The 230,686-nt window shown below is 34.1% G+C and carries 193 protein-coding genes, 8 tRNA genes and 1 pseudogene (2 of these 202 running past the window's edge); 124 read left to right on the forward strand and 78 right to left on the reverse strand.

Annotated elements, in window-relative coordinates; translation table 11 throughout:
• The 5 genes from J2Y38_RS01130 to J2Y38_RS01150 all read left to right on the forward strand — a co-directional run.
• Nucleotides 1-935, forward strand: partial view of an aldo/keto reductase gene (locus J2Y38_RS01130; RefSeq protein ID WP_309838780.1) — the 3' portion only. Its footprint begins 52 nt before the window's first position; 935 of the gene's 987 nt are visible here — the last part of the coding sequence; its start codon lies off the left edge, out of view; its stop codon occupies nt 933-935.
• A gap of 416 nt (nt 936-1,351) precedes the next feature.
• Nucleotides 1,352-1,957: an NAD(P)H-dependent oxidoreductase gene (locus tag J2Y38_RS01135; RefSeq protein WP_309838782.1), complete on the forward strand. Its 606-nt coding sequence runs from the start codon at nt 1,352-1,354 to the stop codon at nt 1,955-1,957.
• Nucleotides 1,958-1,959: 2 nt separating this feature from the next.
• Entirely contained in the window at nt 1,960-2,238 is a 279-nt protein-coding gene (locus J2Y38_RS01140) for a putative quinol monooxygenase (protein WP_309838784.1), read from the forward strand.
• Complete coding sequence (locus J2Y38_RS01145; protein WP_409025132.1) at nt 2,238-3,227, forward strand: zinc-dependent alcohol dehydrogenase family protein; 990 nt, start codon at nt 2,238-2,240, stop codon at nt 3,225-3,227. Before J2Y38_RS01140 ends, J2Y38_RS01145 begins: the two co-directional genes overlap by 1 nt.
• A 58-nt stretch (nt 3,228-3,285) precedes the next feature.
• Nucleotides 3,286-3,747 (forward strand): DUF3291 domain-containing protein, encoded by a 462-nt coding sequence (locus J2Y38_RS01150; protein ID WP_309838788.1) that lies wholly within the window; start codon nt 3,286-3,288, stop codon nt 3,745-3,747.
• Between the two features lie 99 nt (nt 3,748-3,846).
• On the opposite strand, the gene J2Y38_RS01155 is transcribed toward J2Y38_RS01150, so the two are convergent.
• Complete coding sequence (locus J2Y38_RS01155) at nt 3,847-4,554, reverse strand: class I SAM-dependent methyltransferase (protein ID WP_309838790.1); 708 nt, start codon at nt 4,552-4,554, stop codon at nt 3,847-3,849.
• 201 nt (nt 4,555-4,755) lie between these two features.
• On the opposite strand from J2Y38_RS01155, the gene J2Y38_RS01160 reads away from it, so the two are divergent.
• Together J2Y38_RS01160 and J2Y38_RS01165 are read left to right on the forward strand one after the other, a co-directional pair.
• Nucleotides 4,756-5,643, forward strand: coding sequence for a LysR substrate-binding domain-containing protein (locus J2Y38_RS01160; protein WP_309838792.1), 888 nt, complete (start codon nt 4,756-4,758; stop codon nt 5,641-5,643).
• Nucleotides 5,644-6,035: 392 nt separating this feature from the next.
• Nucleotides 6,036-7,316: a DUF2130 domain-containing protein gene (locus tag J2Y38_RS01165; RefSeq protein WP_309838794.1), complete on the forward strand. Its 1,281-nt coding sequence runs from the start codon at nt 6,036-6,038 to the stop codon at nt 7,314-7,316.
• A gap of 162 nt (nt 7,317-7,478) precedes the next feature.
• Here J2Y38_RS01165 and J2Y38_RS01170 read toward each other — a convergent pair whose 3' ends face one another.
• Both J2Y38_RS01170 and J2Y38_RS01175 read right to left on the reverse strand, forming a co-directional pair.
• Nucleotides 7,479-7,910 carry an META domain-containing protein gene (locus J2Y38_RS01170; RefSeq protein WP_309838796.1) on the reverse strand — a complete coding sequence of 144 codons (432 nt, stop codon included), beginning with the start codon at nt 7,908-7,910 and terminating at the stop codon, nt 7,479-7,481.
• Nucleotides 7,911-8,025: 115 nt separating this feature from the next.
• Complete coding sequence (locus J2Y38_RS01175) at nt 8,026-8,805, reverse strand: META domain-containing protein (RefSeq protein ID WP_309838799.1); 780 nt, start codon at nt 8,803-8,805, stop codon at nt 8,026-8,028.
• Nucleotides 8,806-9,073: 268 nt separating this feature from the next.
• Here J2Y38_RS01175 and nirB point away from each other — a divergent pair, with 268 nt between their 5' ends.
• The 11 genes from nirB to J2Y38_RS01230 all read left to right on the forward strand — a co-directional run bounded on the left by nirB (nt 9,074) and on the right by J2Y38_RS01230 (nt 21,908).
• Nucleotides 9,074-11,587 carry a nitrite reductase large subunit NirB gene (gene nirB, locus J2Y38_RS01180; RefSeq protein WP_309838802.1) on the forward strand — a complete coding sequence of 838 codons (2,514 nt, stop codon included), beginning with the start codon at nt 9,074-9,076 and terminating at the stop codon, nt 11,585-11,587.
• Nucleotides 11,588-11,859: 272 nt separating this feature from the next.
• Nucleotides 11,860-12,237, forward strand: a complete 378-nt coding sequence (gene nirD / locus J2Y38_RS01185) for a nitrite reductase small subunit NirD (protein ID WP_053470260.1) — start codon at nt 11,860-11,862, stop codon at nt 12,235-12,237.
• Nucleotides 12,238-12,484: 247 nt separating this feature from the next.
• A complete protein-coding gene (locus tag J2Y38_RS01190; protein ID WP_309838806.1) occupies nt 12,485-13,069 on the forward strand; it encodes a DUF4202 domain-containing protein in 585 nt (194 codons plus the stop codon).
• 9 nt (nt 13,070-13,078) lie between these two features.
• Nucleotides 13,079-14,887 carry an ATP-binding protein gene (locus J2Y38_RS01195; protein ID WP_309838808.1) on the forward strand — a complete coding sequence of 603 codons (1,809 nt, stop codon included), beginning with the start codon at nt 13,079-13,081 and terminating at the stop codon, nt 14,885-14,887.
• A gap of 282 nt (nt 14,888-15,169) precedes the next feature.
• Nucleotides 15,170-15,829: a response regulator transcription factor gene (locus J2Y38_RS01200; protein ID WP_309838810.1), complete on the forward strand. Its 660-nt coding sequence runs from the start codon at nt 15,170-15,172 to the stop codon at nt 15,827-15,829.
• A gap of 98 nt (nt 15,830-15,927) precedes the next feature.
• Entirely contained in the window at nt 15,928-17,427 is a 1,500-nt protein-coding gene (locus J2Y38_RS01205) for an MFS transporter (RefSeq protein ID WP_309838812.1), read from the forward strand.
• Nucleotides 17,428-17,507: 80 nt separating this feature from the next.
• Entirely contained in the window at nt 17,508-18,770 is a 1,263-nt protein-coding gene (locus J2Y38_RS01210; protein WP_309838814.1) for an alginate export family protein, read from the forward strand.
• 141 nt (nt 18,771-18,911) lie between these two features.
• Nucleotides 18,912-19,277, forward strand: coding sequence for a hypothetical protein (locus J2Y38_RS01215; RefSeq protein WP_309838816.1), 366 nt, complete (start codon nt 18,912-18,914; stop codon nt 19,275-19,277).
• A 693-nt stretch (nt 19,278-19,970) separates the two neighbouring features.
• Nucleotides 19,971-20,684 (forward strand): endonuclease/exonuclease/phosphatase family protein, encoded by a 714-nt coding sequence (locus J2Y38_RS01220; protein ID WP_309838818.1) that lies wholly within the window; start codon nt 19,971-19,973, stop codon nt 20,682-20,684.
• Nucleotides 20,685-20,687: 3 nt separating this feature from the next.
• Nucleotides 20,688-21,308, forward strand: coding sequence for a class I SAM-dependent methyltransferase (locus J2Y38_RS01225; RefSeq protein ID WP_309838820.1), 621 nt, complete (start codon nt 20,688-20,690; stop codon nt 21,306-21,308).
• A 57-nt stretch (nt 21,309-21,365) separates the two neighbouring features.
• Nucleotides 21,366-21,908, forward strand: a complete 543-nt coding sequence (locus J2Y38_RS01230; RefSeq protein WP_309838822.1) for a transglycosylase domain-containing protein — start codon at nt 21,366-21,368, stop codon at nt 21,906-21,908.
• A gap of 19 nt (nt 21,909-21,927) precedes the next feature.
• Here J2Y38_RS01230 and J2Y38_RS01235 read toward each other — a convergent pair whose 3' ends face one another.
• A complete protein-coding gene (locus J2Y38_RS01235; protein ID WP_309838824.1) occupies nt 21,928-22,632 on the reverse strand; it encodes a Crp/Fnr family transcriptional regulator in 705 nt (234 codons plus the stop codon).
• Nucleotides 22,633-22,807: 175 nt separating this feature from the next.
• Here J2Y38_RS01235 and J2Y38_RS01240 point away from each other — a divergent pair, with 175 nt between their 5' ends.
• The 3 genes from J2Y38_RS01240 to J2Y38_RS01250 all read left to right on the forward strand — a co-directional run bounded on the left by J2Y38_RS01240 (nt 22,808) and on the right by J2Y38_RS01250 (nt 29,153).
• Nucleotides 22,808-26,326 (forward strand): molybdopterin-dependent oxidoreductase, encoded by a 3,519-nt coding sequence (locus J2Y38_RS01240; protein ID WP_309838826.1) that lies wholly within the window; start codon nt 22,808-22,810, stop codon nt 26,324-26,326.
• A 269-nt stretch (nt 26,327-26,595) separates the two neighbouring features.
• Complete coding sequence (locus tag J2Y38_RS01245; RefSeq protein ID WP_309838828.1) at nt 26,596-28,038, forward strand: rubredoxin; 1,443 nt, start codon at nt 26,596-26,598, stop codon at nt 28,036-28,038.
• A gap of 452 nt (nt 28,039-28,490) precedes the next feature.
• Nucleotides 28,491-29,153 (forward strand): hypothetical protein, encoded by a 663-nt coding sequence (locus J2Y38_RS01250; protein WP_309838830.1) that lies wholly within the window; start codon nt 28,491-28,493, stop codon nt 29,151-29,153.
• Between the two features lie 262 nt (nt 29,154-29,415).
• Here the strand turns inward: J2Y38_RS01250 and moaA are convergent, their stop codons facing one another.
• The 17 genes from moaA to J2Y38_RS01335 form a co-directional block, all read right to left on the reverse strand.
• Nucleotides 29,416-30,423 (reverse strand): GTP 3',8-cyclase MoaA, encoded by a 1,008-nt coding sequence (moaA, locus tag J2Y38_RS01255; protein WP_309838832.1) that lies wholly within the window; start codon nt 30,421-30,423, stop codon nt 29,416-29,418.
• The gene (gene moaCB, locus J2Y38_RS01260; protein ID WP_309838834.1) at nt 30,410-31,324 is read right to left on the reverse strand and encodes a bifunctional molybdenum cofactor biosynthesis protein MoaC/MoaB; all 915 of its coding nucleotides are present in this window, start codon (nt 31,322-31,324) and stop codon (nt 30,410-30,412) included. Before moaCB ends, moaA begins: the two co-directional genes overlap by 14 nt.
• 9 nt (nt 31,325-31,333) lie before the next feature.
• Nucleotides 31,334-31,765 (reverse strand): molybdenum cofactor biosynthesis protein MoaE, encoded by a 432-nt coding sequence (locus tag J2Y38_RS01265; protein WP_007807486.1) that lies wholly within the window; start codon nt 31,763-31,765, stop codon nt 31,334-31,336.
• A 164-nt stretch (nt 31,766-31,929) separates the two neighbouring features.
• Nucleotides 31,930-33,003, reverse strand: a complete 1,074-nt coding sequence (locus J2Y38_RS01270) for a HesA/MoeB/ThiF family protein (protein ID WP_309838837.1) — start codon at nt 33,001-33,003, stop codon at nt 31,930-31,932.
• A gap of 10 nt (nt 33,004-33,013) precedes the next feature.
• Nucleotides 33,014-33,253 carry a MoaD/ThiS family protein gene (locus tag J2Y38_RS01275; protein ID WP_309838839.1) on the reverse strand — a complete coding sequence of 80 codons (240 nt, stop codon included), beginning with the start codon at nt 33,251-33,253 and terminating at the stop codon, nt 33,014-33,016.
• Nucleotides 33,254-33,255: 2 nt separating this feature from the next.
• Complete coding sequence (gene cobA / locus J2Y38_RS01280; protein WP_309838841.1) at nt 33,256-34,044, reverse strand: uroporphyrinogen-III C-methyltransferase; 789 nt, start codon at nt 34,042-34,044, stop codon at nt 33,256-33,258.
• A 5-nt stretch (nt 34,045-34,049) separates the two neighbouring features.
• The gene (locus tag J2Y38_RS01285) at nt 34,050-34,619 is read right to left on the reverse strand and encodes a molybdenum cofactor guanylyltransferase (protein ID WP_309838843.1); all 570 of its coding nucleotides are present in this window, start codon (nt 34,617-34,619) and stop codon (nt 34,050-34,052) included.
• Nucleotides 34,620-34,875: 256 nt separating this feature from the next.
• On the reverse strand, nt 34,876-35,622 hold the full coding sequence (locus J2Y38_RS01290; protein ID WP_309838845.1) for a sulfite exporter TauE/SafE family protein: 747 nt from the start codon (nt 35,620-35,622) through the stop codon (nt 34,876-34,878).
• Between the two features lie 195 nt (nt 35,623-35,817).
• Nucleotides 35,818-36,990 (reverse strand): gephyrin-like molybdotransferase Glp, encoded by a 1,173-nt coding sequence (gene glp / locus J2Y38_RS01295; RefSeq protein ID WP_309838847.1) that lies wholly within the window; start codon nt 36,988-36,990, stop codon nt 35,818-35,820.
• 162 nt (nt 36,991-37,152) lie between these two features.
• Nucleotides 37,153-37,401 (reverse strand): DUF6755 family protein, encoded by a 249-nt coding sequence (locus J2Y38_RS01300; protein WP_309838849.1) that lies wholly within the window; start codon nt 37,399-37,401, stop codon nt 37,153-37,155.
• A gap of 24 nt (nt 37,402-37,425) precedes the next feature.
• Entirely contained in the window at nt 37,426-37,938 is a 513-nt protein-coding gene (locus J2Y38_RS01305; RefSeq protein WP_309838851.1) for a Rieske (2Fe-2S) protein, read from the reverse strand.
• 9 nt (nt 37,939-37,947) lie between these two features.
• A complete protein-coding gene (locus tag J2Y38_RS01310) occupies nt 37,948-38,517 on the reverse strand; it encodes a 4Fe-4S dicluster domain-containing protein (RefSeq protein WP_309838853.1) in 570 nt (189 codons plus the stop codon).
• Between the two features lie 19 nt (nt 38,518-38,536).
• The gene (locus J2Y38_RS01315; RefSeq protein ID WP_309838855.1) at nt 38,537-40,753 is read right to left on the reverse strand and encodes a molybdopterin oxidoreductase family protein; all 2,217 of its coding nucleotides are present in this window, start codon (nt 40,751-40,753) and stop codon (nt 38,537-38,539) included.
• A 185-nt stretch (nt 40,754-40,938) separates the two neighbouring features.
• Nucleotides 40,939-41,988 carry an MFS transporter gene (locus tag J2Y38_RS01320; RefSeq protein WP_309838857.1) on the reverse strand — a complete coding sequence of 350 codons (1,050 nt, stop codon included), beginning with the start codon at nt 41,986-41,988 and terminating at the stop codon, nt 40,939-40,941.
• Nucleotides 41,989-42,016: 28 nt separating this feature from the next.
• Nucleotides 42,017-43,609, reverse strand: coding sequence for a magnesium transporter MgtE N-terminal domain-containing protein (locus J2Y38_RS01325; protein ID WP_309838859.1), 1,593 nt, complete (start codon nt 43,607-43,609; stop codon nt 42,017-42,019).
• Between the two features lie 18 nt (nt 43,610-43,627).
• Nucleotides 43,628-45,100 carry an MFS transporter gene (locus J2Y38_RS01330; protein WP_309838861.1) on the reverse strand — a complete coding sequence of 491 codons (1,473 nt, stop codon included), beginning with the start codon at nt 45,098-45,100 and terminating at the stop codon, nt 43,628-43,630.
• Nucleotides 45,101-45,332: 232 nt separating this feature from the next.
• Nucleotides 45,333-46,805 carry an MFS transporter gene (locus J2Y38_RS01335; protein WP_309838863.1) on the reverse strand — a complete coding sequence of 491 codons (1,473 nt, stop codon included), beginning with the start codon at nt 46,803-46,805 and terminating at the stop codon, nt 45,333-45,335.
• 961 nt (nt 46,806-47,766) lie between these two features.
• Here J2Y38_RS01335 and J2Y38_RS01340 point away from each other — a divergent pair.
• From J2Y38_RS01340 to J2Y38_RS01415, 16 genes are all read left to right on the forward strand, one after another.
• Nucleotides 47,767-50,892, forward strand: coding sequence for a TonB-dependent receptor (locus tag J2Y38_RS01340; RefSeq protein ID WP_309838866.1), 3,126 nt, complete (start codon nt 47,767-47,769; stop codon nt 50,890-50,892).
• A gap of 19 nt (nt 50,893-50,911) precedes the next feature.
• The gene (locus J2Y38_RS01345; RefSeq protein WP_309838868.1) at nt 50,912-52,384 is read left to right on the forward strand and encodes a RagB/SusD family nutrient uptake outer membrane protein; all 1,473 of its coding nucleotides are present in this window, start codon (nt 50,912-50,914) and stop codon (nt 52,382-52,384) included.
• 4 nt (nt 52,385-52,388) lie between these two features.
• Nucleotides 52,389-53,957, forward strand: a complete 1,569-nt coding sequence (locus J2Y38_RS01350; RefSeq protein WP_309838870.1) for an arylsulfatase — start codon at nt 52,389-52,391, stop codon at nt 53,955-53,957.
• A gap of 47 nt (nt 53,958-54,004) precedes the next feature.
• Entirely contained in the window at nt 54,005-55,900 is a 1,896-nt protein-coding gene (locus J2Y38_RS01355; protein ID WP_309838872.1) for an arylsulfatase, read from the forward strand.
• Nucleotides 55,901-55,960: 60 nt separating this feature from the next.
• Nucleotides 55,961-57,883 (forward strand): arylsulfatase, encoded by a 1,923-nt coding sequence (locus J2Y38_RS01360; protein WP_309838874.1) that lies wholly within the window; start codon nt 55,961-55,963, stop codon nt 57,881-57,883.
• A gap of 291 nt (nt 57,884-58,174) precedes the next feature.
• On the forward strand, nt 58,175-59,242 hold the full coding sequence (locus tag J2Y38_RS01365; RefSeq protein ID WP_053471677.1) for a sterol desaturase family protein: 1,068 nt from the start codon (nt 58,175-58,177) through the stop codon (nt 59,240-59,242).
• A 90-nt stretch (nt 59,243-59,332) separates the two neighbouring features.
• Entirely contained in the window at nt 59,333-60,040 is a 708-nt protein-coding gene (locus J2Y38_RS01370) for a rhodanese-like domain-containing protein (RefSeq protein WP_309838878.1), read from the forward strand.
• A gap of 219 nt (nt 60,041-60,259) precedes the next feature.
• A complete protein-coding gene (locus tag J2Y38_RS01375) occupies nt 60,260-61,873 on the forward strand; it encodes a sulfatase-like hydrolase/transferase (protein ID WP_309838880.1) in 1,614 nt (537 codons plus the stop codon).
• Nucleotides 61,874-62,170: 297 nt separating this feature from the next.
• Nucleotides 62,171-63,430, forward strand: a complete 1,260-nt coding sequence (locus J2Y38_RS01380; RefSeq protein ID WP_309838882.1) for a putative sulfate exporter family transporter — start codon at nt 62,171-62,173, stop codon at nt 63,428-63,430.
• A 753-nt stretch (nt 63,431-64,183) separates the two neighbouring features.
• The gene (locus J2Y38_RS01385; RefSeq protein ID WP_053471681.1) at nt 64,184-65,839 is read left to right on the forward strand and encodes an arylsulfatase; all 1,656 of its coding nucleotides are present in this window, start codon (nt 64,184-64,186) and stop codon (nt 65,837-65,839) included.
• 31 nt (nt 65,840-65,870) lie between these two features.
• Nucleotides 65,871-66,695: a serine O-acetyltransferase EpsC gene (gene epsC, locus J2Y38_RS01390; protein ID WP_309838887.1), complete on the forward strand. Its 825-nt coding sequence runs from the start codon at nt 65,871-65,873 to the stop codon at nt 66,693-66,695.
• Between the two features lie 194 nt (nt 66,696-66,889).
• Nucleotides 66,890-67,810 (forward strand): cysteine synthase A, encoded by a 921-nt coding sequence (cysK, locus tag J2Y38_RS01395; protein ID WP_053471683.1) that lies wholly within the window; start codon nt 66,890-66,892, stop codon nt 67,808-67,810.
• 105 nt (nt 67,811-67,915) lie between these two features.
• Complete coding sequence (locus J2Y38_RS01400; protein WP_291146421.1) at nt 67,916-68,836, forward strand: family 2A encapsulin nanocompartment shell protein; 921 nt, start codon at nt 67,916-67,918, stop codon at nt 68,834-68,836.
• On the forward strand, nt 68,820-70,751 hold the full coding sequence (locus tag J2Y38_RS01405) for a family 2A encapsulin nanocompartment cargo protein cysteine desulfurase (protein WP_309838891.1): 1,932 nt from the start codon (nt 68,820-68,822) through the stop codon (nt 70,749-70,751). Before J2Y38_RS01400 ends, J2Y38_RS01405 begins: the two co-directional genes overlap by 17 nt.
• A gap of 343 nt (nt 70,752-71,094) precedes the next feature.
• Entirely contained in the window at nt 71,095-74,073 is a 2,979-nt protein-coding gene (locus J2Y38_RS01410; RefSeq protein ID WP_309838894.1) for a TonB-dependent receptor, read from the forward strand.
• Nucleotides 74,074-74,083: 10 nt separating this feature from the next.
• Nucleotides 74,084-75,478: a RagB/SusD family nutrient uptake outer membrane protein gene (locus J2Y38_RS01415; protein WP_309838896.1), complete on the forward strand. Its 1,395-nt coding sequence runs from the start codon at nt 74,084-74,086 to the stop codon at nt 75,476-75,478.
• A gap of 120 nt (nt 75,479-75,598) precedes the next feature.
• On the opposite strand, the gene J2Y38_RS01420 is transcribed toward J2Y38_RS01415, so the two are convergent.
• Complete coding sequence (locus J2Y38_RS01420) at nt 75,599-76,051, reverse strand: DUF1810 domain-containing protein (RefSeq protein ID WP_309838898.1); 453 nt, start codon at nt 76,049-76,051, stop codon at nt 75,599-75,601.
• Nucleotides 76,052-76,227: 176 nt separating this feature from the next.
• Nucleotides 76,228-77,481: an ornithine--oxo-acid transaminase gene (rocD, locus tag J2Y38_RS01425; RefSeq protein WP_309838900.1), complete on the reverse strand. Its 1,254-nt coding sequence runs from the start codon at nt 77,479-77,481 to the stop codon at nt 76,228-76,230.
• 218 nt (nt 77,482-77,699) lie between these two features.
• Here rocD and J2Y38_RS01430 point away from each other — a divergent pair, with 218 nt between their 5' ends.
• From J2Y38_RS01430 to J2Y38_RS01460, 7 genes are all read left to right on the forward strand, one after another.
• The gene (locus J2Y38_RS01430) at nt 77,700-78,152 is read left to right on the forward strand and encodes an Lrp/AsnC family transcriptional regulator (RefSeq protein WP_291146431.1); all 453 of its coding nucleotides are present in this window, start codon (nt 77,700-77,702) and stop codon (nt 78,150-78,152) included.
• A gap of 19 nt (nt 78,153-78,171) precedes the next feature.
• Entirely contained in the window at nt 78,172-79,665 is a 1,494-nt protein-coding gene (locus tag J2Y38_RS01435; RefSeq protein WP_309838904.1) for a M20/M25/M40 family metallo-hydrolase, read from the forward strand.
• A gap of 13 nt (nt 79,666-79,678) precedes the next feature.
• On the forward strand, nt 79,679-80,530 hold the full coding sequence (locus J2Y38_RS01440) for a cyanophycinase (protein WP_309838907.1): 852 nt from the start codon (nt 79,679-79,681) through the stop codon (nt 80,528-80,530).
• A gap of 2 nt (nt 80,531-80,532) precedes the next feature.
• Nucleotides 80,533-82,731 carry a penicillin acylase family protein gene (locus J2Y38_RS01445; RefSeq protein WP_309838908.1) on the forward strand — a complete coding sequence of 733 codons (2,199 nt, stop codon included), beginning with the start codon at nt 80,533-80,535 and terminating at the stop codon, nt 82,729-82,731.
• 98 nt (nt 82,732-82,829) lie between these two features.
• The gene (locus tag J2Y38_RS01450; RefSeq protein ID WP_309838910.1) at nt 82,830-83,603 is read left to right on the forward strand and encodes a dienelactone hydrolase family protein; all 774 of its coding nucleotides are present in this window, start codon (nt 82,830-82,832) and stop codon (nt 83,601-83,603) included.
• Nucleotides 83,604-83,795: 192 nt separating this feature from the next.
• On the forward strand, nt 83,796-84,764 hold the full coding sequence (locus J2Y38_RS01455) for a DUF3667 domain-containing protein (RefSeq protein ID WP_309838912.1): 969 nt from the start codon (nt 83,796-83,798) through the stop codon (nt 84,762-84,764).
• A gap of 9 nt (nt 84,765-84,773) precedes the next feature.
• Complete coding sequence (locus J2Y38_RS01460) at nt 84,774-85,796, forward strand: M28 family peptidase (RefSeq protein WP_291146442.1); 1,023 nt, start codon at nt 84,774-84,776, stop codon at nt 85,794-85,796.
• 166 nt (nt 85,797-85,962) lie between these two features.
• Here the strand turns inward: J2Y38_RS01460 and rho are convergent, their stop codons facing one another.
• Complete coding sequence (gene rho, locus J2Y38_RS01465; protein WP_309838915.1) at nt 85,963-87,768, reverse strand: transcription termination factor Rho; 1,806 nt, start codon at nt 87,766-87,768, stop codon at nt 85,963-85,965.
• Nucleotides 87,769-87,952: 184 nt separating this feature from the next.
• Here rho and J2Y38_RS01470 point away from each other — a divergent pair, with 184 nt between their 5' ends.
• The 3 genes from J2Y38_RS01470 to J2Y38_RS01480 all read left to right on the forward strand — a co-directional run bounded on the left by J2Y38_RS01470 (nt 87,953) and on the right by J2Y38_RS01480 (nt 90,141).
• Nucleotides 87,953-88,369, forward strand: a complete 417-nt coding sequence (locus J2Y38_RS01470) for a DUF4293 domain-containing protein (RefSeq protein WP_053471698.1) — start codon at nt 87,953-87,955, stop codon at nt 88,367-88,369.
• 160 nt (nt 88,370-88,529) lie between these two features.
• The gene (locus J2Y38_RS01475; RefSeq protein ID WP_309838920.1) at nt 88,530-89,192 is read left to right on the forward strand and encodes a response regulator transcription factor; all 663 of its coding nucleotides are present in this window, start codon (nt 88,530-88,532) and stop codon (nt 89,190-89,192) included.
• A gap of 31 nt (nt 89,193-89,223) precedes the next feature.
• Nucleotides 89,224-90,141, forward strand: a complete 918-nt coding sequence (locus J2Y38_RS01480; RefSeq protein WP_309838923.1) for an ATP-binding protein — start codon at nt 89,224-89,226, stop codon at nt 90,139-90,141.
• A 4-nt stretch (nt 90,142-90,145) separates the two neighbouring features.
• On the opposite strand, the gene J2Y38_RS01485 is transcribed toward J2Y38_RS01480, so the two are convergent.
• Nucleotides 90,146-90,640, reverse strand: coding sequence for a metallophosphoesterase family protein (locus tag J2Y38_RS01485; protein ID WP_309838925.1), 495 nt, complete (start codon nt 90,638-90,640; stop codon nt 90,146-90,148).
• A gap of 347 nt (nt 90,641-90,987) precedes the next feature.
• Nucleotides 90,988-92,916 carry an SPFH domain-containing protein gene (locus J2Y38_RS01490; RefSeq protein ID WP_309838927.1) on the reverse strand — a complete coding sequence of 643 codons (1,929 nt, stop codon included), beginning with the start codon at nt 92,914-92,916 and terminating at the stop codon, nt 90,988-90,990.
• Between the two features lie 562 nt (nt 92,917-93,478).
• Here J2Y38_RS01490 and truA point away from each other — a divergent pair.
• The 39 genes from truA (at nt 93,479) to J2Y38_RS01685 (ending at nt 130,155) form a co-directional block, all read left to right on the forward strand.
• Nucleotides 93,479-94,213, forward strand: coding sequence for a tRNA pseudouridine(38-40) synthase TruA (gene truA / locus J2Y38_RS01495; RefSeq protein ID WP_309838929.1), 735 nt, complete (start codon nt 93,479-93,481; stop codon nt 94,211-94,213).
• A gap of 88 nt (nt 94,214-94,301) precedes the next feature.
• Complete coding sequence (locus J2Y38_RS01500) at nt 94,302-96,056, forward strand: ABC transporter ATP-binding protein (RefSeq protein ID WP_309838931.1); 1,755 nt, start codon at nt 94,302-94,304, stop codon at nt 96,054-96,056.
• A 13-nt stretch (nt 96,057-96,069) separates the two neighbouring features.
• Entirely contained in the window at nt 96,070-97,644 is a 1,575-nt protein-coding gene (locus J2Y38_RS01505; protein ID WP_309838933.1) for a histidine kinase, read from the forward strand.
• 85 nt (nt 97,645-97,729) lie between these two features.
• Entirely contained in the window at nt 97,730-100,318 is a 2,589-nt protein-coding gene (locus J2Y38_RS01510) for a zinc-dependent metalloprotease (protein WP_309838935.1), read from the forward strand.
• Nucleotides 100,319-100,339: 21 nt separating this feature from the next.
• Nucleotides 100,340-103,678 carry a SusC/RagA family TonB-linked outer membrane protein gene (locus J2Y38_RS01515; protein ID WP_309838937.1) on the forward strand — a complete coding sequence of 1,113 codons (3,339 nt, stop codon included), beginning with the start codon at nt 100,340-100,342 and terminating at the stop codon, nt 103,676-103,678.
• Between the two features lie 11 nt (nt 103,679-103,689).
• Entirely contained in the window at nt 103,690-105,009 is a 1,320-nt protein-coding gene (locus J2Y38_RS01520) for a RagB/SusD family nutrient uptake outer membrane protein (protein ID WP_256635546.1), read from the forward strand.
• A gap of 206 nt (nt 105,010-105,215) precedes the next feature.
• Nucleotides 105,216-105,980: a LytTR family DNA-binding domain-containing protein gene (locus tag J2Y38_RS01525; protein WP_073484924.1), complete on the forward strand. Its 765-nt coding sequence runs from the start codon at nt 105,216-105,218 to the stop codon at nt 105,978-105,980.
• Between the two features lie 235 nt (nt 105,981-106,215).
• Complete coding sequence (locus J2Y38_RS01530; protein WP_053471817.1) at nt 106,216-106,800, forward strand: HNH endonuclease; 585 nt, start codon at nt 106,216-106,218, stop codon at nt 106,798-106,800.
• Nucleotides 106,801-107,283: 483 nt separating this feature from the next.
• On the forward strand, nt 107,284-108,672 hold the full coding sequence (gene lpdA / locus J2Y38_RS01535) for a dihydrolipoyl dehydrogenase (RefSeq protein ID WP_309838943.1): 1,389 nt from the start codon (nt 107,284-107,286) through the stop codon (nt 108,670-108,672).
• Nucleotides 108,673-109,118: 446 nt separating this feature from the next.
• Nucleotides 109,119-110,072, forward strand: a complete 954-nt coding sequence (locus J2Y38_RS01540) for an SPFH domain-containing protein (protein ID WP_309838945.1) — start codon at nt 109,119-109,121, stop codon at nt 110,070-110,072.
• Nucleotides 110,072-110,314 (forward strand): hypothetical protein, encoded by a 243-nt coding sequence (locus J2Y38_RS01545; RefSeq protein WP_053471715.1) that lies wholly within the window; start codon nt 110,072-110,074, stop codon nt 110,312-110,314. The genes J2Y38_RS01540 and J2Y38_RS01545 overlap by 1 nt, the downstream gene beginning before the upstream one ends.
• 11 nt (nt 110,315-110,325) lie before the next feature.
• Nucleotides 110,326-111,279 carry a hypothetical protein gene (locus tag J2Y38_RS01550; protein WP_309838948.1) on the forward strand — a complete coding sequence of 318 codons (954 nt, stop codon included), beginning with the start codon at nt 110,326-110,328 and terminating at the stop codon, nt 111,277-111,279.
• 27 nt (nt 111,280-111,306) lie between these two features.
• On the forward strand, nt 111,307-112,281 hold the full coding sequence (locus J2Y38_RS01555; RefSeq protein ID WP_309838950.1) for a DUF6620 family protein: 975 nt from the start codon (nt 111,307-111,309) through the stop codon (nt 112,279-112,281).
• A gap of 104 nt (nt 112,282-112,385) precedes the next feature.
• Nucleotides 112,386-113,132, forward strand: coding sequence for a DUF2314 domain-containing protein (locus J2Y38_RS01560; protein WP_309838952.1), 747 nt, complete (start codon nt 112,386-112,388; stop codon nt 113,130-113,132).
• 124 nt (nt 113,133-113,256) lie between these two features.
• Nucleotides 113,257-113,754: a TPM domain-containing protein gene (locus J2Y38_RS01565; RefSeq protein WP_309838954.1), complete on the forward strand. Its 498-nt coding sequence runs from the start codon at nt 113,257-113,259 to the stop codon at nt 113,752-113,754.
• 57 nt (nt 113,755-113,811) lie between these two features.
• Complete coding sequence (locus J2Y38_RS01570) at nt 113,812-114,459, forward strand: suppressor of fused domain protein (RefSeq protein WP_309838956.1); 648 nt, start codon at nt 113,812-113,814, stop codon at nt 114,457-114,459.
• 111 nt (nt 114,460-114,570) lie between these two features.
• Nucleotides 114,571-115,473, forward strand: coding sequence for an arginase family protein (locus J2Y38_RS01575; RefSeq protein ID WP_309838958.1), 903 nt, complete (start codon nt 114,571-114,573; stop codon nt 115,471-115,473).
• A gap of 102 nt (nt 115,474-115,575) precedes the next feature.
• Nucleotides 115,576-115,950, forward strand: coding sequence for a hypothetical protein (locus J2Y38_RS01580; RefSeq protein WP_309838960.1), 375 nt, complete (start codon nt 115,576-115,578; stop codon nt 115,948-115,950).
• A gap of 207 nt (nt 115,951-116,157) precedes the next feature.
• Nucleotides 116,158-116,589: a GNAT family N-acetyltransferase gene (locus tag J2Y38_RS01585; RefSeq protein ID WP_309838962.1), complete on the forward strand. Its 432-nt coding sequence runs from the start codon at nt 116,158-116,160 to the stop codon at nt 116,587-116,589.
• Nucleotides 116,590-116,600: 11 nt separating this feature from the next.
• Nucleotides 116,601-116,990: a DUF1801 domain-containing protein gene (locus tag J2Y38_RS01590; RefSeq protein ID WP_309838964.1), complete on the forward strand. Its 390-nt coding sequence runs from the start codon at nt 116,601-116,603 to the stop codon at nt 116,988-116,990.
• Nucleotides 116,991-117,061: 71 nt separating this feature from the next.
• Nucleotides 117,062-117,475 carry a hypothetical protein gene (locus tag J2Y38_RS01595; RefSeq protein WP_309838966.1) on the forward strand — a complete coding sequence of 138 codons (414 nt, stop codon included), beginning with the start codon at nt 117,062-117,064 and terminating at the stop codon, nt 117,473-117,475.
• 162 nt (nt 117,476-117,637) lie between these two features.
• Nucleotides 117,638-118,177, forward strand: coding sequence for a hypothetical protein (locus J2Y38_RS01600; protein ID WP_309838968.1), 540 nt, complete (start codon nt 117,638-117,640; stop codon nt 118,175-118,177).
• Between the two features lie 3 nt (nt 118,178-118,180).
• Nucleotides 118,181-118,387 (forward strand): helix-turn-helix transcriptional regulator, encoded by a 207-nt coding sequence (locus J2Y38_RS01605; RefSeq protein ID WP_160375343.1) that lies wholly within the window; start codon nt 118,181-118,183, stop codon nt 118,385-118,387.
• A gap of 85 nt (nt 118,388-118,472) precedes the next feature.
• The gene (locus J2Y38_RS01610; protein ID WP_309838972.1) at nt 118,473-119,069 is read left to right on the forward strand and encodes an NAD(P)H-dependent oxidoreductase; all 597 of its coding nucleotides are present in this window, start codon (nt 118,473-118,475) and stop codon (nt 119,067-119,069) included.
• Nucleotides 119,070-119,105: 36 nt separating this feature from the next.
• The gene (locus J2Y38_RS01615) at nt 119,106-119,444 is read left to right on the forward strand and encodes a nuclear transport factor 2 family protein (RefSeq protein WP_180858351.1); all 339 of its coding nucleotides are present in this window, start codon (nt 119,106-119,108) and stop codon (nt 119,442-119,444) included.
• Between the two features lie 128 nt (nt 119,445-119,572).
• Nucleotides 119,573-120,022: a hypothetical protein gene (locus J2Y38_RS01620; protein WP_309838975.1), complete on the forward strand. Its 450-nt coding sequence runs from the start codon at nt 119,573-119,575 to the stop codon at nt 120,020-120,022.
• Nucleotides 120,023-120,054: 32 nt separating this feature from the next.
• On the forward strand, nt 120,055-120,906 hold the full coding sequence (locus J2Y38_RS01625; protein WP_309838977.1) for a DUF4261 domain-containing protein: 852 nt from the start codon (nt 120,055-120,057) through the stop codon (nt 120,904-120,906).
• Between the two features lie 98 nt (nt 120,907-121,004).
• A complete protein-coding gene (locus tag J2Y38_RS01630) occupies nt 121,005-121,490 on the forward strand; it encodes an SRPBCC domain-containing protein (RefSeq protein WP_309838979.1) in 486 nt (161 codons plus the stop codon).
• Between the two features lie 322 nt (nt 121,491-121,812).
• Nucleotides 121,813-122,709 (forward strand): NAD(P)H-binding protein, encoded by an 897-nt coding sequence (locus J2Y38_RS01635; protein WP_309838981.1) that lies wholly within the window; start codon nt 121,813-121,815, stop codon nt 122,707-122,709.
• A gap of 12 nt (nt 122,710-122,721) precedes the next feature.
• A complete protein-coding gene (locus J2Y38_RS01640; protein ID WP_309838982.1) occupies nt 122,722-123,636 on the forward strand; it encodes a helix-turn-helix transcriptional regulator in 915 nt (304 codons plus the stop codon).
• Nucleotides 123,637-123,696: 60 nt separating this feature from the next.
• Complete coding sequence (locus tag J2Y38_RS01645) at nt 123,697-124,125, forward strand: hypothetical protein (protein WP_309838984.1); 429 nt, start codon at nt 123,697-123,699, stop codon at nt 124,123-124,125.
• A 10-nt stretch (nt 124,126-124,135) separates the two neighbouring features.
• Nucleotides 124,136-124,351 (forward strand): ArsR family transcriptional regulator, encoded by a 216-nt coding sequence (locus J2Y38_RS01650; RefSeq protein ID WP_256635564.1) that lies wholly within the window; start codon nt 124,136-124,138, stop codon nt 124,349-124,351.
• Nucleotides 124,352-124,426: 75 nt separating this feature from the next.
• Complete coding sequence (locus tag J2Y38_RS01655) at nt 124,427-124,795, forward strand: nuclear transport factor 2 family protein (RefSeq protein ID WP_309838988.1); 369 nt, start codon at nt 124,427-124,429, stop codon at nt 124,793-124,795.
• A gap of 39 nt (nt 124,796-124,834) precedes the next feature.
• Nucleotides 124,835-125,884 (forward strand): serine hydrolase domain-containing protein, encoded by a 1,050-nt coding sequence (locus J2Y38_RS01660; RefSeq protein ID WP_309838989.1) that lies wholly within the window; start codon nt 124,835-124,837, stop codon nt 125,882-125,884.
• Nucleotides 125,885-125,890: 6 nt separating this feature from the next.
• Entirely contained in the window at nt 125,891-126,313 is a 423-nt protein-coding gene (locus J2Y38_RS01665; RefSeq protein WP_309838991.1) for a DUF1801 domain-containing protein, read from the forward strand.
• Between the two features lie 2 nt (nt 126,314-126,315).
• A complete protein-coding gene (locus tag J2Y38_RS01670; protein WP_309838992.1) occupies nt 126,316-127,419 on the forward strand; it encodes an MBL fold metallo-hydrolase in 1,104 nt (367 codons plus the stop codon).
• 178 nt (nt 127,420-127,597) lie between these two features.
• A complete protein-coding gene (locus J2Y38_RS01675) occupies nt 127,598-128,722 on the forward strand; it encodes a lactonase family protein (protein ID WP_309838994.1) in 1,125 nt (374 codons plus the stop codon).
• A gap of 241 nt (nt 128,723-128,963) precedes the next feature.
• Nucleotides 128,964-129,491: a GNAT family N-acetyltransferase gene (locus J2Y38_RS01680; protein WP_309838996.1), complete on the forward strand. Its 528-nt coding sequence runs from the start codon at nt 128,964-128,966 to the stop codon at nt 129,489-129,491.
• 82 nt (nt 129,492-129,573) lie between these two features.
• A complete protein-coding gene (locus J2Y38_RS01685) occupies nt 129,574-130,155 on the forward strand; it encodes a TIGR00730 family Rossman fold protein (RefSeq protein ID WP_309838998.1) in 582 nt (193 codons plus the stop codon).
• A gap of 8 nt (nt 130,156-130,163) precedes the next feature.
• Here J2Y38_RS01685 and J2Y38_RS01690 read toward each other — a convergent pair whose 3' ends face one another.
• Nucleotides 130,164-131,000 carry an AraC family transcriptional regulator gene (locus J2Y38_RS01690; protein ID WP_309839000.1) on the reverse strand — a complete coding sequence of 279 codons (837 nt, stop codon included), beginning with the start codon at nt 130,998-131,000 and terminating at the stop codon, nt 130,164-130,166.
• An 84-nt stretch (nt 131,001-131,084) separates the two neighbouring features.
• Between J2Y38_RS01690 and J2Y38_RS01695 the strand changes: the two genes are divergently transcribed.
• The 6 genes from J2Y38_RS01695 to J2Y38_RS01720 all read left to right on the forward strand — a co-directional run bounded on the left by J2Y38_RS01695 (nt 131,085) and on the right by J2Y38_RS01720 (nt 135,570).
• Nucleotides 131,085-131,477, forward strand: coding sequence for a DoxX family membrane protein (locus J2Y38_RS01695; protein ID WP_309839002.1), 393 nt, complete (start codon nt 131,085-131,087; stop codon nt 131,475-131,477).
• A gap of 5 nt (nt 131,478-131,482) precedes the next feature.
• Complete coding sequence (locus J2Y38_RS01700; RefSeq protein ID WP_309839004.1) at nt 131,483-132,433, forward strand: polysaccharide deacetylase family protein; 951 nt, start codon at nt 131,483-131,485, stop codon at nt 132,431-132,433.
• 213 nt (nt 132,434-132,646) lie between these two features.
• Complete coding sequence (locus tag J2Y38_RS01705; RefSeq protein WP_309839006.1) at nt 132,647-133,846, forward strand: outer membrane beta-barrel protein; 1,200 nt, start codon at nt 132,647-132,649, stop codon at nt 133,844-133,846.
• A gap of 115 nt (nt 133,847-133,961) precedes the next feature.
• Nucleotides 133,962-134,429 carry an SRPBCC family protein gene (locus tag J2Y38_RS01710; protein ID WP_309839009.1) on the forward strand — a complete coding sequence of 156 codons (468 nt, stop codon included), beginning with the start codon at nt 133,962-133,964 and terminating at the stop codon, nt 134,427-134,429.
• 83 nt (nt 134,430-134,512) lie between these two features.
• Nucleotides 134,513-134,881, forward strand: a complete 369-nt coding sequence (locus tag J2Y38_RS01715) for a DUF1801 domain-containing protein (RefSeq protein WP_309839011.1) — start codon at nt 134,513-134,515, stop codon at nt 134,879-134,881.
• A gap of 5 nt (nt 134,882-134,886) precedes the next feature.
• Nucleotides 134,887-135,570, forward strand: a complete 684-nt coding sequence (locus J2Y38_RS01720) for a mutarotase (RefSeq protein ID WP_309839013.1) — start codon at nt 134,887-134,889, stop codon at nt 135,568-135,570.
• 75 nt (nt 135,571-135,645) lie between these two features.
• On the opposite strand, the gene J2Y38_RS01725 is transcribed toward J2Y38_RS01720, so the two are convergent.
• The 4 genes from J2Y38_RS01725 to J2Y38_RS01740 form a co-directional block, all read right to left on the reverse strand.
• On the reverse strand, nt 135,646-136,008 hold the full coding sequence (locus J2Y38_RS01725; RefSeq protein WP_309839015.1) for a VOC family protein: 363 nt from the start codon (nt 136,006-136,008) through the stop codon (nt 135,646-135,648).
• A 68-nt stretch (nt 136,009-136,076) separates the two neighbouring features.
• Entirely contained in the window at nt 136,077-137,177 is a 1,101-nt protein-coding gene (locus tag J2Y38_RS01730; protein WP_309839016.1) for a PIN domain-containing protein, read from the reverse strand.
• Between the two features lie 106 nt (nt 137,178-137,283).
• Complete coding sequence (locus tag J2Y38_RS01735) at nt 137,284-138,027, reverse strand: DUF2625 domain-containing protein (protein ID WP_309839018.1); 744 nt, start codon at nt 138,025-138,027, stop codon at nt 137,284-137,286.
• A 24-nt stretch (nt 138,028-138,051) separates the two neighbouring features.
• Nucleotides 138,052-140,199, reverse strand: coding sequence for a cation:proton antiporter (locus J2Y38_RS01740; RefSeq protein ID WP_309839021.1), 2,148 nt, complete (start codon nt 140,197-140,199; stop codon nt 138,052-138,054).
• 319 nt (nt 140,200-140,518) lie between these two features.
• On the opposite strand from J2Y38_RS01740, the gene J2Y38_RS01745 reads away from it, so the two are divergent.
• From J2Y38_RS01745 to J2Y38_RS01775, 7 genes are all read left to right on the forward strand, one after another.
• Nucleotides 140,519-141,946 carry an L-serine ammonia-lyase gene (locus J2Y38_RS01745; RefSeq protein WP_309839023.1) on the forward strand — a complete coding sequence of 476 codons (1,428 nt, stop codon included), beginning with the start codon at nt 140,519-140,521 and terminating at the stop codon, nt 141,944-141,946.
• Between the two features lie 327 nt (nt 141,947-142,273).
• Nucleotides 142,274-143,092: a 3-methyl-2-oxobutanoate hydroxymethyltransferase gene (gene panB, locus J2Y38_RS01750; RefSeq protein ID WP_309839025.1), complete on the forward strand. Its 819-nt coding sequence runs from the start codon at nt 142,274-142,276 to the stop codon at nt 143,090-143,092.
• A gap of 224 nt (nt 143,093-143,316) precedes the next feature.
• Nucleotides 143,317-144,006, forward strand: a complete 690-nt coding sequence (locus J2Y38_RS01755) for an RluA family pseudouridine synthase (RefSeq protein ID WP_309839027.1) — start codon at nt 143,317-143,319, stop codon at nt 144,004-144,006.
• Nucleotides 144,007-144,082: 76 nt separating this feature from the next.
• Nucleotides 144,083-145,411, forward strand: a complete 1,329-nt coding sequence (locus tag J2Y38_RS01760; RefSeq protein WP_309839029.1) for an aldehyde dehydrogenase — start codon at nt 144,083-144,085, stop codon at nt 145,409-145,411.
• Nucleotides 145,412-145,527: 116 nt separating this feature from the next.
• Nucleotides 145,528-146,322: a hypothetical protein gene (locus tag J2Y38_RS01765; protein WP_309839032.1), complete on the forward strand. Its 795-nt coding sequence runs from the start codon at nt 145,528-145,530 to the stop codon at nt 146,320-146,322.
• Nucleotides 146,323-146,414: 92 nt separating this feature from the next.
• Complete coding sequence (locus J2Y38_RS01770; protein ID WP_309839034.1) at nt 146,415-150,467, forward strand: PAS domain S-box protein; 4,053 nt, start codon at nt 146,415-146,417, stop codon at nt 150,465-150,467.
• Nucleotides 150,468-150,559: 92 nt separating this feature from the next.
• Nucleotides 150,560-151,405: a neutral zinc metallopeptidase gene (locus J2Y38_RS01775; protein ID WP_309839036.1), complete on the forward strand. Its 846-nt coding sequence runs from the start codon at nt 150,560-150,562 to the stop codon at nt 151,403-151,405.
• 423 nt (nt 151,406-151,828) lie between these two features.
• Here the strand turns inward: J2Y38_RS01775 and J2Y38_RS01780 are convergent.
• The 4 genes from J2Y38_RS01780 to J2Y38_RS01795 all read right to left on the reverse strand — a co-directional run bounded on the left by J2Y38_RS01780 (nt 151,829) and on the right by J2Y38_RS01795 (nt 154,268).
• Nucleotides 151,829-151,902, reverse strand: a tRNA-His gene (locus J2Y38_RS01780).
• Nucleotides 151,903-151,968: 66 nt separating this feature from the next.
• Entirely contained in the window at nt 151,969-152,685 is a 717-nt protein-coding gene (bshB1, locus tag J2Y38_RS01785; protein WP_309839038.1) for a bacillithiol biosynthesis deacetylase BshB1, read from the reverse strand.
• A gap of 81 nt (nt 152,686-152,766) precedes the next feature.
• Complete coding sequence (locus J2Y38_RS01790; protein ID WP_309839039.1) at nt 152,767-153,831, reverse strand: chorismate-binding protein; 1,065 nt, start codon at nt 153,829-153,831, stop codon at nt 152,767-152,769.
• 5 nt (nt 153,832-153,836) lie between these two features.
• Nucleotides 153,837-154,268: a PaaI family thioesterase gene (locus J2Y38_RS01795; RefSeq protein WP_309839041.1), complete on the reverse strand. Its 432-nt coding sequence runs from the start codon at nt 154,266-154,268 to the stop codon at nt 153,837-153,839.
• Nucleotides 154,269-154,580: 312 nt separating this feature from the next.
• Here J2Y38_RS01795 and J2Y38_RS01800 point away from each other — a divergent pair, with 312 nt between their 5' ends.
• From J2Y38_RS01800 to purL, 4 genes are all read left to right on the forward strand, one after another.
• Nucleotides 154,581-156,089 carry a hypothetical protein gene (locus tag J2Y38_RS01800; RefSeq protein WP_309839044.1) on the forward strand — a complete coding sequence of 503 codons (1,509 nt, stop codon included), beginning with the start codon at nt 154,581-154,583 and terminating at the stop codon, nt 156,087-156,089.
• Nucleotides 156,090-156,188: 99 nt separating this feature from the next.
• Nucleotides 156,189-156,773: an XAC2610-related protein gene (locus tag J2Y38_RS01805; RefSeq protein WP_309839046.1), complete on the forward strand. Its 585-nt coding sequence runs from the start codon at nt 156,189-156,191 to the stop codon at nt 156,771-156,773.
• A gap of 181 nt (nt 156,774-156,954) precedes the next feature.
• Nucleotides 156,955-158,799 (forward strand): endonuclease, encoded by a 1,845-nt coding sequence (locus tag J2Y38_RS01810; RefSeq protein ID WP_309839048.1) that lies wholly within the window; start codon nt 156,955-156,957, stop codon nt 158,797-158,799.
• Nucleotides 158,800-159,207: 408 nt separating this feature from the next.
• Nucleotides 159,208-162,867: a phosphoribosylformylglycinamidine synthase gene (gene purL / locus J2Y38_RS01815; RefSeq protein WP_309839051.1), complete on the forward strand. Its 3,660-nt coding sequence runs from the start codon at nt 159,208-159,210 to the stop codon at nt 162,865-162,867.
• A 259-nt stretch (nt 162,868-163,126) separates the two neighbouring features.
• On the opposite strand, the gene J2Y38_RS01820 is transcribed toward purL, so the two are convergent.
• Nucleotides 163,127-163,411 carry a hypothetical protein gene (locus J2Y38_RS01820; protein ID WP_053471761.1) on the reverse strand — a complete coding sequence of 95 codons (285 nt, stop codon included), beginning with the start codon at nt 163,409-163,411 and terminating at the stop codon, nt 163,127-163,129.
• A 246-nt stretch (nt 163,412-163,657) separates the two neighbouring features.
• On the opposite strand from J2Y38_RS01820, the gene J2Y38_RS01825 reads away from it, so the two are divergent.
• Nucleotides 163,658-164,089 (forward strand): hypothetical protein, encoded by a 432-nt coding sequence (locus tag J2Y38_RS01825; RefSeq protein ID WP_309839054.1) that lies wholly within the window; start codon nt 163,658-163,660, stop codon nt 164,087-164,089.
• Between the two features lie 178 nt (nt 164,090-164,267).
• Nucleotides 164,268-166,046: a long-chain fatty acid--CoA ligase gene (locus tag J2Y38_RS01830; protein WP_309839056.1), complete on the forward strand. Its 1,779-nt coding sequence runs from the start codon at nt 164,268-164,270 to the stop codon at nt 166,044-166,046.
• A gap of 150 nt (nt 166,047-166,196) precedes the next feature.
• Here the strand turns inward: J2Y38_RS01830 and J2Y38_RS01835 are convergent, their stop codons facing one another.
• The 12 genes from J2Y38_RS01835 to J2Y38_RS01890 all read right to left on the reverse strand — a co-directional run bounded on the left by J2Y38_RS01835 (nt 166,197) and on the right by J2Y38_RS01890 (nt 177,460).
• Complete coding sequence (locus J2Y38_RS01835; RefSeq protein ID WP_180858289.1) at nt 166,197-166,742, reverse strand: 3'-5' exonuclease; 546 nt, start codon at nt 166,740-166,742, stop codon at nt 166,197-166,199.
• Between the two features lie 22 nt (nt 166,743-166,764).
• On the reverse strand, nt 166,765-167,331 hold the full coding sequence (locus J2Y38_RS01840; RefSeq protein WP_309839059.1) for a metallophosphoesterase family protein: 567 nt from the start codon (nt 167,329-167,331) through the stop codon (nt 166,765-166,767).
• 54 nt (nt 167,332-167,385) lie between these two features.
• Nucleotides 167,386-168,483, reverse strand: coding sequence for a slipin family protein (locus J2Y38_RS01845; protein ID WP_309839061.1), 1,098 nt, complete (start codon nt 168,481-168,483; stop codon nt 167,386-167,388).
• An 840-nt stretch (nt 168,484-169,323) separates the two neighbouring features.
• On the reverse strand, nt 169,324-170,109 hold the full coding sequence (locus J2Y38_RS01850; RefSeq protein ID WP_309839063.1) for a hypothetical protein: 786 nt from the start codon (nt 170,107-170,109) through the stop codon (nt 169,324-169,326).
• Between the two features lie 13 nt (nt 170,110-170,122).
• A complete protein-coding gene (locus J2Y38_RS01855) occupies nt 170,123-170,647 on the reverse strand; it encodes a 3'-5' exonuclease (protein WP_309839064.1) in 525 nt (174 codons plus the stop codon).
• A gap of 159 nt (nt 170,648-170,806) precedes the next feature.
• Nucleotides 170,807-171,388: a DUF5565 family protein gene (locus tag J2Y38_RS01860; protein ID WP_309839065.1), complete on the reverse strand. Its 582-nt coding sequence runs from the start codon at nt 171,386-171,388 to the stop codon at nt 170,807-170,809.
• An 87-nt stretch (nt 171,389-171,475) separates the two neighbouring features.
• A tRNA-Leu gene (locus J2Y38_RS01865) sits at nt 171,476-171,549 on the reverse strand.
• A gap of 125 nt (nt 171,550-171,674) precedes the next feature.
• Nucleotides 171,675-171,758, reverse strand: a tRNA-Tyr gene (locus J2Y38_RS01870).
• A gap of 305 nt (nt 171,759-172,063) precedes the next feature.
• A tRNA-Asp gene (locus J2Y38_RS01875) sits at nt 172,064-172,136 on the reverse strand.
• A 20-nt stretch (nt 172,137-172,156) separates the two neighbouring features.
• Nucleotides 172,157-172,230: transfer RNA gene (locus tag J2Y38_RS01880), tRNA-Arg, on the reverse strand.
• An 803-nt stretch (nt 172,231-173,033) separates the two neighbouring features.
• Nucleotides 173,034-174,362: an SWIM zinc finger family protein gene (locus tag J2Y38_RS01885; protein ID WP_309839066.1), complete on the reverse strand. Its 1,329-nt coding sequence runs from the start codon at nt 174,360-174,362 to the stop codon at nt 173,034-173,036.
• Nucleotides 174,363-174,367: 5 nt separating this feature from the next.
• Complete coding sequence (locus J2Y38_RS01890) at nt 174,368-177,460, reverse strand: DUF6493 family protein (protein ID WP_309839067.1); 3,093 nt, start codon at nt 177,458-177,460, stop codon at nt 174,368-174,370.
• 299 nt (nt 177,461-177,759) lie between these two features.
• Here J2Y38_RS01890 and J2Y38_RS01895 point away from each other — a divergent pair.
• A pseudogene (locus J2Y38_RS01895) lies at nt 177,760-178,158 on the forward strand (helix-turn-helix domain-containing protein).
• Nucleotides 178,159-178,216: 58 nt separating this feature from the next.
• On the opposite strand, the gene J2Y38_RS01900 reads toward J2Y38_RS01895, so the two are convergent.
• From J2Y38_RS01900 to J2Y38_RS01965, 14 genes are all read right to left on the reverse strand, one after another.
• Nucleotides 178,217-179,275: a DNA polymerase beta superfamily protein gene (locus tag J2Y38_RS01900; RefSeq protein ID WP_309839069.1), complete on the reverse strand. Its 1,059-nt coding sequence runs from the start codon at nt 179,273-179,275 to the stop codon at nt 178,217-178,219.
• Nucleotides 179,276-179,292: 17 nt separating this feature from the next.
• Nucleotides 179,293-181,632 carry a hypothetical protein gene (locus tag J2Y38_RS01905; protein ID WP_309839071.1) on the reverse strand — a complete coding sequence of 780 codons (2,340 nt, stop codon included), beginning with the start codon at nt 181,630-181,632 and terminating at the stop codon, nt 179,293-179,295.
• 1 nt (nt 181,633) lies between these two features.
• Complete coding sequence (locus J2Y38_RS01910; RefSeq protein ID WP_309839073.1) at nt 181,634-182,386, reverse strand: nucleotidyltransferase domain-containing protein; 753 nt, start codon at nt 182,384-182,386, stop codon at nt 181,634-181,636.
• Nucleotides 182,387-182,516: 130 nt separating this feature from the next.
• Nucleotides 182,517-182,589: transfer RNA gene (locus J2Y38_RS01915), tRNA-Ala, on the reverse strand.
• 83 nt (nt 182,590-182,672) lie between these two features.
• A tRNA-Ser gene (locus J2Y38_RS01920) sits at nt 182,673-182,746 on the reverse strand.
• Between the two features lies 1 nt (nt 182,747).
• Nucleotides 182,748-182,818: transfer RNA gene (locus J2Y38_RS01925), tRNA-Trp, on the reverse strand.
• A gap of 5 nt (nt 182,819-182,823) precedes the next feature.
• A complete protein-coding gene (locus J2Y38_RS01930) occupies nt 182,824-184,194 on the reverse strand; it encodes an SDR family NAD(P)-dependent oxidoreductase (RefSeq protein WP_309839075.1) in 1,371 nt (456 codons plus the stop codon).
• A gap of 1 nt (nt 184,195) precedes the next feature.
• Nucleotides 184,196-184,888, reverse strand: coding sequence for a hypothetical protein (locus tag J2Y38_RS01935; RefSeq protein ID WP_309839076.1), 693 nt, complete (start codon nt 184,886-184,888; stop codon nt 184,196-184,198).
• A gap of 2 nt (nt 184,889-184,890) precedes the next feature.
• Complete coding sequence (locus J2Y38_RS01940; protein ID WP_309839077.1) at nt 184,891-185,607, reverse strand: DUF434 domain-containing protein; 717 nt, start codon at nt 185,605-185,607, stop codon at nt 184,891-184,893.
• A 28-nt stretch (nt 185,608-185,635) separates the two neighbouring features.
• On the reverse strand, nt 185,636-186,433 hold the full coding sequence (locus tag J2Y38_RS01945) for a TatD family hydrolase (RefSeq protein WP_309839078.1): 798 nt from the start codon (nt 186,431-186,433) through the stop codon (nt 185,636-185,638).
• A 235-nt stretch (nt 186,434-186,668) separates the two neighbouring features.
• Nucleotides 186,669-186,998 (reverse strand): S24 family peptidase, encoded by a 330-nt coding sequence (locus tag J2Y38_RS01950; RefSeq protein ID WP_309839079.1) that lies wholly within the window; start codon nt 186,996-186,998, stop codon nt 186,669-186,671.
• Between the two features lie 266 nt (nt 186,999-187,264).
• Nucleotides 187,265-188,686, reverse strand: a complete 1,422-nt coding sequence (locus tag J2Y38_RS01955) for an RtcB family protein (RefSeq protein WP_309839081.1) — start codon at nt 188,684-188,686, stop codon at nt 187,265-187,267.
• Nucleotides 188,687-188,748: 62 nt separating this feature from the next.
• Complete coding sequence (locus J2Y38_RS01960) at nt 188,749-189,285, reverse strand: hypothetical protein (protein ID WP_309839082.1); 537 nt, start codon at nt 189,283-189,285, stop codon at nt 188,749-188,751.
• 746 nt (nt 189,286-190,031) lie between these two features.
• Entirely contained in the window at nt 190,032-191,558 is a 1,527-nt protein-coding gene (locus tag J2Y38_RS01965; protein WP_309839083.1) for a TROVE domain-containing protein, read from the reverse strand.
• A 122-nt stretch (nt 191,559-191,680) separates the two neighbouring features.
• Between J2Y38_RS01965 and J2Y38_RS01970 the strand changes: the two genes are divergently transcribed.
• Entirely contained in the window at nt 191,681-192,295 is a 615-nt protein-coding gene (locus J2Y38_RS01970) for a hypothetical protein (RefSeq protein ID WP_309839084.1), read from the forward strand.
• A 373-nt stretch (nt 192,296-192,668) separates the two neighbouring features.
• On the opposite strand, the gene J2Y38_RS01975 is transcribed toward J2Y38_RS01970, so the two are convergent.
• Together J2Y38_RS01975 and J2Y38_RS01980 are read right to left on the reverse strand one after the other, a co-directional pair.
• Nucleotides 192,669-193,670 carry a type IX secretion system membrane protein PorP/SprF gene (locus tag J2Y38_RS01975; RefSeq protein ID WP_309839085.1) on the reverse strand — a complete coding sequence of 334 codons (1,002 nt, stop codon included), beginning with the start codon at nt 193,668-193,670 and terminating at the stop codon, nt 192,669-192,671.
• A gap of 15 nt (nt 193,671-193,685) precedes the next feature.
• Nucleotides 193,686-198,059, reverse strand: a complete 4,374-nt coding sequence (locus tag J2Y38_RS01980; protein ID WP_309839086.1) for a PKD domain-containing protein — start codon at nt 198,057-198,059, stop codon at nt 193,686-193,688.
• Between the two features lie 274 nt (nt 198,060-198,333).
• Between J2Y38_RS01980 and J2Y38_RS01985 the strand changes: the two genes are divergently transcribed.
• From J2Y38_RS01985 to J2Y38_RS02010, 6 genes are all read left to right on the forward strand, one after another.
• Entirely contained in the window at nt 198,334-199,371 is a 1,038-nt protein-coding gene (locus J2Y38_RS01985; RefSeq protein ID WP_309839087.1) for a WYL domain-containing protein, read from the forward strand.
• A gap of 221 nt (nt 199,372-199,592) precedes the next feature.
• Nucleotides 199,593-200,078: a MarR family transcriptional regulator gene (locus tag J2Y38_RS01990; RefSeq protein ID WP_309839088.1), complete on the forward strand. Its 486-nt coding sequence runs from the start codon at nt 199,593-199,595 to the stop codon at nt 200,076-200,078.
• Nucleotides 200,079-200,130: 52 nt separating this feature from the next.
• The gene (locus tag J2Y38_RS01995) at nt 200,131-202,521 is read left to right on the forward strand and encodes a 3-hydroxyacyl-CoA dehydrogenase/enoyl-CoA hydratase family protein (RefSeq protein ID WP_309839089.1); all 2,391 of its coding nucleotides are present in this window, start codon (nt 200,131-200,133) and stop codon (nt 202,519-202,521) included.
• 4 nt (nt 202,522-202,525) lie between these two features.
• Nucleotides 202,526-203,707 carry an acetyl-CoA C-acyltransferase gene (locus J2Y38_RS02000; protein ID WP_309839090.1) on the forward strand — a complete coding sequence of 394 codons (1,182 nt, stop codon included), beginning with the start codon at nt 202,526-202,528 and terminating at the stop codon, nt 203,705-203,707.
• 164 nt (nt 203,708-203,871) lie between these two features.
• Entirely contained in the window at nt 203,872-205,677 is a 1,806-nt protein-coding gene (locus J2Y38_RS02005; RefSeq protein ID WP_309839092.1) for an acyl-CoA dehydrogenase family protein, read from the forward strand.
• 442 nt (nt 205,678-206,119) lie between these two features.
• Nucleotides 206,120-207,214 carry a glycoside hydrolase family 18 protein gene (locus J2Y38_RS02010; protein ID WP_309839094.1) on the forward strand — a complete coding sequence of 365 codons (1,095 nt, stop codon included), beginning with the start codon at nt 206,120-206,122 and terminating at the stop codon, nt 207,212-207,214.
• 71 nt (nt 207,215-207,285) lie between these two features.
• Here J2Y38_RS02010 and J2Y38_RS02015 read toward each other — a convergent pair whose 3' ends face one another.
• From J2Y38_RS02015 to J2Y38_RS02030, 4 genes are all read right to left on the reverse strand, one after another.
• On the reverse strand, nt 207,286-207,771 hold the full coding sequence (locus J2Y38_RS02015) for a hypothetical protein (RefSeq protein WP_309839095.1): 486 nt from the start codon (nt 207,769-207,771) through the stop codon (nt 207,286-207,288).
• A 66-nt stretch (nt 207,772-207,837) separates the two neighbouring features.
• Entirely contained in the window at nt 207,838-208,734 is an 897-nt protein-coding gene (locus J2Y38_RS02020; protein WP_309839096.1) for a transporter, read from the reverse strand.
• Between the two features lie 56 nt (nt 208,735-208,790).
• On the reverse strand, nt 208,791-209,300 hold the full coding sequence (locus J2Y38_RS02025; RefSeq protein WP_309839098.1) for a DUF4251 domain-containing protein: 510 nt from the start codon (nt 209,298-209,300) through the stop codon (nt 208,791-208,793).
• Between the two features lie 29 nt (nt 209,301-209,329).
• Entirely contained in the window at nt 209,330-209,758 is a 429-nt protein-coding gene (locus J2Y38_RS02030) for an META domain-containing protein (protein WP_309839109.1), read from the reverse strand.
• 214 nt (nt 209,759-209,972) lie between these two features.
• Between J2Y38_RS02030 and J2Y38_RS02035 the strand changes: the two genes are divergently transcribed.
• Both J2Y38_RS02035 and J2Y38_RS02040 read left to right on the forward strand, forming a co-directional pair.
• Nucleotides 209,973-210,500, forward strand: a complete 528-nt coding sequence (locus J2Y38_RS02035) for a superoxide dismutase family protein (protein WP_309839111.1) — start codon at nt 209,973-209,975, stop codon at nt 210,498-210,500.
• A 118-nt stretch (nt 210,501-210,618) separates the two neighbouring features.
• Nucleotides 210,619-211,821, forward strand: coding sequence for an LETM1-related biofilm-associated protein (locus J2Y38_RS02040; RefSeq protein WP_309839112.1), 1,203 nt, complete (start codon nt 210,619-210,621; stop codon nt 211,819-211,821).
• Between the two features lie 33 nt (nt 211,822-211,854).
• Here the strand turns inward: J2Y38_RS02040 and can are convergent, their stop codons facing one another.
• The 4 genes from can to J2Y38_RS02060 form a co-directional block, all read right to left on the reverse strand.
• Entirely contained in the window at nt 211,855-212,493 is a 639-nt protein-coding gene (can, locus tag J2Y38_RS02045) for a carbonate dehydratase (protein WP_053471791.1), read from the reverse strand.
• Nucleotides 212,494-212,614: 121 nt separating this feature from the next.
• Nucleotides 212,615-214,261: a SulP family inorganic anion transporter gene (locus J2Y38_RS02050; RefSeq protein WP_309839115.1), complete on the reverse strand. Its 1,647-nt coding sequence runs from the start codon at nt 214,259-214,261 to the stop codon at nt 212,615-212,617.
• Between the two features lie 80 nt (nt 214,262-214,341).
• A complete protein-coding gene (locus J2Y38_RS02055; RefSeq protein WP_073484764.1) occupies nt 214,342-214,620 on the reverse strand; it encodes a hypothetical protein in 279 nt (92 codons plus the stop codon).
• Between the two features lie 133 nt (nt 214,621-214,753).
• Complete coding sequence (locus J2Y38_RS02060) at nt 214,754-215,233, reverse strand: Dps family protein (RefSeq protein WP_180858241.1); 480 nt, start codon at nt 215,231-215,233, stop codon at nt 214,754-214,756.
• A gap of 110 nt (nt 215,234-215,343) precedes the next feature.
• Between J2Y38_RS02060 and J2Y38_RS02065 the strand changes: the two genes are divergently transcribed.
• Nucleotides 215,344-216,291: a LysR substrate-binding domain-containing protein gene (locus J2Y38_RS02065; protein WP_073484761.1), complete on the forward strand. Its 948-nt coding sequence runs from the start codon at nt 215,344-215,346 to the stop codon at nt 216,289-216,291.
• 28 nt (nt 216,292-216,319) lie between these two features.
• Here J2Y38_RS02065 and J2Y38_RS02070 read toward each other — a convergent pair whose 3' ends face one another.
• Both J2Y38_RS02070 and mnmD read right to left on the reverse strand, forming a co-directional pair.
• Nucleotides 216,320-216,517, reverse strand: a complete 198-nt coding sequence (locus J2Y38_RS02070) for a hypothetical protein (protein WP_053471796.1) — start codon at nt 216,515-216,517, stop codon at nt 216,320-216,322.
• 166 nt (nt 216,518-216,683) lie between these two features.
• Nucleotides 216,684-217,349 carry a tRNA (5-methylaminomethyl-2-thiouridine)(34)-methyltransferase MnmD gene (mnmD, locus tag J2Y38_RS02075; protein WP_309839121.1) on the reverse strand — a complete coding sequence of 222 codons (666 nt, stop codon included), beginning with the start codon at nt 217,347-217,349 and terminating at the stop codon, nt 216,684-216,686.
• Between the two features lie 311 nt (nt 217,350-217,660).
• Between mnmD and J2Y38_RS02080 the strand changes: the two genes are divergently transcribed.
• Nucleotides 217,661-218,731, forward strand: coding sequence for a branched-chain amino acid aminotransferase (locus tag J2Y38_RS02080; RefSeq protein ID WP_309839124.1), 1,071 nt, complete (start codon nt 217,661-217,663; stop codon nt 218,729-218,731).
• Nucleotides 218,732-219,012: 281 nt separating this feature from the next.
• On the opposite strand, the gene J2Y38_RS02085 is transcribed toward J2Y38_RS02080, so the two are convergent.
• Nucleotides 219,013-219,393 (reverse strand): nucleoside triphosphate pyrophosphohydrolase family protein, encoded by a 381-nt coding sequence (locus J2Y38_RS02085; protein ID WP_053471798.1) that lies wholly within the window; start codon nt 219,391-219,393, stop codon nt 219,013-219,015.
• Between the two features lie 343 nt (nt 219,394-219,736).
• On the opposite strand from J2Y38_RS02085, the gene J2Y38_RS02095 reads away from it, so the two are divergent.
• The 4 genes from J2Y38_RS02095 (at nt 219,737) to J2Y38_RS02110 (ending at nt 222,502) form a co-directional block, all read left to right on the forward strand.
• Entirely contained in the window at nt 219,737-220,963 is a 1,227-nt protein-coding gene (locus J2Y38_RS02095; RefSeq protein WP_309839128.1) for a transcriptional regulator, read from the forward strand.
• A gap of 76 nt (nt 220,964-221,039) precedes the next feature.
• A complete protein-coding gene (locus tag J2Y38_RS02100) occupies nt 221,040-221,582 on the forward strand; it encodes a sigma-70 family RNA polymerase sigma factor (RefSeq protein ID WP_309839130.1) in 543 nt (180 codons plus the stop codon).
• A gap of 33 nt (nt 221,583-221,615) precedes the next feature.
• On the forward strand, nt 221,616-222,029 hold the full coding sequence (locus J2Y38_RS02105) for a hypothetical protein (RefSeq protein WP_073484752.1): 414 nt from the start codon (nt 221,616-221,618) through the stop codon (nt 222,027-222,029).
• A 17-nt stretch (nt 222,030-222,046) separates the two neighbouring features.
• A complete protein-coding gene (locus J2Y38_RS02110) occupies nt 222,047-222,502 on the forward strand; it encodes a sensor of ECF-type sigma factor (protein WP_309839135.1) in 456 nt (151 codons plus the stop codon).
• A gap of 76 nt (nt 222,503-222,578) precedes the next feature.
• Here the strand turns inward: J2Y38_RS02110 and J2Y38_RS02115 are convergent, their stop codons facing one another.
• Nucleotides 222,579-223,640: an oxidoreductase gene (locus J2Y38_RS02115; RefSeq protein ID WP_309839137.1), complete on the reverse strand. Its 1,062-nt coding sequence runs from the start codon at nt 223,638-223,640 to the stop codon at nt 222,579-222,581.
• Nucleotides 223,641-223,878: 238 nt separating this feature from the next.
• On the opposite strand from J2Y38_RS02115, the gene J2Y38_RS02120 reads away from it, so the two are divergent.
• From J2Y38_RS02120 to J2Y38_RS02130, 3 genes are all read left to right on the forward strand, one after another.
• Nucleotides 223,879-225,192, forward strand: a complete 1,314-nt coding sequence (locus tag J2Y38_RS02120; RefSeq protein WP_309839139.1) for a hypothetical protein — start codon at nt 223,879-223,881, stop codon at nt 225,190-225,192.
• A gap of 132 nt (nt 225,193-225,324) precedes the next feature.
• Complete coding sequence (locus tag J2Y38_RS02125) at nt 225,325-227,304, forward strand: KUP/HAK/KT family potassium transporter (protein ID WP_309839141.1); 1,980 nt, start codon at nt 225,325-225,327, stop codon at nt 227,302-227,304.
• 148 nt (nt 227,305-227,452) lie between these two features.
• Nucleotides 227,453-228,670: an RsmB/NOP family class I SAM-dependent RNA methyltransferase gene (locus J2Y38_RS02130; RefSeq protein ID WP_180858227.1), complete on the forward strand. Its 1,218-nt coding sequence runs from the start codon at nt 227,453-227,455 to the stop codon at nt 228,668-228,670.
• Nucleotides 228,671-228,756: 86 nt separating this feature from the next.
• On the opposite strand, the gene J2Y38_RS02135 is transcribed toward J2Y38_RS02130, so the two are convergent.
• The gene (locus J2Y38_RS02135; protein WP_309839144.1) at nt 228,757-229,800 is read right to left on the reverse strand and encodes an AMP-binding protein; all 1,044 of its coding nucleotides are present in this window, start codon (nt 229,798-229,800) and stop codon (nt 228,757-228,759) included.
• A gap of 7 nt (nt 229,801-229,807) precedes the next feature.
• On the reverse strand, nt 229,808-230,686 hold the 3' portion of the coding sequence (locus J2Y38_RS02140) for a CPBP family intramembrane glutamic endopeptidase (RefSeq protein WP_309839146.1). The gene runs 75 nt beyond the window's last position; the window shows 879 of its 954 coding nt (coding positions 76-954); its start codon lies beyond the right edge, outside the window; it ends in the stop codon at nt 229,808-229,810.

Raw genomic sequence — 230,686 nt, forward strand, 5'->3', positions numbered from 1 at the left:
ACGGTGCATTTGCTATTGGCGGAAACATGTGGGGCGGAAACGAAAAGAAAGACTCAATCGACTCCATTCACGCATCAATCGCTCACGGCGTAACCACAATCGACACCGCTCCTTTTTACGGATTTGGTTTAAGTGAAGAAATGATTGGCGAAGCTTTAAAATCTCAAGATCGTTTAAAAGTACAATTGTTAACCAAATTTGGTTTGGTTTGGGACGGAAGCAATAACGGAAAAGGCGATTTCTTTTTTGATGCCGATGACAACCGAAAAAAATTACCAATCTATAAATACGCTTCAAAAAGCAACATCATAAAAGAAGTTGAAGAAAGCTTAAAACGCCTTCAAACAGATTATATTGACTTATTGCAAATTCACTGGCCGGACTCCACTACTCCAATTCAGGAAACTATGGAAGCTATGGAAATTCTTATTCAACAAGGAAAAATCAGAGCAGCCGGAGTTAGTAATTACAATACTGAACAAATTAAAGAAGCGCAAAAAACAATTCAGTTAGCTTCAAATCAAGTTCCTTTTAGTATGCTGAATCAGGCAATTCAAACTGATTTAGTTCCGCTTACCATTCAGGAAAACATCGGAATCATTGCTTACAGTCCGATGGAAAGAGGTTTGTTAACCGGAAAATATTTCACTGACAGTAAATTAAAAGATAATGATCATAGAAATGGCTATTTCGGTCAATTCGATCTTCAAAAAGTAAAAACTTTAGTTGAAGAATTAAGTTCATTAGCAAACGCAAAACACATTTCAATCTCACAATTAGTTTTACGCTGGACAACTTTACAAAAAGGAATCACAATTGTTTTAGCCGGAGCAAGAAATGCAGAACAAGCAATTTCAAACGCAAAAACAATGGATTTCGATTTATCAGCTTCAGAACTTGATTTTATTAATCAGGCAATTTCGAAACTTCAATAATATTTTAAACACATAGGAACATAGATTTTTCTTTATCGATAAAGGCGTTTCACTTGTTTAAAAAAACATAGCCACACAATCTTGTCATTCCGAGGAACGAGGAATCGCACTCGGGATTCGACAAAGATTGTCGACATTCTTTATAGAGTTTCTAGTGCGATTCCTCGTTCCTCGGAATGACAAACTTTGAGAGCTATGTGTGAGAAACTAGTTTCTTTTTACAACCTTTTTCAAAAGCTAAAAAATCTATGTTTCTATGTGTTTCAAAAAAAAATCTCAAAAAATTAAATAATTAGAATTTGGGCGTGTCCCTTCGGGGCGGGCTTTCGGCTATATCTTTTATTCCGCTATCGCTTCATAAAAGGATACCGCCTCTATCCCTCACGCAACCCAGATTCATCAGAACAAAAAGTAAAATGAAGAAAATATTTATCATCAACGGAAGTCAAAATTTTGCACATTCAGGCGGAAAATTCAATGAAACCGTTACCGATTGGACAATTGAATACTTAAAAAACAGTAACAAATTCGAAATTAGAACAACCGACATCAAACAAAACTTTGATTTAGACGAAGAAGTAGAAAAATTCGTTTGGGCAGATGTTGTAGTATATCACACGCCAGTTTGGTGGTTTCAATTACCAAATCTTTTCAAAAAATACATCGACGACGTTTTCACAGCCGGACACCAAAAAGGAATTTACAAAAGCGATGGAAGAAGCCGAGTAAATCCTGACATCAATTACGGGACAGGCGGACAATTACACGGACGTAAATATATGCTGACTACAAGTTGGAATGCACCGGCAACTGCCTTTACACTTCCGGGAGAATTCTTCGAAGAAACATCTGTAGATCAAGGAGCTATGTTTGGTTTCCATAAAATGAATAAATTTGTAGGTATGGAAAAATTAAACAGTTTCCATTTTCACGACGTTGAAAAAGGTGCAACTGCAGAAAACATTGTCATCTTCAAAGAAAATTACACCAAACATTTAGAAGAAACCTTTAAAAACTTATAATCATGATCTCTATCACTGCAATTATAAAAAGTAAACAAGAAAATATTGAAGAAGTTAAAACCCTGATTCAAAACCTTGTTACACAAACCAGAAAAGAAGAAGCGTGCGTTCGTTACGATCTACACACAACCGATAATGTATTCATTATTTGGGAAGAATGGAAAGATCAGGCCGGACTTGATATCCATAACAATCAACCGCATTTACAAGATTTTATTACTAAAAGCGAAGCATTAACTTCTGCACCAATTCAGGTTTACAAAACAATCCAAATACTTTAATAAATAAAGCTATGAAAGCACTTTTTACCAATACATACGAATCTGAGTTCGTAAAAACTGAAATTGAAAAACCAGCTCCAAAAAAAGGAGAAGTTTTAGTTAAAATACACGCAAGCGGTGTAAACCCAATCGATAACAAAATCCGACTTGGACTTTCACCTTATGCATCGCCTGTTTTACCAGCTGTTTTAGGAACAGATCTTGCCGGAGTAATTGAACAAGTTGGCGAAGACGTAACGGATTTTAAAGTTGGTGACGAAGTTTACGGACTTGCCGGCGGCGTTCTTGGCCTTCAGGGAACTTTGGCAGAATATACTGCTGTCGATGCAGATTTATTGGCAATAAAACCGAAAAACTTAACCATGAAAGAAGCAGCTGGAATTCCGTTAGTTTTACTTACCGCTTGGGAAGGTTTAATTGACAGAGCCAGAGTTCAAAAAGGAGATAAAGTACTTGTTCACGCAGGAGCTGGCGGAGTTGGGCATATGGTTGTACAACTGGCTAAAATTTTTGGTGCAGATGTTTATGCAACGGTTTCTTCTCAAAAAGCAGAAATCGTTAAATCGTATGGAGCAACCGCGATTGATAAAAATACACCCGTTGAAGATTACGTAAATCAATACACAGACGGAAAAGGTTTTGATGTTATTTACGATACCATTGGAGGTCAATCTTTTGATGATTCACTTAAAGCTATTCGTCATTACGGCCAAATTAGCAGCTGTTATGCTTTTGGGACTCATACTTTAGCAATAAGTTCACTTCGTAATGCAAGTATTCATGGCGTTTTTGTTTTACGTCCAATGATTGGTAACGAAGGAAGAAAACATCACGGGCATATTTTAAAAGAAACCACAAAATTTATTGAAGAAGGAAAACTAAAACCATTAATTGATCCAAGAAAATTCAATTTAGACAATGCTATGGAAGCTCACAAAGCTGTTAGTGATAATTCTGCCATTGGAAAAATTGTTGTAGATATCGTTTAATTCTTTCTAGGATATATTTCAAAAAAAACTAAATTGCTTCATAATTAACAATATAAATATGAGCGAATACCATTTAGCAGAAATTAATATTGCCAAAATGAAAGGAGTCGATATCAACGACCCAATCATGAAAGAATTTGTCGACAATTTAGATTTAGTAAATACTTTAGCCGAAAAAAGCGAAGGATTTATCTGGAGATTAAAAGACGATAGTTACAACGCAACAAGTTTAAATCCGTATAATGATGAGCAAATTATCATCAATGTATCGGTTTGGGAAAGTATCGAAACTTTGGAACATTATATGTACAAAACTTTTCACAGCGAGTTTTTAAAACGTAGAAAAGAATGGTTTCAGAAATTCGGAAAAGCACACACTGCCATGTGGTGGATTCCCGCAGGACATATTCCAACAATGGAAGAAGCTGTTGAAAAGCTGGATTATTTACAACAAAACGGAGCATCAGAACTTGTTTTTGACTTAAGAACTAAATTCCCTGCTCCAAAACAAATTGCATAGTTTTTTTGTTTGCCACGAATTACACTAATTTGCACTAATTTTTATTCTCAAAGAAAAATTTAATTCGTGAAAATTAGTGTAATTCGTGGCAAACCTTTTTTATTTAATTCCGCCAAAAGCACCAAAACACATATTCTTGTGTAAAATTTCAACGCTTTTAAAACCAACCCTTTTCATCAAATCCAATTGGTAATTCATTGATCTTGGCGTATCTTCTTTAGCAATATAATCAAATACATTCTGGCGATATTCTGCCCCTCCTATTCCTTCTAAATATTCGCCGTAGCGCTGCCAGGTATATTCATTCAACAAATCAGTATCCTGTGTGATTAAATCTGAAATCATAAAACAACCACCCGGTTTCAATAATTTAAACAACTTTGTAAAAGTAGTTTCCCAATCTTCATCATCTCTTAAATGATGTAAAACCGCACCAGCCAAAATAATATCGAAACTATTTTCTTCTAAATCTACTTCCCTAATATCACCTTGTTTAATTTCAACTTTTCCATTTGTTTCTGCTGAAACCCTTTCAAAAGCTTTATCCAACATTGGCAAACTCAAATCAACCAAAGTGCAGTTTAAATTTGGCAATTTAGACAACATCATTAAAGTGTAATTTCCCGCACCGCAGCCAATATCCAAAACATAAGTCGCATTTGGAACAATTCGTTTTGAAGCTTCCGTAATTAATTCTAACGAAACTTTCGCGTCAATAGTCGACAATTGCCCTGTTTCTAAATTCGAAAATCGTTCAACATCATTATCAAATCGTTCTTTAATTTCAGTAATAGTTGATTTTTTCATAGTCATTGTTTTTTTATTGCCCACGGGTTTTACGGATTAAACGGGTTGACGCAGATATTATTTAATCTTTATATAAAACAAATCAGTGCGAATCTGTTTCATCCGTAAAATCCGTGGTCCATTATTTTTTTTCAAAACTATTCTTTTCATAAATACTTTAAAAATACTATTTTTATCAATTAATAATACTTTTAAAGTATCATGGAATTACGTCATCTAAAATATTTTTTGGCTGTAGCCGAAGAACTGAACTTTACTAAAGCATCAGAGAAACTATTTATTTCGCAGCCGCCATTAAGTCGTCAAATTATCGAATTGGAAGAAGAACTTCAGGCGAAGCTTTTCATTCGGAACAATAAAAAAGTAGAACTTACTGAAGCTGGAAAATATTTCGAAGAAGAAGTCAAAGCACTTTTTCAAAATTTGGAACATATCTCTTTAAAAACAAAAAAGATTGCCGAGAATGTTTCGGGCGAATTTAGTATTGCTTATATCAGTTCTATTTATTCGGCAGTTATTTCAGATTTAATAAAACATCTAAAAATACAATTTCCGTATGTGAATTTCAAGCTTTTTGAAGTTTCTACCACAAAGCAAATTGATGCTTTAGAACAAGGAAAAATCGAAATGGGAATTATACGTTCTCCCATAAAATCTCCTAAAATAAAATCGCATTTATGGTTTCAGGATGGATTTTCAATTGTATTCAATAAAAACAACATTCAGCTAAAATCTGAAAAAGAGATCTTGAATTTAAAAGAGGAAACTTTCGTGTTTTTCAACAAAGATTACGCACCACATTATCATGAAGTTTTATTAGAGCTTTGTGCATTTTATGGCTTTACGCCGAAGATAATTCACGAAGCCAATAATATTAATTCCATCGTACAATTAGTCAAAAACGGATTAGGAATTTCGATTGTTCCTTCGAATATTGCCAAAAATAATCAAGATCCAGAAATAGGCCTTATTGAATTAAAAAAAGTCAATTTACGAACAGATGTTTCGATTATTACATCAAAAGAAGACGAATCTGAGATTACAAAAGCTGCGGTTGAATTTTTATTGCATAAAAGTAGTTCTCGCTAAGATTGCTTTATAATTTAATCTCGCAAAGTCGCAGAGCCGTAAAGTTTTTTTTGAGTTGCGTCCAGCTTTAGCTGGATGGAAAAAAGAATTAAGTTTAAAAGGCTTTAGCCAAATCTAATAGTTGTTTGGCCAAAGCCTTTTCCTATTCATCTTTTGTACCTCCAGCTAAAGCTGGAGGCAATTCAAAAATCCTTTTAATCTTTTTAATCTGTGGCTAAAAAAACTTTGCGACTTCGCGACTTTGCGAGATTAATCAAAACTAATTCGTGAAAATTAGTGTAATTCGTGGCAATCAAAAAAACGTTACAATTTATCACACCAATCTCACCCATAAAAAGAGAACTTTTAAATACCTTAGCAAATTATAATTCTACAAAATAAAATCAATAAAAATGGCTGAACAATCTTCAATTCAGTGCCCAAACTGCGGAACTCCTATCGATGTCAATGATGTTTTAAAACATCAGTTGGAAGATAGTATACGCAAAGAATTTCAACAAAAAGCAACGATCCAAAATAAAGAATTAGAACTTAAAAAAGAGCAGCTCGAAAAAGCCAAAGCCGAATTTGAAGCTAAAAAGAAACAGGAAAACGAACTTTTTGCCGAGCGTTTAGAGCGTGAGAAAAAAACGGCAGAAAAAGAAATTTCTGAAAAAGTAAAAGCCAAACTCGAAGAAGAAAACAAAGATCGTTTGCTTTTAATGGAAAAAGAACTCTCTGAAAAATCAGAAAAAATCAGGGAATTAAATAAAATGGAAGGTGAAATTGCAAAATTACAGCGTGAAAAACTGGAAATGAAAGAAGCAATTGAAGCCGAAGCACAAAAGCAATTAAATGCCACTCTGGTTTTAGAACGTGATAAAATCCGCAAACAGGAAGAAGAGAAAAACGAGCTGAAAATCAAGGAATACCAGAAACAATCTGACGATCAAAAAAAGCTGATCGAAGAAATGAAACGCAAGCAGGAACAAGGCTCTATGCAGTTACAAGGGGAAGTAATGGAATTAGCGATTGAAGAATGGCTGGCAAATAATTTCCCGCTTGATAGTATCGACGAAGTTAAAAAAGGTGCAAATGGTGCTGATTGTCTTCAAATTGTAAACACGCGCGAACTACAAAATTGCGGTTCTATTTATTACGAAAGTAAAAGAACAAAAGCTTTTCAGCCATCTTGGATCGAAAAGTTTAAAAACGATATCAGAACTAAAAGAGCCAATATCGGCGTTTTGGTAACCGAAGTTATGCCGGCCGGAATGGAACGTATGGGAATGCGCGACGGAATCTGGATTTGTACGTATGAAGAATTTAAAGGTTTAAGCGCTGTTTTACGTCAGTCACTAATTCAGGTAAGTCAGGCCGTTCAGGCACAGGAAAACAAAGGCGATAAAATGTCGATGTTGTATGATTTTTTAACAAGCAACGAATTCCGTTTGCAGATTGAAGGAATTGTAGAAGGTTTCACCCAAATGCAAGGCGATCTTGATGCAGAGAAAAGAGCGATGCAGAGAATCTGGAAACAACGTGAAAAACAAATCGAAAAAGTAGTTCACAATACTTTAGGAATGTACGGATCGATTCGTGGAATTGCCGGAAATGCGGTTCAGACTGTACGAGCTTTAGAATTGGATTTTATTGAAGGGGATGATGAAGATCCTAAAGAATTATTGGAATAACAATGCGAGATGGCACGCGGATTAAACGGATTTGCTTACGCGAAAATGCAGATGTGCACAGATTTTTTTTATCTTTTGATGAGAATTAAACATAATATTGTCGTTCCTCGAAATGACAAAATAAAAAAGGCTTCGAAATTAATCGAAGCCTTTCATTTTTAATTAACCTTTTTTAAAGGACATTGTAAGTCCAAACTGATTAGAAAGATAAAGTTTGTTGTTTTCAATAGAATAACCAGAAGTCGTTCTTAATAACTGCATAAATTCACCTTCTTTTTTTGCATCACATTTTTTAGTTTCTGATGTAAGATTAGGAAACTTAAGTTTTCCGGCACCATCAGATTCTAAACTTCCTTTAATACCATTGCATCCTGTTGATCCAGAAAAACTTGATGAAGACATTTCTAATTTTGGAGCGTTGGAAAAATCTTTATCCGTAATTACTTTTCCGTTTAAATTCTCTAAAATCCAGGTTTGTTGTAATTTCTTTTCGATTGCATTTTCGTTAGTCGCAGCTACAGAATTTGTAGTCTTACTTGATTTGCAGCTGTAAGCTAATGACACCGCAATAAACAACATTAAAATCTTTTTCATGTAAAATAAATATTTATAAGTTTTATTTTACAAAAATATTCCAGCTTTAAGTCATTTTTATATTACTATAAGTCATTTTTAAACCATTCTAGGACATTTTTAAAACTCAAAAACATTAATCTACTTTCTTAAAAACCAAAAGTTTACCCGAAGGATTTGATAAAGTCAATCTATTGTTTTCAATACCATAAGTAGTCGTATTTTGAAGCGCTTTTGTAAACTCCCCCTCTTTATTTCCCGGCGCACAAGCCATTAAAGTCGAAATAACTTTAGAGAATCGAAGTAAATTCTTTTCATAAAAAATAGTTCCGCTTATCGCGTTACAGCCTCCGTAACCCATAAATCTATTTTCAGAAGAGTTGATTTCAATTCTTGGCAATTCTCTTTGAAAGTCAGTTACAAAAACTTTAAATCCGTTGAGTTCTTCCAAAACCCAAATATCATGTAAGCGATAATCCGTATTATATTTTCCGCAGCCGCCATTTTTTTTGGTTTCTAATTCTGAATTATTTTTAATTTCTATCGAAACTTTATAAGGTGAAATGGCTCCCGACATTGAATTCTGGCAATCTACCTGCTGAATTGTAATAGTTGCTGTCGAAGTTTCGTTAGCAATTTTATACATCTTAACATTAGCATCCATCTCTTTGATTGCATCAACAGGTGCAAAAACAAGTTTTTCTTTTCCCGGAATTAATGAAGTAAATATAATTTCCTCATTTCCCATCTTTAAACCCCAAAACGGTTCATTTCCGGTTGCTGTAAAATAATATTTCATTTCATCTTCCTGAGAACCATATTCAGAAATAGTTTGTGTATTTGAAGTTTTGTCTGCTGTAGGTTTACAGCCAGTCATTACAGAAAGTAAGAACAAAAGTGAAAGTATATTTTTCATAACGTTTTATTTGAAATAACATCATTTAACAAAATACAAGTAAAATTCTTATGAATTTACGACAATATTTTGAATTTCTTATTTAGAATCTTTTCAAATTTAAAATAATTATCAGTATTCCATTTCATTAAAAACCCGCACTACGTAAAAGATTACGATGAAATACGTATTCTCCAAATACTACATCTACTTAAAAAAATATACTCAATACGTATTTTTATAAGTATTAATACTTATATTTGCGTAGTAATACTTAATTAAAGAAATCATGATTAGAGTAATAGTAGTTGGAAACGGCATGGTTGGTTATAAATTTTGTGAAAAGTTCATTGCAAAATCAGGACAGGAAAAGTATCAAATTACCGTTTTTGGTGAAGAACCAAGGCGCGCTTACGACCGTGTTCATTTAAGTGAATACTTTGGAGGAAAAACGGCCGATGATTTATCATTATCAACAACCGAATGGTATGCTGAAAACAACATTATTCTAAATACATCAGAATTAATTACAGATATAAATCGTACCGAAAAAACAATACATACACATTTAGAAAAAACACATACGTACGATTACTTAGTTTTAGCAACAGGTTCATCAGCTTTTGTTCCGCCAATTGACGGAGTCGAAAAAGAAGGCGTGTTTGTATACAGAACTATCGAAGACTTAGATGCTATTATGGCTTACGCCAAAAAGATAAAACAAAAAGGCGCAACCGAAGCCGCTGTCCTTGGCGGAGGATTATTAGGTCTTGAGGCTGCAAAAGCCGTTAGGGATTTAGGATTGAACCCGCATGTTGTCGAATTTGCTCCGCGTTTAATGCCGAGACAATTAGATAAAGGTGCAAGTGATATGCTTCAATCAAAAATTGAAGAATTAAATATTGGAATTCATCTTAACAAAGCAACACAATATATAGATGGAAAAGAAAGTATAACGGGAATGATGTTTGCTGACGACGAATTGTTAAAAGTAGACATGTTGGTTATATCTGCCGGAATTAAACCTCGCGACGAATTAGCTCGAGTTTCAGGACTTGAAGTGGGTTTACGAGGCGGAATCGTGGTAAACAATCAAATGCAGACATCAGATCCTTCTATTTATGCAATTGGCGAAGCGGCACTTTACAATCAAAACATTTATGGACTTGTTGCTCCGGGTTACGAAATGGCAGATGTCGCTGCAGAGCAAATCTTAAATGGTTCTAAAACCATGAGAGAAACCATCGATATGTCGACACAATTAAAATTAATTGGTGTCGAAGTTGCGAGTTTTGGTGATCCTTTTGTTGAAAATGAAAACGTAACCGCCATTATTTATGAGAATAAATTAAGCGGTGTTTATAAAAGAATCAATGTTACCAAAGATTCTAAAACACTTTTAGGCGGAATTTTGGTTGGAGATTCGAGCGATTATAATTCACTTTTCCAGATTTACAGTAACGAAATGGCATTACCTAAAAATCCGGAAGATTTGATTTTAGGCTCTCGTGACGGTTCTGAAGGTTCAAGTTTAGGAAGCGTAATGGATTTGCCAGATACAGCTGTAATTTGTTCTTGCGAAAATGTTACCAAAGGCGCCATCTGCTGTAAAATTTTAGATGAAAGCTGCGCTAGTTTTTCAGATGTTGTGAAAGCAACTAAAGCTACTTCTGGCTGCGGCGGCTGTAAACCAATGGTTTCAGATTTGGTAAAAGCCACTCAAAAATCACTTGGAAAAGAAGTTAAAGAAGTAATCTGTGAGCATTTTAGTTATACACGTCAGGAATTATTCGATTTGGTAAAAATCAATAAATACGAGAATTTTTATGATGTTTTAGATCATCACGGAAAGGGCGACGGCTGCGAAGTTTGTAAACCAGTTGTAGCCTCTATTTTCTCCAGTATTTATAACGATACGGCAAACAAACATGTTACTACTCAAGATACAAACGACAGATTTTTGGCTAATATTCAACGAAACGGAACGTATTCTGTAGTTCCCAGAGTTGCCGGAGGTGAAATTACTGCCGAGAAATTAATTGTTATTGGCGAAGTAGCCAAACAATTCGATTTATACACCAAAATTACCGGAGCGCAAAGAGTCGATTTATTTGGAGCGCATTTAAGTGATCTGCCTAAAATCTGGAAAATCTTAATTGACAACGGTTTTGAAAGCGGTCATGCTTACGGAAAATCGCTTCGTGCCGTAAAAAGCTGCGTTGGAAATGCCTGGTGTCGCTACGGAATGGACGACAGCGCCGGATTTGCCATCGAACTTGAAAACAGATACAAAGGAATCCGTTCTCCGCATAAATTAAAAGGCGGTGTTTCGGCCTGCATTCGTGAGTGTGCGGAAGCAAGAGGAAAAGATTTCGGATTAATTGCCGTTGAAGGCGGCTGGAATTTATACATCGCCGGAAATGGTGGTGCAAATCCAAAACACGCCGTTTTATTAGCAGAGAAAATTGATAAAGAAACGGTTATCAAATACATGGATAGATTCTTAATGTATTATATCCGTACCGCTGGCCCGCTGATTCGAACTTCGACCTGGTTAGAAAAATTAGACGGAGGTTTAGACTATTTAAAACAAGTTATAATCGAAGACAGCTTAGGAATCTGTGAAACATTAGAAGCCGAAATGCAGACTTTGGTAAACACTTTTGAATGCGAATGGAAACAAGTTCTGGAAAAACCAAGATTATTAAAACGCTTTAATCATTTCGTAAACTCAGACGAGAAAGACGACAATGCTGTTTTTGTTCCGTTAAGAGATCAAAAAGCGCCAAAAGCCTGGTCATAAATTAAAATATACAAAACACATAGAGACATAGATTTTGCAACCCAAAAATGTTTTTCACTTCTCTAGTTTAGAAATGATTTTCTTTTGACAATTCTTTTTTCAATTTTAAGTCTATGTCTCTATGTGTTTCAAAAAATAAAAAATAAGCTCCAAAAAACAAAAAAATATCAATAACGTTTGCTGTCCTTCTTACCCTCTTTTTTACTGCGCCATCAAAACTCTCTTGATTGTAAAAAGAGGGCTAAGAAACAGGAAATCAAAACTCAATCAAAATGGAAGAAATCTTAAATCAATACGAAACAGTTCATGCGAGCGATGCAACAATTTGGTTTAAAGCGGGCAAAGTTGAAGATTTCCCTACTAATCGCGGCGGCTGCATTAAATACAAAAACAAGCAGATTGCTATTTTCAATTTCACACGCCGTAATGAATGGTACGCCTGCCAAAACGCCTGTCCGCACAAAATGGAAATGGTACTTTCAAGAGGAATGACAGGATCTACAGATGATATTCCAAAAATTGCCTGCCCAATGCATAAAAAAACATTCTCACTAGTAGATGGTTCTAACTTAAATGGAGACGATTTTAAAATTGCAACCTATCCGATTAAAGTAGTTGAAAATGAAGTTTTTGTTGGATTTGTAGATTAATTTTAAAGCCACAGATTTCACAGATTAAAAGGATTAAAATTATTTGCCACGAATTTCACGAATTAGCACGAATTAAATTAGTGGAATTCGTGAAATTCGTGGCAAAAAAACTTAACACCAGATTAAATCCAAAAAATCCTTTAATCTGTGGCAAAAAAACAAAAACAATAATTCGTGCTAATTCGTGAAATTCGTGGCGAAAAAAAACTTAATTCCGTATCTTTGAAATCTATTATCAAACCAAAAAATGACTACACCTTTTCAAAAAGCAAGCGAATGGATTGATGCTGAAAACGCTCAGGATCCAAACCTCGAAACCGACCAAAACAAAGAATATCCAAAAGAATTATTGTATTCAAACAGGATGTACGAAAGACTGATGCAGTTTGAACCCAATGCTTCAGAAGAAATTCAGATTGCGTCAAAAGCACAGCACATCTGCCGATGGAAAGTTGCTCGTGAATCATATCCAATGGATCGTGTGGGTTATTTGAAATGGAGAGAAGAATTGAAGAAATTCCACGCTAAAACTACAGCCGAAATTCTTGAGAAAGCAGGTTACGATCAGGCTTTCATCGATCGTGTTTCATTTCTAATAGAGAAAAAATTACTTAAAAAAGATCACGAAACACAATTATTAGAAGATGTAATTTGTCTCGTTTTTTTAGAATATTACTTAGAACCTTTCGTTCATAAACACGATGAAGAAAAGCTGAAAAACATCATCAAAAAAACCTGGGATAAAATGTCAGACAAAGGACATCAGGAAGCCTTAAAAATCAATTATTCTGAAGAAAATTTAAATCTTATAAAAGCATCTTTAGGATTGTAAACTGACTTTATGAAGAAAAGCAATCAGGAAGAAGATAAAATCACATTCAAAAATTTACGCCGTCTGTATTTTTTTGCACTTCTTACTATTGCTTTAACTATAATTGTCAGTCAGGTTTTAGTTCAATACAATTTAAATCAGCAGTTAAGCGATTCTAAAATTATTAACTTTTCGGGAAAGCAAAGAATGCTGAGCCAGAAAATTGTCAAAGAAGTTCTGATTCTGCATTATGTTTCTGATACTGCTTCTGCTAAACAAATTTCACATTTACAAGATGTTTTATCACTTTGGAAAAAAAACCAAAATGCACTCGAAAATGGCAGTGACAGTTTAGCTTTTCCAAAAGAAAAATCAGAAACACTCAGTAAATTATATCTGGAAATCAATCCAATTTTCAATAAAATTGCACAAACAACCGATTCGTTTTTATTGAATTTAAAGCAGAAAAAACAATCCGCAGAAAATCAAAAACTAGTAAATACAATTTTAGAAAACGAAGGTTATTTCCTTTCAAAAATGAATCAGATTGTAACCCAATACGATCTAGAAGCACACGAAAAAGTTACAGAACAGCGCAAAATAGAATATTGGATTTTTGGTTTTACCTTATTGGTCCTGCTTTTAGAATTCTTCTTCATTTTCAAGCCAACAAATAAAAAGATAGAACGATTAATTACAAGACTTTTATCTTCAGAAAAGAAAGCTTTAAAACTGGCTTACGACACTGAAATCATCAGTGAAATCAAAGAAAATTCGGTTAAAGAATTAAAATCGCTTAACTACGCAATGGAGAATACTTTACTCTATTGCCGAATTGCGCCCGATGGTTCGATCATTCATATTGGAGAAAAATTTGCCAAACTTTTAAACTATACCAAATTTTCATCTAACAAAAAATTCTCAGAAGTTTTAACCGTTGATGAAAAAGAGCAAATCAATATTGACCGACTTATTTTTGAAAAACAAAGAAGCGGCTGGCAGGGCGAAATCAAAATTTTAAACAAAGAAAATCAAACCATTTGGCTGGATTTATCAATGGTTCCCGTAACCATTAAAAAAGACGAACTGGAACTTTTGATTGTTTGTTTCAACATTACCGAACGCAAAAAAGCACAGCGAGAAGTCGAACGTTTAAATCTTGAAAACACAACCGAAAAAATCAATCAGCAAAAGATTATTTCGAGCAAAATTGTTGAAAATCAGGAAAACGAACAAAACCGAATCGCCAAAGAAATTCACGACGGAATTGGACAAATGCTTACTGGTTTAAAATTCAGTCTGGAAAGCATCAATTTAGACGACAAAGAAAAATCAGAACAAAAAATTGAATACCTAAAAAAACTTTCGTTAGATATTATAAAAGGTGTACGAACCGCAACTTTTAATTTAATGCCTCCGGAATTAAGTGATCACGGAATCGTTTCTTCTCTGGCAAAACTAACACAGGAACTTTCAAAACTAACCGGAAAAGAAATCCTTTTCTACAATAAAACCGATTTCGACCAGCGTTTAGATTCCTTAATCGAAATCAATATTTATCGCCTTACACAGGAAGCCATAAACAACGCCATAAAATACGCCGAATCCTCACATATTATCGTGCAGCTTTCACACAGCGAAACACTTTTAAGCGTTATTATCGATGATAACGGCAAAGGTTTCGATATCAATACAGTCGATAAAAAACGAAACAGCGAATCCGGAATGGGACTTTTATTTATGAAAGAAAGAATTCAATACATCAACGGCCGCGTTTTCATCAACTCAATTCCGGGAGAAGGAACAAGGATTACTTTTAATATCCCGATACTTAAATAAGATATAATTTGATAATTAGATAATTTACGTAAACGTCTAATCATCGTTTGTCAGGCTGAGCGAAGTCGAAGCCCGCGCAATCTAAATCGACAATCTTTGTAGAGCTGCTTACGTGGGCTTCGACTTCGCTCAGCCTGACAATACTAAGTACAATTGTATAATTTAGAATTTCCAACATTAGAAATTTTAATGTTAGAAATTAAAATCTAAAAAATTACGTATATTAGCGTCTTCTTTATAGATGAATATACGTAAAATTCCAAAACCAAAATTAAGTAAACTATGAGTAATATCATTCGTGTAGTCCTGGCAGATGATCATGTTTTTGTTAGAGACGGAATCAAATCCCTTTTGGAAAACGAAGCAAACATTGAGGTTGTGGGCGAAGCAATTGATGGAGCCGACGCTCTTGACGTAGTAGCGGAAAGCAAACCCGATTTACTTATAGCCGATATTCGTATGCCAAACTTAACCGGTATCGAACTAGTAGAAAAACTTAGAAGCGAAAATAATAACATAAAAATTATTATGCTTTCGATGCACGAATCGGAAGAATACGTATTGAAATCCATAAAAGCCGGAGCCGATGGTTATTTATTGAAAGGTTCAAGCAAAGAAGAATTTTTAAAAGCACTTCATACGGTTTCTGCCGGAGGAAAATACTTCAGCGGAGACATTTCATCTATCTTAATTGGTCAATTGACAAATCCTTCAAATTCATTAGAACCTAAGCAAAACTTAAGTGACGAAATGATGATTACCAAAAGAGAAAAAGAAATCCTGACTCTTTTATTATCCGGAAAAGGAAACAAAGAAATCGCCGAAGCACTTGACATTAGTAAACGAACTGCAGAAGTACATCGTTTTAACCTGATGAAAAAGTTAAAAGTAAAGAACCTAATGGAACTTTCTAATAAAGCAACTGAGTATTCTTTGATTTAAAAAAATACGTATAAATACGTAATTATTTTGCAAAAACTGCGTTTTAGCATGTTTTAACTAAGTTATAGTACTTATTTTTACAAAAAAATATAAGTGCTATGAAAACTACAAACTCATTATCTCAATCACACAAAATTTTATTTTTGAACACATTGGCTTTTACCGTGTGTTTTGCCTGCTGGACATTAAACGGCGTTTTAGTAACCTTTTTAGTCGATAACGGAATTTTCCACTGGAGCGTTGTTCAGGTGGGATGGCTTTTAGGAATTCCAATTCTAACGGGTTCAATAATGCGTCTACCTATTGGAATCCTGACAGATAAATTTGGTGGAAAATATGTTTTTTCACTTTTACTGCTTCTCAGCTCGATTCCATTGTTTCTTCTTCCCTACGCTGACAGCTTTTTTATGTTTGCTTTGCTAAGTTTCTTCTTCGGAATGGTCGGGACAAGTTTCGCAGTCGGAATTGGTTATACCTCTATTTGGTACCCAAAAGAATGGCAGGGACGCGCTTTGGGAATCTTCGGAATGGGAAATGCCGGCGCAGCCATAACAACTTTTTTAGCTCCTTCCCTATTAAATCATTTTTCGATCGAAGATCTACAAAACGGCTGGAAAATACTTCCTGTTATTTATGCTGTTTCTTTAGTGGTAATTGGAATTGCCTTCTTGATTTTCACACAAAATAAAAAACCAGAAAACAATACAAAAACAGTTTCTCAAATGCTGGTTCCTTTAAAATCAGCCCGAGTTTGGCGTTTTGGAGCGTATTACTTTTTAGTTTTTGGCTGTTTTGTAGCCTATTCACAATGGCTTTTACCAAATTTCATGAACGTTTATCAAACCAGCTTAGTTATGGGTGGTTTATTTGCCACTATGTTCAGTCTTCCTTCTGGCGTAATCAGAGCATTTGGAGGTTATTTATCAGATAAATTCGGTGCCAGAAAAGTGATGTATTGGGTTTTAGGATCTTCAGTAATTTTAAGCGCTTTATTAGCTATTCCGAAAATGGAAATTACAACTACTGGCCCAGGTGTTTTAGCAACCAAAAAAGGAACTATTACCGCTGTTACCAATGACAAAATTAAAATTGGTGAAACAGATTTTGCGGTCGCACAGAAAAAAGAAAACAATGCTGAGAATGCTATTTTTCCAACTTCAACTTCATGGCAGCAAGTTGTTGTTGCAGAAAACCAAGCTGTTAAGAAAAAAGAGCTTTTAGCAAAAGGAATCACAGTTATTAAATTTGATGCCAATATGTGGGTTTTCTTAGTTTTAGTAATTCTAATTGGGATTTCATGGGGAATTGGAAAAGCCGCAGTTTACAAACATATTCCGGAATATTTCCCAAATGAAGTTGGTGTTGTAGGCGGAATGGTTGGAATGATTGGCGGTTTGGGAGGTTTCTTTGGCCCTATTATCTTCGGATATTTATTAACTGCAACCGGAATCTGGTCTAGTTCATGGATTTTTATTCTGCTTTTTTCAACCGGATGTTTGGTCTGGATGCACTATGCCATTACCAAAAGTGTTAGCAAAAAACAAGCTAAAACAGTAAAAACAATTGAAAAACAGCAACTTGTACCAGTTACCAATTAAATAACAAAATAAATGATTTTTATCATTAGCAAAGACTTAATTTTCTTATAATTTTACGCCATCAAAAAATTACCAGTTTTATGAAAAAATTAAAATTAATCGTTCTATTACTTTTAGGCGTAACTGCTGCACAAGCGCAAGAATTAGATGTAAATTTACAAATAAGGCCGCGTTTTGAATATCGAAACGGATACAAATCTCTTTTACCAGAAGGTCAAAAAGGTACATCACAAATCTCACAGCGTTCTCGCTTAAATTTCAATTATAAACAAGAAGATTTAATTGTAAAATTAACGCTGCAAAATACCAGAACCTGGGGAGATGTAGTTCCAGCTGCAACAGCAGATAAAAATGGAGTTGCTGTTTTCGAAGCTTGGGCACAATATAATTTCACCGAAAAATGGAGCGCCAGAATGGGACGTCAGGTACTTTCGTATGATAATCAGCGTATTTTAGGAGAACAAGATTGGGGACAACAGGCACAAAGTCATGATGCACTTACAGTTTCGTTTCATACTGAAAAACAAAAATTAGATTTTGGAGGAGCTTATAACTCTACTGCCGAAAATTTAATTCAGACACCTTATACAGTTGCAAATTATAAAGCTATGCAATATGCTTGGTATCATAACCAATTTAATGAAGCTTTTGGTTTGAGTTTTCTATTACTGAATACTGGTTACGAATATGCTCCTAATCCTAATCCTGATAACAAACTATTAGTAGATTACACACAGACTTTTGGGCCTTATTTAGCTTATAAAAAAGGTAAAATTGATACTAGTTTTTGGGCCTATGGTCAAACTGGGAAAAGCACAGATCAACAAGTAAGCGCTTGGAATGCTGCTGCTAACTTTGGGTACCAAATAACAGAATCTTTTAAAGCTGGTTTAGGATATGAATTCCTTTCTGGAAAAGATACAAACGACGCAAGTACTGTTATTAAATCTTTCAATCCTATTTTTGGAACCAACCATGGTTTTAACGGTTATATGGATTATTTCTATGTTGGAAATCATTTAAAGAATGTTGGTTTACAAGATGCATTTGTAAAATTAAATTACAATGTAAACAAATGGCAGTTTGCTTTGATTCCGCATGTGTTTTTATCTGCTGCTGATGTAGTAACGCCAGCTGAAAAATTAGATTCATATTTAGGAACTGAAATTGATGCAACTTTTGGTTATAACTTCAAAAAAGATATAACAGTTTCAGGAGGTTATTCTCAAATGTTTGGTTCTAAAACTTTAGAATTTATTAAAAATGGAGATGCCGGCCATACTAACAATTGGGCATGGTTAATGATTTCTGTAAATCCTAGAATTTTTAGCTGGAAAAAATAATTTTTCTTCAAAATTCACTTCAATATTTTACCCTTTTCCTATTTCGGAAAAGGGTATTTTTTTTATTTACAAAAAACTTAGTATATCTCGTTTAATTAATTATATTTGAATCGATTACGAACCCCAAATTCTATCCCCCAAATGAAACAATTTTTAAAACTATCAATGTTAACCTTCATTGTTACGCAGCCTGGTATTGGCCAAAAATACAATGATGCTTTAATTTCAAAAAACTCTGAAATTAATTTCGCAAAAACACAAAAAAGAGGCATTAAAAAAGACAACATTATTTATTATGTTGAAAATGATCTGCAAACCATTTCGGCTTACAAAAGAAGTAAACTAAAATGGCAGACCAATGTAATTTCTGTTTGCGGAAAACCAAAAAAAGGAGAACCTGAAATTAGATATGTAGGATATAATGCAAACAAACTGCTTATCGTTATCGGAAAACATAATTTTGCTGAAATTGACATTAATAATGGTGAAACAAAATTTGTTGGTTAAGATTGAAAATACCAAGCACTATTTAATCTAATTTTCTAAAATATACATTTTTAATTTACCCTTTTTCAGTTTTGGAAAAGGGTATTTTTTTGTACAAAGCACAAATACTTTTAATATTAAATTAGGTACATTTGGATAAAGATCATCAAGAAATTAAAGAAGTCTATTTTATGAAATTTAAAAACATACTTATTCTATTGGTTTTCATAATCTTGTTTTTTATAATTGGCTTATTTTATGACACAGAGTACAGAATTTTAACTCGAACCCTTGTATGTCAAATTGCTAATTATGACTTAAGATTTTATGGAGGAAAAGAGTTTAGGTTTTTTATTCCTGATTTTGGTTTTATATTAACGATAATTCCAATTGGTTTTTACATAATCACTATTCTTAAAAAATCCGGAAAAACCAACTTTATTTCGGTTTTAATCTTTATCCCTCTTCTGATATTATATTACTTTTTCTTTTGTTATTTAGAATCTCAAATTATAAAATACACAACTGTAGCTGACAATAAAAACATTTACTATTATCATCACAGCAACGTAAATTATAGATTAATTGCCTTTTCATCCATTGTTACATCTTTAATTTCAGAATACTTTCTTCTGTATATTAGGAAGAATAGAATTCAAACCTAATCAAGAATTTTCAAGTTTAAATATTTTAAATCCGATATAATTTTCTCAAATGAAACTCATAGCTTGGAATTGCAACATGGCATTCAGAAAAAAAGCAGAATTCATTCTAGCCCACAATCCTGATATTGCAGTAATTTCTGAGTGTGAAAATCCTGAAAAATTAAGATTTCCTGCTAATATTCAATTGCCAAACGACATTCTTTGGTACGGAACAAATCCGCATAAAGGACTTGGTGTTTTCTCTTATAGCAATTATCGGTTTCAATTGTTAGATTGCCATAATCCAAACTTTAAAAATATCTTACCAATAGCCGTAACTGGAGGAAAATTAGATTTTATCTTATTTGCAATCTGGGCAAACAATCCTGAAGATAAAGACGGACAATATGTAACCCAAGTTTGGAAAGCAATTAATTATTATGAAGATCTAATTCAAGAAACCAAAACCATATTAATTGGAGATTTCAACAGCAATACCATTTGGGATAAACCACGACGAGAAGGAAATCATACAACGGTTGTAAACAAATTAAGCGACAAAAATATTTTTAGCACGTATCATAAATATTTTAATCAAATTCAGGGTAAAGAAGAGCATCCAACTTTATATCTTTATAGACACGAAAACAAACCGTATCATCTGGATTACTGCTTTGCTTCAAATGATTTTATTGAAACTCTGGAAAGTGTCGAAATAGGAACTTATCAAGACTGGACTGCGCTCAGCGACCACAAACCTTTAATAATTAAATTCAATATATAAACCATGAACAACTGGACTCAGCGATGGGACGACCGTTACAGCAGCGAAGAGTTTGCGTACGGCGAAGACCCCAACAATTATTTAAAAGAACAATTAGAAAAACTAAATCCCGGCGCTATTCTTTTTCCTGCTGAAGGCGAAGGACGAAATGCCATTTTTGCAGCAAAATCAGGCTGGAAAGTTTCTGCTTTTGATATTAGCGAAGAAGGAAAAAACAAAGCTTTAAAACTGGCTGAAGCAAACAATGTTTCAATTGATTATCAAGTCGGCGAATTAGAAACGCTGGATTTTCACGAAGATCAATTTGATGCGATTGCTTTAATTTACGCGCATTTTCCGGCAGAAATTAAATCGGCAATTCACAAACAGCTTGACAAACTATTACGCAAAAATGGTATTATTATTTTTGAGGCTTTCAGCAAAAAACATTTAGAATATCTTGCTGTAAACGAAAAAGTAGGCGGTCCAAAAGATATCGAATCTCTATTTTCTATCGAAGAAATCAAAAGTGATTTTCTGAATTATGAAATCATCGAATTAGAAGAAAAAGAAATCGAACTTAACGAAGGTATATTCCATAACGGAAAAGGTTCTGTAATTCGATTTATTGGCAGAAAAAAATAAATTATACTCGACGTGGAGACGCACTGCGGTGCGTCTCTACAAAAACGCTTTTTTTTCATGGTAAAAAAATCTTTAAAAATATTTATCGGATTGGTCATTATTTTGGTAATCACAATTGCAGTTTTACTAAGCGACTTTAATCCTATTTATAAAAATGAAGAGTTTTTATTTATAACCAAAGAATTAAATAATGCTCAAAAAGAAGATTTTCAAGCTTTCATTTTTACTTACAATAAAATTTATGAAAAAATAAAAGAGCCAAGTTGTCCTTGTCAAAATGCTGCAAATAATATTCGAACCGATATTAGAAATACTTCTTTATTAAAAAGAACTCTTTATTGGTTAAAAATAAAAAAAGAATTTAGTCATGACGAATGTCTTAAATTCGTTTTAATAAACTACGATTTTGGATTTGATAACATTGGAATAAAAGATGCTTCAAAATTTTACTTCAAAAAAGATTTAGAAAAACTCAATGAAAAAGAAATAATAACTTTAGTTGTAATATTTCGAAATTCAGGACTATATAATCCTATCCAAAACAAAAAGAAACTTGATGCTAAAGTTTTATTATTTGAAGAAATACTGCACAACAAATAAGTACTAATACGTAAATAAATTAGAAATATTTATGCTCCATAATTTCAGATCTCAATTCTGAAACTTCCAAAATCCCAATTCGTTTTCCAACCGTTTTAATAAGCGATTCTTTTTTCAAACTCGAAATTACACGTATCGCCTGCTCTTCTGTCGTTCCGGCAAAATCCGCAATTTCTTTTCTCGAAAGATCAATATCAATTAAACCATTGATTTGTCCAAACTTGCGATGAATATAAAGCAATAAATCAATCACACGTTCACGAACATTCATATGCGCAATTTTACGAATATTGTTTTCGCTTTTGTTTAATTCTTCGGCATAAAATAACATTAAAGCATATGTAAATTCAGGAACTTGCTTTAAAATATCTAGCATAGTTTCATTGCTAAAATTGCATAAAACCGTATCTTCCAGCGCATAAGCACCAATCAAATATTTTTTACCAGTTCCAAATCCGCGAAATCCAATTGTATCTCCGTTTTTTGTGAGGCGAACAATTTGTTCACGTCCATTAATTCCGGTTTTTACTGTTTTTACTTTTCCTTTGCAAATAAAGTAAAGTCCTTGCAGCGGCGCACCTTCCGTAATAAATTGATCCGATTTTTTGCAGACAATATTTTGCTTTTTAGAAACAAATTGGCTCATTTGTTCTAAATGCAGATGTTTCTTGATAAAACAATTTTCATTGATACAAGAATAACAAGCGGTTTGTTCTTCTTTCATGAGTCCAAATTTTTATCGGATTAAAAACTAATTTGTTGTTACTCATTTGATTTGATCAAAAATAGAAAAATAAATTTAAAAAATACGTATTTATACGTAAAAATACTTATTTTTGTATAAGTGATTTATCTAAATCCCTGCAGATTCAAGAAATAGTATCTAAAAAAGAACTGTAATGCAAAATACCAAAATCAAAACTACCTGTTCCTATTGTGGCGTTGGCTGCGGCATAATCGTAACCAACGATGCCAAAAACGGCGTAATGGTAGAAGGCGACAAAGATCATCCGGTTAATAAAGGAATGTTATGTTCTAAAGGAATGAATCTGCATTACGTAGTCAACGATACTTCAGACAGAATTTTATATCCGGAAATGCGCGGCAGTAAATCCTATCCGCTGGAACGTGTAAGTTGGGATACCGCACTTGATCGCGCGGCAGCCGTTTTTTCTTCAATAATAAAAAAACACGGACCAGACAGCGTTGGATTTTATATTTCGGGACAATGTTTAACTGAGGAATATTATTTGGTAAACAAACTCGTAAAAGGTTTTTTGAAAACCAATAATATCGATACCAATTCCCGACTTTGCATGAGTTCTGCTGTTGTGGGTTATAAAAAGACTTTTGGAGAAGATTCTGTTCCAATTGCTTACGATGATATCGAACTTGCCGATACACTTTTAATTACAGGTGCAAATCCCGCTTGGTGTCATCCCATTTTATTTCGAAGAATTGAAAAACACAAAGAGAAAAATCCTAAAACAAAAATAATTGTAATCGATCCGAGGCGAACAGACACAGCCGCTTTTGCTGATATCCATTTACAGATTATTCCCGGATCAGACATTATTTTATATCATGCCATCGCCAAACGTATTATCGAAAAAGGCTATGTCGATCATGATTTCGTTAAAAATCACGCAGAAAATTTCAAACAATATAAAGATTTAGTTTTAGGTACTTCTTTAGAAAAAGCTTCCAAACTCTGCGGAATTCCGGTAAACGATATAAAACTCGCTGCCGATACGATTGGAAAAGCAAAAGGTTTCCTTTCGTTTTGGGCAATGGGATTAAACCAAAGTGCTGTTGGCGTTGACAAAAACACCGCTTTGCTTAATTTATCTTTATTAACAGGACAAGTTGGAAAGCCGGGTTCAGGACCTTTTTCTTTAACGGGGCAGCCCAACGCAATGGGTGGACGTGAAGTTGGAGGAATGGCAACACTTTTGGCCGCGCACAAAGATATTGCCAATCCAACGCATAGAAAAGAAGTCGCAGATTTTTGGGGCGTTGATGAACTTTCAGATAAACCGGGATTGACAGCAACAGAAATGTTTGACGCTTTAGAATCTGGAAAAATGAAAGCCGTTTGGATTATCTGTACCAATCCGTTAGTGAGTTTGCCTGATTCCAGAAGAATTGAAAAAGCGCTTCAAAACGCTAAATTCGTAGTCGTTCAGGATATTTCGCATAATGCTGATACCGCAAAATTTGCCGATTTACTTTTGCCTGCCGCCGGATGGTTAGAAAAAGAAGGAACCATGACGAACTCAGAACGTCGTATTTCTTATCTTTCAAAAGGTATAAATGCGCCTGGCGAAGCACTTCCGGATATTGAAATTCTAATTCGTTTTGCAAAAAAAATGAATTTCCACGGATTCAATTTTAATAGTGCCGAAGAAATCTACAAAGAACATTGCGCGCTTACCAAAGGCACCAACATCGATATTTCATTTTTAAATTATCATCGTTTAAAAACCGAAGGCACTTTTCAATGGCCCGTTCCAGATTACGGACATCCGGGAACTCCCCGCCTGTTTACCGATAAAAAATTTTATACGCCGTCACAAAAAGCTATTTTTAACCTTCCGGTTTCAATAGAAAATACATCGGTACAGCCAAATGCTGAATTTCCGTTTATTTTAACAACGGGAAGAATTCGCGATCAATGGCATACCATGACAAAAACCGGAAAAGTATCAAGATTGCTGACTCATATTCCGAGTCCGGTTTTAGAAATAAATCCAATTGATGCTTTTAAAAATGAAATTAAAAATGGTGATATCGTTACCGTTACAAGTAAAAATGGCGAAGTTCGCGTAAAAGCAAAAGTTACGGATTCCATTAAAGAAAAAGTAGTTTTCTTACCCATGCATTGGGGAAAACAACTTGAAAATGATTTAAACCGAACCAACAATTTAACCAATACAGTTGTTGATCCCGTTTCAAAAGAACCTGATTTTAAATTCACAACCGTTTCGATTACAAAATATGTAAAGCCATTTCAAAAAATTGCAATTGTAGGCGCCGGAGCAGCTTCTTTTAGGTTTATTCAAAACTATCGCGAATTCAATACAACCGATGAAATTATTGTTTTTTCGAATGAAATAAATCCATTTTACAATCGTGTTTTACTTCCGGAATATATGACGGGAGAATTCACTTGGGAACAGCTTTTAAAAGTAAAAGATGGCGAGGCTTTAAATAAGCTCAACATTACCATGAAAGCCGGAGTTGCGATTGATAAAATAGATACAGCTAATAAAATTATAAAAGACAGTTTAGGCGAAACGCACACTTTCGACTCACTAATTTTAGCCACCGGAAGTCGTCCTTTTATTCCAGAAAATGCACAGCTTCATCTTCCGGGCCGATTTACTGTACGAAGAAAAGAAGATGCAGATCGTTTAAAAAAACATCTTGACAGCACTAATCTTCCGCCCGAAGAACAACATGTTGTTATTATTGGCGGTGGATTATTAGGATTAGAATTGGCCGCCGCTTTAAAACATAAAAAAGTAAAAACAACCATAATTCAAAGAGCTTCCCGTTTAATGGAACGTCAGCTGGATTTAATTTCCAGTAAACTATTGGCAGAGGAAGTTCAGCTTCGTGATATTCAGATTTATTTTGACAACGAAGTCAGCACTGTTTTTGAAACCGATAATCCAAACGAAATTGAAATCGCACTGAAAAGCGGCAGGATCATTACCGCAAATGCCATCGTTTATACCATCGGAACGATTCCAAATATAGAAATTGCCCGAGAAAGCGGTCTTTCCTGTGGACGCGGCGTGAAAGTAAATCAGTATTTACAAACTTCAAATCCTGATGTTTTTGCGATTGGAGAAATCGCAGAATTCAATAATAAATTATTCGGAATCACTTCGGCTGCCGAAGAACAGGCCGATATTCTGGCTAACTTTTTAGCGGGTGATATCAGCAGTTATTATAAAGGTTCGGTTTTAATGAATATTTTAAAACTCGAAGATTTAAATCTTTGCAGTATTGGTGATATTGAAATTCCGGAAAACGACGATTCATTCGAAGAAATTGTTTTTGCCGATTTGAAAAAACGTTATTATAAAAAATGTATCGTAAAAGACGATTTGCTTGTTGGCGCGATTTTAATGGGCGATAAAAACGAGTTTGCCGAATTCAAAACGATGATCGAAAGCAAAATCGAATTATCAGACAAACGAAATTTATTATTAAGAGGAAGTTCAAGCGCCAAACCTGTTTTAGGAAAATTAGTATGTTCCTGCAGTCAGGTTGGAGCCGGAAACATCGAAGAAACAATTAAAAGCGGTGTCAATAATTTCACCGATTTATGCAAAAACACAGGCGCCGGTTTAGGCTGCGGAAGCTGTAAAACAGAGGTTAAAGAGATATTGGCGAAATGTAAGGTTTAGTTGATTTTGTTAGATTGTGCTGATCTAACCGCAAAGTTTCGCAAAGATTTATATTCTCTGCTTAAGATTATTTTCTAAAGAAAAAAGTTCACAAAGCTATGCGCTAAATCTTTACTTAATACTTTGTGAACTTTGGCAACTTATTAAAGATAAAGTAAAAAACCTTTGCGAAACTTTGCGAAAACCCTTTGCGAACTTTGCGGTAAAATTTATACCCAAAGTAAAGCAACCTGAAACCTGAAACAAAGAAAACCTGAAACAAAGAACAAATGGAGTTAACAAGATTAATAGTAAAAGGAGGCGTTATTTCGCCGGGAGAGTTGAGAGAAGTCGTTAATATGGCTGCAGATCAAGGACTGGATTCCATTTCATTTGGTTCGAGACAAGATATTATTTTCCCAAAAGGTTTTACATCTTTGGACAAAACGGCTTTAGGAAAACATCATTTTGTTTATCCCGATCAAAAAAGCGGTAATAATATTGTTTCGTCTTATGTTTCGACAGATATTTTCAGAAATACAAATTGGCTTACCGGAAATAAATTCCTTTATATATTGGAACTTTTTAAAGAACAGCCTAAACTTAAAGTCAACATCAATGATCCAAAACAGCAATTGGTTCCGTTGTTTACCGGACATCTAAATTTCATTGCTTCAGAACACGAAGATTATTGGTACCTATATATTCGTTTACCAAAATGGGAACGCATGGAAGTTTATCCCGTTTTGATTTACAGTTGGGATATTGCCAAATTTTATTACGAAATCGAAAAAATTACTGCTGAAGAATCTATCGGAATCGATTTGATTTTTAATCTCGTAAGCGAAGCTTTAGATACCAATAACAGAACAATCGACAAACCTTTAAATATTCCGTTTTATCCGTTTCCGTATTACGAAGGAATGAACAGAATGGGAATCGATCAATATTGGTTAGGATTATATTGGCGAAATAATTTATACGATCTCGATTTTCTAAAAGAAATGTGCGATTTATGTTTCGACTGTAAAATCGGGAAAATCTGCATCACGCCCTGGAAATCTTTTATCATAAAAGGAATTCCAAAAGACCGAAAACTCGAATGGGAAAAATTCTTAGGCAAACGCGGAATCAACGTTCGTCATTCGCTGTTGGAACTCAACTGGCATTTACCCGTTGCAATGGAATGGGCATTGAACCTGAAAACATTTTTGGTTCGTACGCTCGATCAATTTGATATTAGTACTTACGGATTGAATTTCGGAATTTCCGAATACAATCGTGACGGGCATTATTTTACTTCTATCGTAATTGAAAAAAATGAACTTCCAGCTGCTTTAGAATCTATTAAAATTCGTGATACTTATAATGTATTGTTTGCGAAGAATTTCGACCCAAATACACGTGAATACATTGTACATTCGCAAGACATTGACAAACTCGAACTGCCAACGATTTTAATTGAATTAAGCCGAAAATATTTCAACGAACTCGGAAATGCAACAACAGAATCCACCGAAAAAACACAGAAAAAAGAAAAACCACAACAAGATATTTATCAATGTCAGGAATGCTTAACGCTTTATAAACCTGAATACGGAGACGAAAGCCAGGGAATTCCAAAAGGCATTTTATTTACAGATTTAGGCGAAGATTATTGCTGTTCGTTATGCGAAGCACCAAAAAGCAATTTCAAAATTCTGGACACAAGCGATAGCGAACTAACGAAGTAAATTGCAGAGAATTAATATCATCATAATAATTAGGAGCTTATTCCTGCTGTCTGCTATATCTTTTATGGTGAACCCCACCATAAAAGGATGCCGCTCCCATCAGGGCTAGGAAACTCGTTTTCAAAAGAAACAACAAGTAAATACATTTTACATCTTACATTCACAATTCACAATTCACAATTCACAATTCACCATTCAAAATTCACATCTAACTTTTAACAATATCAGCATTTATACAGCAAATTCCTCTATTTTTTCATGTAGAATTGTTAAGAAATTTTGATTTTATTTTTTTACTAAAAATGCAATAAATTCACTTTCAAATAGTTAAATTAAAATTTTATCAAAAAACTTAACATTGGGAGAGTTGTTTTATAGTTATCTTTACTTAACTGTAAATTAACAATTTAGTTACATTGTTAATGATAATCCTCATTAAAAGCACTAAAAATATGGAAAACAAGAACGAAGAAGTAACCCCAGAGAAAATTGATTCACCTACAACAGAAAATATTCAGCCAGCAGCAGAAAGTGTAAAAGCTGAAGATAAAACACCTGCAAAAGCACCTGCTCGTAAAACAGCTCCAGTTAAAACTACTGCGGCGGCTAAACCTGCATCAACAACTGCAAAACCTGCTGCAACAACTTTAAAAAAACCAGCAGCTACAACAAAAGCTCCGGCGGCTTCTGTTTCAAAAACAGCTGTAACTACACCAAAACCGGCAGCACGCAGAGCTCCTGCTAAAAAAGTATTGACTCCAACTATTAAACCGGAGGCTGTAAAAACAGTGGTTACAAAAACTGCTGTTACTGATGCTAAAGAAGAAAACACAGGCGGAACAACTACAACTGTAGAAAACGCTAAAAATAAATCTGATAAAAAAGTAAAGAAAGTGCAGGACAAAGAAAAGGACAAAGCGAAAAAGAAATTAGCTAAGAAAAAAGAGAAAGCTAAAAAAGACAAAAAGAAAGAAAAAGCTAAAAAAGCAAAATTAAAAGCTGCAGCTAAGAAAAAAGAAAAAGCGAAAAAAGCAAAGGATAAAGCGAAAGCGAAAAAAATTGCTAAAAAGAAAGCTAAGTCTCAAAAAAAGGCAAAAGCGAAAAAGAAAAAATAATATCTCTAAGAAAGGTTTGACTAAAATAAAGTTGAACCTTTTTTTTATGCAGTCATTGCGAGGGAACGAAGCAACCGCACTAGCAATAAGTAACGTTGTTCATAATAGTGAGATTGCTTCGTTCCTCGCAAGGACATACTGTACGAAGGGCTTCGACTTCGCTCAGCCTGACAATACTTGTGTCACCCTGAGCGAAGTCGAAGGGCTTTTTGCAATGAGCAGACCTCACCAACACTCTGTCATCCTGAGCGAAGTCGAAGGACTACCCTCCAATCGCAATCATACTACGATTATCAAAATGTTTAGCAGGATCATTCATTTCATCAATCGTAACCATTCCGGCGCGGACTTTCTTTTTACTTTGAACAGATTCTGAAATCAAATTTGTAATCGATTCGCCATTTCTAAAAGGCGTTAAAAGATCTGTTTCTGAATTAGAAAAAAGACAATTTTTAATTTTTCCATCTGCCGTTAAACGAATTCGGTTGCAGCTGTCACAAAACGGATTTGTAATCGAACTTATAATTCCGAAATCACCTTGAAAGCCTTTTATTTTATAAGTTCTGGCTGTGAAGTTTTTTTCATCTTCCAGTTTTTGAATTTCATCTTCAGCAAAAGTATTTCCAACCAAAGATAAAATCTCATTTTGCGAAACCATTTTGCTTCTGTCCCACTCGTTTCCGGCAAACGGCATAAATTCAATAAACCGAACTGAAATTGGTAAAAACTGCGTTAGTTTAACGAAATCAACAATTTCGTTATCATTAAACCCTTTCATTAAAACGACATTTACTTTTACGTGAAAATCATTATTCAAAAGCAAATGTAGATTATCTACAACTTTCTCAAACTGATTTCTGAGCGTTATAGAATGAAATTTAGACGAAACCAACGTATCTAAACTCAAATTGATTTTTTTGACTTTAAACTGCTTTAAAGTGTCTATATGACGATCAATTAAAATTCCGTTTGTAGTTATCGAAAGTGAAATATTTAAAGCTGCTAATTTTGCGATTATCTCTGGAAAATCTTTTCTTAAAAGTGGTTCTCCGCCTGTTAATCTTATTTTGTCAACACCATTTTGTACAAAAGTCTGGGCGATACCAAAAATCTCATCAGCCGTCATTAAACTAGCTTTAGGAGAAAGCGCAATTCCGTCAGCCGGCATGCAGTACGTACAACGCAGGTTGCATTTTTCCAGCAGCGAAATACGCAGATAATTGTGTCTGCGCCCAAAAACATCCGTCAAAATTGTGTTAGAGGCTGTCATGATTTTTTCCTTTTAAAATATGAAAGACGTGCATTACATGCGGAAAAACAGCGTCCATCGATTCTCTCGCTCCGTTTGTTGAGCCAGGCAGAGCCAAAACTAAACTTTTACCCAAAGTTCCGGCCACAGTTCTCGAAAGCATTGCATACGGCATTCTTTGCTGTCCATAATCGCGAATTGCTTCTTCGATTCCCGGAATTCTGCTTTCTAAAATTGGCGATAAAGCTTCCGGCGTTACATCTCTTGGAGACAATCCCGTTCCTCCTGTAAAAATCACCAGCTGATTATCTTTTGTGTACGCTTTTGTTCTTTCCTGAATAATATCCAATTCATCAGGAATAATCTCATAATGAGAAGTTTCAACTCCGTATGAATCTAATTTATCCACAATAATTTTCCCGGATCTGTCTTCTTTATCTCCTGCAAAAATCGAATCAGAACAAACAAAAACCGCTGCTTTTATCGCATTCGGAAATTTATTTTTAAAAGAAGATTTTCCACCTTCTTTATTAATCAATTTAATTGTTGAAATTTCGATTTCCTTATCAATTGGTTTCAGCATATCGTACATCGTCAATGCGACAATCGATGCACCGTGCATAGCTTCAACCTCAACTCCGGTTTTATAAACGGTTTTTACATTAAAGATAATCTGAATTTCCAAACCTTCAATTTTATATTCAACCGAAGTAAATTCAATTGGAAGCGGGTGACAATCCGGAATCGATAAATGGGTATTTTTTACCGCAAATAATCCTGCCGTTTTTGCCATTTCGAGCACATTTCCTTTCGGAACTAAATTATTCACCACCGCATCAATTGTTTCTTGTCTGCTGACTCTTACAATTGCTGTTGCGGTTGCTTTTCTTAATGTGCTTATTTTATGCGTAATATCTACCATTCTGTTTTATTAGGTATTTTGTTTCCAGGTGAATGTATCGTTTTCAAACATTTCTTTACCAAAAATTGGTACATCAGTTTTAATCCAGTTTACAATAGCTTCTGTTGCTTCATAAACTTGTTTGCGACGTGTTGCCGAAACAAAAACAAACAAACAAATTTCACCTGCTTTCACAACGCCCAAACTGTGGTAAATGTGCATACAGGTTAAATCAAATTTAGCGAAAGCTTTTTCGCGAATCGTATGTAAAGCTTCGTTTGCCATATCGGTGTAAGCTGAATAATCAATCGCCACGACTGTATTGTCGTGAATTACATCGGCACGAACTTGTCCTAAAAAAATATTGTGCGCTCCAATTGTATGTTTCGATTGGTGTTTCGCAATCGACTCGGCTATAAATTCAGGAGATATTGGCCCTTCTACAAATACATTTTTACTCATTTTTTATGTTTTTTTTGCCACTGATTATATGGATTAAAAAGGATTTTTTCTTTTGCTTTTGTCAGGCTGAGCGAAGTCGAAGCCCACGTCCAATTGGCACGCCCTTCGACTTCGCTCAGGGTGACAATCTAACTTATAATCAATTTAATCTGTGTAATCTGTCGCTATAAATTTATCTCAGTTGCTAATAATTCTTTCATTCCTAAAACACCTCCAGCAATGCTTTTTATATTTCTAAATTGATGCTTTTGAAGCAACTCTGCAGCAACTTTACTTCTTATCCCAGATTGACAGAAAATATAAATCGTTTGGTTTTTATCCAGTTTTTCAATCTCATTTTCTAAATGTGGCAACGGAATCTGGATTTGATTTTTTAAATTGATTTTTGGAAGTTCCTCTTCATTTCTAACATCCAAAAATAGAACCTCATCATTATTTATTTCATCCAAAATCGATTCAAAATTAACTTCTTCAACTTCAGATTTATAGTATTTTTCTTCGAATGATTCTCTGCTGCTTATTGACTTAAAATCACTTTTATCAAAATCATATTTTTGCTGTTCGTTATTGAGAATATTATAAACTAATATTTTACCGCTTAAAACTTCTCCAATTCCGAGAATCATTTTCAGGACTTCATTTGCCTGAAACATTCCGATAATTCCAACTGAAATTCCGATTACTCCGGCATCTTCACAATTTAATGCGTTATTGTTTTCGTCTGGATACAAACATCTGTATGTTGGTCCGTTTTGATAATTGAAAACCGAAACTTGTCCCTGAAATCTAAAAATTGATCCGTAAACCATTGGTTTATTAGTTAACAGACAAGCATCATTTATTAAATATTTAATCGAAATATTATCTGTTGCGTCAACAATAATATCATATCTTTCAAATAACGAAATAGCATTTTTACCTGACAATTTCTCTGCAAAAGCGTTAACTTTTACCAGTGGATTCAATTCTGAAATCATCAATTTAGCTTCTTCAACTTTGGATTTCCCAACAGCAGAACTTTTGTAAATCACCTGACGATGTAAATTCGAAATCTCAATATCATCATCATCTACAATTCCTATTTCTCCAACTCCGGCAGCAGCCAAATAAGGCAGAATCGCCGCGCCCAAACCTCCGGCACCAATAACCAAAACTTTAGCTTTCGATAATTTGTACTGACCATCCTCTCCTATTTCAGGAAGAATCATTTGTCGGTTATATCGGTTTGATGCACTCATAAATTAATTTTTATCCTCCGGCAAACGGTGGCAATAAAGCCACAATATCACTTGTTTGTAAGTTGTAATCTGCTGCTTTTGAAACTATTTTTTGATTTACTGCTACGCTGAAAGAAAGCGATTCGAATTGGTATTTTTCTTTTAAATCCTGCAATAGTTTTTGCAGTGATAATTCTTCGGAAAAAGATAATTTTTCGAACTCACATTTTGTCTTTTCGGCAACAGCTCCAAAATATTTAATCTCGATCATTTTTATAAATTTAAATTCTGAAAAATGAATTCATCTTCAAAGTGTTCCTGAAAATAGGAAATCCAGCTTGAAGTATTTCTAACCACTTCACCAATCACAATAATTGCGGGCGATGATATATTTTTTTCAGCAACCAATTTAGTGATTGTATTGATAGTTCCAATCACTTTTTGTTCTGAATTTTTTGTTCCGTTTTGAATAATTGCGATTGGTAAATCGTCATTTCTGTTTTCTTGATAAATCGAAATTATTTCGTTCAATTTATGCATTCCCATCAAAATAACCACCGTCGCCGCCGATTTTGAAGCTAAAAGAACATCTTTTGATAATTTATGATCGGATGTTGTTCCGGTAATAACCCAAAAACTTTCAGCTACTTTTCGTTGTGTCAAACTAATTCCAACGGAAGCAGGAACGCCCAAAGCAGATGAAATTCCGGGAACAATAGCGGTTTCGATTCCAAATTCTTCTGCGAATTCGATTTCTTCACTTCCTCTTCCAAAAACAAACGGATCGCCGCCTTTTAAACGCACTACATGTCCGTGGCTTTTTGCCATCGAAACAATCAAATCGTTAATTTGGTCTTGTGTGTAGGCGTGACAGCCTAAACGTTTTCCGACAAAAATAATTTCTGCATTTGATGCATATTCTAATAATTCTTCATTTACTAAAGCATCATACAAAACTACATCGGCACTTTTTAAAGCTTTAATCGCTTTCATCGTAATCAATTCAACGTCGCCCGGACCCGCGCCCACAATCGTTAATTTTGGTGTTTTTAAGTTTTGCATAATCTTTAACTTAAATTGATATTCAGATCATTTAATTCGTCGGCAGAATTAATATTTGTCAAATGAAAGTTTTCACTTTCTTCTATATTCAAAATTTGATGCGGCACTTTTGCCAATAAATCCATCATTTTTAATTCATCTGAATCAATGGCACTTTTAATAATTGGAACAATCTTTTTTGAATAAATCCCAATTAATGGATGTGTTTTACTTTCGGAAGCAAAAACGGTTATTCCGGCTTCTTCTGTATGTTTTGAAATTAATTCCTGTAATAATTCAGTTGAAATCAACGGAATATCGCAGCTTAAAATCAAATTAAATTCGGTTTCAGAATGGGATAAAGCGGTATAAATTCCGCCTAAAGGGCCTTTATCTGAAATAATATCCGGTATTTTTTCATACGGCAGATAATCGTATTCTTTTGATGCCGTAATCAGTTTTATTTGTTCTGTAATGGGCAAAATTGCCTTAATTATATGTTCGATAAATGGTTTTTCCTGAAACAGCACTAATCCTTTTTCAGACTGCATTCTGGAGCTTTTTCCACCGCAAAGAATAAATACTGATATATTCATAGTTTCTTTTGTTTCAAATTTCACGTTTCAAGTTTTGCTCGTATTTGTCAGGCTGAGCGAAGTCGAAGCCCACGTTTCAATTGGAGCGCCCTTCGACTTCGCTCAGGGTGACAATTTTTACTTCAAGGTTTTGTCAATCTTTGTCTCCAGCGGTTGAAACCGCTGGCTATGTTTATTTAGCAATTTTTTACATTTGTTTTTCAAATATTGCCTGAGGTTTCAACCTCAGTGACACAATACATATCTTATTTTAATCTCAAGGAAAAATCAATTTGACGCTTGCCATCAAAATAACCGTTCCTAAAACCATTTTTAATGTTCTGTTGGAGAAAGAACCGCTCCCATAAAATCCGCCTAACATTCCTCCTACAACTGCAATCGGAACCAAGTAAAAACTTTCCATCGGGATTGTTTTTCCTCCTAAAAAGAATCCTAACATTCCGGCAGTTGAATTCACAAAAATGAATAAACTCGAAACCGCTGCCGATTCTTTTACCGATGCCCATCCTAAAAACAATAAAATTGGACTTAAAATGATTCCCCCGCCAATTCCTAGCATTCCAGATAATAAACCTATTGAAAAACCAATTACCAATGCAATTGGAAGATTGATTTTTACTTCTTCTTTTTCTTTAAAATTAAATACTCCAAACAATCTCAATGCTGCAAAAACCAATACAATTCCTAAAACTATTTTATAAATCGCATTATCTAAAGTAATAAAACCACCAATAAATGCCGCCGGAATCGAGGCTATCGCAAACGGATAAAAGAGCTTTGGTTTGAAATAATTCTTTCTATAATAAAACAAAAACGAAATACTCGAAACAAACAAATTCAACAACAAAGCCGATGGTTTCATAATCGAAATTGGAAAAGCAAAAATGCTCATCAATGCCAAATACCCCGATGCTCCGCCATGACCAACGCTGGAATATAAAAACGCAATAACGATTAGTGCAAAACTGAATAGTACTATGTTTTCAGAACTTAATAGGTTCATTGTTTTTTGTTTGTTTATTTTGTTTGCTTCGCCAATTCGGCTAAAGGCTCGTGTCAGGTTTCAAATTGTTAAGCTATATGTTTTATATTACACACTGCTTTTCATCCTTAATACCAAAAAATCTATTCTCTATACTCTTTATTCTATTTTCTTTTTCTAAAAATCTAAAATCTGAATTCTAAAATCTAAAATTTCTTAATCTATCGGCAATAACGTTACCAATTGACCTTTTTTATATTCTACAATATCTTCCGGAACAATAAGTAAACTGTTGGCTACGGCAAAAGTGTTGAGCATTGCAGAACTTTGTCCGTCTAGAACTGTAACATTTGTTTCGTCGTATTTTGCTTTTAAGAATAATGTTTTTCCTGTCGTATTCTTAATATCCGAATTTAATTTTCTAACTACTTTTGTTTTATGAATTTCCGAAAATCCTAATTTATTCTTGATTGCGGGCGAAACGTAAATGTAAAAATTCGTCAGAGATGAAGCAGGATTTCCCGGCAAAGCAAAAACTAAAGTTTCATTTTTTGAACCAAAAAACATTGGCTTTCCAGGTCTTTGATTGATTTTATAAAACAATTCCTGAACCCCATTTTGCAATAAAGCTTCTTTTACGAAATCATAATCTCCAACCGAAATTCCGCCAGAAATTAAAACAACATCGTATTTTTTCAGAATACTTTTAAGCGCTTTTTTTGTTGCTTTTAAATTATCTTTTACTCTGTAAACTTTCGTTTTTTTGATTCCGATAGTTTCAAGAGCCGCTTCCAGCATAAATGAATTACTTTCGAAAATCTTTCCTTTTTTTAGTTTTTTTCCCGGTTGTACTAATTCATTTCCGGTAACTAAAATGGCCACTTTCGGTTTTTTGTAAACTTCAACTTCTGTGATTCCTAAACAAGCCAGAAATCCAATTGCTGCGGGCGTGATTAAAGTATTGGCTTCAAAAACTACTTCATCTTTCGCAATTTGCTCTCCTTTTGGACGAACATTTGACAATTTTTCAGGCATTGTGGCAATCAAAATTGAATCTTTATTTGCCATTACATGTTCCTGCATTACAACTGTATCTGCATTATCGGGAACAAAAGCGCCTGTAAATATTCGAATTGCTTCTGTATTTTTTAGCTTTATGTTTGAATGATCCCCAGCCTGCGAAGTTCCAATAATATCGTATTGATGTCGAATACTGTGCGTAAATGCATATCCATCCATTGCCGACTGGCGAAACGGCGGCATGTTGATTGGCGAAATTACTTTTTCTGCCAAAACATATCCTAACGCTTTGCTAACCTGAATTAGCTTTGTGGACATTTTTTTGCTGTTCGCCTCAATAATCGCTATAGCATCTTCTACTTTAATCATTCGTGTTATTTTTATAAGCAAAAAATACTTATTACAAATATAAGTATTTTTACTTAGTTAAATCAATTAAGTACCTAAATTTTTTAAAAATATAAATTTAGCTTAATTCTTTTAAATACCGAGCGAAAAAATCAAATAGCTTTTAAAGTTGAAGAGATTGATTTACTTTCTTTTAAAATTACCTTTTGGAAGATAATATAACCACGCAAAACCAATAAAAAATAGTATTGTAGAAGCTATAAAGGCAGGAATTAATATTTCCTTGTTATTTTCTAATGCATTATTTAGGGATGCATATAAAAGCCAGATTTGAATGCTGACGTTTAAGATCAGAATAAAAATAAGTGTCGAAAGTATATTGTTCAGCTTATTAGGGTTAGCGCGGTTTTGGCTTCTTCTAAAAGTACTCATATCTATAAATTTAAATTATACAGTCTAACTGTCTTTTTTCTCTATCATTGCTTTTACAAAAACAGCATTTTCTTTAAATAGCACTTCTAACTGTGGTAAAGCTCTTGGCGGCGGACCTGCAATTACATCACCTGTCATAGCATCAAAAGAACCTTCATGACAAGGACAATGAATGATTCCGGTTCCGGGTTTATAAAATACGGAACACGAAAGATGCGTACATTTTTGCTCGTAAGCTCTAAATTCACCGCTTTCTAAGTGAATTAATATATACGGAATTGTACTTCCTTCTAAAACAAAACCACGAGTTCCGCCCACTGGAACATCTTCTTTATTACAGATAAAATGTTCGCCTTGTACTTCTTCTTTTGGCAATAAAAAAGCTTTTGCGGTTACAAATCCGCTTCCTACCATTAATCCGCCGGAAACAAAAGTCAGGAATTTAGCAAAATCGCGTCGGCTGACCTGAGTTGATTCCTGTTTTTTTATTGGGAAATCTTTTTTCCAGTTTTGATTTAAATTATCTTCTTTTGACATGATTCTGGTTTAATAAATTCTTAATTCTGTACTGCCTTTTGGCATCATGATATTGACTTTTGTTTTGACTTTTTCCTGTCCAAAAATAAAGTTGTTGACTGGCGTACTATTCGGTCTCATTTCTTCAATTTGTTCTCTTGTTCCGTAAAACAATGCTCCGCTTGGACAAACTGTAGCGCACATTGGTTTTTTACCTACACTAGTTCTGTCGTAACACATCGTGCATTTCATCATTAAATCGTATTCTTCAACTTTTTTAGGTACACCAAAAGGACAAGCCATTACGCAGTTTGAACATCCTATACATCTTTCGGTATTTGCTGTATGCACTATACCAAATTCGTCTTGCGAAATTGCATCTGCCGGACAGACATTGGCACAAACCGGATCTTCGCAATGCATACAAACCTGAACTGTTGTCTGGATTGTCGAAGCACGATCTACATAATTTACGCTTATTAAAGTTTGCTGGCCGTTGGTTTCACATTCGGCGCAGGCCATTTCGCAGGCTTTGCAGCCAATGCAGCGCTGCATATCTACAAAAAACTCTTCGTTTGTATTAAAATTGGTCAAATTCATAACTTCATTTTTTTATAGATTAAACACTTGCATACGCTTCAGATTCTTTGGCTGGCGGTGCTATTTTCCCCTGCGGATCTAATAAACAGGCGCAGACTTTAAACTCTGGAATTTTAGAAATTGGATCTAAAGTTCCCGGTGTTAATTGATTGGCAGATTTGTGTCCCGGCCAGTGATACGGAATAAAAACGGTATCTTTTCTAATGGTTTCTACAATATTGGCAGGGAAAGTCCCTTCGCCTCTTCTTGTTGCTACTCTTACTAATTCTCTTTGTTTGATTCCATATTTTGCAGCTAATTCTGGATGAATTTCTAACATTGGTTCCGGAAACTGATCTACTAGTTTTCCAATTCGGCGTGTTTGTGTTCCGCTTAAATATTGTGAAACAACGCGTCCCGTTGTTAAAGTTATTGGGTATTCTTCATCGGTAACTTCGCCCGGAAGTTTATAAGGCGCGGGATTAAAATGTGCTTTTCCGTCTGGCGTTTTAAACTTTTTATCTTCCCAAAGTCTTGGCGTTCCCGGATGATCTTCGGTTGGACAAGGCCAAAAAATGCCCATATTATCTTCTACTTTTTTATAAGTAATTCCGAAATAATCTGCAGTTCCGCCTTTTGAAGCGACACGCAATTCGTTGAAGATTTGTTCGCTATTATCGTAAGTGAATTTATCTTCTTCGCCCAGTCTTTTGGCAATTTCTAATAAAATTGAAGTATCGGTTCTGGCTTCTCCCGGAGGCGTAACCGCTTGTCTGATTCTGATTACTCTTCCTTCAGCAGAAGTTGTTGTTCCTTCTTCTTCTTCCTGTAAAGATCCTGCCAAAACAATATCAGCGTGTCTTGCTGTTTCATTTAAAAAGAAATCAATACAAACGTAAAACTCTAGTTTTTCTAATGCAGAACGTACATAATTATTGTTTGGGAGTGAAACCAACGGATTGAAACAAATTGAAATTAATCCTTTGATTTCGTCTCTGTGAATGGCTTCTATAATTTCATAAGCGGTAAGACCTTTTCCAGGTAAATCTTTTTCGTCGATTCCCCAAACTTCAGATATATATTTTCTGTGTTCCGGATTTTCAATATCTCTGTTTCCGGGCAACTGGTCGCATTTATGACCGTGTTCTCTTCCGCCCTGACCATTTCCTTGACCGGTGATAGTTCCGTAACCGCAATAAGGTTTTCCAATTCTTCCTGTTGCCAAAACAAGATTGATACAGCCTAAAACATTATCAACACCTTTTGAGTGATGTTCGATTCCTCTTGCATGTAATAAAAAGCTTGTTTTTGCTTTTCCCCATAATTCGGCAGCGGCTTTTATTTTTTCTTTGTCAATTCCGGTAACTTCTTCTGCCCATTCTAAAGTATAATCTTTTACAGCATCAATTGTTTCCTGAAATCCTGATGTATAATTATCAATAAAATCGTGATCCAGCATATCATGATCTACTAAATATTTCAGCATTGCGCCGTATAAAGCAGAATCTGTTCCGGGTTTTACATCCAGATGAATATCGGCAGTTCTTGCCAGCGGAATCATTCTTGGATCAATTACAATTAATTTTGCTCCGCGATCTCTGGCTTTCCAAATCCAATGTGTTAGGGTTGGGAAAGTTTCGCTAATGTTTGCTCCAGTTACAATGATAACTTCGGCATATTCTAAGTCCGAATAATTATTTGAAGCTCGGTCTAAACCAAATGCTTTTTTATTTCCGGCTCCGGCGCTTACCATACAAAGTCTTCCGTTGTAATCTAGGTTTCTTGTTTTTAAAGCAACACGGGCAAATTTTCCAACTAAATAACTTTTTTCATTAGTTAATGAAACTCCAGATAACATCGAGAATGCATGTTTTCCGTATTTTTCCTGAATACGTTTTATTTCAGAAATGGTTTTATCCATCGCATCATTCCATGAAACTTTTTCAAAACCTTTTCCTTCTACTCTTTGTATTGGATGTAAAAGTCTATCCGGGTGATTATTTTGAAGATATCTTTGAACCCCTTTTGGACACAAACGCCCTTCATTAAAAGGAAATTCCATCCACGGTTCAAAACCTACTACTTTATTTTCTTTTACTAATAACTGAATTCCACACTGCATTCCGCAAAAACAACAATGCGTTTTTACGACGTCATCTGGTTCATCTCGTCCGTCATAACCATCTACAGGCGCATAGTTTAGATGTGGTCCAAATGCTTCGATTATTTTCTCAGTTGATACGGGTAGTTTTGCCATGTCTAATTTTTGTTTGTTTTGTTTCAAGTTTCAGGTTTCAGGTTCTGTCCGGAACTTGATCCCGAGGCTTCGGAAGAAACCTCAAACTTGAAACTTTTATAATTTTGTTTACTTTGTTTTAGGCTTCACGTTTCACGTTCTGTGCAAAACTTGAAACTTGAAACCTAAAACTTGAAACTATTTTTCTATCCAAATAAATTTCCGCCTTCTAGTCTGGCTTTTAAGTGTGCTTGTGCTAAGCGGGATCTTTTTCCTTCGGGGCTTAAATCGAGGTGAGAAGTTCCGTCTTCGTGGGTGAAATCAAAACCTAGTTCTTTGGTTACGATTTTTAAATCATTGATATGAAGCTGGGTTGCAAATTCTTCTCCGGTATGCGGGCAAACTGCCATTCCTTGTTTGATTCCTTCCTTCTTGTAAATATGTGCGCCAATTTGTGCCGGACGCTGAATGATATGAAAGAATTTCCCAAACGGAATCCAGATCAAAAACATGATTACCGTTACGGCATGAATTACGGCTAAGAAATCATATGCAAAACCTTTCATGAACTGATAGGAATATGTTAGACATAATCCGGTAACTGAAATGGCGATTAATAAAATCAATGGCAATAAATCGCCTTCAAAAGTTTGGGTTGCAATTAATCCGGGATTGGTTAACCTTCTTCTTAAATAATAAACAGAACCTATAATTACTAACCATGAAGACCAGTTTAAAGCATGAAAAATAAGAAAAGCCAAAAATGAGTTTATTTGAAAATCCATCATTTTAAATCCGAAGAAATGTGCTTCGTAAATGGAAATGGAATTTGGTGCCAATGTAAAGTGAATCCATCCAAATGTAAGCGGAATTGTTATGGCAAAAGCCGATAAACATCCGATAGCAATGCAAAAATGGGCAAACCATCGCCACTTGCTTCTTGGATATATAAACTTTTGTACGACAATATTTTGTACGGATTCTTTTCCCAGAAACCATAAATGAGAAATTATTTTTCCGGTAAAAAGAAATTTAAGACTTCTTTTAAAATACATCCACGTTGGAGGTCTTTGCAGCCAAACAGTGTATCGATAGACGATTCCGAAGAAGGCAAAAACGGTTCCGAATAAATAAGTAACTAATGCTGCATCAAAATTTTGTAATTGTCTTGATCCGTAAAACACTAGTATGATTGTAAGTATAGAAACTAGTGTTGCAACAAGTAAGGCTTTGGTATTGTACGTTTTATCTTTCATCCTTAATTTTTAATTTAATGATTACTTTTTAACTTGGTTTCTCACAATTTTTACGATTGTAGAACCACCAATTGATACCTGTAGCTAATATAGTGAAAAAACAAACACCAATAAAGAATTGATTTACAGTACCATTAGCAGAAATATTATTTCCAATTAGTTTAGAAAATATAAAGGGCCCAAATGCAGCAATTGCGGCTGTCCAGCCTATTACGCCTGCTGCCTGACGCTGATTTTCGGCAAAAATAATTGGGTATTGTCTAAAAGTTCCTGCATTTCCAATTCCGGTAAAAAAGAACATTCCCAGAATTACAGCTACAAAAAGAGGAAACTGATCCATACTTGTTGGCGCTACTAATCCTTGTGTTACGAGAATTACGGCTCCTGCCAAAATTCCTAAACCTGTTATAGTAGTTAATATCGCCCCGCCTACTTTATCAGCTACAAAACCAAAAGCAATTCGGCTGGCTGAACCAATTAGCGGGCCGTAAAATGCATATACTAATGGATCTGGTGCGTTTGGAAAATCTCCGTATAAAAATTTAATCATTAAAGGGAAAGCCGCTGAAAGTCCTGCAAACGTTCCAAAAGTCATTACATAAGTTATGGTGCAGTACCAAGTGTGTTTATTTGAAAATATATCCAATTGTTCTATAATTGAGGCTTTCATTGGTATGCTTCTCAAATAAAACCAGCTTACAATGGCTAAAAGAATTAAAAATGGTGCAAACCAAAATGCCGCTGACTGTAAATAAATTGGTGTATTTTTAACTGCTGAATTTTCCGGGCTGATTTGATTTAATATTTTTTCAGCCATTTTTGGATTTGCATTGGCAATTGCTTTGGCTTTTGCTTTTACAGGCAATGAAGTAAAAACAATTGTTTTATCTGTAGAATGTACTGCTGTACTTACAGAATCAACTACGTTTTGTTTTACGTTAGAAAGTATTTTGGTTTGAATTTCTGTATCAAGTGATGCAAAAACTTCTTTTTGTTTTTCTATTGCTGTGTTTTGAAAAACAGTTACGGCTTCTTTAGAATCTATACTTGTAAATACAGTTGATGCGCCATAGATTCCAACACTTATAATAATCGGGGTTACAAACTGTGCAATCGAAACACCAAAATTCCCTATTCCGGCCTGAATTCCCAGTGCTGTTCCTTTTAATCTTTTTGGGAAAAACAGGCTTGTGCTTGGCATGTAAGATGAAAAATCGCCTCCTCCGAAACCTGTTGTAAATGCTAAAACAGCAAATACCCAAAAAGGTGTATTTACATCCATAACGGCAAAACCAATTCCGATTACGGGAATTAATTTAATTGTTGTTGCAAATGAAACTACGTGACGTGTTCCAAATATGGGTAATATAAAAGTGTGAATTATTCGCAGCAATCCTGCCGCTAATCCGGGAATTGCGGTTAGCCAAAAAAGCTGGTCTTTTGAAAAATTAAATCCTAAGCCGGGTAATTTAACGGCTATTACGCTCATCATAAACCAAGAAGCGAATGATAATATTAATGTAAATGTTGTTATTGTTAATGTTCTCCATGCAATTTTACTTCCGCCAGAGTTCCAAAATCCTTCATCTTCCGGTTCCCATTTGTCTAACCAAGTTTTCATTGTTTGTATATGTTTAAATTATTTATCTTCTATTTCTCTTGTAAATTCTGGTGATTTGCTTCTCAAAGCTTTAATAATTGTTCTGTGCATCCATAGCAGACAAAGCACAGAAACTATAAAAATGAATATCCATGAACTCGTCCAAAGTCCTGTGTAGTTGAGAAGATATCCAAAGATTATTGGTCCAAAGAATCCGCCGAGTCCGCCAATTAAACCTACCATTCCGCCAACGACTCCCACTTCATTTGGAAAATATTCGGGAATGTGTTTATAGACGGCGGCTTTTCCAATTCCCCATGAAATACCAATTAGAATTACCAAAACCAGATACACCCAAAGATTGGCGCTGAAATTAATTTGTGTAATTCCTTTCGCCAATAATTCTTTCTTTTTGACTTCCTGATTTTGCTTTACAACAATTTCCTGCCATGATTTTTTTACTGGAAAAACAGATTCGGTACTTACGTCTGAATCTTTCTTAGTATTGATTTGATGTGTTTTGTTGTTTACTATTATTTTATCTGCCGAAACTTCTGTTACAACTCCATTATTCATTGCCAAAACGCCGGGGCCTGCGGTGTAGATCTCCATTTTCGGAAACATCAATAAAAAACTGATGGCTATTGATGATCCTAAAACCCAATACATGACTTTACGAGCTCCGAATTTATCTGAGAGATATCCGCCAAAAGCCCTGATAACTCCAGATGGTAAACTAAAAAGCGTTGCAAACATTCCGCCCATAACTAATGTGGTGCTGTACACATTCATGAAATTGGGAAGAAGCCATTGTGAATACGCCACAAAAAAACCGAAGACTAAAAAGTAGTACGCTCCAAAACGCCAAACTCGGGCGTTTTTAAGCGGAGACATTAATTGTGGGAATGTTTTTGAAACTCCGGGATTGGTTTTATTTTTAGCAAAAACAATAAAAAGAATTCCTATTATTACCAACGTAACGGCATAAATTACGGGAAGCATTTTCCAGCCGTTTATTGGATCTTTTTCAGATAAATAATTCAATAAAGTTGGTGCAATAAAAGTGGTAATTGCGGCTCCGGTATTTCCCATTCCGAAGATTCCTAAAGCTCTTCCCTGCCATTCTTTTGGATACCATATTGAAGTATATCCAATTCCGACTGCGAAACTAGTTCCTACCAATCCGAAGAAAAAACTCAGCAAGGCAAAACTTAAAAACGAACTGGCAAAAGGCAGTAAAAAAAGTGGAATTGAACAAAGTAAAAGTAAAACTGAGAAAACGATTTTACCACCGTATTTGTCTGTTAAAATCCCTATTGGAAGCCGGAAAATTGAACCGGAAAGAATTGGAATCCCTAACAGCCAGCCGGTTTGGACTACTGTAAAATTGAAAATACCTTTATCTGTTAAATAGGTTACTAAAACTCCGTTTAATGTCCAGCAGGCAAAACATATCGTAAAAGCGAGCGTATTTAAAAATAAAATGCGGTGGGATTGAGATAAACTGCTCATAAAACTTTAATCTATTTTGACTTGATGAGGCATAGTTCCTCAATTATCAAAAACAAAATTAAAGCGATACATTCTTACAGAAAATGATATATATCATACAAAAAAGATATTTTTATCTTTAATAGAAATATAACTCAAAACACTGAAAATAAACATCCAAATTTATTCACATAAAAAAAGCTTTTCTCCTTTTGTAAGAGAAAAGCTTTTGTAAATTTTGAGTTATAATTTTTTAATTTTTTCTATCCATATCTTTTGCATATTCCGGTGATTTTTCTTTCATGAGATTTACGACAATGCGGTGCATCCAAATCAAACAAATTAAGGATATCGCTAAAATAAACATCCAGGAACTGGTCCAGAAACCCGTAAAACTTAAAAGATAACCAAAAATGATTGGTCCGAAAAATCCGCCGAGACCGCCAAGAAGACCAACCATTCCGCCAATAACACCTACTTCATTTGGGAAATAATCAGGAATGTGTTTGTAAACCGCAGCGGCGCCAATTCCCCATGCAGCACCAATTAAAATTACCAAAACGAGATAGACCCACATATTGGCTTCAAAATGAATTTGTGTGATTCCTTCGGCCAATAAATCTTTCTTTTGAATCTGCTGATTTTGTTCAACAACAACTTCCTGCCATGATTTTTTAGATGGAAAATATTTATTGTGTACCGCATTTTTATCTTCCTGCGCAATTTCATAAGTTTTGCCTCCTGCAACAACTTCATTTTCTGAAACTTTAGTTACCGTTCCGGCTTTTGAAGCAACAAGCCCTGACCCTGAAGTTGTGATATCCATTTTGGGAAACATTAATAAAAAGCTAAGTACAACCGATGAACTTAAAACCCAATACATTACTTTTCGCGCACCGAATCTATCCGATAAAAATCCACCATACGCTCTGATTACGCCTGACGGAAGACTAAATAAAGCAGCAAAAAGTCCGCCCATTACTAAAGTCGTATGGTATACATTTAAAAAATTAGGAAGCAGCCATTGTGAAAAGGCCACAAAAGAACCAAAAACGAGAAAATAATATAATCCGAATCGCCAGACTCTGGGACTTTGGAGCGGTTTTAATAATTGACCGACAGTTTTAGACTGTGCTTCTATTTTTTTATTTTTTGTGAAAATTAAAAATACGATTCCCATTAAGAGTAATGCACTTCCGTAAATTACGGGAAGCCATTTCCAGCCATTCTCAGGATCGTTTTCTGAAAAATTAGTCAATAATGTCGGGGCAAGAAATGTGGTGAGTGCAGCACCGGAACTTCCCATTCCGAAAATTCCCAAAGCTCTTCCCTGCCATTCCTTTGGATAATAAATAGAAGTGTATCCTACGCCAATTGCGAAACTAGTTCCCACCATTCCGAACAAAAAGCTTAAAATGGCAAATGTCCAGAAACTATCTGCAAATGGTAAGAGAAAAAGCGGAATTGAAGATAAAATCAATAAGCACGAAAAAACGGGTTTTCCGCCAAATTTATCGGTTAGGATTCCCATTGGCAATCGCATAATTGAACCCGTTAAAATTGGAATCCCAAGCAGCCATCCTATCTCGACGACACTCCATTCAAAAATTCCCCTGTCGTTTAAAAAAGTAACTAATACGCCGTTTAACGTCCAGCAGGCAAAACAAACCATAAAGGCTAACGTATTGAAAAAAAGAATGCGGTGTGATTGTGAAAGATCTGCCATAGAAAATACTTTTTAGTAATTAATGATTAAAAACTTATTGTGTATAACTCCGATGTTTTGGCGAATAAAATTTCAGTCTGTTTTTATATGGATATATTAAAATTAAGAAAAAAACCTATTAAAACATTAATTATTAATCTTTTAAACTCTAAAAGTAGTTTTTATAAATCCGAAGTATTTTTCTAATTTTTTGAATTGAAGTGCTTTTCAAGACATTTTTGAGTGTTTTTTAAATGCTTAAAAAGTAATTTAAGACATTAAAAACTAGCAAATTAAATGAAAAATATTACAATTTATTATTACGCAGAAAAATATTTTTAACATTTTCAGAAATAAAAACAAACAATCAAAATACTGATAATCAATATTTTAAAAACAAAAACAAATTGATTCAATACTTTTATCTGTATCATTTTGAAAAAAAGTTTACTAAACTTTTGGTTTTTATTATATTAAAATTAACTTTGTCTATAGGATTAGTAGAGTTATAAAATAATATTCGAAACCAAAAAAGCTATATTTTGAAAACAACCGAAAGCATATCGTATTATATTCTTCCAAAAAATGATACTTATAACAATTGTTGTTATATGTGCTTCTGTTGTTAATTACCAACGCAATCCGTTCGTTATTAGATTAAATTCTAAATCTAAAAAACGAAATCTCAATTTCACCACCAAGATTACTTTTATTGAATTACAATTGTCTAATTGATGCATAAAACTGCAGCAAAAGGATTTTTGAATATACCTATATTTTAAAAAGAAAATAATTAATCAACTAAAAAACAACCAAAATGAAAACAATGCAAACCTGCTGCTGTAAATAAAAAAAGCCATTTCTGCGGCAACAGAAATGGCGAGGCTTAAAGAACATTTATCACTAAATCAAGGACACAATCAGAGTGCTGAAAATTCAGCTCTCAGGGCGCCTTGTTAATTACTTAAACCATTACAAAGAAATGAAAAAAAATATAAACCTCATTTTATGGGTTACAATTTTGTTAACATCCCTGCAATTTCAGGCACAAAATACAACACCGCTTATCCAATCTAAACTCGACGGAACGGTAGTCGATGATATTACAAATCAGCCAATTATAGGTGCATCAGTTACGATTAAAGGTACAACTCACGGTGTACAGACAGATGCTGAAGGAAAATTTTATTTTCAAACGGGTCAGAAATTTCCTTATACCCTAATCGTAAGTTATATAGGATATAAGAAACTAGAAATTATTGTAGAGAAAAATCCGGTAACGATTCATTTAAAAGAGGAAAGACAAGAACTGGACGAATTAGTTGTTGTGGGTTACGGAACTCAAAAGAGAAAAGACATTACAGGTTCTGTAGCTTCTGTTCCAAAAGCCAACTTATCCCAAGTAACTTCATCAGCAGATAACTTATTACGAGGCGCTGTTGCCGGTGTGGTAGTTACACAAAGTTCTGGTCGTCCGGGTGCGTCTTCAAGTGTACGTATTCGTGGAGGAAACTCAATCACAGCGGGTAATGAGCCTTTATATGTGGTAGACGGAATTTTAATTTACAATGACAATAATAACAGTTCTGCCGGAATATCTAACGCCGGAGCGAGTTTAAACGTTTTGTCTACTATAAACCCAGCCGATATTGAATCAATCGAAGTTTTAAAAGATGCTTCTGCAACTGCAATTTACGGTTCACGTGGTGCAAATGGAGTTGTTATTATTACAACTAAAAAAGGAACAAAAGGGCAGGATAATATTTCATACCAAGGTTATTTTGGATTTCAAAATGTTTCAAAAAGACTTCATGTAATGAATGCAAGCCAGTGGGCTAGTTTACGAAATGATGTTCAGGCAAGTATTGGTCAGGCTCCGTCTTTTTCTGCAGCGCAGATCGAAGCTTTTAAAACTTCCGGAAGTTACGACTGGCAGGATGCAGCGTTTAGAACTGCGGCTCCGGTTCAAAACCATCAATTATCATTTTCTGGAGGGGACGAAAGATCAAGATATGCGGTTTCTGCAGGATACTTTGATCAGGAAGGTACTGTTCTGGGATCTGATTTTAGACGTATCTCTCTTCGTATCAATTACGAAAGAAACTATTCTCAAAACTTTAAATTTGGTATTAATGCCAATTACAGTAACTCACTTTCTAATGGTATAGCCAATAACGGAAGCGGAGGAAGAAATCCAAACCCTTTGGTTAGTGTTTTGTTAACTGCTCCTGTAGTCCCTATTAGAAATGAAAACGGAAGTTACAATGTAACTAACAATCCTTATGCAACTTCTGTTAACGGTTTTGTTCCAAACCCTATTAATGATTTGGAAAATACAATTAACGAAACTAAAATCAACAGAATCCTAACCAGTTTATTTGGAGAATATAAAATCACTAAAAAACTGACGGCTAAAGTTGCTGTAAGCGGTGACGTTATCAATACAAAACAAAACTATTATGCCCCTGCAAATACATCAAATGGTGCAGGAACAAAAGGTTCGGCTTCTGTTGGAGACAGATTAGTAAGTTCTGTATTAAATGAAAACACTTTAAACTATAACACTAACTTCGGTGAAAACCATAAATTCTCAGCTTTAGGAGGTTATACACTTCAATATACACAAGGTGAAGTCGTTACAGCTGGAGCTAATACATTTGTAAATGATGCCAATACGTATAATGCACTTCAGGATGGTGTTGCGGTAAAACCGGGCAGTGATGCTTTTGAAAGTGTTTTAAAATCATGGCTGGCAAGAGTTAACTACTCTTATAAAGGAAAATACAACTTTACACTTTCTGCCCGTGCGGATGGTTCTTCAAGATTTGGTTCAGAGTCACTTTGGGGTTATTTCCCTTCAGCAGGTTTCTCATGGAATATTACTGATGAAGAGTTTGCAAACAACATTAAAGGTGTTACTGAAGCTAAACTTAGGCTTACGGCCGGAACAACAGGGAATCAGGAAATTGGGAACTATCTGGCTTTAGCTCAAATGGGTTCTGTAAATTATTCTTTTGGAGGAACATTATACACTGGACTTGCTCCTACCCGATTGGCAAATCCAGATTTGAAATGGGAAAAAACGACACAATATAACGTTGGTTTAGATTTATCATTATTAGAAAGAAAAATCAATTTTGTTTTTGATGTGTATTACAAAAAAACAAACGATTTGTTAATCAGCGTTCCGGTGCCGTTAACTTCAGGATATGCAAGTGTTCTTCAAAATATTGGAGGTGTTGAAAATAAAGGTATCGAGATTGGTTTAACAACTGAAAACCTTAAAACAGAAAATTTCTCATGGAACTCTAATGTAGTTTTCTCTGCTAACAGAAACAAAGTGGTTGCGATAGGAAACGGAGTTAATCAATTCTTTCCTGTAGTACCAAACGGTTCTTTATTACAACAGCAGCCGGTTACCGTAAAAGTGGGATTACCATTAGGAACTTTTTGGGGATACAGAACAAACGGAATTTTCCAAACTCAGGAAGAGGTTAATACACAGCCAAAAATCAACAGTTTAGCGAACACAAAAGTGGGAGACAGAAAATATGTTGACACAAACGGAGACGGTGTAATTACAGCTCTTGACAAAGGAAATTTAGGTTCATCTCAGCCAAAATTTGTTGGAAGTTTCAGCAACACTATTTCTTATAATGATTTTGATTTGAATTTCTCTTTTCAAGGTTCTTACGGCGGAAAAATCTTCAATGCTTTAAACCAGCAGTTAGAAATTTCAACTCTTGGAACAAATGCTAATGTTACGTTAGAAGATCGCTGGACACCAACAAATCCAAGTAATGAAATTCCGAGAGCAACAAGTTCACCGTTAGGAATTGTTTCTGAGCGTTATGTTGAAGATGCTTCTTTCTTACGATTAAAATTAATCACGCTTGGTTATACATTACCTAAAAGCACTTCTAAAAAACTGGGAGCAAAAAGCGTGAAATTCTATGTTTCTGCAGAAAACCTAATTACATGGACAAAATATACTGGTTATGATCCAGAGGTAAGTTCATACGAACAAAACAACTTATATCCGGGAATTGATTTTGGTTCTTATCCAAACTCAAAAACATTCATCTCGGGCTTGAACGTAACTTTCTAAGTAAAAAAAATATATCAAAATGAAAAAGATTATAATAACATTCCTTTTAAGTGCCGGACTATTTGTATCGTGCACGGACCTGGAGGTAACACCAACCTCTTTTGTAACCGAAGATAAATACTTCATCACTCAGGATGATGCTGTTGCGAGTGTAACTGCTGTTTATGCTTCTTTAAGCCTTGATCCGGGAGAGCAGAGTTTATTTGGAAGAAACCTTTATTTCCTTACAGATATGGGTTCTGATTATGCTGCGGCAGGAGTTTCTGCAACAAACCCGCAGGTTAGAGCGATGAGCAGTTTAACACATGATGCAACAAATGACCGTGTACAAGTGGCATGGAGACAAATTTATGCAGGTATCAACAGAGCGAATGTTTCTATTGATAATATCCCAAAAGTTGCGGGATCTGAGATTGTAAAAACAAGATTAATCAACGAAGCAAAGTTTATCCGTGGATTACTTTATTTTCAGGCTGTTCGTATTTGGGGCGGTGTTCCAATTGTTTTACACGAACCAACTTCTATTCAATTAGAAAGTTTAAAATCAAGAAGAGAATCTGTAGATAATGTGTATGCTCAAATTATTTCAGATTTAACCGCTGCCGAAAGTTTACCTGCAACTTATTCTGCTGCAGATGCCGGACGTGCTACTTCTGGAGCTGCAAAAGCTATTTTGGCAAAAGTATATTTAACTAGAAAAGATTATCCAAATGCTATTTTAAAAGCAAGAGAAGTAATTAACGGTGGATACGGTTATGCTTTGTTCGAAAACTTTCAGGACATTTTTACAAAAACAAAAAAGAACGGAAAGGAACATATTTTCTCTGTTCAGTTTGAGCCAAACCAAGCCGGAAACGGATCTAGCGGAAGTACTTTTCAGGCAACATCTTTTACAGGATTTACAGCAACTGAACCTGCTGATATTATTTCAGATGTAGCTTTATTTTATGATATTTATCAACCTGGAGATACTCGCAGAGATGTAAGTTATGCTAAACAATTACTTAACCCAACTACAGGAACGCTTTATACTTTTCCTAAGCCAATTTTCAAAAAATATTTGGATTTAACCAATTTGGCAACGCCATCAAACGTAGCGATCAATTTTCCTTTAATTCGTTATGCAGACATTTTATTGTCTTTGGCGGAAGCCATAAACGAGCAAGGTGCGCCAACTGCAGAAGCCTATGAATTGATTAACCAAGTAAGAAGAAGAGCTTACGGAAAACCAATTGCAACACCAGATGCAACTGTAGATTTAGTTGGATTAAACCAAACCACTTTTAGAGCTGCCATTCAGGAAGAACGTAAAAAAGAATTTGTTCAGGAAGGACAACGCTGGTTTGACCTAGTTCGTTGGGGAACTTTAGTTACTGAAGTTAAAAAAGTTACGGCTAAAAACTCAGTTTCAGAAAGAAACAATTTATATCCGATTCCGCAAAGCGAAAGAAATATTGATCCGGTAGGATTGCCACAAAATCCAGGTTATTAATAAAATGATTAAAAAACTGTTCATCCTTGCCCTATTGGTTGTTGCACAATTTCAGCTATTTGCACAGAAAAAGCAGCCTAACATCATCGTCATTTTGGCGGATGATTTAGGTTTCTCAGATATTGGTGCTTTTGGCTCAGAAATTAAAACGCCAAACTTGGATAAACTTGCTAAAAATGGGCTTATTCTAAACCAGTTTTATAATGCCGGCCGCTGCTGCCCTTCCCGCGCTTCATTGCTCACGGGTTTATATTCTCATCAGGCAGGTGTTGGAGATATGGTTCAGGACAAAGGAGTTCAAGCTTATCAGGGATATTTAAATGAGCATTGCATTACCATTGGACAAGCACTTAAACAGTCAGGTTACAGTACAATTGTTTCAGGAAAATGGCACGTTGGTTTAGTGCCATCAGCCTGGGCGGTTAACAGAGGATTTGATGATTCTTTTACATTACAAAACAACGGGAGCAGTTATTTTAACTCGGAACCTTTATATAACGACGGAAGAAAAGTTACTTTTTTGAAAGGAGATAAAGAAATTATCCGCACGGATACTTCTACTTACCTGACTCAGGAAATTACCAATTTCGCCATTAGTTCTTTAGAAAAACAGCACAATCAGCAAAAACCTTTTTTTCTGTATGTTGCTTATAATGCTCCACATTGGCCCATTCAGGCATTGCCGGAAGATATTGCAAAATACAAAGGTAAATACCTAAAAGGATGGGATAAATTGAGAGCAAGCCGTTTTAAAAAATTAAAAGAACTGGGAATCATTGATAAAAACTGGGACTTATCGAATCGTTTTGAAAAAGTATCCGATTGGGAAAAACTAAGTGTCGAAGAAAAAGATAAATGGGATACCCGAATGGCAATTTACGCTGCCATGATAGACAGAATGGACGCCGGAATTGGAGAAATCCTGCAGAAAGTCAAGGCGTTGGGAGAAGAAGATAATACACTTATTCTTTTTCTTTCGGATAATGGCGGAAGTGCCGATGATGTAAAAAACTGGAATTATGTTACACAAAAAAATGGAACACCAGGATCAGCTGCATCAATTGATAGTTACGAAAGTCCGTGGGGAAATGTGAGTAACACGCCTTTTCAACTATTCAAAAAGAACACTCATGAAGGCGGAATTGCTTCTCCTTTTATTGCTTACTACCCAAAGCATATTAAAGCTGGAACAGTAAGTAATAGAGTGAGTCATGTGATTGATATTTTCCCGACATGTCTGGAATATGCCCATTTTCAATATCCTGATGCTTTTCAAGGAAAAAGTCTCACACCTTTAGAAGGAATCAGCTTAAAAAAGGAATTTGAAGGACAACAATCTAATGCACACGAAGCTTTGTTTTGGGAACATGAAGGCAGTAAAGCAATAAGAAAAGGCCAGTGGAAAGCAGTAGCCGAAAACAATCAGCCTTGGGAATTGTACAATCTTGCTACAGATCGAACGGAAACAAAAAACGTAGCAAAATCAGAACCAAAACTGCTCGAATCCCTGATTGAATTACACCAACAATGGTCAAAAAAAGTAGGCGTCGAAGATTGGAATAAAATAAAATAGCAGAGTTAAACAGTGATTACGAATTAAATAACTAAAAATTTAATCTAATGAAAAAGTTTAAAAATAACATTGCAATCAAAAGTCCGCAAAAAGGGCTTTTGATTACTGCATTACTTCTTGCACAATTGAGTTTTGCGCAAACAAAACCAGAAGAATTTAAAGGAGTTATTGGTAAAACCTTAGCCGAATCTAAAGAATATTGGCCGGAACCGGTTACACCTCCTAAAGGTGCCCCAAATGTCGTTTGGATTATTCTGGACGATGTAGGTTATGGCGCTTCAAGCGCTTTTGGAGGTCAAATCGAAACTCCGGTTTTAGAAAGCTTAGCCAACAACGGATTGCGATATACCAATTTTCATACAACAGCAATTTGCGCTCCTACCCGCTCTGCTTTATTGACCGGAAGTAATTCGCATAAAGTACACGTTGGAGGATTTTCTCATACGATTATGTCGGCAGGATTTCCGGGTTGGGACGGAAGATTACCTTCTAAAAACGGAACCGTTGCAGAGATTTTACGTGACAAAGGATACAATACTTTTGGCGTAGGTAAATATGGAATAACGCCTGACGAAGAAGCAACAGATGCAGGACCGTTTGATCACTGGCCAACCGGAAAAGGATTTGAACATTTCTACGGCTTTTTGGGTTCTGCTACAGATCAGTACAAACCAGATTTAATAGAAGATCAAGCTCATATTACGCCTGACGGAAGACATCTTAGCGAACAAATCACCGATAAAGCAATTAGTTACATTCAGAAACAACAAAAAGCAGCGCCGGGAAAACCATTCTTTTTATACTATTCTCCCGCAGCCGTTCATGCACCTCATCAGGTAGCTCAAAAATGGAGCGATCCTTATAAGGGAAAATTTGATGATGGTTGGGACGCTTACCGCGAAAAAACACTAGCTAATCAAAAGAAATTAGGAGTTATTCCTGCCGATGCTGTTTTACCGGAACGCAATTCACTTATTGCAGACTGGAAAAAATTAACGCCGGATCAAAAGAAAGTATATTCAAAATTCATGGAAGTTTATGCCGGATATTTGACTTATACTGATTATGAAATAGGAAGATTGATTACTTATTTAAAAGAAAGTAATCAACTGGAAAATACTGTTGTTTTTGTTTTGATTGGCGATAATGGAGCCAGTAAAGAAGGCACACTTCAAGGAGCTGTAGACAGACAAACCTATGTAAATGGTGATACAGAAGAAAAAGTATTCCAAAATAACTTAAATAGAATTGGTGAAATCGGAACAGCTCAAACATACACCAATTATCCTTTGGGTTGGGCTCAGGCAACTAATACACCTTTCAAATACTGGAAACAAGATGCTAATTCTGAAGGAGGAACACATAATCCGTTGATTGTTTATTATCCAAAGGCAATCAAAACTCCGGGAATCAGAACGCAATACAGTCACGTAATTGATATTTTACCAACAACTCTTGATATTTTGGGCGTTAAAGCACCGGAATCTATTAGAGAAGTTAAGCAAGACACCATTCAGGGATATTCATTTTACAATTCCTTGAATGATGCAAAAGCTGTTTCCTTACATAAAATTCAACATTATTACATCTTTGGATCAAGAGCCATTTATAATGATGGTTGGAAAGCAGCTGCGGCACATCATCCCAATTCAATTGAAGTAAAAGAAGCTTTGAATAATAAAGTAAATCTTCCACCAAGTGATTTTGACAAAGATGTTTGGGAACTATACAACATCAACGAAGACTTTAACGAAAGAAAAGATTTGGCTAAAAAATACCCTGAAAAAGTAGCCGAATTAAAAAAACTTTTCGATCAGCAAGCCAAGAAAAACAATTTATATCCTTTAATAGACTGGCAGGATGTTTACCTAAGAAAAATACACAAAACGCCGTCTACCGAAGGAAAATCTGCTCAGGAATTATTAACCAAAGCAAACAAGTAAAAAAATTTACTCAAAAACTCTACTAAATCCATAGATAAATAAATATTAAAAAAAGAAATAATGAAAAAATTTGAAATTAACTCAAAAATCAAAAGCTCTGGAAAAGGGCTTTTGATTACGGCATTGCTGGCTGTACAGTTTGGCTTTGCACAAGATACTCAAGAGTTCAAAGGAACAATTGGTAAAACATTAGCCGATTCAAAAGAATATTGGCCAGATCCTGTAAAAGCGCCAAAAGGTGCACCAAATATTGTCTGGATTTTATTAGATGATGTTGGATTTGGAGCTGCAAGTGCTTTTGGAGGTTTAATCCAAACGCCTACTTTTGAAAATCTGGCAAATAACGGTTTACGTTATACCAACTTTCATACAACCGCAATTTGCGCTCCAACGCGTGCTGCATTATTAACCGGAAGAAATTCTGGAAGAGTGCACGAAAGCGGATTTTCACACACTATTTTATCGGCTGGTTTTCCAGGCTGGGACGGAAGAATTCCTTCTGATAAAGGAACAATTGCAGAGATTTTACGCGAAAACGGATACAACACTTTTGCCGTTGGTAAATATGGTGTAACTCCAGATGAAGATGCTACAGATGCAGGACCGTTTGACAGATGGCCAACCGGAAAAGGTTTCGATCATTTCTACGGATTCCTTGGTTCTCAAACAGATCAATACAATCCTGATTTAGTGGAAGATCAGGCGCATGTTAAACCAGACGGACGTCACTTAAATGAATTAATTACAGATAAAGCAATCAGCTATATTCAAAAACAACAAAAAGCGGCACCTGGAAAACCATTCTTTTTATACTATGCGCCAGGAGCTGTTCATGCACCTCATCAGGTTGCTGAAAAATGGATCGAGCCTTACAAAGGAAAATTTGACGAAGGTTACGATGTGTACCGTGAAAAAGTATTAGCAAACCAAAAGAAATTAGGTGTTGTTCCTGCTAATGCGGTATTACCAGAGCGTAATGCTCTTATTACAGATTGGAAAAAATTAACTCCGGATGAAAAGAAAGTATACGCAAGATTCATGGAAGCTTACGCTGGATTCCTGACTTATACAGATGCTGAAATTGGAAGAGTGGTTAATTATTTAAAAGAAAGCGGTCAGCTTGATAACACCTTGATTTTTGTTGCTATTGGAGATAACGGAGCAAGTAAAGAAGGAACTTTACAAGGAACAATTAACCAAAGTTTATTTTCTCAAGGAAAAACAGAAGCAGAAAATCTTCAAAGCAATTTAAATAATATTGGAGAAATTGGAACTGCAAAAGGTTTAAATACAAACTATCCTTTAGGATGGGCACAGGCAACAAACGTTCCTTTTAAAAACTGGAAACAAGATGCACATTCTGAAGGTGGAACGCGTAACCCGTTAATTGTTTTTTATCCAAATGGAATTAAAGACAAAGGCGGAATCAGAAATCAATACAGCCACGTAACCGATTTACTGCCAACAACTTTAGAAATTGCAGGAATCAAAGCACCGGAATATATCAAAGGAATTAAACAAGATATTATTCAGGGTTCATCTTTTCAGGCTTCTTTAGATAATCCAAAAGCTGAGTCATTGCACAAAGTTCAGTACTACTACATCTTTGGAAACAGAGCTATTTATAAAGACGGATGGAAAGCGGCTGCGGCACACTTACCAGATTCATTTGCTGTAAAACAATCATTAGGTAAAAACGAAAAACCAGTTGCAAGCAATTTTGATACTGATGTTTGGGAATTATACAACTTAAACGAAGATTTCAACGAACGTAACAATCTGGCTAAAAAATACCCTGAAAAGTTAGCTGAACTTCAAAAATTATTTGATGAGCAGGCAAAAGAAAACAATGTTTACCCATTGATCGACTGGCAGGATGTTTACAACAGAAGAATCCACAATACAGGAGCTGACAAAGGTAAAACGTTACAAGATTTAGTGAAGCAAGTAACTAAACCTGCAGATACAGAAACTGCAAAATAATCATTTTCACAACCTGCAAGGTTTTCAAAACCTTGTAGGTTTTTCAATAAAAACAGAAGATTCTAACAAATTAGTGAAAAAATAAAAAATAAAACTCGACTATATCCATAGAATTAGAAGTTAAATTATTTATTTTTACATTAACATATTAAAATTCAAAAAGATATGAAACGAGTAGATTATGAAATCATAGGAAAAAAAATTGTCGTTGGGGCAATTGTATTTTTAGTTCCGCTGGTAATTTTAGCCGGAGGATTAGCATTAATTAATCAATTTTTAAAATAAGAAATCATGGCAATAGTTCAAAAAGAAAAACTAACAAGAGATTTAAGTATCAGTTTATTAATTTACAGTTTGCCAGTAGTGGCAATTTTCTTGTATTTTAAATTAACAGGCGGAGCGGTAAGCGAATCGCATATTGCACTTCCTTCATTTTTAGAATTCGCAAAACCGGCATTCGAAAACATCCGCACTTGGGGATTAACCGTTTTCATGGTAGTTTTGGGAATTATAGAATTTGCAGCAGGTCTTTACGATGACGAATGGACAGGCGAAGAACGTAAAGTAGATATCGTTTGTTTCTTAGCTCCAAAATTACTTTTACCTCCTGTAATTGCATTTTTCAGCTTAACAGCTTTACCATATTTATTACCAAATTTAGCTAACACACTTTCATGGGTTCCATTTTGGGGAGGGTTTTTCCTAATCGCAATTGCCGATGATTTAACCCAATATTGGTACCACAGATTACACCATCAAGTTCCGTTTTTATGGCGTTTTCACAGAACACACCACTCTGCTCCATATATGGGAATGGCGATGGCTTCAAGACAAAACTTTATTTACACGGTTTTCTTTTCTCAAATTTATTTGACTGCAACTTTAACCTATTTAGGTTTAGGATTACCGGCTTTATTTGTTTTGGTAATTAAAAGTTTCATCACTTTAGGCGCACATTCAAGCATTGCATGGGACAAACCATTTTACAAATACAGAGTTTTACATCCAATTGCATGGGTTTTAGAAAGACTGATTTCTACTCCGGCAACACACCACGCACATCACGCAGACACTAGCGGCGACGGTGTTGGACACTTTAAAGGAAACTTCGGAAACATGTTTTTCATTTGGGACATGATTTTTGGAACAGGATTAATCACACGTAAATTCCCGGAATCTTACGGAACAAAATCATACAAACAGGAAGAATGGTACGCACAATTTTTGTGGCCAATATTCAAATCTAAAAAAGAAGGAAGTTCTCTTGCCGAAGGCGTATTGGCATTTCCTCTAAAAGCCAAACCTGTAGAAAAAGCAGCAGAAACTGTTGAACAAACTCCGGTTTTAGAACAGGCTTAATTTAAAAAAGCAATAAAAAAATATAAAGTACGGCAGTGTATTCAAATTAACCTTGAATACGCTGCCAGCTTTTATCAAAACTATACTGTTATGAAAAGTAAAATAAATATTATTACACTAATCCTGCTGTTTACAATAGTAGGATTTTCGCAAAATAAAAGTTCAAATACCGTTTCATTAGATGTTTATTACAGTAAAATTCAGGCTGAAAAAAAGCCACAGATAATTGATGCACGCGGTCCAGAAGAATTTGCTTTAAACCATATTAATGGCGCAGTAAACTTCAATTTAGAGTCAAAAGATTATGCCGAACAAGTTGCAAAATTAGACAAATCAAGACCTGTTTTCACTTACTCAATTGGAGCCGGACGAAGCGTTTGGCTAGCAGACGATTTATTAAAAAAAGGTTTTAAAGAAGCCTACAGTTTAGAAGGCGGAATTGCCAACTGGATTGGAAACGGAAAACCTTTTTATGCCAATTCTAAAAGCAAATTAACCTTAGCCGAATACAACAAAATCATTGCCGATAATAAAACTGTTTTGGTTGATATTGGTTCTAAATACTGCGGTGCGTGTATAAAAGTAAAACCAGTTCTGGAAACCATTAGAGCACAATATGGCGAAAATTTAAAAATCGTAGAAATCGAATTAGAAACCAGCCCGCAGGTAATTGCCGATTTAAAAACCGTAAAGGTCTTCCCTACTTTGATCTTATATCAAAATGGTAAAATCGTTTTCAAAAAAGACGGTTTAGGCGATTTGAAAAATGATGTTGATGTGGCTTTGGCTTCGAAATGATAATATAATTTCAGGACAAAGTTTACTACAATCATGTCAGGCTGAGCGAAGACAAATGTCAGGCTGAGCGAAGTCGAAGCCCACCTAAGAAACTCTACAAAGATTGAATTTTCGTGACGGAGCTACTTGTGTGGGCTTCGACTTCGCTCAGCCTGACAAACTGTACCTGAAAAAATTAAACAATGCAAAACCAAAATTCAAAAAATAACTCATCAAAATATGGCAAACTATAAAAAAATAACCAAGATTATTCTACCCATTTTATTAGTGATACTTATTATAGCAGCATTCTTATTATGGCCCATAAATACAGACGGAACATTAATTAAAGCAGATGAAAAACTAGCCGAAGGAAAGGCCGCATTTCTTTCTCAAAAAGATACAACTTCAGAAAAAAAGCCAAACATTATCATTCTTGTTGCCGATGATTTAGGCAAATATGATATTTCTCTTTACGGAGGAAAATCAACACCAACACCTCAAATTGATTCACTTGCAGCATCTGGAGTAACTTTTACCGATGGATATGTTTCGGTATCGATTTGTTCGCCATCGCGCGCGGGATTATTGACGGGACGCTATCAGGAACGTTTTGGGCATGAATATCAGCCGGGAGATCGTTATCCAAAAAATAACTTAGAATATTATGCATTCAAATATTTAATCAACACGAACAGCTGGCGATTAAATGATAAAATTAATTATCCAAACGAAGCCTCAATTGCAACGCAGGGTTTACCAAAATCTGAAATTACCTTTGCTGATTTAGCTAAAAAACAAGGTTATAATACAGCAATTATCGGGAAATGGCATTTGGGGCATAACAAAGGATTTTTTCCTTTAGACAGAGGTTTCGATTACCATTACGGATTTTATCAGGCTTTCTCTCTTTACACGCCCGAAGATGACAATCCAGATATTATAAATCATCATCATAAAGATTTTACCGATAAAATGATTTGGGGAAATGGCCGTGTCGGAATTGGACAAATTCGTCGCGATACTACTATCATAAAAGATAAAAAGTATTTAACCGAAACTTTTGCAGATGAAGCAGAAGCTTTTATCGACAAGAATAAAACCAAACCGTTTTTGTTATACGTTCCGTTTAATGCGCCGCATACGCCATTTCAGGTTCGTAAAAAATATTACGATCGTTTCCCGAATGTAAAAGACGAAAACAAACGTGTCTATTTTGCGATGATCAGCGCACTTGACGATGCCGTTGGAAGAATTAGGGAAAAAGTTAAAAAAGAAGGTTTAGAAGAAAATACTTTAATCTTTTTTATCAGCGATAACGGCGGTGCCGATTATACTTTTGCGACAACAAACGCACCTTTAAAAGGTGGAAAATTTTCTCATTTTGAAGGCGGTATAAATGTTCCCTTTGCACTTTCGTGGAAGGGAAAAATCAAACCGCATACTGTTTATAAAACTCCTGTAAGTTCATTGGATATTTTTAGCACAATTGCAGCCGTTACACATTCTGGTTTACCTAAAGACCGAGTTTATGACGGAATTGATTTAGTTGATGTTGTCAATAACAATAAAGAAGCTCATAAAGATTTATACTGGCGTTCGGGCGATGCAAAAGCCATTCGAAGCGGTGACTGGAAATTAATCATCAGCGGAAAAACGCATGAAAAATGGTTGTATGATTTATCAAAAGACAAATCTGAAACGACAGATCTTGCCGCTAAAAATCCTGAAAAAGTAAAAGAATTACAAACTGCTTTACAAACTTGGGAAAAAGGTTTAATCAAACCACTTTGGCCTAATTTGACTTATTATGAATTTGACTTTGGTAAGCAAAAATACTTTGTTGATTTGTAATTAAAAAGTATACAAACCCGACAGGTTTAAAACCTGTCGGGTTTAACACTCATATTCAAAAATAAATTGCCTCCAGCTTTAGCTGGAGGTTTAAAGTTTGAAGTGCAAAAGGCTTTAGCCAAACTTTTTATTCGGCTAAAGCCTTTTCTATTTTGCAAATCAGTTACCTCCAGCAAAAGCTGGAGGCAATTAATAGCTTTTTTATGTACAAATTCTTTTAAATCCAGCTGAAGCTGGAGGCAATTGAAATAAAATCTTAGAATCAATAATTCTTAGAATAATCAAATCAAAAAATAAATGTCAACTCAACCCAAACAATTTAATATACACGAAGACTGGACAGTCGTAATTTTAGGATTTATAATCATCGGGATTTCCCTTTTTATATTTCTTCCCGAAGTTCCTGTTTTCGGCTGGTCTAATACTACAGATTTATTTACGAAAGTATTTGATTTAGCAAACCTTAAAATCCTTTTAATTCAGTTTTTATATCTCATTTCAATTGGTACAATTGGAGCATTTTTAATTGGAAGATCCGTAAAATATTTTCTATTTACTTTTCCGATAGTCTATCTTTTAACCTTGATTGCACTTATTTTGGCTGGAAATTCTGTTATAAAATCCATCAATTTAGAAGCCGTAATTTTCAGTTTGATAATTGGTTTAGCGATTGGGAATTTCTTCAAACTTCCGGAATGGTTTCGTTCATCACTTTCTACAGAAGTCTTTGTAAAAATCGGATTGGTTTTATTGGGAACCGGAGTAATTTTTTCAGATATATTAAAGGCAGGTTCATTAGGCTTAATTCAGGCATTGGTTGTTGTGATATCCGTCTGGTATTTTGCCTTTTGGCTTTGCCGAAAATTAAAAGTCGACGATGAACTAACGATGATGATTTCGAGTGCCGTTTCTATTTGTGGTGTTTCTGCAGCGATTGCAACTTCAGGCGCAATCAAAGGTGATTCAAAGAAATTATCGTATGTCATTTCTATTGTTTTGGTAACCGCAATTCCCATGATGATTTTCATGCCGATAATCGCCAAATATTTCAATTTTCCCGAAGAAGTAACCGGAGCCTGGCTTGGCGGAAGTATCGACACCTCTGGGGCCGTTGTAGCGTCTGGAACTTTGGTTGGCGAAACCGCTTTAAAAATCAGTACAATTGTAAAATTCTCTCAAAATGTTTTGTTAGGATTAGCAGCTTTTGCTATTTCTGTTTATTGGACATATTCACATAATACTTCTTCAGAAGCTCTAGAATCAAAACCAACTTTAAAGGTAATTTGGGAACGTTTTCCAAAATTCGTAATCGGATTTATTGGGGCTTCATTAATTTTCTCTTTTTTAATCACCCCAGAAACCAGAGACGGCGTAAAAGACAGTTTGAAAAACCTTCAGGGAATTTGGTTTGCATTGGCTTTTACAAGCATAGGTTTAGAAACCAATTTTAAAGATTTACTGAGTAATAACAGCCGTAAGCCATTGTATGCCTTTTTAATTGCACAATTATTCAATGTGATTGTTACGTTGATTATTGCGTTTTTGCTTTTTAGTTAATCATTATTTTTTGCCACGACCCGAGCGATAGCGAACGGGCGAAGCAATTACACGAATTAGCACGAATTGATTTGTGTAAATTCGTGTAATTCGTGGCAAAACCATTTAGTATGTCATTGCGAGGAACGAAGCAATCTCATTAGCTAAATCAAACTTTATGTCTAATTGTTAGTGTGGTTGCTTCGTTCCTCGCAATGACTCAAGTATTTTTTTTATTTTTAGACATAAATTTCAAAATGTTAAAAATCAATAAATTACCATCTAAAAACATATCCACGCCCCATAATATCACAACTTTTTTTCAAAAAAATCAAAGATTAATTTGGATATTACAATATTAAATATAACTTTGTCTATAGAATTAGTAGAGTTTAAAATTTAAAACTTACATTTTGAAAACAACAGTCAATAATACGTATCACATTCTTCGTAAAAAAAACACTTATAACGCCTCTTGTTATATGTGCAGCTGTTGTTAATTCTTCTTTATACGTTCGCTTTGAATCGGTTTAAAATTAAAATCGGAAACTATGAATCGAACAGTGTTTATTCCCAAATTTTATTGAAATATTCCTTTGATGCTTTTGCCTCAGAAGATATCACGTTATACTAAATCAAAAATGAAAATGGAGACGACAAACTAACATTCTTTTTGATTACTAAGGGTCATTTCTGCGGCAACAGAAATGACCTGATTTTAAGAACATTTATCACTTACAAAAACAAAAAACAACAGACAAAAAGTACATTGCAATGAATACAAAAATCACAAAACTTCTTTTTTCTATTCTCTTAACCGGAGTTGCAACTTCTCACGAGTTACATGCTCAAACAGAATCAAAACCCAATATTATTTTGATTTTGGTGGACGATATGGGTTATTCGGATTTAGGAAATTATGGTTCCGAAATTAAAACACCAAACTTAGATAAGCTAGCTACAGAAGGTTTACGCTTACGCGAATTTTATAATAACTCGATTTGTGCGCCAACACGCGCTTCCCTCCTAACCGGACAATATCAGCATAAAGCCGGAGTTGGATTTTTTGATGTCAATTTAGGGTTACCGGCTTATCAGGGTTATTTAAATAAAGAATCTTTGACATTGGGAGAAGTTTTCCGTTCTGGCGGTTATAGCACGCTTTTATCGGGAAAATGGCACGTTGGTTCCGAAGATCAGGCGCAATGGCCAAACCAAAGAGGTTTTGATAAGTTTTACGGAATTTTAAAAGGTGCTTCGAATTATTTTGATACAAAACCTTTGCCTTTCGGAAAAACGCCTTATCCGGTAAAATTAATCCGCAATAATGAAGAACTGCATCCAAAAGACGATTCGTATTATTTTACAGATGAAATCGGGAACAATGCCGTGACTTTCTTAGACGAACAAAACAAAGAAAACAAACCTTTCTTTTTATATCTCGCTTTTACTGCGCCGCACTGGCCGCTGCAGGCAAAGCCTGTTGATATTGCCAAATACAGAGGCAAATTTGATGAAGGCTGGGATGTTTTAAGAGAAAAGAGAATCCAGAAACTAAAAGCCAGCGGAATTTTACCTGCCGATCAAACTATTTCGCCAAGAGATCCTGAAGTTCCGGAATGGAATAAGTTAAGCTACGACGAAAAACAATTCTGGAAAGCTAAAATGGAAGTATACGCCGCAATGGTCGACAATATGGATCAAAACGTTGGCAAAGTTCTGGACAAATTAAAAGCGCTTAAAAAAGACAAAAACACGCTTATTGTTTTTATTTCAGACAATGGCGCTCAGGGCGGATTCAATACATATAACCCGCTTGGAAGAGGTTTGGTTCGAAATGACGGACCAGTTGGGACTTCGGGTTCGTTTGATTATCAGGAACAAAACTGGGCTTATTTATCGAATACGCCTCTGCAGCAATATAAAAATAATATGCACGAAGGCGGTTTCAGTTCGCCGTTTATTGCATGGTTTCCATCCAAAATAAAAGCGGGCAGAATCGAAAAAGGAACCGGACATATTATTGACCTCGCTCCTACTTTCTACGAACTAGCCGGAATAGAATACCCAAAAGAATATAATGGTGTGACGACAAACGCTTTGGTTGGAAAAAGTTTGTTGCCTGTTTTATTTAATAATGTTTCTCAGGTCGATAGAGGCGCACCATTATTTTGGGAAAGAGCTGGAAACAGAGCTGTTCGCGACGGAAAATGGAAATTGGTTTCGATTTACCCTTCTTACGAATGGGAATTATACGATCTTGAAAAAGACCGAGGCGAAACTACTAATGTAGCACAGCAAAATCCTGGAATTGTAAACAAACTTTCGGCTTCTTATTTTGAATGGGCAGACAAAACCGGAGTGGTTGAATACAGCAAATTCAAATTAAAACCAGAGACAATGCCGGGCGGTGCGGCGTTAAAAAAATAAAATTATTTTCTAACCATAAAATTAAATCAATATGAATTCATTTTATCAGGAAATTGCAAGACAGCATCAGGAATTATTAATACTTCCTGAAAAGAAATTAATCCATCAGTTTATAGATGAATTGTTTTCGATTTTGTTTTCGAATACTTCAAAATCCTACGGTATTGTGGCGATTATTGAAAATAAATTTGACGGATTAGAAAAACAATTTGATGAGCTGGTTTTAGACTTTGCTCCTAAAAATCAAAATACGAAAAGGCAGACGGAAACCTTTTTTGAAGCCCTGCCCTATTTACATAAAAAAGCGTTGAATGACGCTCAAACTATTTTTGCAAAAGATCCTGCAGCCAAATCTTTAGAAGAAGTATTATATTCGTATCCAGGTTTTTTCGCTATTGCCGTTTATCGATTTTCTCATCAGCTTTGGAAGCAGGATTTAAAATTATTAGCCCGATCAATTTCAGAATACGCGCATATTAAAACCAGCATAGAAATTCATCCGGGTGCCAAAATAGGAAATGATTTTGCGATTGATCACGGCACCGGAATCGTTATTGGCGAAACCACAATTATTGGCAATAATGTTCAAATTTACCAAGGCGTTACGCTTGGTGCTTTGAGCGTTAAAAAAGTGGAAGCTTTTATCAAAAGGCATCCTACAATTGAAGACAATGTTATTATTTACGCCAACAGCACAATTCTTGGCGGACAAACAACTGTAGGCAGAGATTCAATTATTGGAGGAAATGTATGGCTGACGTATTCTGTGCCTTCCAATTCGGTTGTTTACCATAAAAATGAGATGAAGGTTAAGGACAATAATCCTTTTCCCGAACCCATTTTTTATTCTATCTAAAATTGGGTGAATATTTTTAACACATAGAAACATAGATTACAGTGGAGCTTAAAGATGATTATTAGAAAATCATAATTTTTTCACATAGCTATGTTATTTATTTCTAAGTGAAACGACTTTTTAAAGTAACTAAAAGCTATGTTTCTATGTGTTTAAATTACCTCAATTAATTGAAGCATAAAAATATCAAACACATGAAATATCAGAACATTTTAGAAACCATTGGCAATACGCCGCACATCAAGCTCAACAAGCTTTTTAAAACCCACGAAGTATGGATTAAATTAGAAAAAGCAAATCCGGGATCGAGTATCAAAGACAGAATTGCACTGGCAATGATTGAAGATGCGGAGAAAAAAGGACTTTTAAATCCGGATTCTATCATTATTGAACCAACATCCGGAAATACCGGAATTGGACTTTCGCTTGTGGCAGCCGTAAAAGGTTACAAAGTAATTATTGTCATGCCGGAATCGATGAGCGTGGAACGCCGAAAAATTATTGAAGCGTATGGTGCTGAATATGTTTTGACGCCGAGAGAAAAAGGAACTTCCGGAGCGGTTGAAAAAGCAAATGAATTAGCTTCAACAATTAAAAACTCTTTTCTGCCTTCGCAATTTACAAATCGTGCGAATGTTGAAGTTCATGAAAGAACAACGGCACAGGAAATTTTAGCCGATTTTCCGGACGGAATTGATTATCTAATTACTGGAGTTGGAACAGGCGGTCACATTACCGGAGTTTCTAAAATTCTGAAACAGCATTTTCCAAATTTAAAAACGATTGCCGTTGAGCCAGCACTTTCACCGGTTTTAAGCGGTGGAATTCCTGCTCCTCACCCATTACAGGGAATTGGTGCCGGATTTATTCCCGAAGTTTTTAACAGAGAATATATCGATGAAATTGTGACCATCGAAAAAAATGATGCTTTTTCATTCGCAAAAAAATTAACGAAAGAAGAAGGGATTTTTGGAGGAATTTCAACTGGAGCTGCATTGGCTGCAGTTTCAAAAAAACTGAAAAATATTCCCGAAGATGCCGTAATCCTGACTTTTAATTATGATACCGGAGAGCGTTATCTTTCTGTTGAAGAATTATTCGATTTTTTCTCCTAAAAAACAACAAGTCAAAATCTTACAATAAAATAAAACCCGTAATTTTAAGAATTGAATCTTAGAATTGAATAAAAATAAAATAATTAACCGAAAAACCTTAAAACTATGGCAGAATTAGAAAAACAACAGACCGCATTAGGCGATGTTGCAGCAAGACAATTAGCGATCGCAACACGTACCGTTCCTCAAATTGGAACCATTACTCCACGCTGGTTAACGCATTTACTACATTGGGTTCCGGTAGAATCGGGAGTATTTCGTTTGAATAAAGTAAAAAATGCCAACCACATCGAAGTAGATTGTTCGGCACGCGATGAAAGAGTTTTACCGAACACTTTTGTGGATTACATCGATAATCCAAGAGAATACAATCTGGCTGCCGTACAAACAATTGTTGACGTACATACTCGTGTTTCTGATTTATACAGTAAACCATACAATCAGATTTCAGAACAGCTACGTTTAGCTATCGAAACAATTAAAGAGCGTCAGGAAAGCGAATTAATCAATAATAAAGATTACGGATTATTAAGCAACGTTGCGCCATCTCAAATTATAAAAACAAGAACCGGAGCGCCAACTCCAGACGATTTAGATGAACTATTAACAAAAGTGTGGAAAGAACCTGGATTTTTCCTTTTACATCCGTTAGCAATTGCAGCTTTCGGACGCGAATGTACACGTCGTGGAGTTCCGCCGCCAACAACTTCTTTATTTGGATCTCAGTTTTTAACATGGAGAGGAATTCCGCTTATTCCTTCTGATAAATTACCAATCGTAAAAGGAAAATCAAAAATTATTCTTTTAAGAACAGGTGAAAGCCGTCAGGGCGTTATCGGATTAATTCAGCCAGGATTACAAGGCGAACAATCTCCAGGTTTATCAGTTCGTTTTATGGGAATTAACGAAAGAGCCATTGCTTCTTATTTAGTATCTCTTTATTGTTCTTTGGCTATTTTGGTAGATGATGCTATTGCTGTTTTAGAAGATGTAGAAATAGGAAAGTATCATGAGTACAAATATTAACAACAACGGTTTACCAAACATCGACGAGTTGCAGAATTTAGCAAACGAGTTGTTTAAAGCTTTACCGAATGAATTTCCAAAAGAAATCTCATTAAGTCCGGATAAAGCCGAACATCCGCGTGCGACAAAAATTGCAGAAACGATTTTGCATGCCGGAAACGCTGATCAGTTTGGTCAGATTCCCGCGGTAAGTCCGTCGAGTACGGTGCCTTCTCCGCCTGCATTTAGCGGATTTGGAGCTTCTCCATCTGTAATAAATTACGGAAATGGAGCTTCAGCTTTGTATCCAAATGCCGGAGCAGGATTTGATCCGCAAAACAGAAATTCATCTTCAGGAGTTCAGGAAAACCATGATTTAAATATCAATGATCCGCATACCGGATTTCATGATGTTAATTTAAAAAATGGAAATGCGCCGCAGCTGAATGAAGAAAGTCTTTTTTCGGGGTTTTCATTGAATAATCAATATCTGCCATTTCAAACAGAGAATTCATCTTTTGAGATTGAATTACAAGCTGCTTTGGCATCGGTTGATACACAATTTAAGAAACGTGAAGGTTTTCCGTTAAACGGAAATGAAACAACAAATTCGTACTATTTTTTAGATCAGAATCCTTTTGCTTTTGATAAAAGAAGTACAGATATCATTGTTGGAAATTCATTCGAACATAAAGAAATCAATCTTTTTAAAGGACATAATTTTGATGCTGCTTTAGTAAAAAAAGATTTTCCGATTTTAAGAGAAACCGTAAACGGAAAGCCATTAGTTTGGTTTGATAATGCGGCTACAACTCAGAAACCACAATCGGTAATTGATCGAATTACGTATTTCTACGAACATGAAAATTCAAATATTCATCGTGCAGCACATGAATTGGCAGCTCGTGCATCTGACGCTTATGAAGCCGCTCGTGAAAAAGTAAAAGCTTTTTTGAATGCTTCTTCTGTAAATGAAATTGTTTTTGTGAGAGGCGCAACAGAAGGAATAAATCTGGTAGCTGCAACCTGGGGCGAACAGAATTTAAATTCGGGAGATGAAATTATTGTGAGTAATCTGGAACATCATGCGAATATTGTTCCATGGAAACGTCTTGCTGATAAAAAAGGCTTGAAATTAAGGGTAATTCCTGTTGATGACGATGGTCAGATTCTGCTGGATGAATATGCAAAACTGCTGAATTCTAAAACACGTTTGGTTGCTTTTACACAAGTTTCAAATGCATTAGGAACGGTAACTCCGGCGAAAAAAATAGTGGAAATGGCACATGCTGCCGGAGCAAAAGTTTTGATCGACGGCGCACAATCTGTTTCGCACATGAAAGTGGATGTACAGCAATTAAATCCGGATTGGCTGGTTTTCTCAGGACATAAATTATTTGGCCCAACAGGAATTGGAGCTTTATACGGAAAAGAAGATTTACTAAACGAAATGCAGCCGTATCAATCTGGCGGAAACATGATTCAGGACGTAACTTTTGAGGAAATAAAATACCACAAAGCACCGAATCGTTTTGAAGCCGGAACAGGAAATATCGCCGATGCCATTGGCCTTGGTGCCGCAATTGATTATGTAACCAAATTAGGAATTGAAGCTATTGGTCAATACGAGCATTATTTATTAGAATATGCCACAAGACTTTTAAAAGAAATTCCGGGTGTACGATTAATTGGAACTGCAAAAGATAAAGCAAGTGTATTGTCTTTTAATTTACAAGGTTATTCAAACGATCAGGTTGGACAGGCTTTAAATAAAGAAGGCGTTGCGGTAAGAACCGGACATCATTGCGCACAGCCTATTTTACGCCGAATGGGAGTCGAAACAACAGTTCGTCCTTCGTTAGCTTTTTATAATACAACCGAAGATGTCGATACTTTTATTAAAACCATTTGGGAACTTAAAAAAGTTAAATTCTAAAAAAATAGAGAGAATGTATTTGATACATTCTCTCAAAAAAGATAATTGCTTTTTTTGATATTTTAAGTAATTATACCCTGAAAGCGATTGTTTTATAACAGTCGCTTTTTTTATTAAAACTACGTTTTTTGGCGCTAAAAAAACAGCATTTTTTTTAACGAAAATATTCTGCCTTACATTTTTATCAAAAAATCAAACAATTTTCATCAAAAACCAACAAACACGTATATAAAAGTTATCAATATCACAAAACTAGCTGTAATTGTTATTTTTAATGTTAAATTATCATTAAAAATTAACATTAAATTAGGATATTTGAGAGACTAATTTAAACGAAATGAATATGAAAATTAAATTAAAACACTGCTTGTGGTTGTTTTTACTATTTGTACAAATAGCTGCTGCACAAGAATCTATTTCCGGAAAAGTAACAGATAAAAAAGGACTGCCAATTCCCGGAGCAAATATTGTAGTACAGGGAAAAAATATCAGTGCTCAAACTGATTTTGACGGTCTTTTTAAAATCGCCGCTAAAAAAGGCGAAATATTGGTTGTAACCTATGTAAGTTATAAAACTGTAGAAGTTCCTGCCTCAAATAATATTACAATCCAACTGGATGAAGTTCAAAATGAACTTGAAACTGTAGTTGTTGTAGGTTATGGAACACAGTCTAAAAGAAACTTAACAGATAATATCGCTCGTGTAACAGCAAAAGATATTCAGCAGATTCCGGTTTCAAACGTACAGAATGCTTTGGTTGGGAAATTGGCCGGAGTTCAAATTACGCAAACAAACGGTAAGGTTGACGGAGGTATTAATATTCGTGTACGTGGTGCGGCGAGTATTAGTGCGGGAACGCAGCCTTTGTATGTTCTTGATGGGATTCCGTTAATTAATGATGATGAATCGAGCAACGGTGCGCCAACAAACCCATTATTGACTTTAAGTACTAATGAAATTGAATCTATAGACGTTTTAAAAGATGCGTCTTCTGCGGCAATTTACGGTGCGCGTGGAGCTAACGGAGTTGTTTTAATTACGACTAAAAAAGGACGTGAAGGAAAAGGAACTTTCACCGTAAACCTTTCGCAGGGAGTTAGTGAGGCTACACACAAAAGAAAATGGCTTAATGCAAAACAATATGTTGAATTATTGCAGGAAGCCGGAAGAAACGTTAACGATTTAGAATCTGTTGAAGATGAGTTAGAATATCTATCTCAGGGAACAGACTGGAGAAATGGTGAAGTCGATACAAACTGGCAGGATATTGCTTTAAGAACTGGTTATACTACAGACGCTGATTTTTCTGCTTCTGGAGGTGATGAGAAAACAAAGTATTTCTTTTCTGGCGCGTACAATAATACAACGGGTATTGTAGACAGTAATACTTTAGAAAGATTTACAGCCAGAACAAACGTATCGCATAAAGTTACAGATCGTTTAACTTTAGGAATGAACCTTGGTTTTTCGAGATCTTTAATTCACAGGGTTCAGGATGATAATTCATTCTCTTCTCCGCTTCAATCTGTTGCTCAGGCGCCAATTTCGCCGGCAAGATTAGAAGATGGAAGTGCCAACCCTAATACAGAATACTCAAACTACCTTTTGGCAAAAGATAATACGTTTTGGAAAACTATTATGCGCAGGCTGACGGGTAAACTTTTTGCTGAATTTAGAATACTTTCTTCTTTAAAGTTTAATTCTGATTTCTCATACGATCTTTTATCTCAGACAGAAGATTACTGGCAAGGTAAAAACGCTCCTTTTATGGCTACAGACGGAGCTGTATTTGCAACTTCTGTAAATACAGAAAATTATGTTTCAAGTAACTATTTTACATTTGATAAAACATTTGCAGAAAAACATACTTTTAATGTTGTTGCCGGTATGGAATTCAACAAATACAACAGAAGATATCAGGATGTAAACAGTATTTATTTCTCTAGTGATGATTTTCAAACTGTTGACGGTGGTGCTGAAGTAAATGAAGGCCACGGAAGCGAAACTGATTATGCTTTCGTTTCTCAATTTGGAAGATTGAATTATTCTTTCCAGAATAAATATCTTTTAAAAGCCAGTATTCGTCGTGATGGTTCATCTCGTTTTGGTAAAAATGAACGCTTTGGAGTTTTCCCAGCCTTCTCTGCCGGATGGGTTATTTCGCAGGAAGAATTTTTAAAGGATAGTAAAGCTATTTCCAACTTAAAAATAAAAGGAAGCTGGGGTAAATTAGGAAATGCTGAAATCGGGAATTTTGCTTCTCGTCAGCTTTACAGACCAAATCCTTATAATTTGAAATCAGGGCTTACTTTCGATCAGCCTGGTAATGACGATTTGACTTGGGAAAAATCAGCTCAAACAGATTTTGGTTTTGAAATTGGTTTTATAGACCGATTTTCTATTGAAGCAGATTATTACCAAAAAGATACTGACGGATTACTATTTGAAGTTCCGTTACCAATAAGTTCAGGAGCCGCTTCAATCAATAAAAATATTGGAAAAATAAGAAGTAATGGTTTTGAGCTTACTATCAACACTAAAAACATCGACACTGAAAACTTTAAATGGAATACCAGTTTCAATTTGACAACAAATGAATCAAAGGTTAAATCGCTTCCAAACGATAACAGAGACATTATAGTTGGATACAATATAAACAGAGTTGGAGAAAACATTTCTTCTTTCTATTTAGTTGAATATGCTGGTGTTGATCCTGACAATGGAGATGCTTTATTTTACAAAAACACTAAAAAAGCCGATGGTACACTCGACCGTACTACAACAAGAAATTATAGTGAAGCAGAACGTATTATTGCAGGAAACCCATTCCCTACTTTAATGTCTGGTTTAACAAACACTATTCTTTACAAAGGTTTTGATTTTACCTTTACGTTTCAGGGAGAATGGGGTGCGAGTATTTATAATTCAGCAGGGATTTATCAATCAACTGCGGCCGATTATTTTGACAACCAAACAGCAGATCAGTTAAACAGATGGCAAAAACCAGGAGACATAACAGATGTTCCTCAAGCCAGATTTGGAGGTTCAAACGGTACACAAGATTCTTCTCGTTACCTTGACAAAGCCGATTTTGTTCGTTTAAGAAATTTAACTTTAGGATATACACTTCCTAAAGATGTTTTGAAAGATTTAGGAATGAGCAGTTTAAGAATTTACTTTACTGCTGTTAACTTATTGACTTTTACAAACTACGAAGGAAATGATCCTGAAGCAAGAAGAGATGACAGCGGAATTGGAGAAGATTTCTATTCAGCACCTCCGGCGAGAACAACAGCAATTGGTGTAAACTTTAATTTTTAAAAAGAAAAAGATGAAAGCAAATAAACTAATCCTATTTATATTTTTCGCTGCATTTTTTGCAAGCTGCGAAAATGAATTAGACATAGAACCTAAACAGAGAGAAGACGCTAATACAACATTAAGTACTGAAACGGGAGTAACAAACGTACTTACCGGAACTTATGCGCTGGCAGCAAACGGAAACGCTTATGGCGGCAGGGTTTTATTGTATGCCGATTTACTTGGTGTAACGGGAGTATTAAGTACAACAGATTTAAGATGGCGCGGTACTTTTGGCGAATTAAGACAAATGTATAGCAAAAACATGTTGTCTGATAACGTAATTATCGAAGGGACATATGCGAGATTATATGAAATTATAAACGCATCAAACACGGTTATCGAAAATATCGACAAAGTAAAAGATCCGGACAGACAAGCAGTTATGATTGGAGAAGCTAACTTTTTAAGATCATTGGCTTATTTTGATTTGGTTCGCTTTTTCGCAAAACCATACGAAACTGGTCAGCCTAATACTCAGCTTGGAGTTGTAATTAGACCAAACGCTATTTATGATTTTAGCGTAGATTTATCTAAAGAAAGAAGCACGGTTGAAGAAGTGTATAAAGTTATTATAGACGGTTTAAATCTTGCCTACACAAACTTACCTGAAGACAATGGTTTTTATGCCGATAAATATGCTGCACAAGCTTTATTAGCAAGAGTGTATTTGCAGCAAGGCAGATACGATTTAGCCAGAGATGCCGCAAATGACGTTATTGAAAACAGCGGACATGCATTGTCCCAAAACTATGCTGCAGCTTTTAATCATGATACAGATCAGGCAGAAGATGTTTTCTCTATTCAAATCACGAAACAAACAGGTGTAAATGATGCTGTAACTTTTTATGCATCTGAAGGTAACGGAGGACGTGGTGGAGATTTTTCTATTCGTGATGCTTATTTGGAAAAATTCAGTGATCCTGATGACAGAGCTGAGTTTATATATGAAAATGAAGATAATGGCAGAATTTTAACTTCTAAATTTACAGATCAGTTTGCCAATGTTGGAATTATTCGTCTGGCAGAAATGTATTTAATTAGAGCCGAAGGAAATTTTGAAGAAGGAACTGCAATAGGCAACGCTCCTGTTGATGACATCAATATTATCCGCGAAAGAGCTCACGCAGATGATTTAGCTTCGGTTACAATTGATGATATTTTATTAGAAAGAGAATTAGAACTTGGAATGGAAGGATTTTTAATTCACGACATTAAAAGAACTAAACGTTCCATTTTAACTGAAACTCCAGATGGAGATCCGTTGTTATTAACTTATGATGCTGATAAATTAGTATTCCCAATTCCGTTAAAAGAAACAGATGCTAACAAAAAAATCACTCAAAATCCTGGTTATAGAATTTAATCCAAATTAAATATTTTACAAAACAGAAAAAGCCATTCTCCCCACGGAATGGCTTTTTCATTTTAATAACAGATTCTAAGTAATATATAAAAGGTAAATTTTAATCAATAATAATCACAATTAAGCTTCAACCGGTACTTTCATTAATTCCTGAGCAATTGTCAAGGTAACCGGATCTAAATTACCACAATAAAAAGTATCCAGTAATTCCTGAAATATTGGGTTTGCATTTTCTACTTGAGAAAAAAGACTTAAAGACGAACGTAATTTACGTGCATCTAAATCTCCCAAAATAGTTTCAATAGATTTTTTCTTAAAGTTTAAAAGAAGCTGTGCTATCTCAACCAAATGTTTGGCTAAAATTGGGTGATTCAAATAAGCTTGTGCTTCTTCAAGATCAGCAATGGCATAATATTTTGCGATGTCGCTTTTTCCTAAACCTTTTATCTGAGGAAAAATAAACCACATCCAGTGTGTTTCTTTTTTGCCTTTTTTCAATTCAGAATACGCAGTAAGGTAAAGTTTGTTTTGAGCATCTAAAAAGCGCGTTAAATCATTATTCCCGTAAGCCATCTCTAATAATTTTATAAAGTTAAATCAAATCTTTACTGCTTTAATTCGATATCCAAAACTACTCAGGAACTTGATTTATTAATTATATAATTACTATTCGGATTTTATATAATTTAGACCTCATAAAAAAAGCTGCATCACAAATGCAGCTTTCATCAATAACAAATTGTAACCTTTTATAATTTAAATTCATTTAAAGATTTCTCAATAATTTCAAGACATTCCTTAATTTGATCTTCTGTCATAACCAATGGCGGAGCAAATCTAATTTTATTTCCGTGAGTTGGTTTTGCTAATAATCCGTTATCTCTAAATTTTAAGCAGATTTCCCAAGCCAAATCAGAATCTTCACCGCTGTTAATCACAATCGCATTCAAAAGACCTTTACCACGTACAAGCGTAATTAAGTGATTTCTCTCAGCGATTTCGTTTAAACCTTTTCTTAAAATAACACCCAAACGTTCTGCATTTTCAGCTAGTTTTTCTTCCTTCACCACTTCAAGAGCTGCAATCGCAACCGCCGCCGCCACAGGATTTCCACCAAAAGTAGATCCGTGCTGACCCGGTTTGATAACATTCATGATTTCGTTATTACACAAAACTGCCGAAACCGGATAAACACCGCCAGAAATTGCTTTTCCTAAAATCAAAATATCAGGCTGTACATTTTCGTGGTGAACCGCTAATAATTTTCCCGTACGTGCAATTCCCGTTTGAACTTCATCAGCAATAAATAAAACATTATGTTTCTCACACAATGCTTTTGCTTTCGATAAATATCCTTCTGACGGAACATAAACTCCAGCTTCACCCTGAATTGGTTCCACTAAAAATCCCGCTATATTTTTTGATGATTCTAAAGCTTTTTCAAGAGCCTCAAGATTATCATATTCAATTTTTATAAATCCATCTGTAAACGGTCCAAAGTTTTTACGAGCCGTTTCATCATTTGAAAATGAAATGATTGTAGTTGTTCTTCCGTGAAAATTGTTTTCACAAACAATTACCTGCGCTTGGTTTTCAGGAATTCCTTTTACTTCATACGCCCATTTTCTGCACACTTTTAAAGCTGTTTCAACAGCTTCGGCCCCCGTATTCATTGGCAGCACTTTATCAAAACCAAAATACTTCGTGATGTATTCTTCGTAATTTCCTAATTTATCATTGTAAAAAGCACGAGAAGTCAGTGTTAACGTCTGCGCCTGATCAACCATTGCTTTTACAATTTTAGGATGACAGTGTCCTTGGTTTACTGCAGAATAAGCCGATAAAAAATCGTAGTATTTTTTCCCGTCAACATCCCATACATAAACTCCTTCTCCTCTTTCTAAAACCACAGGAAGCGGATGATAATTATGAGCTCCGTATTTATTCTCTTTTTCAATCAAAATTTCTGATTTTGACGAAAGGGTGTTTTCTGTATGTGTCATGATATTTAACTTTAAAAAAGCAAAAGTAATAAATTTTCTAAATCTACAAGCTTAAAAAGTATATTTTGACTCCATATTAACGATTAAAAAGTCAAAACAGCCATTTTTAAAACAATATAGAATCAAATTTAATTTTTAGAAATTTTAACTTTCTAATCTTTTATTAAAAAAAATGGCTACTTTTATGGATATAAAAAGATTACAACTCATTTTAAAACATGGATAATTTAGACGAATTTGACATCAATATAATTAAGGAATTAGAAAAAGACGGAAGAATGGCTTTTTCTGCCATTGCAGCCAATTTGAAAATATCAAATACAATGGTGCATCAGCGAATTAACCGATTAATGGAACAAGGAATAATTGGCGGTATAAAACCTATTATTCAGGAGAAAAAAATTGGTTTTGACTGGGCATCTTTTACCGGAATTACTTTAAACAAAGATTCTGATTCGGATAGAATTATCGAAGAATTAAAAAATATTCCCGAAATTACAGAATGTTATTATGTAACAGGTTCGTTTACACTTTACATCAAAATTGTAGCGAAAAATCACGAACATATGCGAAGAATTCTTTACGAGAAAATCGACAATATTCCCGGAATCGCAAAAACAGATTCTATTATTGAATTAGGCTGCGCTTTTAAAAGAAATATCATTTTATAATTAATTTATCTGGTGAAATATGCATCTACGTATATTGCTTTTATTTACCTTTTTTTGCTGTAAATCTTTGCTGTTTTCGCAGACTGCAGTTTCAAATCCATCCAAAAGTGATTTTACAAGAACACTTTCTATTTTAGCTTCTGACTGGTTGCAAGGACGTGGTGCAACTCAAAAAGGCGGTTATATGGCCTCAGAATATATATCGTCGATGATGGGTTTATATCAGCTGAAACCTTATAGTCCTGACAGGTATTTTCAAAATTTTAAAGTTTTAGAACATACCGTAAAAAAAGCGTCTTTTGAAATCAAAAAAGGAAACAAAACTATTGCACTTTCAAAGAATGATTTTGAATTAACACCAATCTCACAATCTTTACAAAAAAATACTCAAGTCGTTTTTGCTGGTTACGGATTGAGCGTTCCTGAGGAAAATTACGACGACTATAAAAATCAAAATGTAAAAGGCAAAATAGTTGTTGTTTTGAGAGGTTTTCCAAATCATAAAGACACAACTTCGGCCGTATATCAGAAATTTAAAAAATTATTTCCAGAAGAAAATGATTTAGAAGAAATGAAACTGAAAAATGCAATAAATAAAGGCGCTGCTGCTTTAGTTATTATCGATTCTAATCAAAACTTTAGACTAAAAAATTCAAATCAAAATGATGTTTTTCATTCTTTAAAAATTGAATCCAGTGTTTCGATACCGGTTTTCAGATTGAGCAAATCAACAGCTGAAAAACTTTTATCAGGCAATAAAATTTCATTAGAAACATTCGAAAAAAAAGCGCAAAACCTTCAAACGGCTTCTGCTCTATTAAAAAACACAATTATTAATTTCTCAATTGATTTGCAGACTAGAACTTTTTCTGTTCGAAATGTTTTAGGAATGCTTCCCGGAAAAGACACCACAAAAACTATTATTGTTGGTGCGCATTACGATCATTTAGGAATTAAAAATGACTCTATTTATTATGGTGCAGATGACAATGCATCGGGAACTTCTGGAATGCTGGCTTTGGCAAAAAACTGGTCAGAATCTAAAATACAGCCAAAATATAACATCCTTTTTGCAGCGTGGACAGCTGAAGAAATGGGACTTTTAGGAAGTGAATATTTTGTTCAGAATTTGAATTTAAAAGATCAAAAAATCCTTCTCTGCATTAATATGGATATGATTTCTAGAAGTGCTCCAGAAGATAAGGCGCGTAGAATTCTCAGTATTGGAACCCAAAAGGAAACCGAATATTTGAAGAAAATTGCCAGCGAAAGCAATGCTAAACTTCAAAACCCGTTTACTTTAGATTTATGGGAAACCAACGGACATTCTGGAAGTGATTATGCATCGTTTACCGCAAAAGGAATCCCGATAATGACTTTCTTTAGCGGTTTTCACGAAGATTATCATACACCGCGCGATATTGATTCAAAAGTAGATTTAGATAAAATACAGGATGTATTATTTATTGTCAACAATTCTCTTTTAAAATTTATAGAAAACCAGCCAAACTAAACCAGGATAAACCATGAAAAATAAGCTACTTATCAAATCGTTTACAATTCTTTCTTTGCTATTAACGAGCTGTTTTGTTCAGGCACAAAATCCCAAAGGAAAATTATTTATTATTGGTGGCGGAGATCGTTCTGATGATTTAATGAAGCAGGTTTTAAGTGTAGCAGAATTGGGTAAAAAAGATTATATCGTGGTTTTACCCATGTCAAGCGAAGAACCAGACAGTTCGTTTATATTTTTTAAAACACAAATGGTAAAACTCACTTCAAACCCAATTGTGATGCTGAATTTCAATAAGGAAACAGCACAAAATAAAACCCTGACAGATTCGGTTCAAAAAGCAAAATTAATTTTTATAAGCGGCGGCGATCAAACGCGTTTTATGAAAGTCGTTCATGATACTCCCATAAAAACAGCAATTTTAAAAGCGTATGAAAACGGAAGTACAATTTCTGGAACAAGCGCCGGAGCAGCCGTCATGTCTGAAAAAATGATTACCGGAAACCAAAAATTACAAAAAGAATATACGGGAACTTTCTCTGTTATTAAATACGATAATCTCGAAACTGATGAAGGTTTAGGTTTATTAAAAACGGTCGTTATCGATCAGCATTTTTTAAAGAGAAATCGTTACAATCGTTTACTTTCTGCCTTGATTGAATTTCCTGATTTAACTGGAATAGGGATTGACGAAGCAACCGCAATTATTGTGAGAAATAATAAAGTAGAAGTTGCCGGAGAAAGTGAAGTGATTGTTTTCAAAAATCCAAAAGGCATTGTAAAAGCTAAAAAAGACAATTTAATTTCTATCGAAAAATTAGAAATGAGCATTTATACTGCCGGACAAAAATTTAATATCAAATAAACATGTTTCAGTATTCTAAAATCTTAAAAATAACATTTTTAATCTGTTTCAGTTTTCAACTTTCGGCACAAAAAATAAGTACAAAAGAAATTAATCGATTAGAAAAACTGGCTGAAAAAGTTACTATAATCCGCGATAATTGGGGAATTCCACATGTTTATGGAAAAACTGATGCCGACGCTGTTTTTGGTTTATTGTATGCGCAATGCGAAGACGATTTTAAAAGAATCGAAATGAATTATATCGAAAAATTGGGACGTCTTTCTGAAATTAAAGGTGAATCTGTTTTATATAATGATTTAGAAATTAAACTTTTAATTGATGTTGAGGAAGCAAAAACAGATTATAAAAAAGCACCGGACTGGCTTAAAAAACTTTTAAACAGTTATGCCGATGCGATCAACTTTTATCTCTACAAACATCCTGAAGTAAAACCAGCACTTTTAACGCATTTTGAGCCTTGGTTTCCGCTGCTTTGGACTGACGGAAGTATTGGCGCCATTAGCACTGCAGATCTTTCTACCGGAGAATTAAAAGCTTTTTATTCTGGAAATAATGATAAAGTCGCTTACGTAGAAAGAGAAAAATATGTTCAAACAGGTTCAAATGGTTTTGCCTTTGCTCCATCAAAAACAGAAAGCGAAAATTCGATTTTATACATTAATCCGCATACGACTTTTTATTTTAGACCCGAAGTGCAAATTTCAAGTGAAGAAGGTTTAAATGTTTATGGCGCCGTTACTTGGGGACAATTTTTTATTTATCAGGGTTTTAATGAGAATTGCGGATGGATGCATACTTCTTCAAACGTTGATGTTGCCGATATGTACGCCGAAAAAATCACCAATAAAAATGGAAAACTTTTCTACGAATTTGATTCTAAACTTTTACCTGTTATTGAAAAAGAAATCACGATAAAATATCTGGAAAAAGGAAAATTAATTCCGAAGAAATTCAAAACCTACGCTACAAATAACGGCCCAATTATGGCCAAGCGCGACGGAAAATGGATTAGTTTAAAATCAAATAATCGTTCCATGACAAGTTTGATTCAGAGCTGGATACGAACAAAATCGACCAATTTTGACGATTACAAAAAAGCAATGGATTTAAAAGCCAATACTTCTAACAATACGGTTTATGCCGACAACAAAGGAAATATTGCGTATTGGCATGGCAATTTTATTCCAATTCGGGATAAAACTTTAAACTGGGCAAAAGTTATTGATGGCTCGATTTCTTCAACACAATGGAAGGGATTGCATGATGTTAATGAAACTGTTCATTTGTATAATCCAGTAAATGGCTGGCTTCAAAATTGTAACTCTACCCCATTTTCTGTCGCAGGAAATAATAGTCCAAAAAAAGAAAATTATATTCCATATATGGCGCCGGATGGTGAAAATTTTAGAGGTGTAAATGCCGTTAGAATTTTCAGTAACGACGAAAAATATACTTTAGACAAAGTTATCGCGAATGGTTATGACACTAAATTATCCATTTTTGAAATATTAATCCCGAGTTTAATTGAAGTTTTCGAAAAAAACATAAAACCGGAATCTATCGAATATTCAGAATTAGCTGAACCAATTTCAATTCTAAAAAATTGGGATTATTATACCAAAGAAAATTCTGTTGCCACAACTTTAGCCGTTGAATGGGCTTATAAATTAGACCCAATTATTCAGAAAGCGTATATTGATGAAGGAGAATTAGATCAGGTTGAAAACACAAAAAACTTTGCAAAAAATGCCGTAGCATCGCAAATGATTCCGCAGCTGCAAACGGTTATAAAAGAACTAAACTCAAAATGGGGAACCTGGAAAACCACTTGGGGCGAAGTCAATCGTTTTCAGCGTTCAAGCGGCGAAATTGATTTAAAATACGATGATAACAAACCAAGTTTACCAATTGGTTTTGGCCCTGGTTCCTGGGGAAGTTTACCTTCTTTTAAAGCCAATTATCAAAATAATTCTAAAAAACGATACGGTTATAACGGAAACAGTTTTGTGTGCGCTGTTGAATTTGGACCAAAAATAAAAGCAAAATCATTATTGGCTGGTGGGAACAGCGGCGATATCAATTCAAAGCATTTTACAGATCAGGCTGAAATGTATCGAAACGGACAATTTAAAGATGTTTTGTTTTATAAAGAAGACGTTCTGAAAAATGCCGAACGAACCTATCATCCCGGAAAATAATTTTGTTTGATGAAATGTGTTAAATAAACCTCGCGAAATAGCTTCCGAGGTTTTTTTGTAACATAATATTTCTGATATTTGTTAAAAATTGTAAAAAAATGAAAAATTTAGCCACCCTTATTTTTGCTGCAATATTGTTTTCAACTACTATGAATGCACAATTAAAACCCGTAAAATATGCTGAAGGAAGTCAGGCATTGAATGGTTTATTTATAAAATCTGCTAAAAAAAGCGCTAACAATCCTGGAATCTTGCTTTTACCGGCTTGGTTAGGAATCGATAATGCTTCAAAAGGAATTGCCGAAGAATTGTCAAAACTAGGCTACAATGTTTTTATCGCTGATATTTATGGAGAAGGAAATTATCCAACAAATACTTCTGAAGCAGGAAAACAAGCCGGATTTTACAAAAGTAATCCCGAAGCTTATCAAAAACGAATTAATGCAGCTTTGCAGGAATTAGTAAAGTCCGGAGCAAATGCTGATAATATTGTTGCTATCGGCTATTGTTTTGGAGGAACTGGAGTTCTTGAAGCGGTTCGCGGACATCTTAATGTAAAAGGAATTGCCTCTTTTCATGGCGGCTTAGGAAAAGATGCTGCGAGAAAAACAGAACCAACCTCAGTTAAAGTTTTAATTTGTCACGGAGCTGATGATCCTTTTGTTCCAAAAGAAGAAATTGCTTCTTTTCAACAAGAAATGCGTGATTCAAAAGCTGACTGGCAAATGATTTATTATGCAAATTCAGTACACTCGTTTACAAATCCAGAAGCCGGAAATGACAATTCAAAAGGCGCTGCTTACAATGCCGTTGCAGCAAAAAGATCTTTTGAGCATTTACAGCTTTTTTTAAACGAAGTTCTTAAAAAATAATACTTTTTATGGCACACGGATGACACTGATTAAACGGGTTTACACTGATTTTTTTAATTATAAAAATTATAATTCGTGCAAATTCGTGTAATTCGTGGCAAAAAAATCAGCGTCAACCCGTTTAACCCATATAATCCGTGGGCAAAAAACGGCCAAACCAATAACCAAAATAAAATCAACCAAAAATAACCAATGTCACATAACAAAATTAGAGAAGACAAAACCTGTTTAAACTGCAGGCATGTTGTTGAGCAAAAATTTTGTCCAAACTGCGGACAGGAAAATTCAGATTCCAGAAAAACTTTTCACCATTTGTTTATTCACTTCTTTGAAGATTTAACGCATTATGAAAATGCTTTTTGGAAAACCATACGAAACCTTCTTTTTAAGCCGGCAACGCTGACAAAAGAATATCTTTCAGGAAAAAGATTATCTTATTTAGCGCCCGTTCGTCTTTATATTTTTATCAGTTTTATTACTTTTCTTTTAATTGCCATATTTCCAAGTAAAGTAGGCGATCAGATTAGTAAAGGTGAAAAAGAAATTTCTACAAAACTCATTAATCAGGATAAAGATGGTGTTAAAAGTAAGTACAAAACCCATTTTGAATTAAAAACGATGAAAGAAATCGATTCGATTCAAAAGTATGGTAAGGAAGATGAAAAACTCTCCGAGCTTGAATACTGGCTTTATGAAAAATCAGTTCATGTTACAGAGAATAATACCAAAAGAGAAATTGTAACAAAATTCATTGAATCGTTTTTCCATAATATTCCCAAAATCCTGTTTATAATCATGCCGTTTTTCGCTTTCTTTCTATGGATTTTCCATAACAAAAAGAAATGGTATTATTTTGATCACGGCATTTTTACGTTGCATTATTTCTCGTTTTTACTGCTCATTTTCCTTATTATGTTTATCGTAGAAAGAATGGTTGGATTATTTGGAGAAGACAGCCCGATCAGCTTTATTGCAAGTATCGTTAATGTTGTAGGCACAATTTGGATGTGTTACTATTTTTATCCTGCGCACCATCGTTTTTATGGAGAAAGCAGAATAGTATCGTTTGTTAAAAGCGTAATATTATTCTTTATTAACTTCTTTTTTATTCTATTTTTACTAACGTTTTATGTTTTATACACATTTATCAATTTACACTAATATACTATAATGAAAAAAATTGTAATTCTATTATTAATTGCTTCGGCGTTTTCATGTAAAAATGCGCAGTCTGTTGCTTCGAAGGATAATTCAGATCCAACGAAATACGTGAAACTTATCTCTGAAAAAGACCTTAAAAAAATGCTTTATACGGTTGCTTCTGATGAAATGCAAGGTCGTGAAACTGGATCTCCAGGACAGAAAAAAGCGGGTCTTTATATGATCGAGCAATACAAAAAAAGCGGCGTATCATTCCCAAAAGGTGCATCTGATTATTATCAGCACATTCCTGCATCGTATTTAAATGCAAAACGTAATCAAAATTTACCTGATTCTGAAAATATCTGGGCTTACATCGAAGGTTCTGAAAAACCGGATGAAGTTTTGGTAATTTCAGCTCACTACGATCACGTTGGTATTAAAGATGGTGAAGTGTATAATGGAGCCGATGACGATGGTTCTGGAACTGTTGCGGTTATCGAAATGGCTAAGGCTTTCGCGAAAGCTAAAAAACAAGGTCACGGACCAAAACGTTCTATCTTGTTTTTACACGTAACTGGTGAAGAACATGGTTTACACGGATCTCGTTTTTATTCTGAAAATCCTTTGTTTCCAATTGCAAACACGATTTCAGACATCAACATTGATATGATCGGACGTCGTGATGTTGAGCATGCAAACACAAACAATTATGTGTATGTAATTGGTGCCGACAGATTATCATCTGACTTACACAATGCGGTTGTAGCTCAAAATGAAAAATACATCAAAATGGACTTAGATTTTAAATTTAATGATCCTGCAGATCCAAATCACTTTTACGAACGTTCTGACCACTATAACTTCGCAAAACATGGTATTCCTGCAATTTTCTTCTTCAACGGAGTTCACGAAGATTATCACGGAAAAGGCGACGAACCTCAAAAAATCGAATACGATGCTTTAACTAAAAGAACAAAACTGGCTTTTGTCCTGGCTTGGGAGTTAGCGAATAGAGAGAATAGACCGGTGGTTGATAAACCGATTAAGTAAGATTCTAAGTTACTAAGATGCTAAGATTCTAAATTTTTTTTCTTTGAATTTAGTTCACAACATAAAAAAGGGATGAGTTTATAAAACTCATCCCTTTTTGTTTATATCTTAGAATCTTTAAAAAAAAACTTAGAATCTTAGTATCTCAGAACCTTAGCAACTTCCTCTAGTCATTCATAGAAATCAAAAACTCCTCATTATTTTTTGTTTTCTTGAAGCGGTCGTTTACAAAATCCATAGATTCTACAGGGTTCATATCTGAAAGATATTTACGCATGATCCACATTCTTTGTAATGTTTTCTCGTCAAGTAATAAATCGTCACGACGTGTACTTGAAGAAGTAAGATCGATTGCAGGGAAAATACGTTTGTTCGCAATCTTACGATCCAATTGAAGTTCCATGTTACCTGTTCCTTTAAATTCTTCAAAGATCACCTCATCCATTTTAGAACCTGTTTCTGTTAATGCAGTTGCGATGATACTTAACGAACCTCCATTTTCAACATTTCTGGCTGCTCCAAAGAAACGTTTTGGTTTTTGTAATGCATTAGCATCCACACCTCCACTTAATACTTTTCCAGATGCCGGCTGAACTGTATTATAAGCTCTTGCTAAACGTGTAATAGAATCTAAAAGAATAACAACGTCGTGTCCGCATTCAACTAAACGTTTTGCTTTTTCAAGAACGATATTAGCAATTTTCACGTGTTCTTGTGGTTCTCTGTCAAAAGTTGACGCGATAACTTCTCCACGAACACTTCTCTGCATATCTGTAACCTCCTCAGGACGCTCATCGATCAAAAGAACGATCAAATAAACTTCCGGGTGATTAGCAGCAATTGCGTTGGCAATGTCTTTTAAAAGCATTGTTTTACCCGTTTTTGGCTGTGCAACGATCATTCCACGCTGCCCTTTTCCAATTGGAGAAAACAAATCGATAATACGGGTTGATATAGAACTGCCTTTTTCGGCTAATTTGAATTTTTCAGAAGGAAAAACTGGCGTCAGGTGTTCAAAAGAAACTCTGTCACGAACCACCTGCGGATCATGTCCGTTGATTTTTAATACGCGAACAAGAGGGAAAAATTTCTCGCCTTCTTTTGGAGGACGAACCACACCTTTTACAGTATCTCCGGTTTTTAAACCAAATAATCTGATTTGTGAAGTTGATAAATAAATATCATCCGGTGAAGCTAAATAATTATAATCAGAAGAACGTAAAAATCCGTAACCATCAGGCATCATTTCAAGAACACCTTCACTTTCGATAATTCCGTCGAATTCAAAATCTGAATCCCTGAAATTATTGTTCTTTTTATTTTTATGATTTTGATTCTGGTTTTGATTCCCATTATTTCCGTTTCCGTTCCCATTTTGGTTTGGGTTTTGGTTTTGATTCGGATTCTGGTTAGGATTTTGGTTTTTATTCTGATTAGGATTAATCTTTTTAACCGGGGCAGTATTTTCAGTTTTTTCAGCAACTGGTGCTGTTGTATCATTTTCTGTAACTTCTTCAGTAGAAACTACTTCTTTTACAGCTTCTTTTTCCTTTTGTTGAGCGACCTTTTTTTCATAAGCTGACTTATTAAATTTTACAATTTTAGGTCCTTTTTTCTCTGGAGTTTTAGTTTCGACAGCTTCTTCAGTTTGTGCTGTCTGCTTTTCTTCTACAGCCGCAGGAGTTTCAATTTCCTTTGGAGTTACCTCTACACTATCAAATTCAAGAACAGGAGCATTTTTACTGACTGTTTTTTTAACCGGAGCAATTCGTGCTCTTTTTGGTTTGTCACTGTTTGCTTCCTTTTCTGCAATAGTTTCTGCTGGCGGTGCTGATGCCGCCTCCTGGTGCGCTAATATCTGAGTAATCAGAGTATCTTTTTTAACGCCATTAATCTTTATAGTTTTAGCTAATTTAGCTATTTCTTGAAGCTCAGAAAGCTTCATTTCTTTTAATGCAGAAATATCAAACATGAATTGTTCTATGAGTTTAATTATTTTAAAGGAAATACTGTAAAAAGAATAGGTAGATATTTTTTTTCAATTGCCCGCAGTATGAAGTGCTTACGGTATTATGATGCAATAATACGAATAAAATTTAATCATACAATAGTATTTTAAAAAAAGAAAATATATTTTTGTAAAACAATTTTAGATCATGATACAAAGAATTCAAACCGTATATCTAATTCTTACCTTTGTTGTTACAGGGGTTTTAATGTTTTTTATGCCGCTTTGGACATTAAATACTGGAAAAGCTTTCTATTTTATGCAAGACCAGTTTTACACAATTTTACTAGGCTTAAGCACAATGCTTACGATTGTTAGTATTATTTCATACAAAAAGAGACAAAATCAGTTTGTGATGAACCGACTGAACATAATATTAAATTTAATTTTATTAGGATTATTTGTTTACCGCTCTCTAAATTTATCTGGAGATACAACAACAATTGTATCAGAGAAAGGTATTGGGATGTTTCTTCCTATTGTTGCTATCGTGTTATTAGTTCTTGCTAATAAGGCCATCAAGAAGGACGAAGATCTTGTAAAATCTGTAGATCGTTTGAGATAAACCTATAAACTTAATTTTTTTGTGCGAAGAGAACCCGAATTTATATTCGGGTTTTTTTGTGCTTAATTTTTACTGTAAAGTGAGAAATCTGAAATCATTTTCGAAAATCAATTTTGTAAGATAATTTATTCATAAATTTGCTTTTTGTTCAAAATTATTTATGTCAGATAAAATAAAGATACACCTTGCTGATGATCATCAGGTTCTTATTGACGGACTCACCAATTTACTGCAGACGGTTCCAAATTTTGAAATTGCCGGAAGTTCATTGAATGGTCTCACTATATATGATGATGTGGTTCGGGATCAGGCCGATATTTTAGTTTTAGATATCAGTATGCCGCAAAAAGACGGAATCGAAGTTTTGAAAGAGTTCAGTCAAAAAGGATTCCCTTGTAAAGTCATTATTTTATCGAGTTATGATGATTTAAAAATCATTAAAGAAGTAATGAAACTGGGCGCCAAAGGCTATTTGACCAAAAAATGCGCAGGCGAAAATATCATTGAAGCTATCGATGCCGTATATCAGGATCAGGAATATTATTCGGATGCGGTGCGGGAAAAAATCTTTAGCACGTTCTCTCAAAACAATCCAAAATTAAGCAAGAATGTTTATACTGAAAATCCAATCTTAAGTCCGAGGGAAATGGAAATCATAACACTTATCTACTTAGAATACAGTGGAAAAGAAATAAGCGAACAGCTTTTTATCAGTATAAATACAGTCGAAACGCATCGCAAGAATATTATGAAAAAACTCAATATAAAAAATACAATTGGGCTTGTAAAGTATGCTTTAAAAAACAACCTAATAAACCCGTAAATTAAAAATCAAGAGAATAATATCCCGAAATATGTTTTTTATTAGAATTTTAATATCGATTATTATACTTATCTCTACTGGAGACAAGGTTTTCGGTCAGCAAAATACAACACTAAAAGAACCTAACATTTCTCTTGTAAAACCAGCAAAAAAAGAGTTTTCTGAGCAATCAAAAAGAGAACAGTTACGAAACAAAAAAGTCGTAAGCCTATTTATTGTTCTAATCGTTATTTTATTTTTTCTTTTCTATCTGGTTTATCAAAACAATAAACTAAAGCAAAAAATTAAGCGAAAAGACACCAAACAAAAAATCCTTTTAGATGTTATAAATGCAGGGATTGACAGTCAGGAAACCGAACAAAAAAAGATTGCAGCTTTTTTACATGACAATATCAATTCGCTTCTCTCTTCTGCAGGATTACATTTGAATGTTTTTACGACTAAAAACAATATCCAATCAGAAGAAATTCAAAAGACAAAAGCTATTTTATCAGAAGTCCACGATTTGCTGCGTGATATTTCGCATGACCTTGTGCCTACTCTTTTAGTTCGTTTTGGGTTGATTTATGCTTTAGAAGATTTATGTGAGAGAAACTCTAATTCGAGCATTCATTTTGAGTTTACAAGTTCTGCTGCAACAGATACACGATATTCTGAAAAATTTGAAACCAAACTGTATTTCATTGTCTCTGAATTATTCAACAATATTATAAAACACAGCAAAGCACAAAAAGCCCAAATTTCAATACACGAAAATAACAATCAGTTAATCATTATTATTCACGATAATGGAATAGGTTTTAATGCCGAAAAACTAAATGAAATTGAAGGTTTTGGTTTAAACCAAATTCGGGTGAGAATAAAAAAACTAAAAGGAAACTTTTCTATTATTTCGAGAGCAGATGAAAATACAGGAACATCCATAAAAATAAAAGTTCCAATTTCATAAAGCCTTATTTTTTACCAATCTCGATAATTTCCAAATCCTTTATTTTATCATCATCGATAACAAAACGAAGCATGGTTCGCATTTGGTGAAAACCGCTTTTTCCCGCTGCACCCGGATTCATGTGTAATAGGTTGTTCTTTTTATCGAACATCACTTTTAAAATATGCGAATGTCCACAAATAAATAACTTTGGCGGATTCGAAGCCATTTCTTCCCTAATACTTGGATTGTATTTTCCCGGATAACCTCCAATGTGCGTAATCCAAACGGAAACATTTTCGCATGAAAATCTGTTATGAAGTGGAAATTCTAATCTTGCCTGCGCATCATCAATATTTCCGTAAACACATCGAAGTGGTTTTAGCTTTTTTATAGTATCTGTAACATGTAAATCACCGATATCTCCAGCATGCCACACTTCATCTGCTTGTGCAACATATTTTAAAATAACATCATCAATATGAGAGTGAGTATCGGAAAGCAGAAGGATTTTTTTCATTCTTTTTTTAAGGGACAAAGGTTCAAAGAAACAAAGATACAAAGGTTTTTTAAAAGGGGCTAAGATGCTGAGTTGCTAAGATTCTAAGTTTTTTACGTCTGTATTTATGTAGAGACGCACAGCAGTGCGTCTTACGCCAGATTGGTTTTAAAAGATACAAAGGTTTTTCTTTAGAGGCGCACCGCAGTACGGCTTTCGTATGGTTTTCATTTCTTTTAAACATAAAAAAAACCGATCTGCTGGTGCAAATCGGTTTCAAACTATGTGTTAGACGCACTGCGGTGCGTCTCTACGATATACGATGTCTTTTCATTTCACATCTAACGTTTAACATTTTATAATAATTATTATTTCTTCGGATTTTGATTTTTAACTTCCTTCAAATCTTTAGAGTCTTTGGTATCCATCATTTCCATTAGTTTCAAACCTAATAAACCACTGATAGAACCATCTGAACCGCCATTTCCAGAAATTAAAACATCTGGAATTACTTTGATGTTTCCTTTACCAATTTCCTCGGTTACTTTATATCTTGTAAAATTATCGCCGCCCATTGCGCTAACCTGAAGCTGGTATGCTTCGGCAGTCGATTTACCAATTGCCATAATTTTTTCAGCTTCTGCAAGACCGGTTTTCGAAATTCTTTCAGCTTCTGCACTCGCATTTAATTTAGTTGCTTCAGCCTGTGCTCCTGCTCTTGCTTTTGTTGCTTCGGCTTCTGCATTGGCACGCATTTTTGTAGCTTCTGCTTCTGCGTTTACATTCAGTTTCAAACTCGTTGCGTCCCCTTCTGCTTTCTTAACTGTAGCATCTGCAGTACGCTGAGCTATTTCAACACTTTGTGATGCACGAACAATTTCTTTCTGCATATCAGCAATCGCCGTTTCTTTCTCCATACCCTGACGCTGTTCCTGCGCCATTCTTTGGGTTTGATATGTTTTTTGCTCTTCTTCTGCCAGTTTTCTGTCGGTTAAAGTTTTCATTAATGAATCTGGCGGAACAATATCTCCAATTAAGGTATCAACTGCGTTTACGTTATATTCATCAAGTACTAATTTAATATGGTTTTTAGCCGATTCCTGACGCTCTTTTCTGGTTGTCAAAAACGAAATCACATCGCTGTCCTGAGCCGAGTTTCTAAAATAGTTACCAATCGTAGGTTCTAAAACCTGAGAAACCAAGTTGTTCATACTTCCGAAACGTGCAATTACTTTTGGTGCTTCTGCTGCCGGAACGTGAATAATCTGTGCTACGTCAAGATTGAATGGGAAACCGTCTTTTGAACGAACCGTAATTGTAGAAAGATTTTTATCTAAATCATGTGATTCGCTGCGTGCGTTTGCCCAGTTTAAAACTAAGTTCGTTGTTGGAACCGCTTCTAATTTTGTCGTGTATTTATTCAACGCATATTTTCCAGGTCCAAAAGGCTCCATCCAAACACCACGCTGTCCTTTTGAAACAATGTTACCGTGTTTAAAAGTATCTCCGGTTACGTCTTGTCCGTCTTCTCCAATATAAGAAATCACAACTCCAACATAACCAATTGGCACATCTGTCATTGGGTTTTGCTCAATTAAAACTCCCCAAGTATTGATATAGTAAGAACCGGCTAACATAACCTGAGGCTGTAAACCACGGTTTCCGCCATGTTCCAAAAACTTATCAAAATCCTGAAAGTTATTATGATCGTTAACAAATTTACCCGCAATTTGTCCCTGCGGAATTGGTTCACCGTCCAAAGCGGTTACAATACCAATCATGTTTTCAAAAATTTTAATTTGATCTGCAATTACAATCTCAAATAAAAATGTATTAATACGGTAAGACCCCGTTGTGATAAAAGCAGTCTGACGTCCTTTTTGACCTCCATTGTCTAAAAAGGCAGTTGCATCCTGAAAATTATCACTATCTACTCTTCTTGCTAAGATTCTTCCGGTTGGAATTTCTTTTCCATCTTTACTTAAAACAAGTCCAATTTTTCCTTCCGGAATTAATGTAAAACCAGTCATGTCGATTGAATACTGCCAAATCCACATTCCCCAATATAAACCCGGAGCCAATGTTTTTGCCTGATAACCGGCTTCGCCTTTTGTGGCGATAATTCGGCCATCCGGTAATGATTTGTCTGTTCCAAATAAAACGAATTTTTTGGTCACTAAACCAATTTTATCTTCTGGAACAATTACCATTCCGAAGAAGACACGTAAAATAAATTTGTAAAAAACAATGGCAAATAATATTAAAAGTATCCACCAATAAGAAGTAATTTCATTCATAGTTTTTGATATTTAGTTGTGCAAACATAGGAGAAATATGAAGTGTTAAAATGAAAAATTTTAAAAATTAACATTTGGAATTTTCTTGCTAAAAATGTTAAAAAATGATTTTAATTATATCGTTGGAATTGTCAATTTCTGACACGATTTTTAGCTGAGCAAACTATGATTTGCATTTTGGGAGTTAACAGTTTTTTGAGGAGGTTCTGAGATTCTGAGAAGCTAAGGGCTCAAGTTTCGTTTTTAAGTTTTATTAAAATGGGTATTTATCGATTTTAAAAATATAGCGGAAATAATTATACCTATTATATATATACAATTTGCCAATCTGACGTAAGACGCACTGCTGTGCGTCTCTACAAATCATAAAGTATAAAAAACTTAGAACCTTAGCATCTTAGAATCTTAGAACCTTTTTTAAAACCAATCTAGCGTTAGACGCACTGCTGTGCGTCTCTACATAACATACCCAAAAAAACTTAGCATCTTAGTACCTTACAACCTTAGCAACTTTTAAAAAAAACCTTTGTACCTTTGCACCTCAAAACCTCTGCACCTCACAATGAGATATTTTATTCATTTTGCTTATAACGGAACTCATTATCATGGCTGGCAGTTTCAGCCTAACGCTTCATCAGTTCAGGAAACTTTAAATAAAGCACTTTCGGTTTTATTAAATACAGAGATAAATGTGATGGGTGCCGGAAGAACAGATACTGGTGTTCATGCCGAGGAAATGTACGGGCATTTTGATCTTGAAAAATCAATTGACATTCCGGTTTTGGTGCACAAGCTGAATTCTTATTTACCAAAAGATATTGCGGTTTATAATCTTATTCCCGTTCACGACGATGCGCATTGCCGATTTGACGCTACAAAAAGAACGTATGAATATCATATTAATACAGTAAAAAATCCGTTTTTAGAAGAATTAAGCTGGTATGTAAATCAAAAGCTGGATATTGATTTAATGAACGAGGCAGCGAAGCTTTTATTAAAACATACCGATTTTCAGTGTTTTTCGAAAGTGAATACAGATGTTAATACTTTTGACTGCACGATTTTTGAGGCGTATTGGAAAAATGAAAACAACAAACTGGTTTTTACAATTTCGGCGAATCGTTTTTTACGAAATATGGTTCGGGCAATTGTGGGAACTTTGATTAATATAGGATTACACAAAATTACGCTGGCTGATTTTGAAAATATTATCGCCAGCAAAAACAGGGAAAAAGCCGGATTTTCGGTTCCGGCGCATGGTTTGTATTTAACCAAAATTTATTACGATTATTTATAGCTGTAGGCTATAGGCTTTAAGCAGTAAGCTTTAAGCACTTTATAAAAAGCCTATTGCCTAAAGCCTAAAGCTTAAAGCATCAAAAAAAATGAAAGCAAAAGCATTTGATACTGGTTTATTTAAACGAATTTTAAAATATACGAAACCTTATAAGTGGCGTTATTACGGCGTTATTATTTTTGCGGTTTCGCTCTCCATATTTGCAGCACTTAGGCCTTACTTATTAAAGCAAACGGTCGACGGCTATATCAAGACACACGACAAAGAAGGTTTACTATTATACATTATTTTAATGGGAGGCGTTTTGTTGATGGAAGTTTTCTCTCAGTTTTATTTTGTGTATTGGGCGAATTGGCTTGGACAAGATATTGTAAAAGATATTCGGAACAAACTTTTCAAACATATCTTAAGTTTTAGAATGAAATATTTTGATTTGGTTCCGGTTGGTCAATTGGTTACCAGATCTGTTTCAGATATTGAATCGATTGCACGTATTTTCAGTCAGGGATTGTTTATGATTATAAGTGATTTGATGAAAATGCTCGTGGTTTTGATTTTTATGTTTTACATGAACTGGAAACTGACCTGGATTGTGGTTGTTGCAATGCCGATTCTGGTTTACATTACCCGAATTTTTCAGCGTAAAATGCAGGTTGCTTTTGAGGAAGTAAGAACGCAGATTGCCAATATGAATTCCTTTGTTCAGGAACGCGTTACGGGAATGAAAATTGTTCAGCTTTTTAACCGTGAAAAAATCGAAGCCGAAAATTTCAGGGTTATTAATGACAAACACAGAGTTGCGTGGATTAAAACCATTTTATACAACTCGATCTTCTTCCCTATTGCTGATATTATTTCGTCGATTACTTTAGGCTTAGTGGTTGTTTTTGGCGGATTCAAAATTTTGAATGGAGATAACTTTACAACATTTGGAGATTTGTTTTCGTATACCATGTTTATCGGAATGCTTTTTAATCCGCTTCGTCAAATTGCGGATAAATTCAATGAGATGCAATTAGGAATGATTGCTGCCAATCGTGTTTTTGATATTATCGATACTGAAGATCATATTCAGGATACAGGAAAAATTGAAGCTCCGGTTTTTAACGGAAGCATCGAGTTTAAACAAGTTCGTTTTAGTTATATTCCGGAAGAAGAAGTAATAAAAGGAATTGATTTATCTGTAGATCGTGGACAAACTGTTGCGATTGTAGGTTCTACGGGAGCAGGAAAATCTACGATTATCAATTTGCTGAATCGCTTTTATGAAATCAACAGCGGAACGATTTGCATTGACGGACAAAATATCGAAGACTACACTTTGGCATCTTTAAGAAAACAAATCGCGGTGGTTTTACAAGATGTATTTTTGTTTGCCGATACGATTTACAATAATATTACGCTTCATAATCCTGAAATTACACGTGAGAAGGTTCTGGATGCGGCAAAGAAAATTGGTGTTCATGACTTTATTATGAGTCTTCCTGATAATTACGATTTTGATGTGAAAGAACGCGGCGTTATGCTTTCGTCCGGACAAAGACAGTTAATTGCATTTTTACGCTCTTATGTAAGTAATCCGAGTATTTTGATTTTGGATGAAGCGACTTCGTCAATTGATACCTATTCTGAAGAATTGATTCAACGTGCAACAGAAACGATTACAAAAGGAAGAACTTCGATTATTATTGCGCATCGATTGGCGACAATTGTAAATGCAGATAAAATCGTAGTTATGGACAAAGGTTTAATTGTGGAACAAGGAACACATCAGGAATTATTAATGAAAACTGATGGTTATTATAAAAACTTATACGATTCTCAATTTTCGGTTGCGAATTAATTTATAAAACAATTTGAGATTTAGATTAAAAAAAATAACATCCCGACGTGCCTTTTTAATTTATATAGGCGTCACTATTGTCATTACTGTTTCTTCTGTATATATATTAAGTAATTTGATTACTGATCTTACCGAAAAAGCGAATGAAGAGTCAGCACAGCGTAACTTTATTAAAAAGCAGGAATTTTTTTCGCAGGAATTCTCGAAATTTCTGGAACAGGAAAACAGAATAAAGTACGTTTTAAAAATAAGTAAACCAGAAGAACTGGCTTCTAACTTACATGTTTTGACTTCGGTTCAAAACACCAATTTATTGGTAGCCGATAATTGGTTTCAGATAAACGATAATAAAATTCAGTTTGGAACAGATTCTATTTCGGATGTTCTAAAAAAAGATGCAGAAGATTTTATCCAAAAAAATAAAGATCAGGATCACATCAGTGTTATTATTCCGCAGGGAAAAGAATGGGTCTGGAGAATTTATTTTAGACTTACTTCAAAAAACACGATTGTTCGTTATGGTTACGATATCAACTTAAAAAAACTTGTTGATTATTTTTCCAGCATAGATAATATCAAATCGACTAACAATTATGCTTTTATATTTGATAAATCAGGAAGATGTATTTACCACCCCGAATTGAATTTTATAGGAAAAAATATTTATGAAATTTCTTCTACCCGTGCAATTGACACTGTATTTCCTAAAAAGCAGGATTATGTAAAAAGAGTCACCATGTCTGAATATTTAGGACTGGATGTTATTCGATTTACAAAAAAATTAGACCTTAGAAATTCACATTGGTTTGTATGTGTCAGTTTCCCCAAAAATATTATTAACGAAAATACAGCGTTAATTGAAAAATATTCAACATGGATATATTCAATTACGACTGTAATGTTATTGCTGATTTTCTATTTATTCTCTTATGCAAACAGACGTGCGTACCGAGAAAAAGGAATTGCAATTAAAGAAAAAAACCGACTTCTGGTTGAGAACGAAAAAATCGTAAAAGAAAAAGCACTTATTCAACTCCAGCACTTAAAAGAGCAGATTAATCCGCACTTTTTGTTTAATTCACTTAACTCACTTTATATGTTAGTGGGAAGCGATGTAAAAACGGCACAGAAATTCACATTGAATCTTTCTCGTATCTATCGCTATTTAATTGATCCGCCGGAAAAAAATGTCGTTTCCTTAAAAGATGAATTATTATTTATCGAAAAATACATCTTTTTACAGCAAACCCGTTTTAAAGAAGAATTGTTCTTTTCGATAAAAATCGAAGACGACGAAGCTTTGGATAAGTTTATTCCATATCTGGCTTTTCAGGTAGTGGTCGAAAATGCTATTAAGCATAATATGGCAACGGTCGAAAATCCGTTGACTACAGAAATTCTGATTCAAAAAGATCAGGTAATTATTAGTAATAATCTTCAAAAAAAGGCTCACAGTGAACCCAGCACTAATTTTGGTCTAAAATACCTGTCGAGCATCTATACTTTCTACTCCAGAACCAATTTAAAAACCTCAGAAAAAGACGGCAATTTCGTTTGTATTTTACCTTTAATATCCATTCACTCCTAAAAAAAAGCCATTCACTCCGTTTTGTTTTTTTTCTGAACTAAATTCGAATAGTTTCGATGAAAATTAACTTAAACTTAACACCAAAATGAGGGAAAAGGCATTCCTACATAATGTAAAATTACTTTGCTTATTAATTTTATTATTATTCATTCCTGTTACAGTTCTTTCGCAAAAGAAAAAGAAAAAAGAAACAGAGACTGAAGTTGTAAAAGATTCTACTGATTCCAAAAAAGGAAAAAAATATAGTGACCTTATAAAAAAGGGCACATTAAAAAAAGGACTGTTTAATATCATTCAGGTTAAGACTGATGTTTATTTTGAAATTCAGGATAGTTTGTTTAAAAGAGAATTTCTGATTGTAAACAAATTATCACAAGTTCCTTTTCAGATTAACGAAGCTGGTTTAAATAAGGGAATGAATTATGAAAACAAAATCATTTCTTTTTATAAAGATACAATTGCAAAGAAAGTTTGGGTAAAAACATATGTTCCTAAAGTTTCTTCACCAAAAGAAGATGCCATTACAGCATCTGTAATTGACAATTTCTCAGAATCTATTATTGAAGTTTTTGATATTGAAACCAAAAACAACGATTCGAGCGCTGTAGTAATTAAAGTAAATAAGATTTTTGACGGAAAACAAAAAAGCTTCAATGATGTTTTGAGTAACACTGGTATTGGAGGTTCTGTAAAATCTGATTTATCGTATATAGAAGGTTTAAAAGCTTTCCCAAAAAACATTGTAATAAAATCGCAGCTTTCAACTTCTTTTGTCGAAGGCACAGCGTCATTACCAATTACACTTGGTGTGACAAGTAATATTATTTTATTGGATAAAACTCCAATGAAACCTCGTTTTTCTGATAACAGAATTGGTTACTTCTCTGAAAAGCATTGGTATTTTACCGATGCACAGCAGGCAATGCTTGAAAAAGAATTGATTACCCGCTGGCGTTTAGAACCTAAGAAAGAAGATGAAGAACGATATTTGAAAGGTGAATTAGTAGAACCTAAAAAACCAATCGTGTATTATATTGATCCATCGACCCCAAAACAGTGGAGAAAATATATTATTGAAGGCGTACACGATTGGCAGGTTGCTTTTGAAAAAGCGGGATTTAAAAATGCAATTATTGCAAAAGAACCTACTGAAAAAGATTTAGACTTTGACATTGATGATGTACGTTATTCGGTTATTACCTATGCGGCATCACCACAATCCAATGCTATGGGCCCTTCGGTTGTTGACCCAAGAAGCGGAGAAATTATTGAAGCCGACATTATTTGGTGGCACAATGTTATGACTAAGCTTCAAAGCTGGATGCGTATTCAAACCGGAGCAATCGACCCGAAAGCAAGAGGAAATGTATTTAGTGACGAACACATGGGAGAAGCAATTCGTTTTGTATCGTCTCACGAAGTTGGACACACATTTGGATTAAAACACAATATGGGCGCTTCGTTCGCTTATGATGTTGAGTCTTTACGTTCTAAAGAATTCACGGCAAAAATGGGCGGCACTGCACCTTCTATCATGGATTATGCCCGTTACAATTATGTAGCACAACCAGAAGATAACGTAACTGTAATTACCCCAAAAATTGGTGAGTACGACAAATACGCTATCGAATGGGGTTACAGATGGTACGGTCCAAACGAAAATGAAACGGCAAGACTAAACGAAGCTATTACAAAACATCAAAACGACCCAATTTATTTTTACGGTGAGCAAGGCTCTCAAATCGATCCTCGTTCACAGTCTGAAGATTTAGGAAACGATGCTGTAAAAGCAAGCGAGTACGGATTGAAAAACTTAAAACGTGTTGTAGATAATATCTTAAACTGGTCCTACGATAAAGATAAGTCTTACTACGAAACTGGTAAACTGTATATTGGAGCTATCGGACAATGGCAAACATACAATGGTCATGTATTAACCAATATTGGCGGTGTTTACTTAAACCCAACGGTTCACGGCGATAACAAACAGAGTTATGTTCCGGTTCCTGCAGCAATGCAAAAAAGAGCAGTAGATTATTTAGTAAAAAATGTAATTACAATTCCGCAGTGGTTGTTTTTTAATGACGTTTTAGACAAAACAAATCCGCTGAAAGATTCTCCTTTTGGGCCTTATGAGTACACGCCATATACAATGTCAAGAGCATTACAATACGATGTTATATATAGTTTATTCAGCGATGACCGTTTACTTCGAATGACAGAGAATGAATTATATCAGCGAAATAAAACCAACGAGAAGGTTTTTACCGTAAATGAATTGTTTAAAAAAATGCATCAGAATGTATTTGCAGGAACTATCCAAAACAAATCACTTACTATTCTGGAGCGTATGACACAAAAGAATTATGTAGATGTTTTAATTATTTCAACAAATAAATTATTTGAAAAAACGGATGTTAAAAAACCCGTCGAAATACAAGAAACATTACAAATGCCTCATTTATGTTCTGTAGATGATGCACATATGGCGAGAAACATTAATAATTCTTTCTTAAAAAGAGTTACAGAAGTAACATCAGATAAAAAAGGGGAATTAACAAAAGTACTTCAATTATTAAAAACAAAAAGAAGTACCGGAGATGAATCGACCCAAAATCATTACCGCGATTTAATACAACGAATCGACAAAGCTTTGAACAATACAACCTTTTAATACATAACCCAAACCCAAAACATGAAAAAAATTCTACATGCCCTACTGCTGTTCCTGGCCATCGCAGGATATGCGCAGGAAACCCGAACTATTACGGGGATCATTCAAGATGAAGCTGACTTGTCGCCAATTCCTGGTGCATCGATCTTTGTTGAGAATAATTCGATCTCAAATAAAACTGCTATGGCAGGTATTATTCAAAGTGAAGGAATCGGAACTACTACTGATTTCGACGGTAAATTCACATTGAAAATTTCTAAAAATATTACTTCTTTGAGAGTTACATTCATGGGATACAAATCGTATACTCTTGAACTTTCTCCTCAAAAAAATTATACGATCAACTTAACATCTGAAACTGCAAAACTTCAGGAGGTTGTTGTAACAGGTTACCAAAAAATTGAGAAAAGAAAACTTACTGCTGCGGTTTCTAAAATCGACATGTCTGCAATCCAGCAGACTGGGGTTTCCAGTATTGACCAATTATTAGTTGGACAAATTGCCGGAGTTGCTGTAAGCACACCATCTGGAGCACCTGGAGCGCCTGCTAAAATCAGAATCAGGGGTACAGCTTCTCTTAACGGCACACAAGATCCTTTATGGGTACTTGATGGATTGCCATTAGAAGGAAATGAAGTTCCTAAAAATTTTGACAAAGACAATATCGACGTATTAGGCAACTATTCTATTGCAGGTTTAAACCCAGACGATATTAAAGATATTACGATTTTAAAAGATGCTGCTGCAACGGCTATTTACGGTGCACGTGCTGCAAACGGTGTAATCGTGGTAACTACTAAAAAAGGTAAAGCTGGTAAAATGGTAGTAAGTTTCAATACGAATACATTTATCACGCAGAGACCTCAGTTTTCTAAATTAAACTTGATGAACTCAAACGAGAAAATTGATTTAGAACTTAACATGGCAAGCCGTGCAGATTTAACTTACAGAGATACTGGCGGAGATATTTCTCGCATCTTAAACGGAGCTGGTGAACTAGATGCTTACAGAGCTGGAGGATTTTCTTCTTTAAGCCCTGCAACGCAACAATCTATCAATTCTTTAAGAGGAAACAACACAAACTGGGGTAACTTATTATACCAAACAGCAATCAACACGCAGCACGGTTTAAGTTTATCTGGTGGTGGAGAAAAATCAGATTATTATTTCTCTTTAGGATACTATGATGAAAAAGGAGCAACTATTGGAACTGGTTTCAAACGTTACAACTTAACATTAAAAAACAACTATCAAATAACAGATAAATTTAAAGTTGGTGTTGGAATTTTTGGTTCTGAAAACAAAACTACATCTTATCTTACAGATACAGATGCGTTTACAAATCCATCTAATTACTCAAGAAACGTAAATCCATATTTAACTCCATACAACGAAGATGGAAGTTATAAATATGATCCGGATATCGCTGGTTATTCTGGTCGTTATGTTCCTTTTAACATCTTAGAAGAAAGAGCAAATACTTCTTACGATTTAAAAACAAGAGCTATTAAAGCATTATTAGATGCTGAATATAAAGTTACTAAAGACTTAAAAGTAACGTCTCAATTAGGTTTACAATTAGACAATACTGCCAGCGAAAAATTTGCTGGAAAAGAAACTTATTACACAAGAAAACAAAAAGAAAAATCACGTTATTTTACTAACGGAGCTTACAATTATTTCCTTCCGGAAGGTGGAATTATTCAAAACTCAAATACAGACTTTTTTCAGTATAACTTGAAAACAATGATAAGTTACAAAACTGAAATTGCTGAGAAACACGAAATCGAAGCAATGGTTGGTAATGAGTTAAGAAGAAACTACACAACATCTGTTTCAACTAAAGGATTTGGTTTTGATGAGAAAAATTTAACTACACAGCCAATTCTTTTCCCTAACGCTGGTTTCGCTAAGGAATCTGATTATAAACAATATGCTAAAAGTGAAAATGAAAATGCTTTTGCTTCTTTCTTCGCTACAGCAGCTTATACTTACAACAGAAAATATAGTGTATTTGGAAGTGTGAGATACGATGGTTCAGATTTATTTGGTGTAGATCCTAAATACAAATATTTACCACTTTGGTCAACATCTGCATCTTGGGCAGTGTCTGAAGAAGATTTCTTAAAAGATAACCTAACACTTTCTAACTTAAGACTTCGTGCTTCTTATGGTTTACAAGGAAACATTGACAAAAACACTTCTCCTTACGTAATGGGTACTAATGGTACAACTATTATTTTACCTGGACAAAATGAGCAGATTATTGATGTTCAGAGCCCGCCAAATGAAAAATTACGTTGGGAAAAAACAACTAATACTAACGTTGGTGCTGATATAGGTTTATTCAACAATCGTATTAGCCTTGTAACTGATTTATACGGAAGAAAAAGTTCTGACTTAATTGGTTTAAGAGCACTTCCATTAGAAAATGGTTTTGAGTATACAAATATGAACTGGGCACAAGTAAGTAACAAAGGTTACGAAATTACTTTGTCTACAAAAAATATTGACCGTCCAAACTTTCAATGGAATACAAGTATTAACTTTTCTCATAACAAAAGTAATGTAGACCGTATCGAAGTTCGTGACACAGATTACCTGCCAAATAGAGAAGGACGTCCTGTAAATGCTGTATTTGGATTTAAAACAAACGGAATCGACGAAAATGGATATCCTTTATTTATCAACAAAAAAGGAGAAACTGTAAACTCTCAAACATTCTTTGGTTTATATGACCCATTTGCTGATATTTTCCCGGGAGAATTAGCGCAGTCAAATTTATCAGCTGCTGAATTTAGAGACTTATTTGTTTATTTAGGAGACAGAGATCCTAAGTTTACTGGAGGTATTACCAATACTTTTAAAGTAAGTAATTTTGATTTAACAATTGCTGCTTCATTCAACATCAAACAAACTGTAACAAGAACTCCTCCATACAATGGAACAATCGTAGACAGAGGACAAAATTACAGTAGAGATATTTTAGATGCATGGTCACCAACTAATACATCTTCAAACTTACCAGGAATTACAAGTAAAGATTCAGGAACAGGAGATTCTTATATGGCATACCTATGGTATTCTGGACAAAATCAAATTACAACCTACAATTATTTAGATACATGGGTTAGCGAAATGAGTTATATGAGATTAAGCAGTATGCGTTTAGGTTATACATTCCCTAAAGCGTTTACAGATCAAATTAACATTTCAAGCATCAGACTTAATGTTGAAGCCAGAAACTTATTCGTAATTAGTTCTGATTACAAAGGTTACTTTGACCCTGAAACTTTCGGAAACATTTATGCACAACCAGTTCCTAAGTCATTCACTTTAGGATGTAATGTAACTTTCTAATAAAAATAAAGATGAAAAAATTCTCAAAATATATACTACTTTTTGCTGCAGCACTTGCAGTAACAAGCTGTGATGACTATCTGGATATCCAACCAGTTGGTCGTGTTATCCCGGAAACATTAGAGCAGTACCGCGCAGTTTTAACAAAAGGATACGACGTATATCCTGAACACAAATCATTAACGGCAGTTCGTACAGACGAATTAACGATGAATGAATTTAGTGATGACGTAACATACTATAGAGATATTTATATTTGGAAAGATGCAAATCCGGATCGTATTACAACTACTTTTCAATATGCAGATTTATACAAAACTATCTTTTATACGAACGTAATCATTAACGAAGCGTCTAAAAAATTAGATGTAACTCCAGAAAGAAACCAGTTAGTTGGAGAAGCGTACGCTTTAAGAGCAATGGCTTACTTTGATTTAATTAACCTTTTCGGAAAACCTTACAATGCAGCAACTGCAGGTTCAGACAAAGGAGTTCCATTAGCGTTAGAGATTGATTTAGAGCAAGCTTTCGTACCTCAGACAGTAGAAGTAATTTACAATCAAATTATTTCTGATACTCAGGAAGCTGAAAAATTCATCAACAAAGATTCTCAAACAAAAGGTTTAAACTACCGTTTCTCTAAAGTTGCTTTATACAGTTTAGAAAGCCGTATTTATTTATATGTACAACAATGGCAAAAATCGCTTGACGCTGCAAATAAAGCGTTAGCAATTAACAACGCTTTAGTTGATTTAAAGGCTACACCTGTATTCGCAACAAAATACGATTCAAAAGAATCTATTTTAGCTCTTGAAGATGGTTTAATAAACAACTTAAAAGGTGCCGTTTATGCTTCACCAGATTTAATTGCTGCTTACAGCAAAACAACTGATTTACGTTTTCCTCTTTATTTCTTAGCAAGCGGAAGCCGTTACAGAATTCAAAAAGGTGGAAATATTGATCAAAAATGTTCTTTCAGAACTTCTGAGTTATATTTAACAAAAGCAGAAACGTCATTAAAACTGAACAACATTGCTGATGCAAAAACAACTGTTTTAAGTTTTATCAAAAACAGATACACAGCAGCTGCTTATGTACAACTTGAAATTGAAGTTAATGCAATGAATGCTGCAGATTTAACAAACTTCATTTATGAAGAAAGACACCGTGAGTTTGCTGTTGAAGGACAACGTTGGTTTGATTTGAGAAGAACATCTCAAAAACAAATCGTTCATACTTTTGACGGTGATAATTATACATTGATACAAAACGATCCGCGATATACCATTATTTACCCGGCAGACGCGAGATTAAACAATCCCAATCTATAAATACCTATTGTTTTTTTTAAAAGAGGTCCAGTTGCAAAGCTGGGCCTCTTTTGCATTTATTCATATCAAAAAAGATTAAATTACAACAAAAATACAAACTCCTATAAAAACTTGTTGTAAAAAAACTATAGACAATTATATTTGCAAAATCATTTAAGAGCTTCTCACTTAAAAATGAAACTTTTTAACTTTATCTCAAAAGGAAAATGAAAATTGCCATTGTCGAAGACGAATATCTTGCATCCACTTACCTAAAGTCAATTTTAGAACAGCAGGACATTTTGCAGATTGCCGAAATTGCAGTTTTAAAATCTGTAAAAGAAGCAGTCGAATTTTTTAAACAAAACAATGTTGACTTAGCTTTTATGGATATCCACTTGGGCGACGGGAAAAGTCTCGAAATATTTGAGAAAGCCACCATCTCCTGCCCTGTCATTTTTGTTACCGCTTATGATTCTTATGCCATTTCGGTTTTCAAACACTTTACAATTGATTATCTTTTAAAACCTTTTGAAGAACAAGAACTATTAGAAGCCCTAACCAAATTCAAAAAAATAAAAGACAGTTTCAATGCCGATGCAACACTGCAATCTTTAGTTGCCATCGAAAATCCTGAAACAAGCAAAATACAACGTCATTTTTTAGTAAATCACGGTTATAAACTAATTTCAGTAAACGAATCTGAAATTACCTATTTTGCTGCATCAGGAAAGCACTTATTTATATATGTAAAATCAGGAAACAGTTATTTATACAATAGTACGATTACTGATATTATAAACAGTCTCGATCCGTTTATCTTTTTCAAAATAAACAGAAAATATATCGTACACCGAAATATTATAAAAGAAGTTGTAAAACATTCTCATCAAAAAATCGAACTCATTCTTACCGTTCCTCCTATCGAAAACGACCCAATAATTATCAGTAAAAAAGAAATTAATAATTTCAAAAACTGGCTCGATCAATAAAATTCATTCTTTTTTTGAATCTGAAAACGCTAAAATTTACGCTTTCGCGAAAAATCTAAAACTGCATAATTCACAATTTGAAGTTTTAAACTGACCAAATAAGTGTCAAAATCATTCTAAAAAGTTAAAATAGCGTTATAAGAATCATAAAGTTGATATTATGTAACTTACAGTATAACTTTCTTCATTTCAGAATTCTTTATCTTTGAGAGACAAAATTTAAATGAAAAAGAAAATGCCACATAACAGATTTTATCCTAACGAAGAATTCAAAGAAATAGAAATAAACGCATCATTACAACTTAAATACGCAATTTCAAACAGAGGAAGATTAATAAGCTTTACAGATGAAATTGAAAACGGCCGAATCTTAAAAGGCGGTTTAAGCGATGGATATCCTACTTTTAGATTTAAGGTTAAAAAAGATGACAAAATCATCAACAAATATTTATTTCTCTACAAATTAGTTGCTCAATATTTTCTTCCAAAACAATCAGAAGATCAAACCTATGTTCTGCATCTCGATTACAACCGAAGCAATGACGACATCAGCAATTTACGCTGGGCAACAAAACAAGAAATGATGGCGCACAGCCGCAAAAGTCCGCGTGTGATTCAGGCGAAGAAAAACCTGATCGAACACAACTTAAAAGCCGACGGACGAAAATTAACGACCACAAAAGTCATGTTAATCAAAAAAATATTAGCAAGACCAGAACAAAAAACACGTCTTAAAATGATCGCTAAACAATTCGGCGTAAGCGAAATGCAGATTCGCAGAATTGCCAGCGGTGAAAACTGGGGACACGTTAAAGTTTAATTATTAATTGTAAATTGTTAATGGTGAATTGTTAATGGCTGATAATGCTTAATTAATAATTCACCATTAACAATTTACAATTCACCATTATTTTGTCAGGCTGAGCGAAGTCGAAGCCCGCGCAAACTACTTCCACATAGTTCCATAAAAACAAAATATATAGCCACAGATTACACAGATTAAACGGATTTTAAAAAATCTTTTTAATCCTAATAATCTGTGGCTTTATTATTATTTAATAATCTCTGTCACTCTGAGCTAAGTCGAAGAGCTTTTCACAAGCAGCAGGCTTCGACTTCGCTCAGCCTGACAAACGAATCAATATTTCAAATTTTCCACATTTTACCTTTTTACTTTTCTACATGATACTGTTTTTAAAATAAATCATTAAATTCGCAATCACAAATAACAAAAGAAAATCGATAAGTGAGTTTCGGAATCTATAAACCTCATTTTCGATAGTTAATACTAAAAACACAAAAAATGAAATACGACGTTATTGTTTTAGGAAGTGGTCCTGGAGGATATGTAACAGCGATTAGAGCTTCACAATTAGGCTTTAAAGTAGCTGTAGTTGAAAAAGAAAACCTTGGTGGTGTATGTTTAAACTGGGGATGTATCCCAACAAAAGCATTATTAAAATCAGCTCAGGTTTTTGATTATTTAAAACACGCTTCTGACTACGGATTAAAAGTTTCTGAATTCGATAAAGATTTTCCTGCTGTTGTTCAACGCAGCCGTGGTGTTGCAGAAGGAATGAGCAAAGGTGTTCAATTCCTAATGAAAAAAAACAAAATTGACGTTATCGAAGGTTTTGGAAAACTAAAACCAGGAAAAAAACTTGACGTTACAGATAAAGATAATAAAGTTACTGAATACAGCGCTGATCACATTATCATCGCAACCGGAGCTCGCTCTCGTGAGTTACCAAACTTACCACAAGATGGTGTAAAAGTAATTGGTTACCGTCAGGCAATGACATTACCAACACAGCCAAAATCTATGATTATTGTAGGTTCTGGAGCAATTGGAGTTGAATTTGCTCATTTCTACAACTCAATGGGAACTGATGTTACTATTGTAGAATTTATGCCAAACGTTGTTCCTGTAGAAGATGAAGATATCTCAAAACAATTTGAGCGTTCTTTGAAAAAAGCCGGAATTAAAGTAATGACCAGCTCATCTGTTGAGCGTATTGACACAACTGGTGCAGGAGTAAAAGCATTTGTTAAAACTGCAAAAGGAGAAGAAGTTCTTGAAGCTGACATCGTACTTTCGGCAGTTGGAATCAAAACAAACATTGAAAATATTGGTTTAGAAGAAGTTGGAATCGCTGTTGACAGAGATAAAATCTTAGTAAACGCTTACAACGAAACTAACATTCCTGGATATTATGCAATTGGAGACGTTACTCCAGGGCAAGCATTAGCTCACGTAGCTTCTGCAGAAGGAATTAACTGTGTAGAAAAAATTAAAGGACTTCACGTACAGCCAATCGATTACGGAAACGTTCCGGGTTGTACTTACGCAACTCCAGAAATTGCTTCTGTAGGTTTAACTGAAAAACAAGCAAAAGAAAAAGGTTACGAATTAAAAATTGGTAAATTCCCATTCTCAGCTTCAGGAAAAGCTAAAGCTGCCGGAACTCCAGACGGATTCGTAAAAGTAATTTTCGATGCTAAATACGGAGAATGGTTAGGATGCCACATGATTGGTGCTGGTGTTACAGATATGATTGCTGAGGCAGTTGTAGCTCGTAAACTAGAAACTACAGGTCATGAAATCCTAAAATCTATCCACCCTCATCCAACAATGAGCGAGGCTGTTATGGAAGCTGTAGCAGATGCTTACGGCGAAGTAATTCACTTGTAAAAATATACCGTTTTACGGTCATATATAATTTTCAATTTAAAAATCCGATTTGTGAAAACAGATCGGATTTTTTATTTTGTCATTTCGAGGAACGAGAAATCGCACTCGTATATCGACAGAGAAACTCCACAAACAAAATCGCCAATCTTTGTCATTCCGAGGAACGAGGAATCTTCACAAGAAACTCTATAAAGAAAATCCACAAAGAAAATCCCTAATCTTTGTCATTCCGAGGAACGAGGAATCTTCACAAGAAACTCCTCAAAGCAAATCCCCAATCTTTGTCGACATACGAGTGCGATTTCTCCTTTAGGTCGAAATGACAATCCTTTAATTAAAAACATAAACTTTAAAATTTATAAAGAAAAATTTGTTAAAAACTTCACATTAAAAAATTTCACTATCGTCTTATAATTCTTATTTTTATTCTTTATAAATAAGAATTTATGACATTACCTTTTATAGAAATAATTGAAGCCACAACAAGTGATCCTAATTTACTAATGTGGAAATTTTATGATGAAGATAAAGAAATAAAAAACGGAGCAAAACTAACCGTTCGCGAAAGCCAGCACGTAATGCTTTTAAACGAAGGTCAGCTTGCCGATGTCTATTCACCGGGACTTCACACTTTATCAACAGAAAACATTCCGATTTTAAGCAAGCTGAAAGGCTGGAAATACGGTTTTGAAAGTCCGTTTAAAGTCGATATCTATTTTTTCAACACCCATCAATTCATCAATAATAAATGGGGAACTCCCGCTCCTATTCTGCTAAACGATCCACAATTCGGACAAATCAGAATTCGCGCTTTCGGAAGTTTCGACATTCAAATTGTCGATGTTGCTAAATTCTTTCGTCAGTATGCAGGAACGTATCAGCAGCTTACCATTTTTGAATTGCAAAACCAGTTACGAGATTTCGTTGCGCCAAAATTTGGAGAAGTTTTAGCAAACGAAAACATCACCGTAACCGACATTGCCGGAAATATTACCCAATTAGGCAAAAAAATCGAACCGTATCTAAAACCGTATTTTCTTCAATTCGGAATTGAATTAACGCAGTTTGTAATCACCAGCGTTACATTGCCTGAAGAAGTTACGGCACATTACGACAAAATCACCAATATGAATATGGTAACCGATATGGATAAATTTACCAAATTCAATACCGCAACCGCAATTGGCGATAAAGGAACCACGCTTCACGATGCAACCCAAAACGCATTGAGCATGGGAATTCTGTTAAATCAATTACAGCAAAATAAAGAAACGCCGAAAGAAGAAGTAAAAGATGACTTAACATCTAAACTTCAAAAACTAAAATCTTTATTTGATGCCGGTTTAATCGACGAAGACGAATTCAAAACAAAAAAATCTGAATTATTAAGCCAATTGTAATGGAAGAGAAAAAAGTCAATTCGTTTTTAGACAGACTAAAACAGAAAGCTCAAAACCAAACTAATTACGGCGGCGAAATGGAAATCAACGATGCCAAAATGAATGCAAAAGACTGTCCAAACTGCGGCGCCGGAAGAGCAAAACAAGACGGCGTAACACATTGCGCTTATTGCGGATTTGAGTTTATAACCGTAAAACTTACAGACGGAGTTTATATTAAAAAAGAAGATAATTCAATTTAAAATCATATCACGTGTTCGGACTATTTAATAAATCAAAAGACCCAGAAAAAAACGAAGGAAGTAAAGAAACATTTCCAGAATGGTACGCAGAACTTCAGGAATCACAACAAAGATGGTTTGCGTTTTTAGAAAAACTCGAAGCAAAAATGGAAGAACTGGCAACAGCCTCAATTCCAGAATTGAAACAACTTTTGCAAGAAGATGAAGATCTTTACAAAAGAACTTTTCACAGAGTACTTTCGGGAATAAATGGCCAGCTAAACAACATTAGAGACAAAGCCAGAGATACTTACGAAGAAAAAATAGACAGCATTTATTACGATCTCGATTCCAGAATTTCTGTTCTGGACAAACATCATGATTTACTTTCAGATTTTAGAAGCGCTTGTTCAGACCGCTACAATGATTTTGACGACAAATTTGATTATTGGAGAAAACAAATCGAAAAAACTCAGGAACGCGATCTTGAAATCGAATACAAAAAAATATTAGACGAATACGAAGCCATTAAAAACAAATTCAGCTGTACGCAATGCGGCGGAAATATCGAAATCGAAAAAATCTTTTTAATCGAAACTTATATTTCATGTCCGTACTGTCAAACGCAAAATACATTTGCGCCAAGTACACAAGGTCGAAATTTACAAAACATTGCACGAGGTCTTGCCGAACAAAGAACCGCTTATTTATATGAAGCTTTTGAAACTGAAGATAAAAAAGAGCGTGAACTCTATCATCAGCGACATGAATTAAGTCTGAGCAAAATTCACGAATCTGACAAAAAAGTTTTAAGTGAAATTCAGGCAAAAATGGACGATCTCGAAGAACAAAGGCAGTTTGTAATTAAAAATGCTCCAAAATTATATCAAGTTTATCTGCGCGCCATGTATGACGAGTGGAATAAAATTACGCCCGATTTAAAAGAGCACAACGAAAAAATGTATCAAAATCAAGTACCCAATTAATAATTATTAATCCTTAAAAATCAACAAATGTTTAAAAAACTTTTTGGAGCTCTAACCGGAGACAACAAACAAGAAAATCAAAATTACGAGCAGACTCAAACATCAAATGAAAGTCATGAAGATAATTATGAAGATAACTACGAAAATGAATATCAGGAAGTAGAATACGATCCCGAAACTTTACACGGAACACATTACGATGTTGAAGATTTTGATGCCGAAGTTGCAGAAAGAGCCGAAGCATGGATTGCAGACGAACGTGCAAGCGGTGAAAATCTTGACGAAAAAGACATTCAAAACATATATTTCAATTACAGAAGAACGGTTTATACAGAATGGAACAACTGCGACTCTGACCAAATGATTCGTTTTGAGCACGCAAATTCTTTAAAATACAGTGGAGTTCAAACTTCAGGATTTGTAAAAGTTGACGAAAACAATCCGTTTCTTGAACCAGTTCACGGTGTAGATTTAAGAACGTATACAGCAATGTGCCTTAAAATTAGTGCAGGAGTTGATTATCTTGAAGTTTGCAAAGCAATGGGCTTCGAATCTGTAGTTTGGGAAGAATTAAACACAATCTGGCCGCAGCGTATGGGCGAAGATACTTCGTTTACCGTTACAACTTTGTTTGGACAATATTATGCTGAAAATGTAACCGTTCCGCAATTAGAAAACCTTAAAGCTGCAATTTCAGAAGAAGGTGCTGCAAATTTGGAAAGAATCAGAACAGACCGTTATTTCTACGAAGAATTAGCCGGAGCAAGACAAGCTGCATACGAATACGGAATCGATGGTGCACAATGGATTTTAGAGAACTTTGGAATCAACCTTGCCGATTTCCAATCGGTAGCAATGCAATGGATGACAGAGCAAAACCAAAACTGGAATTCAGCAGATATCACAGAATTCCATGATTATCAACAAGCAAAACAAAAAGAATATGCTGCAAAATTTGCTGCAGAACAAGGCGGAAATATCGCAGACGATGTGAATTTCTAAATTGATTTCTTTTCATGATAAAAAAACCGATTTGCCAAAACAAATCGGTTTTTTATTCGTTTAAATTTAACTGTATTTCAAAAGTCACTTTAAAAATATATACAATGGAAAACACACCCATTTTTTTCGCCGATGGAGAAAATCCAAAAATGATCGAAGCTTTCAAAAAAGCGCAGGAAACCTTTAAATATTTCTGGAGAGAATTATCCTGGGAATACCGCAGAATAATTCCCGGACTGGATGTTGCTTGTGTAAAACTGGCTTTCACTCAGGAAATAGACGGAGAAACTGTAGTGGAACACATGTGGATTAACGATGTGAATTTTGATGGTAAAACTATTTATGGCGTTTTGGTGAATCAGCCAAGTGAATTAACCAATGTCAGTAATGGAGACGAAGTACAAATTCCAATCAACCAAATCAGTGACTGGTTATTTGCTATTGGAGGAAAAACATATGGAGCATTTACTATTCAGGCAATGCGTTCCCAAATGAGCGACGACGAAAGAGAAGATCATGACGAAGCATGGGGATTAGATTTTGGAGATTTCAACGATATCTTAGTTGTTAACGAACAAAAAGAAAAACCAGAGAACCTTATAGAACATCCTATGAGCAAAAACATGAAAGAAAGTCTTATTGATTTCGTAAAAAACAATCCGGAAGAAGTGACTGCACAAGATGAATTAGGTTATACTTTTTTACATAGAGAAGCCGTTGCCGGAAACCTTACTTCTGTAGAAGTATTATTAGAATCAGGAGCAGATAAAAATGCTAAAACTGCCAGCGGAAAAACAGCACTTGATTTTGCAAAACAATTAAATTGGGAACATTTAATTCCTTTATTATAATATCATTTCCAAACCGGTCTGAAAAACAGATCGGTTTTTTTCTTTACATAAATATCAATTTATCTTTTTATCCTAGACGAATAATGTGGTATTTTTGCAGCACCAAATCTAATCTTCGCCTGCGATGAAAAAAATATTTTTCCTTATAATAATACTCTCGTTCCCAGCAAGTATATTATTTTCCCAAACAAAAAAAGAAAACACCGTTTCAAGCTCACAAAACACTTTTTCAGGATCTTACGATTATGTAAATGACTTCGAAAAAATCTTAAGTTCTGATCAAACTACAACATTAAGCAATACATTAAAAGCATTCGAAAAACAATTTCTTTACAAAATTACGATTGTAACAACCCCAACGATGCATACCAATTATGCTTTAGAATTAGAGCAATATCTGGCAAAAGATCCCAGGCTTGAACCCACAATTTTAATTGTAGTAAGCAAACAATCGAGACAAATTCAGCTTCAAAGTATTGATCTTATTCGGTATAAACTTAACGATACAGACACTCAAAACATTATTGCAACCTATGCCGTTCCCGAATTTAAAAAAGGAGATTATGGCAAAGGTTTAGAACTTGCCGTTGATCAAATTATGAATAAATTAAAAACATATTAATTTATTCTTTTAACGAAAAATCTTATATTGTATTCGTTTTAATCATAAAAAGAAATTATGACATTAGAAGAATACAAAAAACAATTTTCAGAAGATGATGCTGTAGGATGGCTTCAAATCGATAATGAATTTGAACGTCTTTATCCAGATCAGGAACCTAAACATTTTGCTCCGGCCATAAGTTATATGCTTGGCGGAGAACATCCGCTGGACGGCGTAAGCATTTACGAAAGCAAAAAACAAACAGATCATTTTCACTTTGTAACCTACGGATTTTCTGAGTTATATTATGATGAAAACAAAATTGAAGATGAATTTAGCAAATGGGGATTTGAACTCACTTTTAGGCTAAAACCTTTTGCCGAAGATAACGGAAACCCAAGCTGGGTAATCGCCCTTTTACAAAACATTGCTAAATATGTTTTTGACAGCGGCAACTGGTTTGAAGAATTTCATTACATGCCCGCAAACGGCCCTATAAGACTTGATACAGAAACCGATATTACAGCTTTAGTAATCGTTGCAGATCCTGAAATCGAAAAAAAACAAACTCCGCACGGTGAACTTTCTTTTTTGCAAATAGTAGGAATAACTTCTGCAGAATACGAAGCAATAAAAGAAAATCCCGGAATTGTCGAAGAATTAGTTAATAAGCTAAAAGAAAACAATCCGTTGTTAATTACAGATTTAACGAGAAAATCATAAAATATCAAAAATCCGATTGGTGAAAACAAATCGGATTTTTTGATTCGTGTTTGTTAAAAATAATTTACACCCGCATTAATTTTAATAACTTTATCGGTAAATAATAGCGCCATGAAAGAAATATGCATTGTTGAATTCACTTCTAATTTAGGTCTAAAAGAACCGCAAACAGGAAAAGAACCAGGCGTAAATCGTTTGCCGGATTGGTTATGGAAACATAATCTGCATAAAGTAATTAATCCAAAAAACATCATAAGAGTCGATCCTCCAAAATACTCCAATATAAAAGATCCCGAAACCAACATTCTCAACGCAGATTCATTAGTAACCTACGCCAGAGAGCAAGCCTATTTAATAAACAATTTATTGAGTGCCAATAAATTTCCGTTTATTTTGGGCGGCGATTGCAGTATTCTTTTAGGTCCTGCAATGGCTTTAAAACAAAAAGGAAATTACGGTTTGTTTTATCTCGACGGCCATACTGATTTTATGGATGTTTCTCTGTCTGAAACTGGCGGCGTTGGCGGCATGGCAGCTTCAATTGTTACCGGAAACGGACATCAAAAATTAGCCAACATTCTCAATTTATCTCCTTATATAAAAGAAGAAAACCTTTGGTGCGTTGGCAATCGCGAATATGATGATGAATACGAAAACGAAATCCGAAAATCTTCGGCAAAATACTTAAGCCTTCAGGAATTGCGAAAACAAGGTATCGCAAATGCTGTAAAAACATTTCTTTCAGAAGTTGAAAACAAAAACTTAGATGGTTTTTGGCTTCATATCGACGTCGACGTTCTTAACGACGATATTATGCCGTGCGTAGACAGCAGAACGCCAGACGGTTTAACTTATGATGAATTTAATGAACTTACCTCCTATTTATTTGAAAGTAAAAAACTAAGCGGACTTGAAATTACAATTCTCGATCCGGATTTAGACGAAACAGGACAATACACCAAAGAATTCGTAAATAATATTACGGCTACTTTCAACAAACATTTCAAAAGTTGATTTAAAAACATAAACATCAAATAATCAATATTTTAATATTATTTTTACTACTGACAAACCGTTGTCACAATCCCATTTTACCTTTACTAAAAAATAAGATTTATGGAAACTAAAGACGGAAAATTAGCAGTATATGCCGAAACCAGAGCAGACTGGCGCAAATGGCTGACAGAAAACAGTGTAAGCGAAAAATCAGTTTGGCTGATTTTGTTTCATAAAAAAAGCCAGACCAAAAGCATCAATTTAATCGAAGCTACAGAAGAAGCGCTTTGTTTTGGCTGGATCGACAGTTTGTGCAAAAAACGCGACGACGAGAGTTACTATCTCACCTTTTCGCACCGCAACCCAAAAACCAGCAAATGGAGTAAACCCAATATAGAAAGAGCCGAACGCATGATCCAGGAAAACTTAATGACCGAACACGGGCAAAAGTTAATTGACATTGCAAAAGAACAAGGAAAATGGATTACTGATTAAAAGAATAATTAGGGCGTTTCCTTCGGCCGGGCTGTACGCTATATTCCCGATTAACAAAAACTACGGCTAAAAAGCCTTTTTTTTCTAAATCGGGAGATGCCGCTTCCATCCCTAACGCAAATCCGGTTTCATAACAACATTCTTTTTTAATTGATCTTTTTAGGCAAAAAAGATTATTTTTAAAACAAAATTCAACAACCCGATTTGATGAAAATAACAGAAATTACAAAAAGTGATTTTGAACCCTTAAAAATTCTATTTTTAAAAGAAAGACAAAGAACATTTTCGTGGCTTGATACATCAGAATTTAAATTGGATGATTTTGAAAAACATACGCAGGGAGAATATATTTTAGTTGCACATATTAATGATATTCCAGTTGGTTTTATTTCGATTTGGATGCCAAATAGTTTCATTCACCATCTATATGTTGATCAGGAATATCAAGGCCAAAAAATTGGAACCGAATTATTGAAAGCAGCCATTCAAAAAACTCAATTTCCGCTTACTTTAAAATGTTTAGAAAACAATAGCAAAGCTGTTGAGTTTTATAACAAAACAGGATTTATTGAAAAAGAAAAAGGACGATCTGAAAACGGAACCTACATTTTATTTGAGCTTTCAAAAGATATTAATTAAAATTTAAAACCATGAATCAGGAAATCCAGGCATACAACGACTCACAAAACGCTGAAGACAAAAAAATATGTGATATTTTAAGCGTTGAAATTAACGATTTCCTGCAAGAAGCCGAAAGCAAAATCTGGCATCGTCATCCGGTTTGGTTTTTAGACGGAAATCCTGTTGCAGGATATAGTAAACTTAAAGATTCGGTGAGACTGCTTTTTTGGAGCGGACAGTCTTTTGAGGAAAGCGGACTTCAAAATGAAGGAAGCTTTAAAGCCGCCGAAGCACGTTATACAAGCTCAGATCAAATCAATATTGACGATTTAAAAAGATGGCTCGATAAAGCCCGAAACATTCAATGGGATTATAAAAATATCGTGAAACGCAAAGGCGTTTTAATTCGGCTGAAATAACTTTAAACCACTTTCACGCAACTATTTAACTTTTTTTTCATCTATAAATAAACAAACCAAAATTTAAACCGATGAAAAAATATTTACTTCTTCTTATTTTAATTGCATTCTCTTCCTGTAATGATAATGATGATAATCGTTCTGACGAAAATCGTTTAGAAGGCAAATGGAGCTGGATTCGAACTTCTGGCGGGTTTGGTGGACCAACAAGCTCAGAAACATCAGATCAAAAAGTGGTAATTGAGATCTCAAACTCTACTATCAAAACTTATATAAACGGAAATCTGTCACAGCAGCAGAAATTTTTTATTACAACAAAAAAATCTGTTTTTGGCGGAGACAGAAAAATGATCGTTATTGATAAAAGCGATTCCTTTACACAAGAATTTTATTTGGACAGATCATTTGAATTTCACAACAATAAACTGTATTTAATAGACGAATGTATTGATTGCTCTACATCAGAATATGAACGCGTCAAATAATTGTGAATTATGAGTTGTGAATTATGAATTAATTTATCATTGAAGCTTTAACTAATAATTCATAACTCACAACTCATAATTAATAATTAATATTTAATAAATTTTTATTGATAAACAATAAATTATTATATTTGTTGCATACTTATTTTAAATCAAAATATTATGTCAACAAGATCAACTTACATTTTAAAGCTCCTATACGTAGTGTCATGGATTGCTTTTATTGGGCTTTGTGTCAAAGCAGGAACACTTTTAGCCTCATACGGGGTTAGCATGTTTATCAGCGAAGTTGGAGCAAAAAACCTTCAGTTAGGTTTAGATTTGTCTCCGTTAAAAGCGTACGACGTTGTCGATTACTCTATTATGGTTTTCTCTATTACGGTAATTACAATTTTAGAAGCTTTAGTATTTTATTCTGTTATTCAAATTTTCCTAAAGATTAATTTTGTCAGTCCGTTTCATGAAACAATTGGAAAACTGATCCAGAAAATGAGCGGATTCTCTTTACTTGTTGGCATCTTTAGCAACATAACCGTTAATTATTCCCAAAAATTTACTGCAATGGGAATTCAGCTTCCCAATCTTACCGAACATATTGGACTTGGAGATGCGTTCTTATTTTTTGCCGGAATTTTATATTTTATCTCACAGCTTTTTGCAAAAGGAATCGAACTTCAAAAAGAAAGCGAATTAACCATATAAGTTATGCCAATTATAGTAAATTTAGACGTAATGATGGCTAAACGAAAAATGTCATTAAATGAACTTTCAGAAAAAGTTGATTTGACCTTATCTAATCTTTCCATATTAAAAACTGGCAAGGCAAAAGCCGTTCGTTTCAGCACGCTCGAAGCAATCTGTAAAGTTCTCGATTGCCAGCCCGGAGATATTTTAGAATTTGTCGAAGAATAAGGTATTAGAATATTATTTGTAATTTCGTATTAAAGAGAACTTTAGGTTCTCTTTTTTGATTTAATAACTTTCTAAAACCATCAAAATGAATATCTTAATCGTATACAGCCATCCGAGTAAAAAGTCCTATACATTTCAGGTTTTAGAACAATTAAAATCTGCAATAGCAAAACAAAACTGGAATCTTGAAGTTTCAGATTTATACGCTTCCAATTTTCAAAGCGATATGTCTGAAGAAGAATATGAAAGAGAAGGCTTTGCAAAACTCAATCGCCCCATTTCTAAAGATGTTTTAGCAGAACAGCAAAAAATCGAAAAAGCCGATTGCATTATTTTTCTATATCCCGTTTGGTGGAGCGATTGTCCCGCAAAACTAAAAGGCTGGTTCGACCGCGTTTTTTCGGTTGGATATGCTTACGGACAAACCGACGATTTTCCGAAAATGAAAATAATTCCGTTTGGACTTGTAATTTGCACCGCCGGACATCCAAATGCTTTTTTAACCGAAATTAAAATGGCACAAAGTATGGAAACCATAATGCTAGAAGATCGTTTAGGAAAACGCTTTGAAAACAAAGAAATGCTGATTCTGGGCGGGACTTTAGATTTGGAAAATGTGATGGAAAATCATTTTTTACAAATTCAAAAAGCCGTTGAAAAAATTAAAAGTTATATTGCCTAAAAAATAGAAACTCATATTATAAAACAATCCCAAATAATGACAATAGAAGAAATAATGGACATTCAGATGTCAGCATTTAACAATAGATCAATACAACAAATGATGCCTTTGTACAGTGATGATATTAAAGTTTATAATTTTCAAGATCTTACATTAGCAATAAACGGCAAAAAAGAATGTGAAGAAATGTTTATCAACCTTTTTAAACAATCTCCAAATTTGAATGCCGAAATAATAAAATCCATCTTTTTTGATAACAAAGTAATACTTCACGAATATGTTTCTGGCCGAAATGGCGATGAAACTAAAAAAGAACAAGTCGTTATTTTTGAAATAACAAATCAAAAAATAAGCAGAATGGATATAATGAGATAATAAGTAGTAACTAAAAAAATAATTTTTCTCATTGAATAGCATTATTTAAATATAAGCATTTTCTTTCAATTTTAAATTGTTTTTCATTAAAAACATTTAATTTTGCACTTCAAATTATAAAATACATTATGGAAAACGAAGTAATTGAAAATTCTAATTTTCAAGAAATACCAGATCAAAAAATTTATTCACAAAAAGCAATACGTGTTGGAACTTTTTTAGGAGGTCCTTTGGTAGCCGGGTACCTTTTAAGTCAAAATTTCAAAACCTTTAATGATTTCGAAAAGGTAAAAAGAACCTGGATAATTACTCTTATTGGTACGGTTCTTATTTTTGGATTTATTTTTTTAATTCCGGAAAATGTTCTAGTTCCCAACTTCATTTTTCCTTTAATTTATATGAGTATTGTGGCATATTTCACGAAACAATATCAGGAAGAAAAAATAAACGAACATCTTAAAAATGGCGGAGAAGAATTTGGCTGGGGAAGAACAATTGCAATTTCAATAGCAGGCTGTATTCTAATAATTGCCATCATGCTTTCCGTTTTCCTGGCGACTGATTTGCTTAAAAATTAAATATCTTTGGAATATCCAAAATGAACTAACTAATGAAATTATTCAATTTTCTAAAAAGTAAACCCGCAAATACAGAAGAAGAAAGACTGGAAAATTATCCAGAAATGTTGAATTGCAAATTATTATTTATTGATCAGCCAAAAATAGACGCTGATACAATTTTAGACGAATTAAAAAAGTCTTTTGATACTGTTGAAAATATCAGTCAGGATAAATCATTCATATTTCAATTTCCCGAATTTAAAATTGAACTTGAAGACGCAACACTTCCTGCGCAATGTCTTATTGCTGTTCCTGATGATAATAAATTTGATGTAGAAATTCCTGATGCTGCTTTTCAGCAAAACTGGCATTGGAACGAGGCAAATGAAATTGTAGAAAAATGTAATTATGAAATCTTAATTACAGATTTTATGTCCAGAAATTTACCTTATAAGGAAAGAGTAAATCTGTATATGACTTTTTTAACCGCTGTAACCAAAGCAACTCAGCCAAATGCAATTTATTCCTTTCATGGAGAAAAAATAGTAGATCCTGCACAATTAATTGAAAATTGGGGAAGCGGGCAAAAGCCAATTCTGGACGTGCTTTGCAATGTAAGATTATACAATATATCCGATTCTGAAAATAATGAATTGATAATGGACAGCGTTGGACTTCACTCTTTTGGACTTCCGGATTTTCAAATTCAATTCTCAGGATTTGAAGCTAACGATATAGCAAATCTGCTTTGGAATTATGTTTATTATGTTTTCGAATATGGTGATATTATAGAAAACGGAAATACTTTAGAAGGAATTGAAAGTGGCTCGAAATGGAAATGCGAAAGACAAATTTCTACACTTTCACCAGAACGAGTAGTTATTAATGTTTTACCAAGTTAATTTGATTTGTCCGAAATACACCGCACAATTGTCTTATTAAAACCTAACTTATTGATTTTTAAAGAATAAATTTGATATACAACTTAAAAACCATAAAAATGAGTGCATCAGATTTTACTACAGCAATATTAGTCAATCAATCTCCAGAGGAAGTTTTTAATGCCGTTACCAATGTCCGCGGCTGGTGGTCAGAAGAAATTGAAGGAAATACAGCCAAGCAAAATGATGAATTTAATTATCATTATGAAGATATTCACCGCTGTAAAATCAAATTGATTGAAGTAATTCCGAATCAAAAAATTGTCTGGCTGGTTGAAGAAAACTATTTCAAATTTACCGAAGACAAAACGGAATGGACAGGAACAAAACCAACTTTTGAAATCACAGAAAAAGACGGAAAAACAGAACTTCGTTTTACACATTTTGGTTTAAACCAAGAATACGAATGCTTCGAAATCTGCCGCGATGCCTGGACAAACTACATTCAAAACAGTCTTAAAAAACTAATCGAAACCGGAAAAGGCGAACCAAACGCAACCGGAAAACCCCAAACCGAAAACGAAAAGAAATTATCTCAAAATTAAGGGATTTATTTGGCCCACGGATTTTACGGATTGAACGGGTTTTCACTGGTTACTTTTTAAGTTTTTTTGCCACAGATTAAAAGGATTAAAATGATTTAAAACAAGCTGCAAAAATCTGTTTAATCCTTTTAATCTGTGGCATATTTTAAAATAAACTGCGAAAACCCGTTCAATCCGTAAAACCCGTGGGCAAAAAAAGCAAAACCTTAGCATCTCAGCATCTCAGTAACTTAGAATCTTTTTCCGGCTACAACAATAGTAGATTTGGCTACACCCATATTTTTGATGTTACGCAACTTTGTAACATCAAAATTTAGAACTTATGAAAATTATAATTACAGGTTCTCTCGGGAACATCAGCAAGCCTTTGGCAAAAGAATTAATCCAAAAAGGACACTCCGTTACCGTAATTGCCAGCAGTAACGAAAGAAAACAAGAAATCGAAACCTTAGGCGCAAAAGCAGCAATTGGTTCTGTAGAAGATGTCGATTTTTTGGCTAAAACATTTACAGGCGCAGATGCCGTTTACTGCATGATTCCGCGTGCCAATTATTTTGACCCGAAATTAGATTTAGACGCTTTTACACGCAAAATCGGAAACGCTTATGTCCAAGCCATTAAACAATCTGGTGTAAAGCGTGTTGCATTTTTAAGCAGCATTGGCGCGCATTTAAAAGAAAAATCAGGAATTATTCAGCGTTACAATGAAATCGAAGCCGTTTTAAATCAGCTTTCAGAAGTTTCGATTACGTTTATGCGTCCAACATCTTTTTATTACAATTTACTGGCTTACATTCCTGCGATAAAAAATCAAGGTTTTATTTCTGCAAATTATGGTGCCGACGAATTGGTTCCGTGGGTTTCTCCAAATGATATTGCAGAAGCAATTGCCGAAGAGCTTACAACTCCGCTTGACGGAAAAAAAGTTCGTTATGTAGCCAGCGAAGAATTAAATGGTCACGAAACTGCTCAAATTTTAGGCGCAGCAATTGGAAAACCAGATTTAAAATGGAATTTCATAAGCGATGAAGAAGTTCTAAACGGATTAATTTCAGTAGGAATGCAACCCAAAATCGCAGCAGGTTTGGTCGAAATGTACGCTGCACTTTACAGCGGTTTATTGGGCGAAGATTATTATAAAAACAAACCGGCAGTTTTAGGAAAAACAAAGCTGGCAGAATATGCAAAAGAATTTGCAGCAATATATAATCAAAAATAGGTAATTTAGGCTATGGCAAATCAACAACCACATCGAATAAAAAGTATCAGCGAATTTCATGAGTTTAGAGATTTGCCAAAGCCTGAACATCCGCTTGTAAGCGTATATAATTTTGAAGATTTAAAATTTCTCAACGAACAGGAACCTAAAAGCCTTATTCTTGATTTTTATTCTATTGCATTAAAAAGAAATGCTAATGCTGTAATGCGCTACGGACAGCAGGAATATGATTTTAAAGAAGGCGTTTTACTGTTTATTGCGCCCGGTCAGGTTTTTTCTATTGAAGGAAATGCCGAACTGAAGCACACCGGATATTCATTACTGGTTCATCCTGATTTTTTATGGAATACGCCGCTTGCGCAAAAAATCAAACAATACGAATATTTTGGATATTCGGTTTACGAAGCGCTGCATCTTTCTGATAAAGAAGAAAAAATGATTATCGATATCATGAAAAATATTCAGCAGGAATACCAATCTAATATTGATAAATTCAGTCAGGATGTTATTATAGCACAAATAGAATTGCTTCTAACCTATTCTGAACGTTTTTATAACCGCCAATTCATTACCCGAAAAATAAGCAATCATGAGATTTTGGCTCGTTTAGAAAAACTTCTTGAAGAATATTTTACAAACGATTCTTTATCTAAAAAAGGTTTGCCAACAGTTCAGTTTATTGCCGAAAACCTAAATGTTTCTCCCAATTATTTAAGCGGATTATTGAAACATCTCACAGGTCAAAGCACACAGCAGCACATACACGATAAACTAATCGAAAAAGCAAAAGAAAAGCTTTCGACCACAAATTTATCTGTAAGCGAAATTGCCTATGAATTAGGCTTTGAACATCAACAGTCATTCAGTAAATTATTCAAAACAAAAACAAACGTTTCGCCTTTAGAATTCAGGCAGTCTTTCAATTAAAAAAAATCGGGTAAAAAAGACGCATAATTTTCCTATATTCGTAACAATAAAATCAAAATTATGAACCCCGTTTTAAGGAATACTTTGGCTGTTATTGCCGGAATTATAATTGGAAGTATTGTGAATATGAGTATTATTTTAATCAGCGACTCTATTATTCCACCGCCAGTTGGAGTCGACAATACAACGATGGAAGGTTTGCAAAAAACAATGCATTTATTTGAAGTACAGCATTTTATTTTCCCATTTCTGGCTCACGCGATCGGAACATTTGCTGGAGCTGTTACAACAGCTTTAATCGCCATCAATCATAAAAAGAAATTAGCCTTAGTAATTGGAGCTTTTTTTTTACTGGGCGGAATTGTAAGTGTTTGTTCCCTTCCGGCGCCAATGTGGTTTACATTTGTAGATTTGGTTTTTGCTTATATTCCAGCAGCTTATTTGGCTTTGAGATTAGTTTGCAAAAAAACACAGAAAGCAGCCTATTAAAATTAAAAAAATGAGCGAGAAACCATCCAAACAAAAACCGGCAAAAATGTGCTACGAACATATTGGCGGAAAACTGGGTCAACTGCTCGCTGTAACTTTTGCAGAAAAAGGATGGATCGCCAAGAAAAATCCCGCCGACAAACACTTTTATATTACCGATTTAGGCGAAAAAGAATTCACAAAATTAGGTATCGATATAACACAGATAAAACCTGAAGATTTATAAAAATTTTCAGGTTTTTTTAATTCAAAAAGTACTTCTAAATTTCATAACTTAGTTTGCTGTTTAATCCTGTTGATTATGACTAAGAAAGAAATCGTAGAAAACTTCTTAAAACTTGCTGCAAGCGGACATCCGCATGAAGCTTTTAGGCTTTATGTCGGCAAAAATTTCAAACATCATAATATTCATTTTAAAGGAGATGCCCAGACTTTAATGCTGGCAATGGAAGAATCAGCAAGAACAAATCCAAATAAAATTTTTAAAATTCATCATATTATTGCTGACCATGATTTGGTCGCTGTACATTCGCATTTAAAACAAAATTCAACTGATTTAGGATTTGTCGTAGTTCATATTTTCAAATTTGAGTCAGATAAAATTATCGAACTCTGGGATTTAGGACAGCCAATTCCAAGTGAAATGATTAATAAGAATGGAATGTTTTGAATTAATTGTTAATTGTGAATTATTAACCGAGACTAAAAAATGAACCTTAAATACAAAATTCCTGTTTTACTGCTTTTGACCTTTCTTTTGTCATACTGCAATTCTTCTGCACAAAAGAAAGATGATTATTCCGCTAAAATTGACAGTTTGGTTGAACATACCACTTCTCCGGTTTTTAACGGTGTTATTTTGATTTCTAAAAATGGAAAAACATTGTATTCAAAAGCAAAGGGTTTTGCCAATTTTGAAACCAAAAAACCTTTAACTGTAAATTCTCAATTTGAGATCATGTCAAACAGCAAGCAGGTTGCTGCGGTTTTACTTTTATTGGAAGTGGAAAAAGGAAAAGTTGATTTACAATCACCAATTAAAAAATATCTTCCGGAATTAACGCAGCCGTGGGCAGATTCGGTTACGGTTCATCAGCTTTTAAATCATACACACGGAATTGTCGATTTACAAAAACCTTTGGCTTTTAAACCCGGAACTCAGTTTAGTTACGGAAATTTAAGTTTTAGCCTTGCCGAAAAAATTGTTGAATTAAGTACTCAAAAAAGTTATACCGAAGTGGCGAATGCTCTTTTTAAGAAATTAAAAATGAACAATACATTTTGTTATGCTAAAGACAAAATCCAAAATTTAGCTACGGGATATTTTAATTCAAATGGAAAGTTTGAAGCTGTAAAAACTACACAGATTACACCGCAAAGTTTAGGCGCAGACGGAGTTGTTTCTACCGTAAATGATTTATCAGTTTGGAATAATAATCTCCATAAAGGAAAAATCCTAAAACCGGAAACGTATCAATTAATGCTGAAATACAATATATTGGCACAGCATGATTTCTTCGGAAAAGCAGATGAAGGTTATGGTTACGGAATTAAAATTATTGAGAAAGAAGCGGTAAAATACGTAGGTCACACCGGTTTAGGCGATGGATTTTCTTCGGTAAATTTGTATTTTCCGGAAAGTGATGTCAGCTTAATTGTGTTAGAAAATCAAATGAACGAAAGCCGCGATTTGTTTTATATTTCTGAATTTAAAATCAAAAATATTTTACTGAAAAGCGATTTAGTACATCAAAAATAAAAAGCGATGGCAAAGAATAAAACAGCAGAAACCCAAAGCAGTGTTATTGATTTTATAAATGCTGTAGACATCGAAGCAAAAAGAAATGATGCTTTTGAACTGGTAAAAATAATGAAAGAGATTACAGGTTTTGAACCTAAAATGTGGGGACCAAGTATTATAGGCTTTGGAACTTATCATTACAAATATGCCACGGGACACGAAGGCGATGCGCCTCTGGCTGCTTTTTCTCCCAGAAAAGCCGCAACTACAGTTTATTTTTATTTACCCGAAGAAAAGAGAGAAGAACTTTTTTCAAATCTGGGAAAATACAAAGTATCAAAAGCCTGTATTTACATCAAGAAATTAGCTGATATCGATATTGAAATCTTAAAACAAATCATTTCACTTTCGATTGAAGAAGTCCAAAATTTATATCCCCAAAAATAAAAATGATCACATTCTTAATTCTATTATTAATAATAGTTCTTCTCGTTTACAACTTTTTACAACATCCAAAATTCGGAAAAAAGCCTTCAGGCGAAAGATTAGCTTTAATTGAAAAATCGCCTCAATACAAGAACGGAAAATTTGAAAACCAAAACTTTACACCGGATCTTGCTGAAGGTGCAACTTATTTTAGCGTTTTAAGTGAATTTTTCTTCAAAAAAGTAGATCGAAAAATCCCAACTGATTTAATTCCGTCAGTCAAAACCAATTTACACGAAATTCCTCTCAATCAGGATGTTTTAGTTTGGTTTGGACATTCGTCTTATTATATTCAACTTGAAGGAAAACGATTTTTAATTGATCCCGTTTTTAGCGGTAACGCTTCTCCAATTGCGGGAACTACAAAATCGTTTAAAGGAACAGATATTTATACCGCTAACGATCTTCCGGAAATTGATTATTTGCTGCTTACACACGATCATTATGATCATTTAGATTATAAAACAATTCTTCAGCTAAAGCCGAAAACCAAAAAAGTAATCACGGCACTTGGCGTTGGTTCACATTTTGAATTTTGGGGATTTCCAAAAGAAAATATTATCGAAAAAGACTGGCATGAAAAAATAGAATTAGACGAAAATCTAACGCTTTATACCACGCCATCAAGACATTTTTCAGGCAGAAGTTTTAAACGCTGTAATACTCTTTGGACTTCTTTTGTTTTAGAAGCCAAAGATTTTAAAATGTATTTGGGAGGAGACAGCGGCTACGATCAGCATTTTGCAGAAATTGGCGAGAAATTTGGCCCTTTTGATATTGTTTTGATCGACAACGGCCAATACAATAAAAACTGGAAATACATTCATAATATGCCCGAAGATGTGATACAGGCGATGCAGGATTTAAAAGCAAAAAGAGCATTTCCGGTGCATTCGTCAAAGTTTTCTTTATCGCTGCATGCCTGGGATGAACCGCTAATTAAAGTAACTGAACTGAATGCAAATTCAGCAAATCCAATTCCTTTAATTACGCCAATAATTGGAGAATTAGTGGAACTAAAAAATGAAAATCAGGAATTTAAACAGTGGTGGAAAGGGGTTAAGTAGATTTTAGATTGCAGATTTTAGATTTTAGATTGAAAACTTGAAACTTGAAACTTGAAACCTAAAACTTGAAACACTGCATTGTCACCCTGAGCGAAGTCGAAGGGCACACAAAGGGCTTCGACTTCGCTCAGCCTGACAGGAATTGAAACTTGAAATCTGAAAAACCTGAAACAAAAAAATGAAACAAAAAATAAACTTCCTAACGATTGCATTTCTGATAACATTTAATATGTTTTCTCAAAATACCTATGTATTTTTAGGATCATACAATCGAGATAAAACGGCAGAAGCGATTCAGGTATATCAATTAGATACTTTAAACGGAAAACTATCCAAAATAACCTCGGCAAAAGACATTATAAATCCTTCGTATTTAACTGTTTCTCCAAACGGAAAATATGTTTATGCCTGCACGGATACCAAAACGCCAAATGCCGGAAGTATAAGCAGTTTTGAATTTAATCCGGAAAATAAAAGTCTGACTTTTTTAAACAGCCAGAGAAGCGGCGGCGAAAATCCCGTTTATGTTACGGTTCATAAAAGCGGCAAATGGATTGCAAATGCCAATTATACAGAAGGAAGTGTTTCTGTTTTCCCAATTCTGGAAAATGGAAAAATTGATTCTATAGCGCAGAATTTTCAATATATGGATGGAAGTACGCATAAAGAAAGACAAACAAGATCTCACGTCCATTCGGCAGTATTTTCGCCTCAATTTGATTATTTATTTTTACCCGATTTAGGTGCCGATAAAATTCGCAGTTATGCCTTTGATGAAAATAAAAAACAGCCTTTAACCGAAGCTCAAATTCCATTTACAAAAACGGATTTAGAAGCCGGGCCAAGACATTTTACTTTTCATCCGAATCAGAAATTTGGTTATTGTATTGAAGAAATGGCGGGACAGATAAGTGTTTATAATTATGAAAACGGCACTTTAAATAAAATTCAGCGTATTGCGACACATCCGGATAAAATAAAAGAAGGTTTTGAAAGTTCTGATATTCATATTTCACCAGACGGAAAGTTTCTGTATGCCACAAATCGAGGAAAGGAAAATAACATTGCTATTTTTTCTATTGATGAAAATGGATTATTGAAAAACATTGGTTATCAATCGACTTTAGGAAAACATCCGAGAGTTTTTGCCATCGATGAAACCGGAAAATTTTTAGTTGCTACAAATGTTATTTCCGGAAATATTATCGTTTTTAGAAGAAATCCTAAAACCGGATTATTGAAGAAAACAGGAAAAGAAATTAAAATGGAAAATGTTTCGTGTGTACAGATTAGAAGGATTTGATGACTTGATGGGGCACGGATTTTACTGATTGAAACAGATTTACGCAGAGTTTTTTTGTCATCCTGAGCGAAGTCGAAGGATACGTAAGAAACTCTAACAAAGTAAATCGCCAATCTTTGTCGATCTGCGTGTGTGATCCTTCGGCTTCGCTCAGAATGACAAACAGTAAAAATCCTTTTTAATCTTTTATCCCGATAGTTATCGGGAGTGGCAAAAAAACAAACTATTAAAACGCTATAAAATGACATTATCAAATTTCAACTTACAGCCCCATTTTTTAGAAGACGAAATTGTAAAATTGATTCCGCTGGAGGAAAATCATTTTGAAGATTTATTTAAAGCAGCATCTGATCCTTTGATTTGGGAGCAGCATCCTGCGAAAGACAGAAGCAGCAGAGATGGTTTTAAAACTTTTTTTGACGCGGGATTAAATTCTAAAGGCGCTTTTTTAATTTTAGATAAACAAAGCAATGAAATTATAGGGACTACGCGTTATTACGATTATAAACCCAACAATTCAAGTGTTGCAATTGGATACACATTTCTTATTAGAAAATTTTGGGGTGGATCTCATAATAATTCAACAAAAAAATTGCTAATCAATTATGCTTTCCAATATGTAAATTCTATTTTTTTCCATGTTGGTGCAGAAAATTTCCGATCTCAAAAAGCTGTTTTAAAACTTGGTGCAAAAAAAATAAATGTAGTTCTCACTACAATGAATGGTATCAGTATATCACCACACTTTGAATATGAACTGAAAAAGTAATAGTTTGCAGTCGCAGTTTTCAGTGACAGTTTACAAATATTTTTTAATTCATAATTTTTAATTTTTAATTCTTACTAACAACATGAAAAATATCACCGTTTTCTGCGGATCAAGTTTTGGTACCGAAGAAATATATAAAGAACAAGCCGAATTATTGGGAAAAACTTTAGCCAAACAAAATATTGGTTTGGTTTATGGCGGAGCAAATGTGGGTTTAATGGGCGCTGTTGCGGATGGAGCTTTGAGCGAAAACGGAACCGTAATTGGCGTTTTACCAAATTTTTTAAGATCAAAAGAAATTGCGCATAAAGGTTTAACTGAATTGATTTTGGTAGAAAGCATGCACGAGCGCAAAACCAAAATGAATGACTTATGCGACGGTGTAATTGCACTTCCGGGTGGTTTTGGGACTCTGGAAGAACTTTTCGAAATGCTGACCTGGGCACAATTAGGCTTACATAAAAAACCTATCGCAATTTTAAACATTAACGGATTTTACGATTCGCTTTTAGAATTACTTCAAACCATGAGTGAAAAAGGTTTATTGAAAGAAGCCAATCAAAAAATGCTTTTGGTAAGCGATAATATTGACGATTTGTTAAACCAAATGAGAAATTACACGCCGCCAACAGTTGGAAAATGGATTGAAAAAGATAAAGTTTAATTTTTCAATTAAACTCTTTTAAACTGCTTTTTATAGTCACTTGGATTCAAACCTGTATGTTTTTTAAACAAGCGATTCAGGTGACTTGCATCGCTAAAACCAAATTCGTACACAATTTCATTGATCTGCATATTGGTAAACTTTAACCGGGTTTCGATTAATTTTACTTTATAGGCCATTGTGTATTCCTGAATACTCTGCCCTGTTTTAGTTTTAAAATATTCACTGATATAAGTTGACGAAACATTAAATGCCGCCGCCATATTTAACGCTTTTAATTGTTCGGGCTGATAAATATTCTGATGTACATAATTCAATAAATCCAAACTTGGAACCACATTGGGTTGGTTAAGATTAAGTGGTGCAATAAGTGAAATGTTTCTGGCTGCAATTGTAATAATCGTATTCAGAATTTGCTTAATAACTTCCTGCTGCTGCGGAAAGTTCGTGTTTTCTTCTCTAATAAGTGCTTCAATCATCGCCCTTACCAAAGGTTTATCTGTTACTGTTTTTAAAATGCAGCCCGGCCTGTGATTGTGGTTATGAAAAATAAATTCAAGCTTTTGAATCCAGTCACTGCTTTGTGTTTTAAGATAACTGTCATGAAAGCGTATAAAGAAAAATTTCGTTTTCTCTGTAACTTCAAAACTATGCGTATCTTGCGGAAAGATCAAAAAAAACTTATCGCTGCTATAAGGCCATCGATGATCGTTTATAATTTGAGTTCCTTTTCCTTCAAGAACAAAAACCATTTCAAAAAAAGTATTTTTACGTTCTTTCGCTTCATATTCTAAAACTTCTAAAAACTGAAGTTCAAAAGGATGGTATAAATTTCTAATTTCCATCTTGCAAAAGTACAAATTATTCCAATGATTGTACAAATTTTAAAAAGCTGTTATCCGCAACTTTGTAGTATAAAATCACTTAATATGGAAACAACCTCTTTTTTATTATTACGTCTTGCAATTGCAATCAGCATGTTTGGTCACGGATTAGTCCGTCTGCCAAAACTTACCACTTTCAGTAATTGGATGGTTGGCACTTTTGAAAATTCAATGCTGCCAAAATTCCTTGTAACACCGTTTAGTTACATTTTACCAATAGCCGAATTTACCATTGGTCTTTTACTTTTATTAGGTTTATTTACTAAACCAGCTTTAATTGCCGGAGCCATTGTTATGCTTGCGTTATTATTTGGTACTTCGATGATTGAGAACTGGGAAGCCGTTCCATCACAATTAATTCACATTGCTTTTTTTGCTTTGCTATTGCATTTTGCAACTTATAATAGCTGGGCTATTGATACCTTAATTAAAAAATAAATAGTATGAGTTCTAGAAGAAATTTTATTAAACAAACCGGAATAATTGGAATGGTGGGAATGATAAATCCTATTGAAACTTTTTCTGAAGTTTCAAAAAATGCTCCAATTTTCTCTCCTCAAAAAACAAAATGGGCAGACGGTTCAAGATTAGTGGTTTCGATTTCGATGCAGTTTGAAGCCGGAGGACAGCCACAAAATGCCGAAAGTCCATTTCCTCAAAATATACAAAAAGGCTTTATTGATCTTCCTGCCGCAACCTGGTATGAATATGGATATAAAGAAGGTGTTCCGCGTATGCTGGACAATTGGGATAAACTAGGTGTAAAAGTAACTTCGCACATGGTTGGAACTGCGGTTTTAAAAAATCCGGAGTTAGCCAAAGAAATTGTACAAAGGGGCCACGAAGCCGCTGCACACGGAATGAGCTGGAGTACACAATACACAATGCCTTATGAAGAGGAAAAGAAATTCATAAAAGATGGCGTTGATGCCATAAAAAAAGTTACTGGTTTTACTCCTGTTGGCTACAATGCCAACTGGTTACGCCGAGGACAAAACACACTTGAGATTCTGCAGGAATTGGGATTCAAATATCATATTGACGATCTAAGTCGGGATGAACCTTTTATTATTCAGGTAAAAAATAAAGATTTTGCAGTTGTTCCGTATACCATTCGATGCAACGATATTGTTTTGATTGAAGGGAAAAACTTTTCGGCAGATCAGTTTTTGCAACAAGCCAAAATGGAATTTGACCAATTATACGCCGAAAGCGAAACACAACGCCGACAAATGTCAATTAGTTTTCATGATCGTATTGGAGGAACTCCGCAAATGGTAAAAGCGACAAGTGACCTTATTAAATATATGCAGCAGCATCAAGGTGTCAGTTTTAAACGTAAAGACGAAATTGCAGAGATTGCACTTCATGATAAAACTACAATAAGAGAATAACAGATTTATTTTAGATTTTAGATTTTAGATTTTAGATTTTTTAAACTATCTAATCCATACAGGTGAAAATCTGTGTGGATTTTTTGATTGTTATTTAAGGATGAAAAATCAAAAAATAAAAACATCGTTTACCCCTAAAAAGGATTTTTTTCAAATAACATTTCTATATATTTACACCATAAAATCTTAATAAATCTAACTATTTAACCAAAAATGAAAAAACCACTATTATTGTTCTTTATTTTATTATGTTTTAATTCCTACTCGCAGATTATTTTTGAAAAAGGATATTTTATTGACAACGGTGATAAAAAAACAGATTGTTTAATTAAAAATTTAGACTGGCGCAGTAACCCAACAGAATTTGAATACAAGTTAGACGAACAAGATCAATCTCAAAAAATAAATATATCACAAGCCAAAGAATTCGGAATTTACAATATTTCGAAATATCAAAGACAAATTGTAAATATCGATCGTTCATCAGCAATTTTAAGCAAACTAGACCTGGATAAAAGCCCAAAGTTTGCTGAAGAAAAATTGTTCTTAAAAATATTATTAGAAGGAAAAGCTACTTTATATGAATATAATGATGAAGATATTAACCGTTTCTTTTTCAAAACTGATGATACTCCTGTTACACAGTTAGTTTACAAATCATATAAAATTTCTGAAACAGAAATTGGAGAGAATAACCAGTTCAGAAACCAGCTTTTTACTTCTCTTAAATGTGAAAGTATAAGTGCTCAAACTGTAAAATACATTAATTACAAAAGATCAGACCTGATTAAAATATTTTCGAAATACAATCAATGCAGTAACTATTCATTTACCAATTTTGAAAATGCACAAAAGAAAGATCTTTTTAATTTAACGATCAGACCGGGTATAAAAAGTTCAAGTTATTCTGTTGAAAATGATTTTGCAAACTATTATAATACAGATTTTGGATCTAAAATGGGTTTCAGGCTTGGTCTTGAGGCTGAATTCATTTTACCGTTTAATAAAAACAAATGGGCTATTATAATAGAGCCTACCTATCAATCATTTAAAGCAGAAAAGTTTCAGAGCGATTTGAATATGACTTCAAAAATTGATTACAGTTCTATTGAACTTCCAATTGGTATTAGACATTATTTTTTCCTGAATAATAACTCTAATATATTCATAAACGCTCAATACCAAATAGACTTAACCTTAAATAACGAACTTTCTTTTCAGCGTACAAGTCTGCGAAATGACGTGAAGATTGATGCAGAAGGAACTGTGGCTTTTGGTTTGGGATATAAATACAAGAAAAAATACAGCACTGAACTTAGAATGGCTTTACCCAAAGATCTTCTGGGAAAGTATCAGGTATGGAAATCTGATTATACCGCAGTTTCACTTATTTTTGGATATACTATATTCTAAAAAAAACACTTTTATGATATAAAAGCTTTACAATTTTTCTGTAAAGCTTTTTTTATTTCCTAAATTAGTTATTTCAAAAAATAATTGAGGTTATACTTTATTTTCAACGCAAAAAATGAAACCAGAAAACAACAAATTCGCAAAAGCCGAAATGCTGATTAGAAAACCTGTTTCAGAAGTTTTTCAGGCTTTTATTGATCCGGAAATTACCAGTAAATTTTGGTTTACAAAAGGTTCCGGGAAATTAGAAGAAGGTAAAAAAACCGAATGGACTTGGGAAATGTATGGCTTTTCGCTTTCAGTTACGACATTAGTTTTACAGGAAAATAAAAAAATTGTTATTGAATGGGGAAATCCTGATGAAACAACTTTGGTAGAATGGATTTTTACGCCGCTAAACGAAAATGAAACTTTTGTAAGCATAACGAACTCAGGTTTAAAAGGAGATTCAGATAAAATTATAGATCAGGTCCGCAATTCTACCGAAGGTTTTACGTTAGTTTTAGCTGGAGCAAAAGCTTATTTAGAACATCAATTGCAGTTGAATTTAGTGTTAGATAGATTCCCAAAAGGATTAGCATAAAAAAGTTTCACGTTTCAAGTTTCTTTAGTTTCAAGTACCCTTCAACCTGAAACTTGAAACATGAAACAAAAAAACTAAAAATCATGGATACAAAGAAACCCGAAAATATCGATGAATACATTGGCGCATTCCCCAATGATGTTCAGGAAATTTTAGAAAAAGTGAGAATGACGATTCAGAAAGCAGCGCCTGATGCGAAAGAAAAAATCAGTTATTCGATGCCGGCGTTTGACCAAAACGGAATTGTGGTTTATTTTTCGGCTTTTAAAAATCATATCGGATTGTATGCTTTACCAACCGGTCATGAAGCTTTTGCTGCAGAACTTTCTAAATATAAATCAGGAAAGGGTTCAGTTCAGTTTCCTTTAAAAGAAAAAATGCCGTACGATTTAATTACTAAAATTGTAAAATTTAGGGTGAAAGAAAATCTGGAGAAAGCGAAAAAGAAATAACCAAAATGAATTTAGCAGAACATTACAATCAGCTTTATAAAACTTCTTCTGAAATTATTTTAAAGGGAAATTACAGTTTAGATTCCCAAATAAATGATCCTTCAGATTCCCGATTTGGCATTACGCTTCTCCTCCGCCCCAGCGAAAAAATAAAAAGTAATATTCAGCTGTTTTTAAAAGATTTAAAAGCAGTTGAACCCAATCAATACTATTATCCTAATTCTGATATTCATATTACGGTAATGTCGATTATTTCATGTTATCAAGGTTTTAGTTTAGATAAAATTAATGTGGAAGATTATATCGAGATAATCCAAAAAATCTTAGAAGATTTAGGCGAAATCAAAATCGAATTTCGAGGAATTACAGCATCAAATTCTGCAATAATGATTCAGGGATTTCCTTCAGATGAAACTTTGAATAATTTAAGAAATAAACTTCGGGAGAATTTTAGAAATTCTATTTTAGAACAAAGTATCGATAGCCGATATTCAATTGCTACAGCACATTCAACGGTAATGCGTTTTACAGAAAAGCTTCAAAATCCTGAAAAATTAATTGAAATTGTTGAGCAATTTCGGGATTATAATTTTGGAGATTTCACAGCCGATAAACTCGAATTAGTTTTCAATGATTGGTATCAGAGAGAAGAAAATACAATTCACTTAGAAGATTTTCTAACAAATTGAAATAGCCACGAATTACACTAATTTTCACTAATTAAAAATAAAAATTCGTGGAAATTAGTGTAATTCGTGGCAAACTTATTTTTTAAATGTTCCAAAATGCCACAATACACCAGACGGATCGTGCAGAAAACATTCACTTCCCCAATCTAAATGGCGCGTTGGTGTTAGTTTTACGCCATATTTTTCAGTTAAATTTAATGCTAAAAGTTCCTTGTAATAACGATCAGCATCATCTACTTCAAGAAAAATCATAGTATTTTCAATCCAGCTTTTATCATAATAATCTTGTAGATAAAAGGCAGTTTCACCTGATTTAAAAACCGAAAAATTAGATTCTAAAACTACTTCTTCAAACCCTAAATCACGGTAAAAACTTCTCGAAATTTCAAAGTCTTTTGCTCCAATAAATGGTCGGATTGATTTTATGTTGTGGTTCATAGTTTATTTTTTGATTTTAAAATAATTCCAGATTTATCCCACAAATTAAATAAATCGCTATTAAAATATTAGTTTTCATATTCAAGAATATCTAGATTAGCAAACCTTGCCAGAAGTCTTTTTTTTCCAAATTCTTCAAAATCAATTTCTAAAGTCATATTAATAGTATCCGAGTTTTTAATATTAATGATTTTACCTTTACCAAATCTCGCATGATTAATTATCATTCCTGAGTTAAATTTTTTTAAGTGTGAATATAACTTATCACGTAGAGCTAAATTTTTATTTTCAAGAATTGTTGTTTTAACCTCCTCAATTGTTTCGTCATTAGCTTCAGATAAAGTCAAAAAATCAATAAAATTAATAATCGAAATACTTTTCCCATTCGTAAATCTCCTGAATTCATCAAATAACTCATATTTTGGATATAATCCAACCTTGTCTTGTTTGTAAAACCAATCGTTTTTTTGATCATTACTAACAAAGATAACATCATTCCCTTGATCATTTGCAATCTCTAAAATAGTCTGCCAAATCACTAAATCACCAATTCCGTCATCTGGTTTATTACTATCTTTAAAGCCTGGAGATACTTTATAATCAATTCTAAATTTTATATCTTTTTCAAGATCTTTTTTATTTTTTTTAACTTCTATAACAATATCAGAAGTAAAGATTTCTTTATAAGACAAACTAATATTATCGTCCCAATTCCAACTTCTTATTTTTGATTCTAGATTATCTATAAGTTCTCTTGATTTTTTAATAGACTTTTGTATGCTTTCAAATTCATTTTTTAATTCCAAATAACTTTCATCATTATCCAAAATTGGATATTTACTAAGTTTAAAATTTCCAGAATTAAAACTTTCTTTTAATTGTCTTAGCTTTAAAAAAACATCTCCTATTTTTTTTGCTCTATTATTTGCAAATTCACGAGCCACTCTAGCAGGGATAAACAATCTATTTTCTTTCTTATATTTTTCAAGAATATGCTTAATATCAATAAAATTCTTTTCATTAGTATCATATGGAATCAATAAAACATTAGTATCTAATATTATTATTCCGCTTTTAATAATATCCTGAGAAGATTTATAAACCGTAGAAAACACTTTATCTGCTTCTGGAAATACTTCATCTAAATAGAAAATATTTTTCTCACTCATTAGAATATGTTTAAAATTTTAAAATCTCCTTTTAACCCTTCTTCAAAATACTTCCCAAACCAGTCCCAATCTGTTGAATTGCTTCCAATCTTTGGTTAATTAACTTTTACTTATCAAAGCCAAGCTGTTTTCGTAAATCTAAATTCAAACTGTATTGTTCCTGAACTGGAATTATTTTTCGTGAATTTTTATTAATATCACTTCCTTCGGCAGTCCATAAAAACGGATAAAAATTGAATACTTCGTCGCCTTTTAATTTAGAAACTTCTGTTCTCCAGTCCTTCCATCTGTTGCCTTCATAAAACTTATCCAAATCATTACTGAAACAAAATCCTAAAAATTCAGAATACGTAATATCTAGTGGTTCGAACTCCAGATTATCAGGAGAAAAATAATAAATTTTCCCAACATCAGTTCCTAATCCTCCTCCATTTAAAAAGTAAAAACCGCCAATTGCATCGTCGGCAATTAATAAAAAAGCAGGTGTTTCGCCAAATTCATTAAATGATTTTCCTTTGTTCCAATCTGGCAGCGAACGATTAAATCTTGAACTTCCAGAACCTAAAATTCTAATCCAGCCATCATCAACTAAAATCCCTCCGGTATTAAAAATAACTGCTCCCATTGTCGAACGGGTTGTAATCTGAGTTTTATACAAAGCATCTTTTGCTTTTACTGCATCAACAGGTAAAATCTCAACCTTATTTTTTGCTGTTTTAATCCAATCTTCTACAAGTGTCCAGCCCGGGTCTGCTTTATCAATAAGTTCTTCGGCTTTTTTCATTTTGTTTTGTGCAGTTGCCGCAAAAGTTAAAAATGTCAATACAATTAATGGAAACTTTGGTATCATTTATTGGCTTATAATTATTTAAATCTAACCCTTCTTCAAAATACTTCCCAAACCACGTCCAATTTGTTCGATTGCTTCCAAACTTTTGGTTAACGGTGATGCAGTAAAATCCTCATAGGCATCCATAGAACTGATTTTTCGATCGTCCTGCGGATAAACCAAGATGATATTATTATTGTTGAAGAATTTTTCGAATTTTTGAGGTAGTCTGTCAAAAATAGAATGATAGGAAACCGAACCTTTTCGGGATAAATTGAAAACAATTAAATCCGTTTCACGAATTTCATCTGAAATCGATTCAAAATCATCCCATTCTATTACACTTTTAAAACCTAACTTAGCATTCAATCGAAGATTATTGGCAATCTGCTGAATGGTTTGATGCGTTTTATATTCGGCATAAACTACAATCGGGATACTTAATTCTTGTGATAATCGGCATATTTTCTGCAATAAAAGCTGAAATCCAATTCCTCTTTCTGAAAATGGAGGACAAATAAATACCAATCTTTTATCTTCAATAAATGTTTTTTGAAATCTGCTGATAAACAAACTTTTGTCAACGTTGTTTATGATTGAATCTACATTTTCTCCAAAAATCTTATCAAGGAAACCTGTTTTCTTCGGCCAGCCCACAATTACAATGTCTGACATTATTTCTTTAGAAGTTCTGGCAATTCCACTCGCCGGATTATGATCAATCCTTGCAATTGTATTTATTTTTACTTCAGATGCCGAACCTTGAATCACAAATTTGTCCGCTGCTTTTCGGTATTTTAAAATGTTCTTTTCAGCCTGATCATTATTCGGTACAATGGTTAAAAGTGTAATCGGATTTGATGATTTTTTATCTTTTATTAAAAGTGCAAAATCTAGCAAACTTGCTGCAGCAGAAGTTTTTGCCAGCGGAATTAAAATATGTTCGTCTAAAATTTGATCTTTATCTGTGTCTGTATGTGAAATTTCTTCTTCGCAGATGGCTATTTTCTTAGCGGCTTTTTCGGTTGCAAAAGAAGCCACAATACAAGTAATCAAAATTAAAATAATAGTTCCGTTTAAGATATTTTCATCCAGAATTTTGGCCTTAAAACCCACTAAAATTACGGCAAGAGTTGCGGCGGCGTGCGCACTGCTCAAACCAAAAATAAGCTGCCTTTCGGTTTTGCTGTATTTAAAAACAACCTGTGTAAAAAAGGCTGCGATCCATTTTCCAAAAATAGCCACAACACTCAACGTTCCGGCAACAATTAAAGCCGTTGGTCCGCTTAGAATTACGCTGATATCAACGAGCATCCCAACAGAAATCAGGAAAAACGGAATAAATAAGGAGTTCCCGATAAATTCAATCCTGTTCATCAAAGCTGATGATTGCGGAATTAAAGGATTTAAAGCTAAACCGGCAACGAAAGCGCCAATAATAGGCTCTACTCCTGCTACTTCTGCCAAAAAGGCGGCAAAGAAAACTACAGAAAGAACAAAAATATAATGAGCGTGTTTTTCACTTTCCAGTTTTTTGAAAAACCATTTGGCAATTCGAGGAATCAATAAAAACATAATGGCAGAGAAAATTGCCAATGAAACACCTAATTTGATCCAAAATGCCTGATTTAAACTTCCCTGACTGCTTCCCATAATTACGGCCAGAATAATCAAAACGGCAGTATCGGTTAAAATGGTTCCGCCAACAGTAATGGCAACGGCCTGGTTTTTTGCAATTCCGAGTTTGCTTACAATTGGATACGCTACTAAAGTATGAGTCGCAAACATACTCGCGGTTAAAAAACTAGCATTGAAATCGTATTGCAATAAATAAAAGCAAACCGGAAAACCTATCGAAAGCGGCAGGATAAACGTAAAAAATCCGAATAATAAACTTTTGTTTCGGTTCGCTTTAAACTCGTTCATATCCAATTCCAAACCCGCAATAAACATAATATACAAAAGCCCGATTGTCGAAAATAAATCAACCGCAGAGTTTTTAGCCAGAATATTAAGTCCGTGCGGTCCAATAATAACTCCTGAAATAATTAATCCGATAATTCCCGGAATATTTATTTTTTTAAGTAAAATGGGAGACAGCAGAATAATGAAAAGTATTAAAGAGAAAATCAATACTGGATTGCTGAGAGGTAATTCAAATTCGTGTAAAAAATGCTTGAAAAATTCTATCATAATATAATTTTATCTTTTTATGGTATTCTAAATTTTCGTAAAAAGACATTGGTAGAATTAAAACGAAATCATCTACAGTTTCGGCTAATTTTCAATTTTGGGCAATTAAAAGAAACAGCAGATTTTGATAGTTGCATCTTTACAAAAATACCGAAAAAAGGTTAACTTTTTACGAAAACCACATATTAAGGAATTAAATTTATTTCGTTGCCGAATTAATAAAATTTAATATTTTTTTTAACAAATACGCAAGATTAACATTCAAAATTAATCCATCATTGCATTATTCAATTATCTTTGTCTTAACAAAAATTGCACAATGGAAGAATGTATCTCTGTTTTTGATATGCTTAAAATTGGCGTTGGCCCTTCTAGCTCACATACTTTAGGTCCGTGGAGAGCCGCCGAACGTTTTTTAGAGGAGTTAAAAAATGAATCAATTTTAGATCAGGTTAAACGTGTAAAAGTCGATTTGTACGGTTCTCTTTCCTTAACCGGAAAAGGCCACGCAACCGATTTATCTGTTATGCTGGGTCTAAGTGGTCAGGATCCTGAATATATTCCTGTCGAGAATATTGCCGGAATCATTAAAACTATTGAAGATACAAACGAGATCAATCTTGCCAATGAATATAAAATTCCGTTTTATTTTCTTCAGGATATTGTTTTCAATAAAGACTTTCTTCCTTTCCATGCAAATGGATTAAAATTTACGGCTTATAAAAACGATGATTCTGAATACGAATCTACTTTTTATTCTATTGGCGGCGGTTTTGTTGTAAAAGAAGAACGTGAAAATGCCAAAATCAAAGAAGTCATAAAATGTGCTTTTCCGTTTCCGATTCAAAATGCGGTTGAGCTTTTAAATTATACCGTTTCTGAAAACAAATCGATTTCTGAGATTGTTTATGAAAACGAAAAATCAATGCGCTCTGAAGAAGTAATTCATTCCGAATTAATGCGCATTTGGAATACAATGTTAGAATGTATGTACATTGGCTGTCACTCTGAAGGGATTCTTCCGGGCGGATTACACGTTCGCCGACGTGCTTTTGATATGCACCAAAATTTAATTGGACTTTCTAATTATACTGATCCGCAATCGTGGCTTGAAGAAATCAGAAAAACGGAAGTAAAATTCCGTCAGATTTTAAAGTGGGTAAGCTGTTTTGCATTGGCTGTAAATGAAGTAAATGCATCGTTAGGCCGCGTTGTTACAGCTCCAACAAACGGAAGTGCTGGCGTTATTCCGGCAGTTTTAATGTATTATCTGGTTATTGAAAATCATGATGCAGGCGAAAAAGAAATCAAACAATTTTTGATGGTTGCCGGAGAAATTGGAAGTATCTTTAAAAAAGGTTCTACGATTTCTGCTGCAATGGGCGGTTGTCAGGCAGAGATTGGCGTTTCGTCATCGATGGCAGCAGCGGCTCTTTGCGAATTAATGGGCGGAACTCCTGCTCAGGTTTTAATGGCGGCAGAAATTGCAATGGAACATCATCTTGGTTTAACCTGCGACCCAATTGGTGGTTTGGTTCAGATTCCGTGTATCGAAAGAAATACTATGGGTGCCATAAAAGCCATAAATGCTGCTGAATTAGCCCTTGAAACTGATTCTAAAAATGCAAAAGTTCCGTTAGACAAAGTAATTAATACGATGTGGCAAACGGCAAAAGACATGAATTCTAAATACAAAGAAACCTCAGAAGGCGGACTTGCCATTGCGGTAAACATGGCAGATTGCTAAATATATTTTTGCCACAGATTAAAAGGATTAAAATGATTTTTTCACGCAGATTCTGCATAAAATAAAAATCTGTGAAAATCCTTTTAATCTGTGGCAAAAAAAAATAAAAACTACTTAATTCAGTGTCCGAAAAAGCTTTCATTGAAAAATATAGAACTTATATCGATGCTTCGATAAAATCGCCACATAAATATTCTATCATAATGAAAGACAATCAGTTTAGATTAGAATTTAAAGACGGAAAACTTTTTCTGTCGAAATAATCTTTTATTGCTGATTCTCAAGTTATAATTATTCAATACTTTTACATCTTCAAAAAAAAATAAAATGTCAGTAGCAAAAAAAGATTATAAAAGAATCACAACAAAGTCATTGATTGAAATGAAAAGCAATGGAGAAAAAATCTCTATGCTTACCGCGTATGATTATACAATGGCTAAAATTGTTGATACCGCAGGAGTCGATGTGATTTTGGTGGGAGATTCGGCATCAAATGTTATGGCGGGTCACGAAACGACGCTGCCAATTACTTTAGATCAAATGATTTACCACGCTTCGTCTGTAGTTCGTGCTGTAGAAAGAGGTTTAGTTGTGGTTGATTTACCTTTCGGAAGTTACCAGTCTGATCCTAAAGAGGCTTTGCGTTCTGCTATCAGAATTATGAAAGAAAGCGGCGGTCACGCTGTAAAACTTGAAGGTGGAAAAGAAATTAAAGAATCGATCAAAAAAATATTAAACGCAGGAATTCCGGTTATGGGACATTTGGGTTTAACGCCTCAGTCTATCTATAAATTCGGAACATACAGCGTTCGTGCAAAAGAAGAAGAAGAAGCTGAAAAATTAATTGAAGATGCTAAAATGCTCGAAAAAATTGGGTGTTTTGCAGTAGTTCTGGAAAAAATCCCTGCTGATTTAGCCGAAAAAGTAGCAAAAAGCATTTCTATTCCAGTTATCGGAATTGGTGCCGGAGGCGGTGTTGACGGACAGGTTTTAGTTATTCACGATATGTTAGGAATGAACAATGAGTTCAGTCCGCGTTTCCTGCGTCGTTATTTAAACTTATACGAGTTAATGACAAAAGCAATTGGCCAATATGCCGCTGATGTTAAGTCTAGTGATTTCCCTAATACTGGGGAGCAATATTAGTTTTTTAAGGTGCTAAGGTTCTAAGTTACTGAGATTCTAAGGTTTCTTTTTTAGGTACAAAGGCTCAAAGTGACAAAGGTTCAGAGACTTTTTAAAATTCAAAAAAATAATTGCCTCCAGCTTTAGCTGGAGGTTCATTTTTAAGCCCATTGAAAGGCTTTAGCCAAACTTTTTTCAATCTACAATCAGAAATCTAAAATCTAAAATTTTCACATTCGTCTAAAATGAAAATAATTTCTAATAAAGAAAATTTACAAATTCTTCATGAAGACAATCACATTATTGTGGTTAACAAGCGCGTTGGCGATATTGTACAAGGTGATAAAACAGGTGATAAACCTTTATCTGATGTTGTAAAAGAATACATAAAAAACAAATACAATAAACCGGGTGATGTTTTTTTGGGAGTGATTCATCGTTTAGATCGTCCTACAACAGGAATTGTGGTTTTTGCCAGAACCAGCAAAGCATTGACACGAATGAACGAATTGTTCAGCAATCGCGAAACGAAAAAAACATATTGGGCTGTTGTGAAAAACAAACCTGTTGAAGCTAGTGCTAAATTGGTTCATTATTTAAAAAGAAACGAAAAAAACAATACTTCAAAAGCGCATTTAAAAGAAGTCCCGGACAGCAAACTGGCAAGTCTGGATTATAAAATAATCAAAGAACTTCAAAATTATACTGCTCTGGAAATCAATCTTCATACGGGGCGCCATCATCAAATTCGTGCTCAGTTGTCGGCAATTGGATCTCCAATAAAAGGCGATTTAAAATATGGTGCTGACAGAAGCAACCCCGACGGTGGAATTCATCTTCATGCAAGAAAGCTGGTTTTTGTTCATCCTGTTTCAAAAGAAAACATCACAATCACTGCGCCAACTCCAGATGAAACGATTTGGAATGCCGTCTGATTTTTATGATTAAATTGTTAATTTTTTAAATTTTATCGATTAACTTGCATATCCTAAAAAACAAGCTGATCATAAAATGGAATTCAAAAACGACATTGGTTACAGAAAAGAAACGCTGAAAAAGTTATTGTATAACATTCAAAAAAGCGAAGATTTAATTGTAAAAGCTTTGTATGATGATTTTAAAAAACCAGAATTTGAAGCTGTTGTAACGGAGACGAATTACGTTATTTCGGAATTAAAAGATACAATCAAAAACCTTAATTCCTGGGCAAAACCAAAACGTGTCTTCCCTTCTCTTCTTAATTTTCCTTCTTCAGATTATATTTATAAAGAACCTTACGGAAATGTTCTGGTAATTGCTCCGTGGAATTATCCGTTTCAATTGGCTTTATGTCCGTTGATTTCTGCAGTTGCTGCCGGAAACAGAGTCGTTTTAAAACCATCAGAACTTACGCCACATACTTCTGCTGTCATTGCTAAAATCATCGAAAAAACATTTCACATCAGCCATGTTGAAGTTTTTGAAGGCGGTGTCGAAGTTTCAAATAAATTACTGACACAGCGCTGGGATTATATTTTCTTTACCGGAAGTGCTGCTGTTGGAAAAATCGTAGCAAAAGCCGCAGCCGAAAACCTAACTCCCGTAACACTGGAATTGGGTGGAAAAAATCCCTGCGTTATTGATGAAACTGCTAATTTAAAACTGGCGGCAAAACGAATTGTGTGGGGAAAATTTATAAATGCCGGACAAACCTGCATTGCTCCGGATTATGTTTTGATTCAAAAGAACATGAAAGTCAATTTCATTACCTTTTTAATGGAAGAAATTGTAAAAGCATACGGTAAAAAGATTGACAAATCGCCAGATTTTGCCCGAATCGTAAATACCAAAAATTGGGTGCGTTTAGATCAAATGATTGAAAAAGAAAAGGTAATTTTCGGCGGAGAAACAAACGCTGATAAACTATATATTTCTCCTACTTTACTTGAAGAACCAAGTCTGGACAGTGCCGTAATGAAGGAAGAAATCTTTGGGCCAATCTTGCCAATTTTGATTTATGAAACCGAAGCTGAGATACATAATGTGATCAGTAAGTACGAAAAACCTCTCGCTTTTTATATTTTCAGTGAAAATAAATCATTTACTAAAAAACTAATTACAAATTACTCTTTTGGAGGCGGCTGTATAAACGATACAGTAGTTCATTTTTCTAATAAAAGGCTTCCTTTTGGCGGTGTTGGCCACAGCGGAATTGGGGCTTATCACGGAAAACTGAGTTTTGATATTTTTTCTCATCATAAGGCAATAGTCAAAAAAGCAAACTGGCTGGATCTGCCAATGCGCTATGCTCCTTATAAAGATAAACTGGCTTCTATAAAACGAATTTTAGACTGGCTTTAAATTAGAGAAACAATTTCGTAATATTTGTAGATTTTTATTCGGAATTGATTTAAAATATTATATTTACGTCAACTAATTTATTACGACGAAGAATATAAAACAACTTTACTTTTAAAATGAAATCTACACTTGAACAAATTGAGGACATCAAAAAAGATGGCTATTCGATAGACTTTTCTACTGTTTTTACTTATGCTTTTGAAAATTACAAAAAGATAGCTTTGTATTCAGGGTTGATAATTCTTGTGTTTTCAATTCTTGCTTTTATAGTAATCATGGGATTAGCTACTGTAGTTTACGGTATACAAGCACTCTCAGAAGATTTTATAAAAAACTTCGAAAATCAAAAACTTACCTATCTTGAACAAATATTTTCTACAGTTGCTGTTGCAGTAGTAAGCGCAATATTTGCACCGCTTGGAGCCGGATTTCTTAAAATGGCAGACTGCGCAGATAAAGATGAAGAGTTTAATGTTTCAACTATTTTTACCTATTATAAAGCGCCTTACTTTTTTCAACTATTCTCTTTAGCATTTCTGTTAGCTACTGTAAGTACTGGTATTTCGTATGTTTTAGACAGTACCGGAATAATGTTTTTAGGCGGCGGAGTATCAATAATGATTTCGTTTTTTACTTATTTTGCAATTCCATTAGTGATTTTTGGAAATCTAAATGCAATCGATGCTATTAAATCAAGTATCATTGTTGTGAGTAAAAATCCATTAATAATTTTCGTTTTGTTTATCGTAGGATTTCTTGGCTCATTAGTGGGTCTTGTTGCCTGCTGCATCGGAGTAATTTTTACTGTTATATTTAATACATCAGTAACCTATGCTGCTTATTTTTCAATTTTTACCGAAGAAGAACAAGCAGATTCTATTGATTCAATTGGAAAATCGGATTTTGAATAAAAACAAAGTTCTAGTAAATTTCAAAGGGCTTAACCAACTCTATTATTAGAATTTAAATTGCTATTTACTAAACCAAACATATCCCAAAATCTATGGTAGAAAACTATAGTTTTTTCAATCTATTGGTTTCAGGTATTACCTGTTCTGGTAATACTCTGAAATCAATTATGACAAACTGGTATGTTTTCAATTCAGACATTATTTTCTACAATAATCCCAAATTTATAGTTCTTGGTTTTTCTTTACTGGGCTTTTTGGGACTTTTAGTTTATCAATTTTTTCGCATCAAAGCAAAAATTGGAAATTTCATCGAAAAAAAGAAAGAAGCAGAAACCGCAGGAAGGGAATATCAGCTTTATATTTTATTTTTTGGAATTGCAGTTATTGTAATCGAAATCATAAATGAAATTTTTAAAATCAGACCAAAAAGTTTACTTGTCGTAAACGTTTCAATTGGTTTTTCTGTTCTTGTAGCTTATGTAATAACCGATAAAGTAAAATGGCTGAGAGATAAAATTCAGTATATTTTTATTTTTTGCTTCTTTATTTACATTAGTTACGTTTGCTACAACATTGTTTTTCTGGCAGAAGATGTTGTTCCCATAATCGTTTTTTTAATCTCCTTTTTCTTCTCCTACAATATTTTAAAACCAATTAAAGTTTACTGGTTTTTTGTGGCTCTCGTTTTTGTCTTTCTATTTTCAACCGTTACGTTTCAATTAATTCCTCTTAAATCTTCTATTTTATTAATTAATTTCTGCATCCTGATTTTTATTATTAATCAGGTAAAATATGCAGTTTTACAAAATAATCGGGATAATTTCAGGTTTGCCAACGAAATTGTACACAAAGGAAATTCACTCACAATTGCAACAGATCAAAAAGGTGAAATATTATTTTGCAGCGAAACCGTAACTTCTATTTTAGGTTATCAGCCCGAAGAAGTTATGGGGCTTAATTTCTGGAAACTTACAAAAGGAGATGAATACAACAAGAATATTTCTATCATACATCATGAAGAAAATAAAATCTATACCCGAAAATTAAAGACGAAAAACGGAGAATACAGATACATACAGTGGAAAGATAAAAAATTCTCTGACGACTTAATTATAAGTATTGGTCAGGATGTTACCGAGCAGATTATTGTTCAGGATCAATACAAAAACTTAATTCAAACGGCGACAGATATTATTTTTGAAGTTGATGCCGACGGTTATTTCACCTTTATAAATGAATTTGCGTATTCGCTTTTAGGTTATTCTGAAGATGAAATACTTCAAAAACATTATTCCAACTTTATTCATGAGAAGTATTCTATGAGTGCGGTTGATTTTTATGAAAATTTTGAAAGCAACGGAAATAAATTCCCCATAATTGAACTTCCTATTTTAAAGAAAAACGGGCAGGAATTATGGATTTCACAAAAAATTATCATTCGTAAAAATGATTTAGATCAAACCATTGGTTTTGCAGGAATTGCGAGGGACATTACCGAAATTAAAAATGCCGAAAACGAGAAAAAAAGACGTCTCGAAAAAATCGAAGCCTACAATAATTCGACTAAAAAACTATCAACAACTGACTTTAGCACTTACAATAACTTAAATACGGTTATCGATTATATTATAAAAGAGGCCTCGACTGTAAGCCAATCTAATAGGGTAAGTTTTTGGAAATATTCCAGAGATTTGATTACCTGCAAAAACCTATATAGTGTTGACAATCAAAATTTAAACGATAAAAACATTCTAAACAAAGAATCTTATCCAATCTATTTTGAAACCTTAAAAAATAAAGCAATTATAAATGCACCAGATGTTTTTAATAAATTAGAAACATCTGAATTTGAAACGCTTTATTTCACTAAAAATAAAATTAAATCAATGCTGGATGTTCCCATTTTTTTAAGCGGGCAATTGGCTGGTGTTGTTTGTTTTGAAAGTACAGAGGAACAAAGAGATTGGGATAATGAGGATATTAATTATGCCAGAACTATTTCTGATGTTGTTTCGCTGGCCATTTCGATGCAGATGCGTTTGGAAACAGAACGCCGATTAGAATTTAAAAGTCAGCTATTATCGGCACTTTCGCTTTGTACAGAGAAATTTTTGATGAGTAAATCTACAGAACAAATGTTTCAGGAAACGTATGATTTGATTGGAAAAGCTTCAAAAGCAGATCATATGTTTTATTATGAAAGAGATTTTACAACCAATACTGTTGTTCAAAAATACAAATGGTCACGAAAAGGAATTCCGCATCAAATCACGCCTTTGAGACATATGACAGAGGAAAATTTACAAGAAATTTTTGATGCTGCAAAAAATAAACGAATTGTAAACACGTATACACGAAAGCTTGAAGATAAATTTTTTAAACAATTACTGATCAATAATGAGATAAAATCAATTTTAATCCTGCCGTTGTACATCAACGATATTTTTACCGGATTTATTGGTTTTGATGATTGTACTAAAGAACGAAAATGGTCTGAAGAGGAAATTTATATCTTTCAGGTTTTAGCCAATAATATTTCATCAGCTTTAGAAAGAAATCGAAATGAAAGTAAGATTATTGAAAGCGAAGAAAAATTCAAATTAATCGCCAACAATATTCCGGGAACCGTTTATTTATCGAAGTTTGATGCATTTTCGACTAAAATTTTCCTAAACGATGAGATTCAAAACTTAACCGGATATTCTAAAGCTGAGTTTATCGAAAATAATCTTTCGTTTTTATCTCTTATTCATCATGAAGACCGCGATGAAGTTATTAATAATCAAATTGATAATCTTCAAAACGGAATTCCGCTGCATAATGTTTACCGAATTAAAAGAAAAACCGGAGAATATATCTGGGTGGAAGAATTTGGTGACGTTATTAAAAAAGGTGACGAAATTGAATTTGTGGGTGGAATTTACTTTGATATCACCAATAAAAAAGAAACCGAAGACGCCATTAAAGCCAAACAATTAGCGGAAGCTGCTAATAAATCAAAATCTGATTTTCTGGCCAATATGTCACATGAAATCAGAACGCCTTTAAACGGAATTATTGGTTTCACCCATTTATTGATGAAAACTGAATTAGAGGAAATTCAGGAAAAATATATGACCACTATTAATCAATCGGCGCACTCGCTGTTGGAGATTATCAATGATATTCTTGATTTTTCTAAAATTGAAGCCGGAAAACTGGAACTTTTTATTGATTTATATGATATTAAAAAAGTATTGGGTCAGGTTTTCGATTTAATTGTTTTTGAATCCAATCAAAAAAACCTGCAATTGGAACTCAATGTAGATCAAGATGTTCCTAAATATATTTGGACAGATATTGTTCGAATAAAACAAATCCTGATTAATCTGCTTTCTAATGCGGTAAAATTTACCAATGAAGGTTCTATTAAACTGAATGTTTCTGTTTTATCAAAATCAAAAAATAACTTTTCGACCATCCGATTTTCTGTAATTGATACGGGAATTGGAATTATGGAGAAAAATCAGAAGAAAATTTTTAAAGCTTTTTCGCAGGCAGACAGCTCTACAACAAGAAAATTTGGCGGAACCGGTTTAGGTTTAACCATATCTAATCAGCTTTTAGCTTTAATGGAAAGCCGATTACAGCTCGAAAGTAAAATTGGTGAAGGAAGTAACTTCTTTTTCGATTTAAATTTAAAAACCAGCAATCAAAGCATCAACGAAAAATATAATACCGAATTAAAAAACTTACAGGCCCTGCCTGATGAAAATCATAATGACGCAACCAACAAAAACATACGTTTTTTAATTGTTGAGGACAATAAAGTTAACATGCTGCTCTTAAAAACGATTGTAAAAAACCTGTATCATAATGCTTTTATTTTTGAATGTGAAAATGGTTATGAGGCTGTAAAGCAATTTGAAAGCATTAATCCAACACTTGTTTTCATGGATATTCAAATGCCAATCATGAACGGTTACGAAACAACAAAAGCCATTAGAAATACTTCTACCGGAAAAGATATTCCGATAATTGCCGTAACTGCTGGTGCTGAAAAAGAAGAGCGCAACAAATGCATTTCTGCCGGAATGGATGATTATATTTCAAAACCAATTATGAAAGGTACTGTTGAGGAAACTTTGGTAAAATGGCTAAAATAATTAAAACTAAATTGTCACAAATCATAAGTTATTCCCAAAAATTATATAAATTCGTACAAGAAAAAACATAAAAAGCTTAAATACAATTTACTATGAAATGGCAAGGCAGAAGACAAAGTGATAATGTAGAAGACCGAAGATCAATCTCTGGCGGAAAAATCGCTGTTGGAGGCGGAGTTATTGGTATCATTATTTTGCTTTTGAATGTTTTTGGCGGTGAAAACGCAAAACTTATTACACCTGTTTTAGAACAAATGCAAGGCGGACAAACGCAAACAGAAGCCGCTGCACCATTAAGCAAAGCAGATGAGGAAATGGGTGATTTCGTGAGAGTTGTTTTAGCGGATAACGAAGATATTTGGGGAAAAATATTTGCCGAACACGGAATGACTTATAAAAATCCAAAATTGGTGCTTTTTAGAGGCTCTGTTCAAACTTCTTGCGGAGGCGCTTCATCAGCTTCAGGACCATTTTATTGTCCGGCAGACCAAAAGGTTTACATGGATTTAGGGTTCTTTGAAGAACTTAAAACAAAATTTGGTGCCAAAGGCGGGGATTTTGCCATTGCGTATGTTATTGCTCATGAAGTTGGACATCATATTCAGACATTATTGGGTACTTCTGCAAAAATGCATCAAGATCAGGAAGGCAAAAGTCAGGCTGAAGCCAATAAACTTTCTGTAGCCCTGGAATTACAAGCCGATTTTTATGCGGGAGTCTGGGCACATTATAATCAGCAAAATTTAGATGAAGGTGATATTGAAGAAGCTTTAAGTGCCGCAAATGCAGTTGGAGACGACGCAATACAAAGCAAAATGCAAGGACAAATTGTCCCTGATTCTTTTACCCATGGAACATCAGAACAAAGAATGTACTGGTTTAAAAAAGGCTTTAAAACCGGAGATATTAAACAAGGAACTACTTTTGAGGAAATTTAAAAACACAATAAGCCAAATATAATAACCACTAAAGCATGATTTAACCGTCATGCTTTTTTTTGTTTTTTTATTTTTAACCATATAAGTTATGTAAGGTCATTTTAGATTGGTTTGTGGTTATTTTCAATTATAGATCATGTAAGGAAATATAGCCAGCGGTTTTAACCGCTGGAACGCAACGTATATAACAAACGTAATGTCATAATATGCATCGTATTTCAAACGTCCTCGCGGTTGAAACCGCGGGCTATATTTGAAATGAGAAAAATTTTGAGATACAAGAATTATTAAGCTATTCTCTTTTTAAACTTTTTAGTTACAGCATTCAAGCCTAAATCTAAAATGACCTTATATAACTTATATGGTTCAAAAAAATAAACGCACAAAAAAAGCCTTGAATTTCTTCAAGGCTTTAAATTTCTGGGTGGCTGACCGGGTTCGAACCGGCGACCCGCGGCACCACAAACCGCTACTCTAACCAGCTGAGCTACAACCACCATTTTTGCTTAGCGAGTGCAAATATATAACAAAGGTTTACTTCTACAAAGAAAAAAATGAAAAATTTACATCAAATTTTCTAAGCTATTGACTGCCAAACACCTTTCAACCGTAAAACCTTCTGCAAAATCTTTCCCAACCAGTCTTCCTAAGTCCTGCGCACGGTAATTTAAGCTTTCAAAGAAGTTTTTACTTGTAATAGGCGTTGCAGGTTCTTTTGAATTCGGATCGTAAAATTGAGTTTTATAAGCAGAAATCGCTTCCACCTTTTTCTTTTCAAAACCTGTAATATCGACTACAAAGTCTGGAGTAAGGTTTTTCCATTGAATATAATGATATACTACTTTTGGTCTCCAGGCTTCTTGTTTCTCTCCATCAATCGAAGTTTCGATTTTTATCAATCCCGATAAAAAACACGCATCAGAAACTAATTTGCTTCCTTTTCCGTGATCAATATGGCGATCATCAACTGCGTTGCACAATACGATTTCAGGTTTGTATTTGCGGATCATTTTAATGACTTCTAATTGATGTTTTTCATCGTTTACGAAAAATCCGTCGCGTAAGCCTAAATTCTCACGAACTAAAACACCCAAAATCTTTGCTGCGGCTTTTGCCTCTTCATCTCTGGTTTCAGCAGTTCCGCGTGTACCTAATTCGCCGCGCGTTAAATCTACAATACCTACTTTTTTCCCTAAGGAAACTTCTTTTAAAATTGTTCCGGCACAACCCAATTCTACATCATCCGGATGTGCGCCAAAGGCTAATATGTCTAGTTTCATTATTTTGTTTGTGTTTTTTGTTTCAGGTTTCATGTTTCAAGTTACGTTGAGAACGTGAAACCTGAAACTTTAAACTTGAAACTATTTTTTTAAAACTCTTTTCATCGTCATTGATTTATTGACGCTTTCCTCCCATTCTTTTTCGGGAATACTTTCTTTTGTAATGCCGCACCCCATATATAAAATCGCTGTTTTATCCTGAATCTGCATGCTGCGTAAATTTACGAATAAATCAGAACTTGTTTTACTGCCCGCAAAACTGCTGTTTAATTCCCCCAGAAAACCAGTGTAAAAAGTTCTGTCGTAATTTTCATTTTCTATAATAAAAGCTTTTGCTTTTTTCTTTGGCAAACCACAAACCGCCGGAGTTGGATGAAGCGTATCAATAACTTCTTCCAAAGTTGAATTCTCATTTAAAACACCCGAAATATCCGTTTTAATATGCCAGATTGAACCTGCTTTTAAACTATAAGGTTCTGTAACTACAACAGAATTCGCAACTTCTCGTAAACGTTTAACAATAAAATCGGTTACATATTGCTGTTCGTCTTTTTCTTTTTGTTCCCAGCGGATTTCCGTTTCTAAATTTGCTTTTTGCGTTCCGGCCAAAGCTGTTGTTTCAAAAACATTTCCGTTAGCTTTTAGCAGTTGTTCGGGCGTTGCCCCCATCCAAAGTCCAATTTTAGGATGAAAAAAACAATAACAAAAAGTCGTAGGATATAATTGAACCAAATGTTGAAAAGTCTGAACAAAATCAAATTCAGATAAATTTACTTTTTCGCTTCTTGATAAAACTACTTTTTTGAATTCTTCATTTTTAATTGCCTTGATTCCTTTTGAAACTAAATTTTCATATTGAATTTTAGCTTCTGCATCAAATTTTTGATCATCAATTTCCAGAGCTTCAAATGAAGTGATTTCCTTGTCAGCACTAATAATTTCCGATTCATTTTCGGGAATTAAAACGAGTTGTTTTTCATCAAAAGAAGCAAAAACAAATCCTTTTTCGCTGTAATCCGTAATTTTACATAAAGTGTCATTTTGCTGTAAAAGCCCAAAAACACTTGAAGTATTAGGTTTAGAATAAATTACAAAAGGTAAATTTTGATTGTAATGTTGTTTTGTTTTTGAGAAAAAATTATTCATGTGCTTTATTCTGTTTTCTTTTTCTCTAAAACCATATTCGTCAGTTTGCAAAGCGAAATCAAATTGCCGGCTTCATCTGTAATTTTAATTTCCCAAAGGTGAAGACTTCTTCCTTTGTGAATAATTCTGGCTGTACCAAAAACTACGCCTTCGCGAATGCTTTTTAAATGATTTGCAGAGATTTCGATACCGCGAACTTCCTGTTCTTTTGGATTAATAAAGAAGTGTGAAGCTGCACTTCCAACACTTTCTGCCAAAGCTACAGAAGCTCCGCCGTGAAGTAGTCCCATTGGTTGGTGAACGCTTGGATTTACAGGCATTTTTGCGGTTAAAAAATCTTCTCCTGCGTCGATATATTCTATTTTTAGCGTTTCCATCAAAGTGTTTTTAGAAAACTCATTGCAGTACGTTAAAATTTGTTCTTTTGTATAATTCATTAAAATGGACTTTAAAATCGTAAAATTAAAGAAAAGATGAGATACAAATTCGAAAATCCCATTCTAAAATTAAAATACAACTTCAAACATGTAAGTTTTTTGCTATTTTTACAAAAACAATCAAACATCAATCTTTGGCCGGAAGTTTTTTTTTGCCACAGATTACACAGATTAAAAGGATTTAAAAATACACAATCACAAATTTCCGCAAATTTTAATTTGTGAAAATTTGTAAAATTCGTGGCAAAAAAAATCTTTTTAATCCTTTTATCCCGATAGCTATCGGGAGTGGCTAAAAAAAACAAAACAAATATGCGTCAATACTTTGCTCTCTTTATTTTCGGAATAATTCTAGCTTTTAGTTCCTGCCGAACTGATTTTGATACCGTTGCCAGTTCCGGAGATTTAAAGTTTTCAAAAGACACCGTTTATTTAGATACTGTTTTTAAAAACATTGGTTCAAGCACGTATCAGCTTAAGGTTTATAATCGAAGCAAAAACGATATTTCAATTCCAGTTGTACAGCTTAAAAAAGGTTTAAATTCAAAATACCGAATGACGGTTGACGGAATGAGCGGCAACAACGGAAAGATTTTTAAAGATGTTACGCTTTTAGCAAAAGACAGTCTTTATATTTTTATAGAAACTACGGCAGATATTACAGATGTAAATCCTACTGATTTTTTATATACCGATGAAATTCAGTTTGACAGCGGTGCGAATCTGCAGGAAGTTGCTTTAGTAACTTTAATTCAGGACGCTGTATTTTTATTTCCAAAACAAAATACCGATGGAACTAAGGAAAAAATCAAAATTGAAGGCAAAGATGTCGACGGATTTTATCTGGATGAAAATGATCCTGAAAACGGAAATGAATTGATTTTTACCAAACAAAAACCGTACGTTATTTACGGTTATGCCGGAGTTCCGGAAAATAAAACCGTAACTTTTGAAGCCGGAGCAAGAGTTCATTTTCATGCTAATTCTGGTTTGTATGTTGGTGATAAAGCTACCCTTCAAATTAACGGAACTGCATCAACAACCGAAAAACTGGAAAACGAAGTTATTTTTGAAGGCGATCGTTTAGAATCTCTTTATTCTGATATTCCGGGACAATGGAAATCTGTTCTTTTTGCAAACGGAAGCACAAATCATTCGATCAATCATTTGACTTTAAAAAATGCAGTTGTTGGATTAGATTTTAAAAATCCGTTAAATACAATTGAAATTAAAAACACACAGATTTACAATTGTGTTGAATACGGAATTTTAGCCCAAAACGCTCACATCAACGGTGAAAATATCGTAATCAATTATGCAGGAATTGCAAGTTTATCTTGTGCTTACGGCGGAAATTACAGCTTTACGCATTGTACTTTTAATAACAACTGGCAAAGCAGTTCGCATTTTGCAGTTACCTTAAGTAATAGTTTAGCCGGAGCATCGCCGGAAACAAATCCGTTAACACAGGCAACTTTCAATAATTGCATTATTTATGGTTCCAGTACCAATGAATTCAATTTACAAAAAAATGCAAGCGCCGCTTTTGTTTATCAGTTAAACAGCTGTCTGTTGAAATTTGGAAGTACAACAAATCCTGATTACCAGTTTAAAACTGATACAGAACATTACACCAATATTATTGTAAACGAAAATCCGAAGTTTTATAATGTTTCTAAAAATCAGCTGAATATTGATAAAACTTCTGCCGCTTTCGCGAAAGGAAATCCGGCGTATATAATTCCATTGGATATTTTAGGAGCTACAAGAACTTCTCCGCCAGATTTGGGTGCTTATCAAAGTAAAGATTTTCCGAAGTAAAATTTTTAAACCATATAAGTGATATAGGAAATTTAAGTTGTGTGTGAATTTTGCTCGCAAAACTGCAAATCTCAAAGTTTAAAAATGCAATACTATCCAATGAAAAGAAGTCTTTTAACCATTATTTTTTTCTTATCCTGTATTTATATATTTGCTCAGAATACACAAACAATCAAGTGTGATTCTATTTATAAAAACAAAGGAATTACAATAAAACTTATAAATTTTGAAACTGAAAAAGAAGGTTATGATGATGAAAAAAATTCAATTTTAATTATCAGTCAAAAACTAAATGGTAGAAATTCAGTTTTAGTAAAAGACTCGATTTTTAGCGGTACTCAACAAGTTGAATTTAGAGACTTCAATAACGATAAAATAAAAGATATCTTAATTCAAAACATTTCTGATGTAAGAAGCAATTGGACATATAATTTATATTTATACAACTCTAAAACAAATAATTTCAAACGTGTAATTGGTTTTGAAGAAATCAAAAATCCCAGCTACAATTCAATTTATAATATTATTGAAAGCCATGTAATTTCTGGCACTAATTGGGCCGCATTTTATAAAATCAAAAACTATAAAGTTTTTGATTACCAAATTGAAATTACTGATGACGGCAGCAAAAAATCCGATAAAGAATACCGACAGGCTTTAAAAAAGATTTCAGAAAAAAAATAAAACTTCGTGCCTTAGCGTCTTCGTGGCAACAAAAACAACGGTAAGAAAATATACCTAAAAATTAAACATCACTTAACGTTTCGTATTCATAAAAGTAATAGATTTGCTACAATACTAATTTAAAATTCTAAAATTCAGAACTTTAAAAAGTATTACAACCAAACTTAAAACCCCTATTTTTATGAAAAAAAACTACTTTTTACTGTTATTGCTGTCTGTTACGATTGGCTTTGCCCAAATTCCTTCTGGTTATTACAACACCGCAACCGGAACAGGTTACACTTTAAAAACGCAATTGTATAATATTATTAAAGGTCATACTGATAATGGATATGCTGGTTTATATACCACGTATCAAACTTCTGACGTTGATAATTTTTACGAAAATGACGGAACAGTATTAGACATGTATTCTGAAAATCCATCAGGAACAGATCCATACAATTACAGTACAGGAAGTACGCAGCGTTGTGGAAATTATTCTGCTGAAGGCGATTGCTACAACAGAGAACATATTATTCCACAATCGGTTTTTAATGAGCAGTCTCCAATGGTTGCCGATGCTCATTTTATAACTCCAACAGATGGAAAAGTAAACGGAATGCGTTCCAACTATCCGCACGGAACCGTAAGTTCTGCAACTTATACTTCTCAAAATGGAGGAAAATTGGGATCGAGTTCTGTATCTGGATACTCAGGAACTGTTTTTGAACCTATCAATGCTTTTAAAGGAGATATTGCCAGAATGTATTTTTATTTTGCAACCCGCTATGAAAATACTGTTGCCGGATATTCTTATGCGATGTTTGACGGTTCAAGCAATAAAGTTTTTACAACAGCATTCTTAAATCTTCTTTTGGCATGGCACGCGCAGGATCCTGTAAGCGCGAGAGAAATTGCCAGAAACAATGCAATTTATGCTCGTCAAAATAATAGAAATCCATATATTGATCATCCGGAATATGTGAATCAAATTTGGGGCGGAACTCCTTCTGGAGATACTCAGGCGCCAACTACTCCAACAAGTTTGGCTTCGACTTCAAAAACAGCAACTTCAATTTCACTTTCGTGGAATACCTCTACAGATAATGTAGCCGTTACCGGTTATGATGTTTATGCAAACAGCACTTACAAAACCACAGTTTCGGGTACAACCGCAACTATTACAGGTTTAACCGCTTCTACAGCTTATTCTATTTATGTAAAAGCAAAAGACGCTGCCGGAAATGCTTCTGCATCAAGCAATACTATTTCGGTTACAACCAACAGCAGCGGAACAGGAACTGCAACCGATTTGCTTTTCTCTGAATACATTGAAGGTTCTGGAAACAACAAAGCTTTAGAAATTGCCAACAACACAGGAAGTTCTGTTAGTTTGTCTGCTTACACTATAAAAAAACAAACGAATGGTGCTGGTTCATGGAGTACAGGTTTAGCTTTAAGCGGAACTTTAACAACAGGAAGTAAATTTGTAATTGTAAACAGTTCAATTTCTTCAAGCTGTTTTTCTCCAAGTTCTGCTAACATTTCAACAACGGCAACAGAATTAACTTTTAACGGAAATGACGCTGTAGGTCTATTTAAAAATGGAGTTTTAATTGACATCATCGGAACTTTTAACGGTGGAACTGCAAATTTTGCCATCGATGTTACTTTAAGAAGAAAATCAACGGTAACTTCTCCAAGTACAACATTCAATTTAAGCTCACAATGGGATTCATATACACAAGATACTTGTAATAACTTAGCAAGCAAAATAGCGAAACCGATTGAAGAAGAAGTGGTAGAACTTTCAGATGAAATTGTGGTTTTTCCAAATCCTTCTGATGGAATTTTCAATATTGTTTTAGACAATTCTGATTCTCCTTATTCGATAGAAATCCTTTCGTTTTCAGGGCAAAAAGTTTTCGAAAAACAAAACGCAACTGATTCTGTATTGTCAGTAAGTCATCTTTCAAGCGGAATTTATATTGCTAAAATTACAAGAGATTCAAAAACTACGATTAAAAAGATCGTAATTAACTAAATATTTTTGTTCACACAGATTTGGCGGATAAAGCAGATTAAAAATTTAATAAATATTGACACAGATTTATTAATAACTCTACCCCAAAAAAATCTGCATAATCTGCTGAATCTGCGTGAAACAAAAAAACTTTGCATACAAGAAGACGCACTGCTGTGCGCCTCTACAAAACATTGACACCGATTTATTAATAACTCTACCAAAAAAAAATCTGCACAATCAGCTAAATCTGCGTGAAACAAAAAAACTTTGCGTCTTCGCGTCTTTGCGAGATTAAATACAAAATCCTTAAAATTCAATCCCTTTTCAAAGCAACTTCATTTTTTTTAAAAGAGTTTGTTATCAAATTTGTGCTTACTATTTATTTACACTAAATTTGCAGCTCAATACAACAAACTACACATCACAATGATCCATTTCTTTGAAAACCAAAGCAAAACTGTTTTTGCCGTACAAACGCAAAACGAAATTTCAGCTCAAGACATTTCAAAATTAAACTGGCTTTTTGCCGACTCGAATAAGATCGAAAAATCCGCACTGACGGGTTTTTTTGTTGGTCCCCGCGCCACTATGATCACACCTTGGAGTACAAATGCTGTAGAAATCACTCAAAATATGGGTGTTCCGGGCATTATCAGAATTGAAGAATTTCATCCGGCAACGGAAGATTTCGCTGATTTTGACCCAATGCTTTTCCAAAAATTCAATGAATTAGATCAGGAGATTTTTACTATCAACATTCAGCCGGAACCAATTCTGGAAATTGATGATATTGCTACTTACAATAAAGTAGAAGGTTTAGCTTTAAGCGAAGAAGAAGTAGAATATTTAAACAATCTTTCAACAAAACTTGGAAGAAAATTAACTGACTCTGAAATTTTCGCTTTCTCTCAAGCCAACTCAGAACACTGCCGTCACAAAATTTTCAACGGAACATTTGTTATTGACGGTGAAGAAAAAGAAACTTCTCTTTTTAAATTAATCAAAAAAACATCTCAGGAAAATCCTAACGATATTGTTTCTGCTTACAAAGACAACGTTGCTTTTGTAAAAGGACCAAAAGTGCAGCAATTTGCACCAAAATCGGCAGACAAACCTGATTTTTACGAAATAAAAGAATTCGATTCTGTAATCTCTTTAAAAGCAGAAACACACAATTTCCCAACAACAGTGGAACCTTTCAACGGAGCTGCAACAGGTTCTGGAGGAGAAATTCGTGACCGTTTAGCGGGTGGACAAGGTTCTTTGCCATTAGCAGGAACTGCAGTTTACATGACTTCATATTCTCGTTTAAACGATGACAGAAAATGGGAAAACGCTCTTGAAGAAAGAAAATGGTTGTACCAAACTCCAATGGACATCTTAATTAAAGCTTCAAACGGAGCTTCTGATTTTGGAAATAAATTTGGTCAGCCGTTAATTACAGGTTCTGTTTTAACTTTCGAACATTCAGAAAACGACCGTAAAATTGGTTACGATAAAGTAATCATGCAAGCGGGCGGAATTGGATACGGAAAACTAGATCAATCAATTAAAAAGAAACCACAAGAAGGCGATAAAATCGTAATACTTGGAGGAGAAAATTATAGAATCGGAATGGGTGGTGCTGCGGTTTCCTCTGCAGATACTGGGGCTTTCGGTTCAGGAATTGAATTAAATGCAATTCAACGTTCAAATCCTGAAATGCAAAAACGTGCTGCAAACGCGATTCGTGGTTTAGTAGAAAGCGACAATAACCCAATTGTTTCGATTCACGATCACGGTGCGGGTGGACACTTAAACTGTCTTTCGGAATTGGTAGAAGAAACTGGAGGTTTAATCGATTTAGACAAATTGCCAGTTGGAGACCCAACACTTTCTGCAAAAGAAATTATCGGTAACGAATCTCAAGAAAGAATGGGATTGGTTATTGGTCAAAAAGATATTGATACTTTACAAAGAATTGCTGACAGAGAGCGTTCGCCAATGTATCAGGTTGGAGATGTTACGGGAGATCACCGTTTTACATTCGAATCAAAATCAAATGGTTCAAAACCGATGGATTATGCTTTAGAAGATTTCTTCGGAAGCTCTCCAAAAACGGTTATGACAGATAAAACTATCGATAGAAAATATGCTGATGTTGCTTACAACGCAGGAGATTTCGAATCATATTTAAAAGACGTTTTACGTTTAGAGGCTGTTGCTTCAAAAGACTGGTTGACTAATAAAGTAGACCGTTGTGTTGGAGGAAAAGTAGCAAAACAGCAAAATGCAGGTCCGTTACAATTGCCTTTGAATAACGTCGGCGTTATGGCTTTGGATTATTTAGGAAAAGAAGGAATTGCAACTTCTATTGGCCACGCTCCTATCGCTGCTTTAATTGACCCGGTTGCAGGATCTAGAAATGCAATTGCAGAATCGTTATCAAACATTGTTTGGGCACCAATTAAAGATGGTTTAAAAGGGATTTCATTATCTGCAAACTGGATGTGGGCTTGTAAAAACGAAGGTGAAGACGCTCGTTTGTACGCTGCTGTTGAAGGTTGTTCAGAATTTGCAATCGAATTGGGAATCAACATTCCGACAGGAAAAGATTCGCTTTCGATGAAACAAAAATATCCAAACGACGAAGTAATTGCGCCGGGAACGGTTATTATTTCAGCTGGAGGAAATTGTACTGATATTAGAAAAGTAGTGGAACCAGTTTTACAGAAAAACGGTGGATCTATTTACTATATCAATCTATCAGATGACGATTTTAAACTTGGAGGTTCTTCATTTGCTCAAATTCTTAACAAAATTGGAACTGAAGTTCCAACGATAAAGGATTCTGACTTCTTTGCTGCTGCTTTTGATGCTATTCAATCATCTATTATTGAGAATAAAATTCAAGCTGGACACGATATTGGAAGTGGTGGATTAATTACCACTTTACTTGAAATGTGTTTTGCTGATAATAACTTGGGTGCCGATTTCGATTTTTCTAGTTTAAATGAAAACGATACTATTAAAATTCTTTTTGCTGAAAACATCGGTATTGTATTTCAAGCTGATGAATCTATAGAGAATATTCTTAGAGATAGTTATATTAACTTTCACAAAATTGGAAAAGTTACTGAAAGTAATAATTTAAATATAAAAAATGGCAATACAAGTTTCTCTTTAGATATTGCGAAGTACAGAGACATTTGGTTCGAAACTTCTTATTTATTAGATCAAAAACAATCTAAAAACGGAAGAGCTCAGGCACGTTTCGAAAACTATAAAAATCAGGTTTTAAATTATACTTTCCCTGCACACTTTACAGGAAAGAAACCAGAAATCGACAATTCTAAACCAAGACCAAAAGCAGCTATTATCCGTGAAAAAGGAAGTAATTCTGAGCGTGAAATGGCAAATGCTATGTACTTAGCAGGATTTGATGTAAAAGACGTTCACATGACCGATTTAATTTCTGGTCGTGAAACGCTTGAAGACATTCAGTTTATTGGTGCTGTTGGAGGATTCTCTAATTCAGATGTTTTAGGTTCTGCTAAAGGTTGGGCCGGAGCTTTCTTATACAATGAAAAAGCAAAAACATCTTTAGATAAATTCTTCAAAAGAGAAGATACTTTATCTGTGGGAATCTGTAACGGATGTCAGTTGTTTATGGAATTGGAAGTAATTAATCCAGAGCACGAAGTTCACGGAAAAATGCTTCATAATGAAAGTAACAAACACGAAAGTATTTTTACTTCTGTAAAAGTTCAGGAAAACAACTCGGTTATGTTATCGACTTTGGCTGGTAGCACTTTAGGAGTTTGGGTTTCTCATGGAGAAGGTAAATTCAAATTGCCTTATTCTGAAGATCAATACAACATTGTTTCTAAATATGCTTACGAAGGTTATCCTGCAAACCCTAACGGTTCTGATTATAACACGGCAATGATGTGTGATAAAACAGGAAGACATTTAGTTATGATGCCTCATATTGAGCGTTCGACTTTTCAATGGAACTGGGCGCATTATCCAAAAGACAGAAATGACGAGGTTTCGCCTTGGCACGAAGCTTTTGTTAATGCCAGAAAATGGATTGAGAAAAACTAAAAAATATATTTTTATTAAAGCGCCCGAATTTTATCGGGCGTTTTTTTTGCCACGAATTACACGAATTTTCACGAATTCTTTTTTTTTATAGCCACAGATTAAAGGATTATAATGATTAAAGTTTTTTCTTTTAATGCAAGTAAATTAATTCGTGAAAATTAGTGTAATTCGTGGCGATTTTTATATAATCTTAAATGCTTTTTAGTCTTTAAATAAAATAAAAATACCCCGACGCTATCCCTAAATCGAGGCATTTTTTTTAGTCTTTAAATGCTGATGCAATTCCGGTTATGACATTGGCTGTCCCAAATGCAAATAGCCCTGAAGCGACTGCATTTTGTCCTGCAAAAAATTGATTTTCTGCAATTGCATTACTAAAGAATAAGCCGCCGGCTGCTCCCGCAACCAGTCCGATTCCAATTAATGCAATAGTCCACCAGGGTTCCGGATCCGGAGGCGGCGGAGGGCTTCTCCAAAAGCGTTTCCACCAGCCTGGATATTTGGTACCGCACCAGCCCATTGCTAAATAGAAGGCAGTTTCCATAATTATTTTGGTTGATTAGTGCCTACTCTATGTGCTTTTCGGCTTCCGCATTGAACGGGGTAAAAATAGAATAAGCCAAACCTAAATTAACAAGGTAATCTACTGTTTTTAAAAGGGGAAAAACACGGTATTTTTTAGTTAAATCAAATTCTTCTGTTTTAATCAAAATTTAAGTTATATTCGCTACATAAAAATCTGCCGCTGATTTTTATAAACGCCAAAAAACACTTTTAAACCTTCATACAAATGAAAGCCGTACATTTATTACTTATTACGTTATTTTTTGCAGCCTCAAAATCATACTCACAAGCTGAAGTAAATGTAATCACCCACAATTCAAAAGAGCGTTATATTACAACTACTATTGGTTTTCCTGTTCAGGGAACTTATGCTCCTATTGGTTTAAAACAGCCTGTTACCATTTTAAATCCTGACGGAACGGGCTCTATTCAGGCCGAAGATTTAAGCAAGCAAAAAATCAATTGGGGAATTGAATGTACCGAAGAAGGAACTCCAATTTTTAAAGAAGGTTTCAATAGTAAGTCGTATACGTTTTGGTACAGGCCAGTTGAAGGTAACGAATGGTTTTATTCTCAATTCTCTATTCATTTTGTGAAGAAAAAAATGTTCTTAATGGGTGAAAGAGTAAAAGAATACGAAGATTACAACGTACAATAGACTTTTAAAATACCCTTGCAAATTAAATTTTTCTTGGTTTTTGGGAATATTCGCTATAAAAAAGAAAACGTTTTCGTAAATTTTTAATAGTGTCTATAAATTTTCCCATAAAATTCCATAAAATAAAAAATCGTACCTTATTTTTATTTAATTTGCAGTAAAATTCAATATATTAAACATGGTTTCAATCACACGACTTTTTGATTTTCCCTATTATCAACAAGAAACTTATAACCTTCCGGTTGCGCTTGCAACTAAAAAAAACGGAGTCTGGGAAAAAACATCCAGCGCAGAATATATTGCAAAAGCTAATGCCGTTTCAAGAGCATTATTGCGTATGGGCGTTCAAAAAGACGATAAAATTGCTTTAATTACTTCAAATAACAGAACCGAATGGAATGTGATGGATATTGGTATTTTGCAGACTGGTGCGCAAAATGTTCCTATTTATCCAACAATTGCTGAGGAAGATTACGAATATATTTTAAACCATAGCGGGAGTATTTATTGCTTTGTTTCTGATGATGAAGTATATCAAAAAGTACAAGCCATTAGAGCTAACGTTCCCACTTTAAAAGAGGTTTATTCTTTTAATGAAATTCCGGGCTGCAAACATTGGTCTGATTTATTATTAGCCGGAGAAGACGACAGCAACCAAAGTGAAGTTGAAGCCAGAAAAGACAGCATTAAAACAGATGATTTAGCTACTATTATTTATACATCTGGAACTACCGGAAGACCAAAAGGTGTTATGCTTTCGCACAACAATATTGTTTCTAATGTTTTAGACAGTGCGCCAAGAATTCCGTTTGATCCGGGAAAAAGTTCAGCTTTGAGCTTCTTGCCAATCTGCCATATTTTTGAGAGAATGATTTTATACATTTATCAATATTATGGTGTTTCGGTTTATTTTGGAGAATCGATTGATAAAATCAGTGATAACTTAAAAGAAGTTCGTCCGACCGTTATTACTGCTGTTCCGAGGCTTTTAGAGAAAGTTTACGATAAAATTTATGCAAAAGGAACTGAATTAACCGGCATCAAGAAAAAATTGTTTTTCTGGGCTATTGATTTAGGTTTAAAATACGAACCATACGGAGCAAATGGCTTTTGGTATGAGTTTCAATTAAAAATTGCCCGCAAACTTATTTTCAGTAAATGGAAAGAAGGTTTAGGTGGAAATTTAGATTTAATGGTTTCTGGAAGTGCTGCTTTACAGCCGCGTTTAACTAGAGTTTTTGCTGCTGCAGAAATTCCGGTTATGGAAGGTTACGGTTTATCTGAAACTTCTCCGGTAATTGCGGTTAACGATCAAAGAAACAAAGGCTTTAAAATTGGAACCGTTGGAAAAGTAATTCGCAACGTTGAAGTTAAAATTGCACAAGACGGAGAAATTCTTTGTAAAGGTCCAAACGTAATGTTAGGTTACTTTAAAGATCCTGAAAAAACAGCCGAAGCTTTACAAGACGGATATTTCCACACGGGAGATATTGGCGAAATTGACAGCGAAGGTTTCTTAAAAATTACCGATCGTAAAAAAGAAATGTTCAAAACTTCGGGCGGTAAATATGTTGCACCTCAGCTTATCGAAAATGCAATGAAACAATCTCGTTTTATTGAGCAGATTATGGTTGTTGGTGAAGGTGAAAAAATGCCGGCAGCTTTTATTCAGCCAAATTTTGAATTTGTAAAAGAATGGGCTAAAATCCATAAAATTAATGTAGGAGATTCTAATGCAGAAATTGCTTCAAATGCAGATGTTATTAAACGTATTGATGAAGAAGTTGAAGGCATCAACGAGAAATTTGGACATTGGGAAAAAATCAAACGTTTTGAGCTTACTCCAGATGTTTGGTCTATTGATGGCGGACAGCTTACTCCTACCCTAAAATTAAAACGTAAAATCATTAAAGAAATCTATAAAGATCTTTACGCTAAAATCTACAATCACAATTAATCAAAATAATTTAACCAAAGAAAAAGGCTGTCTTAATAAGACAGCCTTTTTTAATGCCTAAAAAACAAAAACTGCAAACAATATATATTTGCAGTTTCTTTGTACAGTTATCTGCTATCCTTTAGATAACTGCTCTTAACAAATTAAATTCTAATTTTTAAGGCACCAATGCAAAATCTTGGCGATGTTTTTAGCATCGTCAATTCCGCGGTGATGTGTTCCTTCTAGTGGAATATTCAGCATTTGTAAAGCACCATTCATTCCGGTTGACCTTTGCAGACCAAACTTTTCGGCAAAATGCTCTTTTACATTAATATGCTCGTCTCCCATTGGATATGAAATACCAAACGATTTACATTGTTTTTTAAGCATATTCAGGTCGTACTGACCGTAACTTGCCCACGTATATAAATCGGGATTATATTCGTCGATTAACTCATTAATGGCATCTTCAAAACTTACTCCGTTTTTATCCAGTAAATCCTGGGTTATCGTTGTTAATTCAGTACAAAACGGACTCACATGCGAACGCTGCGGTTTTATCAAAATACCTTTATTCTTGGTAATCTGTCCGGTTTCTGAATCTAAAACGGCTAATCCGATTTCGATAATTTCGTTTTGCTGGCCTTGCGGGACCGCGCCCTGCCAACATGTAGCTTCTAAATCAATGATGATAATTTTATCTGTAGTTTTCATTTTTTCTAATTTTTTAAATATTTTATAATTCTCTGTCTCCAAAAGGAGCTTTCCAATCTTTCTTCATAATGATTGCTTTTACTTCATCATAAGAAAGTGGTTCATAATTGTGGCAGTCTACGCCAACATCAAAAGAGCGTGATGTTTCATCGTCAAACAAATGACCGTGTGAGTGGCCGTATAAGTGCCATGTTCCTCTAAATGAACTTCTCCACACTTTCATGGCGTAGTGAAACAAGATTATTTTCTGTCTTCCGTTTGGTGCATCTGCATCTTCAACGCTTAACTCGTAATAATCTTTAATCCACTCAAATCGCTTTTTATAACTTAAAGCCGATTTATCGTGATTGCCTTGTACGAGAAAAATTGAACCGTTTAACTGGTCTAAAATTTCTTTTGTTCGTTCTGGTCTTGCCAAAGAAATATCACCTAAGTGATAGACAATATCCTTCGGACTCACCTTTTCATTCCATCGTTTAATGAGCTCCGAGTCCATTTCTTCTAGTGTAGCAAATGGACGCTCGCTAAACTTAATTATGTTTGTATGACCAAAATGATGGTCAGACGTAAAAAATATTTTTTGATTCATTTTAAATTTAATTTTTAAACTAAAACCACCAGCGTTTCCGTTGATGGTTTTTCTTTATTTCACGAAGATTTCCTTCAATTGACCAATTACGTTTCCGCTTCCTGAAATTGTGATTTCTCCAATTTTATCTGCGATTTTTTCAACGTATTCCATCTCTTTCAATTTCCACAACATTTCGTTTTCTTCCATCAGCTTTGCTGTGTTCAGTAAACTTCTTGTTGAAGCGGTTTCTTCTCTTCTCATAATACTGTTGGCCTGCGCTTTTTTCTCGGCAACCAAAACCTGATTCATGATCTCTTTCATATCTCCAGGCAGGATTACGTCACGAATTCCGGCATCAGAAATCGTTAAACCTAAATCTTCTATTTTAGTTGTTACTTCTGCTAAAATAGCTTCGGCAATCGTATCTTTTTTAGCCAATAATTCGTCTAAAGTTAATCCGCCTACAAAAGCTCTTAAAGCTAACTGCATGGCAACATACAATTGTTTTTCAAAGTCTTTATTGTCAACTAAAGCTTTCATGATATTCACAACTTGGTATCTCACAAAAAAGTTGATTCTTAATCCTGCTTTATCTTTAGTCAATAATTCTTGCCCTGAAATTTCAACTTGTTGCTGTCTAACGTCAATCGTTTTAACTTCGATTGTAATGGAGTTGTTCCAAAAGTAATGTGTTCCGGATTTTAATTCTTTAACGAAAGTTCCATTCACAAACAACAAAGCTTTGTCGTTGCTTGCTACAATAAATTTTCTAACAAAGTATTTCAATTGATTATGCTCCAATAAGTTTACCGGAATATTCTCTGTGATTTCAATTTTAGAAAGATCTGCTTTTTTGAATTCGTTTTTTACAATTCCTTTCCAGAAAGGGTGTCTTCCCGGAGTCAGCGTTCCTTTAAAGTTTCCGTTTACGAAATGCAAAACAATCTCGTTATCGGCAACCTCAACAACTTCAAGCATTGAAGCCAAGACTTCATTCTGCAATAAAATGTTCAATTCAAAAGGAGCGTGAAAAATGGCATTCATATCGTAAATCAATACGTTTTTGTTTCCAAAAGTCCAGTGTAAACCTTCTTCTAATACCTTAATTAATTTTCTGTTTTCGAAAAGCAAACCCACTTGGTATGCTTCGATTTTAATTCTTTTTATCATGTTGTTTTTTGTTTCAAGTTTTTCTTGTTTCAGGTTTCAGGTTATGAAACGGTCGAAAATCTTTGTTCTATATTTTTATTTTTTATTTCAAATTTCAAGTTGTAGAACAGTCGAAAATCTTTGTTCTATATTCTTTACTCTATTCTCTTGCTTCTATTCTCTCTTTCTAAATAAAAAAACCTCTTTGCCTTTCTCCCCCGAAAAAAACGGATGAAGAGTTTGTTATTTATTTACCCGAATTGTTTTCGATTGTATTTTGCAGAGACGATCCCCAAATCATCTTAACAATCAAATCAAGAAGAAAACAAGTAGTTCAAAAAACATTGCTTTTCGCACTGGCTTTATCATGAGTGTGAAATTTTAGATTCGAAAACCTTAGTTTCACTGACAAAGACAAATCAGCTTTTTTCTGGTCATCTTTTTAAGAGTGATGGTCTCTGGAAAAACAGATTTTCAGTCTGTAGTTGACTTACCGCTCGTCCAACTACCCCATCGGGAGTAGTGCAGGAATCGAACCTGCGTTAACTTCTATTGCTCTACCGAACTGAGCTATCGCATTGCTGCGAATGGGAGTCGAACCCATGACACATAGATCTTGGTGGGATAGTTTTTTGGAAAACCATCCAAAACCTCCAAACCAAGCTGCATAGAAAAACATAATTCGCTTTCGCGGAAAGTTCCCTACAATGGTGCTATACAGAAACACGCAACTGGGCTTGTTTGATATTTTTAACCAAAGCCTAAACTTTGATGTATTTCAGTTTATTAAAGAACTTGTTTTATTTCCTGAACAAATATTCAAATTACACTGCGCAGTAATTTTGCGCAGTGCAAAAATTATTAGTTAATCCATTCTATTACAGTCGATAAATAGACTTGTCTAACCTCTTCAAATCGGGTAATGTTGGGAATATGATTGACTTCTAATAAATATTTAGTACCGTCTTTTGCAACGATGTAATCATTTCCTATCATATCCATTTGCAAAACATTCTTGATATAAAGCGTGTCTTCTAACAAATCCTGATCGACAGGCATAAAATTGGCATTATCAGGATGAATTGATTTTAACCAATCGTCACCTTCTAGTTTTATCTGCCAATAGGTATCGCCAATCATCATAATACGAACGGCATCCCCTTCAAAATAAGGTTCAATGGTTGCGGTAAATTCGCTTTCCCATTCTCCTGTAAAGCGATGTTTGTTTTCACCACAATGCCAGTTTCCCCATTTTGCAATGGTATCTCCGGTTGTGTTAACAGAAGCGCCTGCACTTATAAATCCGCGTGGAGCACTAAATCTTGAAAGAGACAATGCTTTTACCAGACAAGGAATTTTGAAACGGCAGTCCAGCATTGCTGAAGCCTTTGGATAACAATCGCCATTCCAGATCGCAAGACCGGTAATGAAATCAAAATCATTGTCGTAAATTCCGTAATAGACGACTTTATCTACAGGTAACATTCCAACTCCATTCGATTTTTCCATATACAAAACCTCATCCTTAACCACAATTTTTGGTATAGACTGATGCCAGATAATATGTCCTGAATACTGGGTTTTTATAATGTCATATTCTTCCTGTTCAATTCCAACAAGGGCTATTCGGTTGTATTTTTGTTTCATCTTTTTTAATTTTTTATTTCTTTAAAACTTTATACAGCAATTTGGCTGCATTGTAAGCATCATCCGCTCCATTATGATTCTCTCCTTCAAAAGATTCTCCAATTAACTCTAGCTCTTTCAATAATCCTTTAGGTTTCTCCTGAAGGTAAACTAAATTAAAAAGTGTCTTTATATTCAAATAGTCATTTCTAAATGGGTTTTCAATTGCTTTTGATTTACACTCTTGTTCTAATATTTCTTTATCAAAATCGCCATAACCGGCAAATGTTCTATACTTTGCCGAATATTTGGAATTAATTTTCTTCAATGCTTTCTCAAGAGAAGTTCCTTCTATCTGTAGTTTTTCATTTGTAATTCCAGTTAATTGGTGACAAAAAGAAGAAACTTGAGAAACTTCTGGTTTGATATAAAAACTTTGTTTATCTTCAATTTTTCCCGACGATAATATTAACTTGCATACTCCTATCTCGATAATTTCTCTCTGATTTAAGAGTGTTTCCTCCTTAGATTCCCAGCAAGTTGCTTCAATATCAATCACTATAATTTTATCATATAACACCATGATTTCTAAATTCTTAATTATTATTTTTAAATAAATACACAATTTCCCGATACTTTCTTTTTTTTGAAATTGCTGTTCGCATCTCATAAAAATACCCGAACTGACGGACTGCTAATCTCTAATAACTCTTTACTATTAATATTCATTAAGCACCACTTCCAATCGTTTAACACCAAAATCAGACTTTCTTAACTTACACATTCTACCATCTGATTTATGATGGAAAACAATACCTTCCATATCTGTTTCATCATTCATTAAGAAGACTTTTAAATCTTCAAAGGCAACATTTTCTAAATCGATTATTTCAGAACCGTGTTTTACCAAAGTATGTTTCTCAAAATTTTCAGGGTTACCTTGAACTTTTGGTCCGCATAACTCGTATGTTCCGTCTGTTTTATCTTCTAAGCGATCGAAAGCTTCGAAGAAATGTTTGTTTTCAGATTTTGAACGATCGCATTTTAACCAATGCGGGTGATGTCCTGTAATTAAATCTGCTTCCTGACACGGAATCGCATTCGCCGGAATCGTACGTCCTTTTTTGGCGTCGAATCTTTTGTATAATTCTCCGTTGATAATGGCCGAAGATGTACCGTCAAATTTTCTCGTTGCGATTGCTTCTCCGTTTATTACCCATGCATTTTCTGCATTGATTTTATTTACTACTCTTGCTAAGTTATTTGGGTCTTTAGCAAACAATGTGCTTATCTTTTTCATTTTTTATTTTTTTAGGTTCTAAGTTGCTGAGATACTAAGAGGCTAAGTTTTTTTCTCTTTGTATCTTTGCGACTTATTATTGTTTAGTACAGGAAGAGAGACTCGAACTCTCAAAAAACTGATTCTAAGTCAGCCGCGTCTACCAATTGCGCCATTCCTGCATATGTCTGGGAAGCAGTCCCGATAGCTATCGGGAGAACTGCGAACTCCCGCGTCCAAGGCGGGTAAACAACCACCGTTATCTTCCCAGTTTTTAATTATCCTCAGGGTTCCAACCTGAAATTTGTGGAAATAGTAGGATTCGAACCTACTCAGTCAAAAGACAACGGTTTTACAGACCGACCTAACTCTCCAACTTTAGCGTATTTCCATTTGTCTGGGAAGCAATCCCGATAGCTATCGGGAGAACTTGCGACCTCCCGCGTCCAAGGCGGGTAAACAACCACCGTTATCTTCCCAGTTATTTTTTATTTTGCCACGAAGACACTAAGGCGCAAAGGTTATTTTTCTTAGCGTTTTGGCGCCTTTGTGAGAAAATTGCTCGCCAGCTCTTTTTACAATACTTTGTCAATCTCTCGCAAAGTCGCAGAGTCGCAAAGTTTATACTTTAAGTAAATCTGCTCAATCTGCGTGAAACAAAAAACTTTGCGCCTTAGTGCCTTTGCGGCAAACTCGCGGCTCATACGGGAGTCGAACCCGTTTCTCCCGAGAGACAGTCGGGAAGGTTAGCCAGTAACCCCAATGAGCCAGTTCCTTCTAGAGAACGAGTGATTTTGGAAGGATTCGAACCTTCGACCATCTGCTTAGAAGACAGACGCTCTATCCAGCTGAGCTACAAAATCATTATTTTTTGGGCATAAAAAAAGCACCCGGTTAAAGGTGCTTTATAAATTCAATATGATATAACTATCCTATTGCCTGTATTGATGCACCTGTGTTGTTAAACGTCCAAGATCGAACCTCGGGTCTAGCAGTTGTGTGTTATATATGTTGTTATGTAAAGCCATTTTATATGTTGTATTATATTTTGAAATTGTTGTTGATATTTGAATTTCTGTTTTCAAATTTTCTTCGGCAAAGATAAAGTCGAAAAAATCAATTATCCAAATCATTTTTAAAATTATTTTATTGATTATCAAATAGTTATACTTAAAATTAAAACATAGAAATCCTTGTCCGCATACTGGTGCAGATCCCTTTTTGTATCAAATGACTGTCTCTCATCAGATTACTTTTCAAGATTATATTTCGCTATTTAGATTATGCATTAAACATTTGGTCAATTATTTTTTTAATTATTTTTAGTTATGGTTTCTTTTTTATCATTTTTCTTGTCATTCTCGCCAATTTTATTGTCACACTGAGCGAAGTCGAAGTGCCTAAAAACAAAAAAAGCGTCCCGAAATAAGGACGCTTTTATATTTTATGTTGAGTTGAACTCTAAAATTTAAATTTCAATTTCATAAAAATACATGATACATCCTGATATTTTAGCCGGAAGATTTCCTGCTAAGTGATCAAAATATTGTCTTACTGAAAGTATCATCTGTATTTTTTGTTTTAAATTCGGTTGCAAATGTAGTTTTTTATTTCTTAAATTAACAAATTTTTATGAAAATTAAAAAACATATTTATTTTTTCAACTTTAGGAAACGGTCATTTTAACTGCTAAAATATGCTTACAAATTCCTCGTTTTCCCTGATAAGCAGTAAACCAATCGCATGTACATTTTTGAGAATTATGGTCAATAATTACTTTATGCACCACACCAGAACCTTTTACTTTAGCTTCAATATAATCAGCTTTTCGTTCTACTATTTCTACTTCTTCGTTATCGATTAGTTTTTTGGCATTTTTTAACCTCGGATTTAGAGATAAAATGCGTTCTGTTTTAAAAGGAAGACGTCTGTAAAAATGAGCTTTTTCTGTTAAATCGTATCCTAATAATCCCATTGAAGATAAATTCGAAGTCAGATTATCCATTGTTCCGAAATCAATATCGTTTTCTATAGAAAGCATCGTTGGGTCAAACATTTCATTTGATTTCAGAAGACTATTTAATCCGTAAACCCATTCTATTGGCATATTTTCGGTCAAGGTTTCCAATATGTTTCCTTCACCTGAAAATCCACGATATGAATCTGGAGAAAACGCCATCAACAATTGCATTTTACCAAATTCACATACAATCGAGCAAGTCTGTTTGTCTGATGATTCGTAAACGAAAATTTTATCGACTATAGAAAGAATTCCTTCCAATAATCGCAATCTTTGTACACCTCCAACTCTTACACTATCAACTGTTGCCAAAGTAGAAAACATAAATTTACCCGCTCTTTTGGTTATAAAAAAATCGCCTTTCACACTTCCTTTGGGTAAACTTTGAAATAGCTGAATCGTTTGTATTTTATTCAATTCAAACTTCAAATCCATATCGGCTAAATACAGCTGAACACTTGTTAAGCCTTTTATCCAGCGCATTGGCAGAGTGACTTTTTTCTCCACTACCTTTGCTTTGCTCGTAATAACCTGAACATCCTGCTGACCAACTGCTAGCGTTACTTTTTCGTTTTTCTGAATAGCATTTAATGCATTCAGCATTGGATCGTTGAAATCGACATTGGTTGTTCCGCTCGCAATAAATTCTCCATCGACTGCTTCTGGTTTCATGTCTAATCTTACGTAAACTCCGTTACAAGAAGAAAATCCTTCAAAACGCAGTCTTTCCGATCCTGCAGAAACAATTGGATCACGAAGACTTGGTGGAATCGGTCCAAAACTTGAACGCACAACTTTGGCAATCGTACTCCAACATTTTGCGGTTATATAAGGATCAGTCAAGCTTCCCCAGAAAAAACATGGAATATTGTTTACTTCCTCAATTTCGGTTTGATGCGCCAAAACCAAATTATTAATTCCTTTAGCCTTGCTGTAAGTCGAAATTCCTTCATAATTATATTCTAAATCTATCATTTCCTTTATTTTAAAATTTGCTTAATCAATGATTTAAGCGAAGCATTATCTTTCCATTCCTCAAAAAAAGCAATTGTTTTTTCTGATGGTTTTTGATTGGTCTTAATTAAAACATCGACATAATTTTCTACCATTTTTTTGAAATTAGCCGGTAGTTTTTCTTTTACATCCAAATTAGCAAAAAAGGCATTGAAAAACTTAAATAAAGCACTATTATGCAAAGGAGAAATATCTTTTAACGCAATAATTCCGTCTGTTAATCGTGAGAAAGCACCATATTTCCCAGAAGCTAAAAATGCCGCTTTATGAGCAAATTTCTCAACATCTAAATTTTGTTTTTCCAGAAGGTTAATTAGGGTTTCAGATGCTAATAATCTTAAATCTTTTTTCTCTTGAAAAAAACATGCTGCAAATAAAATTAAAGCATTTTCAGAAAATCTAAATTCAGGTCTGTTCATTACATCCAGAAAACCTCTTAATTCTGGTTTAGAACCATCTGGAAGTCTGCAGTTATTCAATAAAGTTAATGCTAATGCATCTGGGTTTTGCGGCGTTAAACTATGCCAGTAATAAGTGTTGCCGGCATGATTTAAATTGTAATCCCAACTATTTGATCTGGTGTAAATATCTTGGCTGTAAATAAGATAATTTGGAATTTTGGTATAATTAGGCATATCAAAACGAAGTTCATACCAAGATGGAGATCTTTCTTTTTCTTTAGTTTGATAATTTCTCCATTCATTCCATTGTTCTTTAAATTTAATTTGCGGTATATAAGGCGAAACCACAAACGGAACATCTTTTAAATAAGTGTTTTCAAATTCTGCAAATGTGTTTTCCGGATAAAATGTTCGTGCCGCGACTCCCCATAAAGATAAATTTCCGCTTTCTTTTGTGGTTTTCCCAAAAGTCGCCAGAAGTTTCGATACTAACGAAACAGAATCAATCACCAGCTTATCCTCCACACCTAAACAAAATGACATTAAAGGTTTTAATTCGCCTTCAATTTGATCTAATAATAGAATCGCTTCTTCTGTATTTTCTCTCGGCATTCTTGCAATGGCAATGGCTAAATCGACAGAATCAATATCTTCATTTGCTTTTTGGTATGCAATGATCCTTTCTAACAAAACTTTTGGAGCAACCCAATACGGTTTATGGCTCGGAAAAGAAAGCAGCTCCAATTTAGAGTTTGAGTCTATTTTCTGCTGTACTTTTTCTAATAAAGGTTTTATTAATGCGGGAGTATTAATTTTTGAATAGTGTTTTTTCTGACTATCAAACACCCCATTAATATTGGCTATTTTTTGAGTTAGAAATGAACTCATAAAATTTTTATGAATACTTTCAAAATATTGCTTATTTAATTGTTTTTCATACGGCTGTAATTGTGCATTATAATCGGCAGGAAATAAACCTCTTTGCTGAATAAAAGTATTCATCAAGATTTCGGTATCAAGAATTTCTTCTGAACTGATGAAGTTTCCAAACTGAAAAACAATATCATTCCAACCTTTTGGCAATTCTACTTCCTCCGCTAACAGCAATTCTTTTTTAGGTTCGAATTGATATTCTTCAAGACCGGAATCATCTAAAACCAACGCCTCTTCATTCAAAAACGCACTCAAACCTGATTTGATGTTTCCCTGCATTAAAGTGACATACGAAGACAGTTTTTCTTTCAAAACTTTATCTTTTGCAGAACCTACTTTAAGAAGGATTTTGCTCGCTCGCTCCTGCAAAGTCAGATCGGCGATAACGTAAATATCTGCAATAATCGAAGCAATCTGATTGTTTAATTTCGGATTAGTTTTACTTATTTTTTCTAAAACTGGCAGGGCAATTTTGATTCCAGCTTTGCAATCGCTTCGCATCATCATTGGCTCCAGCCATTCTAGAAATGATTTCGTTTTAAATTTCGGATGTGTGTATATTTTCTTAACCAATTCTACTCCGTAGCTTGTAACTGGCGGATATGCATTGTGCAAAAGTGAAAATATATTTTCCTGATACGGAATCAGTTCTTCATCTGTAGCTCCAAATTCTTCGATTCTTTTTCTAAAAAATGATTTTATATTGTTATTCCATTCTTTGGTTTGAATCTGAATGGCATTTTCGAAAAAGAAAGCACGACCCATTTTATTTTCATTCAATAATGATTTGTAAATGATCCCCCAAGTTGTAAACTCATCGTATTTCTGCTTATCATTATCTCTAAAAAATACATTATGAAGTCCAGTTTCGTAATTAAACAACTCTGGAATATCTCTTTGATAGGTTATTTTATCTTCTAAAATTTTGGCAATAAAAACTCTGGTTTTCATTTTTGCACGCCATTCATTGGTTGTTGCTATACTTAAAGCATACAGCTCAGGATTAAATTGTATTAAACTTTCTTCTTCAAGCTTACGAAGAATATAGTAATTTACACTTACCCAGTCTTGTCTTTTTATTTTGTCTAAAATAAAAGTTTCCAGCCAATTAGGTTTCGCCCAAAGCAAAGTGTCTAAGATATAAGTTTTAAAATCCAGTTCATCGAGCAAAGGAAGAACCTCATCCCATGTAGTGATATCTGTTTTATCAAACAAAGCTATGGCGCTCAACGTAATAATTTCTTTTTGTTTTTGATCACCTCTTACTCCCCAGCCGTAATCATGTTTATCCTTTTTTACATAACCTGGATCTTTTGTCAAATCGGTATACGTCATCCAGTAACGTTTACATTTTTTAATATGCTTTTTTAAAACTTCAATATTTCCTTTTGATTTTTCCCTAAGAAAAGGAAGCATTAAATCAACATTTTTTGCTTTTATAATATCGTCATATTCCTGTAAAATGGCTGTTGCATTTTCTGCTTTCGCCGTTTTAGGTGTTGAAGAAACTGTAACTTCTCCGTTTTCAGAATATCCTTTTTTAAGTTTTTCGTTTACTAGTTTTTCGGCTGCCTTCAAACATTCTTCGTCTGTGCCGAAACTTTTACTCTGCGAAGTTCCTGAAGTTCCGTTTTTCCCATAAGTTACTGTAAACGCTGATTCAATCACGTTTATTTCCCAGAATTTATTTGAATTTCCATCAATGTACTTGAGACTTTTTTTCATTTTATATTGTAAAACAAGCGTTATTTAAAAACCGTAAATTAATAAATTATTTTATCGAATTTCTTAAAATAAAATCTTTTTATTATAAAAAAATGTTCTCAAAATACGTTGATAAAATTATTCCAAACAAACTTCAAATTTGTATTTTCAAGGCTAGAATTAATTGTTAAATCTTTCTATTAAAATAAGAAAAAGAGTATTTTTACTCTTTCAAAAAACAAAAGAATTGTATTTTATCAAATCGATCTTGTATTTTACGGGCAGTTATTTTTGTCAAAAATTTTAAATATCTTTGAATTATGAGCACAGCAACTAAACCCAAACATATTGGCCGAAACATAAGCCGAATAAGAGAACTTCGAGGAATGAAACAAGAAGCACTTGCGCAGGCAATTGGTACAAACCAACAAGCTATTTCTGGGATCGAACAGAGTTAAACTGTTGATCCTGCAAAACTTAAAGAAATTGCAAAAGCACTTGGTGTTACGGTTGAAGCTATTGAAAACTTTTCGGAAGAATCTGTATTTAATTATTTCAATACTTTTTATGATAATAGTTCTAATCAAGGTCAGGTAAATGGCCCTAATTATAATTGTACTTTCAATCCTCTTGATAAAGTTGTGGAACTTTATGAACGTTTGGTTCAGGCTGAAAAAGATAAAGTTGAATATTTAGAAAAATTGATGAAAGGGAAATAGGGATTTTCTAAATTGAATTATAAAAAAATGCGCAAATCACTTTGCGCATTTTTTATTTTTATTGGTATAATTCTTCTCTAATTTTAATTAAAGTTTGAATTACTTTTTCTTCGTCTGGTTTTTCAGGAAGTATTGATGTTGCATAATAATTTTCAATTGAAACGATTAAATTATCAGCCTTTTCGAGTAAATCATCATATTCTTTGTTTCCTGCTTTTATATCTAATAATTCATCCCGATTTGAAACACGAATATTCAATTTTCCGGTTGAAAGAATCTGCTCAGCGGTTTGCAGAAGACGAATCGTGTGCATCATGTTTTTACTGTCATAATTCTTTCCGTGCTGCTGATTTGTGTTATAACGGTCTTCATTTCGTTTATCAATCCAGTTCCAATATTCGGTGTATTCTTTGCAATATTTCGAATATCCATCTTGATTACAGGATAAATAACCAATCAATTTTTCATTTTTTGGAATTGATGAAAGAGAAACTTCATTTGAGTTTTCTTTCTGAATAATTCCTTTGTAACCTAAAGTTTTATTTTCGTCGTAAAACATTGCAAACATTCCTTTTGAATTAGGAAGATTTACTAAACCTATTTGTTCCTGATTCCAGTTATTTTCCTGAAGAAATCCTAATAAAGAAACCGTTTCGTAATCTTTTAAAACATAACAAAAATCCAAAAGACTTTTCTTTTCCTTTGGCAACGGATTTACAATTTTCTTATTTAATCCTCTCGCCTTTTTGATCTGCGTTACAGCATAACCGGCGAAAGAATCTTTGCAGAGTTTAGATAGAAAATCTTCTATTTTTAAATTCTCTATTAACGGATGTTTGTATAAAATACAATCTTCAGGCGAAGCTAAAATCTCCAGAATATTAGGGTTATTTTTAAGCAATAATTCTACAAAACGGCCTATTTCGTAATAGACCTCATCATTGGTTTCATTACTTATTTGCGGAATATAATCTAACCCAAAGAATTTTTCTTTTGGCAGATAATAAACGCCTTTTATATCAGTATCCGAAGTTGGCGTATTTAACCCAAAAGATTTACTTCCCGAAATAATTTCGAAAAGGATTAGGTTTTGGGATTTTAAATCGTGAATAGTCATGTTAACTTAATTTTTATTTACAAGGCTTCTTTCAAAAAGAAAATCAAATTTTCAAAATTTGTTCGCGTATTCCATACTTCCTCTTTATCTAAATAAAAAGCATATATATATTCTTCTATATTAGCTGAATATATTTTTCTAAAAGAAAACCTACTGTCATCTGATTCACAACTAAAGTCTGAAGTCCTTGCATTTAAAAATAATTTACCTCCAAATTCTTTAAATCTATTTTTTTCAAACTCCAAATTATATTTATAATCGTATGATATAATATCTCCATCTAATTTTAAATTGTAGAAAAATAGATTATAATCATAGTATAATAATTCTTCTTTTTTTAATTGAACTTCTTCTAAATCTTTAAAAAATACCCAATTTTTATAACCATCACTTAAGTACTTTAATTTTCCATTAGAATCGTAAAGACATTTTGTTTCTTCAGGCTCAAAAGAATTTTCTTGTTTTTTGAGTTTCAATTTAAAAGTAAATGGTTCATAAATTCTTGCTTCTATTTCAGGAACAAACGGAAAAATTGATTTAAAAAAAGAATTGTTAGTTTTATTCAAACTACTAAATAGCTCTTTTTCAAACTCTTCTTCAGTGTATATTGTTTCATTAGAATAATAATTTAAAACTTTAGTAGAATCTTCAAAATTTACAATTACAGTATTATGATCATAACCTAATTCTCTTTTAAAATTATCATAACAAATTTTTCTGGCATACTTTAAATCCATTGCATTATTCTTATAAACAACCCGCGTAATTTCTCTGCCAAAAAAATCCTGAACTAAAATGCCTTTATAATGTTCAATTTTAGATGTCTCAATTATACTTTCAAAAATATCATATACAAAATATCCATTTTGGTGCTTTTTATTATGATAAACGATATAATTACTTGTATAATGAAATTCGAAATCTTCCAGTTTTTCCTGATCAGAACAATAATATTCTACAAAAGAGCAGGAATTATTTTTATAGATTTTAATTTCTTTTGTAAGCTGATTTATTTTTACTTCTTTCTGATATTCATATACTTTGTTAATTTCAACTTCTGAAATAACTTGGCCAAAATGGTTTTTATAAATAATTTCTATTTCTTCTTTTGAACTTTCTGGAACTTCCGAAAAAAAAGTTTTAAAAAAGCTATTTTCTGTTCTTCTAATATAAGTTTCAAATTTTAGATTGGGCATTTCCCAAACTGTATCCTCCCACATAGAATCAGACTCAAAACCGCAATCATCTCTATAAGATATTACTCCGGAATTATCATATTGAAAAATGCTCAATATTTGAGATTCATAATTGTTTTTATAACAATACTTTATTAAGGAATGAGTTCTAAATTCATTACTCATGAGATAATTAACACTAATCAATTGATCTTGATAATTGTATACCTCATTTCTTTTTTCAATTAGAGTTCCTTTTTCGTCATACTGTATAACTTCCCAGCAAGTGCAATTATTTTTGATTACAGGTTTATGATAAAAGCAATACGCTATTCCATTTTGCATTACTTTTAAAAAGTTTTCTATGTTTTCTTCAATGCTTAAATAGTGTGTTTTTGATACTACTTTTCCATACTCAAATTTTTCTTCCAATAGCTTCTTTTTATCTAAATACAAAGTTTTATGAAAGAATCGTTCAATAAAAATTTCTTTGTATGATATTTTGTTTTTGTAATAATCTGAATATTCAATGAAGATTTTAGGAATCTTAAAATCTGAATTTGGAATTGCTGGAAAAAATGATTTTAAAAAATCTTTATCAATTCTTAAATCATACCTTTCCGAAAAGTCATTTATATATAAAAATTCCTGAAGATTCATTTCTAAATTTTCATTAGAAAAATATGCTGATTCAAAATCTCCGTTTTCAAAATAATTAACTCTAACAATTGAATTTTCTTCAACCTTACTGCTTAAAGTCGAATATTTAGCATCGCTCTTTATTATTTTGGAATAACCTGAGTTCTGATAAGTTATCAAACTCTTAGTCGATTTTACTATTAATTTTTCTTCTTTATCTTTTATTATAATCGATTGCTGTTCAAGATTTCTGAAATCATAACTTTGAAACAAATAAACCGAGAAACCTAACTTATCAAATAATTTTTGATAAAAATTTCTATTTAAAAATTGATTATTCTCTAATAGTTTTTCTTCTATTGATTCGTTTTGTTGCAAATAATAAGTAATAAAATTATTTTGCCCATTAGATGAGATATATTCAACTTTTATTAAATTATTATCGCAATAATAATTTTTAAAGTAAGCTTTTACATTTTTAAGTTCTTCTTCCAAAAGAACTTTTTCATTTCTATTTCCTCTATATATAATTTTCTCTTTCATTTTAAAAATGCACTACATTTTCCCTAAAAAACAAATTCAGTTCTTCACTCAACTTTTTTCCACTTCCCAACTTATTTGCATTTACCTGATTAAATTGAACAGTTTCCAATAAAAAATCAGTAATTAAAACTTCTTTTGGATGCAAATATTTTTCGTCTTGGCTAGCTTTTATTTGTTGCAATTCTATTATTTTATCTTGTATGTTTTGTGGTGCAATTGGCAATAAATCGACAAAAGCAACGGGTGGAAAACTATTCTTTTCTATTATCCATTTTCCTGCTAAAGCGGTGCGTAAGGCATAGAAATAACTTTTTAGTTTTACTTGTTCCATTTCGCATACTTCCATAAAATTTTTTGTTGTTCCTAAATAGTGATGCAAAACTGCTATTGGCGAAAAACATTCTACGGCTAAGTCCTGCATTTGTTTAACAAAATCATCATTTTGGTAATACACTATTGGCGAAAACAACCACTCGATCAAAGGTGCGTTAGATTTTGCTAATAATTTTACGGCTTTCCGTAAATCCCAACCTGAACCGTCAAGATCGTCTTCGGTCATGAATTCTATTACGTCTGGTTTTTCCCAAAGCGATAAATAATATTCCGGTTTGTGTTTATATATAAAACGAATATCATAATCGCTGTCTGGAGAAGCAAATCCCCAGGCGCGGCTTCCTGATTCTACAGCAAAGAGTATTTCTACATCTTTTTGTATTTCTATTTCTTTTAATTTTTGAAGTATTTTTTCTTTCATGATTTGTTTCAAATGTAATTAAACAAAAAAGCTTAAAACCAAGTAATAACACGTGTTTTTAAAGCTGGTATTTTTAATCTCGCAAAGTCGCGAAGACGCAAAGTTTTTTTAAGCTTTGAACCTAAAAAAGTAAGGTGTACGGGATTCGAACCCGCAGCTTCTTGCTTGCATGACAAGCGTTCTTCCAGTTGAACTAACACCTTTTTGTATAAATGCCACAAAGTCACAAAGCCACAAAGTTTTAAGCTTTGAACCTTTGTTTCTCTTCATCTTTCAATTTTGAAAAAAGGGTGTGCCTGGACTCGAACCTGCATCCTCCAGTTTAGCAAACTGTCGCTCTTCCAATTGAGCTAACACCCTAGCGGATAGTTGGGACTCGAACCCAAAACTTTTCCTTTGGTGGGAATATTTTTCCAATTAAACTACTATCCTAAATTTTACCAGGCCGAAACTTTGTAGTTTTTCAACAAGACCCCAAATATACTTTTTCCGTCTATTCCCTGAACTATGGGATCCAAAATTCTGCTGGCTCCATCGACAGAATCTAAGGGCGGAATATAACCTTCTTCAAATTGCTTTTTCCGTAAACTTTCCTTGGCTCCGGTCGAAATCCAGCCGACATCAACACTATTCATAAAAATAGAATCATCGACAAATTCTTTGGCAGAAGTTAGCGTCATCATATTCAGCGCCGCCTTTGTCATATTGGTATGCGGATGAAAAACTGTTTTGTTGGTATAACTAAAAATCCCTTCAGATGAAGTTACGTTTATTATAAAACGTTCCTGAAAAACAGAGTTAAGAAACAAAGGTTTTAATTCTTTGATTAAAAAATAAGGTGCAATTTGGTTGATTAAATTTACCTCAACCAGTTCATACATGCTGATTTCTTCTAAAGTCGAATTCCAGCTTGTTTTTTCGCGATTATCTACAGGCTGTCCAAAACGTGTTAACTTGAGTTCTGTTTTTTCATCAGAACCGTATTCTAGAGCTTTTACTTCCTTAACAACATTGGTTTGATTGGCAATAAGGTTTCCGTTTGATTTAAAATTTAAAAGCAGTTTATTTTCTTTGCTAATTAAAGGCACATAATATTCATCTGGATATTTTATTGTTTGCGCAGCATTGTTGATCAAAATATCTACGCTTTGAAATTTAGATTTATAGAATGAAACAAAATCGTTTATGGCATTTAAATTTCTAAGATCTAAGCCGTATACAATTAGGTTTTCTTTCCAAAGTTCAAAATCATTTTCCTGACGAAACTGTTCCAGAGCGAGTGCCGGAAAACGTGTTGTAAGCACAACATTGGCATTATTACGTAATAATTTTAAGGCTGTTGCAAATCCTACTTTTACCCTTCCGCCGGTTAAAATGACGTTTCTTCCTTTTAAATCTATTTTTTGAAAACGTTTTTCATAATTTTCTGTCGCACATTCCGGGCAAAGGCGTGTGTAAAAACTATGTGCAAATTTGTATGGCTGGTTACAGCAATAACAGTTTTTAGGCAATTTTAATGCTGTAAACTGCTGCTCATCCGGATTTTCTTTTTCGGCAAATAATGTTTCTCCGTTTAATGCTTTTGATACTAATTCGGCATTTAAAATTGTGTTGAGATCCTCTTTTCTTTTGGAAGTATAACTGGCGCTGCGCAAGTTCTTTTTTGCGTTTTTATGAATCTTAGTAATCAATCCCGAAAACAAATCATTATCAGGATTATCAAGCGGAACTTCTTTTAATGTTTTCAGAACCTTGATACAGGTCTCCCATTCTTCATTACTAAAAGCATATTTTTTATTTTCTTCCATTTTATTCTTCTAAAAAATCTTCTAAAAAGCCTATGAATTTTTTCCCATCTGCAGACCAGCGCATTCCTTGTCCGTTACTCAATCTGATTTCGTATACCAAATCATGTTTGTAATGATAAAATATATTCCACCAAGTTTTATATCCAATCATGTGGTTCAATAATTTTTCTACCATAAGCCGTTTTTGATTGCGGTTTCCTTTTATTTCTCCCAAAATACTTTTGCTGACATTTTTTCTGCCCACATGTTTTTCCCAAGCTCTTTCAACAACAGAAATTTCATTATTAAAAGGTGCAAAACAACTTTCGAATAGATTTTCTTTTGAAGGAGGAATTCCGGTTTCGTCACATTTGCTAGCCGAAGTTAATCTTTGTCCCAAAATAAGCAAAATAATATCAAAAGGTGTTTCTTCTAAAGCTTTGATAAGACTTGAATTTATTTCATCTGAATTATTTTCAAAATCCTCTAAAACTTTTTTGAAGTAAACCATTTTGTCTTGTATCGAAACTATAATTTCCTCTTTAAAAAAAGGTTTTCTAGAAACTTCTGCATTTTGATTGTGGAAGAAAATAAGGTTAACAGCAAAGAGATAGAGATTTTCGTCGATTAAAAACAAAGCATATTTTGTTTTCCATTCTTTATCGAGATAAGGAATTACTTCTTTTAATTTATTAAATAATGGAATGGGATTCATATTTATTCACTGTAAATGATAGTTTCGTGGATATTTAAATCTTCTAAAATATGTTTTATCAAATTAAAATTAGCCGAGCAATTATCTAAAATCCAGGCATCAGAAGTTATGGCGATTAAGTTTCTTTCGGCAATTATTTTATCTGGGTTATTTACCAATTCTACTGTCCAGTTATAATTGTTTATTGAAGCTATTTCTTCAATTATTTGTTTTAGTTTACCACTATTTGAAACTGGTTTATCAAACAACCAATAAACTTTTTTAATTTGTTGTTTTACAAAGAAATCAGCAATAATTTCGATTGCCTGCGAAGTCTGTTTTACTTTTTTGTAAGTTCCGTAAACGCTTGACAAATCTCTAATAAAACCATCTAATCCTTTAAAAACATATGCATTTGATAAAATACTTTCCAGCAGAATCAATGCATTAAATCCATCAATGATAATTTCTTTTCCTGCTAGATTTTGAATTTCAATTTCTTTAGATTTTCGGTCTTCAATTTGGTTTTGAGAAGCACTCATTCCACGAACAGCCTGCTGCTGACGTGAATTAAGACGATACCTATTTCCTACCAAAGCTAATGTCGCTTTTTCGCCATAACCTCTACTAAGAAAATAACGCATATCTGCAACGGCTTCTTTTAATTTTAACTGGATTTTTAAAGTCCCAAATAAAACATCGTCGCTGGCTTCTTTCCCTCTATTTTTAAGATTTGTCATTTTACTAAATTATAAAACATATTGTGTTTTAAATATTAAAAAAACTTTTAGCGTTCTTAGTCGTTTCCTCCGCCACTTTATCTAAAGTAATTCCTTTAAACTGTGCAATTGTTCCGGCAACAAAAGGCAGAAAAGCAGGTTCGCATCTTCGTTCGTGGTATTTCTTCAAAAGACTGTTTGGAGTATTTTTTGGAAGCATAAACGGCGCATCGGTTTCGATCATCATTCGGTCAAGCGGAACGTATTGAATGACTTCTTTTAAATGACTGAAACGTTTGGTATCAGAAATCGCTCCCGTAAAACCAAGATAAAATCCGTTATCAAGATAGGTTTTGGCTTCGGGCAGCGTTCCGGTAAAACAATGCACAACGGCTTTTGGCAATTGCGGTAAATAGTCTTTTGTGATATTCATAAAACTACTGAAAGCGGCTCTTTCGTGCAAAAACAAAGGTTTCTGAACTTCAATCGCCAATTCTAATTGGGCTTTATAACATTCTTCCTGTTTGTTTCTGGGCGAAAAATCACGATCAAAATCGAGTCCGCATTCGCCTACGGAAACTACTTGTTTCTGCTTTAATAAATTGCGCAGTTTTGAAATGCTTTGTGCATCAAAACTCTTCGCATCATGCGGATGAATTCCAGCTGTAGAATATAATATTCCCGGATATTGTTTTGCGATTTCTAATGAAGCTTCACTGTTTCGTACGCTTGTTCCGGTCAGGATCATTTGCGATACGTCGGCGTCGAGCGCATCTTGTACAACATCGTCTATGTCGTTTTGGAACTGTTTATTGGTTAGGTTAATTCCTATGTCTATATATGTCATTTTTTTTTAAGTTGCTAAGGTTCTTAAGATGCTGAGATGCTAAGTTTTTTCTCTTTGGAACCTTTTTTAAAGTTGCTAAGGTTCTAAGATTCTGAGATACTGAGTTTTTTTCTTTAGAACCTTTGTTGTTATTATTTTATTTTTTTAGAGGAAAGAAGCAAGAGTCAAGACTTTCAAATTTTTCTTCTTTGCTCTTGCTTCTATTTTCTATTCTCTATATTCTATTCTCTATATTCTATTCTCTCTTATCGTAAATCACCTCATTCTTAAACTCGCCCTGAATTACTTTTCCGTAAATGATTTTTGTCCAGCCATTTTCGAATCCGTGATTGTTGGCGATTAGAAAACCTTTGTTTGTGTCGGTTTTAATGATTTTATGGGCGTCGATGTATCTGCCTTTTACTTTGCAGAATACGATATCGCCTATTTGGTAATTTTCGCTTTTTATAAATGTTAAGAGACTTCCGCTTTTTAATATGGGCCGCATTGAGTCTCCAAATGCTTTCATTTTTCCATTGCCGACTGTTTCTAATTCTGTTTTCAGTCGTTCGTATTTGTTATTCATATTTTTATTTTTGCCACGAAGGCTCTAAGACGCAAAGTTTCTTTTTGATCTTTGGTTTGTTTTTAATCTCGCGAAGTCGCAAAGTTTTTTTTGCCACAGATTATAAAGATTAAAAGGATTATTAAAAAATCTGCTGGATCTGCGTGAAAAAATTCTTTGCGAACTTTGCGTAAATCTTTGTGTGCTTTGCGGTTAAAATCATCACAAAGCGTTAGACGCACTGCTGTGCGTCTCTACACTGAACACTAAAAACTGATCACTGACCACTAGTCCTCTCTACTTCCGTCATCAGCCATTCTCACTAATTTTGGGGTAAATTTGGCTACTACATCTACTAAATCTTGTTGCGCTTCCATTACCTGATTGATATCTTTATAGGCCATTGGTGCTTCGTCAAGTCCTGCTCCAATAAGCGTAACGCCGTGATCTTTTAAGATCGTTTTCATCTCGGTTTGAGTGATGTTTTTTATGGCTTGGGTTCTGCTCATTTGTCTTCCTGCTCCATGTGAAGCTGAATTTATGGCGTTCTCCTCGCCTTTTCCTCTCACTAAAAATCCCGGTGCTGTCATACTTCCCGGAATGATTCCCATAACGCCTTTTCCGGCTGGGGTTGCTCCTTTTCTATGTACGATTACTTCTTCGCCGTTCCAGATTTCTTTCCATGCGAAATTATGGTGGTTTTCGACTTTGGCTAAAATCGTTGCTCCCAAAGCTTTTTCCATTTTATTATGGATAATCTCGTGACAAGCCGAAGCGTAATCTCCCGCCAAATTCATTGCCATCCAGTATTCTTGTCCTAATTGTGAATTCATATCCAAGTAAGCTAAGTTTCTGGCTACTTCTGGAAGTTTGCATTCGTCTTTCGCAATTTTAGTATAATGTCCGGCAATTGTTGCACCCATTCCGCGTGAACCGGAATGCGTTAACAAAGCGACGTATTTTCCTTTTGGAATATTCAAAACGGCATCGTCTTTTGCAAATTCCATGATTCCGAATTCGACAAAGTGATTTCCTCCGCCTGAAGATCCTAATTGTGACCAGGCTTTATCTTTTAAATTCTTCACAAAAGGATTCATGTTAAATGTATCGTTCTCTAAAACCGCGTGATCTGATTTGTATTGTCCGTGAAATCCGTGACCCGCTCCAAAGATAGAATTGGCAATTAATTCTCTTTTGAATTTGGCTTCGTTTTCAAAGTAAAAATCTTCTGGAATATCATAAACCGATAACGCCATTCTACATCCAATATCAACGCCAACACCATACGGAATAATGGCATTTTTTGTGGCTAAAACTCCGCCAATTGGTAATCCGTAGCCTTGGTGCGCGTCTGGCATTAAAGCTCCGGCAACCGTCACAGGAAGTTTCATGGCCACTTCCATTTGCTTTCTGGCTCCATCTTCGATATGATCCAATCCGTAAGCTGAATATGCATTTGGAGTTTCGTTTAAAGCAATGAAATCTTCTGGTTTTTCATTTGCTTTTTCGATTAAAGCAACGGCTAGTTTGCTAAAGATTTTATCGTCTATATAGTTTTCTGGAGTTTCCAGTACGTTTTTAAAGTTTGTGATCATTTGATCACGGTTAAATCCGTTTCTTTTGCTGTTTATTTTTAACGCAATCCCGATTATTTTTCCTTCCGGGAATCCTAATTCTAATATATCTGTACCGTTTATTTGTGTATTCATTTGTTTTTGTTTTTTTGATAGTACAAAGATTGTTTTGTACTGCGCAGTTATTTTGCGTAGATTTAAAATCTTAAAAGTTCATACTTTAAATATTCTCGCAAATTATTACCATACATAATAATATCAGCGCCACAGGCAGAAATAACGGGTGATAGATATTTGTCTTGGAAAACTACAAGAACACGATGATGATGCATCGGAATGTATCCTACTATTTTGGAAACATCAAAACCAGCTTCAATAAGAGCTAATTCTGCTTCAGATTTGTTTTCATTAATATCATTGATAATCCATCTTGATTTTTCATAATCTTCCGGATATTGATAAAAAAAGTTTTTTCGTTCATATTCAATATCTGTTTTATCTTCAGGATTAATTGAAATCCAATGTGCATCTATATTTGAAAAAATCAAAAGCATTTCTTTATATTCCCAAGGAAAATCAAATCCAAAAAGTGTTTGTAATTCATCAATTTCTTTTCTGCTGATTCCTTTTAAAAATTTAGCATTTGGTTGTATTTGAAATCCCCAAACATCATCTCTAATTTCTATTCTTTTGAACCTTTTTTCAGCTTTGTATTTTATATCTTTTATTGTCATTAGATTAAATTTTTCTAGATTTTTAATTTTAAAAGAGGTAATGTTTAGGAATGGTTTAATTTTCTTTGGAACGAAGGAACCATTTCCTGACGACACTCTTTTTTTAAGAGCAATATTCTATAAGCGACTTTTAGGATTCGAACCTAATATTATCATGCCGCGAAGTAGCGCTTTATAGACGGCATCTTATTTTTTGAAAAAGTAATAATTGGCAAGAGTTATTTTTTGAACGAAGTAGCTCTTTGCGCACGACATTTTTCATTTTTTAAAAGAAGTAAAAAGCAATAAGAGAATTGGGCGGGGCTTTGTCTTTGCCAGAGTCGAACTGGATAACCTTGCTGATTTTACAACTTCGTTATTCCTCCCCTAAATTGGAGACGAAGTATCTCTTATTTACGACATTCTTTTTATTTTATCGGGTTATGAGCGACAAGAGACTATTTATGCGTGTTTCCACTTACACCATCAGATTATCTGAACAGGATTCGAACCTGTAACACAATTCCCTCGAAGTAACTCTTGTCTACGACACCAATGTTTTTTTAAACAAGACAACATTCAAAAAGAAATTTCTGCTCTAACCAGCTGAGCTACATCTCTTGTTTTAAAATAGAGTTGATGGGAATTGAACCCACGACACGAAGTAATTCTTTTTTACGGTACTTGTTTTTATTTTCAATGAACTTATTTCTTTTACAAATATTCAAATCATACTGCGCAATTATTTTGCGCAGCAGATTATTTTTTTACAATTCTATTCGGTTGATGTAATTCAATGCGCTGTTTTTATCTTCTAAAGCATTCAAAACATCAAATACTTTATCTGACCAGCCGGCTATTAAATATACATCGTTTTTTTCGATGTTTATTGGTGACTGACCGTAACCAGCCAAATCAAATAAATACAATTTTGCGTTTGGTGCAATAGTTTTGTATCGGTTCCAGGAGTTTGCAAATGAGTCTTTTGTGTACGTATTATTCCACATTTGAACATCTGTAAACAACATTACTTTATCTACAATTTCTTTTCGGTTTATTAAGTCTTCTACAACCAAATGACCGTTTGTAGCATAACCTACTTCACCTTCGCGTTTGTAATATTCGTTAACGTTGGCCAATATGCTTCGTTTTGGCATATTGATTATTTTCCAACGGTCACCAAACATACCGCTTACTACATTTTGACAACGGCTTTGCATCAACATACCTAACATCAAACCGATATCGTAAAGCATTACTTTACTTTTTGGTGAGGTTGCTTTTTGCATTGAACCCGAAACGTCGCAGGCAATTACAACCGATGTATTAACATCAAAACCTTTTATGTTTTGTGAACTCGCCATAACAGCATCTTCTAAAGCATCTAAAACCATTGAAGTGTATTTGAAATTCAAGTCTTTCACTTCACGATAGGCTGCTAAAAATCGGAATGGCAATTGTTTTGAGTTGGCAACCGCTTTTTCATTAGAAAGGTAATCGCATACTTTCAACATATGAGAACCTGAAACATTCGCTTCTAAGATATTTCGTAAGTTACGTAACAAAGCCATGTAACCTATTTTACCGCTATCGATTAATTCTTCCCATTTTTGTTTGAATGCTTTTTGTTTTTCAATATGGTTGTAAAATTTTACTTGACCTAATTGCGACAATTCTGTTTCCCATGTATATGGCGTTTGCAAAGTGTTGTTTACCAATTTATCAAAGATTGCTTGCTGCGCTTCATCTTTTGCTTTTGGATGAACCAAAAACAAAGCGTCTTTTAATTTTACAGCACCGTCACGATTGTATTTTGCAAATTGATATTCGTCAAATTTATTGAACGAAACGGCTAAACCTTTTTGTATTTGTTTTGATAAACGGTTTAATTTCTTAACACCATTTCGTTCGTTTGCCATTTGGTAGTAAGCCAATAATTCTGTTATTTCATCTGCACGTTGTATAACATGAGTTATCATTTTACTGATTAATGAATCGCCAGAATATATCTTGGCTAATTCTACTACCAAAACTAATGGTACAGAACGCATATGCATTTCGTTACGGGCATAGACAGCCAATTTTGCTACAAATACCGGATTGCTTTTTTTGATTAGGCTTTGTATTCTTTGTAAACGAGTTGTATCTTTTTCATAAAATGAAGCGTTTAAACTTGTTGTTACAACTGCTGCGTACAATTCGTATTCTGATGTTAAAGAAAAAGCTGGTGCATTTTCATGATTAACTATATTGCTTTTATTGTTTTTCTCTTTTGCTAAAAAATTGAATTTCATAATTTCTGGTTTTTAAAATTAGACAATGGTTATTGTTTTATTTCCTGAGCAAAGATTTCAGAACTACTGCGCAATTATTTTGCGCAGTAAAAAAGAAATTTTAAATTTGAGTAAAAAAGATCATGAATTTAGAGAAAATCTATTCTGAATTACTATTGAATATTGGCTTTTCAGCAAATGAAGTTCAGCAGAACTGGAAGGATTTAGAAAAGGCATATTCAACAAAATCAAGACATTATCATAACTTAACTCATATTTCGGCTATGATTGGGAGTTTTGAAACGTATCGTGATAAACTTCAAAATCCAAATGAGATATTATTTTCTATTTTTTACCATGATTTTGTTTATTCGGCTTCTAAAAAAGATAACGAACTCAAAAGTGCCGAATATGCTTTGGCGATTTTACCTGAAAATATCAATTTAAATAAGCAATTAGTTTTTGATGCTATTTGTGCTACGCAGCAACATCAGCATAATAATATTGAAGATATTAACTGGCTGATTGATTTTGATTTGAAGATTCTTGCCCGAGACTGGGAAGATTATAAAATCTATTTTGAACAAATTAGAAAGGAATATCGTATTTATCCTGATTTTCTATACAAACCCGGGCGTGCCAAAGCACTGAAACATTTTCTGGAAAATGAGTTTATTTTTCAAACCAATGAGTTTCGGAATTTATATGAGGAGAAAGCGAGAATTAATATTGAGGAAGAGATTTCTTTATTAACGTAAAATTACCCACAAAGATATTCTGTAGAGACGCATCGTAGAGGCGCACAGCAGTGCGTCTACGCAAAGTAATTCGACACCAATATGCCATAATAATTAAACCCGACAGGTTTTGAAAATCTGTCGGGTTTTCTGTATGTGCTTTACGTTTGTGGATCATCGTTGCGGAGACGAACTGCTGTGCGCCTCTACGGAATATCTGTGTGGAATATCTGGGCGGAAAATTGAAATCATTTTATAATTATTAAAAACGATTTTTTTTGTTATTTCAGATGCGTGAGGGATTGAGGCGGTATCCTTTTGTGAAGAGAAACGGAACAAAAGATATAGCCGAAAGCCCGACCCGAAGGGACACGCCCAAATTATTATCCTTATATTATTTCCCTGAATAGTTAGGACAGCCGAAACATTTTCTGCTTAAATCAAACTGATAGGTTAACGAAAGTTCGTAGATTCCGCCGGTTTTTCCAATTTTGGTTGTGTTTAAATCGTATGAAAGTCCAAATCTTAAATGCTCATATTGCAAGCCTGTGAAAAGGTTTACAGAAGTCAGCAAATCGCCGTTGATTCCGTTTTTTGCGGGATTTGTTACGGCTGTTGCACCAAAGAATATTTTTTCGAATAATATCGACGCTCCTAAATCAAGTCTGTTGTATCGGCCTTGCTGCATGTAATTTGAGGTCACAAAAAACTTGGTTTCGTACGGAAGCAATAATACATCGATATAATCTATTACAAGGAATTCGTAACCAGCGCTTAGGGAGAAAAAGGTGTTTAATGGCACATTTCCATCTGAACTAAAGGCAATATTCGGTTTATTAAGATGTTTCATCGAAAGGCCAACCCAAGCATTGTCGTTATTGAAAACCATTCCGGCAGAAACATCAAAAAAGGTCATTTTTCTGTTTAAAGCCGCCTGGTCGTTTGTTCTTGAATTGATAACACCTGTTCGAATATTAATTTGATCTTCGAGCAATAAATTTTGGAATCCAAATGATTTTAGTCCGAAACCAGCTTCGACTGCGGGTCTAAAATACCAGTCGTCATTTAGTCTTACTTTGTAAGCGTAATTTGCATTGATCTGCGAATAATTATAGCTGGTCAGGTTTTCTCTTTGGTTTAAAAAACTGATTCCTAAACCGCTGTTTAATTTGTCACTCCAGGTATTTACAAATGCATAATCGGTATCAATCCTTAAATCTAAATCCGGCCATTGCTCGCGGTGAATTATACCTGCATAGGTGGTTTCCATAAATCCGGTAAATCCCGGGTTTAGGGTTTCTGGAATTAGAAAATATTGTGTAAAAATAGGATCTTGCGCTTTTGCCTGAGAATAGAAGCAACATGTAATAATTATAATAAATAGTTTTAATCTCATTGGTTATTCTGTTGCTTATTTAATTAGTGTAAATGCTCCTTTTTCTACGACAGTATGGTGGTAAAAGGTGTTTAAGGTTATTTTATAATAGTAGTTTCCGTTTTCAGCATCTATGTCTTTTACTTTTCCATTCCAGCCTCTGATGTTTGTTCCGGTTTCTGAATAAATAACAGCGCCCCAAGTATCATAAACATCTAAGGTAATGTCTGATAAACCAAGGAATACCGGCGCAAACGTATCGTTCATTCCGTCATTATTTGGTGTAAAGGCATTTGGCATAATTAAGCTGTATCCTTTTTCTACTTTTAATGTTGTGCTGTACGTGTATTGACAACCAAAAGGATAGGTTACGGTTTGTTTTATGGTATAAGTTCCTTCTTTAGTATAAATGTGTTTAGGATTTTCTTCGTCTGAGAAATTTCCATCTCCAAAATCCCAAGAGATTAAGGTGAAAGTTCCGGTCGCTAAATTTGTAAAAGTGATAGGATCGTAAATTGAATACAAATCGTACATGTCTTTTCCGTAAGAACCTGTCGAGAAGTTTGCAATACCTAAAACTGGTGTGTCGACATTGTACGAAACATCCGCAGAACAGCCAAAACTGTCTTTTACCGTAAAGATTACCAAACCGTTATTATCGGTATTCATAATTTCACCATTGGCTCCAGAAACTACTCCATCTGACCAGCTCAATGTGTAAGGCGGAATTCCTCCTTTTACATGTCCTACAAATGTCTGCTTTACATGTTTGGTATCGCAGTTAAAATCTGTCAGCACTTCGATTGATGGCGTAAGCTGTTCGAAACGGGTAATTTTAAACGATGCCGATTTATTACAGCCGTTAGCATCGGTTACTTTTACGGTATAATTATTTGGTATCAGATTTTCTAAATCTTCGGTACTTGCACCATTTGACCATTCGTATGTAAATGGCGGTGTTCCACCAGTTACAACCAAATTAATTGAACCTGTATTGGCATTAAGACAGTCTAACGGATTTTTAACATCGGCATTTAATTCTAAAAGCAAAGGATTATCAATTATCCATGAACCTTTAATGATACAGTTTTTGTCGTCTGTAATAGTTACTGAATATTTTCCCGGCCCTAAATTGTTTCTCTCAATTCCAGCTGTTGCATCATCGTCCCAAACTAATTTTACCGGCGCTTTTCCGCCTACAAGATTTAAACGGATATGAGCGTCTTTTTCTCCATTACAAGATATTTTTTTAATATCCGGATCGATTTTAAAAATTGGTGCGTTGTCAATTATTATCGTAAAATCTTTAGGACACCCTACAGCATCGGTAATAGAAATAATATAAGTTCCTGCTGATAAATTATTCTGTACAAGTCCGGTTCCTAAATTACTCCATTTAATAATGTACGGATCTCCGGTTGCAAATGGAACTCCGCCAGTTATCTTGTTAATCGTTATCGAAGCATCGGCATAATCATAACACGCAATTTCGGTTTTGGTATATTCTAATTTTATTTCATCGTTTTGAAGTAAAATAACATCAAGATCATCTGTACAACCCGAATTATCCGAAACGGTTAGATGGTAATTTCCGGCTGGAACATTTCTTAGGTTTTGAGAATAACTAGTATATCCGTTTGGACCTGTCCAAAAATACCTGTAGCTGTAAACACCCGGAGAAGTTTCTGTTACTCTTCCTCCTACGGTTTTCACATCAATTTCTCCTGTTGAATAACCATAACATAAAATATCTACTTTGCTTACAAAACTAAGTTCTAATAATGGCGGTTCTTCGATCTTGTAATTTCCATGTAGAATACCACAATTATTTTTTTCTGTAATGGTTACATCATAAACTCCCGGCTCCAGATTGCTCAGGTTTCCGGAATTTGCTGTAAAAGGGTTTCCGTCTTTTGTCCATACATAGGTATAAGGTAAATTTCCGCCAGAAACATTTACATTAATTCTTCCGTCATTTAAACCAAAACAGGTAATGTCTTGTTTGTATTCTCCTAAAATTTGAAACTTACCTGGTTCACCCACATAATACGATCGTGAAAACGGGCAATTTCCGTTATCTCCTACCGTTAAATTATAATACCCCGGTTTTAAGTTCGAAATGTTTTGGTTTGAACTCGTATATCCGTCAGGGCCTATCCATGTATATTTATAAGGTGCGCCTGTTGTAAACGGAATTCCTCCCGCAACTGTTATGTTTATCGCACCATCATTTGCTTCAAAACAAGTTCCCTCTTTTATAATTTCTGTTACATTTATCAATGGATCTACTGTTACTGTAATCGTAAAATCTGGTCCCGGACAAAGTTTAGAAATTGGTGAAACGGTATAAACAACCGTTGCGCGATTATTAGTAAGATTGGTTAAAGTCTGACTAATACTTGTTCTTGGTGTTGCTTCTGCAAATGCACCGCTTATTGCTCCAGCAGGAGTAACTACAGGACTAGACCAAACAAAAGTTGTTCCTGCTGGTACATTATCTGTAGTTCCGTTACTGACTGGTGTGATTTGAAATGAATTTCCGCTACAAATTACTGCCGTTTTAGGTGTTATTACAGGCGAAAGAACCATATCTACAGAAAAATTCCTTGATACACTTGTTGTTCCACAGCTATTTGTAACACTAAAAGTAGCGGTATAATTTCCAGTTTTAGTATAATTAATAGAACCCGGATTTAGTGATGTAGATGTTGATGGCGTTCCTCCAGGAAAACTCCATAAATACGTGATTTCTGAACTTGGCGAACAAGTTTCTACTACAGTCCCGACTGGTCTGATTGTTGCGGATTTACAAAAATCAGAAATAGGATCTAACTTGATTACCGGCTTCTTTTTTACATCAATATATCTTGTAGTATATTGATAGACACCACAAGAGTTTAGTGTTCTTAACCTTAGTTCATATGTTCCCGGAATACTGAAATTGATAACCGGATTTCTAACATACTGACCATTTACAAAATAAGATTGTCCTTTTCCTTTTCCGCAAAAACCTTCATAATAACTCAAAACTTCCCAATAGTAAGTTTCTGTACCACAGCTTAAACTTGTATCTGTTGTATTGGTTATCTGAACATTTTCTGAGGCACAAGCCGTTGCATAAGTAAAACTTGGTACTAATACAGGCTCTACACAAATGGTTTGTGTGGTCGATTGTCCAATTCCGCAGGGAGTTTGAGCAGATAATTTTATGGTATAAGTACCCGGCGTGGTATAGACGTGAGAAGGATTTACTTCTCTGGAAACAGGTGTTCCGTCTCCAAAATCCCAAGTGTATACATTATAAGTGCTGCAATCGTTTGTATAACCTGCCTGAGTTGTATTATGAAATTGAGTGTAAGTATTAGCACACGCTATACTTTGTACATTAAAACTTATTACGGGAACATCTAAAATAATAATAGGCCCGGCTGTTAAAAAAGTGCTTCCACAAGAAGTTGTTATAGTTAACGTAACGGTATTTCCTGTTGGACAATTAAATCGTGTAAATGTATGCGGAATAGGGTAATTTTGCGATGCCTGTGGATTTAAACTGTTATAATATGGAGAACTTTCTAATTGTGCCTGCGTATAACTTTGGTACGTACCATCGCCATAATTTACCTGATAATTAGTATCAGACGGATTAAGTCCCCAAGATCCAATTGCGAAATCCATTGGCGGTACAGGCGTACACAAGTTTGTAGTGTTACCCGGTGCTATAAGTGCCCCAATTGGGTTATTAGAATTTTTTACAACATAGGTAATCGAATTATTGCAACTACTAGTTCCCATTGCAGTAATTACCATGTTGAACGAACCTAATTTTTTATATTCGTGTTTTTTAGGAAAAACAACATTCGTTTCTGTACTTCCATCTCCCCAATCTACATTGTAAGATGTGATACAAGATGCAGAAGCCGAACTGTTTCCAACATTTATGGTATATTTTGGATTCGAGTTATTATCACCGCATCTTTCAAAAGGTTTTGCAGATGTCGGAGCACTTAAATCTACGAATTTTAAATCTGGTTTTTGCTTAACCGAAACGGTTTTGGTAACCGAATTTACTTCACCATTAGCATCTGTAACCGTAAGTTTTACAGTGAAATTTTGAGACCCGCAGCCAAGTGCCGTAAAAGTATGATTCGGATTATTTATTGTTGCTGAAGTACCGTCTCCAAAATCCCATTTATAAGTAAAAGGTGCCGCGCCTGTAACTACTGCATTGAATGTTACAGGAGTACCTGAGCAGGTATTGTTATTGGTAAAATTAAAATCAACAGTTGGAGGAACCGTAAGATTATAAAAATCTTTAAGGGCTAAATTACTTCTGTCATTTGTATTAAAGGCAAATATTGAAGTGGTTATAAAAAAGACACAATATATGTGCAGCGAGTAAAGTTTCCCCATGTGGTATTGTTAAAATTTGTGCGGTAAAAGTAGACGATTTTATTTAACAAAAAAATAGTAGAAATACTCATTTTGAATAAGTTTTAAAACTACTACGCAAAGCTGTTGCGTATTACAATAAAATCAGTATTTTTATCTGTAAATAAATATAAACTATGTTTTATCTAATGCCACAGATTTAAGAGATTTCAGCAGATTTTTTTAATCATTTTAATCCTTTTAATCTGTGGCATAAAATAAAAATTAACGCTTTTGCGACCAAAACCATATAATTATGTCACAAAATAAAAACGCCTTAATTCGGTACAAAACCATTGACAAATGTCTGCAAAACAAATACCGGCAATGGACTTTAGAAGATTTAATCGAATGCTGTTCTGAAGCTTTATTTGAATATGAAGGACGCGAAAATCCTATAAGCAAGCGAACCATTCAAATGGATATTCAGCTGATGCGAAGTGAAAAATTGGGTTACAATGCGCCAATTGTTGTTTACGATAAAAAGTTTTATAAATATGAAGATGAAGATTTCACGATAACCGATATTCCGCTGACGGAAACGGATATGAATGTTTTGACCGAAACAGTTTCGATGTTAAAGCAATTCAAGGATTTCTCTCTATTTAATGATGTATCTGATATTCTGCAGCGTTTGGAAGATAAAATCTATTCTGAAAAGTCGCATACAAAACCTGTAATTTATTTGGATAAAAATGAGAATCTAAAAGGTCTTCATTATTTAGATGAAATTTATCAGGCAATTATAAAGAAAATGGTTCTTATAATTACTTATAAATCTTTTAAATCGAGGGAGGAAACTAAGTTTCATTTTCATCCTTTTATATTAAAGGAGTTTAATAATCGCTGGTTTCTTGTTGGGAAGAAAAAAGGCGGACAGCCTATTACCAATTTAGCGCTCGACAGAATTATTTCAATTGATTACGATTTTAATCTACCTTATTTAGAAGAAGATTTTAATGCAGATAATTATTATAAGGATGTAATTGGAGTTACAGTCAATTCAGGATTAAAAGCAAGGAGAATTGAATTGTGGGTTGATGCTTCGAATGCCCCGTATGTCCTCACAAAACCTTTGCATACTTCTCAGCGTGTTATTAAAGAAAATGAAGATGGAAGCATTATCGTGCATTTGTTTGTAATACCAAATTATGAAATGGAAAGGCTTTTTCTAGGTTTTGGAAGCTGTGTTGAAATTTTAAAACCCGAAGGGCTAAGAAATCGCATAAAAAAGATTTTCCAGGATTCAATTTCAAGATACGAGCCTGAAAATTCTATTGAATTAAATTCATAATTTTTTGAAGAATGAAGAATTAAACCCGATTTTAAAATTAAAAAAAGATTTTGACACCATTAAAAATGTTAAAATCCAAAAAAAGAATAGTATATTTCACTCTAAATAAACCACCAAACCACTCTAAATCAGTGGGATTTTTTAACTAACCAAAAATTTATTAAAAAATTATATGCATGCATAGTATTTTTTAATTATATTTGAAATCGATATAGTTACCTATGAAAGACAAAACAATAGATTATATTTTGAGAGCTACATGGCAGGCTGTTTCAAGAATGTATAATGAAGAGGCTGCAAAGTACGATGCTACCATGGCAACAGGATTTGCTCTTTTAAGTATGGATAAGGAAGAAGGAACTCCATCAACCGCTTTAGGCCCAAGAATGGGTATGGAAGCAACCAGCTTAACAAGAACACTTAAATCTATGGAAGAAAAAGGTTTAATTGTTCGCAAAAAGAACCCAAGTGACGGACGAGGTGTTTTAATCTACCTAACCGATTTTGGAAAAGAAAAAAGAGATTTATCTAAAAATACAGTTCTGAAATTTAATGAAACTGTTAGAAAACATGTATCAGATGAAAAACTGAAACATTTTATCGAAGTTTCTGAAATCATAAACGAATTAATTCAGGATAAAAATATTTTCAATCACACGAGCGCCAGCGATTTGGCGAAGCAAACAGAAAACTCAGAAAATGAATAATCTTTTTTAAAAGAAAATTTAAATTCTACCCAAAAAAACAAATTTTACAAATATGAAACGCACAATTAAAAAAGTTGCTGTAATTGGATCCGGAATTATGGGTTCAGGTATAGCTTGTCATTTTGCTAACATTGGTGTTGAAGTTTTACTTCTTGACATCGTACCTCGCGAACTGACTGAAGCTGAAGCTAAAAAAGGATTAACACTTGAAAGTAAAGCCGTTCGCAACCGTGTGGTAAACGAACATTTGGCGAATTCATTAAAATCAAAACCTTCTCCTATTTACAGCCAAAAATTCGCAAATAGAATCACGACTGGAAATACAACTGATGATATGGCAAAAATTGCCAATGTTGACTGGATTATTGAGGTTGTTGTAGAGCGTTTAGACATTAAGAAATTAGTTTTTGAACAAATCGAGAAATTCCGTAAACCGGGAACTTTGGTTACTTCTAACACTTCTGGTATTCCAATTCACTTTATGAGCGAAGGAAGAAGTGAAGATTTTCAACAACACTTCTGCGGAACTCACTTTTTTAACCCTGCGCGTTACTTAAAATTATTTGAAATTATTCCTGGTCCAAAAACTTCAACTGAAGTATTGGATTTCTTAAACGAATACGGATCTAAATTCTTAGGAAAAACTTCGGTTGTTGCTAAAGATACTCCAGCGTTTATTGGAAACAGAATTGGTATTTACGGAATCCAAAGTTTATTCCATTTAGTGAAAGAAATGGGATTAACTATTGAAGAAGTTGATAAATTGACTGGTCCTGTAATTGGTCGTCCAAAATCGGCTACTTTCCGTACGGTTGACGTTGTTGGTTTGGATACTTTGGTACACGTTGCCAACGGTATTTATGAAAACTGCCCAACTGACGAACAACACGAATTGTTTAAACTTCCTGATTTCATCACAAAAATGATGGAAAACAATTGGTTAGGAAGCAAAACCGGACAAGGTTTTTACAAAAAAGTAGATAAAGACATTCTTTCTTTAGACTTAAATACATTAGAATACCGCGCTGCTAAAAAAGCAAATTTTGCTACGCTTGAACTAACAAAAACAATTGACAAACCAATCAATCGTTTTAAAGTTTTAGTAAAAGGAACAGATAAAGCGGGAGAATTCTACCGTAAGAGTTTCGCCGGAATGTTTGCTTATGTGTCAAACAGAATTCCTGAAATCTCAGACGAATTATACAAAATTGACGACGCCATGAAAGCTGGTTTTGGATGGGAAAATGGTCCATTCGAAATCTGGGATGCCATTGGTGTTGCCAAAGGAATTGAAATCATGAAAGCAGAAGGTTTAGAGCCAGCTGCATGGGTTACTGAAATGTTGGCTTCTGGAAGCGATAGTTTCTATTCTGTAAAAGAAGGAGCGACTTATTTCTATAACATTCCAACAAAATCACAAGTAAAAGTTCCTGGACAAGATTCATTCATTATCCTAAACAACATTCGCGAAAGCAAAAAAGTTTGGAGCAATAGTGGCGCAATCATTCAGGATTTAGGAGACGGAATCTTGAACTTAGAATTCCAATCTAAAATGAATACCATTGGTGGCGACGTTCTACAAGCTATCAATAAAGCAATCGACTTATCTGAAAAAGAATATCAAGGTTTAGTTATTGGTAACCAGGCAGCGAATTTCTCTGTTGGAGCTAATATCGGAATGATTTTCATGATGGCGGTTGAGCAGGAATACGACGAATTGAATATGGCAATTAAATTGTTCCAGGACACTATGATGCGCGTTCGTTACTCTTCTATTCCAGTTGTAGTTGCACCTCACGGAATGACTTTTGGTGGTGGATGCGAAATGAGTTTACATGCTGACAAAGTAGTAGCTGCTGCAGAAACGTATATGGGATTAGTTGAATTTGGTGTTGGTGTACTTCCTGGTGGTGGTGGATCTAAAGAAATGGCTTTAAGAGCTTCAGATTTATTCCGCAAAAACGACGTCGAATTAAACGTTCTTCAAGAGTATTTCTTAACAATCGCAATGGCAAAAGTTTCGACTTCTGGTTATGAAGCTTTTGACACTGGACTTTTACAACACGGAAAAGATGTTATCGTAGTAAACAAAGATCGTCAGATTGCTGAAGCTAAAAAACATGCTTTGTTAATGGCAGAAGCTGGTTACACACAACCAATCAGAAGAACGGATGTTAAAGTATTAGGAAAACAAGCTCTGGGAATGTTCTTAGTTGGAACAGATCAAATGGAAGCTGGAAAATACATTTCTGAGCACGATAAGAAAATTGCTAACAAACTGGCTTATGTAATGGCTGGTGGTGATTTATCTGAAGCAACTTTAGTATCTGAACAATACTTATTAGATATCGAACGTGAAGCTTTCTTATCTCTTTGTACAGAGAGAAAAACATTGGAAAGAATTCAATACATGTTAACCAAAGGGAAACCGCTTAGAAACTAAGAAAATGAAAACAGCATATATAGTAAAAGCTTACCGTACTGCGGTAGGAAAAGCACCAAAAGGGGTTTTTAGATTTAAAAGACCTGATGAATTAGCAGCAGAAACCATTCAGTTTATGATGGACGAATTGCCTGATTTTGACAAAAAACGTATCGACGACGTTATGGTAGGAAATGCCATGCCAGAAGCGGAACAAGGTCTTAACGTTGGACGTTTGATTTCTTTGATGGGATTAAAAGTGGAAGACGTTCCTGGAGTTACAGTAAACCGTTATTGTGCATCTGGATTAGAAACTATCGGAATGGCTACTGCTAAAATCCAATCAGGAATGGCAGATTGTATCATCGCTGGTGGTGCAGAAAGTATGAGTTTTATTCCGATGGGAGGTTACAAACCAACTCCGGATTATAAAGTTGCTGCTGCAGGTCATGAAGATTACTATTGGGGAATGGGTTTAACTGCCGAAGCGGTGGCTAACCAATACAAAATCTCTAGAGAAGATCAGGACGAGTTTGCTTACAACTCTCACATGAAAGCGTTGAAAGCGCAGGCAGAAGGAAAATTCGACAAACAAATCGTTCCTATTACTGTTGAACAGACTTTCATCAACGAAAATGGTAAAAAAGAAACTAAATCATACGTTGTAAAACAAGACGAAGGCCCAAGAGCCGGAACTTCTGTTGCTGCTTTAGCGGGTTTAAAACCAGTTTTTGCTGCTGACGGAAGTGTAACTGCCGGAAACTCTTCTCAAATGAGTGACGGTGCTGCATTCGTTTTAATCATGAGTGAGGACATGGTTAAAGAATTAAACCTTGAGCCAATCGCACGTTTGGTAAACTTTGCTTCTTCTGGTGTTGAGCCAAGAATCATGGGTATTGGTCCTGTAAAAGCAATTCCGAAAGCATTAAAACAAGCGGGATTAACATTAAACGATATCGAATTAATTGAATTAAACGAGGCTTTTGCTTCACAAGCTTTAGCAGTTACTCGTGAGTTAAACATTAATCCAGAAATCGTAAACGTAAACGGTGGAGCGATCTCTTTAGGACACCCTCTAGGTTGTACAGGAGCTAAACTTTCTGTTCAGTTATTTGATGAGATGAAACGCAGAGGTAATAAATACGGAATCGTGAGTATGTGTGTGGGGACTGGACAAGGTTCTGCAGGGATTTACGAGGTATTATAAGAAAGCATTATCAAGTAAAGTATACGTTCAGTTTGTCATTGCGAGGAACGAAGCAACCTCGCTAACAACTACGCAAAGTTTATTTTGCAAGTGTGGTTGCTTCGTTCCTCGCAATGACAAGATTGTGTACAAAAACATAAACAAAAAATAAAAAAACATTAGCAATGGCAGATACAATCGAAAAAAACGTGACTCGTGGTGGTCAGTTTTTAGTTAAAGAAACAAAATGCGAGGATATCTTCACACCAGAAGATTTCTCTGAAGAGCAGTTAATGATGCGTGACTCTGTAAAAGAGTTCGTTGACAAAGAATTATGGGCGCATAAAGATCGTTTTGAGAAAAAAGATTACGCTTACACAGAATCATCTATGCGTAAAGCTGGTGAACTAGGACTTCTTGGAGTTGCAGTTCCAGAAGAATACGGCGGATTAGGAATGGGATTTGTTTCTACAATGTTGGTTTGTGACTACATTTCTGGAGCAACAGGTTCATTTTCAACTGCTTTTGGTGCACACACAGGAATTGGAACTATGCCAATTACACTTTATGGTACTGAAGAACAAAAGAAAAAATACGTTCCAAAATTAGCTTCTGGAGAATGGTTTGGAGCTTATTGCTTAACTGAACCAGGCGCAGGGTCTGATGCTAACTCAGGAAAAACAAAAGCTGTTTTATCTGAAGACGGAACTCATTATTTAATTACAGGACAAAAAATGTGGATTTCGAATGCAGGTTTCTGCAGCGTTTTTATCGTTTTTGCTCGTATTGGTGATGATAAAAATATTACAGGTTTCATCGTAGAAAATGATCCTTCAAACGGAATTTCTATGAATGAAGAAGAACATAAATTAGGAATTCGTGCTTCTTCTACTCGTCAGGTTTTCTTCAACGATACAAAAGTTCCTGTTGAAAACATGTTGTCTGAAAGAGGAAACGGTTTCAAAATTGCAATGAATGCTTTAAATGTTGGTCGTATTAAATTGGCTGCTGCTTGTCTTGATGCTCAAAGAAGAGTTACTTCTGGTGCTGTAAAATATGCTAACGAAAGAATTCAGTTTAATACTTCTATTTCATCTTTTGGAGCTATCCGTTCTAAATTAGCTGAAATGGCGACTAGCGCTTATGCTGGAGAAAGTGCTTCTTACCGTGCTGCAAAAGACATCGAAGACAGAATCGCTGCTCGTGAAGCAGAAGGAACAAGTCATCAGGAAGCTGAATTGAAAGGTGTTGAAGAATATGCTATCGAGTGTTCAATCTTGAAAGTAGCAGTTTCTGAAGACGTTCAAAACTGTTCTGACGAAGGTATTCAGGTTTTTGGCGGGATGGGATTCTCTGAAGACACTCCAATGGAAAGTGCCTGGAGAGATGCTCGTATTGCTCGTATTTACGAAGGAACAAACGAAATCAACAGAATGCTTTCTGTAGGTATGTTGATCAAAAAAGCAATGAAAGGCCACGTTGATTTACTTGGACCTGCAATGAAAGTTCAGGAAGAATTAATGGGAATTCCATCTTTTGATACTCCTGATTTCTCTGAATTATTTGCAGAAGAAAAAGTAATCGTAGCTAACTTGAAAAAAGTTTTCTTAATGGTTGCAGGAAGTGCTGTTCAAAAATATGGTCCGGATTTAGATTCTCACCAACAATTATTGATGGCTGCTGCCGATATCTTAATCGAAATCTACATGGCTGAAAGTACTATTCTTAGAACTGAGAAATTAGCTAAAAGAGAAGGTGAAGATAAAGTAAAAGAGCAAATCGCTATGGCAAAATTATACTTGTACAAAGCGGTAGATATCATAAACTTAAGAGGAAAAGAAGGAATCGCTTCTTTCTCTGAAGGTGACGAACAACGTATGATGTTAATGGGATTAAAACGTTTTACAAAATACACCAACCTGCCAAATGTTGTGGCATTAAGAGAAACAATTGCCTCTAAATTAGTTGCAGAAAATTCATACTGCTTCTAATTCAAAAATAGTTTTTAGCTTTTAATTTGTTTAAACCCGCACAAGTCCGAAACTGTGCGGGTTTATTTTTTTTGTTTTGAACCATATAAGTTATATAAGTTCATTTAAAAAGGATGTGTTTTTGTAGAGACTTATTCTTTTTTTTGCCACAGATTACAGGATTTTCACAGATTTTTTTAATCATTTTATTCCTCTAATCTGTGGCATTTTTTTTGTAGAGACGCACAGCAGTGCGTCTACGTCATGTTAGACGCACTGCTGTGCGTCTCTACGGAAAAACGAATACTATTAAGTCCACTCTAAAATGAACTTATATCACTTATATGGTTTTCAACCTATTTCACAAATCTTTATTAAAATTGAGGTTATGTTACAGGATTGATAGCAAAATTTAAATTCTAATGTTTTATATTTAGCGTTTTAAATCTTCAAAAAACATAAAATGAAACAAATTAGCCTAATTATCCTTTTATTTATCTGCCTTATATCCACAAACATTTTTGCGCAGAAGAATAAGAAATTAGACATCATCGCTTATTATACTGGTGATTCTAAACTAATTGACGAGTACGAAGTCAATAAACTAGATCAAATAATCTTTAGTTTTTGTCATTTAAAAGATGGAAAGCTAAGTGTCGATTCTCCTAAAGATTCAATTACCATAAAACATTTAGTTTCTCTAAAAGCTAAAAATCCACAATTAAAAATCGTTTTATCTCTTGGCGGCTGGGGTGGCTGCGAACCATGTTCGGATGCATTTTCTACTGCTGATGGTCGTTTGAAATTCGCAAAATCAGTAAAAGAAGTGAGTGATTACTTTAAAGTTGACGGCTTAGATTTAGATTGGGAATATCCTGCTATTGAAGGTCTTCCAGGACATTTATATCAAGCTGTTGACAAACCTAACTTTACCGAATTGCTTAAAATTCTTCGTTCAACTTTAGGTAAAAAATACGAGTTGAGTTTTGCTGCCGGTGGTTTTCAAAAATATTTAGATGAATCGATTGATTGGAAAGCCGTAACTCCATTAGTGAACCGCATCAATATTATGAGCTACGATTTAGTGAACGGATATTCAAAAGTTACAGGACATCATACACCATTGTACAGCACAAATCCAAAAGAAGAATCTACAGACAGAGCGGTTGAGTTTTTATTGAAAGCTGGAGTTCCTGCTGAAAAATTAGTAATTGGAGGTGCATTTTATACCAGACAATGGAAAAATGTAGAAAATATCAATAACGGATTATATCAGGCAGGAGAGCATTTTCAAGGTGCTGACTTTAAAAACTATGCCACAACTTATACAGAAGCAAACGGCTGGAAATATTTTTGGGATGATAAAGCAAAAGCTCCATACTGGTATAATGAAGGAACTAAAACCTTCGCAACATCAGATGATATTAAATCTATTAAAGCAAAAACAGAATATGTAAAGTCTAAAAAACTAGGCGGAATCATGTTTTGGGAATTGACTTTAGATAGTTTCCGTGACGGAATGGTTAATGCCATTTATGAGGTTAAAACGACTAAATAAATTTCATTAAAACAAATAAAAACGGCAGTTATTTTTTTAAGTAACTGCCGTTTTATTTTATAAAGATGTTTTTATTGGATTTTTGATTTGTCTAATTCTCCAATAAACGGAATCGATTCTAAAATCTCTGCTCTGATTATCGTCTGCAAATAAACTTCTAACTGAATAAATTTAGCTGCATTTATAGCTCCAATAGCTTTTTTGGCTTTGCTGTACGTTTTACAATATAATTTCTCGTAAGCGATATGATTTTTTAAAGTTCCTTTTGCCAATTCATCTGCTTTTGCATCGGTAAGAGTTGCATAATTGGCTGCATAATCATTTATCAGCTGAAATTTACTTTGTCCCAACGCTTTACGCTGCGTTTCGTAATCATCATAAACCTTTGTAAAAGCTGCTGACTGTGCATCAGATAAATTCATATACTGCTTTACTAAATCGGCTTTAGATTTTCCATAAACGCTTTGTAAAACGTCAACATCTTCTTTAAATGAAGATTGTGCATAAGATGAAAACACGGCAATTGCCATAATAAAAATAAGACTTAATTTTTTCATAGTATTGATTTTTAAATTTGTTTCTAAATAATTATGCCTTTAAGATTCTAATTGCAAACACTTTAATCAAAAGAAAGAGTATTGATAAGCCAGAGATAAAGCATAATAATTCAACCCATTGTTGGTATAAGCTCCGATATGATATTGAAACTTAAAGGACTGTGCTTTTGCGACTGGTGCTGAGAATGTTCCTCCTACCCTCCAGTTATCAATTTCACTATCATCAGAAACTCCATCAGTTATTGTCTTTCCGCCAAAAAACCAATTGGTATTAAAACCAATCCACATATGATTTTTAAAATAATAACTTGCGTGTGCCTGTAAACTATAAGTAGGTTTCTGCTCTAACTTCTTTCCTAAAAAATCATTATTATCAGTATAAAACCAAATTCCTCCATAAGCTTCTGCATAAACATGTGCAAAACGTTTTGATACTCCAATTTCCGGCTTAAAAGCCCAGCGATTCGTTCCAATATTTACTTGTTTATCATCATAATATTTTCCCGTTGGAACTGAAGTAACTAAGCTGACTCCTAAAATAGTCTTCTGTTCAAAGTTTTTAAATTCAGATTTATCAAGTGCAGGAGAACCAAGAAGGTTAATTCCAAAACGTATTTTCATATCAGCAAAACCAGCTCGTGAACCAGTTAATACATCTCCATTTGTTCGGGTTTGTGAACCATCCATAAAAGTGTAAGGAAGAGAAACCTGAACACGCGCCAGTTTATTTGACAATCCAAAAGTTCTAATATAATTTACTGCTGCATTATGACTATGAAGCGTAAAATCAGTAATTGGCAAAGATGGATCTGTTAAGACATTTCCGTTTGTAAAAACATATCCTATCGCGACAACATTAAGATTTTTAGCGACATTGGCATATACTCTGGGTTCCAGATCCTGACTAAACATCTTTAAGGTAAATAAAAAAACTAACGGTAAAAGATGATAAAATTTAGGCATATATTTAAGTATGTATTACACAAATCTATTAAACCTCTTCTCTTTTATTTTTTTATCTATTCGGTTTTTGGAGCGCTTATTTCTCCATCATAAGAAATTGGGCCTCTGTTGTTACTGGTGACAGAAAGTGAAGCTCCTCCATCAAAAAAAATAGTAAATATTAAATCATAAACATCGTCTTTGCCTTTAACCGTGGCTCTCACACTATAATTTTTTGACTTCTTCCCTATTTTAATGTTCTCTGGTGTTCCTTCAAATTTAATTCCGCCGTCACTTCCGTAACCCACATTATATCCGCGGCCAAAAAAAGGAAGATCACAGGTTGTTTTTTCAGCATTAAACTTCAAAAAATAAGTATTATAATCTAAAATAATAAGCCGTCCGCCTTGTGGTGTGACTTTTTGAGCTTCAAAAACAAAGTTTTTAGAATCGATTAAAGCTTCAGTTTCTTTTTGCTTTTGTAATTCTTTTTCGGCTTTGAGTTCTTTTTTGCTTTTTTGTTGTGCAAATACAGGAAAATTCAAAAACCCAAACAGTACTAATAAAAGGAATAATTTAGTTTTCATCTCACATCATTTTAAGTAAAACAAGTCGTTTACTTTTTCGTAAATCTCATCATTGCAATATCTCCTGAAATTAAATTCAGGGTTTTTCCATCATCTGTAATATCATACGATGTAATTTTTTGAAGCGTACCCATATAAGTTTGTTCGCCTTGCTGTCCGTCAACACACATCATTTTAGTAACTGCCATTGGCTGCGTAAGGTCAATTTTATTACCGTTTACAACTAATTTTCCAGTATAAGAATTACAACTATTATTTCCAGAAACCTGATTGTCTTTTGTATTGAAAGTTATAGTCGGTTTTTTATTTGGATATAAACCATCAAAAGTAATTCGTGGTCCGGTAATATAATTGAGTTCCCAGGTTCCGTCGAGTTTTGCAGCCGAATCTGTTTTTTGACACTTGCAGGAAAATAAAAACGAAGTAATAAAAACGAGGATTAAAATCTTTTTCATCATAACATTAAGTATTAAATATGAACGAATTAGAGAAATTTAGTTTCAGAAATTTTTCGTTAAAACTATTACGAATTTAAACAATATTTTTCGTTTTTGTGCTCAATCGATCTTAAATTACGACGTATAGTTTGACTTTTTTTTAACTTTTAGAGTCAAATTATTCCGTTATTTTATGTTAAATTTACTTAATCTTTAATTTAAAATGCCCGTATATATGAAAAAACTGATCGTATCATTCGCTATAATTACAGCTTTATTCATTGGCTGTAAGACCAATACAAAATCAAATGATGCCAAAACTTTGACTGTAGCATTAGAACCAAAAAGCAGTAGTAACGTAAGTGGAACTGCTACTTTTACGGAGAAAGATGGCAAAGTAACTTTTACGGCAAAAGTTTCTGGTTTACAGCCTGGAGTTCACGCAATACATATTCACGAAAAAGCAGATTGTACTGCTGCCGACGGAAGTTCTGCCGGCGGACACTGGAACCCGACTTTTAAAAAACACGGAAAATGGGGAGTTGGAGAATATCATAAAGGTGATATTGGAAACTTTACCGCTGATGAAAAAGGTAACGGAACTATAACCTTAACTACTGACGAATGGTGTGTAGGCTGTGGCGATGCCACTAAAGATGTGTTAGGAAAAGGTTTAATTGTACATCAGGGAACAGATGATTTTACAACTCAGCCAACCGGAAATGCCGGAGGAAGAGTTGCCTGTGCCGGAATAATTAAGTAATAAAAAATAATAAAATACTAATAACCACTATATTTCACAAAAATCTAGTGGTTATTTTATTTTTAATTCACTCTAAAACAAGAAAAAGATATAGCTTTGCAGCTATAAATTCAATTCAATGATTAACCCATCAGCACACGGCTGGATCGATAAGTTTTTTAGTGAGCAGAAGTTTTCAGAAGCAATTCCTTTTGAAACTACAGATTCCTTTTACTATAAAGTTAGAGAAACTGGTTTTATCTACGGTCATATCATTGCAATTGATTCTCAAATTCCAATTCCGATAAAAGGCTGGTTTAAAACCGAAATTTCTAAAATTGCCTTATTAAATACTCTTTATCATGTTTTTTGTTTAGAAAAAAGAAATTCTGAACCAAATAACTTTATTACCGAAGTTTTAAAATTCTACAAACAAATGAATCCGGAAGGGTTTAATTTGTTTAAGATTCTGCTTCCAAAAGACACTCCTTCTCATTCATTAGAAAGTATAATTGATGAAAGAGTGCAGACCAATGACAGTATCATCAGTAAAAACTTTTCGCATTTAGTAACTAATGCGCTTTTGTTTATTGATGTTTTGGCCTTTAGACAATATCTAGAACATGGAGAAATTCCTGAAAAATATCTAAAAAGAATTGAAGAAACGGTTCTTGGAATCGTAGGCTTAGCTTTAAAAACAAAAACAATCAAATCGCAGCACGACGATTTGCTGATTAAACTTTTTGAGGCTTCTATACGCTATTCTAAATTTTCGAAAGTTACCGTAGATACTTTAGAAACTTTACAATTAGATTATTTTAAAAATACTTTAGAGCATTATTATTTAATCGATATGGCCGGAATGGCTTTGTGGAGCGATGGCGTTGTCGAAAATGAAGAATCCTATTTCTTGTATTCTCTGGGTTCAATGATGGGCGTTGCTGATGATTTTGTAAAAGCAAGCATCGACACCACGCATGATTTTATTACGACTCATAAAAAGAAGATTCCGTATTTTAATTACTCAAATCCGGTTAAGCATTTCTATGATCAAATGACACACAGCGTTGTAAAACTGATTATAAGAAACAAAAACAGGTTAATTAAGGAAATTGTTCAGAGTAAGGAATTAATGGTTCTATTGGCTTATTCTACAACAAGGGATTTAGATGCAAAGGAAAAGAAAAAAGTAAAAAAACAGCTTTTAGATATTTGTAAAACGATTCCGTCCTTAACAATATTCCTGCTTCCGGGCGGAAGTTTATTACTGCCAATTTTAATCAAGTTTATTCCAACGATGTTACCATCTGCATTCAATGAAAATCTAGACGAAAACGAATAAAAAAAATCGCCCTTTTGAGGCGATTTTTTATTTTTATAGATTACTCAATTGGTAAACATCATCAAGTTCATCATTCGAAGAAATGGTTACATTCAAATCGGTTACAAAACCAGAATTTAAACCGTAAACCCATCCGTGAAGCATCAAATCCTGACCGTTTTTCCAAGCAGATTGTACAATTGATGTTTTAGCTAAATTGTAAACTTGCTCTTTAGCATTAATTTCTACAAAAGCATTAAAACGTTCTGTTTCATCTTCAATAGAATTCAAGTATTTGTCATGTAAACGGTATTCATCTTTAATGTGACGAATCCAGTTATCGATAATTCCAACAGATAAATTACCCATAGCAGCTTTTACACCACCACATCCGTAATGTCCGCAAACAATAACGTGTTTTACTTTTAAAACGTTTACTGCATAATCCAGTACGCTTAACATATTCATATCTGAGTGAACAACCATGTTAGCAATGTTTCTGTGTACAAACACTTCACCAGGTTTTGCCCCAATAATTTCGTTTGCAGGAACACGGCTGTCAGAACATCCAATCCATAATAATGGCGGAGATTGTCCTTTTGCTAAATCAGCAAAGTAATTAGGATCTTTTGCTAATGAATCTTCTACCCATTTTTTATTGTTCTCTAATATTTGTTCATAGAACTTTCTCATTTTTCTTCGGTTTTTTCTTGGTATTATCAATGCTTAAGCATATCAAAAAGACTTTTTTGTAAAGTTATTTAAATTTTGATATTTCTCAAACCTGAATAATATCTTTATTTATATAATTTGTTTAAAATTTTTCTTTTTGTTCTTTCTTAACCAATGCTCGTTTTGCAACATCATAATAATGTTCAATTGTAACGTGATTGTTGTTATCAGGCGTGTTTTCTAATTCGTATGCCTCTTTAAAACCTTTTAGTTTTACTTTGATGTTTTCATCAATAGCGCGGGTTTCTTTAAACTCACGAATCAAATCTAATACATCATGCGCAATGTATTCTGTATCGTGCGCATTAATAATTACTTTACAATTTTCAGGAATTTCACTCAGTGTTTGTTTGATTGCGGCTTTATTTAAAAAAGAAACTTCCTGCGCTAAATCGATGTGAATAACGTCGCCGTCTTCATATTCTTCTTTTTTAAAGATGTAAGCTCTTTTTAAATTTCCTCTTAAAACAAAAATGATACTAATGATAATTCCTAAAGCAACTCCTTTAAGCAAATCTGTCGCAACGACAAAGACCAAAGTTGCGATAAAAGGGACAAACTGGTATTTCCCCTTTTCCCAGAAATGCATAAAGGTTGCTGGTTTTGCTAATTTATATCCAACCAAGATTAAAACCGTAGCCAAAGTTGCCAAAGGAATTTTATTTAAAATTGCCGGAATCGACAATACACTTATCAATAAAAGTACACCATGAATTATAGATGACATTTTAGATTTTGCACCTGCGTTATTATTTGCAGAAGATCTTACTACAACAGAAGTCATTGGTAATCCGCCCAAAAGTGAACTTGCAATATTACCTATACCCTGCGCTCTAAGCTCAACATTGGTATCAGTATAACGTTTTTGAACATCCATTCTGTCTGAAGCCTCAATACACAAAAGTGTTTCGATAGAAGCTACAATGGCAATTGTAACACCTACAACCCAAACCTGCGGATTTGTTACTGCAGAAAAATTTGGTGTAATTATAATGGATTTAAAATCATCAAAAGACTTTGGAACTGGCAAAGAAACCAAATGTTCTTTTGCAATTGCCAATGAGCTTCCTGTTGATATAAAAAATTCATTTAATAAAACTCCCAGGATAACAGCTACAAGTGCACCCGGAACTAATTTTAATCTCTTTAAAAAAGGAACTTTATCCCATGAAATTAATATTACAAGTGAAATCAATGAAATTACAACTGCTCCTAAATTGATATGATTTAAGACATCAAAAAGAAATGAAAATGAATTACTTCCGTCGTTTTGAATAAAAGCCTGATCACCTTCAAAATCAGCATCATAACCAAATGCATGCGGAATTTGTTTCAGAATAATAATGATCCCGATACCTGCAAGCATTCCTTCGATTACGTTTGTTGGAAAATAGTTTGATATACTTCCCGCTTTTAAAAATCCTAATGCCAATTGAATTAGTCCTGCAATAAACACAGACAGTAAAAACACATCAAAGGCACCAAAATCAGTAATAGCTGTTAAAATAATTGCTGTTAAACCAGCCGCAGGGCCAGAAACGCTAATATGTGACTGGCTTAAATAACCTACCACAATACCACCAATAACACCCGCAATAATTCCAGAAAATAACGGCGCTCCAGAAGCCATTGCAATACCTAAACACAATGGAAGAGCCACCAAGAAAACCACTAAACCTGAAGCAAAGTCAGACTTAAGGTTGGCAAAAAGATTGATTTTTTTTGTCATAATACAATACTAAAAATTGATACATTAGAACCATGCTGTATTTGCTGTAAATACAGTTGTTCTTCAAATAATCGGAAGTATTATGCCAAGTTGGGTGGTGGAGCAAATATGCTCGGAGAAATATTATCTAGTTTTACGATGTTTTCAGAAACGATCGTTTTCTTTTGAATGTAAACAGGAAGCGGTGCTTCGTGTTCTAAAATTACAGGATGTACAACAGATTTTAGTTCTTTATGCACTTCCTCTTCAGAAAAATTAAAAGACACGCACGAATTCCCTTTCTTAATCGCCTGAACAATTGTTGGGGTCGATAAGAAGGCAATAAATATGAATAATAATATACGTGCAAGTATTTTCATCGGAGCAAAAATAGCGTTAAACAAATAAAATCAAAGCGACAAGCCAAAAATTTTATACAATTTTAACAAAAACATAAAAGCAGAATAATCAAACTAGACTATTCTGCTTTTTAACACATTCATAAACAACAAATTATAGCGATTCGTCCAGCCATGCATTCATCATCCAAATTGTTTTTTCCTGCTCTGCAATAAAGTCACTCATCATTGAATTTGTACCTTCATCATTAATTTCTCCAGATTTATTCAGGATTTCTCTTTCAATTTTTAACAAATCAGATAATGAGTTTACAATTAACTGAACTGCTTTTTCATCGTTTGAGATATTTTTTCCAACTGTCAATTTATTGTTCTTGATATAATCTTCAAAAGTGTGCAACGGAGTTCCGCCAATTGTTAAAACCCTTTCTGCAATCATATCTATTTTTAATTGTGAATCTGTATATAGTTCTTCAAATTTTACATGTAAATCGAAGAAACGCTTTCCACGAATATTCCAATGAATTCCTCTTAAATTTTGATAGTATACCTGAAAATTTGATAATAAAACATTTAATTCTTTCACTAACAATTCTGACTCTTTTACAGGTAATCCTAAAATATTTGTTTTCATAATCTTCATTTTTTATAACTAAGTTTACTACAAATTTAAATTATCTTCATTAAAAAAATTATAAAAAAAAATTATATTTACTTATTTTTGTATCAAAAATTACTATCAAAATGACGATAACTCAATTACAATATGTGTTAGCAGTTGCAGAGCATAAAAACTTTACTCTTGCTGCCGAAAAATGTTTCGTAACACAACCCACATTAAGTATGCAGATTCAAAAAATTGAAGAAGAACTTAATATTTTAATTTTTGACAGAAGTAAAAAACCTATTCAGCTTACAGATATTGGGCAAAAGATTGTAAATCAAGCAAAAAACATTGTAAACGAAGCAGATCGAATTAAAGATATTGTCGAACAGCAAAAAGGTTTTATAGGAGGAGAATTTCGTTTAGGAATTATCCCGACTATTATGCCAACGCTTTTACCTATGTTTTTGAATAATTTCATTAAGAAATATCCAAAGGTTAAGCTTTTAATTGAAGAGCTCAATACAGATGAAATTATTGTAAAACTAAAAAATGGACATCTTGATGCTGCAATTGCGGCAACTCCGCTTGAAGATGAAAAAATAAAAGAGATCGTTTTATACTTTGAGCCATTTGTAGCTTACATTCCGGAGCATCACCACAGTTTTCAAAAAGAAGAAATCGAAGTGGCTGATTTAAATATTAATGAGATTTTACTTTTACAGGACGGACATTGTTTTAGGGACGGGATTTTAAATTTATGCAAAAACGGTACTGATGTCGAGCAAAATAATTTTCAGATTCAAAGCGGAAGTTTTGAAACTTTAATAAAATTAGCCGACGAAGGTTTGGGCACAACGTTACTTCCGTACTTGCACACCTTAGACTTAAAAGAATCCGACAAACTGAAACTACGAAACTTTAAGGAACCAAAACCTGCCCGTGAGGTAAGTTTGATTTACCCAAAGAGTGAATTAAAAATGCAAATCATTGACGCGATTCGATCTACAATTGCCGGCGTTGTAAAAGGAGCAATTGTTTTTCAGAATGTTCAAATCATTAGTCCGCTGCAAAAAAAGCAAGCATAAAAAAAGGAGCCAATTTGGCTCCTTTTTTTTATACTTTAATTAGTAGTAGACTTTGTTTTAATTCTGGTTTTTCAATAATGAAATTTAATAACCATTCTTGCAATTGTTCCATTTCGTATGGTAACAGTGTTTTGATAGCTTTTTCTAACTCTCTGCAGAAAAGTACCGGGTCGAAACTAACTCTCTCAAGTATTGATTTCGTGTAATCAAACATCATTTTTGACATAATAAAATAAGATTTTTGGGGGTTATCTATATTTTTAAACTCGCACCAAATGTAAACATTAATCATATATAAAGTTTCTTTTTAACTTATTTTTTTAAAAACTTTAGCAACGAATACGTTTTCTTAGTACAGATAAATCAATATAGAACCATTCTAAACAACTAAATTACACCTTTTTAAAGGCTCTAAACATTTCTCGTTTTCCCGGCGGGCCTGCTAATTTTTCGACTGTAAATCCAACAGAAATCATGCTTCTTTTAACAACTCCGCGGGCCGCATAAGTAACAAGGACTCCACTAGGTTTTAAACTATTGTACATTTTCTGAAAAATTTCAGTACTCCAAAGCTCCGGCTGCACGCGGTATCCGAAGGCATCAAAGTAAATCAAATCGAAAATTTCAAAATCGTTTATTTCATCAAAAAATTGTTTCCTTTTGGTTAACGAGAATTTGCTGCTAATTTCGTTTTTCTCATTCCATTCCGTTTTATGCATTTTCTCGAAAATGTTCTCAAATTCCAATGCCTCAAGTTCGGCAACATAATTCATTCCTAAAATCTCTTCGGCATTTACAGGATACGCTTCTACCCCAACATAATCAATTTGCTGCTGTTTATGTTCTGATTCTAAAAAGGTTATAAAAGCATTCAAACCCGTTCCAAAACCAATTTCAAGAATTGAAACCGGATTACTGTCAAATAAGGACAAACCATTTTTTATAAATACGTGTTTTGCTTCTTGTATGGCGCCGTGTTTTGAATGGTAACTTTCGTTCCATTCTTCTAAATGAATTGTGGTTGAACCATCTAGCGTTTTAATTATTTCTCTTTTCACAATTTTCGAATTTTGCAATGGATAATTATTGATTTATAATCCATTTTCTAAGTCAAATTTACTCAAAACAAATGCGTAAAGCCTTAAAAAATGATAGTTTTTTCATAAATTCCTTATAAAACTCCGCAAAAATTTTAGGTTTATTATAAGATAAATAAATCTCAGTTAAACACAGGAATTAATGCAGTTTTACCAAGTAAATTATATATTTTTCCGTAATTTTGCATTTGAGAAAACCTATTCTTCATCAGATCATTACGTTATATTTTCTTCTGTTAAGAATACAAATTAGATAAAAACTTTACATAATTATGAGTACAACTCAAACAAGCAAAATTGAAATCAGAAAAGCTACTTCGTCTAAGATAAGTTCTGTAGACTTTGAAAACTTAAGCTTTGGTGCTGTATTTACAGACCATTTATTTGAATGTGATTACAAAAACGGACAATGGCAGACTCCGATCATTAAGCCTTATGCACCGATTTTAATGGATCCTTCTTCAAAAGTCTTTCATTATGGACAAGCGATTTTTGAAGGAATGAAAGCTTATAAAGATGAAAATAATGATGTTTGGTTGTTTAGACCTGATGAAAACTACAAACGTTTCAATAATTCTGCTGTACGTATGGCTATGCCTGAAGTTCCGGAAGATATATTTTTGGAAGGTTTAAATGAATTATTAAAAATCGATCAGGAATGGATTCAAAGAGGAAACGGTGCAAGTATGTACATCCGTCCTTTTATGATTGCTACTGGTCCTGGGGTTATTGCAAATCCATCTGACGAATATAAATTCATGATTTTACTTTCTCCTGCAAAATCTTATTATGGTGGTGAAGTAAAAGTAATTATTGCTGAACATTACAGTAGAGCTGCAAATGGTGGAATTGGTGCTGCAAAAGCTGCCGGAAACTATGCTGCACAGTTTTACCCAACTAACCTGGCAAACAAAGAAGGTTTCCAACAAGTTATCTGGACTGATGATGCAACACATACAAAACTGGAAGAAGCTGGAACAATGAACGTTTTCTTCAGAATCAACGATACTTTATTAACCGCTCCAACAAGCGAAAGAATTTTAGATGGTATTACCAGAAAAAGTTTAATTGCAATGGCTGAAAAAGAAGGATTGAATGTTGAAGTTCGTCCGGTAATTGTTTCAGAATTAGTTGAAGCGGCTAAAAACGGATCTTTAAAAGAAATCTTCGGAGCTGGAACTGCTGCAGTTATCAGTGTAATTAAAGGGTTCTCATATAAAGGTGAATATTTTGAAATGACACCAATCGAGAATTCATACGCTTCTTTCTTAAAAGAAAAACTAACAAGTCTTCAAAATAAACTTTCTGAAGATACTTATGGATGGACCGTTAAAGTTCAATAATCCAAAATCAGAATAAAAACAAAAACCCGACAGCATTCGTTGTCGGGTTTTTATTTTATTATTAAATTTTACTGCAGAGAACACTAAGATTAACCACAATCTTGTCATTTCGACGAAGGAGAAATCTTCGTAAGTAACTCCGCAACGAGAATCCAATCTTTGTCGAGCTGCTTACAAAGATTTCTCCTTCGTCGAAATGACAAAAATTACACAAAGCTTTGCGAACTTTTTTTTCACAAGAACTACAGAAAAAAATCTTAGCGCTGTTTGCTGTTAATCTTTTACAGTAATTTAGAAAAATCAGGTTTAAAGTAATTTGGACCTTTCATTACTTTTCCATCTTCACGATAAATTGGTTTTCCATCTTCGCCAAGTTTACTCATATTACTGCGTTGAATTTCATCAAAAACAGCTTCGATTTTATCCTGAAGACCGTGCTCAATAATAGTTCCGCATAAAATATACATCATATCACCAAGAGCATCAGCAATTTCGACTAAATCATTATTTTGTACCGCTTCAAGATATTCCTCGTTTTCTTCTTTCATTAAATTATAACGAAGCAGTTTTTTAGTTTCTCCCAAATCAGCAATTGGAGTCTGGCTGTGACCTATTTTAAAAGCAGTATGAAATTCTGTAACTGCATCTAGTTGTTTTTTCATGTTTTTATTCTATTAAATGAGTCGGCAAATTAGCAACAAATCGTATACAATTCTCTAAATTTGTCAAAAATTATTTTTAAGTATGTTTAGTCAAGGACAATTAATATTCGGACTCTGTTTTTTTATTGCATTTGTAATCGTAATGATTTTCGCTTACCGCAAAGATCTTGCACTTCACAAAGTTTTTTATAAAGGAAATTATAAAGTATTACTTGTATTTCTTCTTTTTATTGCCCTTTTATTTGTCATCAAAATCTTTTTAAAGAGATAATACAATCTATTATTTTTAGTTATTAGTTTAGACTCCCAAGAAAATTTATAACTTTACGAAAAACCTGCACCAATGAAGATTCTAAAATATTTATTTCTTTTACTTTTATTAAGTTTAGTTGCTCTTACCGTTTTTGTTGCTACCCAAAAAGGGATTTTTTCTGTTGAAAGAAGCAAAGTAATCAATTCGCCAAAAGCAACTGTATATAATTATGTAAATGACTTTAGAAACTACGAAGATTTTGAATCTTGGGCAGTTGAAGATCCGTCTTTAAAATTTACTTTCCCAAATAAAACTACCGGAAACGGAGGTTCATTTTCCTGGTCCAGCGATGAAGAGACGGGAAATGCCATTACGCTAAAAACAAAAGACGGAGAAAGTATTGAACAAAAAATGAAATACGACGGCACCGAAGCTGATGTAACCTGGACTTTTAAAGATACGCTGGCAGGAAAAACAAAAGTAACCTGGAAAGCAAAAGGAACAATGAGCTTTTTGTTTAAAATATATGCGGCATTAAATGGCGGTTCTGATAAAGTTATTGGAACTATTTATGAAAAAAGCCTTGTAAACATTGACAAAAATCTGGATTATGAAACCAAAACTTACGCTGTAAAAGTAGATGGAGTGGTGAAGAAAACCGAAACTCCGTATATAAAACAGACCTTTACAAGCGAAATTGCCAAGATTAATAAAAATGCCAGAATTGTAATTCCGAAGCTTATTCATTTTAGCGAAACCAATGATCTAAGCGCAAACGGAAAACCTTTTATTATTTATCATACCTATGATACTGCAAAAGGATTGGCAAAAATCTCTATTTGTTTACCTATTAATAAAGAGATTTCGATTAGTTCAGGAAGTGATATTTTATCAGGAAAATTAAATGGTTTTGATGCTGTTAAAACCACTTTAAAAGGAGATTATACACACACAAGCGAAGCTATTGCAAAAACAACAGCTTACATCAACAATCAAAAAATTATACCTGAATTAGGATGGTCACATCTTGAAATTCTGTCTGTAAGCAAATTAGATGTAAAAAGCCCTTCTAAATTAGTTACAGAAATTTATTTCCCAATAAAACCAAAAGTAGTTCCTGCTTCAGCAACAACGCCTGTTACTTCACCAGCTTATCAAGCTGAAACAGAAACCGATGCATCAGGAACAACAACTCCAGCGACGACTGCACCAAAACCAGCAGCGCAAAAGCCTGCAGTTCAAAAACCAGTTACGCCAAAACCTGCAGCACCGGCAACAACAACTCCTGCAAAAACAGAAGAAGACTCTGAATTTTAATTTTTTTTCAAGGTGAATTAAACCTTTTGTTTAAAATTCATTCTAAGTTAATATAAGGATTGATAAATCAAGAAGTTTGATCGACGAAAAGGAATTTATACAACAATTATTAGATCCTAAAACGCAAAACACAGCGTTTCAAAAACTTATATCTGATTATCAAAAACCGCTGTATTCTCATATTCGAAATATTGTTTTGAATCATGATGATGCAGACGATGTTTTGCAGAATACTTTCGTAAAGGTATTTCAGTACTTAAAAAACTTTAAAGGAGAAAGTAAACTCTTTTCCTGGATGTATCGAATTGCAACAAACGAAGCTTTGACTTTTTTAAATCAGAAAGCAAAATTAAAAGGTATAACTTCTGAAGATTTACAAAACAAAACGATCGACAATCTAAAATCAGATGTTTATTTTGATGGAGATGAAATCCAGATCAAACTTCAAAAAGCAATTGTTACACTGCCAGAAAAGCAGCAGCTGGTTTTTAAGATGAAATATTTTCAGGAATTAAAATACGAAGAAATCGCAGAAATTCTTGGCACATCCGTTGGTGCATTAAAAGCATCATATCACCATGCGGTAAAAAAAATAGAATTATATGTTACAACAAATTAAACCTTTTATAGCAAATCTTATCTTACAGACATTATGAAAGAATTTAAATTAGAAAACGAACCGAAAGTAAAATCAGGATTTAAAACTCCGGATCATTATTTTGATACCCTTTCGGCAAAAGTTTTAGAAGAGATTAATGAAAGAGAAGTAAAAGTAATTCCTCTTTATAAACGTAAAAAAGTTATTTCGATAGCGGCTGCGGCGGCAGTTTTTATTGCCTTTTTGATTCCAACTGCAAATCACTATTATAAAGCATCAAAAGAGCTTGACGAAGCAACATTAGAAACCTATCTAACCTATCAATCAAACTTAAATCAATACGATTTAATTAAAGAATTAGATACTAAAGACATTGACAAATTAAATAAGAATGTTGCATTAGAAGAAGAAACACTGGAGGATATTTTAGCAACAAATCCTAATATTGAAAATTTAATTTCTGAATAAAAACAAAATTATACGATATGAAAATCAAAAATATATTAGCATTACTTCTGTTTTTAGTTACTTTTTCATTTTATGCCCAAAATGATAAAACAGATGAAAAACGTGAAAAAATTAAAGCTTTTAAAGTTTCGTTTTTAACTACAGAACTTGAGCTTACACCAACAGAAGCAGAGAAATTTTGGCCAATTTACAATGCGTACGATGACAAACAATTTGAATTGCGTCATGATAAAATGAAAACGTACCTGAAAAAACTGGACGATGACAATATAAATTCAATTTCAGAAAAAGAAGCTACTACATTGTTATCTCAAATTGAATGCACGGATAAAGAATTATATCTTTTACGTGAAAAGTTTATGACAAACCTAAAAAAGGTATTGCCTGCAAAAAAAATATTAAAGCTTAAAAAATCTGAAGATGATTTTAACCGAAAATTATTAAAACAATATCGGGACAAAGCAGGAAAGTAATTTCCTTTTAAGAAACAACAGTGATAAGAACCCTATATAATAATACTTACTTTATTATTTAGGGTTCTTATTTTTTTTATTTAAAGTTTAGTCGGACTACTTTATTGTATCCGGCTGCAATCGCAGTATTTCTGTTAACGAAACGTATTGTAAAAAATTTCGAATCAGTAGACATTTGCGTCCAGTTTTCTCCTCCATTTTGAGAATATTGAATTCCCTCAGATCCAACACAAACAATTTCTCTTCCATTTCCGCCCGGAACATACTGTATACATGATGCATAACCAAAGCCCATATTCTGACCTATTAATTCCCAGGTTTTCCCTCCATCTTTAGTAAAAGCTTTATTGTTTATTTTTTTGTCTGGATAATCGTAATCTCCTCCGGCAATAAATCCGTGTTTAGAATCGTAAAAATCTGCTGTATAAATACCTGTCATTGCTTTTCCCTGAACAATTGGAGTTTCAACAACTTTCCATGTTTTTGCTTTATCGGGAGAATAAAAAACACGTGCTTTTTTTCCGCCAGAAACCAGCCATGTATCGTCTCCATTTATAACAATATTGGTGTTACTTGCTGCAAAAGCTGCTTCGCCGGTAGCATTTGTTGGTAATTTATCAGACAATAGTTTTGTCCAGGTTTCTCCTCCATCGCGTGTTACAATTATAGAAAAAGTATCTTCTGTTGGGTCACCAATTGCTATTCCTTCTTTGTCATTCCAGAACTGCATACTATCGTAAAAAACTTTTGGGTTTACTTCTTTGTAAACTAACTTTACTTTTTTGTCTTTTTTAGAAACTGAATAAAGCAGCGCAGGATTTCCTACACTTAGTAAAAAGATATTGTTAGAAGTCTGTGCAATACTTCTAAATTCTAATTTTAGAGTGTCACGATAAATATGTTCTTCAAATTTTTCTTTTTTATCCAGATCATAATATCCAAAACGAGAATTATCTCCTCCGTACCAAACTTTATTTTTATCAATTACAATTGCTCTTATGCTAATTTTATCATTAAACAATGTATCTATTTTCATTGACGTAAAACCACCACTGTAAGCTTTTTTACTGCTGTTATTGAGCGTTCTAAAAGACATTAATAAAACAAAAACACCAAAGAATAAAATTAGTTTTTTCATAAAAATTAAGATTTGTTCAATGCTAAAATACAATTATTTCTAACATCTCAAATATGTTTTGTTTATTTTCAGAAAATAATAATTTCCAGTATTTTTTGTTCAATCAAAATTCAATTACAATTCAACAAAAACATAACAAGCTACAAACGTGATATTTACAAACCAAAAGCATCTAATTTTAATTTGTGGCACAGTAATTGGATATCTCCTATCACAAATAATTTAATATGATTTAGTCATGAAAACGAAATTACTTTTAATAGCGGTTGTAGCATTAGTTTTTAGTTCTTGTGGAGCACAAAACCAAACTACTGTTTACGCAAAAAACTCAGATATAAGCGATAATTTAGATTTAAGGGCAGTTGCTTCCATGTTTGGAGAATCTGCTAATCTTCAGGATTTTGAAAGAAGATTAAATGATCCTAAATATCAAATTTCAAACCTTGATTTAAATGGTGACGACGAAGTTGATTATTTACGTGTAATTGAATCTGTAGAAGACAGAACTCACGTTGTAATTATTCAGGCCGTTTTAGATCGCGATGTTTATCAGGATGTTGCTACGATTGATGTTGAAAGAGACAATTACAATAAAGTAAGCGTACAGGTTGTAGGTAATACTTATTTATATGGTGACAACTATATTTATGAGCCTGTTTATAGTGTAGCTCCGGTAATTTATACTTCATTTTGGGTTACTAATTACAGACCATACTACTCTACTTGGTATTGGGGTTACTACCCAACGTATTATGCAGCGTGGAGACCTTACCCAGTTTACAGATACAGAAACAATGTAAACGTATGTATCAACGTTCACAATAATTACAATTATGTAACCACAAGAAGAAGTTACAGAGCTCCGGTTCTTTATGAATCAAGACGTACTTACGGTTATGAAAGAATGAGACCAAACAATAGTTTTGCTCAAAGGCATTCGAATGTAAGCAACAGATATGATTTAGATCAAAGAAGAGTTGCGAGCAGAGAAGCTAACAGAACTCAAAACAATTACGGTTCTAACAGATCAAATACAGGAAGAGTAACCTCTACCGAAAATAGAAACACAAACAGAGATTACAACAACAGCAGAAATAATTCTGACAGAAGCTATAACAACACGAATCGTGCAGCAACTAACAGAGATAATGCTGCAACTGTAAATACTCCTGTAAGAACTGATAATACTCCGAGAACAGAGCCAAGAGGTGATTATAACAGAAACAACTCAACAGCTGCTGCTCCAAGAGGAAACTCAGAAAACAGAAATTATTCTAACAGAACATCTTCGCAAACAAATGAAGCACCTAATAGAAGTTATTCTGAAAACAGAGCAAGCAGACCAGCTCAAACTCAATCTGCTCCTGTTCAAAGAGCCGAAGCTCCAAGAAGCTACGAAAACAGATCAAGCTCTCAAAGCAATTCAAATGCTTCAAGACCGCAAAGTGCTCCACAACGTTCTGAATCACCAAGAATGAGTCAGGAATCAAGAGGCAGCCAACCGCAAAGAGAAAGTAGTTCAAGCTCTAGAGGTGGCGGAAGAAGAGGTTAAGAATATCATAATTTATATCAAAAATTAAAAGCACAATTTGGGGATTGTGCTTTTTTTTATCTTTTTAATTATAATAGCTGCTAATTTGTTTTAAAACAGTAAATTTGCAACCGTCTTTTATTAAAAATATACATGAGCGCATCGCATAAAAACTTACATAGTAAGTTGTCTATAGGGGGTTTATTGATAACATTGGGGATTATTTATGGAGACATTGGGACGTCTCCTTTGTATGTAATGAAAGCTATTCTTGGCGATCATACCATAAATGCTGATATTGTATTAGGAGGTATTTCCTGTGTTTTCTGGACTCTTACTTTACAAACTACAATAAAGTACGTTCTTATTACCCTAAGTGCGGATAATCATGGTGAAGGTGGAATTTTCGCATTATATGCTTTAGTCAAAAAGACAAAAATTCAATGGCTCATTGTGCCCGCCATTATTGGAGGAAGTGCCCTGCTTGCCGATGGTATTATAACGCCGCCCATCTCGATTTCTTCTGCAGTTGAAGGTATTAGGGCATTCTACCCTACAATGGAAACAAAAACCATTATTTCTATTGTAATCACTATTCTTTTTATCTTATTTACTATACAACAGTTTGGAACTAAGTTAGTTGGTAAGTTTTTCGCACCAATGATGCTAATTTGGTTTGCCATGCTTGGAACTCTGGGTTTTATACAAATTATTCATTTCCCGGAAGTTATTAAAGCTATAAATCCTTACTACGCTTACCACTTACTTTCTGTACATCCTGATGGATTTTTTGTTCTTGGATTTGTATTTTTATGTACAACCGGAGCCGAAGCATTGTACTCAGACATGGGACACTGTGGTAGAAAAAACATTAGAATCAGCTGGATTTTTGTAAAAGCTACTTTGGTATTAAATTACTTTGGTCAGGCTGCTTATTTAATTCATCATGAAGGAAGTACATTACAACAATTAGGTGGAGAAAACGGGAATCCGTTTTATCTAATTATGCCGCATTGGTTTTTACCATTCGGTATTGTAGTGGCAACTTTAGCAGCCGTAATTGCATCTCAGGCTCTTATCAGTGGATCATTTACATTGATCAATGAAGCAATGCGTTTGAATTTCTGGCCAAAAGTAAAAATCAAATATCCTACAGAAGTTAAAGGACAATTATACATTCCGTCAATTAACTGGTTATTGTTTTTTGGTTGTGTTGGAATCGTATTACACTTTGAAAAATCAGGAAATATGGAGCATGCTTATGGTTTAGCGATCATTTTATGTATGATCATGACAACCATTTTGCTGAACTATTATTTAATCATGAAACGTGTGAAATTATATTTCATGGTTCCGCTTATCACAATTTATTTATTGATTGAATTTAGTTTCCTGATTGCAAACATTACAAAATTTGCCGAAGGAGGTTATGTAACTTTAATCATTGCAACGCTTCTTATTTCAATAATGACAATTTGGTATTTAGCTAAGAAAATCAACAAAAGCTATACTAAAATCATCAAAATTGACGATTACAAAAAAGTATTGGTTGAGTTAAGTCAAGACTTATCTATTCCTAAATACGCAACGCATCTAGTTTATATGACAAACGCGAACCGTGTTGACGAACTGGAGGAAAAAGTGATTTATTCGATTTTACAAAAACGTCCAAAAAGAGCTGATATATACTGGTTTGTACACGTAAACATTTTGACTGAACCTTATAAAACACAATATAAAGTTACCGAAATCGCGAAAGACGATATCTACAGAATTGATTTTAATTTAGGATTTAGAGAACCTACGAAAATCAATTTAATGTTTAGAGAAGTTATTCGTGACATGGTAAAACGCGGGGAAGTTGATATTACGAGCCGTTACGAATCATTAAACAAAAACAATATTATTGGTGACTTTAAATTTGTATTGTCCGAGAAATTCTTATCAAATGACAACGATTTAAGATGGCACGAAAATATTATCATGAACTCTTATTTCTTTATTAAGAAACTGAGTTTATCTGAAGAAAGAGCTTTTGGACTAGACAGCAGCTCGGTAAAAATAGAGAAATTCCCGATGGTGCTTCACGCTCCTGAAAATATCGGATTGACAAGAATAACTACAAAAGAATAATCTGCTTGCAGAAATCTCTTCAGAAAAACACTCTTTTAAAACTTTATCAGAGTGTTTTTCTCTTTTAAAAGGAAAGCTAAATAACAATCATAATTAAAAATTTAACTTTCAATCAATTAATAGTACCTTTGCAACTCAAATAATTAAAATGAGATTACACAGAAATTTAGTTTATACTACCATCGATTCTTTGAACGCAATTTTCAATGAAGGCGAATATGCAGATAAAGTGGTAGCAAGAGCATTAAAAAAAGACAAACGTTGGGGAAGTTCTGACAGGAAATTTGTTGCTGAAACGATATATGAAATTGTTCGCTGGAAACGTTTATATGCAGAAATTGCAGAAGTAAAAGAGCCTTTCGACAGAGACAATTTATGGAGAATGTTTGCGGTTTGGGCAGTTTTAAGAGGATACCCAATTCCGGATTGGAGACAATTAGAAGGAACTCCGGAAAGAAAAATAAAAGGTCGTTTTGACGAGCTTTCAAAAGTTAGAGCTTTAAAAGAATCTATCCCGGACTGGATGGACGAATTAGGTGTAAAAGAACTTGGCGAAAAAGTATGGGCAAAAGAAATTGCTGCTCAAAACCAGCCTGCTAAAGTTATTTTAAGAACCAACACTCTTAAAGGAACTAAAGAAAATCTGAGAAATACATTGATGGATTTAAATATTGAAACAGAATATTTAAAAGATCAGCCTGAGGCTTTAGTTTTAAAAGAAAGAGCAAATGTATTCTTGACAGATGCTTTTAAACAAGGACTTTTTGAGGTTCAGGATGCTAACTCACAATTAGTTGCCGGTTTCCTTGATGTTAAGCCCGGAATGCGTGTTGTTGATACGTGCGCCGGAGCAGGTGGAAAAACATTGCATATTGCTTCTTTAATGGAAAACAAAGGGCAATTGATTGCAATGGATTTGTACGAGAGCAAACTAAAACAATTGAAATTAAGAGCCAAAAGAAATGGTGCTTTTAATATTGAATACCGCATTATTGACACTACAAAAGTGATCAAAAAACTGCATGAAAAAGCAGACCGTGTTTTAATTGATGCACCTTGCAGCGGTTTAGGAGTTTTAAAAAGAAACCCGGATTCTAAATGGAAATTACAGCCGGAATTTATCGATAACATTCGTAAAGTTCAGAGTGAGGTTTTAGAAAGCTATTCTAAAATTGTAAAGCCAGGCGGAAAATTAGTTTATGCAACTTGTTCTGTTTTACCATCAGAAAATCAGGAACAAGTAGAGAAATTCTTAAAAACAGATATCGGAAAAGAGTTTACGTTTATTCAGGATCGTAAAATACTGGCTTCAGAATCAGGTTTTGATGGATTTTACATGGCTTTATTAGAGCGTAAAACAAAATAATTATTATTATTGAATTTATTCAATCTTTAAAATAAAAAGCCTTTTGATTTGTTTCAAAAGGCTTTATTATTTTATAAGTCGTTTTCTTATCGTAAACTCGACTTACGTAATAACTTTCCGTTTTCATTTTCCTTAAACTTCGGAACAAAAACAATTTCCTTCGGTTTTTCGAATTTCCCTAAAACATCAAAAAAATCAGCAGAGAAATCATATTTTTCACCTTCAATTACTAAAATTAGTTTTTCACCTAAAACAGTATCAGGAACACCCGTTACAAAAAAACGATTACTAATTCTGCCAATTAACTTGGCTTCAATCTGTTCCGGAATCAGCTTCACTCCTCCGCTATTAATGACATTATCGATTCTTCCTAAAAATACAAACTGATTTTCATTTACTAAATCAACTAAATCATTGGTTACAATTGGCTCTTCAGAAATTGAAGAAACATAAATTACCAGACAACCGCGATCGTCTTTTTCGATTTTTACATTTGGCAGAATTGTAAAAGCGGTTTCTCCTACTCTTTTAGCAGCAATATGCGTTATCGTTTCGGTCATTCCATACGTTTCGTAAATCTCTGTTTTAAAAGGCAAGAGTTTCTCTATAAGGTCGCTGTCTGTTTTCGCTCCGCCAATAATTAACTTTTTTATGTTTGTTAATTTTTCAAGCGAATTCTGAACCTGCAAAGGAACCATAGCAGCAAAATCATATTGTTTATTATTATATGCCAAAGGTTCTGTGCTCGGAACTACAACATCTAATTCTAAACCTAAAATCAAACTACGAACCAACATCATTTTACCTGCAATAAATTGAGTTGGAAGACATAATAAAGCTTTATTTCCTGGCTCTAAACCAAAGAAATCTCCCGTTGCTAATGCAGACTGAATCATGGCTTGTTTTTCTAATCTAACTAACTTAGGAAGTCCAGTAGTTCCCGAAGTTGTCATTTCGATATAATCTTTATGATCAAACCAATCCAGAAAAAACTCTCCAATGGCACGTTCGTAGACATCGCCTTCTTTAATAAAACTATATCCAATACGGCACAAATCTGCGGCGTTTAAACGATAGCCATCAAGTTTAAAATAATTATGTACATTTTTATGTGTTAAGTTGTTTGGCATGATCCTTTTAGTTTAAATTTAAAAATTCTGAAACCTCATTGTTTGATTCATCAATTTTACCCGTTAATTTCTCTTTCCAATTGGTCCACTTGTACTTTTTACTAAAAATAAAAAGCAAAATAGGATAAACGATCACAACTGGTAAAATAACATCTGCGCCTGCAGAAGGATCTGACATATCTTTAAAAATAGAATGCGTTTGAAAAACCGACCAATCTGAAGTTACTAATAAAGCCCCAACAAGATTATTTGCAGCATGAAAGCCGAGAGCCAGCTCCATTCCGTCATCCATTAAAGTAATGACTCCAAGAAACAATCCCGTTCCTATATAATACACCATGATAATATATCCCATCTTGGTCACTTCGGGATTAAGAATGTGCATGGAGCCAAATATCAGCGAGGTCATAACTAGCGGAAACCATCTGTTTTTGGCCAGATTAGCAAAACCCTGCATCAAATATCCTCTAAAAACATATTCTTCTGTACTGGTTTGAATGGGAATTAAAATTGTTCCTATAACCGCTAAAATCAAAAAAGGAACTAATTTAAAATTCCAGACAAATTTTTCCGGAGATTGAAAATAAAGTACCAGAAAACTGATTACCGAAAATAAAGCCCAAAGCAGGAAAGAAAATAAAATCCTGTTCCAATCAACTTTTTTTCGTCCCGTTGTTACCGATAAAAGCGTTTGATGGTGCATATATTTTACAACAAAATATATTCCGGCAAAAGCGAAAACAAACGAAAGCATAACTAAAAATAAGGTAAGATTGGGCTGAAACATTTTCAAAGCCGAATCATTGTCTGTTGGAAAAACGGCATGTTCTTTAAAACTTTTATAAAGTACCGCAATAGAAAAAGGAATTTGACCGACAAATGAAGC

It is taken from the genome of Flavobacterium sp. 2755 (assembly GCF_031455715.1).
Lineage (GTDB): Bacteria > Bacteroidota > Bacteroidia > Flavobacteriales > Flavobacteriaceae > Flavobacterium.

Excerpts from the sequence above, each read along its gene's own strand:
- J2Y38_RS01725 (WP_309839015.1), bottom strand. The coding sequence starts at position 136,008 with ATGAACCACAACATAAAATCAATCCGACCATTTATTGGAGCAAAAGAC.
- J2Y38_RS01420 (WP_309838898.1), bottom strand. The coding sequence starts at position 76,051 with ATGGCTTACGGGAATAATGATTTAACGCGCTTTTTAGATGCTCAAAAC.
- J2Y38_RS02095 (WP_309839128.1), top strand. The coding sequence starts at position 219,737 with ATGAAGATTCTAAAATATTTATTTCTTTTACTTTTATTAAGTTTAGTT.
- J2Y38_RS01625 (WP_309838977.1), top strand. The coding sequence starts at position 120,055 with ATGAAATTATTCAATTTTCTAAAAAGTAAACCCGCAAATACAGAAGAA.
- J2Y38_RS01330 (WP_309838861.1), bottom strand. The coding sequence starts at position 45,100 with ATGAGCAGTTTATCTCAATCCCACCGCATTTTATTTTTAAATACGCTC.
- J2Y38_RS01985 (WP_309839087.1), top strand. The coding sequence starts at position 198,334 with ATGTCACAAAATAAAAACGCCTTAATTCGGTACAAAACCATTGACAAA.
- J2Y38_RS01805 (WP_309839046.1), top strand. The coding sequence starts at position 156,189 with ATGAAAAGAAGTCTTTTAACCATTATTTTTTTCTTATCCTGTATTTAT.
- J2Y38_RS02055 (WP_073484764.1), bottom strand. The coding sequence starts at position 214,620 with ATGAAAATACTTGCACGTATATTATTATTCATATTTATTGCCTTCTTA.
- J2Y38_RS01155 (WP_309838790.1), bottom strand. The coding sequence starts at position 4,554 with ATGAAAAAATCAACTATTACTGAAATTAAAGAACGATTTGATAATGAT.
- J2Y38_RS01610 (WP_309838972.1), top strand. The coding sequence starts at position 118,473 with ATGAATATCTTAATCGTATACAGCCATCCGAGTAAAAAGTCCTATACA.
- J2Y38_RS01525 (WP_073484924.1), top strand. The coding sequence starts at position 105,216 with ATGAAAATTGCCATTGTCGAAGACGAATATCTTGCATCCACTTACCTA.
- bshB1 (WP_309839038.1), bottom strand. The coding sequence starts at position 152,685 with ATGAAACTAGACATATTAGCCTTTGGCGCACATCCGGATGATGTAGAA.
- cobA (WP_309838841.1), bottom strand. The coding sequence starts at position 34,044 with ATGCAAAACTTAAAAACACCAAAATTAACGATTGTGGGCGCGGGTCCG.
- J2Y38_RS01270 (WP_309838837.1), bottom strand. The coding sequence starts at position 33,003 with ATGAGTGCATCAAACCGATATAACCGACAAATGATTCTTCCTGAAATA.
- J2Y38_RS02120 (WP_309839139.1), top strand. The coding sequence starts at position 223,879 with ATGAAAACGAAATTACTTTTAATAGCGGTTGTAGCATTAGTTTTTAGT.
- J2Y38_RS01480 (WP_309838923.1), top strand. The coding sequence starts at position 89,224 with ATGTTTTTTATTAGAATTTTAATATCGATTATTATACTTATCTCTACT.
- J2Y38_RS01640 (WP_309838982.1), top strand. The coding sequence starts at position 122,722 with ATGGCAAATCAACAACCACATCGAATAAAAAGTATCAGCGAATTTCAT.
- nirB (WP_309838802.1), top strand. The coding sequence starts at position 9,074 with ATGATTAGAGTAATAGTAGTTGGAAACGGCATGGTTGGTTATAAATTT.
- J2Y38_RS01850 (WP_309839063.1), bottom strand. The coding sequence starts at position 170,109 with ATGAAACAAAAATACAACCGAATAGCCCTTGTTGGAATTGAACAGGAA.
- nirD (WP_053470260.1), top strand. The coding sequence starts at position 11,860 with ATGGAAGAAATCTTAAATCAATACGAAACAGTTCATGCGAGCGATGCA.
- J2Y38_RS01665 (WP_309838991.1), top strand. The coding sequence starts at position 125,891 with ATGGCAAAGAATAAAACAGCAGAAACCCAAAGCAGTGTTATTGATTTT.
- J2Y38_RS01540 (WP_309838945.1), top strand. The coding sequence starts at position 109,119 with ATGACATTACCTTTTATAGAAATAATTGAAGCCACAACAAGTGATCCT.
- rocD (WP_309838900.1), bottom strand. The coding sequence starts at position 77,481 with ATGACACATACAGAAAACACCCTTTCGTCAAAATCAGAAATTTTGATT.
- J2Y38_RS01965 (WP_309839083.1), bottom strand. The coding sequence starts at position 191,558 with ATGAAATTCAATTTTTTAGCAAAAGAGAAAAACAATAAAAGCAATATA.
- J2Y38_RS01315 (WP_309838855.1), bottom strand. The coding sequence starts at position 40,753 with ATGGCAAAACTACCCGTATCAACTGAGAAAATAATCGAAGCATTTGGA.
- J2Y38_RS01820 (WP_053471761.1), bottom strand. The coding sequence starts at position 163,411 with ATGGAAACTGCCTTCTATTTAGCAATGGGCTGGTGCGGTACCAAATAT.
- J2Y38_RS01360 (WP_309838874.1), top strand. The coding sequence starts at position 55,961 with ATGAAAAAATTTGAAATTAACTCAAAAATCAAAAGCTCTGGAAAAGGG.
- J2Y38_RS01285 (WP_309838843.1), bottom strand. The coding sequence starts at position 34,619 with ATGAATATATCAGTATTTATTCTTTGCGGTGGAAAAAGCTCCAGAATG.
- J2Y38_RS01905 (WP_309839071.1), bottom strand. The coding sequence starts at position 181,632 with ATGAAAGAGAAAATTATATATAGAGGAAATAGAAATGAAAAAGTTCTT.
- J2Y38_RS01835 (WP_180858289.1), bottom strand. The coding sequence starts at position 166,742 with ATGAAAACTACAGATAAAATTATCATCATTGATTTAGAAGCTACATGT.
- J2Y38_RS01455 (WP_309838912.1), top strand. The coding sequence starts at position 83,796 with ATGTCACATAACAAAATTAGAGAAGACAAAACCTGTTTAAACTGCAGG.
- J2Y38_RS01530 (WP_053471817.1), top strand. The coding sequence starts at position 106,216 with ATGCCACATAACAGATTTTATCCTAACGAAGAATTCAAAGAAATAGAA.
- J2Y38_RS01860 (WP_309839065.1), bottom strand. The coding sequence starts at position 171,388 with ATGAAAAAGATAAGCACATTGTTTGCTAAAGACCCAAATAACTTAGCA.
- J2Y38_RS01570 (WP_309838956.1), top strand. The coding sequence starts at position 113,812 with ATGACATTAGAAGAATACAAAAAACAATTTTCAGAAGATGATGCTGTA.
- J2Y38_RS02130 (WP_180858227.1), top strand. The coding sequence starts at position 227,453 with ATGAGATTACACAGAAATTTAGTTTATACTACCATCGATTCTTTGAAC.
- J2Y38_RS02115 (WP_309839137.1), bottom strand. The coding sequence starts at position 223,640 with ATGAAAAAACTAATTTTATTCTTTGGTGTTTTTGTTTTATTAATGTCT.
- J2Y38_RS01345 (WP_309838868.1), top strand. The coding sequence starts at position 50,912 with ATGAAAAAGATTATAATAACATTCCTTTTAAGTGCCGGACTATTTGTA.
- J2Y38_RS01765 (WP_309839032.1), top strand. The coding sequence starts at position 145,528 with ATGAAATCTACACTTGAACAAATTGAGGACATCAAAAAAGATGGCTAT.
- J2Y38_RS01745 (WP_309839023.1), top strand. The coding sequence starts at position 140,519 with ATGGAAGAATGTATCTCTGTTTTTGATATGCTTAAAATTGGCGTTGGC.
- J2Y38_RS01415 (WP_309838896.1), top strand. The coding sequence starts at position 74,084 with ATGAAAGCAAATAAACTAATCCTATTTATATTTTTCGCTGCATTTTTT.
- J2Y38_RS01240 (WP_309838826.1), top strand. The coding sequence starts at position 22,808 with ATGCAAAATACCAAAATCAAAACTACCTGTTCCTATTGTGGCGTTGGC.
- J2Y38_RS02050 (WP_309839115.1), bottom strand. The coding sequence starts at position 214,261 with ATGACAAAAAAAATCAATCTTTTTGCCAACCTTAAGTCTGACTTTGCT.
- J2Y38_RS01250 (WP_309838830.1), top strand. The coding sequence starts at position 28,491 with ATGGAAAACAAGAACGAAGAAGTAACCCCAGAGAAAATTGATTCACCT.
- J2Y38_RS01590 (WP_309838964.1), top strand. The coding sequence starts at position 116,601 with ATGAATCAGGAAATCCAGGCATACAACGACTCACAAAACGCTGAAGAC.
- J2Y38_RS01165 (WP_309838794.1), top strand. The coding sequence starts at position 6,036 with ATGGCTGAACAATCTTCAATTCAGTGCCCAAACTGCGGAACTCCTATC.
- J2Y38_RS01175 (WP_309838799.1), bottom strand. The coding sequence starts at position 8,805 with ATGAAAAATATACTTTCACTTTTGTTCTTACTTTCTGTAATGACTGGC.
- J2Y38_RS01790 (WP_309839039.1), bottom strand. The coding sequence starts at position 153,831 with ATGAATAATTTTTTCTCAAAAACAAAACAACATTACAATCAAAATTTA.
- J2Y38_RS01200 (WP_309838810.1), top strand. The coding sequence starts at position 15,170 with ATGAGTAATATCATTCGTGTAGTCCTGGCAGATGATCATGTTTTTGTT.
- J2Y38_RS01770 (WP_309839034.1), top strand. The coding sequence starts at position 146,415 with ATGGTAGAAAACTATAGTTTTTTCAATCTATTGGTTTCAGGTATTACC.
- truA (WP_309838929.1), top strand. The coding sequence starts at position 93,479 with ATGAGATATTTTATTCATTTTGCTTATAACGGAACTCATTATCATGGC.
- J2Y38_RS01710 (WP_309839009.1), top strand. The coding sequence starts at position 133,962 with ATGAAACCAGAAAACAACAAATTCGCAAAAGCCGAAATGCTGATTAGA.
- J2Y38_RS01795 (WP_309839041.1), bottom strand. The coding sequence starts at position 154,268 with ATGAATTATACAAAAGAACAAATTTTAACGTACTGCAATGAGTTTTCT.
- J2Y38_RS01265 (WP_007807486.1), bottom strand. The coding sequence starts at position 31,765 with ATGAGTAAAAATGTATTTGTAGAAGGGCCAATATCTCCTGAATTTATA.
- J2Y38_RS02060 (WP_180858241.1), bottom strand. The coding sequence starts at position 215,233 with ATGAAAACAAATATTTTAGGATTACCTGTAAAAGAGTCAGAATTGTTA.
- cysK (WP_053471683.1), top strand. The coding sequence starts at position 66,890 with ATGAAATATCAGAACATTTTAGAAACCATTGGCAATACGCCGCACATC.
- J2Y38_RS01500 (WP_309838931.1), top strand. The coding sequence starts at position 94,302 with ATGAAAGCAAAAGCATTTGATACTGGTTTATTTAAACGAATTTTAAAA.
- J2Y38_RS01645 (WP_309838984.1), top strand. The coding sequence starts at position 123,697 with ATGAACCCCGTTTTAAGGAATACTTTGGCTGTTATTGCCGGAATTATA.
- glp (WP_309838847.1), bottom strand. The coding sequence starts at position 36,990 with ATGATTAAAGTAGAAGATGCTATAGCGATTATTGAGGCGAACAGCAAA.
- J2Y38_RS01235 (WP_309838824.1), bottom strand. The coding sequence starts at position 22,632 with ATGAAAGAAGAACAAACCGCTTGTTATTCTTGTATCAATGAAAATTGT.
- J2Y38_RS01335 (WP_309838863.1), bottom strand. The coding sequence starts at position 46,805 with ATGGCAGATCTTTCACAATCACACCGCATTCTTTTTTTCAATACGTTA.
- J2Y38_RS01885 (WP_309839066.1), bottom strand. The coding sequence starts at position 174,362 with ATGATAGATTTAGAATATAATTATGAAGGAATTTCGACTTACAGCAAG.
- J2Y38_RS01660 (WP_309838989.1), top strand. The coding sequence starts at position 124,835 with ATGAACCTTAAATACAAAATTCCTGTTTTACTGCTTTTGACCTTTCTT.
- J2Y38_RS01320 (WP_309838857.1), bottom strand. The coding sequence starts at position 41,988 with ATGAAAGATAAAACGTACAATACCAAAGCCTTACTTGTTGCAACACTA.
- J2Y38_RS01585 (WP_309838962.1), top strand. The coding sequence starts at position 116,158 with ATGAAAATAACAGAAATTACAAAAAGTGATTTTGAACCCTTAAAAATT.
- J2Y38_RS01945 (WP_309839078.1), bottom strand. The coding sequence starts at position 186,433 with ATGACATATATAGACATAGGAATTAACCTAACCAATAAACAGTTCCAA.
- J2Y38_RS01355 (WP_309838872.1), top strand. The coding sequence starts at position 54,005 with ATGAAAAAGTTTAAAAATAACATTGCAATCAAAAGTCCGCAAAAAGGG.
- J2Y38_RS01470 (WP_053471698.1), top strand. The coding sequence starts at position 87,953 with ATGATACAAAGAATTCAAACCGTATATCTAATTCTTACCTTTGTTGTT.
- rho (WP_309838915.1), bottom strand. The coding sequence starts at position 87,768 with ATGTTTGATATTTCTGCATTAAAAGAAATGAAGCTTTCTGAGCTTCAA.
- J2Y38_RS01555 (WP_309838950.1), top strand. The coding sequence starts at position 111,307 with ATGTTTAAAAAACTTTTTGGAGCTCTAACCGGAGACAACAAACAAGAA.
- J2Y38_RS01195 (WP_309838808.1), top strand. The coding sequence starts at position 13,079 with ATGAAGAAAAGCAATCAGGAAGAAGATAAAATCACATTCAAAAATTTA.
- J2Y38_RS02010 (WP_309839094.1), top strand. The coding sequence starts at position 206,120 with ATGAAACAAATTAGCCTAATTATCCTTTTATTTATCTGCCTTATATCC.
- J2Y38_RS01150 (WP_309838788.1), top strand. The coding sequence starts at position 3,286 with ATGAGCGAATACCATTTAGCAGAAATTAATATTGCCAAAATGAAAGGA.
- J2Y38_RS01975 (WP_309839085.1), bottom strand. The coding sequence starts at position 193,670 with ATGAGATTAAAACTATTTATTATAATTATTACATGTTGCTTCTATTCT.
- J2Y38_RS01685 (WP_309838998.1), top strand. The coding sequence starts at position 129,574 with ATGAAAAATATCACCGTTTTCTGCGGATCAAGTTTTGGTACCGAAGAA.
- J2Y38_RS02000 (WP_309839090.1), top strand. The coding sequence starts at position 202,526 with ATGAAAACAGCATATATAGTAAAAGCTTACCGTACTGCGGTAGGAAAA.
- J2Y38_RS01210 (WP_309838814.1), top strand. The coding sequence starts at position 17,508 with ATGAAAAAATTAAAATTAATCGTTCTATTACTTTTAGGCGTAACTGCT.
- J2Y38_RS01940 (WP_309839077.1), bottom strand. The coding sequence starts at position 185,607 with ATGACAAATCTTAAAAATAGAGGGAAAGAAGCCAGCGACGATGTTTTA.
- J2Y38_RS01170 (WP_309838796.1), bottom strand. The coding sequence starts at position 7,910 with ATGAAAAAGATTTTAATGTTGTTTATTGCGGTGTCATTAGCTTACAGC.
- J2Y38_RS01370 (WP_309838878.1), top strand. The coding sequence starts at position 59,333 with ATGAAAAGTAAAATAAATATTATTACACTAATCCTGCTGTTTACAATA.
- J2Y38_RS01910 (WP_309839073.1), bottom strand. The coding sequence starts at position 182,386 with ATGAAAGAAAAAATACTTCAAAAATTAAAAGAAATAGAAATACAAAAA.
- J2Y38_RS01490 (WP_309838927.1), bottom strand. The coding sequence starts at position 92,916 with ATGAATGAAATTACTTCTTATTGGTGGATACTTTTAATATTATTTGCC.
- J2Y38_RS01375 (WP_309838880.1), top strand. The coding sequence starts at position 60,260 with ATGGCAAACTATAAAAAAATAACCAAGATTATTCTACCCATTTTATTA.
- J2Y38_RS01140 (WP_309838784.1), top strand. The coding sequence starts at position 1,960 with ATGATCTCTATCACTGCAATTATAAAAAGTAAACAAGAAAATATTGAA.
- J2Y38_RS02035 (WP_309839111.1), top strand. The coding sequence starts at position 209,973 with ATGAAAAAACTGATCGTATCATTCGCTATAATTACAGCTTTATTCATT.
- J2Y38_RS01510 (WP_309838935.1), top strand. The coding sequence starts at position 97,730 with ATGAGGGAAAAGGCATTCCTACATAATGTAAAATTACTTTGCTTATTA.
- J2Y38_RS02085 (WP_053471798.1), bottom strand. The coding sequence starts at position 219,393 with ATGAAAAAACAACTAGATGCAGTTACAGAATTTCATACTGCTTTTAAA.
- J2Y38_RS01430 (WP_291146431.1), top strand. The coding sequence starts at position 77,700 with ATGGATAATTTAGACGAATTTGACATCAATATAATTAAGGAATTAGAA.
- J2Y38_RS01690 (WP_309839000.1), bottom strand. The coding sequence starts at position 131,000 with ATGGAAATTAGAAATTTATACCATCCTTTTGAACTTCAGTTTTTAGAA.
- J2Y38_RS01580 (WP_309838960.1), top strand. The coding sequence starts at position 115,576 with ATGGAAACTAAAGACGGAAAATTAGCAGTATATGCCGAAACCAGAGCA.
- J2Y38_RS01755 (WP_309839027.1), top strand. The coding sequence starts at position 143,317 with ATGAAAATAATTTCTAATAAAGAAAATTTACAAATTCTTCATGAAGAC.
- J2Y38_RS01930 (WP_309839075.1), bottom strand. The coding sequence starts at position 184,194 with ATGGAAGAAAATAAAAAATATGCTTTTAGTAATGAAGAATGGGAGACC.
- J2Y38_RS01460 (WP_291146442.1), top strand. The coding sequence starts at position 84,774 with ATGAAAAAAATTGTAATTCTATTATTAATTGCTTCGGCGTTTTCATGT.
- J2Y38_RS01675 (WP_309838994.1), top strand. The coding sequence starts at position 127,598 with ATGAAACAAAAAATAAACTTCCTAACGATTGCATTTCTGATAACATTT.
- J2Y38_RS01845 (WP_309839061.1), bottom strand. The coding sequence starts at position 168,483 with ATGATAAAAAGAATTAAAATCGAAGCATACCAAGTGGGTTTGCTTTTC.
- J2Y38_RS01230 (WP_309838822.1), top strand. The coding sequence starts at position 21,366 with ATGGTAAAAAAATCTTTAAAAATATTTATCGGATTGGTCATTATTTTG.
- J2Y38_RS01900 (WP_309839069.1), bottom strand. The coding sequence starts at position 179,275 with ATGACTATTCACGATTTAAAATCCCAAAACCTAATCCTTTTCGAAATT.
- J2Y38_RS01380 (WP_309838882.1), top strand. The coding sequence starts at position 62,171 with ATGTCAACTCAACCCAAACAATTTAATATACACGAAGACTGGACAGTC.
- J2Y38_RS01955 (WP_309839081.1), bottom strand. The coding sequence starts at position 188,686 with ATGAATACACAAATAAACGGTACAGATATATTAGAATTAGGATTCCCG.
- J2Y38_RS01720 (WP_309839013.1), top strand. The coding sequence starts at position 134,887 with ATGAATTTAGCAGAACATTACAATCAGCTTTATAAAACTTCTTCTGAA.
- J2Y38_RS01190 (WP_309838806.1), top strand. The coding sequence starts at position 12,485 with ATGACTACACCTTTTCAAAAAGCAAGCGAATGGATTGATGCTGAAAAC.
- J2Y38_RS01215 (WP_309838816.1), top strand. The coding sequence starts at position 18,912 with ATGAAACAATTTTTAAAACTATCAATGTTAACCTTCATTGTTACGCAG.
- J2Y38_RS01205 (WP_309838812.1), top strand. The coding sequence starts at position 15,928 with ATGAAAACTACAAACTCATTATCTCAATCACACAAAATTTTATTTTTG.
- J2Y38_RS01695 (WP_309839002.1), top strand. The coding sequence starts at position 131,085 with ATGGAAACAACCTCTTTTTTATTATTACGTCTTGCAATTGCAATCAGC.
- J2Y38_RS01405 (WP_309838891.1), top strand. The coding sequence starts at position 68,820 with ATGAGTACAAATATTAACAACAACGGTTTACCAAACATCGACGAGTTG.
- J2Y38_RS01135 (WP_309838782.1), top strand. The coding sequence starts at position 1,352 with ATGAAGAAAATATTTATCATCAACGGAAGTCAAAATTTTGCACATTCA.
- J2Y38_RS01220 (WP_309838818.1), top strand. The coding sequence starts at position 19,971 with ATGAAACTCATAGCTTGGAATTGCAACATGGCATTCAGAAAAAAAGCA.
- J2Y38_RS01310 (WP_309838853.1), bottom strand. The coding sequence starts at position 38,517 with ATGAATTTGACCAATTTTAATACAAACGAAGAGTTTTTTGTAGATATG.
- J2Y38_RS01440 (WP_309838907.1), top strand. The coding sequence starts at position 79,679 with ATGAAAAATAAGCTACTTATCAAATCGTTTACAATTCTTTCTTTGCTA.
- J2Y38_RS01350 (WP_309838870.1), top strand. The coding sequence starts at position 52,389 with ATGATTAAAAAACTGTTCATCCTTGCCCTATTGGTTGTTGCACAATTT.
- J2Y38_RS01890 (WP_309839067.1), bottom strand. The coding sequence starts at position 177,460 with ATGAAAAAAAGTCTCAAGTACATTGATGGAAATTCAAATAAATTCTGG.
- J2Y38_RS01775 (WP_309839036.1), top strand. The coding sequence starts at position 150,560 with ATGAAATGGCAAGGCAGAAGACAAAGTGATAATGTAGAAGACCGAAGA.
- J2Y38_RS01515 (WP_309838937.1), top strand. The coding sequence starts at position 100,340 with ATGAAAAAAATTCTACATGCCCTACTGCTGTTCCTGGCCATCGCAGGA.
- J2Y38_RS02065 (WP_073484761.1), top strand. The coding sequence starts at position 215,344 with ATGACGATAACTCAATTACAATATGTGTTAGCAGTTGCAGAGCATAAA.
- J2Y38_RS01300 (WP_309838849.1), bottom strand. The coding sequence starts at position 37,401 with ATGAGTACTTTTAGAAGAAGCCAAAACCGCGCTAACCCTAATAAGCTG.
- J2Y38_RS01575 (WP_309838958.1), top strand. The coding sequence starts at position 114,571 with ATGAAAGAAATATGCATTGTTGAATTCACTTCTAATTTAGGTCTAAAA.
- J2Y38_RS01225 (WP_309838820.1), top strand. The coding sequence starts at position 20,688 with ATGAACAACTGGACTCAGCGATGGGACGACCGTTACAGCAGCGAAGAG.
- J2Y38_RS01840 (WP_309839059.1), bottom strand. The coding sequence starts at position 167,331 with ATGAATCAAAAAATATTTTTTACGTCTGACCATCATTTTGGTCATACA.
- J2Y38_RS01700 (WP_309839004.1), top strand. The coding sequence starts at position 131,483 with ATGAGTTCTAGAAGAAATTTTATTAAACAAACCGGAATAATTGGAATG.
- J2Y38_RS02070 (WP_053471796.1), bottom strand. The coding sequence starts at position 216,517 with ATGTCAAAAATGATGTTTGATTACACGAAATCAATACTTGAGAGAGTT.
- J2Y38_RS01635 (WP_309838981.1), top strand. The coding sequence starts at position 121,813 with ATGAAAATTATAATTACAGGTTCTCTCGGGAACATCAGCAAGCCTTTG.
- J2Y38_RS01305 (WP_309838851.1), bottom strand. The coding sequence starts at position 37,938 with ATGTCAAAAGAAGATAATTTAAATCAAAACTGGAAAAAAGATTTCCCA.
- J2Y38_RS02135 (WP_309839144.1), bottom strand. The coding sequence starts at position 229,800 with ATGCCAAACAACTTAACACATAAAAATGTACATAATTATTTTAAACTT.
- J2Y38_RS01290 (WP_309838845.1), bottom strand. The coding sequence starts at position 35,622 with ATGAACCTATTAAGTTCTGAAAACATAGTACTATTCAGTTTTGCACTA.
- J2Y38_RS01450 (WP_309838910.1), top strand. The coding sequence starts at position 82,830 with ATGAAAAATTTAGCCACCCTTATTTTTGCTGCAATATTGTTTTCAACT.
- J2Y38_RS01630 (WP_309838979.1), top strand. The coding sequence starts at position 121,005 with ATGAGTGCATCAGATTTTACTACAGCAATATTAGTCAATCAATCTCCA.
- J2Y38_RS01365 (WP_053471677.1), top strand. The coding sequence starts at position 58,175 with ATGGCAATAGTTCAAAAAGAAAAACTAACAAGAGATTTAAGTATCAGT.
- J2Y38_RS01740 (WP_309839021.1), bottom strand. The coding sequence starts at position 140,199 with ATGATAGAATTTTTCAAGCATTTTTTACACGAATTTGAATTACCTCTC.
- J2Y38_RS01715 (WP_309839011.1), top strand. The coding sequence starts at position 134,513 with ATGGATACAAAGAAACCCGAAAATATCGATGAATACATTGGCGCATTC.
- J2Y38_RS01520 (WP_256635546.1), top strand. The coding sequence starts at position 103,690 with ATGAAAAAATTCTCAAAATATATACTACTTTTTGCTGCAGCACTTGCA.
- J2Y38_RS01435 (WP_309838904.1), top strand. The coding sequence starts at position 78,172 with ATGCATCTACGTATATTGCTTTTATTTACCTTTTTTTGCTGTAAATCT.
- J2Y38_RS01680 (WP_309838996.1), top strand. The coding sequence starts at position 128,964 with ATGACATTATCAAATTTCAACTTACAGCCCCATTTTTTAGAAGACGAA.
- lpdA (WP_309838943.1), top strand. The coding sequence starts at position 107,284 with ATGAAATACGACGTTATTGTTTTAGGAAGTGGTCCTGGAGGATATGTA.
- J2Y38_RS01670 (WP_309838992.1), top strand. The coding sequence starts at position 126,316 with ATGATCACATTCTTAATTCTATTATTAATAATAGTTCTTCTCGTTTAC.
- J2Y38_RS01825 (WP_309839054.1), top strand. The coding sequence starts at position 163,658 with ATGAAAGCCGTACATTTATTACTTATTACGTTATTTTTTGCAGCCTCA.
- J2Y38_RS02125 (WP_309839141.1), top strand. The coding sequence starts at position 225,325 with ATGAGCGCATCGCATAAAAACTTACATAGTAAGTTGTCTATAGGGGGT.
- J2Y38_RS01445 (WP_309838908.1), top strand. The coding sequence starts at position 80,533 with ATGTTTCAGTATTCTAAAATCTTAAAAATAACATTTTTAATCTGTTTC.
- J2Y38_RS02030 (WP_309839109.1), bottom strand. The coding sequence starts at position 209,758 with ATGATGAAAAAGATTTTAATCCTCGTTTTTATTACTTCGTTTTTATTT.
- J2Y38_RS01950 (WP_309839079.1), bottom strand. The coding sequence starts at position 186,998 with ATGAATAACAAATACGAACGACTGAAAACAGAATTAGAAACAGTCGGC.
- J2Y38_RS01760 (WP_309839029.1), top strand. The coding sequence starts at position 144,083 with ATGGAATTCAAAAACGACATTGGTTACAGAAAAGAAACGCTGAAAAAG.
- J2Y38_RS01730 (WP_309839016.1), bottom strand. The coding sequence starts at position 137,177 with ATGAGTGAGAAAAATATTTTCTATTTAGATGAAGTATTTCCAGAAGCA.
- J2Y38_RS01245 (WP_309838828.1), top strand. The coding sequence starts at position 26,596 with ATGGAGTTAACAAGATTAATAGTAAAAGGAGGCGTTATTTCGCCGGGA.
- J2Y38_RS01325 (WP_309838859.1), bottom strand. The coding sequence starts at position 43,609 with ATGAAAACTTGGTTAGACAAATGGGAACCGGAAGATGAAGGATTTTGG.
- J2Y38_RS02020 (WP_309839096.1), bottom strand. The coding sequence starts at position 208,734 with ATGCCTAAATTTTATCATCTTTTACCGTTAGTTTTTTTATTTACCTTA.
- J2Y38_RS01995 (WP_309839089.1), top strand. The coding sequence starts at position 200,131 with ATGAAACGCACAATTAAAAAAGTTGCTGTAATTGGATCCGGAATTATG.
- J2Y38_RS01565 (WP_309838954.1), top strand. The coding sequence starts at position 113,257 with ATGAAAAAAATATTTTTCCTTATAATAATACTCTCGTTCCCAGCAAGT.
- purL (WP_309839051.1), top strand. The coding sequence starts at position 159,208 with ATGATCCATTTCTTTGAAAACCAAAGCAAAACTGTTTTTGCCGTACAA.
- J2Y38_RS01620 (WP_309838975.1), top strand. The coding sequence starts at position 119,573 with ATGGAAAACGAAGTAATTGAAAATTCTAATTTTCAAGAAATACCAGAT.
- J2Y38_RS01560 (WP_309838952.1), top strand. The coding sequence starts at position 112,386 with ATGGAAAACACACCCATTTTTTTCGCCGATGGAGAAAATCCAAAAATG.
- J2Y38_RS02080 (WP_309839124.1), top strand. The coding sequence starts at position 217,661 with ATGAGTACAACTCAAACAAGCAAAATTGAAATCAGAAAAGCTACTTCG.
- J2Y38_RS01605 (WP_160375343.1), top strand. The coding sequence starts at position 118,181 with ATGCCAATTATAGTAAATTTAGACGTAATGATGGCTAAACGAAAAATG.
- moaCB (WP_309838834.1), bottom strand. The coding sequence starts at position 31,324 with ATGGTAGATATTACGCATAAAATAAGCACATTAAGAAAAGCAACCGCA.
- J2Y38_RS02105 (WP_073484752.1), top strand. The coding sequence starts at position 221,616 with ATGAAAGAATTTAAATTAGAAAACGAACCGAAAGTAAAATCAGGATTT.
- J2Y38_RS01410 (WP_309838894.1), top strand. The coding sequence starts at position 71,095 with ATGAAAATTAAATTAAAACACTGCTTGTGGTTGTTTTTACTATTTGTA.
- J2Y38_RS01275 (WP_309838839.1), bottom strand. The coding sequence starts at position 33,253 with ATGATCGAGATTAAATATTTTGGAGCTGTTGCCGAAAAGACAAAATGT.
- epsC (WP_309838887.1), top strand. The coding sequence starts at position 65,871 with ATGAATTCATTTTATCAGGAAATTGCAAGACAGCATCAGGAATTATTA.
- J2Y38_RS01545 (WP_053471715.1), top strand. The coding sequence starts at position 110,072 with ATGGAAGAGAAAAAAGTCAATTCGTTTTTAGACAGACTAAAACAGAAA.
- J2Y38_RS01705 (WP_309839006.1), top strand. The coding sequence starts at position 132,647 with ATGAAAAAACCACTATTATTGTTCTTTATTTTATTATGTTTTAATTCC.
- J2Y38_RS02015 (WP_309839095.1), bottom strand. The coding sequence starts at position 207,771 with ATGAAAAAATTAAGTCTTATTTTTATTATGGCAATTGCCGTGTTTTCA.
- J2Y38_RS02025 (WP_309839098.1), bottom strand. The coding sequence starts at position 209,300 with ATGAAAACTAAATTATTCCTTTTATTAGTACTGTTTGGGTTTTTGAAT.
- J2Y38_RS01655 (WP_309838988.1), top strand. The coding sequence starts at position 124,427 with ATGACTAAGAAAGAAATCGTAGAAAACTTCTTAAAACTTGCTGCAAGC.
- J2Y38_RS01990 (WP_309839088.1), top strand. The coding sequence starts at position 199,593 with ATGAAAGACAAAACAATAGATTATATTTTGAGAGCTACATGGCAGGCT.
- J2Y38_RS01960 (WP_309839082.1), bottom strand. The coding sequence starts at position 189,285 with ATGACAATAAAAGATATAAAATACAAAGCTGAAAAAAGGTTCAAAAGA.
- J2Y38_RS01980 (WP_309839086.1), bottom strand. The coding sequence starts at position 198,059 with ATGGGGAAACTTTACTCGCTGCACATATATTGTGTCTTTTTTATAACC.
- can (WP_053471791.1), bottom strand. The coding sequence starts at position 212,493 with ATGAGAAAGTTCTATGAACAAATATTAGAGAACAATAAAAAATGGGTA.
- J2Y38_RS01595 (WP_309838966.1), top strand. The coding sequence starts at position 117,062 with ATGAAAAAATATTTACTTCTTCTTATTTTAATTGCATTCTCTTCCTGT.
- J2Y38_RS01475 (WP_309838920.1), top strand. The coding sequence starts at position 88,530 with ATGTCAGATAAAATAAAGATACACCTTGCTGATGATCATCAGGTTCTT.
- J2Y38_RS01600 (WP_309838968.1), top strand. The coding sequence starts at position 117,638 with ATGTCAACAAGATCAACTTACATTTTAAAGCTCCTATACGTAGTGTCA.
- J2Y38_RS01935 (WP_309839076.1), bottom strand. The coding sequence starts at position 184,888 with ATGAATCCCATTCCATTATTTAATAAATTAAAAGAAGTAATTCCTTAT.
- J2Y38_RS02110 (WP_309839135.1), top strand. The coding sequence starts at position 222,047 with ATGAAAATCAAAAATATATTAGCATTACTTCTGTTTTTAGTTACTTTT.
- J2Y38_RS01810 (WP_309839048.1), top strand. The coding sequence starts at position 156,955 with ATGAAAAAAAACTACTTTTTACTGTTATTGCTGTCTGTTACGATTGGC.
- J2Y38_RS01160 (WP_309838792.1), top strand. The coding sequence starts at position 4,756 with ATGGAATTACGTCATCTAAAATATTTTTTGGCTGTAGCCGAAGAACTG.
- J2Y38_RS01385 (WP_053471681.1), top strand. The coding sequence starts at position 64,184 with ATGAATACAAAAATCACAAAACTTCTTTTTTCTATTCTCTTAACCGGA.
- J2Y38_RS02040 (WP_309839112.1), top strand. The coding sequence starts at position 210,619 with ATGATTAACCCATCAGCACACGGCTGGATCGATAAGTTTTTTAGTGAG.
- J2Y38_RS02005 (WP_309839092.1), top strand. The coding sequence starts at position 203,872 with ATGGCAGATACAATCGAAAAAAACGTGACTCGTGGTGGTCAGTTTTTA.
- J2Y38_RS01735 (WP_309839018.1), bottom strand. The coding sequence starts at position 138,027 with ATGATACCAAAGTTTCCATTAATTGTATTGACATTTTTAACTTTTGCG.
- J2Y38_RS01485 (WP_309838925.1), bottom strand. The coding sequence starts at position 90,640 with ATGAAAAAAATCCTTCTGCTTTCCGATACTCACTCTCATATTGATGAT.
- J2Y38_RS01970 (WP_309839084.1), top strand. The coding sequence starts at position 191,681 with ATGAATTTAGAGAAAATCTATTCTGAATTACTATTGAATATTGGCTTT.
- J2Y38_RS01830 (WP_309839056.1), top strand. The coding sequence starts at position 164,268 with ATGGTTTCAATCACACGACTTTTTGATTTTCCCTATTATCAACAAGAA.
- J2Y38_RS01650 (WP_256635564.1), top strand. The coding sequence starts at position 124,136 with ATGAGCGAGAAACCATCCAAACAAAAACCGGCAAAAATGTGCTACGAA.
- J2Y38_RS01800 (WP_309839044.1), top strand. The coding sequence starts at position 154,581 with ATGCGTCAATACTTTGCTCTCTTTATTTTCGGAATAATTCTAGCTTTT.
- J2Y38_RS01400 (WP_291146421.1), top strand. The coding sequence starts at position 67,916 with ATGGCAGAATTAGAAAAACAACAGACCGCATTAGGCGATGTTGCAGCA.
- moaA (WP_309838832.1), bottom strand. The coding sequence starts at position 30,423 with ATGACAGCCTCTAACACAATTTTGACGGATGTTTTTGGGCGCAGACAC.
- panB (WP_309839025.1), top strand. The coding sequence starts at position 142,274 with ATGTCAGTAGCAAAAAAAGATTATAAAAGAATCACAACAAAGTCATTG.
- J2Y38_RS01340 (WP_309838866.1), top strand. The coding sequence starts at position 47,767 with ATGAAAAAAAATATAAACCTCATTTTATGGGTTACAATTTTGTTAACA.
- J2Y38_RS01615 (WP_180858351.1), top strand. The coding sequence starts at position 119,106 with ATGACAATAGAAGAAATAATGGACATTCAGATGTCAGCATTTAACAAT.